The organism is Planctomyces sp. SH-PL14 (assembly GCF_001610835.1).
In the GTDB taxonomy this organism is placed as follows: domain Bacteria; phylum Planctomycetota; class Planctomycetia; order Planctomycetales; family Planctomycetaceae; genus Planctomyces_A.
In genome coordinates, this window is sequence record NZ_CP011270.1 from 3,089,640 (window position 1) to 3,320,325 (window position 230,686).

The following is a 230,686-nucleotide window of genomic DNA, read 5'->3' on the forward strand; positions in this document are numbered from 1 at the left end:
CTAGACGCCCCGGCGACGTTCGCTCGCCGCGGCTTCTCCGCACTTCCCGTCGCACCGGCCCCTCGACGCTCCGTTCGGGGTGCCCGGCTTTCCTTCAGGACCTTCCTCTGTTGTCGCTTCGCCTCGCCTCTTCGGCGCCATGGCTCATGGCTCTCGTCGCGCTCGGCGCAAGCTTTTCCCTCGTCGGCTGTACGGAATCAAAACCTTCGGATTTCATCCCGGTGACGGGTCGGGTCACGCTCGATGGGCGGCCGCTGACGTCCGGTTCCGTCTCACTGCGGGCCGATGCGGGTGAGACCTGGCACCAGCCGACAGGCGCCATCTCGGACAGCGACGGCGCGTTTGTCGTCTACACGAACGGCCGTCCCGGCGCGCCGCCGGGACCGTATCGCGTGGTCGTCTTCGCCAGCCAGCCGGCCGCGGACCGGAACGGGGCGGCCCATCCCGGCCTTCCCCGATCGCTGGTCCCCAAACGGTACAACGACCCCAGGTCGACACCACTGCGGCTGACCGTCGCGCCCCCTCCCGCCCCGACTCACCATGCCCTCGAGGTGCTGAGCCATGCCCAGTGATCCCATCGTTCCGGCCGGAGAGCTCGCACAGGTAAACCGTCCAGGACGAAGCCGGGGCTTCACGCTCATCGAGCTGCTCGTCGTGATCGCGATCATCGCCATCCTGATCGCTCTTCTGCTGCCGGCGGTCCAGCAGGCGCGGGAGGCAGCCCGCGCGTCGCAATGCCGCAATCACCTCAAACAGCTCGGGCTGGCGGTCCACAACTATCAGGAGACCTTCGGCTTCCTGCCGATCAACCGCTACGGCGACTATGCCTACTCGCACGTCTGGAACTACGCCTTCGAGGACTCCTACTCCTGGAGCTGGCTGGCCACGATCCTTCCGTACGTCGACCAGAAGGGGTTGTCGGAGCTGGCCAACATCCCGCTCGTCGCTTTGAAGGACAGTCCGGCCCTGTCGGTCTGCGTCCCCACCTTCACTTGTCCCTCGGACCGGCTGCACGGCGCGGGGCCGATCAACGAACGCTCGCACTACCTGCGGACGAACCCCCGCGTCGGCCCCACGAACTACAAGGGGGTCCAGGGGGCGGGGTTCTGCTGGGGCGACTGGGCAAACCCTGGCACCGGCGGCCACGGCTGCGAAGCCTGGGAGGACGGCGACGGGATCTTCTATCCGCTGAACTGGACGCGGGCGATGTCCTGGCGGCAGGTCACCGACGGCCTCAGCAATACGACGATGGTCGGCGAGTCGGCGTACGACCCGAACGGCGCGGGGGACATGCGGTACGGGATCGGCTGGGCCTGGGCGCACTCCGTCGAGGCGTGCGCCATCGCGGCCATGCCGATCAACGCCCGCTCCCCGAGCGGCGTCCCCTATGCATCCGGCGACTGGCAGCACAAGACGGGCTTCGGAAGCTGGCACCCCGGCGGGGCGAACTTTGCCATCGCGGACGGCAGCGCCCGATTCCTGTCCGACAACATGGCTCTGGGCCTCTACCGGGCCCTTGCAACCGTGGGGGGCAAAGAGGTCGTCCCCGAGTTCTGACGTCGAACGCCTCAGGGTATGGTGTGATGCGTTCCCCGGCCCCGCGGCGACGTCGGAGATGTCGAACCTGACCCCGGCGCCGCGTGTCCGCCGGGAGACACTCCGCATTGAGGACTCAGGACGATGCCGATTCGCTGCTGGCAGGTGGATGCGTTCACGAACCGCCCGTTCGGCGGGAACCCCGCGGCGGTCTGCTGGCTCGACCATCCCGCGGACGACCGGTGGATGCAGTCTGTCGCGGCGGAGATGAACCTCTCCGAGACCGCCTTCGTCCGTCCGCTCAAGCAGGACTACGAGCTCCGCTGGTTCACGCCGACCGTCGAGGTTGACCTCTGTGGACACGCGACGCTCGCCACCGCCCATGCGCTCTGGCACTCTCAGCTCGTCCCGTCCGATGAGCCGCTGCGCTTCCAGACCCGGAGCGGCCAGCTCACCTGCACGCGGGACGGCCGCTTCATCGAGCTCGACTTTCCGGCGAGCATTCCCGTCGAGGCCCCGCCCCCTCCGGGACTGCTCGAAGCAATGGGCGTGCGGCCGCTCTTTGCCGCCCGCACGCAGTTCGACTTCCTGATCGCGCTCGAATCGGAAGAGGCGGTCCGGAACGTCCGCCCCGACTACGTCCGGCTCGGGGAGATCCCCGTTCGAGGGGTGATCGTCACTGCCCCCTCGGCCGATCCACAATTCGACTTCGCTTCGCGGTTCTTCGCCCCCGCAGTCGGCGTCAATGAAGATCCGGTCTGCGGCTCGGCGCACTGCGCCCTCGCCCCCTACTGGGCCGGACGCCTCGGCCGCCGCGACCTCCTGGCGCATCAGGTCTCGGCCCGCGAGGGCGTCCTGCGGCTCAAGTGGCGGGACGACCGCGTCCTCCTCGGCGGCGAGGCGGTGACGGTCTGGCAGGGGGAGCTCCTCTGATATGCTGGGGCGCTCCGCGATCCCTTCGCGCCCCCGCGAGACCGCCGCCGATGACGTTCCCCGCCTGGTTCTCCGCCCTGGCCCTCGTGCTCGACTTCGCCGTCCGGCTGTGGCTGGCGTACCGGATCGTGATGCGCCGCCTGCCGGTCGGGGTCTCGCTGGCGTGGCTGCTCGTGATCCTCGTTTTTCCGTTCCTGGGGTCGATCGGCTATCTGCTCCTGGGGGAATACCACCTCGGCTGGCACCGGCTGCAGCGGATCCTCGACGTCGAAAAGGAGTGGCGCGTCGTCTCGCAGGGGATCGCCAGCCTGGGACCGATCCGGCAGCTCCTCGAACACCCCGAAGAGTCGCGCCTCGCCCGCCTCGCGGCCACGACATTCCTCGCCCCCCCGCTCCAGGGGAACGAGCTGCGGCTGCTCGACGGGGCCAACGAAATCTTTCCCTCGCTGCTGGACGACATCGATGCCGCCCAGGAGAGCTGCGACTTCCTGTTCTACATCTGGGCGAGCGGCGGCCGGGTCGATCAGGTCGAAGAGGCGCTCCGGAGGGCGGCGGCCCGGGGGGTCCGCTGCCGGATCCTGGTCGACGCGATGGGGAGTTCCGCCTTCCTCCGCGACGGCCGCGCCGAGGAACTCCGCCGGGCGGGGATCGCGGTCCAGCCTGCCCTTCCTTCGGGCCTTCTGAGCCTGCCGTTCGTCCGCCCCGACCTCCGCCTGCACCGGAAGATCGTCATCATCGACCACAAGGTCGGCTACACCGGCAGCCTCAACATGGCCGATCCGGTCTCCTTCAAGCAGGACGCCGGCGTCGGCCAGTGGGTGGACGCGATGGTCCGGACCCGCGGCCCGGTCGTGCTGGCCATGGCCGCTTCGTTCCTCTCGTTCTGGTCGGTCGAGACCGCCCAGGAGGCGGACCGGGCGGAGTGGATGGAGGACGCCCAGAAGGTCCAGCCGGTCGGGAGCGCCTGCGTGCAGGTCCTCTCCTCCGGTCCGGCGGTCCGCGTCGAGGCGATGGAGCAGGTCGTCCTGACCGCCCTCTACTCGGCCCGGCGGGAGGTGATCCTGACGACGCCGTACTTCGTCCCCAGCGAGTCGCTCCTGACGGCGCTCCTGTCCGTCGCGGGGAGCGGTGTGGCGGTGACCCTGATCCTCCCCGCTCAGGTCGACTCGGCTCTTGTGCGATTCGCCAGCCGCGCCTACCAGAAGGAACTCGTCGATGCCGGGATCCGGGTCGCCCTCTACGAAGGGGGACTCCTGCACACCAAGTCGATCACGATCGACGACAGCCTGACGCTCTTCGGGTCGCTGAACCTCGACCCCCGCAGCCTGCGGCTCAACTTCGAGATCACGCTGACGGTCTACGACGAGGAGTTCAACGGCCGCGTCAAAGCCCTGCAGACGACCTACCTGCAGCGATGCCGGATCGTGAACGAGGAGCTCCTGCGGCGGGAGACGCATGCGATGCAGTTCGTTCAGAATACGGCGCGGCTGCTTGGCCCGGTTCTTTAGGTTCTCCGTCGCGGTGAAGCCTTTGTGAAAGGCTTCGGGTCGAGAAATGGGGCCACAGATGAACACAGATCGACACAGATGAAGGCAGGAACGACGTTGAACGAGAGCCCGATTCTTTCGGCACAGCGGATCGTCGTGATTGGCACGAGCGGCGCGGGGAAAACGACGTTCGCCCGCCGGTTGAGCCAGGCCACGGGGCTGCCGCACATCGAGCTGGATGTTCTGCACTGGCTGCCGAACTGGACTCCCCGCCCGAAGGAGGAGTTCATCGCCCGTGTCCGGGAGGCAGCTTCGGAAGATCGATGGATCGTCGACGGCAACTATAGCGCGGTTCGCGATCTCCTGTGGTCGCGGGCCGAACTGCTCGTCTGGCTGAACTACGGCTTTCCGCGGGTCTTCTGGCAGGCGGTCTCCCGCTCCGTCCACCGCGTCGTGACCGGCGAAGAGTTGTTTGGCGGTAATCGTGAGACCTGGCGCGAATTCGTCAGCCGGGACGGCATCCCCCGCTGGGTGTTGCGGACCTTCTGGCGACGGCGCCGGGAAATGCCCCTCCTCCTCGGCGAGGAACGCTACCGCCATCTGCACTGCCGGGAGTTCCGGACACCGCGGCAGGCCGAGGCGTTCGTCGCCGAGCTGTCGCGGAATTGACGCCCCCTCCGCGGATGACGCGTGCGGGGTCTCTGTCGTTCCTGTTACGATCAAAATGGTTCCAGAGTGAGGTCACGCATGCCCACCGAGATTCTGCTGCAGGATCCCCCTGTCTCGCTCCCGTACCGGCCGGCGCGGCTCAGCGTTGACCGGTATCTCGAAATGATCGCCTCGGGGATCATCCAGGAGGACGACCGGATCGAACTGCTGGAAGGGGTGCTGGTCGAAAAGATGACGAAGAACCCTCCGCATACCGTTGTGACGCGACGTTGTGACCTTCTTCTGACCCAGGCCGTCCCAGCCGGGTGGCACGTCCGAAATCAGGAGCCGATTGTTCTGCCGGTGAGCGTTCCGGAACCGGATCTGGCTGTCGTTCGCGGTGAGGTGACGGATTTCGCGGAACGCCACCCTCGCGGGATCGAGATCGGTCTGATCGTAGAAGTGGCGGACTCCAGCGTGGCGACGGACCGATACAAGTCCAGGCTCTACGCCGCGGCGGGTATTCCGCACTATTGGCTTGTCGATCTTTCGGCCCGGTCGCTCGATCACTACTGGGATCCCGATACGAACTCGGAGCAGTATCGCCAGAAACGAACCTGTTCGATTCACGAGATGGTGCCGCTGACGCTGGACGGTCACGTCGTTCGCGACATTCCGCTCTCGGAAATTCTTCTCTAGGCGTCCCTGGATTGCCTGGCAGGCGGCGCGGCGGTCAAATCATGGCGATCGACATCGCCCGCGTGTCTGGTCGGACGTCTTACTCCGAATCTTGAGCTGACATGTTGCGCGTCTGCGAACGGCTTTCCCGTCTCGGGGCCTTGTTTCTCATCACGATCAGTTTGTGCTCCGTTCCCCTCTGGGCCGACGAGCCGGCCGCCGACTGGGTGAAGGTCACGGACCATGCCGAGTGGCGGCCGCGGGACTCCTGCGGAGAAGTCGTCCTGGGCGGCAAGATGTGGATCATGGGGGGCTGGTTCAATTCCAACTCCGAGCCGCCGAGCGATGTCTGGAACTCCGTCGACGGCAAGACCTGGACCCGCGTGGCGGAGAAGTCTCCTTGGAAGCACTCCGACTTTCCGATGACGCTCGCGTTCCGCGACCGGATGTGGGTCATGGGGGGGTGGCACAACGGCCGCCTGCCGGATGCCAGCGCGAGCTCCGCCGTCTGGTCCTCGAAGGACGGAGTCGAATGGACGCAGCACACGCCGGAGGCGGGCTGGTCTCCCCGGCTGGCCGCGGGAGCGGTGATCCACCGGGACCGGATGTGGATCGTCGGCGGGGTCGAGAAGTACTACTTCGGCGATGCCGCGAGCCTCAAGAACGACGTCTGGTCGTCGGCCGACGGCAAGACCTGGGAGCGGGTCGTGGAAAACGCCGGCTGGACCCCACGGGCTTACCATCAGGTCGTCTCGCTGAACGGGAAGCTGTACCTTCTCGGCGGCGGCAACTATCTGCCGGAGTACCAGGCGCGGAACGATGTCTGGTCGAGCGAGGACGGCGTCACCTGGACGCAGCTCACCGACAAGGCCCCCTGGTCGCCGCGGCTCTGGTTCTCGGCCGTGGCCTACCGCGATCGGCTGTGGGTCCTTGGCGGATGGTCCAACAACCCGTCGAAGAACTGGAGCGACGTCTGGCACTCGGCCGACGGGATCAAGTGGGAGAAGCTCGAGACCCCCACGATGTGGAAGGAGCGGCACGAGCACTCCGTTTACATCCACGACGACGCGATCTGGGTCGCCGGCGGGATGACGCCGCCACTGACCAACGACGTGTGGAAGCTCAAGCTGCCGAAGTAGCCTTCCGGTTCCGGCTGGCTCGCCCCTCGCGAACGACTACCGGGACGCCGACTGCTCCGGCCGGGCGGCACGCTTGCGGCCGGTCCCCTTCAAGCGGAAGGTCGGCACGCGGACCCGCAGCGTCGGTTCCTGGACCTCCTGCTGCTGGGCGCGGCGTTTGAAGACCGACAGGACGTCGCTGCGCGTGATCATCCCGATGACCCGCGGCGGCGTGGCCCGGGTCACGACCGGCAGCCGGCCGATCCCGTGGTTCACCATGTGGTCCGCCGCCTGCCGTACCGTGCAGTCGTCATAGACGTACTTCGGCATCATCCGGATCGTCTCCCAGATCGTCTGCTCTCCGGGGACCGCCGGATCGACGAGGTTCCTCCGCGTCAGCACGCCGACCAGCGTTCCGTGTTCGTCCAGCACAGGGAAGCCCTGGTGAGAGGTCCCGGCAACGCCACTGGCGAGCCAGTCCCGGACCGTCCGGACCGAGTCGGCCGCCTTCAGAGCGATCACGCCTGATGAACAGACATTGCGGACGAAGACCTGGTCGAGCGCGTCCGCCTCATACTCGGCGGGGGTCCGGATCCCGCGGCGGGCGATCTTCTCCGTCATGATCGAGTGGGTCATGAAGTAGCTCGACACGAGGTTCGCCGTGGCGCACGCGCCGAGGAGCGGCAGGAGCCCCGCCGGCTGCATCGTCGCTTCGAACATGAAGACTGCCGAGGCGAGCGTCGCGCGGGACGCCCCCGCGAACAGCGACGCCATCCCGACGAGGGCGGCGATCCGCGGATCGATCCCAAGTCCCGGCAGGGCGGAACTGAGGCCGATCCCGAGCGCCGTCCCCATCGCCCCGCCGATCGTGAGCAGCGGCGCGAGAGTCCCTCCCGACGTGCCGCTGCCGAGCGAGATCGACCACGACAGGAACTTCATGACGCACAGGAACAGCGCGGCCGACAGCGTGAGCCGCGCCGAGAGGAGATCCGAAATGTTCGAGTATCCGACGCCGAGCGTCTGCGGAGCGAAGTAGCCGACGGTTCCGACCGCCACCGCGCCGATCGCCGGCCACCACATCCAGTGAATCGGCAGCTTCTCGAAGGCGTCCTCGATCCCATAGGTGATCCGCGTCACCGCCACGGCGGCGAGCCCCATCAGGCCGCCGATCAGGATGTAGACCAGGAGGGCCGCGCCGGTCGGCTGCGCGAGTTCCGTCATCTGGAACGGCGGAACGGGTCCGACCAGGATCATCCGGACGCCAGCCGCGATCGAGGCGGCGAGGGCCACGGGGATCATCGAGCGGGCGCGGAACTCGAAGAGGAGCAGTTCGATCGCCAGCAGCACCGCCGAGACTGGCGTGCCGAAGATGGCCGACATGCCGGCCGCGGCTCCCGCGGCGAGAAGCGTCTTTCGTTCAGAGGCGGAGGTCGACCGCAGCTGGCCGACAAGCGACCCGAGCGCCCCACCCGTAGCGATGATCGGCCCTTCGGCGCCGAACGGTCCGCCGGTCCCGATCGAGATCGCGGCAGAGACCGGTTTCAGGAGCGTGATCCGCGCCGGGATGCGGCTCTCGTTCGTCAGGACCTGCTCCATCGCCTCGGGGATCCCGTGGCCGCGGATCGCCTTCGATCCGAAACGGGCCATCAGGCCGATGATGAGCGCACCCACGACCGGAATCGGGATGACCCACAGCCCCAGCCGCTCGACCGCAGGAGCGGGAGAGGACTCATGGAAGCTGAAGCGCCCGTAGAAAGCGAGGTTCGTGATCAGCCCGATCAGGTGGACCAGGACCTGAGCCACGAGCCCGGTCGCGGCCCCGAGGATCAGGGCGGTCAGGCAGAGCTGGAGCACCCGGCGGTCGACGGCGAGGACCGGTCGGGGGATCTGTTCAGCGGCCCCGATCTCGCTGAGCGAGGGGGCGATCGAGATCGGATCGGAAGGGGGGTGGGGGTGGCGCGGGGTGTCTGAGGAAGTCATCGATCCAGGGAGGAAACCGGGGGGCGAGCTGAGTCCGACTCTGACACATCCCGGACCCGTGCCGCAAGACCGAAGCGGTCCGCATTACAGAAAAGTTGCAGACCGCGTGAGGGCCCCGAGTTCCTCAGATCAACCGAAGGCCGTCTTCTGTGGCCGCAGGGGCGGCGGGCCCTTCCTCCGCGGGCAACAGGCGGGTTCTTGCTTCCGTGGGGGGGAGAATCGCCGTGCCGTCCGGCTCAGCCTTGGGGGCTGGCGGCTTGGGCGAACCGGAGGTGTCCGGTGTGTCCGCCGCTTCGAGCGCCTTCAAGAGGTCCGCGTCGATCTTCCGCCCGGTCTCGTCTTGTGTGCCCGGTTCGATCATCAGCAAGGTCACCGTCCCCTTGCGGCGGGCCAGCTGGACCGCCTCGACTTCGCTCCCGGCCCGGAGAAGCACGGTGACGTGATTCACGTCTTCGGAGCGGGCGAAGACTTCGACAGGACTGAGGAGGGTATCCTTCTTCTCCTGCCCGTCGGCCCGATACAGCACCTGGATCGAGACCCGATCGCCCCGCTCCAGTCCCTCCGTCGACGTGTCGATCGTGACGAGGCGCATGCCCGGCGGGATGGACGTCGTCGTCCCATAGGACGCGCTGTCTGGTGCCGGAGCGGTGACCGGCTTCGACGGGACCTGCTGGAGCAGGTTGATGACACTGTGGTCAATCCGGCCGTCGGGGATCGCACCGGGCTCCGCGGTTTCGACCAGGATCTCTCCCTTGGACTGAGCGATCTGGAACTGTTCCGCGACCGTCCGTTCGAGCACGATCGAAAGCACGTCTCCTCCCGGACGCCTCTGCACAAGCTCCAGTGGAGCCACGAAGAGTGTGGCCGTCCCGACCCCGGTCGATTCGGGAAAGGCGACCCGGACCCGGACCACGTCGCCCGCATGCAGCGCCGTATCGCGAGGTACGGGAATATGAACCGTCGTCGTCGAGAGGGGAGGCGGCACGGCCACATCGATGAACAACTCGGCGGTCGGCTTGGTTTCGTGTCCGGCGTCGAGCGAGACGTTGCGGAAGATGACCCAGGCATAGGGATGCCACGTCACCCGGACCGACTTGATCCGCGAAGGGGGGAGATGCGCGAAGACGATCGTCCACGAGTCCGGACGTGCGGGCACCACCCCCATCGCCCCCCCGCCTCCGAAGCCGACCATCATCGCGGATTGGTTCGGTTGCTGCTCGATCCGTCCCGGATGAATCTGGCCATCGACGTCCGTCGCCTGGGCCTGGAGGACAAACGGGAACTCCGCCGGATGGCCGTGCCGGAAGGGGATCCGGGTCGAGAGGTCCGAGCCGGCCCACCAGGTGCCCAGAAGGGCGAGGGTCTCCGGCTTGTCTTCGGATGACGTTCCAGGAACGATCGGGTCGGACTTCGGGGCGGGCGTAACGGAAAAACTCTCTCCCCGCGGATTGGACGAGACGATCTCGCGGGCGACGGACTGGCTGGCGAACCTCACGCCCACGCTCCCCACCATCTGTTCCTGTGGCCAGTAGCCCCAGTGCAGGATCCGGCGGACCTTCGGCTCGCTGAGCGAGTCCGACCGCGTCCCCCCGGTCTGGCCGTCGATGCTGCTGGAGAGCCCCTGTGGAGTCGGCCGCTGGACGTAGATCTCGACATCGCGGCGACGATGGTCTTCCGGCACTGAGGGGCCCGCGGGACCGGACATTCCGCCGTACATTCCCGGTCCTCCCATCGAGCCGGGCATCATCATCATGTCTCCCCCGTAGCCGCCGGCCGCCATTCCGCCGCCCATCATCACGGCCTGGGAGAGGGGAGCCCCGCCGTCCATTCCCCAGGAGGACATCGCCGTCGGATCGGAGAGAGAGACGACGCCGATCCTGACCCCTTGTTCCGGGCTCACGAAGCCCTTCTCAATGTCGAGTTTCCGGACGGAAGTCGGGACGGCCGCGACCCGGCGGACGTCGGATGGGGTCGTGGAAGAGGAGTCTCCGAATCCGGAGCCCGCCGGCGGACCTGCCGCCGTTCCTCCTGGTCCGACGCCCGGCTGTGCGAAATCGAAGCCAGGCACGGCTTGTCCCGGTCCTCCGGCCACCAGGATCGGCGCGACCGTTCCCGCGGGCGACACCATCATGGGGCTGCCGCCCATTCCGCCGAAGCCGGACATCCGCTCGTCGCCGGATCCCATTCCCGGTGCAGCGGCACCGGCTTGGCCCATGCCGCCGGATTCCCACCGTGGCGCGACGTAATCGACCGAAGCGGGAGGGGGATTGTGCGTGGCGGCACGGGCGGTCGCGACCAGCGGGGGATCAGAGATGACCTTGAGCGTCGTCAGGGTGACGAACAGTCCGAGTCCCCACATGATGCAGGCAACCTTCCACCATCGGGGAGGCCGCGGTTCGATGGCTCCTTCGCGATTGAGCAACATGGCGATTCTCCGATAGAGGTGTGATTTCCGTCCAAAGAGCCCCAGGCCAACCAGCGGGGATCGGCCGATCGGGCCGCAGGCCGAGGCCTTGAGAAACTCCGCGTAGTCGGTCGCCTGCCCCCACTCCCTGTCTCCGGCCTCTGCGATGGCGGCCGGCAAGCGGGATCGGGCGGCGGCACTGTCGGCGATGTAGTCCTGGGCTTGCCGGAGTTCGGTCCGCAGCCACCACGCCAGCGGGTGGAACCAGTAGCAGCACCGGGCCAGGTTGGCGATCTGCCAGTTCCAGTAGTCGCCCCGGCGGATGTGCTCCGCCTCATGGGCCAGGGCCCACTGCAGCCGGTCGGCCGGAACGTCGCTCCACGAGACCGGCAGCAGCACGCACGGACCGCGGGACCAGCAGGCGATCGGCTGGGGGACGCGAGGACTTATCCGCAGGGGAACGTCCTGGAGGTCGGCGCCGCGAACGGCTTTCCAGAGCGATTCAACGGAAGCCGACGGCGGTTGCGCGGCCCGGACCAGTCGACGGACTCCCAGGAGCCCCGCCGCGTACCAGAGAAGGAACAGGGCCGCTCCGCCGAAGTACGTCCCCAGCAGGATCGCCGGAAAGACGAGCGTCGTCGGGTTCTTGTCCGGAGGACTCGTCTCGGCGATTGCAGGTGGGACAACGGGGTTGCGGAACGCCGACCCCTCGGCCGGAGAAACGGGCGCCGAGGCCTCGACAGACACGGCCGGTTCTGACCGAAGGTCGCTGGGAACGCTGTCCGAGCCCGAGAATGCGGCCGACGACAGAGTCGCGACCGGGGCCGCCGGAACGACGGCGGAATCCAGAACAACCGGCACGGCGCGCGGGAGGTGAATCTCTTCGGCGGCGCCGGCGATCGCCGAAGGAGCGGCGACGTCAGCAACGACGGGAACCGGACTCCAGACGGCCCCCACGCCCCAGGTCCCTTCGCCGACAAGAAGGCAGACGACGGGAATCAGGAGGCTGCCGGTGAGCGTCAGTGAACAGAGCAGCGCTCGCCGCGCCGGTTCGCGGGTCAGCGCGAGCGCCAGCCCGCCGATCCCGAGCCAGACGGTCCCGACGAGCGTCGTCCGCATCAGCCACACGAGCGCGGTCGTGGCCAGAAGATCGTTGAGCATCGGATCACCTCAGAACGAGGCAGAGAGGAGAGGAGCGAGACGGGTGAACGACAGACAAGACCACGGACCGCTTCGCCGTGCAGCATCAACTCGGCGGCTTGCGGCGGCGGGCCTGGGCAATCAGGTCCTCGATCTCCTTGAGGTCCTTCTCCTTGGGCTTGCCGGTCCGAAGGAGCGTCAGGACGCAGTCCCGGATCGCCCCGTCGAAAACATCCGAGAGGAACCGCGTCGCCGCGCTGTCGCGGCTGTACTGCGCGGTGTAGACGAACGTCCGGCCCTCGGTCTTGTGCGAGACCAGCCCCTTCTCGTCCATAATCCGCAGCAGGGTCTGGACGGTGTTGAAGGCGAGTTCCCCGCCGGGGCAGAGCCGTTCGTGGACCTCCCGCACGCTGGCGGGGCCCAGTTCCCACAGGACCTTGAGGATGTCCAGCTCCCGCGGGCTGGGAGAGGTCGGCTGTCCCGCCGGATCCGTAGAGTTCTCCGCCATGAGTCCGCCCCCGTTGCAGGCCACGCGCAGACAACACCTAATTGCTTAGGTGATCTTCCCAGAGCGAAATCGGCCTGTCAACAGGAAACCTAAAAGTTTAGGTGAGCATCGTGAGGCGGGTCTGACGGCGCGAAGCTTCGCGCCGCCGAGCGTCGTCGAGGCGAGTGTGAAATTTACTTCAACGTGTGTTCGGCCCAGGCGGCGGCGCCGATCACTCCGGCCTCGTCCATCAATTTAGCGGGGACGACATTGAACGTCCGGCGGAAGGCGTTCATGACCCGCTTGCGGGCCACCTTGCGGATGTAGTCCACGAAGATCTCGGGCATCGCCTCGACGAGCCCGCCCCCCATGACGACGAGGTCGGGACCGAGCAGGTTGATGATCCCCGCCAGAGCCGTCCCGAGGTGTTCGGCCGCCTCGTAGGCGATCTGCTCGACGGCGTGGTCCCCCTCCTTGATCGCCTCGGCGATGGCGCCGCTGCGGATGCTGGCGAGGTCGACCCCGGCGTCCTTGAAGAGGTGCGGCGCGTCGCCGCGGGCCGCCGCGCGGGCGGATTCGGCGGCGATCGCCATACGGCTGCCGACCGACTCCAGGCACCCCCGCTGGCCGCAGCCGCACAGGGGGCCGTTCGGAACGACCTGGATGTGGCCGATCTCGAAGCAGGAGCTCGTTGCTCCGCGGAAGATTTCTCCGTTGTGAATGCAGGCTCCTCCGACGCCGGTGCCGGGGAAGAGGCCGATCACGCATTTGGCGTTCTGGGCCGCGCCGAAGCGGTACTCTCCATAGAGACCGGCGTCGACGTCGTTCATGACCGCGACGGGGCACTTGAAGTCCGCCTCGAGCCGTTTGCGGACGTTGACGTCTTCCCAGCCGAGGTTGGGGGGATTCAGCAGGATCCCCTTGTCCATGTCGACGACGCCGGGGCAGCCGATGCCGATGCCGGCGATCCGGTCGGGGGTCACCTTGGCGTCGGCGAGGGCGGCCTTGATGGCGTCGGAGATCCGATCGAGGCCTGAGCTGGTGTCGGCCGCCTTGGTCTTGCGGCGTTCCCGTCCCAGGACTTTGAAGCTGGAGTCGAAGACCTCCGTGAGCATCTTCGTCCCGCCCAGATCGAATCCTACCCAGCAGTCCGGCATGTCCCTTCCTTTCGTTGTCGATGGCGGGAGTATCGACCGTTGTTGGGGAAGTCGCAATTGATTGGGTGGTTGCGGTTCGGGGAACGGGTGGCCGGAGGGCTCGCGAACAGGTCTTCTCCGGAATGCTCGAACCGCGTCCTTGCCGGCACAACTCTGCTCCCTCAAACCCATCGTGCCACGGCAGCCTGGGGTCAAGGGGGCAACCCCTTGCCGCCGGAGGCGCTTCCATGAGGAACCGTGGTAAGCAACGGGCGTCCGTTTTGGGGTGCCGGCGTTGAGGACTCCCCTCAAGATACACCGCTCTCTTTGCGATCCCCGCGGATTGGTGAAGGGGGCATCCGACACGGTGTACGCGCTTGGACACTCGCTCCTTCAGGCATCTCTCGACGGCCAAGCCTCCGGCGGGCAAGGGGGAGTCTCCCCCTTGCATCCCCTGACCAGGGTGCCCCTGGACCCGATGAGGGCCAAATGATCCTGAGTCGCGCCGCTCTACCTTCCGCCTTCAGCCTGAACCCCTTCCGCCTCCCTCACAGGCCCCCTTGCATCCCCCACCAGGATGCCCCTGGACCCGGCGAATTTCCGTTGTCCTTACACTCTGCACCCGCATAAGCTGCCGCGCCGCCGTATCTACAGGGACACGCGAACGTTCCGGGCCACTCTGGAGCCATACGGACCATGTCGAGAGAGAGCACCCCGCTGGCTCCCCCACCCCCACCGCCCCCCATCGCGGCCGCCCCTCCCCCATCGGGACTGGGATGGCGACTTCCCACCGCCGTGCTGGCGATCGCGCTTCTGTCCGACCTGACCATCTACCGCGGCGAAGGCTTCGGCGGCCTGGCCGTCCTCTTCGCCCTCCTCCCATTCCTGATGGTGCTCGGCCGCTGCCGGCCCGCGGGCCTCCGAGACCTCCTCGTCGTCACTGCGCTCCTGCTCGCGACGGCCGCGCGGCTGGCCTGGAACGGATCGGTGCCTCTGGCAGGGATCGGGTTCATCCTGTCGCTGGCGGTAGCGATGACGCTCTCGGGCTTTCGCCCCTACATGCTCGACATGTTTGCGTTCGCCCTGCAGATCCCGATCGCCGGACTGCTGGAGCTCGCCCGGCCCCGCTCGCTGACACGGCCTCCTTCGCGGTCCGAGGGAGGGGAGGCCCCGACCGACCGCCCTCCCGGAACGATCCTCAGCCTCGTCCTGCCGGTGATCGTCGTCATTGCCTTCAGCGGCCTGTTCACCCTCGCGAACCCGAACCTGCGGGCCTTCGTCGCCGACCGCCTCTCCTGGGTCAGCGAATTCCTGGGAGACTGGTTCCGCAACATTCACGTCGCGGAGATCTGGTTCTGGGGCTTCGTGATCTGGATGACGACCGGAGCCCTCCGGCCGTGGTTCCGCGGAGGACTCCTCGAAGCGGCATTCGAGTTTGGCGCCACACCCGACACCCCGGCGACCGACAGGACGTCTCCGCTCTACGCCGCCTTCCGCAACACGCTCTTCGCGGTCATCGGCCTGTTCGCCGTCTACCTCGTATTCGAGTTCCAGACGCTTTGGCTCCGCGAGTTTCCGAAGGGGTTTCACTATTCGGGCTATGCGCACGAGGGAGCCTTCTGGCTGACCGTCGCCCTCGCGCTGGCGACCCTCGTGATCTCGCTCATCTTCCGGGGCGACATCCTCCAAGACGCGCGATTGCCGCGGCTCAAGCTCCTGTCGCACCTCTGGTCCGCCCAGAACTTTCTGCTCGCTGTGACGGTCTACCATCGGCTCCTGATTTATGTGGGATTCAACGGCATGACCTGGATGCGGTTCGTCGGGTTCTATGGAATCACCGCCGTCGTCCTGGGACTCGTGCTGGTCCTGATCAAGATCCACCGCGGCCGGAGCTTCGTCTGGCTGATCGAGCGACAGATGTGGACGCTGGCCCTCGTCATCTACGCCTTCGCGATGACACCGGCCGACGGGCTCGCGATGCGCTACAACGCCGGGCGAGTTCTTCAGAACGATCACGCGCCTGCGGTCCAGATCGGCTACCACGGGATCGATGCCGAAGGGCTCGCCGAGCTGATCCCCCTGCTCGACTCCTCTGACGAGACGATCCGGGAGGGGATCGCCGCCCTGCTGGCGCGGGAATGGGTACGGCTGGAAGCGCCTGGACGGGACGGCGCGCCGCCGGGATGGACGGCGTGGCAGGGGGCGGAGGAGCAGCTGTTGCGGAAGCTCGAGCCGGTTCGCCCGCAGCTCGTCCCGTTCCTCGATGCCGACAGACAGCAGGCGGCGTGGGATCGCTTCCGGACGTATGTCTACCATTGGTACTGAGGCCTGATCTGTCCTCAGTGCGGGATCAGGTGCGTTCGCTGGATAGTGGTGTGGCGTTGCGGCGGGCGGACAATCCCTTGCGAGAGCCAACCGGGTCCAGGGGCACCCTGGTGGGGAGTGCAGAGGGGCAACGCCCCTTTGCCCGCCGGAGGCTTGGCCGTCGAGAGATGTCTGAAGGAGTGGGTGTCCAAACGCGGACACCGTGTCGTATGCCCCCTCACCGACTCACGGGGATTCCAGGGCGAGCGGTGAGTCCTCGACGCCGGTTCCACAAAGCGGTCATCCGTTGCTTACCACGGTTTCGCAGGGAAGCGCCTCCGGCGGCAAGGGGGCCTGTGTTGTTTCTTGGCCCCCTTGACCCCAGGCTGCCGTGGCACGTTGGGTTTGAGGAAGCACAGTCGTACCGGCAAGGACGTCGTTCGAGACCGCGAGATCAGGGAAGCGCCGCGGCCGTGGCGGCAGGGTCCACCGCGCTCTTCGGCTTGCCGTCGGTGAAGAACTCGGCGATGACCTCTTCCAGCGGACGCTCCTGCACGCCGACGTCGTCGAGCTGATACCGCTGGAGGAGCGCCGACAGCGTCTCGGGAATCCGGTTGCGGTCGACGCGCAGCTTGGCGTTGGGAGGCGAAACGTCGAAGACTTGGCCATAAGTGGCGAGGTCCTCCGGGACACTCGTGCCGGCGAACTGGAGCTGGATCACCTTGTGCTGGCTGAACCGCTCGACGATCTCCTCCAGCGGACCGTCATGCTTGATCTCCCCTTCGTTGATGATGACCGCCCGCCGGCAGAGCGCCTCGACATCCTTCATGTAGTGGCTGGTCAGGATGACGGTGATCTGCTGCGACGCCTGGTAATACTTGAGGAACTCCTGCACCTTCCGCTGCGAGACGACGTCGAGCCCGATCGTCGGTTCGTCGAGGAGCAGGACCTCGGGGCTGTGGAGGAGGGCGGCGATGAGCTCCATCCGCATCCGCTCGCCCAGCGACAGCTCCCGCACCGCCTGGTTGACCAGCTTCCGGACATCAAGCAGGTCGACGAGCTCGTCGTACCGCCGCTGAAACTGCTGCGGATCGATCCGGTAGATCTCCTGATGGAGCCGGAACGACTCCTGGGCCGGCAGGTCCCACCACAACTGGTTCTTCTGTCCCATCACCAGCGAGAACCGCCGCCGGAAGGCGTTTTCCCGCTCCCAGGGGACGTAACCCAGGACGGTTGCCTCCCCAGATGTCGGGTAGATCAGCCCCGAGAGCAGCTTGAGCGTGGTCGTCTTTCCGGCACCGTTGGGGCCGAGGAACGCGACCATCTCCCCCTTGGCGATCTCGAAACTCACCCCCCGCACCGCCTCGACGGTCTTGTACTCGCGGCGGAACAGCCCCTTGACCGACGCCAGCAGCCCCTCCTGCTTGCGGTAGACGCGGTAGCTCTTGCTCAGATTGCGGACCTGGATGGCGCTCATGTGCGAATGGTAGGGGGGAGAGGGAGGTGGGAGGAGGGAGGAGGAATTAGGCTGAAGGCTTAAGGCGGAAGGTAGAAACGCGACAGGATGCACGTTCCGTGGTGGTCGCAGTTGCGTGCCACATCGTCGGCGCTCCCCGATCGTCCCATCAAAGCCGAACTCCCCTACCCTCTCCACCTTCCGCCTCTCCCCGCCTCTTTCTTCCCCCGCTTGATCCGGCACGGGCCCCGCGCGACAATCGCCCGTTACCCCTCGCGTGAGTCCCCTTTGACCAAGATCCCTGACCACTGGCAGACGTTCCTCGGACCGGCCAACTGGTTTCAGGTCTCTCATCCCCCCCATTGGACGGCCGGAGAACGCAAAGGGACCTACACGCTCACCCCGCCGGATTCCGACGCAATCCTGGCGATCAACTGCCTGTGGTTCGGCGGCACGCCGGCCGCCCCCGCGCCGAGCATCGAGCAGGTGACGCGGCAGTTCCCGCACTCCCGGAAGATCCACCGCTACCCGGCCCGCCCCGATTCCGACCTGATGGAGAGCTTCACGGGGGAAGCGGTCCTCGATCCGCCGCCGCCGTGGTATCGCCGGCTGTTCCACCGCAAGCAGTGGCGGCGATGGAAGCTGTGGTCGTTCCAGAAGGGACCGCTGCTCGTCATCGTCTCGCTGATTCATCCGACCGAGCGCGATCCAGACCTCGACGCCCTGGCCGAGATGATCGTCGGGACGCTCCTGCTGGCCGACGTCCCCGCTCCGCCGCCGGACGAGTTCGCGACCCGTGCCCTGGGACTCGCCCGCAAGAAGTTCCCGCTGCTGGAGTGCAAGCTCGGCGAAGACTTTCAGCTTCACGTCGGCGAGTCGACAATCAACCTGTTCAACTTCTACCGGACATTCGTGAAAACCCCGGACCGGTTCGAGGAGATCCTCCTGCCGGCGCTCACGACCGTTGTGCAGGTCCAGGAGTGGGGGAGCGAACAGACCGACCCCAGCTTCGACACGGTCCAGGAACGGATCATGCCGATGCTGTATCCGGAATCGGTCTGGCAGGAGAAGTTTCCGGACTTCGTCTGCCTGCCGTGGGTCGGGGGGCTCGTGATCCTGTACGTCGTCGACGAGGCGCAGGCGTACTGGTACATCCGCAAGGACCTCCTGGAGCGGTGGTCCATGGAGCCGGACGACCTCCATGATGTGGCGATCAAGAACCTCGAAAACTACTTCGAGAAGCAGCCGATGGAGCTGGCGGTCGCCGGGTCGGAGGAGTCCGGGCCGCGGATGCTGATGCCGAGCCGCGCCGATTCCTACAATTGCGTGCGGTTCCTGAGCGAGAGTTTCCTGACGAAGATCCGGCGGGTCATCGGCGGGAACCTGGCGGTCGGGCTGCCGGGGCGGGATTTCTTCGTCGCCCTGAGCCTCGACTCGCCGTCGATGATCGAACAGGTCCGCAAGAAGGTGCAGGAAGACTTCGAACAGATGGATCATCCGCTGACCAGCAAGATGCTGCTCGTGACGACCGACGGCGTAAGCGAACTCGTCCTGGAGGAGACGTGAGCGAGCCAGCGCCCCCGTTTCCGGCTGTGCAAGACGGAAGTCCTTCGGTCCCGACGCTGACCCTGCTGGGGACAGGCACCAGCATGGGGGTCCCGATGATCGGCTGCACGTGCGAGGTCTGCACGTCGACCGATCCGCGGAATCACCGGATGCGGACCGGCGTCTTCGTTGCGGCGCCGGAGGGGAATTTCCTGATCGACACGCCCCCGGAGCTGCGGCTGCAGCTGGTGCGGGAGCGGATCGACATGGTCGAGGCGGTGGTCTACACGCACGCGCACGCGGACCACATCCTGGGTCTCGATGACCTGCGGATCTTCGGCTACAAGCTCCAGCGGCCGATCCCGCTCTACTGCGAACCAGACGTCGAGCAGCATCTCCGGTCGACCTTTCCTTACGCGTTCCTGGCCCCGGAGCATCGCGTCGGCTATGCGTCGGCGCCGAACCTGCTTTTCCGGACGATCGGCGATGATCCGTTCGACCTGCTGGGGGTCCGGATCCAGCCGGTCCCGCTGATCCATGGCCATCTCCGGACGCTGGGGTTCCGGATTAACGATGTCGCCTTCTGCACCGACGTCAGCGAGATCCCGGAGGCGAGCTGGAAGCTCCTTGAAGGGCTCGACGTCCTGATTCTCGATGCGCTCCATTACGAGAAGCATCCGACGCACTTCAGCATCTTTGAGGCACTGCGGGCGATCGAGCGGCTCCGTCCGCGACGGGCGTACCTGACGCACCTGTCGCACCGGCTCGACTACACGGAGACGAACAAGAGGTTGCCGACGGGTGTGGAGCTGGCGTACGACGGCCTGCGGGTTCCGCTGACACGGTGTGTCGAATAGCTCGTTCTCCAGCTCCTATCTGTGTCCATCCGTGTTCATCCGTGGCTCAAGACTCTTCAGTCAGAAGAATTCAGCCACAGATAAACACGGATGAACACAGATAAGAGATGATCCCGGCCAGACGGTCGTTGAACAGCGAGTTCAGTCCACCTTCTGCTGGAACGAGACGAACTTCGGAGCCTGCGCCTTCACCGCCTCCGGGCTCCAGATCCGGATGCGGCTCACCTTCCCCGTGTCGTCGAACGAACCGAAGCCGACCCAGCCCTTTCCGAACGTCTTGTCGTTCGCCTCCATGATCGGCGTCGTCAGGTCGTCGAAGTAAACCTTTACGCTGCCGTCCGAGACCCGGCGGTCGATCCGGACCTTGTGCCAGACATTGAGGCCCCAGTTGTTGCCCGTGTTGGTCTTCGTCGAGATCTTGAGCCGCGGGGCCTTGTCGACGATGAAGATGTTGTTGGCGTGGTCGTCCCCCTTCGTCGCGATGTGCGTGTAGTAGTAGCGGTCAGGACCTTCGAAGCCGAAGACGAAGACCATGTCGCGATGGCCGTACTCCTTGCCGGTCTGGAGACAGTCCGCCTCGACGATACAGTCGCCGAACGTCTGCCCGCCGACGAGGGCGATGTTGAACGGCGAGCGGAACTGCGGCGTGTAGCGGCTCTGCTTCTGGAGCTCGAGCGCGCCGGGCGAGTCATCCTTAGCCTCGGCATGCCGCCACGCCGTGTCATCCGAGAAGACGAAGTCCTTCAGCGCCGCGGGCTCGGCGAAGTCCTGGGAATACTGCAGCTTGTAGCTCTCGGGGATGCCGGCCGGCTTGTCTTCGGCCCGGGCGGCGGCCGCGAGGAGAAGCAGGGAGAACGTCAGCAGGGAGCGCACCATCGAACGACCTCTCGGGAACAGTTGGCGATGGAGGAGAGCTTAGAGGGCCAGTCGCGCCACGTGAACGGAAAGGACTCGCCATAGACGCCTGGATACCGTTGCCCACAACACAGGCCCACCGGCCTCTTGACCGTGAGACACCGGACGTCCTCTTTGTGGTGCCGGCGTTGAGAACTCACCGCTCGCGTTGCAGTCTCCGCGGGTTGGTGAGGGGGCATCCGAAACGTTGTCCGCGCTTGGACACGGACTCCTTCAGATATCTCTCGACGGCCAGGCCTCCGGCGGGCAAGAGGGCGTTGCCCCCTTGCATCCCCCACCAAGGTGCCCCTGGACCCGACTCTTTCAGGAGGCGCGAGGTACCCGTCGCTGTGCTCTCTGTGGTTCAAAAACGGACCACGCAATGCTCGGTCGTGGGCTCAAGTCACCAGGGAACAGCGGCGCACCACCAGACTACGAATGCACCAGCGGGACGCCTTTATCTGTGTGCATCTGCGTTCATCTGTGGCTCCCCCTCCATCCCCTGTTCTCACCGCAACCGGCGGCGAAGCAGATCGAGCGCCGTCTTCACGACCCGCGCCTGCTGGATCTCCGGGTTGCCGCTGATCAGGACCCGCTCCGTCACGATCGTTCCGCCTCCGTCCAGGACCACGTAGGCGATTTCGGGGTCGGCCGACAGCGTCGGCGGGACCCGGTAGGGAGAAACCGCCAGAGCGAAGTCCGCCCCGGTCGTGGCGCGAATCCAGCGGGCCAGCTCTTCGGTCTTCGCCGGAGCGAGCGGAGTCCGGGTCGGTTCGTGAGCGATCCACTGCTGCTCGGGGAGCGTGATCCCCTGCCGGAAATGCGTCCCGTCGTCGAGATCGGCCAGCCGGGCGGCGAGCGCTCCCTTGGTACCGCTCTCGACGACCGCCAGCGTCTTCCGGCCGGCAGCGAGCAGCCGCAGGACTGCGTGCTCAAGCTCGTCGTCCTCGGTCCCGAAGATGTACTCGCCCAGACGCTCTTCGATGATGCGGCTGGTCTCCGCGATCTTCCGCTCGCACTCCTCGACGCTCTGCCCCGGCGCGTTGATCCGGAGCGTGATCGTCGCCTGGTGGGCGGTGATGCCGACCTCCGGATCCCGTCCGCGGGCGGTTACGTCCTTGAGGACCTCGTCCACCTGGGCCTCGCCGAGGCCGAAGCTGTGGATCCGCTTCCGACGGATGATCGTTCCGGTCTGCGGCAGCCGCGGCGCGACCTGGTCCCGGAACATCCGGTAGAGCTCCGACGGCACTCCCGGCAGTGCGGCAATCTGACAGGCTTCGCGCCCTGCGCGGGCGACGGTCATCCAGATCCCCGGTGCGGTCCCGACCGGGTTCGGCAGCGGAGCGGCGGTCTCGGGAAACATCGCCTGGACGCGGTTCCGCTCGGGCATCGGACGTCCGCGCTTCCGGAAGTACGACTCGATTGCCTCCAGGCTCTCCGGATGAAGGACCAGCGGCACCGCCTGCAGCTGCGCCAGGGCCTCCCGCGTCAGGTCGTCGAGCGTCGGCCCCAGGCCCCCCGAGACGATGACGACATCGGCCCGCTCGACGGCGAGCCGCAGGACGTCGACGTTGGTCTTGAGGTCGTCACCGATCGTCGTGTGGAAACGGACGGGGATCCCGAGATCGGCGAGCGCCAGGCTGAGCCACTGGCTGTTCGTGTCGAGCTTCTCGCCGGTCGTCAGCTCGGTTCCGATGGCGACGATCTCGGCAGAGAGCGGGAGAGCGGGGCTGGAGGAATTGGGTTCGGACAAGACGAGGCCGTCGCGGAGGAGGGGAGGGATATCAGCCGGAGGTCGACCGGCCATCTCACACGGCGAGTGTAGCCAATCCGCCCGGAGCGATCTCCGCTGTCTCGTTCCGCGTCGACCGGAGATGACGTGGAGCAACGCAGCCCCCAGCGGCAGTTTGGGCCGGACTTGGCCGGGGCCCGCGGACGTGCGTTGACGCTCAAAACGATCCGGTCCTACAAGCGGAACCGCGCCACTTGCCCGGTCATTCACGTTGTTGACGGTTCAGTTATGAAGCGGTTTCTCCTCCTTGGACTCACGGCGGCCGGGCTGGCGGGATGCACCTCCGCCAGCACCAGCAACACCGCCCGTTCCGCGACCGAACAGATCCTGATCTCCAACGCGGTCGACCAGTCGCTCGACAAAATGGACTTCCGCCCGTTTGCCGGGAAGACGGTCTACTTCGAGGAGAAGTACATCGACTGCGTCGACAAGAACTACGTGATCTCCTCGATCCGCCACCGGCTCCTCAAAGCGGGGGCGCAGCTCGCCGACAAGGCGGACGCGGCAGAGGTCGTCATTGAGGCCCGCAGCGGCGGAATCGGGACCTCTCACTCGGACTCGTTCGTCGGGGTCCCCGAGGTCGTGCTCCCCGGCATGATGACGATCCCGGAGCTTCGGCTGGCGACCCGGACCAAGCAGACCGGCGTGGCGAAGATCGGCATTGTGGCCTACGACGCCAAGACCCGGAGTCCGTTGGGGCCGGGGGGAATCGCACTCTCGAGCGCTCAGGACAACAACTGGTACGTCTTCGGCGTCGGCCCCTACCAGTCGGGGAACGTCCGCAACGAAGTCCAGCGGGCGACAACGGGGAACGCCGCGGTCTCGTACACGAACGTCCCGCCCGTGGTGGCGTTCGCCTCCCCGCGAAGCATGCCAAAGCCCCCGGACGCTCCGCCCGCCACGCAGTACGCCGACGCCCCGAGCGTCAACGACAAGGCAGCGGCTGTCAGCCTGCCGGACTGGATCGAGGGGAGTGACCGGAACTGAGCCGTCGCGAGGCTGTTGAGGCGCCCGCGACATCGCGGCGGGAGCGATCGGCTTCGGCAGCGACTGGTGCTGGAACCACGGGAACTCGCCTCGGCCCCTCGCCGGGCGCCCCAGATTGAGCTGCAAGTTCTTTCCTGAGTGCACTTTCCGAAACCCGCCCGCCTATTCGTCGCTTTCGAGAACGAATGGGGAATTCGACGGATTCCCACCCGCGGCCCCCGCTTGTGGACGGAAAAACCCGGCCGTATACTCTTGCCCCTTGCGGAACAGCAGGTGACATAGCGCCTTCGGGGCGCGGGTTGTCCGCAGACATCGACGTTGGAGTTCGCCCTTCGGGCGGATCGTCGGGACCGGATTGGTCCCCGACGGTGCGGACCACGACTCCAGCTCAGGTCCCAGAGGATCGGTTGCCGTGCGGTTTTCCCTGATCGATCGTATCACCGAGATTGAATCGGGAAAGGCGATCAAGGCGGTCAAAAACCTCTCGCTGGCCGAAGAGTACCTCCAGGATCACTTTCCCGGCTTTCCGATCATGCCGGGAGTGCTGATGGTCGAAGCCCTCGTCCAGACGGGGGCCTGGCTGATGCGGCACACGGAAAACTTTCAATACAGCACCGTCCTCCTGAAGGAAGCCAAGGCGACGAAGTTCAACAACTTCGTCACCCCCGGCAAGGCGCTCGTGATCGAGTGCGAGATCCACAAGAGGGACGGAAATCTCTATACATTCAAGGCTTCGGGCACAGTCGACGGAAACTCGGCGGTGAGCAGCCGCCTGACGCTCGAACAGTTCAACCTCGCGGACCGCAATCCGAACCTGAAGAAGTCTGACGAGGATCGAATCCAGAAGATGCGGGAACTGTTCGACGTCCTGTCGACACCGAGCCCCGCGATCCCGGCGAAGGGCTGACCTGTTATTCCCGCAGTCGGCGCGGAGTGCGGAGCATCCGCCTCTCGCCCCCCACCCTGCGGCCCGCCCTCTCCCATCCCCCATTCAAGAACGTCGCAAAGGAACAATGATGAAGCTGGCAGGCCGGATTGCACTCGTCACGGGGGGAAGCCGCGGAATCGGCAAGGCGGTCGTCGAAGCCCTCGCCAAGGAAGGGGCCAAGGTCGCATTCGTCTACAAGTCGAACACCCAGGCGGCCGAGCAGATCGTCAAGGACCAGGAGCTCAACCAGCGGGAAGTCCTCGCCATTCAGGGCGACGCATCCAAGAAGGCTGATGCCGAGGCAGCCGTCAAGCAGGTCGTCGATAAGTGGGGCCGGCTGGACATTCTGGTGAACAACGCCGGCATCATTAAGGACGGCCTGCTGGCGGTGATGGAGCCTGAGAACTGGCAGGCGGTGATCGATAACAACTTGACCAGCGTCTACAACTTCTGCCAGTCTGCCATGCGACAGATGATGTCCCAGCGGTATGGCCGGATCATCAACATGTCCAGCGTGGCGGCCGAGTACGGCAACCAGGGACAGGTGAACTACGCGGCCAGCAAGGGGGGCATCCAGGGGTTGACCCGCTGCCTCGCCACGGAAGTGGGCCGGCGGAACATCACCGTCAACGCGGTGGCCCCCGGGTTCATCGAAACCGACATGACGGAAGCCGTCCGAAACCTCGGCGGCGACAAGATCAAGGACATGGTCCCCCTCCGCCGCCTCGGCAAGCCGGATGACATCGCCAATGCGGTGACCTTCCTGGCGAGCGACGAGTCGGGGTACATCACCGGCCACGTGTTGACGGTGGACGGCGGGATGACCCTGGGAGGATTTTAAGGATTAGGTCGGGTGGGCCGTTCGGGTTGAGCGTCGGGCGTTGAGAGGCTCGAAGGACTTGGCCCGGAATGGTCGATACCCGATGCAGGTTGAGTGTGAGTTTGAGCCGCGGTGTTTCCGAGGCTCGGCTCGCAGCGATCAACCTTCAAGTGCAGACAGTTTCGACGGCAAGTCCTTCACTCACCAGGACCAGCCCGTCGCTGACGATGGGTCCGGTGAGAATAAGGAAAGTCGACAATCCCCTGGCGGGGCAGGCCGGATGCAAATCCGGCCGGATTGGGTTGGACGAGTCGTCCAGAGAACGCCGGGGTGATGGTCACGGGAGAAATGTCCGATGGCGACGAATGAAGAAGTGTTTGAGAAGGTCAAGGAAACCCTCGTCGACGCCCTGGGTGTGGACGATGACGAAGTTACGCCCCAGGCAACGCTGATCGGCGACCTGGGCGCCGAGTCGATCGACTTTCTCGACATCGTCTTCCGGCTCGAGAAGAACTTCGACATCAAGATTCCCCGCGGCGAGCTGTTCCCCGAGAACATCGCCGCTGCCGATTCGGGCTTCGTGGCCAACGGCGTCGTGACCGAGGCGGGGCTCGCCGAGCTCAAGGCCCGCATGCCGCACGCCGACCTGTCGCAGTTCTCCAAGGATCCCCGCGTGGAGAAGATCTCCGATCTCTTCACCGTGGAGATGATCTGCAAGTTCCTGGCTGCCAAGATCGCCGCCAAGTAGTCTGCCGTGAGCTTTCGAGAACCCGGCGTCCTGGGACGCCGGGTTTTTCGTAGCCATCCCGCTGCGTGGGATGAGCCGGCCTTTCGCGTTCCCAACTCCCTTCGGCGGCCTCGACCGCGTTCCACTGGGACGCCGGTTGGATCGGGTTGCCGACTGACAGCTCTTCTCGAAGTGAGAGGGCTACGGACACACCCATGCGCTGGTTCTGGATCGACCGCTTTATCGAGTTCAAGCACGGTGTCTCGGCGAAGGCGGTCAAGAACGTCAGCCTTTCCGAAGAGCATCTCCACGACCATTTCCCCGGCTTCCCGGTGATGCCGGGGTCGCTGATGATCGAGGGGATGGCTCAGACCGGCGGGATCCTGCTGGGTCAGACGCACGGCTTCAAGCACATGGTCATTCTGGCCAAGGTGCCGAAGATGACGTTCCACAGCTGGGCGATGCCCGGCGACCAGCTTGTCTACACGGCGGAGCTGGTGGAGGCCCGCGAAGAGGGCGGGATGGTGAACGTCAACGCCAAGTGTGGTGACCGGCTGGTGGCGGAGGGGGAGATCGTCTTTGCCCACGTCGATCCGGCTCAGGCGGGCTCGATGCCGAACCAGAAGAATGTGGTCGAGTTTGCTCTTCAGAGCATTATGGATGTGGGGATGGCGGGGGATGGCAGTGCGGCCCCGGCAGTGAAGTAGGAGAGCTCACTCCAGATAACGAAACCGGGACTAACATCCCGGTTTTTCTTTGCGCCGGCCAGAACCGAGTCTAGGGGGACCTTGGTGAGGGAGGCAGAAGGCGGAAGGTAGAGGGGCGCAACGCAGGATCATTTGTCCCTGATCGGGTCCAGGGGCACCCTGGTCAGGGAGTGCAGAGGGGAGAATCCCCTTTGCCCGCCGGAGGCTTGGCCTGTCTCGATCTCTCTGAAGGAGCGCGTGTCCAAACGCGGACACCGTGCCGGATGCCCCCTCACCAACCCGCGGGGATTGCAAAGCGAGTAGTGTCGTGTGAAGGAGTCCTCAACGCCGGTACCACAAAGGGGACATCCGTTGTATCCAACGGTTCCTCATGGAAGCGCCTCCGGCGGCAAGGGGTTGCCCCCTTGACCCCAGCTGCCGTCGCACGTTGGGTTTGAGCTATGGGAATCCGTCCGGCAAGGACGCGGTTCGAGCCCCGGTCAGGCAATCAGGCCGTCGACGACCTTCCCATGCACATCCGTCAGGCGGAAGTCCCGCCCGGCAAACCGGTACGTCAGCCGCTCATGATCGAAGCCCAGCAGCTTCAGAATCGTCGCCTGCATGTCGTGCACATGCACCGGATTCTCCACCGCCTTGAACCCGAACTCGTCCGTCGAACCGTAAACCTGCCCCCCCTTCACGCCGCCCCCCGCAAGGAACATCGTGAAGCCGTGGTGGTTGTGGTCCCGGCCATTGATCTTGCCCGCGTTCGAGCCCGGAGTCGGCAGCTCGACAACCGGAGTGCGGCCAAACTCGCCCCCCCAGACAACGAGCGTCTCATCGAGCATCCCCCGCTGCTTGAGGTCCTTGAGCAGGGCGCCCAGCGGCTTGTCGAGCTGGCCGGCCAGACGGCGGTGGTTCACCTCCAGATCGTCGTGGTTGTCCCACGGCTGCCCTTCGCCATGCCAGAGCTGCACGAACCGCACCCCCCGCTCGATGAGCCGGCGGGCCATCAGGAGCTGGCGGCCATGGACCTTGTCGCCGTAAGCCTCCTGGATGTGCTTGGGCTCCTTGGTCACGTCCAGCGCATCGGCCGCCTCGATCTGCATCCGGTACGCCAGCTCGAACGACTGGATCCGGGCATCAAGAGCGGCGTCGCCCGGCCGGGCTTCCAGGTGCTTCCGGTTCAGCGCCTGCAGGAGATCAAGCTGCCGCCGCTGCTGCTCGAGCGAGCGGGTCTTGTTCCGGATGTCCGGAACAAGCTTTTCGATCTCCTTGTGCTGGGTATCGATGTAGGTCCCCTGGAAAACGCCGGGGAGGAACGACGACCGCCAGTTCGCCGACTCCGTGATCGGCATCCCGCCAGGACACATGGCGATAAAGCCCGGCAGGTTCTGGTTCTCCGTCCCCAGGCCGTACGTCACCCAGCTCCCCATGCTGGGCCGCGAGAGACGCGCGTCGCCACAGTTCATGAGCATCAGCGACGGCTCGTGGTTCGGCACGTCGGCATGCATCGAGCGAACGACCGCAATGTCGTCGATCGACTGCGCCGTGTGGGCGAACAGCTCCGAGACCTCGATCCCGCTCTGGCCGTACTTCTGGAACTTGAACGGCGACGGGAGAGCGGCGCCGGTCTTCCGCTCCGTCTTGAGGTTCTCCACCGGGAGGGTCTTGCCGGCGTACTTGTCGAGCGCGGGCTTGGGGTCGAAGGTGTCGACGTGCGACGGGCCGCCGTTGCAGAAGATGTGGATGACATGCTTCGCCTTGGCGAAGAAATGCGGCTGCCGCGGACGCATCGGATTCGACGAGTCGAGCCCCATCGGAACGGGAGCAGCGGTGGCCGCGCCAGCCATGTCGGCCAGCAGAGTCGAGAGGCCGAGGGAGGCCATTCCCATGCCGGAGCGGCGGAGGAGTTCACGTCGGTTCATGGCAGGCAGCGTGTCGAAGGCGGGCGCGAGGACAAGGCGGGAGAGCGGTTTCCCGCGCCGGGGGAGCCAGTTCGATCGAACCGGTCCTCCTTCATCGGCACGAGGAAAACGCCTGCCTATAGGGTACGCCGCTGGGACGTGGGAAACCATCCTGAAAACCGCCCCGCCGCCGCCGATCCCGTCCGATCGTCCGGATCGTTCGGGGCGGCCAAAGCTCAATTCCGGGTGAACATGGCCGGGAATCGCCACACGGCGCGGAACTCTCTCCGTTTAGACTGGTTCCACGGACAGCGGGCCTTATCACCGTGTTCCCTTCGACCCTCCCGTCCTCCGCGAGCGCCGCCATGTCAGACCGCCTGTTCCTCCCCTCCCGCCGCCTCTTCCTCGGCGCGATGGGGGCCGCCTTCTTCACCACCCGCGGCCTGTTTGCGGAGGCGCTCCAGACAAGTCCCTGGCTGACCGAAGGGCCGTTCTATCCCGATCACCTGCCGCTCGACCGCGACAACGACCTCATCGTCCTGGGAGACAGCCTCACGCCCGCGATCGGCGAGATCACGCACCTGAGCGGGCGGGTCCTCAGCAAGGACGGGTCGCCGATCAAGGACGCGACGGTCGAGATCTGGCAGTGCGACGCCAACGCCGTCTACCTGCACTCCGCCGACAGCTCCAAGAAGAAGGACCAGCAGGACAAGAACTTCCAGGGGTTCGGAACGTTCACAACGGGTTCGAAAGGGGAGTACCGCTTCCGCACGATCAAGCCGGTCCCCTACCCCGGCCGCCCCTCGCCGCACATCCACGTCAAGGTGAAGCAAGGGGACAAGGAGGTCCTCGTCTCACAGATCTTCGTCCGGGGGCACGCCGGGAACGAGAAGGACGGCGTGTTTCGGGGCGTCCCGGAAGCGGACCGCAAGCTCGTCATGGCGGACTTCACGCCGATCCCGGAATCGAAGACGGGCGAAGTGGCCTGCACGTTCGACCTGGTCCTCGGCCGGACTCCCGATGAACGGGAAGGACGAGGCCGCCGTCCCGGTCCGCCGCCGGGACCTCCGCCGAGTGAGCGGGGTCCGGAAGGCGACAGGCCGCGCGGACCGCGTCCGCCTCGGCCGTGAGACCGCGGGGAGGTGAGCGACAGGCCCGTCAGCGCTGAAGCGACAGGTCAGCGATCGCGGCTCGATGGTCGGACGTGGAGCTCTTCCGGGCCCAGACGCGCCGGGCCTCGATGTGCGGACTGACCCACACCTGATCGATCCGGTGCACGGGAAAATCGTTCAGGATCGTGTTTCCCCAACCGACGCCGGCCTCTCGAAAGCTGTCGCGGGCGACCTTTCGCAGGGCGTCGAGCCCCCGGTCGCCCGCCGGCGCGTTGAAGTCGCCGCAGATCAGGAACCGCGCATCGGCGGGGGCGGCCTCGAGCGCCGTCAGGAGTTCGTCGATCTCCTGGCGATGAATCGCGCGAATCCGCGAGTGGCTCTCCCAGCAGTCGCCCGACCAGGGATCGAGGCGGACCGGGACGGGGTGCAGCCGAAGGCTGACGACTTCGATGTCCCCCGCGGCGGGGTGGTCCGCGGCACGATGCCAGGTGGCCCAGATCCAGACGCCGCGGGCTGACTGCTGCCGAACCGTGAGGCGGCCCCGCGCCAGGATCGCCGCATCCGGCCCCGCGGCGAGGGACCACTCTTCGGGCCGGCTCCGGACGAGAGTCTCCAGCTGCGGACGGCCGGGGCATTCCTGCAGGCAGAGCAGATCCGGCTGCCAGGCGAGCGCTTCGTCCACGGCCCGCTCGCTCCCGCTGCCGCAGTTGAGAGACACGACCCGCAGGTCTCCCGCGACCGCAGTCCGGACTCCGATTCCCTGAAGCCCGAGGCGAGTGAGCGACGCCCCCTCCTCGACGAACAGTCCCGCATACAGCCCCCACAGGAGCGCGGCGATCCCAAGCCACCGACGCGGGGCACTGCGTCCCAGGAGCAGCAGGACGCATCCGGGGCCGAGACACACCCACCGGGGAAACATCAGGAGCCAGGCGAGGCGATCGGGCTGTGTGAGCAGGAGGGCCGCCGCCAGAACCGCCAGGAGGGCCGAGAGCCCGACCATGAACGTCGATCGGAAACGAGATCGGCCGCCGGCGGTCCCTTCCGATCGGGGCTCCGGTCCAGCGGCGGCGATTGCGGTCGTCGTTGGGGAGTCAGAAGTCATCGCGAGTGCGGCCGCACGCCGCAGAATCCGGGTCAGCAAACCATCTGTCCAATCCGGAATTGGCGCGGTAACGAATTTGCAATCTTAAAGATTACCCCGCAACTCATCTGAGCAGATAAACTTCGGGCGTTGGCAGACGGATGGCCACGCTCCGCCTCCGTCCCCTCTCGCTTTCGCGGTCGGGACGGATCCGACCAGCCGACGTGACCGCCCTCCTCCCTGATCGGACTTTCGAATCCGTTGCGGCCCGTTCCGCTGAACCGGCGCATCCCGAAAGTTCCATCCCCTCCTCTCCTCCGTCTCCCGTTCCCGGGCTGATTCTCCGACCTGCAGGACCTCATGGCCACGAACGTTGTGACAACGAGTGCGGACGAGATTCCGCGCGGCGATCTGGCAGGCTTCAAGAAGTACCTCGGGAAGGATCTGCTGTCCGGGTTTCTGGTTTTCCTGATCGCCCTGCCGCTGTGCATCGGGATCTCGCTCGCCAGCGGCGCTCCGGCCCAGGCGGGGATCTTCACGGCGATCATCGGCTCGATCGTCACGTCGCTCATCAGCAATTCCGAGCTGACGATCAAGGGACCGGCGGCCGGTCTGATCGTGATCGTCTTCGGTGCGGTTTCGCAGCTTCAGCATGACTTCAACACCGACGCCTACGGGGCCTACCGCCTGATGCTGGCGGTGGGGGTCGCGGCGGGAGTCATCCAGATCGGCTTCGGCCTGCTGCGGTCGGGGATTCTGGGAGAGTTCTTCCCGACAACGGTCGTCCACGGGATGCTGGCCGCGATCGGCCTGATCATCATCTCGTCACGGTTCCACGTCATGCTGGGGCTCAAGGCCCCGAGTCCGAATCCGCTCCTCAACTTCGCCGCCTTTCCCAGCTCGATCCGGGACATGAACCCCGAGATCGCGCTGATCGGCCTCCTGAGCCTGGCGGTACTGATCTTCTTTGCGATGGCGAAGAACAAGACGCTGAAGCGGGTCCCGGCTCAGATGGTGGTGCTGATCCTGGCCATTCCGTTGGGGATGTATTTCTCGCTCGGCGAAGACCACACGTACACGCTGGCCGACCACCAGTACACGATTCTCAGCAAGGACTCGGTCGTCAACCTGCCCGACAGCATCTTCCGCTCGATGCTCTCGAAGGACGGCGGCCTGCTGCCGGACTTCCGCGCGCTCCAGACCTTCAACGGCTGGAAGTGGGTCCTGATGTTCTCGCTCATCGCCAGCCTGGAGTCGCTGCTGTCGGCGAAGGCGATCGACCTGCTCGACCCGTGGAAGCGGAAGTCGAACATGAACCGCGACCTGTTCGCGTGCGGGATCGCGAACACCGCGGCGGCCATGGTCGGGGGGCTGCCGATGATCTCCGAGATCGTCCGCAGCAAGGCGAACATCGACAACGGGGCCCGGACGCGGTTCGCCGACATGTGGCACGGCGTGTTCCTGCTGGCCTTCGTCGCTCTCTTTCCCGGCCTCATCCACCGGATCCCGAACGCGGCCCTCGCGGCCATGCTGGTCTTCACCGGCTACCGGCTGGCGTCGCCGAAGGAATTCATCCACCTGTGGAACATCGGCCGCGAGCAGCTGATCATCTTCGTGGCAACGATCATCGGCGTTCTGGCGACGGATCTCCTGATGGGGATCGGGATCGGGATCGCGACGAAGTTCGTGATCCACATGATGAACGGGGTCTCGCCGTGGGACCTGTTCAAGACGTATCTCGACGTTCAGGAGGAGCCGGACGGGACGTGCCTGGTGACCGCGCGGGAGTCGGCGGTGTTCAGCAACTGGATCCCGTTCAAGCGGCAGCTCGAGCAGATCGGCCTCGTGCAGCGGAACAACATCGTCCTCGATCTGTCGAACACGAAGCTGGTCGACACGACGTTTATCGAAAAGCTGCACGGGCTGCAGTCTGATTTCACTGCGGAGGGGCTGTCGCTGAAGATCACGGGTCTGGACAGCCACCGGACCAACACGGGGCATGCCTTCGCAACGCGGCGGCGGGGTCTCATTCCATTGCGGCGGATCACGGTGACGGCGGACACCGATCTGGAGGAGACGCTGGTGGAGCTGTTCGTCTCGCGGGGCGCGACCGGCTACACCGTGATCCCCTGTCATGGAGCGGGGAAGTCCGAACTCAACGTCGGGCTCCCGGCGGTGCCGCAGATCCGGTTCGAGGTCGTGGTGATGCCGGAGCTGGCGGAGCAGGTTGTGGAGGTGCTTCGGGAGCAGATCCTCCCCAAGGCGGGTGTCACCGTAGTGGTGGAAACGGTGGAGGTGATCCGGTTTGGGGCGTTCGTGAGCGAGCAGGGTGTGCCGTCGCAGCCGGCGCATCACTGACCGGTGCCCGGTGGGGGAGAGGCTGAAGACTTAAGGCGGAAGGTCGAGCGGGTGTTCGATCTCGTCCCTGATCCACCGGGTCCAGGACGGGGCCTTGCTGGGGGATGTGAGGGGGCCCAAGAAACGACCCTAAAGAACGACACAGTCCCCCTGCCCGCAGGAGGGCCGGCCGTCGAGAACCGTGGAACGCGGGGAGTGTCCGACCGCGGTTCCGCGTCGAATGCCCCCCCGTAACCTCGTTGCAGGTTGCGGGTGCAAGCGGCCGTCGGGTGAGCTTTTCTGCGGCCCCCCGTTGTCAGGGCACGCCTTCGCTGCACAGCGTCGAAGATGGCGGCCGCGAGAGCGACCGACGCGGCTCGGCCGGAGCCTTGCCCTCCCGACGGAAGACGGGTTTCGCCCGCACGCTCAAGCAGCGCGGACCGCACGGATCTCGCCCGGAGGAAGCGTGTAGCGGGAGGCCCGCGTCCGATTGACGGCGGTCTGGGCCTTGCCCGGCTTCCGCTCTTCCACCTCGCAGCGAACGAGGGTCACCTTCTCCGCCGTCACGCTCTCCACCTGCCCCGTCACCCACGTCTCCGTGGCGTCGACGTACTGCAGGATCGTGACATATTGCCCTGGCTGAACGTCTTTGATCGCCAGCGGCCGGCCCATGGGACGCGGCGGAAGCTTGTCGTTGGGAACGGCAACCATCGCGGACTGCGCCTGCTGGTGCAGGGGCGAGCCGGAGTTCGAGTTCACGGAAGAGCATCCCGCGACAACGAGCGCAACGAAGAGAGGCATCGAAACAGGACGCATCGGTTCACCTGCGGAAAGACCGGGTCCGCGGAGAATAACGCCGCTCCCCCGGCCACCAAGCGGAGTCGCCCGGCGCGACCTTCGGGACGGCAGGAATCGCCGTACTTCCACGCCGGCGCTCCGTGCATGGGCGCACCTCTTGCACTTGGGTTCCCATCGCTTTGCCACCCGTCCGCTCCAAACAGGGGACTCATTATGGATACCTCACCTGCCCAACCGACGCCGCAGAAGCCGGTTCCGGAGGAGGCTCAGAAGCCGTCCCACGGCTCGCGGCCGGCGGGAACGACCGCCCAGAAAACGGAGACCACGCCCGCCCAGGAGCGAGGCGAACGGATCGACACCGGAAAGACGATCGCCCGCGGCGGGAAGACGACCGGACATGTCCCGGGAGCCACCCCCTCCTCCTGAACGAACGCGGGTCCGGTCCGAGCTGGAGCCGTGCAGACGATCCGGCGGCGGAACCGCTTGCTTCACCGGAACACAGGATGCCGGACGAGGGGCCAGCGATCGTCAACAGCCTGACGGGCTGAAAGCCGTCCTCCGAATCCGGCAGAAACGATCGCCCGTCCTAACCCGTTTCGATCAAAGGGCTTTCTGAACATAACGCCGGGCAATCTTGCTGGAGCCCAGTCACGGCACACCCCTTGCTTCATAGTCTTGGCGAGAGCCGCCGCATTCAGGCGGAGTCTGAAAACACAGGCAGAGGAGAGATCCATGGTCACGCGGCAGCAGCTCGAAGGAAAGTGGAACGAAGTCTCGGGACGCATTAAGGAGAAGTGGGGCGTCATGACCGATGACGACCTCTCGCGTGCTGAGGGGAATGTCGAACGCCTCGTCGGCGTGATCCAGCAGAAGACCGGCCAAGCCCGGGAAGAGGTCGAGCGGTTCATCGACTCGATCGTGGCCGGTTCGCGGCCGGCGATGGAGCGGATCGCTTCGACCGCCCGCGACTATGCCGCCTCGGCCCGCGATTACGCCGCGGACGCGCAGGACACGATGCGCCGCCAGTATGACAACGTCGAGCAGTCGATCTCGGCGGGTTACCAGGAAGCGGAAGAGTGCGTCCGCCGCCGTCCGGTCGAGTCGGTCGCCATCGCCTTCGGGGCCGGACTCCTCTCCGGCGTGCTCGTCGCGGCTCTGCTCCGCGACCGCCGCTAAGCGTGTTCATTCCGCCGCGAGTCGCCACCCGAGTTCGAATCCCGGTGGCGACGGCCGGCGTGTTCACTCATACCGTCTGTCCTCGGGCGCCGCCGGGGACGCCACACCTCGTGAGAACCCCTCTAAGGAGTGAGATCATGATTCAGCGATCCGGGGCATTTGCAATGCCCGAGATGGACTTCAAAAGGATTCCGGAAGCGATGCAGGAAGGCCTGCAGTCGGCGAGGGAGACGATCGAGGAGTACCCGGCGAGCGCGGTCTTTGCCGCCTTTGGCTTGGGGCTCGGCGTCGGAGTCGGCCTGGCACTCCTGATGGGAGCCGGGTCCATGTTCACCCCCGCCGCACCTCAGCGTCGGTACTGGTAGCAGCCCCTCCCCGGCCGGTCGGCCAACGCGGCGGACACAGGCCGCAGAAACAGACATCGAGAGTCGGCAGCCATGACCTCCGATCCCGAAGAGCTTCGAAACCAGATGGCCCGCATCCGCGCGGGAGCGCGCTGGAAAGCGGTGCAGATCAAGCGGGAAACGAAGCAGCTCACCGACTGGAAGTACTACGTCAAGAGCTATCCCTGGGTCGTCGCCGGTGGGGCATTGCTGCTGGGTTACCTCCTGGTTCCGCAGCGTCAGGCCCCCCGGACCGTGGCCCTCCCTATGGGAAAACCGCCGCAGGGACCGAGCGAAGAGACGGTCGAAGTGGCGAAGAAGACGGGACTGCTGGCCGGGGCCGCCGCTCTGATCTGGAGCGTCGTCTATAAGGCGGGGACCACCTACGCGACCCGCCGTCTTGCGCAGTTGCTGACCGATAACACTGCCTATGCCGCCAAAGCGCAGGCCGAGGCCCGACGAGAACACGAGAATGTCTTTGACCGTTCCTCATACCGCTGATTTCGCCGGCCTTGCCCGCGATCCCCAGACCTCTGGAGTGGCGCCGGGTCCGTCGGGTGTCCCGACGGTTGTGGCCGCGACCGTTTCCCAATTCCCAGGCGTCGCCGTCGGCGCCGCCCTCGCTGCCGGAGTGATGCTGGGATGGTTCGTCAAACGCATGTAGACCCGCCGCGGTTCCAGACCGCGGCGCCCGAGCCGCCGTTCACGACGGTCGAGGAGGTCCGGCACCATTTCTCGGAGCTGGCCTACGACGTCATCACGCTCGGGGAACTGCAGGTCCGCCTGCTGGTCCACGACGTGAAGGAGACCGGTCGCCGCGCAACGGTCGGTATCGTGTTCCTGATGGCGATGACGGCGATCCTGCTGGGATCCGTTCCCGTCCTGCTCCTGGGTCTCGGCGAACTGCTGGTCCAGGCGGCTGGCTGGAATCGCGCCGGGTCCTATCTCCTGATCGCGTCGCTGGCCGCGGTCGGAGCGGTCGCGGCGGGGCTGTACACCGTCAAGAAGCTCAAGAAGGCCGGAGCCTCGCTCAGCCGCTCCAGTTCGGAGCTGCAGAGCAATCTCGCCTTCGTGAAGTCCCTTTTCCGAAAGCCCGACGCTCCGTCCAGCACCACTGTCGTCTCCTGACGGCGCAGCCAGATCCACCGAATCATGTCACACCGATCCACAAAGACAAAGAAGGAGAATTCCGTCATGGCCCGCATCGCCAACGAGCTGCCCGGTCAGCGAGAAGAACGGTCCGCCGCTGCGCTCCCCCCCATGGAGAGTCGCAAACAGCCGGGACAGGATCTGGCCACCTATCTGCGGGACTACGCCCGCGAGGAACCGGAGATGGCCGCGCTGTGGTGTCTGGGGATCGGATTCGTCCTCGGCTGGAAGCTCCGTCCCTGGTAAGTCCCGGGCAATCCCGCCGGCCGGCTCCTCCGGAGCCATCCGGGTTTCGACGACGCGCGACCGGGATCGAACGATCCCGGGACCGCGTCGTTTGTGTTTTGGTCCGTCCGGCCTTATTGAACCGGCATCACGGCGCGGGCGATCGTCATCGCCGCCGAGCCGGCTGATCGATCGTCCGAGGCAGGAGTAACCAGGTCGCACCATGCGTCGACTCGCTACTGGAGTGCGGTCCTACGTTCTCCGGCTGTACGCCGCGTACGAAGCCTTCAACCGGGACGGCGGCTACCACCTGGCGGCGGCGGCCGCGTACTTCTTCGGCCTGGCGCTCTTCCCGATGCTCTCCGTCGGGATCATGGCGCTCGGCTGGTTCCTCCGCTCTACGCATGCCGGCCAGGACGCCCGGATCCTGATCCTCGACCAGGTCGAGGATCACGCCTCGCCGGTCGTCGCGGAGCAGGTCCGGCAGCTCATGGAGCAGATCCAGTTCGGGTCGTCCCAGGGGGGGCTGATCGGGCTGGCAATGCTGTGCCTGACGGCCCTGGCCGGCTTCGCCCAGCTCCAGCAGGCGTTCGACCGGATCTGGAACGTCCCGGTCCCCGAGCGGCCGGGGATCTGGTCCTTTCTCAGGCAGGTCCTCTTGGAGCGGGCGGCCGCCTTCCTGATGCTGATGCTGACGGGGGCGCTCGTGCTGGCGGCGTTTTTCTTCTCGACGGTCATGACCACCGTGCAGGGGTGGGCCGAGCGGCTGCACGTCACGACGCCGGCCCTCTTCTGGACGACCTCGCAGGCCCTGATCTCGCCGACCGTGAACGTTCTGGCCTTTACGCTGGTTTACCGTTGGCTCCCCAAGGCCCGCGTTCCGTGGCGGGACGTCTTCCACGGCGCGGTGCTGGTGGCGGCCGCGTGGGAGCTGGGCCGGCATGCCCTGGCCGCCATCTTGATCGGTACCCATTATTCGACCGCGTACGGGATCGTGGGGGCGTTCATCAGTCTGCTGGCGTGGTGCTATTACGGCTGCCTGCTGCTGCTGCTGGGGGGCGAGTTCGTCGCTTCGCTTGGCCGGGAGCGCTGGACCGGCCGGCCTCCCGAAGAGATGCTCAAGAGCATTTTCCGCACGACGGACGAGGCGGTGGCCTAGGGGCGATCCATGAACAAGGCGTTCATCAAGGAGAATGACGGGGCGGACCAGGGGTTCTGTCCGCGGTGCGGGCAGGCGGGGATCGCCGTGGACGAGGCTCCGCTGGAGACGCATCTTCCGCCGGAGTTGCGGGCGACGCTGGGACGGTCGGTCTACTGGTGCGATCACCCGGACTGCCGTGTCGCGTACTTTGACAACTTCGATGCGGTCGTCGGTGTGGAGTCGTTGCGGGGGCCGGTCGCTCCGAAGGATCCGGCGGCTCCGCTGTGCAGTTGTTTTGGCGTCACGTATGACGACGTGCAGGAGGATGCGGAGGAGGGGAAGCCGACGCGTATCCGGGAGCTGTATCGTCGGTCGCAGTCGCCGGAGGCGGCGTGTGGCCGGTTGGCGCCGAGTGGGCGTTGCTGTCTGCCAAGTGTTCAGAAGCTCTACTTTCAGCTCCGCGGTGGTATCGATTGAGCCCCTGACGAGCCGGGTCCAGGGGCACCCTGGTGGGGGATGCAAGGGGGTCACACCCCCTTGCCCGCCGGAGGCTTGTCTCGTCGAGAGTTGTCTGAAGGAGCACGTGTCCAAGCGCGGACACCGTGCCGTATGCCCCCTCACCAAGCCACGGGGAGTTCAAAGCGAGCGGTCAGTCCGCAGCGCCGGCTTCACAAAGCGGACGTCCGTTAAATCCCACGGTTCCTCATGGAAGTGCCTCCGGCGGCAAGGGGGCGTGGCCCCCTTGACCCCAGCCTGCCGTGGCACGTTGGGTTTGAGGTGGCATAGCCGTGCCGGCCTGGACGGCGTCCTTCCTCGCAATCCCAGCAGCGTGGCCAGACGATGCCTCCTTCGATACGACTCCCACATGAGCACGAGGCGCGCGCCGTCCGCCCCTGAGCCAGAGACAACCGAAAGACCGGAGCATGCCCGACCAGGCGCCCCCGACACCCGCACCCGATCCACAGCACGAGCCGTCCCCCGGCGACGTGCGGATGCTCTTCGTCTACGGCACCCTCCGCCGCCAATCGGCTCACCGCATGGCCCGCTACCTGGCGGAGAACGCGCGATTCGTGGGCGAAGGAGTCGCCTGGGGAACGCTGGTCAACCTGGGGTCCTACCCCGGACTCGCCCTGCCCGGCCAGACGGCCGTCGTCGGAGACGTCTACGAGTTCCCCGAGGACTCCGCCCCCCGGCACATCGCCGCCCTCGACGCCTACGAGGGCTGCGGAACGAACGACCCGCGCCCCCACGAGTACCGGCGGGAGCTCATTGCTGTGCGAATCGCCGACGGATCGGAGACGACCGTCTGGGGCTACCTCATGAACGATCGGCCGGACCGGTTCGAGATCATTCCCGGCGGGGACTACCTGGCCTGGGTCCTCACCCGCGCGACGCGATAACCCACTGCGTCATCGGCCCGCTCATCGGCTCTCCGCAGCCCATACCGACCGGACCCGGGAGATATCGAGCGAGCGGATCCGCGTCGTTCCGCCAGTGCCGGAGAGCCGGACGGTCTTGCCTTCGGGCCGCGAAGCCCGCTCCCGGCTGATCGCCACTTCCCCGTCGTTGACGAAAACCTCGATCGACCGTCGGTCGAGAAGGATGTCGAGCGAGAACGTCGAGTCCCGGACCGGCAGATCGACCGTGACGTCGCGGACCGTGAGCTTCGCTGTTTTGCCGCTGCAGACGACCTTCTCGCCGCCGACCTCAATCACGAGTTCTCCCTGGGACGGGAGACCGACGACCGTGGTCCGGACCCGCATCTCCGTCCCGCCGACGTCGATCGTCTGCGGCGCGTCGGGTTCGATCCGCAGCTCGGCCCGCTGCTGCGGGGCCTCTTCCAGACTCTTGAGCTCCCGCACCGGAACGGCAAACAGCCGAATCCCCTCGCCGGTCTTCCGGAGCGACAGCTCGACCGGGATCGTCATCTGCTGGTTGAACGGCATCCCGGGCGAGACGATCCCGTTGGCCCAGCCGATCTGGATGCAGCGGCCGTCCGGAGTATTGCTGTAGGTCTGGGCCGCATAGAAGTTGCCGTGCCACACCCGCTGCTTCCGCGTGTCGTTCCCCTCGGGCGTGAAGACCTTCCCGTCGAACGCCCCCGCGAGATACTGCCCGTCCGCGCCGTAGAGCACCCACCGCGTCTCGCCGCTCCCGCCGGCGACCGGAAGTTCCACGAGGTCGGGGCACTCAAAGAAACCCTCGATCCGGCTGGCGAACGTCCAGCTCTTCAGATCGGGCGACGTGTGGAACGTGATCCACCGCTTGCCGTCCTGCTCGCTGTAGAGCGCCATGACCCACTGCTTCGACCCCTTGTGATACAGCAGCCGCGGGTCGCGGCCGACGTGCCGCACGACCGGGTTCCCCTCGTACTCCGTCCAGGTCCGGCCGTTGTCGTTGCTGTAGACGATGCACTCGCCGCGTCCCGTGCTGGTGTAGGCCCCGACGAGCGGCGGCTTGTCCTTCGTCCCGAACCCCGACTCGTTCCGCTCGTCGACGACGGCGCTCCCGGAAAAGGCCCAGTCGCCGAACTTCTGCGGATAGATCCCGATCGGGAGTTCCTTCCAGCGAAGGAGGTCCGGGCTGACCGCGTGCCCCCAGTGCATGTTCCCCCAGCCGTGCCCATACGGGTTGTGCTGGTAATAAAGGTGGTACTCGCCGTCCTTCCAGACCAGCCCGTTGGGATCGTTGAGCCAGCCCCGGCGGGAGGTGAAGTGGAACTGCGGGCGGAGCGTCTCCTGGTACAGCGCGTCCGCGGCCGGCAGCCCGTCGTGCTGTTCGATCGCCGGCAGCGGGCTGTCGCCGCGCCGCTGGCTCTCGATGACGAGGTTCTTCCCGCGGAACGCCGTGACATCGGCGAACGCGTGAAAGTCCGTCCGGTCCTGGGCCAGCTCGATCTCAAACTCCCGCACGACCGCGCCGTCGACGGAGAACCGCATCCGTTGCCGCGGCGCTCCGGTCTGGACCGGGAGCCACAGGTACGCCTTGTCGACAGCGATATCCCACCGCGCCGGCTCGGCCATCCGCTTCCGGTCGCTCTGGACGACCTGGTCGACACTGACGTGCCCCCAGCCGCCGCGATGCTCATCGACGATGCGAAGGACACCCTTCTGGCCGGACAGCGCGGCCACGTCCCACGTCCGCCACTCGAGCCGCTCGGACCCGCCTGGCCGGTCGTTCGGCCCGCTCGCCGACTGGACGACCTTACCGTCGACCAGAAGGTCGATCCGCGTGTCGTAGTGCGCTCCGCCGCCGATCAGGAAGTTGAGGTACTTTCGCTCGATGGTGAACGGCGGAGAGGTCAGCGTCCCGACCGTCCCGTCGCCGCCTGCGAACGAGTTGACGAGCCGCTTCCCTTCGAAGCCGTCGACCTGCATCTGCCCCGGCAGCGTTCCCGCCGCCGGTCCGGGGCCGAACGCCTCGCCGGTCGCCTTCCAGTCGCCGTAGGTCTCCTGCTCGAAGTCGGCGACGACGATGTCAGGCCGGTCTTCCGCGGGGAGACTTCGAGCGAACGCCGAGAGAAACAGGACCGACCAGAAGACCGAGCGCGTCATGGAAGCCCCTCAAGGTCGCCAGCGTCGTCACGAGCCGTCCGCCGCGCCCAATCAGCTTCCCAGGTCGACGATGAGGTCGTTCTTGGAGGCGTCGGCGTCGATCATCTGCGTGAGCCCGCTCGAGTCGGACTTTGAGAACTTCTCGGGGATCAACGACTTGGGAGCCTTGGGCGCCGGGGCCTGCGTCATCTTGAGGTATTCCGGACTTCCGATCTCCACCGGAGTGGTCGACGTCATCGGCGGCGTATCCATGGCGGCGACGGTCACGCGGTGCTCTCCGATCACGGCGCCGGCACGCCCCTTGGTCGCCAGAACGAACTCACCCTGGTCATTCGTCGTGCCGACAGCCATCGCCCCGTTCTTCGGAATGAAGGACACGTGCGCCCGGGGGACCGGTTTGCCCTGATACATCACCTTCCCCTTGGCGGCGGCGAGATCCGGATCTCCGGAGCCGCCAGAGCATCCGACGCAGAGAACCGACAGAACGAGCGCGATTTTCCAGTTGGCAATCATGGAGGATTCCCATCGAGGGGGCATCAAAGACGTCACGTCACGAGGCGGAGCCCACGGCTCCAAAGACTTCGCAGCTCCGGTCCGTTCTGATCACGGACCGGAGCTGCGGAACTAAGCGGCGGATCCCGCCGAGCGGCAGCCGGACCGACATGCGGCTCGCATGCCAGCCCGCCGGCTCTGCGCGATGCGGATAACAGCCTACTGGAAGCTGGCAGGGCGGCTGTCCGCCTTGCCGCCGAGATACTGGTACATCTGATGGTCGATGTTTTCGCTCAGGAAGTGGACAGCGCCGTCGCACGCAAGGAAGTGGCAGCCGCCGGTGTGGTGGGAGCGGAAACCCCAGCTGATGTTCCACTGGTTCTTGCCGGTGCAGGTCGGGTGAGTGATCTGCGCGGGGGTCGCATTGTTGCACGTATTCATGTTGTTGATCGGGACCAGCGTCGTCGCGTGGGCGTTGCCGCTGCCATTCTGATCCCACCAGCCGGCGTTGTGGTCGTGACACATGGCGAGCATCTCACCGACCATGATCGTGTTCGACATGCCGTCGGCAATGTCCTTGAACTTGGCCCCGTAGCCCTGTCGGGAGAATACCCCGGACACCTGCGCCCCGTTGCAGGTATTGCCGGTTCCGACCATGTTGGCCTGCGCGAAGGACTGGAACGGATTGCACATCGGATCCTGCGAGCCGTTCGGGCTCGCCCCGAGCGAGCCGGTGTAACTGGGGGTCGCCCAGTTCGTGTCCACGACACCCGACTGATCGGTCGGACAGACGGCGTAGGGGACCTGATGCTGCCGGGCTGGCTTGCCATCCGAAAGGACTTGATCTGGTACGACCGCCAGGTTCATGTCGAGCTGGTTGTAAAGCCCGGCTTGGTCCATGTAGGGGAGAATGCGGACCTGCCAGCCGATGCGGGGGCCGCTGCCGCAACAGTTGTTCGTCTCGCAACCGGATCCCCCGGGGGGGAACTGGCCAAAAACTTCGCTGTAGCTGTGCACCCCGATGCCGTACTGCTTGAGGTTGTTTCTGCACTGCGACGCCCGCGCCGCCTCCCGGGCTTGCTGCACCGCGGGCAACAGGATCGCGACGAGAACCGCGATAATGGCGATGACGACCAGCAACTCGATCAGCGTGAAGGCGCGACGAAGACGAGCTCTCATGAACCACCGCTCCCAGAATTGAACGTCGGTTTCCAAGCCTCGGTCAGATCGAACGGACTTGGAAGAAGATGTGAATTAAGACGAGATTCAGGATATCCCCCGACCGACCGCGTTGCAAATTCCGTGCGAGCTAATTAATCGCACGGCCGTCCTGCCGGTGTGGCCTCGCCTGCCCTGATCAGGGCGTCGAACAAGGCTGGTGCTGACGTGGCGGCATTCAGGCTGGCGGCGGGGCGGCCACCACCGGGCTGCGGTCGTGCGGCTCGGGCCGGTTGGTCGGGGATCGCCATTGTCTTCGATCCAGTCGACCGGCCGACTTTTGCCGATCTTGCTCCTCGGCCGCAAATCGAGTGGAGGCGCGGTGGGCCGCGGCGAAACACCACGGTCAGTCCGCCTTAGCGGCCCGCGCCGCCTGAGGTGTTTTGCGCCGCTCGTTCCCAGACTTCCGCCATTTCCGGACGTCCCAGCTGGCGGCAGAGCGCCGCGAGCTCCCGGCGAACGGCGGCGTTCTCCGGCTCCTGAATCGCCTGGGCATTGAGATCCGTGAGCGAGCGGTAGAGCTTCTGGGACTCCTCGTAGGCCAGGAGTTCCCGCTCCGCGTCCTTTTCACGGCCGAGCCGGCGATACGCCTGGGCCAGACGGTACCGGTCGCGAAACTCGTGCGGGCAGCGCGTCAGAAGGTCTTCCAGGAGAGGGATCGCCGCCTCCGTCTCTCCGCTCTCGAGAGCGCCGCGGGCCGCGAGCGACAGGACCGGGCAGGACGCGCCGTCGAGTCGCCGGGCCGCTTCGGCCGCCTGACGGCCTTCGGGGATCTTCCCCAGTTCGAGCGACGCCTCCGCCCGCCGCATCAGGACGGGGAGCGTCTCCGGAGACGACTCCAACAGAATCAGGGCCTCTTCCGAACGCCGTGTGGCGATGTAGCAGCCGGCGAGGCAGTCGCGGATCTCGGCCGCCGGTCCGGGAGGCGGGTTGCGGCGGAGCGCGTCTTCGCAGTTCGGGATCGCTTCGTCATACCGTTCGAAGTCGGCGTACATCCGACCGGCCAGGTGCCAGGGGCGGAAGTCGTCGGGAGCGAGCTGCTTGAGCGCTTCGAGTTCGACGAGCGCCAGGTCGTTCGCCCCCAGGTCGTAGTAGACCCCGGCGAGCGTCCGGCGTCCCGCGGCATTGGAGGGGTGTTCCCGCGTCAACGGCTCGAGGCACAGGCGAGCTTCGGCCAGACGTCCCAGGGCGGCGAGCGCCTCCCCCGTCACCTGCTGGAGCGGCTCGCGCAGGTCCGAGCGGGGATCGAGCCCGGAGAAGAGGTCCAGGGCCGCGGCCGGTTTCCCCTCGCGGAGGAGCAGGGTTCCCTCGAGCAATTGCCGTCGCGGATCCTCGGAACCGATCGGACGGGCCGATGCCATCTCGCGGCGGGCCTCGTCGAGGTTCCTTGCCTCCAGCGCGGCCCACGCGCGGTCGAACCGTCCCGCGTCGCCAGTCGGCCAGAGCCCAATGCCGATCACGGCCGCCAGCCCCAAGAGCAGGGCGACGACGACGATCGACCGGACGATCTGAACTCTTTTCATTGTGCGAACGGCTTCAATGTGGACGAGAGGGAAGAAGTGGGGGCTGGGGCGTGGTGTGGCTCAGGGAGACAGGTGGACTTGTACGGCTGTTTAAACCGCGTCCTTGCCGGCACGACGTTGATAGCTCAAACCCAATATGCCACGGCAGGCTGGGGTCAAGGGGGCCACGCCCCCTTGCCGCCGGAGGCACTTCCATGAGGAACCGTGGCACACAACGGACGTCCCCTTTGTGGTACCCGCGTTGAGGACTCCCTCAAAATACACCGCTCGCTTTACATTCCGCACGGGTTGGTGAGGGGGCATCCGGCACGTTGTCTGCGTTTGGACACGCTCTCCTTCAGACATCTCTCGACGGCCAGGCCTCCGGCGGGCAAAGGGGCGTTGCCCCTCTGCACTCCCCACCAGGGGTACCCCCTGGACCCCGGTTGTTGGGCCGGCAATGGCGGGGGACGCCGATCCATCTGTGGCTCAGTACTTCCCCATCCTGTCGATCAATCCCGCGGCCGGCGGTTCAGAGTGTAGGTCGCCGTCGCCGGGAAAAGCTTCTCACCCGCAGGACCGAGCGGCTCCAGGTTGAACTCGTAAACGAACTCCGTCTTGAGGTCCGCCACATCCAAACGGACAGAACGGCCATCCGCCGCGACCGTCGCCTTCTCCACCTTCGGCGAGAAACGGTCAGAATCAGGAGTGGCATAGTCCCCCTTCCACCGACGCGTGTACCCGGAGATCGCGTAGTTCCCCGGCGAAGCCGCCCCTTTCGGATCGACCGGAGCAGTAAAGGAGATCTCGAAACCAGAAGGGGTCGCCCGGATCTCGCGGATTCCAACCGGCAACGGATCCCCGTTCCGGCGGAGGCGGACGATCTCGCCCGTATTGAGCCCCCCGTGCCAGCCGCTGTCATGCATCCCGCCGACGTAGATGTCTCCCTTGTCACTGACGTTGATCGCGATCGGCCCCAGGAAGGTGTCGCTGTCGTTCTTCCAGGTCGTCGCGGAGAAAGGATACGTCGCCCCCTGCCGCTCCCCGTCGACCTCGTCGATCGAGAACCGCATGACGAAGCGGTTGTCGTACTCCGCCCCGAGACCGTGGCCGGCGAACGGATGATCCGCACCGACCTTCTCCGGATCGAGGAACACAATCCCGTTGATACTCCGCGACCACGGGTGGGGGACCTGGATGTTGGTCTTTGCCAGTTCGCCGCCGTGGTCGTGGTTCTGGGCCGGGACGCCGTACCGCTGGTTTCGCTCGATGCAGACGATCTCGTTGAACGTGTTCTGGACCCCCTGCTGGTCACTGACGAACAGCCGGTCCTTCGCATCGAGCGCCAGGCCGATCGGATACCGCAGTTCGTGGCCGATCGCCTCCACCGAATGGCTCGGCGAAATCCGCAGGATCGTGCCGCGGAGGTTCAGCTCATGCGGGTCGCGGTCCCGGTCCGCGTAGTCGCTGGAGATCCCGACATAGAGATTCCCCTGCCGGTCCCGGACGACGCCCGTCGTCCAGTCGTGGTAGTCGTCCGTGTAGCCCCAGCCGGTGGCAACGACTTCGCGGACATCGCAGCGACCGTCACCGTCAGTGTCCTTCAATCGCAGGACCTCGGGCTTGTGGGTGACGATCAGGTCTCCGTGGTCCTCGATGATTCCGAATGGCGCCGCCAGTCCTTCTTCGAAGAGCTGGAGCGTGTCCGCGAGGCCGTCGCCGTTCGTGTCGCGGGCGAGGTAGACGTGCCCCTTGAGCGACGTGAAGGCGAGCGTTCCATCCGGCAGCCACGTCATCGCCGTCGGCATGATCGAATCCGGAAGCGGGAGACGCGTGCCGTCATAGCCCGCCAGCGTCGTCACCGGCGGCGCGGGGGGCTTCGGTGGAGCAGGCGGTGCCGGAGGGAGGACGGTCGGGCTGCTGGGGGTGCGGAACGTGTAGCGGACGGTTGCCCGGTAGTCGCCGTTCTCCTGCTTCGTCAGCGGGTGAGCCGCGCGGCCTTCGAGGTCGATCGGCTCGCCATTCTCCAGGACATGGATCGTCACGCCCGGCTTGGCCGTCCACTTCGTCGGCAGGATGAAGTAGGGGACCGGTCCCTTCATGTCCGCCACGCCGCGGCCGGCGATCGTGATCGTCCGCTCAATCCCGATCTCCTGCTGTTCCTGAAACGGCTTCAGCGAGTGGACGACGTCGAGTTCGTGCTGGACTCCCGCGTGGTCGCTGACCCCGAAGGTGAAGGGAAGGACCATCTCGACGGCGACGCTCTGCGGCGTCCCGGAGGTCCGGTAGCCGACCAGCCGCGGCCGGTCTTCGGCGGCGGGGGTGACCCACTCCTTCTTCTCCGGGTCATGCAGGCGGATCTCCGCGTCCGGCAAAAACCCTTCGAGCGGACGGAGGCCCGCGAGGTCCCAGTACCAGCTCTTCCCTTCGGTCCGCTGCCGCGCGAAGTCTCCCACAGTCCAGTCCCGGACCGCGCCGTGGCCGAAGTCGAAGAGGAGCGAGTGTCCGTTGTCGAACCCGATCGCCAGACCCCGCTGGACCGTTCCTCCGCCGTTCCCCTGGGGGACGGTGAAGACGTCGCGGACGATCCGCGGCCGCTCGCCGGATTGGACGGTCAGGAACTGCTCGACGGCCGAGGGGTTGGTGGGGGCTTCAAACAGAGGATCATTGACGGCGTGCCAGACTGCCGAGAGCTGCTTGGTGACGTCGTCCCCCAGCACGCCCGGGACGGGACGCTGATACGAGGGCATCTCGAAGCCGGGGATGATTCGCAGCGGCGAGTTCACCCACCGCAGGAAGTATTCGGGCCGGAGCCGGTTCCCCAGCCCCATCAGATCCGAGCCTTTGGTGCCGAGCGCCGTGTTCTTGGGGACGTAGGTCCCGAACTGGTGGCAGGCGATGCAGCTGAAGCCCCCCGCGCCGACGAGCCGCCGTCCGACGACGAGCCGCTCCTCTTCGCTCACCTCGGCGAGGTGGTGCCGGGAGGCGGGATCGGCGCCGTCGGCAATCCGGTCGTGGTTGATGAGGTAGGAGAGGATCGCGTCCTTCTCGTCCTCATGATGGGTGAACCTCGGCATCCGGGCGCGGAGCCAGGTCATCCGCATCTCCGGCTGCATCCCGCTGATCGCCTTATCGAGGAAGTCGTCCCTTTGTTTGTCGCCGATCGCCGTGAGGTTGGGGGCGACGAGCGTGGGGGCGACGCCGGTCAGGGCCGGGTCCTTGGCGGCAGTGGTGCCGGCGTGCTCCGCCAGTCCGCGGTCGTTGCCGCGGGGATGGCAGGCGAGGCAGTTGCGGCGCTCGATCGTATGGCGGCCCAGGTCGAATTCGCTCACGGGCGAGATCGCTCCGAACCGGGACGAGACGTAGGCCTTAAGGGCTTCCCGGTCGGCCCGCGGATAGAACGGGCGGTTCCGCTCCTGGTCGGGAGCGTCGGAGAGGCAGGACTTTGACCAGTCCTTGACCTCTTCTTCGAGTGTCGGGAGTCCCCGCAGCTCGGGGTCGATGGCGGGCATCGTGTGGCAGTTCGCGCACTTGAAGCGGCGGACCAGCTCGCGGCCCGCTTCGACCTTGGCGCTGTCCGTATTCGGGTCGCGGTCGAACTTCGTCTCCTGTTTACGGCTGAGCTGCGAGAGAGTCTTGGCGATCGTGGCCCGTTCCGAAGGCGTCATCTTGAAGACCGGCATGCTCCCGACGGGGCTGAGCTTTTCCGGCTGTCCAAGCCAGGTGTAGATCCACTCTTCCGAACGCTTGTTCCCCACATGGTCGAGCGTGCCGCCGCCGAACGGGCCGCTCTCTCCCAGGTCGCCGAGCTGATGGCAGGCCAGGCAGCCGAGCGAGTGGATGAGGGTCCTGCCGCTCGGCAGCTCTTTGGATTTCTTGGCGTCGACAGACGGCGTCTTCGGAAGCTGGGCCGGTTGCGAGATCCGCCAGATCCACTCGGCGACCTGCTCCGCCTGCTCGCGAGTCATTCCGAAGGAGGGCATCCTGGCGTGCGGCGACTCGGGGTTCTGGTCCAGCAGCTTCTCGACGATCCAGTCCGGGTTGATGTCGGTCGTCACGCGGAGGAGGGCGGGGGCGAAGGGGCTTTCGGGCTCGCCGGGGCGATGGTGGCAGCGGTTGCAGCGGTGGGCGGTGTAGAGCTGCCGCCCTTTGTTCCACAGCTCGTCTTCCGGAAGGCGTCCTTCGTGAAACAGGAACTGCCAGGGGAGCGGTTCGATCGGGAATTTGTCGCCGGACCAGGCAAGGAAGACGTGTGAGGATCGGCCGAGCTTCTTGAACGTCACCTTAAGATCGCGAAAGCCGAGGGCGAGGGACTTCGGTTCGCCGGCGATCCAGCCCCGTTCGCGGTTCTCCCCTTTCAGGACAACTTCGTCGTCAACTTGAATCTCGATGGCCCCCTGGATGTCCGCGTGGAAGCGGATTGGTTCGTCGGTCTGGACGACGATCTGGCCGGTCCAGGTGACCTCGAACGGCGCGGCGGGGAGGCGGATATCGGGAGACGAGGGGCCCCAGTCGAAGGCGATGTCGTCATCGACGCGCGTGACGGTGCGGGTTCCGGCGCGGTAGACGCCGATGAGTCCTGGCCGCTGCTCGTCGTCCTCCTGGGCGGTGGCGAGGAGCGGGCAGAGAAGAAGGAGCAGCAGCGGACCGACGGCACGCAGAAGAAGGGGGAAGCGGAGGAACATTCGCGGCGGAACCGGGAGGGAGGTCGGGTGGGAGGAACGCGCGAGAGCGCTCTAGCGTATCCCGCCCCCGCTGCCGACAAAACCCTGCCACGCGTCCCTACCGAGACGACTATGCCACGTCAAACCCAACGTGCCACGGCAGCCTGGGGTCAAGGGGGCCACGCCCCCTTGCCGCCGGAGGCATTCCTGTGAGGAGCCGTGGTACGCAACGGACGTCCCCTTTGTGGTACCGGCGTTGAGGACCCACCCCCGCTCTGGAGTCCGCGCGGATTGATGTGGGCGCATACGGCATGTTGTCCGCGTTTGGACACTCACTCCTTCAGACATCTCCCGACGGCCAAGCCTCCGGCGGGCAAGAGGCATTCTGCCCCCTGCACCCCCTGACCAGGGTGCCCCTGGACCCGGTTCGGCTTAACTCTTGATCGGGATCTTATGAGCGACCGCCGCCATCGCCTTCGGGATCATGATTGTCAACACCCCGTCCCGACACGTCGCTTCAATCCTGTCCGCCTGCACCTCGCACGGCAGCGCCACGATCCGCTGAATCCGCCCACAACTCCGCTCAACCCGATGAAAAGTCTTCCCCTCCTCCTCCTTCGACTCCGTCCGCTCCCCTTTCACCACGAGCGAGTTCCTGTGCATCTCAATATTGAGCTCCTCCGGCTTCCACCCGGGAACATCCACCTTCACCTCAAACTGCTTGTCCGTCTCGGCCAGGTCCATCGACGGCATCCCCGCTCCGGCCATCGCACCCCGCTCCCCCTCCATCCCGAACCGGCTCAGCAGGTCATTCATCTCCTCCCGAAAACTCACAAACGGATCGCGGCGGAACAGATTCGAAAGCCCCGCGGAGACCCGCCCTGGAAGATCGTTCTTCATAACAGCGCTCCTGTGCGATAGCGGACCCGGCATGTGCCCCTGCACACACCTGCCTGTGACAAAGACTGCGGCTTCTGCCTTCCAGGCACGATCAGCGAATCACTCGCAGCAAATTATACGCCTAACAGGTCGCTTCGCGCTCACTCGGCGGCCGCCAGCACGATCGTGATGTTGTCGCGACCGCCCGCCTGCAGGGCTTTGTCCAGCAGGGTGTCGACGGCGGCCTGCGTGGTCGGCGACTGGGATAGCACCTTCGCGATGTCGGCGTCCGGGACCATGTCGTACAGGCCGTCCGAGCAGAGCAGGAGCTTGTCACCCGGACCGAAGTCGATCTGGTGCACCTGCGCCGTCACTTCGCCGCGATCGCCGCCAAGGCTATTGACCAGGATATGCCTGACGCGCCTCACCTTCTCCGGAGCAATACCGGCGTTGATCCACGCCTGAGCGACCGTCTCGTCGTGCGTGATCTGCAGCAGGTGGTCATGCCGAAAGAGATAGGCCCGCGAATCCCCAAGGTGCACGATCACGGCGTGCCCCGGAAAGACATGGGCGGAGGTCCATGTGGTCCCCATTCCACGGAACGCGGGATGGGAGCGGCTGACCTGAAGCAGCATCTGCTGTACGCGCTGCAGGTAGGCCTCGACCCGCTCGCGGATCTGCTGCGCTTCGAGGTCGGTGAACTTCATGATCCAGCTCGTCGCATGCCCGGAGAGCTCGAGCATGAACTGGATCGCCAGCCGGCTGGCGACCTCGCCCGACTGGGCTCCGCCGATGCCGTCAGCCACTGCCAGTCCATACGAGACATCGTCCGGAGCGTCGATCTCGTTTGCCGCGAGGCTCGACAGGATCACGTCGGTGGAACGGGTCCGCCGGACGATGGCGTACTGGTCTTCGTTCGTGGTCCGGACGCGTCCGGTGTGGGTCGTGGCGGCGAAATCGATGCGGACGGCGGCGCTCTGTGGAGCGAAGAACGTCTGGGCGAAGTTCTGCGGTTCAACATCGGTCACCGTGTCCTGATTCGGATCGATCATGTTGGCCTTCGAAGCTTCGAGCCCGTTTCACCCACTTTCGGATTCTGACAGGTTTGGCGAGGGAGCGACACAATGAACTCCAGCCGTCGAATAGAACCGCTGGCCCTACCGGGGCCCTCGTGGGGGTGGCAGCAGGGGGCCCAGAAAGCACAAACCCAGCCCCCTTGCTCGACAGAGGCGCGTCGAGGACACCCACCTCCGCCGGCACCCCGTCAGATCGACTTCAGATACTCCAGCAGCGCCCGCCGCTCGTCGCCGCTGAGGTCATCGCCGAACGTGTGCCCCGCCGACGACTTGCCGAACAGGCCCGTGTCGAAGTACCAGCGCCGCTCCTGCTCTCCCAGCTTCTCCGGAACCTTGTCCAGGGTCTCAACCGCGAGCCCGCCCCGGTCGTAGTCCACTGCGGTTCCCGTCTGTCGCCAGACCTTCGGGCGGGTGGAGGAGTTCAGGAGGTGCTCCAATGTCGGTACCGAGCCGTTGTGCAGGTACGGGGCGCTCGCCCAGATCCCGTCGAGCGGCGGCGCGAGGTATCCCGCCGGTTCGGTCTCGACAAGATCGAGGCCGAAGAAGCTCAGCCAGCCGACCTTCATCCACTCGCGGTGCTCCTTCGTCAGCGAGTCGAACCGCGCGCGGTCCGTCCCGACGACGTCGATCGACACCACCTTCTCGGGGTAGCGTCCCCCCTCGCCGTAGGTGCCGTGGCAGTCGGCGCACCGCTGCTCAAAGACCTGCCGGCCGCGGGCCGCGAGCGCCGCGTCGATCGGCTTCGGGTACCGCGGAGGAGTGACGGTCTCCATCCAGGCCAGGATGTGGCGGAAGTCGTCTTCCCAGCCGGTGAACACCTCCCGGTCATGCCGCGGGAGCATCATGAACTGCATGATCGTCCGGTGGTTCTTGGGAGCGAACCCATCAGCATAGAGGCGGGACTTCTTGGGGAGCCGCCACCAGGGCGGTGCGTCCATGTCGTGATGCATCAGGGAGGGAACGGGGCGGTTCTTGTCGACGGTCATGTCGGGATTCCGCAGAGCCCCGAGGACCACGCCAAAGATCACGGAGTTCGTCGTCCCGTTCGTGACGTTGAGCGGCAGCTTGAGGATCGCCAGGTCCATGTGGCCGAGCTTCTTCAGCCGCAGCAGCTTGATCTTCCGGACGTCCTCCGTGAGGGTCTGGAGCGCGATCCGGTTGTTCCCGAGCCCCGGCACCGGCGTCCCGTTCAGCACTCCGCCGTGGCAGGCGAGGCAGTTCATGGCCCAGCCCCCTTCGGTCTTCACGTACCCCAGCAGGCGGAACTCGTCCGCGGGCGTGTCCGGATCGAGGACCAGCCCATAGTGCTCGGCGATCGCCCTCCGCCGCTCGGCGAGGGAGAGCTTGGCAACGGGCTTCTGGTCGGCGGCGCTCCACATCCGCCACAGGTCGTCAAAGTCCTCCTGGTCGAAGTCCGGCGGCAGGTAGGCGCGGTTGCGGAGGAAGTCCCAGCCCTTCTCCGGCGATCCGGGAGATGCCGCGGCGATGTCCGTCGGCGCAGGCGCCGCAGCGTCGCCCGGGGCACGATCGGCCGCCGGGAGATCGAAAACGAACAGAAGAGCGAGAAGGAGCGGGACGGTCAGTCGCAAAGTCGGGAGTCCTGCAAGGCGGAATCGACGCGTTCCGTAGAACCGCAGCGCCGCGGCGGGATTCACATTGTAACCATCCCTTCCGGCAGAACAGTCGTTCATGGGGTCTTACCCCCTTACTGCCGGACGCGTTTCAATGAGAGGCCGTGTTCAGCAACGGACATCCCCTTTGTAGGCCCCGTGTTGAGGGCACCGCTATACCACACCGCTGGCTTTGAAATCGCCGTGGGTTGGTGAGGGAGGCATCCGGCACCTTGTCCGCGTTTGGACACGGGCTCCTTCAGACAACTCTCGACGGCCAGGCCTCCGGCGGGCAAGAGGGCGTTGCCCCCTTGCATCCCCCACCAGGGTGCCCCTGGACCCGGTGAGCCAGTATTGGGCGACTACCACTCCTCGCCCCGTTACGCAAACACACCGGGAATCACGTCCCCGTGCTCAAGCACCGAGTGCGGACGGTTCTGCATGTCCGGGACACGCGTGTCGAGCGGGATGCCGAGGGCGTGGTAGATCGTTGCCGAGATGTCGGCCGGCGAGAACGGCGTCGAGGTGGGGTAGGCTCCCTGCTTGTCCGAGCCGCCGATCACCTGGCCCGTCTTCACTCCGGCGCCGGCAAAGAACATCGAGCCGCACATCCCCCAATGGTCGCGCCCGCCCCCCTTGTTGATCTTGGGGGTCCGGCCGAACTCCGTGAGATAGACGACGAGGGTCTTCTCCAGCATCCCCCGCTCCTTCAGGTCGCCGATCAGCGCCGCAAAGGCCCGGTCCATACCGGCGAGGTTATAGCCCCGCTTCACCATCTCGGAGACGTGCGGGAACTTCTGCTCCGGGACGTTGTGGATGTCCCACAGGTTGCCGTAGACCGGGTCGTAGCCGTAGTCGACCATCACGAACCGGGCCCCCGCCTCGACCAGCCGCCGGGCCATCAGGCACCGCTTGCCGATCTTGGTCCGGCCGTAGCGCTCGCGGGTCGTCTCCGATTCCTGGGCGACGTCGAACGCCGAGCGAACCTCGGGGGCGGTCAGGAGGTGGACTGCGTTGTCGTACTGGTCGCTGAGGACGACTTCCCGCGTGGAGCGGTCGAGTTGCCGCAGCGTGGCGTCGATCTGCTCCTTGAGGGAGAGCCGCTGACCGAGGCGGCCGGCCGAGAGTCCCGGCGGGGGGAGGAGTTCCCGCGGCTGAAGGTCTTCTTCGCAGAAGGGGTCCGGGTTATGGGATTTCTCGCCGACGGTGAAGTCGGGTTGATCGGGGAGTCCGCCGACGCAGAAGGGGGCGTGGCCGTTCCCCAGCCAGCCGCCGACGAAGAGCATATAGGGGGGCGGGCCGGGGCGTGTGATGCCGGGGACCGCGATGTAGCCGGGGAGGCCGTTCCGCGGACCGTTGAGGTAGGAGACGATGGAGCCCATGTTGGGCTCGGAGAAGAGCTGGGCCATGGTGACCTTGCGCCCGGAGAGGGTGTAGGCCTGGCTCAGGAGGTGGTCATTGCTGTCGTGCGAGAAGCTGCGGACGACGCAGAGGTCGTCGGCTCGCCGCGCGAGTTCGGTCATGACTTCGCCGAACTCGATCCCCGGGACGTTGGTGGGGATGGCGCCGAGGGTTCCGCGGATTTCCTCGGGGGCTTCCGGCTTGGGGTCGAAGGATTCGAACTGGGTGACTCCGCCCCCCATCCAGAGGAAGATGACGGATTCGGCCTTCTGGGTTTCGCTGGGGAGGAAGGTCTTTGTGGAGCCGGCGTGTGATACGCCTGGGAGGAGGGAGGCACCGACGCCGACGGATCCCTTCCAGAGGAGATCGCGGCGCGAGAGGGGTCCCTGAAACAAGAATGGCAACGACATCGCCTAAGCTCCCGCTCCGGCCGGAGACGCATCAGCCGGAGCCGATGGATTCTGTCGCAAGGGCCCACATGATGCAACCCCGCCGTTTGGAGGGAGCTGCAACCGGGTCCAGGGGCACCCTGGTGGGGGATGCAAGGGGGCAACGCCCTCTTGCCCGCCGGAGGCCTGGCCGTCGAGAGATGTCTGAAGGAGGGCGTGTCCAAGCGCGGACAATGTGCCGTATGCCCCTTCACCAACCCATGGGGATTCCAAGGCGAACTGTGAGTCCTCAACGCCGCTCCCACAAAGGGAACGGCCGTTGTGTCCCACGGTTCCTCCTGGAAGTGCCTCCGGCGGCAAGGGGGCGAGGCCCCCTTGACCCCGGCTGCCGTCGCACGTTGGGTTTGAGCTATGGGAGCCGTGCCGGCAAGGACGAGACGCGCTTGCAGTCGACCGCTCGACCGAACAACATAAGAATCCCCTGATCTGTCGTTCCGGCCCGCACTCTCCGACCGCAAGGGGGAAAGTCTTCAATCCATGCGTCGCGAGCCGTTCCGTCCGCCGCTCTTCGCCCTCCTCCTGCTCCTCTCTCTGGTGCTGGACTGCCTGGCTCCCCACGCAGCCGCCGAGGCTCCGACGCCGACCTTCGAGGACCAGATCCGCCCCCTCCTCAAAGCCCGCTGCTTCAACTGCCACGGCGACTCGGACACCCCCGAAGGGAGCCTCGACGTCCGACTCGTCCGACTGATGACGGCCGGTGGCGACTCCGGCCCTGCCATCGTCCCGGGGAAACGTGAGGAAAGCCCCCTCTACGTCCGGATCCGCGATCACGAAATGCCTCCCGAAGGGGCCCCTGGCTTCACACCGGCCCAGGTCGAGCTGATCGGAAAGTGGATCGACGCCGGAGCCGGCACGCGGCGTCCCGAACCGGCCGAGGTCAGCGCGTCCCTCATCACCGAAGAGGACCGGGCTTTCTGGTCATTCCAGCCGCTCCGCAGGGTGACTCCTCCGGCGGTCCCCGGCGAGACGCGGATCGAAGGCCCGATCGACCGGTTCATCGTCGATTCGCTCCAGCGAGCAGGTCTCCCGCCCGCGCCGCAGGCCGACCCGCGGACACTCCTCCGCCGGCTTTCGTTCGTCTTGACCGGACTCCCTCCGTCGACGGAGGAGATCGACGCCTTCCGTGCCGATCCGAGCCGCGAAGCCTACGTCCGGCAGGTCGACCGCCTCCTCGCCTCGCCGCACTTTGGCGAGCGGTGGGCCCGGGTCTGGCTCGACCTCGTCCGCTATGTGGATCAGGTTCCGGCCTATGGAACGAGCGCTGTTCATGCGTGGCGGTACCGGGACTGGGTGATCCGCGCCTTCAACGAGGACCGCCCCTACGACGAGTTCGTCCGGCTTCAACTGGCGGCGGACCGGATCCCGGAGACCGATCCCCAGGACCTCGCGGCGCTCGGCCTCCTCGGACTGAGCCCCGCGTACTGGAAAGAGCTGAAGCTCGCCCCCGACGTCATCAAGGTGACGGTGGCGGACGAGTGGGACGAGCGGATCGACATGGTCTCGCGGACCTTCCTCGGCCTGTCGGTCGCCTGCGCCCGCTGCCACCACCACAAGTTCGATCCGATCACGATCGAGGACTACTACGCCTTCGCCGGGATCATGGCGAACACGCAGATCGTCGACCGCCCGCTCATGCCGCGAGAGCGGGCCGAGATAGTCCTGAAAGCAAAGGCAGAAGTCGCCGCGTTGGAGGCGAAGATTGCGGCCCTCAAAAAGGAGAGTCCGCCGGAAGAAGCGGCGGCCCTCCGCGACCAGATCGCCGCGCTGCGAACTGCCCGTCCCGATCTCGACGCCCCGATGGCCCACATGGTTGAGGACGCGAGCCTCGAAGTGGCGCCCGAAGGGGACGACGCGACGCAGCTCATCGTCCGCCGCGGCGAGATGCGGGACCTCCCCGTCTTCCGCCGCGGGAATCCTTCCGATCCCGGCTCGATCGTGTCGCGGCGGTTCCTGACGGTGCTCTGTGCCGACGGCGGCAAGCCGTTCGCGGACGGCAGTGGCCGACGCGATCTGGCGGACGCCCTCTTCCGCGACTCGCAGGCTCTCACGGCGCGGGTCCTCGTAAACCGGCTCTGGGCTCAGGTCTTCGGTCAGGGGCTCGTCCGGACGACGAGCGACTTCGGCCAGCAGGGGGAGCGGCCAACCCATCCGGAGCTCCTCGACTTCCTCGCCGCGCGGCTCATCGCTGAGAACTGGTCGGTGAAGCGGCTCCTCCGCGAGATGGTCCTCTCGGCGACGTTCCAGCAGGCGAGCCGCGGCTCGGCGGCGTCGCTCGAACGGGACCCCGCGGCGCAGCTCCTCAGCCGGATGCCCCGGCGGAAGCTCGATGTGGAACTCTGGCGGGACGGGCTGCTAGCCGCGACCGGCCGGCTGAGCGACCGCCTCTATGGGCCAGCGGATGATGTCGACACACCGGCCAACGTCCGCCGGACGCTCTACAGCAAAGTGGTCCGGGAAGACCTGCACGTCATGCTTCGGCTGTTCGACTTCCCGGAGGCCTCGGCTCACAACCCCTGCCGCGAACCGACGACAACTCCGCTCCAGCAGCTCTACGTCCTGAACGGACCGCTGCTGAAGCAGCTTTCGACTGCCTTCGGGACCGAGCTGGCTTCGCGCGACGGAGTGCCGACCAGGGAACGGATCGACGTCTGCTACAAGACGCTGCTGCAGCGCGCCCCCACGGACTCGGAAGTCGCGCGGGGGATCGCGTTCCTCGAAGCCTCGGCGGAACCGGCGGTCCGCCAGCGGGCGTGGCAGGACTACGTGCATGTCCTGTTGAGCCTCAATGAGTTCATGTTCCTCGACTGACCCGAAAGGCCGAGCGATGTCATTCGAGAATTCCCCGCCGCTCTCCCGCCGCCGGTTCGTCACCGGGCTCGGTGCAGGAATGGGTGGCATCGGGCTCGCGCAGGTCCTGGCGGCGAACTCGTCGCTGTCGCCGGCCGCGGTCACCGGCCTCCCGCGGGCCAAGCGGATCATTCAGCTGTTCATGAACGGCGGGCCGTTCGGGCCCGACTTCTTCGATCCCAAGCCGGCTCTCTTGAAGTACGAAGGTCAGCGTCCTGACGCCGCCAACCTGCGGACCGAGCGAAAGACCGGCGGACTGCTGCCGTCGCCATTCGCCTATCAGCCCGCCGGCGAGAGCGGAGTCCCGGTCAGCGAACTTCTGCCGCACTTCGCGCAGTGCATCGACGACGTGGCGGTCCTGCGGTCGGTCTACACCGACAACCCCAACCACGGGCCGGCGCTGCAGATGATGAACACGGGGTTCATCGTCCCCACGAAGCCGAGCGTCGGGGCCTGGATGCTGTACGGCCTCGGCGTCGAGAACCAGAACCTCCCCGGTTACATCGTCCTCTGCCCGGGGCGGCCGGTCCGGTTCTCGATCCTGTGGAGCAGCGGATTCCTCCCCGGCGAGTATCAGGGGACCTACGTCAACCACACCGACATGGCGGCGGACAAGCTGATCCCGTACCTGCGGTCGGACCGGCCACAGGCGGACCAGGAGCGGCAGCTCGACCTCTTCCGGGCTCTCAATGCGGAGCACCTGGCCGAGCGCGAGGCGGACGCCCAGCTCACCGCCCGGATCCAGTCGATGGAAACGGCCTTCCGGATGCAGACGTCCGCGTCCGAGGCATTCGATCTCTCGAAGGAGTCGGAGCAGACGCGGGCGGAGTACGGGACGGGGCATTTTGCCAACTCGTGCCTCCTGGCCCGCCGCCTCGCCGAGCGCGGGGTCCGGCTGACGCAGATCTATTACGGCAACGGCCAGCCGTGGGACACGCACTCGGGGCATGACAAGAGCGTCCGCGGCCTGGCGCAGGACATCGACCGGCCGATGGCGGCGCTCCTTCGCGATCTCAAACAGCGGGGACTCCTCGAAGAGACGCTCGTCGTCTGGGGAGGCGAGTTCGGCCGGACGCCGACGACCGAGAACGGCAACGGCCGCGACCACAACCACTACGGCTTCACGATGTGGATGGCGGGGGGGGGCGTCCGCGGCGGGATGACCTACGGCGAGACCGACGAGTTCGGCTTCAAGGCGGCGGTCAAACCGGTCCACGTCCACGACCTGCACGCGACGATCCTGCACCTGCTGGGGATCGACCACACCCGCCTGACGTACCGTTACGCGGGACGCGATTTCCGCCTGACCGACGTCCACGGCCGCGTGATCCGCGAAATCGTGTCGTGACCAACACTCCGTGTCCCTCTCCTTCTGTGTTTGAGTCTTCGTGTTCAACAACCGCCGCCGTCCTGCGCGCCGTCCTCCTCTCCTCGATCCGGCAAGGTCCTCCGCATTGGCCAGCTCCTCCCGTGCGTCGAGCCCCATTCAGGAGCACGCCTATGAGCGGGGGCCGCGGATCACCGCGATCGAGACCGTGATCCCGCATGACGTCATGGCGGGGCTGGTGCTGATCCGGCTTCACACCGACGCCGGGACCGTTGACGGCGAACCGGTGATTGGCCACGGCGAGTCCTACTATCTGCCGCATGCCGTGGCGGCGGTCCTGCATGACTGGATGGCCCGGCGGCTGCTCGGCGCGGACGCGATGGCGATCGAGAGCCACTGGCGGTTCCTCTACGAGCGGTGCGCGTCCTTCGGCGGCATGGGAGCCGAAATGCGGGCTCTCTCGGCGGTCGATCTCGCGCTGTGGGACATTGCGGGGCAGATGCTGGGGGAGCCGGTCTGGCGGCTTCTGGGAGGCCCGGTCAAGACCCGGATCCCCGTCTACAACAGTTGCGGCGGGCCCTTCTATGGCCGCCGCCGGCTCGACGCGCCCGACTCGCAGGGCTGGCCGGGACATGGCGACCCGGGGCGTTCGGGACCGCTGGAGGACAACTGGCGGAGCGTGAACGAGCCGGCGGAGCTGGCCGAGGAGCTGCTGGCCGAGGGGATCACGGCGATGAAGCTCTGGTCGCTCGACGGCATCTATCAGCGCTCGGGCGGGGCGATGATCCGCTGGCCCGATCTTGAAGAGGGGCTCGCGCCGCTCGTGGCGATCCGGGAGCGGGTCGGCAACCGGATGGAGCTGATGCTCGACGGGCACGGGTTCTTCTCTGTCCCGGCGGCGACGCGGATCTGCGAGGGGCTGCGGGAGATTGCGCCGCTGTGGGTCGAGGATCTGCTCCGGCCCGACTGTGTCGACTCGATGGCGGTGTTGCGGCAGCGGGGCGGGATTCCGCTGGCCGTGAGCGAGATGCTGATTACCCGCGATGCGTACCGACAAGTGCTGGAGCGGCAGGCGGCGGATTTCGTGATGGCGGACCCGACTTGGGTTGGGGGGATCAGCGAGACGCGGCGGATCGCGGAGCTGGCGCAAATCTATAACGTGCCGACGCTGATGCATGACTGCACGGGGCCGCTGACGCTCTTCGCTGGGCTGCATGTTGCGGCGGCGGTGCCGAATGTGATGTGGCAGGAGACGGTTCGGGCGCACATCCGGACGCTGTATCCGCTGCTGATCGATGAGAATGTCGAGATCACGAATGGCCACGCGGCCTTGCCCGAGCGGCCGGGGCTGGGGACGCGGCTCTTGCCGGAGCTGTTCAGTGAAGCGCACCCGGGCTATCGGTGCACGAAGCTGTGAAGGCGACGGGAAGGGCGGCTGGCCCTCGATGTCTCAAAGCCCGTCCTTGCCGGTACGACTCTCATAGCTCAATCCCAACGTGCCACGGCAGGCTGGGGTCAAGGGGGCCACGCCCCCTTGCCGCCGGAGGCACTTCCATGAGGAACCGTGGTAAACAACGGACGTCCCCTTTGTGGAACCGGTGTTGAGGACTCCCTCACATCACACCGCTCGCTCTGCAATCCCCGCGGGTTGGTGAGGGGGGCATACAACACGTTGTCCAAGTTTGGACACGTGCTCCTTCAGACAGTTCTCGACGGCCAGGCCTCCGGCGGGCAAAGGGGCGTTGCCCCTCTGCTCTCCCCACCAGGGGTGCCCCCCTGGACCCCGGTTGAGTTGCACGACAGAGGATCCGGCCGCCTTTACAACACTCGCAGGGCAAACAGCGTCTGATCGTCCGGAGGCGGCGCACTCCCCGTGAACGTCGTCAGTGCAGCACGAATCCTCTCCAGACAACCCTCGGCACCGCAGTCGCGACATTTGACCAAGACCGCATCAAGCCGCCCGACGCCAAACAGCTCCTCCGATGGACCGGGGGGCGAAGTCGCCTCAATAATCCCGTCGGTATAGAGCAGCACAAGATCACCCGGCTCAAGCAGCACTCGCGCCAGTTCATACGCCTGCCCGGGAACGAGCCCCAGCGGCAACCCTCCCACCTCGTCCAGCGACAGAACCCGGTCGCCGCGGACCAGCCTCGGTGGATTGTGTCCGGCGCGGGCGTAAGTCAGCGTCCGATCCTGTGCGTTCAGAACCGCGTAGAAGGCGGTCACGAACGTCCCGTCGCGGGTGTAGGCTTCCGCAAGCTGCGTGTTGAGGTACTCCAGCAGCGCTTCCGGCGGCGTGTGCGTTCCCGGTTGGGCATGCGCGACAGCGTGCGTGATCGCCATCAGAACCGCAGCCGGGGTTCCGTGACCCGAGACGTCGGCGATGAACAGGCCCCATTCGCCGTTGTCGAGCGGGAAGTAGTCGTAGTAATCCCCGCCGGCCCGCGAGCTCGTCTCGTAATCGGCCGCCATCTCGAAGCCGGGGATCTCGGGCATCCGGTCCGGCAGCAGAGACCGCTGGATGTTCCCGACCGCCTGCATCTCCCGATCGAGCGACAGGAGCGCCTCACCAAGCTGGTTCCGCAGCACGAGGTTCTGCGTCCCGCGACCGAAGAGTCCCCCCTGCCAGTGGATCATGGGGACGATCGCCGGATTGAACGTCCGGCCGGGCGGGTAGAGCATGACGGTGACGTTGAGCCCTTCCCCCGTGTCATACTGCGGCAAAGCCACGAGCGACTGAAACCCCTGCAGGTAGAACCAGGCCGGGTCGTCCTCTTTGAGCCGCGAAGAGAGATCCTCGATGAGGATCGGCCGGTTGGCGTACGCGATCTCGCCAAGCAGGCCGCCGGTCATCCGCGGGAGCTTTTCCCTCTCGGTCCAGGGGTTGTAGTGCTCCGTGAACCGGGACGAGCGGGTGATAAGATAGTAGGGTGGCTCGATATGCCGCCGTGAGACGGCGACGTAGTCTTCGATCCCGATCAGGTCGCCGATTCCGTTCCAGTAGATCTCGATCAACTCTTCAGGATCGGTCACGCCGGAGATGGCCTTCATCGTCCGGTCGATGATCTCCAGCTCTTCCTGCCACGTCCGATGCGTATTGAACATAAGGCCCCATCCGCTCCGGCGGTCGAGTCAACAGTCTGGTCGAAGGACCTTCATCCTATGTCTGGGCCCGGCGACTTGGGAGCGTTCCGGAGCGGCGGCTGAAGCGAGTCGCTGGCATTCTTAACGTGGCGGATACCGTCGCCGATTGTCGAACGGTTCGGCCATCAGAGGAACATCCCGCCGGAGGCCTCGACCCGCTGGGCGTTGAGCCAGCGGCCCTCTTCGGAACAGAGGAACGTCACGACGCCGCCGATGTCGTCCGGGACACCGACGCGGCCGAGCGCGGTCTGCGACTTGAGGAAGTCTTCGATACCGGGGTGCGCGAGGGCTTCCTTGGTGAAGTCGGTCTCGATCGCGCCGGGGGCGACAATGTTGGCGCGGATCTTTCGCGGCCCAAGCTCTTTGGCGAGGTACTTGACGAAGATCTCGAGGGCCCCCTTCATCGACGCATAAGCGGCGTAGCCCGGGATGGCGAACCGGGTCAGGCCGGTCGAGGTGCAGATGATCCGGCCCCCTTCGGCGACGAGCGGCGCGAGCGTCTGCGTCAGGAAGAAGGTCCCGCGGAAGTGGACGTTCATGAGTTGGTCGAAGGCCTCGGTCGTCACCTGACCGAACGGCTGGGCGATATCGATCCCCGCGTTGTTGACCAGGAAATCGAACGAGTCCCGCTGCCAGGTCTCCCGGAGTGCCTTCGTGAAGGACTCGCGAAAGGAGTCGAACGTCTCCACCTTGGAGACATCGAGCGGGAGCGCGACCGCCTTTCGGCCAAGCGCCTGGATTTCCCGGACGACCTCCTCCCCCTCGGCTTTGTTCGTCCGATAGGTCAGGACGACATCGGCCCCCGCGCGAGCCAGTTGCAGGGCGGTGTTCCGTCCCAGCCCGCGGCTTCCTCCTGTCACCAGAGCGATCTTGTTGTCGAGTCCGTGCATGATCTTCTCTCCCCGGAGTGACGTGACCGGACTGGCCGGCCACTGAATTTGAGTTACGATGCGTTCAATAATATCGGCCGCTGCCCGGCCGTCAATAACAGAACGTAACGTAAATTTATTTCTGGAGGACCGGCCATGACGGAAGGTCGCACCCGCGGTCGCCCCCGCAGTACGGCGGCCGCGTCGCACGAAGGGATCCTGAACGCCGTGTTCGAGATCCTGCAGGAGAAATCGGTCCGCGAGCTCACCATGGAGGAGGTCGCGCGGCGGGCGGGGGTCGGCAAGCCGACGCTCTACAAGTGGTGGCCCTCCAAAGCGGCGCTCGTCCTCGACATGTTCGAGGAGCGGATCGCCGTGAAGCTGGCGGTGCCGGATGCCAAAACCGCCGAGCAGGCGATCCGGGCCCAGGTGGCCGAAGTGATCCGGCTGGCGGGCGGGTTCTTCGGGAAGGTCGCGGCCGAGATCATCGCCGAGGGGCAGAGCGATCCGACGATTCTGGAAGAGTACCGCAACCGCTACATGAGCCGCCGGCGGGCCTTCACGACGGAGTGGATCGAGCGGGCCCAGGCGAGCGGGGAGTTCACGCGGGCCGTCACCCCCGCGGTGCTGATCGACCTGATCTATGGTCCGATCTACTACCGGCTCCTGATCCGGCACGAGAAGCTCGATCAGAAGTTCGGCAAGGAGGTTGTCGACCGGATTCTGTCGCTCGTCCGGCCGTAGCGTCGACGCGGCAAATCGTCGCACCGCGGAGGGACTCACGCCATCGCCCGGCGTGAGAATGGGCGAGCGTACCGCGTCCCGCTTTCTGGAAAGCCTCCGGCCGCCGAACTTCCGGACCAGTCGCCTCATCCAGGCCGGCGATGATTACGATGCGGCACCTGCTCGCGGCATCCGAGTGCGGACGTCTCCGAGCGGCAACAAGGAACCTGGAATGCTGGCGTTCTCGTACTACCCGGTGAACGACCTCGACCCGCTGATGAAGGGCCTGGTCATCGGCGGGCTGGGGATCTTTCACGTCTTTCTCGCGCAGCTCGCCATCGGCGGCGGGATCCTGATGAGCTACATCCAGTGGCTCTACCAGACCGGCCGCTGTCCCAACGGGCGGCGGTTTGTCGACGACTACTTCCGCGTTCTCGTGCTCGTCAGCTTTGTGATGGGGGCGGTGACTGGCGTGGCGATGTGGTTCACGACGATCCAGATCAGCGCCCGGACGATCGGCGTCATGGTCCGCGAGTTCCACTGGCTGTGGGCCATCGAGTGGACCTTCTTCAGCCTGGAGGTCGTCTCCGGCTACATGTTTTACCGCTACGGACAGAAACTCCCCGACGGGCTGCGGCTCAAGCTGCTCGTTCTCTATTCCCTGGCGGCGTGGTTCAGTCTGTTCTGGATCAACGGGATCCTCTCCTGGCAGCTCACGCCGGGACGGTGGCTCGAGACCCGCGGCGTGTGGGACGGGTTCTTCAATCCCAGCTTCTGGCCGTCGCTCGTGTTCCGCACGATTTCGGCCATGGCCGAGGCGTCGCTGGCCGCGTGCGTGCTGATCAACGCCGTTCCCGGCTTCTCGCGGGAGGAGCGGGCCTCGCTGATCTCGGTCTGTGCCCGCCCCTTGAGCCTGATGATCCTCATGCCGCTCCTGGGGCTGTGGTACATCGGCGTGATCCCCGAGGACAGCCGCGGCTGGGTCACCGGAGGGAGCATCGCGATGACAATGTTCCTGACGCTGGCAGTCGGCAGTTCGGCCCTGATCGGGGTCTACTCGCTGGTGGCGATCCTGCGGGAGAAGCTCTACGTCAACGTCGCGACCTCGGCCCTTCTGCTGTTCCTGGCGGGGCTGGCGACCGCCGGCGGAGAGTTCGTCCGGGAAGGGGTCCGCAAGCCGTTCACGATCCGCGAATACCTGTACTCCAACTCGCTGACGCCGGAGGACGTAGCGGAGCTCCGGCGGACCGGTTGTGTCAGCCGCGATCCGTATCCACTCCGCGACCGCGAGAACTACCCCACGCCTCAGGTCCGGCTGGGGGCTCAGGTGTTCCGTATCCAGTGCAGCATCTGTCATACGCTCGCGGGGGCGAACGCGCTCGTGGAGCTCACGGAGACCTGGTCGCTTGACCAGAAGCGGCTGAACTTCGCGCAGCTCCAGCGGACCAAGGCGTTCATGCCTCCGTTTGCGGGGACGGCGGACGAGGTGGAAGCCCTCGTGCAGTTCATCACCTGGCGGCATGAAGGACGACCGGCGGAGTGGGAGACCTCCGCGGACGAGACCGTGCAGGCGCAGATTCAGAAGTGGCTCGATGAAGCGGGGACCGGCCGAGGGGGCGATTCCGAGACCGTGGCTGCCCGTGCCGCTCAGGCCGCGAAGGAGGTGAAGTGATGGATGCGATATTTCCTCTGGGGTTTCCCCTGGCGACCGCTTTCTACCTCGCGCTCTACGTCGCGACGCTCGTGGTCCATGTCGTGTTCATGAACTATGTGCTGGCGGGGGCGAGCTATCTGCTGCTCGCGAGTTTCTGGGGCGGCGGTTGCCGGAAGGCGTGCTGCTGGCAGCGGCTGATCAAGGACTGGATTCCGTTCGCCACCGGCCTCGCGATCACGGCCGGTGTGGCGCCGCTGCTGTTCGTTCAGATCCTGTATCAGCGGGAGTTCTACACGGCGAATCAGCTGCTCTCGCACCGTTTCATGCTGATCCTTCCGATCCTGATCGTCTGCTTTTACATGCTGTATGTCCTCAAGAGCCATTGGATCCAGGCTCGCGGAGTCGCGGTGCAGATCGGGGCCCGGCTGGTCGTGTTTCTGGGCTTTGCGTTCATTGCCTGGTCGTGGACGGAGAACCACCTGCTGAGTCTCGACGAAGCGGTGTGGCGGGGCTTTTATGCTGAGGGGCGGAGTTTCTATGTGGCGACGGGGATGTTCGCGCGGCTGGCGATGTGGTTCCTGGGGGCGTTTTCGACGCTGGCAGTTTTGTTGATGTGGCAGGCGCGGCAGACGCCGGGGTTCGTGCTCGATCCGGATGAGCGGTCGGCGTGGCGGCGGCTGGCGGCGACCGGGGCGGGGGGGCTTGTGGCGGCCGGGATCGCGGGGGCCGTTTACTTCCTGCTGCTGCCGGCGGAACAGCGGGCTCCGGCTGTGAGCTGGCTTGGCGGGCCTTATCTGGCGACTGCGTCACTGGGCGCTGTGGCCCAGCTGGTGGGCTGGGTTCGGGTTGCCCGGAGCGGGGTGACGACGCTGGTCGATCGTCTGGCGATTACCGTTGGGTGTCTGGCGACGATTTCGGGGATGGCGGTGGTGCGGGAGTCGATTCGGTTGGGGTCGGTGACGCTGGCGGAGGTTCAGGCGATGCATGCGGATGCGATGCAGATTGGCGGGCTGGGTGCGTTTCTGGGGTTTCTTGTTCTCAATGGTGGGTTGATTGGCTGGACGATCGTCCGGACGCGTCGAGAGATCTTCACCAACGAAAGCCGTGTCTGAAGACCGGGGTCCAGGGGGTCACCCCTGGTGGGGGATGCAAGGGGGCCTGTGCGGGAGGCCAAAGGGGTTCAGGCGGAAGGTAGAGCGGCGCAAATCAGGATCATGGCCCAGATCGGGTCCAGGGGCACCCTGGTCAGGGAGTGCAGAGGGGAGAATCCCCTTTGCCCGCCGGAGGCTTGGCCTGTCTCGCTCTCTCTGAAGGAGCGCGTGTCCAAACGCGGACAGCGTGCCGTATGCCCCCTTACCAACCCGCCGGGATTGCAGGGCGAGCGGTGAGTTCTCAACGCCGCTCCCACAAAGCGGACGTCCGTTGCTCACCACGGTTCCTCATGGAAGCGCCTCCGGCGGCAAGGGGGCGAGGCCCCCTTGACTCCAGCGGCCATGGCACGTTGGGTTTGAGCTAACAACGCTGCGCCGGCAAGCACGTGCTTGAACGAACGTCGTATCGCTCGCCTGATCCCGCCCTATCTGTGTTTATCCGTGTTCATTTGTGGCTGAATTTCGAAATCTACTTAGCTGGCGCCGCGGCCGGCGCATCCTGCACCACAGGCGGAATCAACGAGTCCTGATACTGCCCAACATCCATGAGCGCCCCACCCAGAAACAGCCCCACAAACAGCAGCGAAAACACAAAGATCATCGCATTGAACGGATTGTCGTACCGCAAATGCATGAAGTACACCGCCACCAGCGTCGCCTTCGTAGTGGCAATCAGCATCGTGATCGGGACTTCCCACTTCCCCAGATGGAACTGGGCAATCGCCACCGTCATCGCCGTAAACACGATCAGCAGCGTGAAGATCGTAAACAGCACCGACAACGGCATCACGTGGACGTGCGCCCCATGCCCGTGATCGCCACCGGCAGGAGCCTGACCATGAGGAGCGTGATGTTCGTGCGACATGTTCGGGCCTGAATCAAAACGGCCGGCGGCCGGTAAGGAGAGAAGTGCGTCGAAACTCGGAAACGACCTATCCGACGAGATACAGCAGCGGGAACAGGTAGATCCAGATCAGGTCGACAAGGTGCCAGTACAGCCCGACATAGTCGACCGGGCCGAAGTAATCCGGACCGAAGTGCCCCAGCAGCGACCGCCACAGGAGCCACGTGATCGTCCCCATCCCGGCCAGGATGTGGATCGCATGCAGGCCGGTCATGACGTAATAGATGCTGAAGAAGATCCCCGTATAGGTCCGGTCGACCTTGGCCTGCTCAGCCGCCGTAGCGGCCGGCACCATTCCCCCCGGAGCGGCCGCGTGAGCGTGCTCGTCAGCGGCGTGTCCCGCCTCGGCGGCATGGCCCGCATCGGCCGCGTGTGACTCGCCGCCGTGGCTCTCAGCACCATGCGACTCTTCGCCGTGGGCCGGCTTCCCGAGGATGGCGGCCTGGATCGCCGGAACCCCCTTGCCGATCCCCACGCCGACGAAGTACGCCCCGCTCGTTACCAGGAGCGCCCCGCACAGGGAGGCCATGATGGCCGCCTTCTTCGAGCGGGCGACCGCGAAGCCGATGCCGGTCATGATCGTCGCCAGGATGGCGGGGATCGACAGGACGAGGAGCGCCGGACTGTGCGCCGCGTGCTCCTGCGGATTGAACTGCGAGACCCACAGGACGCCGGTGTCCCACTTGTGGCTGTACTCGACCGCCTTCACGCCGAGGAAGATGCTCGCACAGGCGAGCGTAATCGTCAGCAGGAGGACCAGGAGCTTCTGCTGCCCGAGCTGAGCGGCGCGGACCGCCCAGGCCATCGTGAGCGAGCTGAAGATCAGGACCGCGGTGTTCGTCGCGCCGAGTGTCGGATCGAGGTACTTGTCCGCGTGGGCGAACGCCTCGGCGTGCGTGCTGCGGTAGACGGCGTAGGCGCAGAACAGGCCGCTGAAGAACAGGACTTCCGTGACCAGGAACAGCCACATCCCGAACTTGCCGGCATCGAACTGCTGCTGCGCCGAACCGAAGTGATGGGCCAGGAACCGCGGATGTCCGTGGCCGCCATGGTGACCGTCTCCCCCCTGATGGCCATGGCCTCCGTGGGAGCCGTGGCCGCCATGGCCGTGCGAATGCGAATCCGCCGAACCGCCATGCGGAGGAGTCGGGACGGAGGCGGGATGGCTGCTGTGGGACATGAACGCGAAACCACCGGGCGGGGCGACGTGTGGGGAGTGTCGGGATCAGTCCGCCGCCAGAAACCTCTGGCGACCGGCCGATCTTCAATCGACTGACAACGGACGGCTGTCAGCGCAACGGGGACTCGTCATCGGACTCGTCATCGGACTCGTCTTCGGGGTCCGGCGAGACCTCTTCGACCTCGACGTAGCCCCCCTCCTTCGGGTCGTACAGGATGTGGTCGTACTCGTACGGGTCGGAGACGACCGGGGGCCAGTCGAAGTTGTGATGCGGCGGAGGCGAGCTGCACTTCCACTCGAGCGTCGAGCCACCCCACGGGTTGGCAGGAGCCCGGCGGCCGTTGCGGAGCGACTGGATCAGCACCCAGGCGCACAGCAGGAGTCCGCCACCCAGAATGAAAACCCCGGTCGTGCTGAACTGGTGGAAGACCTGGAACTCGGGATCGTAGTTCGCGTAGCGGCGGGGCATCCCGCGGCTGCCGAGGACGAACTGCGGGAAGAACGTGGCATTGAAGCCCACGAAGATGATCAGGCACGCGATGCGGGCCAGGTTCTCGTTGTACATCCGGCCGAACATCTTCGGCCACCAGTAGTGCAGCCCGCCGAGGAAGGCGATCAGCGTTCCCCCCATCATGACGTAGTGGAAGTGGGCCACGACGAAGTAGGTGTCGTGCAGGTGGACGTCGGTCGCCAGCGAGCCGAGGTGCAGGCCGGTCAGGCCGCCGATCCCGAACAGGAAGATGAAGGCCAGGGCGTAGCACATCGGGGTCTCGAGGCTGATCGAGCCCTTGTACATCGTCGAGAGCCAGTTGAAGACCTTGATCGCCGACGGGATCGAGACGCTGAAGGTCAGGGCGCTGAAGACCATCGCCGCCAGCGGAGACTGGCCGCTGACGAACATATGATGCCCCCAGACCAGGAAGCCCAGGAGCGCGATGGCGATCGAGCTGTAGGCAATGAAGCGGTAGCCGAAGATCGGCTTGCGGCTGAAGGTCGAGACGAGCTCGCTGATCACCCCCATCGCCGGGAGGATCATGATGTACACCGCGGGGTGCGAGTAGAACCAGAAGAAGTGCTGGAACAGCACCGGATCCCCGCCGCGGGCCGGATCGAAGACGCCGATCCCGAGGGTCCGCTCGGCAATCAGCAGGATCCCGGTGATGCCGATGACCGGCGTGGCCAGAATCTGAATGATCGACGTTGCGTAGAGGCTCCACAGGAAGAGCGGCATCCGGAACCAGGTCATCCCCGCCGGCCGCATCATGTTGATCGTCACCAGGAAGTTCAGGCCGGTGAAGATCGAGCTGAAGCCGAGGATGAAGACCCCCAGGCTCGCGGCGACGACGCTGGTATTGGTCGTCGTGCTGTACGGCGTGTAGAAGGTCCAGCCGGTGTCGAGGCCGCCGAAGACGATGGCGGACATGAAGAAGATCGCCCCGCCGACCCACAGGTAAAAGCTGGCGAGGTTCATCCGCGGGAAGGCGACGTCCTTCACCCCCAGCATGACCGGGAGCATGAAGTTGCCGAGGGCGGCCGGGATGCTGGGGATCAGGAACAGGAAGGTCATGATCGCGCCGTGCAGCGTGAACATGTGGTTGTACTGGTCCTCGCTGAGGAACAGCTTCCCGGGAACGAGCAGCTCCAGGCGGATCATCAGCGCCATCACCCCGCCGCCCAGGAAGGCGAGCAGGATGGCGACGAGGTACATGACCCCGATCCGCTTGTGGTCGAGCGTGAAGGCCCACGACTTCCAGCCGGAGGAGCAGGTCAGGTAGTCCGCTTCTCCGTGCCCATGAACGTGGGCAACGGCGGCGGCGGCACCGGCAGCGGTCGTGTGGTGAACGGCTTGGGACATGGGACGCTGTGGCTGCGGAGGAGGGGCGAGAGTCTGGGGGCGGAAGTCTAGGGACTAGGGACTAGGGACTAGGGTGGAAAGGGACTGGCGTTGTCTGGTCTTTGGCGGACAGGGACGTGAGGCTTGGGCTCTTTTCCCTAGTCTCTCGTCCCTAGTCCCTCATCCCCGGTCCTTCATTCCCCCGCCCCCTCCCTCACTGCGGATTCAAACTCTTGATGTACGCGATCAGGGCTTCGATCTCCCGATCCTTGAGCCGGCCCTGGTAGGTCGGCATCACAGGCTGGAAGCCGGCCCGGACCTGGGCCTGCGGCTCGAGGATCGAGCGGCGGATGTAGTTCTCGTCGGCGGCGACCGTTTCGCCCGAGGCGAGGGCCCGCTGTGTTCCGAACAGGCCGACGAACGACGGTCCCGCCTTGCCCGACGTGTTCGCGTCGACGGCGTGGCACTGGGCGCATCCCTGACGTTTGTAGAGGAGGGCCCCGAGTTCGACCGGCGGAAGATCGTTCAGCTTGTCCGCTTCGGCCCGGAGCCACTGATCGAACTCGGCGGGCGGGTGGACGATGACGTTGGCGACCATCATCGAGTGCTGCTGGCCGCAGTACTCGGCACAGTACAGGCGGTACGTTCCCGGCGTCGTCGCCCGGAACCACATGTCGGTGTAGCGGCCGGGGACGAGATCCTGCTTCACGCGGAAGGCGGGAATGAACAGGCTGTGGATCACGTCCTGCGAGCCCATCAGGAGCCGCACCGGGCGGTCGGCCGGCACGTGCAGGTTTTCGACCGCCAGTCCGCCCGGGTACTGGAAAGCCCAGCTCCACTTGCGGGCCGTCACGTTGATCTCGTAGGCCCCCGCGGGAACGCGGCGCATGTTCAGGAAGATCGAGAAGCCGGCGACGAAGATCCCGACCAGGATGAACCCCGGCAGGACCGACCAGATGATTTCGAGCGGCGTGTTGTGCGACGGGCTCGGCTGGACGGTATGCCCCGGCCGGCGGCGGAACCGCACGACGAAGTAGGCCATGACCGCCACGATCAGGACGAAGAACACCGCGGCGATGCCGGTGATGGTGTAGTACAGGGTGTCCACGTTCGACGCGAAGTCCGATCCCTGGGCGGGAAAGGAGAGCGTGCCGCCGGAGGACTGCGCGAGCAGGCCGGACATCAACCCGGACAGGTGGGAGAACGGCAGGGTGAGGACCTTCGTCATCGGAACCGGATTCACTTCGCGGAGGTTTTGATTTGCTGGTGGGCGGCGGCAGGAGCAGCGGAGAGGACCTGGGTCCCGCTCATGCGACCGCGGGCTTGGGGAGTCCCGGTCCTGTCGGCGGCGGAGACCCGGGCGGCGGGGAGGTCGCCACCGGACTCGGCCGGCGGCGGAGCCACCATGGGACCAGGAACGCCAGGAGCCCCAGGATCGTGACCGCTCCCCCGGCTTTCATGAGGGAGATCGCGGCGGGGGCATAGCTGCCGGCCAGCGCGTCGTAGTGGAAGCAGAAGAGCAGCACCTGATCGAGCGTCGTCCCGATCTTTCCGGCCGCCGCTTCGACGAGCGAGAGCCGGACCGTCTGCGGATCGAAGCGGACGCCGTACAGGTATCGCGACAGCCGCCCGTCCGGCGTGGCGATCGTGAACAGGGCGGCGTGAGCGTACTCGCGGCGCTCGGGGATGTAGCGGTATTCGAACCCGACCGCTTCGGCGAGCTGCCGGATCTCGTCCTCGCGGCCGGTCAAGAAGTGCCAGCCGTCGCCGTTTCCACGGCCGAAGGCCCGGAGGTAGTTCTGCTTCGCCAGCCGCGCCTGGACCGGGGTTTCGAGCGGGTCGATGCTGACCGAGACGATCTGGTAGTCGCGGCCCGGCTCCAGCGGGACGCGGGCCAGGGCGTCGACCATTCCGTTCAGCTGCAGCCCGCACAGCATGGGGCAGCTGGCGTAGTTCAGCGACAGGACGACCGGCCGCTGGCCGTCGAAGATCTGACTCAGGCGGACCGGTTTGCCCCGGTCGTCGCGGAAGTTCAGGTTCAGGGGGAGCGCCGTGTTGAGATGCTCCGTGACCTTCACGCCATCGAGCTGCTGTACGGGGCGCACGACCTGCCCCAGCGCCGGCGCCGCGGTCAGAGACCACAGCCCGGCGATCGCCAGCACGCTCGACAGGAGGAGGCCGGACCTCACTGGGCGGCGTTCCCTTCCGACTTGGACTGCTGTTCCGTCACGACGAGCTTCATCGCTTCCGTGACCGGGATGCTGACGACTCCCTTGGCGGAATCGACCCAGCCGTAGGCGGCGAGGCGGTTCTGCTGCTGGGTGAGAGCATCAGAGGTGAGGGTGTCGGCAATCGCGACTTCCTTCTTCTGGACCTCGGCCTTGTCGGCGGCAAAGAAGACCGCCTGGGCCGAGAGGATCGCGACGAAGGTCAGGATCGCGGCGACGAACCCGATCACGACGATCCGCGGCGTATCGATCGTGTCGTACCGCTCGAACTGATCGGCGGGAGACAGCGGAGCCTTGACCTGGGCGCCCGCGGTCTGCGGGGCGACGGTGGCGGTAACGGTTTTCGGTTCCAGCGTTGCAGCGGACATCGACTTACCTCACGCGTTGTGAAAGGCCAGGGATTCGGACAGCCGCGGGTCGCGCACGGCCACGAGCGCCTTGGACGAAGCCGTCCGGAAAAAGGCGGCCAGGAACAGGCTGGAGAGTCCCGCCAGGAGCAGGAGGTCCAGCACGCCCGGCCACGGACGGAGACTGAATTGGGGAAGGACGTTCCAGTACAGGTCGAGCCAGTGCATGGCGAGCAGCCAGCAGGCCCAGAAGACGAGTGACGGAATGCTCCGCCGCGAGCGGCGGGACATCAGGCCCAGGAACGGGATGAACAGGTGCCCGAACAGGAGCGTCAGGCTCAGCCACTGCCAGCCGTTCTGCTGCCGCAGGATGAGCCAGCCGGTCTCTTCCGGGATGTTCGCGTACCAGATCAGGACGTACTGCGAGAACGCGATGTAGCCCCAGAAGAAGTTGAAGCCGAACAGCAGCTTGCCGAGATCGTGGAAGTGATCGATCGTCATCTCGCTGCCGATGACGCCGCGGCGCTTCAGCCAGACGCAGAGCAGGATCATCGTCGCCAGCCCGCCGACGACCGAGGCGGCGAAGTAGTAGATGCCGTAGATCGCGCTGAACCAGTGCGGCGCGACGGACATCATGAAGTCGAAGGCGAAGAAGTTGACCGTTCCGGCGAAGAGCAGCGTGCCGATCGGCGCGACCGCCTGCATCCGGCTCGTCAGCGCGGGATCGCCCGACTCATCCTGCTCCCGCGAGCGGGCCAGGAAGAAGCGGCTGAAGAGCGCCCAGACGCCGAAGTAGAGCACCGCCCGGATCGTGAAGAAGGTCGGGTTGAGCCAGGCCCGCTTGTGGCGGATCAGGGCATCGGTCTCGACAAGGTGCGGGTCGTTCCACTCGTAGAGCGAGTGACTCCCGAAGAGGAGCGGCAGGACGATCGGCAGGGCCAGGATCGAGACGAGGCCGATCGAGGCGGCCATGATCTCGGCGATCCGGCCGAGGACGACGCTCCATCCCGCGCGGGCGAGGTGCTGGATCAGGATGAAGAACAGGCCGCCGACCGAGAGGCTGACGACGAACAGGAACGCGACGAGGTAGCTCGCCTGGAACCGCTGCCAGCCGCCGCCGGTCTTTTCCTGGAGGAACGTGTCCCAGTGCGGGGGGAGTTCCTTGCTGAACAGCTCGTGCGCCAGCTTGTTGATGTCGGCGATCGGCCGGCCGTCATAGGACTCCGGCGCGGTCCCTTCCTTGTCCGCCAGGAGCTGGACGACGCCGACGAGGGCCGGCGGCGCGTGCTGGAGGTCGAAGGTCTGGTCGATCCGGGCGGTGCCGCCCGTCAGGGCCGCGACGACGAGGGCCAGGCCCAGGCAGACGAGACCGACAACGGCGGCGGTGCGGGCGTAGGCCGTCCCCTGGCCGCGAAGCGTGCGGTCGCGGCTGAGGTCGAACGGCGGAGAGGAGTGATGACCGGCCATGAATTCCGAAGGGAAATGACGGTGAGTGACTTACTTGCGGTTGTTGAGGATCGTCGCCTCGTCCGCCGGAACATCCTTGAGCGTTGCCTTCTGGCTCCGCTGGAGGGCCCGGACGTAGAGGACGATGGACCACCGGTCGTCCGGCGTGATCTGGGCGGCGTATCCGGCCATCTTGCGGCGGCCGTTGGTGATCGTGTCGAACAGTTTTCCGACCGGCTGGGCGGCGACGACGTCGGTCGTGAGGTTCGTCGGCGGGAGCCAGGTCGGCTCCTGCAGTTCGCCGGCCCGCTGGGCAACGAGACCGTCCCCCTGGCCGACGAGACCGTGGCACGGAGCGCAGTAGATGTTGAACCGCGACTGGCCGCGGAGCATCCGGGCCTCGGTCACTTCGACCGGGAAGTCCGTGACGTAGTCCGGTTCCGGCGGCGGGGCGTTGGGATCCGCGGGAGCGGCCGGGGCCGCAGCAGCCGCCGCGTTTCCGCCGTCCTTCGGCAGGTAGCCGCGGTAGAGGGCGTCGTTGTCATGGAGATCGCCGACCGCGACGGTCCCGGCGACCTGCGGCCGCATCGCCCGGCCGTCCGCAAAGTACGGCGAGCGGTGCTGCGGACCGGGACGGTCGTTCTGGGAGTCCATGTCCGAGAAGAAGTCGATCCGCGGCGCCTCGGAGGTCGTGTTCCGAGCCCAGGCGATCAGGGCCGGCGGAATGAGAGCCAGGGCAAGCAGGATCGCGATCCCGCCGCGGACGACGCCCGGGAGGCGGTTCGAGGAGACCGACGGCGGGACCTCGTCGATCCGGACCGCGCCGGCCCGGCGGAAGAGCTCCACCACGTTCGTCCCGGCGAAGCGGGGATCGTCGGCCGCGATGTACAGGAAGAACCGGTCGTCGGTCGCCCGGCGGAACCGGTCGACTTCGAGGAGCGGGTTCGAATGCTTCGGGAGGCCATTGAGGCCGAGCATTCCCAGGAACGTCGCGAAGGCGCTCGTCAGGACAATGACTTCGAACGTGACCGGGATGTTGGCCGGGAGGCTGAAGATCGGCTTGCCGCTGATGAGGAACGGGTAGTCGACCGCGTTCATCCACCACTGCATCAGGAGTCCGCCGCAGCCGCCTAGGAGGCCGACGGTCAGGACGATCCAGGGGAGCCGCGTCGGGCGGATGCCGAGGGCGGCATCGATGCCGTGGATCGGGAACGGGCTGAAGGCGTCGATCCGCGTGAAGCCTTCCACGCGGATGATGTTCGCGGCGCGGACCAGTTCATGCGGCCCGGTGAACTCCGCGAGGACGCCGACGACCGGGCCCGAGCCATCTCCGGCTCCCCCCCGCTGATCGGCATTTCGTTCCAACGTTCCCGCAGCCACTCAATCACCTGCCACAAACAACCGTGGAATGTTTTCGCTCTGTCTCAAGTGCACTCGATCGCGATCAGTGAGCCGCAGCGGGAGAGCTCCCCGCTGTTCCCGCCGTCCCGTGGCCGTGATGGGCCCCGTGGTGGTGATCGTGGGTATCCGCCGGAGCCGGCATGACCCCCTTGACTTCGGAGATCGCGACGATCGGGAGGTACCGGCAGAACAGGAGGAACAGGGTGAAGAACAGCCCGAAGCTCCCGGCGAACATGCAGATGTCGACCCACGTCGGCGAGTAGTAACCCCAGCTCGACGGGAGGAAGTCGCGGCTGAGCGAAGTGACGATGATCACGAACCGCTCGAACCACATCCCGATGTTGACGAAGATGCAGATCAGGACCATCAGCCAGGGGCTGGTCCGGATCTTCTTGCTCCAGAAGAACTGCGGAGCGATGACGTTGCAGCTGACCATCGTCCAGTACGCCCAGGCGTAGGGACCGAAGGCCCGGTTCATGAACGTGAAGCCTTCGTACGGGTTGCCGCCGTACCAGGCGATGAAGAACTCGATCCCGTAGGCGAAGCCGACCATGCAGCCGGTCGCCAGGATCACCTTGCACATGTTCTCGAGGTGCCGCAGCGTCACGAAGTCCTTCAGGCCGAACCATTCGCGGGCCGGGACCATCAGCGTGATCACCATCGCGAAGCCGCTGAACACGGCCCCGGCGACGAAGTACGGCGGGAAGATCGTGGCGTGCCAGCCGGGGAGCTGGGCGGTCGCGAAGTCGAAACTCACGACCGTGTGGACCGAGAGCACCAGCGGCGTCGCGAGAGCCGCGAGGAGGACGTAGGCCTTCTCATAGCGGTGCCAGTGGCGGGCCGAGCCGGTCCAGCCAAGGGCCAGGAGGCCGTAGATGAACTGCTTGGTCTTGCTCTTGGTCTTGTCGCGGAAGGTCGCCAGGTCGGGAATCAGTCCCATGTACCAGAACAGGAGCGACACGGTGGCGTAGGTGCTGACCGCGAACACGTCCCACAGGAGCGGGCTGCGGAAATTGGGCCACATGTCGAGGCGGCTCGACGGCAGCGGGAAGAGCCAGTAGGCGAACCAGACGCGTCCGACGTGCACCGCCGGGAAGATCCCCGCACAGCAGACGGCGAAAATCGTCATCGCTTCGGCAAAGCGGTTGATGCTCGTCCGCCAGTTCTGGCGGAAGAGGAACAGGATCGCCGAGATCAGCGTTCCGGCGTGGCCGATGCCGACCCAGAACACGAAGTTCACGATGTCCCACGCCCAGAAGACCGGGCTGTTGTTCCCCCACACCCCGACCCCGCGATAGATCAGGTAGGCGATGCACGAGAACAGGAGCAGCGTGAACGAGCTCGAGATCGCGAACGCGATGTACCACGCCAGCGGAGTCTTGTGCTCGGCGATCCCCACGACCGTGTCGGTCACGGAGTGGTAGTCGTGATCCCCCGTCACCAGGGGAGCCCGGCGGGTCGGATCTTCAAACGTCGTATCGACGGGAGCTGTCAGCATCGATGCCATTAGACGTGAGCCTCCTGACCGCAGCGGTGGTCCTGGAGGACAGGGAGGGCGGCGGGGGCGGCGGCATGCGCGGGACCGGCGTGGCCGTGGTCATGGTCGTCATGACGGGCCGCGAGCCACGGATGCGGATTGCGGATGCGGGCGAGGTACTTCGTCCGCGGCTTGACGTTCAGCTCGGCGAGCATGGCGTAGGCCCGCGAGTCGGCGTGGGCCTTGGCGACGTTGCTCTCCGGGTTGTTCAGGTCGCCGAAGACGATCGCCTGGGCCGGGCAGACCTGCTGGCAGGCGGTCTGGATCTCGTTGGCCCCGATGGCGCGGCGTTCGTTCCGGGCGTCGATCTTGACGTTCTGAATCCGCTGCACGCAGTAGGTGCACTTCTCCATCACACCGCGGGTCCGGACGGTGACTTCCGGATTCAGGACGAGGTGCGTCAGCTCGTCGTTCGTCCCCGCCAGTTCGCCGCGGTAGTCCAGGAAGTTGAACCGGCGGACCTTGTAGGGGCAGTTGTTTCCGCAGTACCGCGTGCCGATGCAGCGGTTGTAGACCATGTCGTTCAGCCCCTCGTCGCTGTGGACAGTCGCCGCGACCGGGCAGACCTGTTCGCAGGGGGCGTTCTCGCAGTGGTGGCAGGTGACCGGCTGCGTCATGACGGTCGGCTGCTCGGTGTCGCCGGCGAAGTAGCGATCGACCCGCAGCCAGTGCATCTCGCGGTTCGTCCGGACCTGCTCGGCCCCGACGACCGGGACGTTGTTCTCGGCCTGGCAGGCGATGACGCAGGCGTTGCAGCCGGTACAGCGGTTCAGGTCGATCGCCATCCCCCACGCCTGCCCGTCGTAGGAGTGCTCGGTCCAGGGGCTTTCGAGCGGCGGATGGTGGACCTTGTGCTCGGCGAAGTCCGGATGGTGGATGAAGTCGTCGAGCGTCGCTTCGCGGATCAGGTCGCCGACGCGGCCGTGGATCCCTTCGAGGCCGATCTTGTCGATCGCGTAGTGGTCCTGCGTGGCGGCCAGCTTTTCCTGACGGCCCGTCGCCGTGACCTTGAGGCCGCCAGCGAAGTTCCGACCCGCGGCGGTCCGCAGCGGGCCGACATGGACACCGACCGTCGCGACGTCGTGATGAATGTCTCCACCGACCAGTCCGCAGTCGGTCCGGCCGTAGCCGAGAGCGACCGAGACCGAGCCGGTCGCCTGACCGGGGAGGATGTAGGCCGGGAGCTCGATGCTCTTGCCGCCGAGTTCCAGGCGGACGACATCGTGGTCTTTGACGCCGAGGGCCGAGGCGGTCTTGGGGCTCAGGACGGCGGCGTTCCCCCAGGTGAGCTTCGTCAGCGGATGGGGGAGTTCCTGGAGCCAGGCGTTGTTGGCGAACCGGCCGTCGTAGGCGCTCGACGACGAGGTGAAGACGAGCTCCAGTTCCCCGTTCTTGATCTCGGCCGGAGCCTTCCAGGCGTCAGTCGCCGCGGGGGCGTCGAAGCCCTTGAGCTCGGGGGTGACGCGGGAAGCTTCGCTCCCCTTCAGGAAGCCGTCGTGAACGACGCGGTTCCATTCCCGGTCCGCTTCGAGCCGCGGTTCAAGGGTATTGGCGGTCTGGCGGACGATCGCGAGCGAGTCGGCGGTCGAACCGAGCAGATTCGAGAGAAACTCACCGGCGCTGCGGGTTTCGAACAGCGGCGCGATGAGGGGCTGGCCGAGGCCATAGGTCCCGTCGACGAGCCGGCAGTCGCTCCACGCTTCGAGCGCGTGCGAGAGCGGGATCCCCCAGCCGCAGAGAGCGGTCGTCTCGTTCGGCCACGTCGTGGCGTGCACGAGAGTCGCGACCTTCTTGAGCGATTCGACGAAGGGGACGTCGGCCGGGGCGTCGTAGGCGGGGTTGCCGCCGAGAACGATCAGCGTCTGGCACTTGCCCGCGTTGGCCGCGGCCACGAAGTCCGCCAGCGTCCCGATACCGGCGTTGTCCGCCTCGCGAGTGAACCAGACGGTCTTGCCGATGTTCGCAAGCTGCGAGTTGATCCGGTGGGCCAGGGCGTGGACCGCGGCCGGCTGGTTCGGGCCGACGGCGACGAGCGAGTGCTCCGGATGCTTTCGGAGATCGTCGACGAGGGCCCCGAAGACCTGCTCGGCATACGGGGCGGTCTCGGGAGGAGCGGCGGTCGCTTCTCCCTTGAGGGCGGCCTCGACACTCGCCAGGAAGCCGGCAATGTCGCCGCTCCGGAGGGCCAGCCGATGGTCGGCCCCCATGCCGGTCTGGGTGAATTCACACTCGACGGCGTACAGCCGGCTCATCCGGCCCGCTTCCGGGGTCCGGCTCTGGGCAAACTGCCGGGCGAGACGGAGACCATCGGGATGGCCGCCGACCAAGTCGCAGTCGACCGTCAGGATGATCCGGGCGTCGCCGAGCTCATACTGCGGACGGAGGCGTTCGCCAAAGGCGAGTGCGGCCCCTTCGGTGACGCTCGCGGCGTCGACCGAGGCGTACTCGAACCACCGCAGCTCCGGGAAGCGGCTCTGGAGCTCGCTCCGCAGGCGGGCGATCGTCGGCGAGCTCGTCGGCTGGGCGAGGATACAGAGCCCTGCCCCCTTGGTCTCGCCCCAGGTCTTCGTCGCCTTCTCAAAGAAGGCGTCGGTCTCGGTCCAGGTGCGGGTGACGCTCTCGCGGCCGACCTGCTCCGTCGGGGTTCGCAGGCGGTCGGGATCGTAGAGTTCGAGGACGGTTCCCTGGGCGTAAGCCGTGCTGGCGCCGCCGGAGGAGACGTGTTCGGCGTTGCCGTCGAGCTTGATCGGACGGCCGTCGTAGCTCGTCGCCCGCAGGGCCTGCGGGACGCCGGCGATCTCGAACGTCGTGTTGAACCACTTCGGCTTGCCCGGAGTCCGGTTCGCCGGCCGGGTCGCGAAGGGAGCGAGGGTTTCCTCTTCGAAGCGGCAGCCCGTGGCACCGCTCAGGACGAGCGAGGCCCCCATGAGCTGCAGCCAGCGGCGCCGCGAGACCCCCTTCGGGAACTCGCTGGCGGCTCGGGGAAATTCGCGGTGCATCAGTTCGGTGAACTCCGGAGAGTTCTCGAGTTCCGAAAGGCTGCGATACCAGGTCTTGGAAGGCATTCGGTTGGGACGGCGAACGAGGCTGTGCGGGCGGGACTTGGGCGAATCGCGGGAGAGTCGATCGACCGGCGGGGCCGGGACCGGCTCAGCGATGGCAGGTCGAACAGTTGGTCTTGGGATGGACTCCCAGGGCCGCCTTGATCTCCTGGCCGACCTTGGTCGCGGAGGTCTCGGGAACCCAGGCAAGGTCCGTCACCTTGTCGAGCGGGCGAAGGTGGGGCTCGGGGTTGCGATGACAGTCGAGGCAGAAGGTCATCGAGAGAGTCTTGTCCTGCCGGACGATGTCCATCCGGTCGACCCGTCCGTGGCACGAGACGCAGCCGACGCCGCGGTTCACGTGGGCGCTGTGGTCGAAATACACGTAGTCCGGAAGGTCATGGACCTTCTTCCAGGGGATCGAATCCTGGGTGGCGATGCTCTGCCGCAGGACCGCCAGCAGCGGGCTTTCGCTCCGCACGGACGCGTACGGGACGTTCCCCTTGGCGTCGGCTCCCGAGTGGCAGTTGCCGCAGGTGGCCGAGGGGGGAATCGAAGCGAAGGCAGCCTTGTCGACCGTGTTGTGGCAATACCGGCAGTCGAGCTTCAGGCGTCCGGCGTGCAGCTTGTGGCTGAACGGGATCGGCTGTTTTGGCTCATGGCCGACGTACAGCGTCTCCGGCGCCGTGGCGGCGAAGACGATGGCGCCCAGGTAGGCTCCGCCCGCCAGCAGGCCAGGAATGGCCAGCATCACGAGACGGTTTGTCCAACGGGGAAAAGTAAAACGCATCAGCCAGACTCGGGTGACACCGCAAAATGCGACGCTCAAAGGGGAACGACACAACGCGGGTCATGGAGTGCGACATCCCCCGGTTCTTAGTCTTGTGAGCGTGCGAACGGTCGTTGTTTTCGGAGAAATCTAGTTAGGGCCTCCAGCCCAGTCGCTGCGTCAAAACGTCACAGCGGACCGCGGCTGATATCAGCCGATTCGGATATCGAGGGTCCGCCGAGCCGCTTACGGAGCCCGCTTCTTCAGCTTCCGCTGCAGCGTTCGCCGCGGAATATCCAGCAGTTTGGCGGCCTGGCTGATGTTGCCTCCGCACTCATCGAGGATCCGCTGAATGTGGTTCCACTCGGCCTCCGCGAGCGACGGAGCCTGCAGCTCATCTTCCTCAATAGTGAGATCGGACTCCGGCGATGCGTCGAAAGCCGCGAGGATTTCGGTCGCATCCGCCGGTTTCGTCACGTAGTTCACCGCCCCCGCACGGATGGCCGCGATCGCGTTGGCGATGCTGCCGAAGCCCGTCAGGACGACGACGCGGGTTGTTGCACACTGTTCGCGCAGGCGTGTCAACAATTCCAGCCCGTTCATGCCGGGCATCTTGAGGTCGATGATCGCCATATCGGGACAGGCGGAGGCGGCTATCGCCAGCGCGGCGTCCCCATCAGCGGCGGTCATCACCTGATAGCCACGAGCCTCGATGGCTCGTCCCAGTCGCGTCCGAAGCACCTCATCGTCATCCACGATGAGACACGACTTAGCCTCCACCGCCATCATCAACGTTGAACTTCCACGATTAAATAATTCAGTGCGGCGTCCGGGATGCGCTCCCGAAACCGGCTGAGACCGTCCTTCGGCTCAGCCGATCAGCAACTTGAGCGCCAGACAGTCGATTATGACGTCCTCAGAAGAGGCCGCCCCCTCTTCCCATTTCTGACTTCGGCGGATTCCCACTCGGGGGAAACTCGAACGGGAGCTGGATCGAAACGGTCGTCCCCTCTCCACGACGGGAGGAGAACGCGATCGTTCCCCCCAGCCGTTCGATGACGTTGCGAGCGAGGTAGACCCCCAGTCCCATCCCCTTCCCCGGCTCCTTGGTCGTGAAGAAGGGTTCTCCGATGCGTCGCAGTGTCTCAGGGTCGATCCCCTGTCCGGAGTCGTGGATCGTCATCGACATCTGTCCCCCGGAGGCCGTGACCTGACACGAGACGCCCTCCGGCCCGCCGCTGGCGTCGACCGCGTTCTTCACGATCCCGCGGATCGCCTGGGACAGCCCGTGCAGCGGGGCGCGGACGGGGATCGATTCGATCCTGGGGTCCATGGTAACGGTGACCGGGGCCCGGGGATCGACGCCGTCCACGCACTCCCGGACGAGATCGCCGACGGTGGTGGTCATCAGCGACTCGCCGATCACGAGGCCGGCGTCGCTCGACATGCGGTCGAGGATCTCGCGGCAGCGTTTCAGCTCGGAGCGGATCGTCGAGACATCCTGGACCGTCTGATCCGTCACCTTCCCCGAGACGACTTCCCGCTCGACTTCCTTGGTGATGATCGCGATCGTCGACAGCGGCGAGGAGAGCTCATGCGCCGCGCCGGCCGCCAGCGTTCCGAGCGATTCCAGCCGTTCGCTGCGGGCGCGGGCCTGGGCGAGTTCCCGGACGCGATCTTCGAGGTGGGCCACCTGTCCGCGGATCCGCGTAATGAAGAGGACGATCACGCTCCCGCAGGCGGCGTAGGCGACGAGCGATCCGAGCCGGACGAGGTCGACTCCCAGCCAGGTGATGTCCGATAGGGCCGAAGGGAAGTGGAGCCCCCGCAGCGGCCGGAACCAGACGTTGAGGAACGCCACGCAGCCGACGGCGAAGAGGGTGAGTCCCCACACCCAGCTCCGCGGGAGGAGGACCGCGGCGAGGACGATGTTGACGAAGTAGAAGAGGCTGAAGGGGTTGGCCATCCCTCCCGTGAGGTAGAGCAGCCCGGTCAGGGCCACGAGATCGCAGAGCATCGACAGACCGACGGCGTGCTGCCACGGGTGGAACACCGGGTCGCGCAGCCGCGGGGGCCACGAGCGGTAGGCAATCATCAGGAAGGCGTTGAGGGCCGCGGTGCCGCCGATCACCGCCAGGAGCGGTCCCAGGGGGAGCTCGACCCCCATTACGAAGTGGACCATCAGGATGGTGAGGAGCTGTCCGACAACCGCCACCCACCGCAGTGCGACGACGCCCCGCACATTGATTGCGATCCGTTCGTCAATATCATCATCGGTTGGCGCGCGAAGACCGCGGCCAGTGGACGGAAAGAGATGGGTGTCGTCCCAGTTCGGCATCGTCGATCGGTCTCCGTCGCGCCCGTCTTCCGAGTGAGGTCAGTTTTGTTCGAGGAACGTGCAGAACAAGGAGAGGGGTTTTCGCTGGTGCGAAAGCCCGGTCTACGGCTTGAACGGCGCGGTCTCACGCTGCTGCTGGGGGGCGTGCTGCTGCTCCCCATTCTGGCGGTTTCGATTATCTCGGCCACCCTGCCGACGGCGCATGATCATCCGCTGAATGTGGCGACGCGGCTGGTCAATCCGGGGGCGGCGGATGCGGCCGTGGTCGTTCACAACGGGGAGGCGGTGGAGCTAGCGAGTTTGCGGGTCGAGCTGAACGGCGCTTACTTCCACTTGCCGAAGGGGCGGCTGGCGCCGGGGACGGACCTGGAGTTGCCGCTCGACTGGTTTGCGAAGAAGACGGGGAACACGTTCGATCCGCGGGAGACGCCGGTGCGGGCGATTGATATTTCGGCGAGGCTGCCGGGGAATCGCCGTGCGGTTTACCGGGAGACGGTGGGACACGCAGTGAAGGAAGAGGCCCCAGCCGAGGGCGACAGATCATAGCCGGGTCCAGGGGCACCCTGGTGGGGAGTGCAGAGGGGCAAGGCCCCTTTGCCCGCCGGAGGCTGTCTCGCCGGAAGATGTCTGAAGGAGATCGTGTCCAAGCGCGGACACCGTGTCGGATGCCCCCCCACCAACCCGCGGGGATTCCAAGGCGAGCGGTGAGTCCTCAACGCCGGTGCCACAAAGGGGACATCCGTTGTGTCCCACGGTTCCTCATGGAAGTGCCTCCGGCGGCAAGGGGTTGCCCCCTTGACCCCGGCTGCCGTCGCACGATGGGTTTGAGCGAGCAACGTCGTGCCGGCAAGGACGGCGTCAGACCAGTTCGCTGATGACCTGCCCCTCTTGAAGAATCGGCATCGGCCGGCCACTGTAGTCGTTGAACGACCACTCCGGATTGATCCCCAAGTGCCGGTACACCGTCGCCCACAAATCATTCGGCGTCAGCGGACGATCCTTCGGGACTTCTCCCTTCGCCGTCGTCGAACCGATCACCTGACCCATCTTCATTCCCCCCCCCGAAACGATCAGCGACATCGAGTTCGGCCAGTGGTCCCGCCCGGGCTGTGACACACCGGTCTGGGTTCCAATGCTGTTCTCGATCCGCGGCGTCCGCCCGAACTCGCCCGTCACGACGAGCAGCACCTTCTTATCGAGACCGCGGGAGTAGATGTCCTCAATCAGCGCCGTCACGGCCTTGTCATACAGAGGGAAACGCACGAGAGCGTCATCCCAGATGTGGCAGTTCACCGCGTGCGAGTCCCAGTTGTACGTCCCCTGCTTGAGGAACTCGATCCCCGACTGGTAGGGGTTCTCAAAGACGATCGTGACGTAACTGCACCCCGCCTCAACAAGCCGCCGCGCGACGAGAGCCCGATGTCCCCAGGCGTGGCGTCCATATCGCTCGCGGAGCGAGTCGGGCTCCTTCGAAAGGTCGAAGGCATCCCGCATCCGGGAGGTCGTGATCATCTCGATCGCCCGGCGGTTGAAGTCGTCCATCGCCTCCATCATGCCGGAGGCGTCGACCGAGCGGCGGACCTTGTCGAAGCCCTTCTGGAGCAGGAGCCGGTCGTTCATCCGGTCCGCGACGGAGTTGTCGAGCGAAACGTTCGTCAGCTTGAAGTTCGCGCTTCCCGGATCGCCCGGAATGGCGTGGGGGACATAGGACGGTCCGAGGTAGGCGGATCCGAAGGCGAAGACGTCGACGCCGTCCCGTCCTCCGTCGGTCATCGAGACGTGGTTCGGGATTCCGTTCCGGCGTCCTTCACGGCACTTGGAGACGATGGAGGCGGCGGCGGGGTTGTCGTTGACGGTATCGACGGGCGACTTTGGGATGCGGCCGGTGAGAAACCGTTTGTGTCCGCCGCCGTGGTCGGCGAAGGTGTGGGCGATTGAGCGGATGACGGTGTACTTGTCCGCGCACTTGGCGTGCAGCGGCATGAGCTCGCAGACGTCGAGGCCGGGGACGTTGGTCGGGATGGGGGTGAAGGCGCCGCGGTATTCGGCCGGGGCGTTCGGCTTCATGTCGTACATGTCGAGGTGCGGGGGGCCGCCCGGCAGCCAGACGAAGATCACCGAGGTGTCGAGTCCCGCGTCGAGTCCGCCGCTGACGCCGGCCTCGGCCTTGAGGCGCATGACGTCGGCCATCGAGAGTCCGCCGACGCCGAGTGCGCCCATACGGAGGAAGGAGCGGCGGGAGAGAGGTCCGGGGCATCGGTGTTCCGCGCGGCGCGCAGCGGAACCGTGAGCATCTGACGAGCGGCGGGCCATAGCAGTTCATCCCGAGGCAGGATGTCGCGGTCGGCGACAGCGTGAAAGCAGGTGGGTCATCCTACCGGGAATATCATCGACAGATCAACCGACTCTTATCAATAGAATCCATGCCGGCATGTTCATTCGAACACCGCCATAGCGGGGGTCCAGGGGGTACCCCTGGTGGGGAGTGCAGAGGGGCAACGCCCCTTTGCCCGCCGGAGGCCTGGCCGTCGGGAGATGTCTGAAGGAGTGCGCGTCCAAGCGCGGCCAACGTGCCGTATGCCCCTCACAAACCCGCGGGGATCGCAAAGCGAGCGTCGAGTCCTCACCGCCGGTTACGGGAGACATTCCAGGAACCACTGCGGGTGTGAGAAGTCGGGAAACAACAGATCCGCGTAGCACTCCCGCAACTCCTTGCACGTATACATCCCTGTCCCCACCGCCACCGTCCGGGCCCCGATCGACTTGCCGCAACGGACATCGGACGGCGTATCGCCAATGACCCACACATCATGCGGCTCCACCTGCCGCCCCAGATGCCGGTGCGACGCCTCATACGCCATCCGCGCCACATCGTTCCGGTCGAAGTGATTGTCCCCGAACCCCCCGTACTGGAAATACCGGTCGATCTCGAAGTGCCGCAGCTTCAGCCAGGCCCCCTCTTCAAAGTTCCCAGTCAGCAGCCCCAGACTCACATCCGGCCGCGCCGCCAGCAGTTCCAGCAGTTCCCGGACCCCCGGCAACACCGCCCCGTCGAGCTCCGCCAGCGCCTGCGGCAGCCGCTGGAAGTAGCCGCTGACAAAGGCGTTCCACCGCGCCTCGTCCGCGTCGAGCCCCACGAACTGGAACAGGTCCGTCATGATCGCCCGGTCGGTCCGCCCCGCGGCCGGGATGTCGCACGGCTGATGCGCAAGACCAAACGTCTCGGCAATCGCCCGCTCCATCGCCACCTGCCCCGCCCCGCCCGACAACAGCAGCGTTCCATCGATATCGAACAGAATCACGTGTCTCATGGGGGGCAGGATAGCTGGGAGGACGTTGGAGAGGGATAGCTTGGGGGGAGGAGGGACTGGGGTCTAGAGTCTAGGGACCAACGACGAGCAGGGTGACTCTCCTTCCCTGGTCCCTAGACTCTCGACCCCAGACCCGCTTCCCCCCGTCTGGAGCCCGGCCACCCCACCGGCTATCTTGAAACCTCTTCCCGCCTCCGGAGATTTTCCATGCCTCGCTCCTCCCGCCGACGGTTCCTCCAGACTTCTTCCGCCCTCGTCGGAGCCGGCACGCTGCTCGGCCCGGTCTGGCCCGTCGGGGCCCAGGAGAAGGCGGCCGGTGAAAAATCGCCGAACGGCCGCTGGCGGATCGGCTGCATCGGAATGCGGTATCAGGGGAGCGTCATCACCCGCGAGGCGCTGCCGTTCGGCGATGTCGTGGCGATCGCCGACGTCGACCGCCACGTCCGCGAACAGGCCCGGGCCAGCTTCGGCAGCACGGCGGTGATCTACGAGAACTACGTCGACATGCTGGCCCGCAAGGACCTCGACGTCATCCTGATCGGCGCGCCGGACCACTGGCACGCCAAGATGGCGATCGACGCCTGCCGCTCCGGCCGGGATGTCTACGTCGAAAAGCCGGTGACGCTCACGATCGCCGAAGGCCAGACCCTCGGGAAGATCGTCCAGGAGACGAAGCGGGTCCTGCAGGTCGGCTCATGGCAGCGAAGCGATCAGCGGTTCCGCCTCGCCGCCGAGATGATCCGCGCCGGCCGGCTGGGCGACGTCAAGAAGGCGACGGTCAACCTCGGCAAGAACCGCAAGGGAGGCCCGTTCGAGAACATGCCCGCCCCGGGCAACCTCAACTGGAACCTGTGGCTCGGCCAGGCCCCGGAAGTCCCGTATTGCCCCGAGCGGTGCCACTACACGTTCCGCTTCTGGTACGAGTACGCCGGCGGTGAAATGACCGACACCGGCGCGCACCACTTTGACATCGCGCTGTGGGCCCTCGGTCTCGACCGCACCGGCCCCGTCGAGATCATCCCCACGGGCAAGCTCCCCAGCGTCCAGAACGGCTTCAACGTCGCCACGGACTTCGCGGTGAAGTTCAAGTTCGCCAACGGCGTCGAGATCGACGTCCTGGACGAAGGGCGGAACGGAATCCTCTTCGAAGGCTCCGCCGGCCGGATCTTCGTCAACCGCGGCCTCATCGAAGGGGTCCCCGTGCAGGAGCTGGCGACGAAACCCCTCCGCCGCGAGGACTATCAGGTGTACAAGCACGACAACCTCGACCGCCCGGAGCTGTCTGGCAAGATCGACGCCATCAAGAACCACATGGCCAGCTTCGCCGACGCGATCCGCGGCCGGCACGAAACGATCTCGGACATCACCAGCCAGCACCGCTCGGCGAGCGCCTGCCACCTCGGCAACATCGCCCTCCGCCTCGGCCGCCCGCTCCGCTGGAACCCGGAATCGGAACGCTTCGTCGGTGACGCCGAAGCGGACAGCTTCATTCAGCGCGAGCAGCGGAAGGGGTTCGAGGTCGCGTGAGACCGCGATTTCTTTCGACTTTCTGTTCGAGGGTTCGGGCCGCTCCGTCGTAGAGAGGTCGAGGCGGCCCTGCCGGGGCCGCGCGCTGTCCGACCGAGCCCGCCCATGCCCAGCCGGCCTCCAGACTGGTTCCCGCCGCAACCTCCGCGGCCGGTTGGTGGTCCTTGCTGCGCGGGGATCCGGACGGGTCTGGTACTCTTGTGCGTGGTGACGTTGGCCGCCAACTCCGCCTCTGCTGCCGAGCCGACGTTCGCTGGGAGGATCGGCCTCGAAGTCGGGCCCGACACAACGCTGTTCGAAGGCCCGCTCGACCGGGATGGAGTTCCGATCTACCTCGACGCGGTCAACGAAGAGCTCAGCCGCGGCGTGGGACGGGACGAGAATTTCTGGCCCCTCTGCTGGGAGGCGGCCGGAAACTGGAAACCCGTTCCGGAAACCGTTGCTGAGGAGGTCGCCCGTCGATTGGCGATCTCGATCGACCCGCGACCGCGGCTCCGAGGGATCGCCGATGTGAACGATCCGCAACGAGCTCAGGGGCAGAAGCTGCTCGACGTCGAATGGCTGGCCATGCGTGAGAACTGGTCACGGGAGGACCTCCCCGATGCCGCACGGTGGCTCGACGCGAACGCAACGGTCCTGGAGCAGATCGCGGTCGCGGCCCACCGCCCGAAGGCCTATTCCCCCTTCGTCGAAGACAAGACCGGGGAAGGCCTGGAGGGGGCCTGGCTTCCCCACGTGCAGGGAGTGCGAAAGCTGGTGCTCCCGTTCCTGGCCCGCGTCCGGCTCCGGCTGGGGGAGAACAGAGCGGACGACGCCTGGCAGGATCTCCTGACGAGCTACCGGATCGCCCGGCACATCGAGTCCGGTCGCACCTTCATCGAGAAGCTGATCGCCGCCTCCCTCCGCGTCGATATTCACAACGTCGCGACCGCATGGCTCTCGGACTCGGAAGCCAGCTCCGAAGAGCTGAAGGCGAGATGGGAGGAGTTGAGCCCGCTGCTCGGCGGACGCTCCGTTGCGCTGGCCATACCGATGGAGAAGGCTCGCTACGCGGCGCTTGTTCTCTCGCTGGCACGCGGCCAGACCACCCTGGACGTCGCCTCCGGCGCAAACCCCTTGCCGCCGATCTCCCCATCCAACTGGACCGATCTGCTCAGCGAACGACGAGTCGCAGGGGGACTGAGCGACGGCGTGCTTCGCCTGGCCCTGACCCGCGGAGACATCAATGCAACTCTTCGCCACGGCCACCACCTCTACGACGACTGTGAGAAGGCGATGCGCCTTTCCGATCGACGCGATCGGCTGGCTGCGATTCAAACAGTGCAACAGCAGCTCCAGGCGGGGAGCGAGGACGACCGCCTGCGGAAGCTTTTCGTCCGGTCTCTGACATCCTCCCCTGACGAAGTCGCTTCGCTGTCGGCCAGGATCCTGGTTTCCCTGCTGCTCCCTCTCGCCCAGTGCGAGGAGTCCCAGACTCGCGATGAGGCGCGGACCGCAACGTTGAAAGCGGCGTTCCAATGGAAGAGCGGCTGGCGGAAGACCGGCGCGCCGGCTCTGTCCTGGGAGGAACTGACCGGCGATGCGGCGCTCTTCGGCGATCCGTTCACGGGCGAGCCGCTTCAACTGGAGCGGAACGAACGGGGCATGGTCATCTGGAGCCTCGGCGCCAACGGCCGGGATGACGGTGGACTCACCTATGGCGAGGGGCCGGACACGGACGATCTGCGCGTGATTCTGGCGATGCCCTGACACGGCGACCGTCACGGCCTCCGCCCCCTCCGGATCGGTTCCAGCCGTGGTGGTTCTTGCGGGCCTCTTATCGCAACAACAGCAGTGATCCGACGACAATCAGCGTCGTTCCGGCGACGACCCGCGCGGTGAGAGGCTCCTTGAGGAACAGCGCCGCGAGAATCACCACCAGAGCCACGCTGAGCTTGTCGACCGGCGCCACGCGCGAGGCGGGGGCGAGCTGCAGGGCCCGGAAGTAGCAGAGCCACGAGAGCCCCGTGGCGAGTCCGGACAGGACGAGGAACAGGAGCGTCCGGGGCGAGAGGCCAGCGCTCGACCACTCCCCGCGGGCGGTCACGAGCCCGCCAGCGAAGGCGAGGATCACCGCGGTACGGATCAGCGTCGCGAGGTTGGAGCTGATCCCCGCGACGCCAACCTTGGCCAGGATCGCCGTCAGCGCGGCGAAGAAGGCGGAGCCGAGCGCGAACCAGGGCCAGGCGAGTGTCGGGAACATCAAAGCTCCGGTTGGACGGATCGGGGGAAAGTCGGCTTACTGAGGCGTCCATTGTCTCAGTCGCCAGACCGTTGCCGCCACCCGGCGGCGTCCTCGCCGTCGAGGCGCAGCGTGAGACACTTGGCACTCCCGCCTGCTTTCAGGAACTCGTCCAGCTCCGTCGCGACCGGCTCGAAGCCTTCCCGCTTCAGGGCCGCGTGCAGCATCGGACAGCCGGTGTTGGTCACGACCGTGGAGCCGATGACCACGGCGTTACAGGCGAAGCGGGCCGCTTCGGCGGCGTTGACCTCGATCAGGTTCGGGATCTGCGCCCGGAGCGCGCGGAGGGCGTAGTCGTCGAAGGCGGCCGGATAGTAGATCGCGCTTCCCGGCCGGAGGGGACAGAAGCAGGTATCGAGGTGATAGAACTGCGGGTTGACGAGTTCGACCGGCAGGACCGGAATCCCCAGGCGGCCGGCAATCCACTGGTGACCGCGGGCGTCGCTCCGGATCCGGTAGCCTGCCACGAGGGTCTCGCCGCAGAAGAGCGCGTCCCCGGCCCCTTCGAAGGCGAACTCCTCCGGGACTTCCTCGAGGTGGAATCCATGGGCCGTGAGCCAGCGGGCGACGTGCGGCGTCTCGCCCCGCCGCTGCTCCGGGCGGAACCGGGCGAGAATGGCCCGGTTTCGATAGATGAGGGCCGCATTCGCCGTGAAGACGAGGTCCGGGAGTCCTTCGACCGGCGGAAGGAGCTCGATCGTCGCTCCGGCCCCTTCCAGGGCTCCCCGCAGGTCCTCCCATTGCTGGACGGCGAGGGCCCGGTCGCTCTGGCGGGAGCGGCTCATCCAGGGATTGATTTCGTATTCAATCCCGTAGTAGTCCGGCGGACACATCAGGATGGTGGGCATGGGAACGTGGGGGGAGAAGTATCAGGTATCAGGTGCCAAGTATCAGGGTGCATTCGCTGGAATTGCGTTCTTGCCGGAACGACTCCCATAGCTCAAACCCAACGTGCGACGGCAGCCTGGGGTCAAGGGGGCCACGCCCCCTTGCCGCCGGAGGCACTTCGATGAGGAACCGTGGGACACAACGGGCGCCCCTTTTGTGGAACCGGCGTTGAGGACTCACCGCTCGCTTTGCAGTTCCCGCGGGTTGGTGAGGGGCATACGGTACGTGTCCGCGTTTGGACACGCTCTCCTTCAGCCATCTCTCGACGGCCAAGCCTCCGGCGGGCAAGGGGCATTCTGCCCCCTGCACCCCCTGACCAGGGTGCCCCTGGACCCGGTATCTGGCGACAGTCGTTGGACGGTTCGTTTCCTTTATCCACTCTCATGAGCGTAGTCCGCTTCCAGGGCATCCACTTCACTCACCAGGACGCGGAGGAAAGGCTCGACATCCGTCACCAGACCCACCGTCTGGAACGAGCCCCGGTCGTTGAGCTTGATCACCGTCGACGGATTGATGTCGACACAGACCACCTTGACCCACGCCGGCAACAGATTGCCGACCGCGATCGAATGGAGCGTCGTGGCAATCATCAGGCAGAAATCGACTCCGCCCTGCCCGTTCCGGCCGCCGCGGATTTCATCCCGCATACGCTCCTGGGACGCGAGAGCGTCCGTGACGACATCCGGAAGCGGGCCATCGTCCCGAATGCTCCCGCACAGCACGTAGCGGACGCCGTGCTGAACACACTCATACATGATCCCGGAGCGGATGATCCCCAGATCGACCGCGCGGGCGATGCTCCCGGCACGGCGGACCGTGTTGATCGCCCGCAGGTGATGCTCGTGCCCCGCCTCGACCGAAGTCCCCCGGCCGAGATGGACACCAAGGCTCGTCCCGTAGATCGACTGCTCGATGTCGTGCGTCGCAAGGGCATTCCCCGCGAACAGGACCTGGATGTAGCCGCGGCGGATCAGCTCGCACAGGTACGGACCGCTGCCGGTGTGGACGATCCCCGGTCCGCCGACGAGCAGGACCCGCCCCCCTTTGGCGCGGATCCGGTGCAGGTCGGCGGCGATCTGCCGGACCGTCACCCCCTTGGGCTTCTCGGTCGAGACCGCCGACGACATGAACCCGAACGATTCCCCTTCGCCCGGCCGGTCGATCGGAACGACTTTCACTCCGCGATGGCCGACGACGAACTTCTGTCCGATCCGGACGTCGGACATCGCCACACAGCGGGCGGTCCCCCGCTCGGAATCGACGCAGATCCCGCAATCCATCTCCTGGTCGGCGACGGTGATCCAGTGCCCGCCCAGCCGGACCTGCGTGTGCTGGTTCGTCGAGCTGTAGAAGTTCTCCGGGAACGCACCGGCGATGTCCGCTTCCGCCAGCTCGCAGTCGCGGGCGTGGACCGGCACCGCGCCGTGATCGGCAATCTGGGCCAGGATCTTCCCGAGCAGCTCCTCCGACGCCGCCTCGACGGCGATGACGACGGAACTGGGATCGCTCCGCGTCTGACCGACGTGAATCTTGTCGATCCGGTACGACCCGCCGAACTCCGTAATCAAGTCCAGCACCTTCGGCAGCAGCAGGCTGTCGATAATGTGTCCCTTGAGCTCGACCGGCTCGACGAACGGATGCGCCTGTTTTGACATGACACGGTCTCCGGCAAAAGACAACGCGTGACGCCCGAAGGAATTGTTCGCGGGAGACGGCGGCGAGGGAAGCCGGGGCGCGAGAGACGACCCGGGAGGGCGACGCTCCTGCGGAGCCGCGAACGTCAGACTGGCATTCCTGGGAAGGAGACAAACCGCCCACGGCTCAGTCGTCCTCCGGCCGATTTGAGAAAGGACCGCTCGGCAACGCGCATGGCTCAGCAGGAGCTTCGCCCTCCCGAGAGCCCGCCTCCTTCCACGACGGCCACCATTCCCGTTCCGCTCAGGCGCCCCGCGAGCGTCTCGGCTTCCTCACGACTTCCACAAACCGCAAAGCAACTGGTTCCACTGCCGGACATCAGCAGGCCCCCCGGGTGACAGGCGCGAAGTCGGTCGAGGGTCGCCTGGATCTCGGGGCTGAGTTGTCGGGCCGGGGCTTCGAGCGAGTTCCAGAGAACGCGCGGCAAGCCTGAGAAATCCGAGTCGTTGATGGCGTCGATCACCTGGTCGCAGTCCAGTGGACTCGTCGTCCCCGTGCGGGCCCACTCCTGGAAAACATCGCGGGTCGAAAGCCCCCCCGCCGGTTTGACGAGCACGAGCCACATCGGCTGAGTCAGCGGCCGGGGCTCGATCCGCTCGCCCCGTCCGCGGCAGATGGCGAGGTCCGGCGATTCGAGAAAGAAGTTGACGTCACTCCCGAGCCGCGCGGCGAGTTCGTGCAGCCGCTGCGTCGAAAGCCCGGCGTTCCACAACCGGTTCAGCGCGACGAGCGTAGCGGCAGCGTCGCTCGATCCTCCGCCGAGTCCCGCTTGCATCGGGATCCGCTTGAGGAGCCCGATCCTCGCCCCGGCTGACACGTTGGCTTCGGTCTGGATCAGCCGCGCCGCTTTCACGACGAGGTTGTCGTCGCCGCTCGACAGGACCGGCGCGTCCGTGGTCGGTGAGCCGCTGAGCGCCGACAGGTCGCAGCTGAGTTCAATGTCGCGCCGGTCGAGGATCTCGAAGGTGAGGGTGTCGAACAGACTGACCGCCAGCATCACGGTTTCGAGATCGTGATACCCATCCGGACGCTTTCTGAGGACGTTGAGGAACAGGTTGACCTTGGCCGGCGTGTGGACGGTCAGGCCCGTTGGTGAAGATTCGATCAACATCCGAGTCGGTCTCGCACATCCTGGAGGTGGTGCGCCGCGGGCAGGCGAGCTATCACTGCCCCCTGCTCCATCACCGACGCGCGCCAACGGTAGAGGATTTTCGACGATGTTTTCCACTTTCGGTCCCGGGGCCCGACCTCTTCTTCGGGCAACACTCCTCATCCTCGCGTTGACCTCGACCCTGCGTGGACAGGCGGCCGAGCCAGAGTCTCCTCCGCTCCCTCCCGCATCGATCCTCGAGCTGTCGATGCAGCCGCCAACGCTCATCACCGCGCCGGGGCTCGAATACTCCGACGAACAGCGAGACTATGGGATGACGATCGGGATCGACCGGACGCCGAAGGGGCGGCTCTGGGCGGCGTGGGTCGCCGGCGGGGACAGCGACAAGGGGTACTTCGTCCTCGCGACGAGCGATGACGACGGCCGAACGTGGTCGAAGCCGCGGCTCGTGATCGATCCCCCTGAGGCGCCGACGGGACTGCGGCGGCGGATTCTGGTGGGGAACCTCTGGTGCGATCCGCTGGGGCGGATGTGGCTCTTCTTCGATCAGTCGATGGGCTACTACGACGGCCGCGCGGGAGACTGGGCGATCGTCTGCGAGAACCCCGATGCCGACCAGCCGACCTGGTCCGCCCCCCGCCGCCTGTGGCATGGGGCGACGCTCAACAAGCCGACGGTCCTCAAGTCGGGCGAGTGGATGCTGCCGATTTCGCTCTGGCAGCGGAACAAGATCGGCCCGAAGGAACTCCGGTCCGCGAATCCGGAGCTCGATGAGCTGCGGATGGCGAACGTCTTCGTCTCGGCCGACCAGGGGGCGACCTGGGCGCGGCGGGGCGGAGCCGTCTTTCCCGATCACGACTTCGACGAGCACATGGTCGTCGAACGCCGCGACGGCAGCCTGTGGATGCTGGCCCGGACAACGAAGGGGATGGCCGAGAGCGTCTCGACCGATCAGGGGAAGACCTGGAGCGAGCCGCGGATGGCGTACCCGCACATCAACGCGCGGTTCTTCATTCGCCGTCTCGCCTCCGGCAAGCTGGTGATGGTCCGCCACGGCGCGATGGACGAGCGGACCAAGTCGCGGTCGCATCTCACCGCCTTCCTCTCCGATGATGACGGCAAGACGTGGCAGGGGGGCCTGGTTCTCGATGAGCGGAACGGCGTCTCGTATCCGGACGGCTTCCAGGCTCCGGATGGGCGGATCTACATCTCCTATGACCGTGAGCGGGCGAAAGAACGGGAGATCCTGCTGGCGGTCTTCACCGAGCAGGACATCCTGGAACGGAAGATTGTCGGGGCACAGTCGCGGCTGAAGGGACTCATCAGCAAGGCTCGCGGCAACCTGCCGGCTGCGGCCGCCACCGAACCTCCGGCGGCCCAGCCGATCCAGCTTCCGGCTCAGGCGGACACGACCGGGAGCAGCGACCAGTGGGCGGCCCGGGCCGCGGCGGATGCGAAGGAAGACCGCACGATATCGGCCTATGACGGGTTCACGCCCAACAAGCTCGTCTGCGACACCACGCTGCGGCAGATTCCGGATGGGTCGTTCGCCCTGTTCATGCTGGCGGGAGATGACATCGAGCCATCGCCGAAGAACTACACCGGCGTGACCCGCAGCACGGATGGCGGGCGGACGTGGTCGAAGCTGGAGCCGGTCGACATCGGCTTTCCGCGGGAGGGGAAGACAAGCGGCCAGGGACCGACCGAGCTGATGATCCGCGGACAGCGGGCAACGCTCTTCTTCTCGACGCACTCCGAGACGTGGGGCCGCGACTGGCGCTCCTGGTTCATCCACAGCGACGACAACGGCCGGACCTGGACCCGCCCCGAACCGGTCCCCGGGCGGCTCGCGAACTTCACGTTCATCCGCAACCACATCGTGACGCGCGACGGCCGGATTCTGATTCCGTTTCAGCACTACGTGGGGCCCGGACCCGATGTCCCCCCTCCGCCGGCGGAAGAGCGGCCGTGGCACGGGGCGCTCCGGCACTACGTCAGCAACCCGCGAAACGGTGTCCTCATCAGCAGCGATGGAGGCAAGACCTGGACGGAGCACGGCAACGTCCGCCTCACGACGGACGACCGCTATCACGGCTGGGCGGAGAACAACATCGCCGAGTTGGCGGACGGCCGGATCGCGATGATCATCCGCGGCGACCGGCTGGGGGGAGTGCTGTACTACGCGGAATCGAAGGACGGGGGACTGACCTGGCCGGAGTTCGCGGAGAAGACCGACATCCCGAACCCGGGCTCGAAGGCGACGCTGTATCCACTGGGGGGCGATACGGTGGCGATGCTTCACAACCCGAACCCGAAGCACCGCAGTCCGCTGGCGCTGTGGATCAGCTTCGATGGTCTCAAGACGTGGCCGTACCGGCGGGTCTTGGTTCCGGAGTCGAGCGATGGACCGAAGGGGCGGCTCAACTATCCGGATGGATTTGTCTCGGCGGACAAGCGGTGGCTGCACTTCGCGTATGACGACAACCGTCATCGGGCAGTGTACTACGGGGCGCGGTTGCCGGAGACGACCTCCAAAGACAAGTGAAGCCACAGCCTGGGTCAAGGGCGGAGTCCTTGCCGCCGGAGGCATTTTTGCCGCGGAACCGTGGGGCACAACGGACGTCCGCTTTGTAGAGTTGGCGTCGAGGCCCCCTTCAAAATACGCCGCTCGCTTTGCAATCCCCGCGGGTTGGTGAGGGGGCATCCGACACGGTGTCCGCACTTGGACACGGCGCGCTTCAGACATCTCTCGACGGCGAGGCCTCCGGCGGGCAAGGGGGCCAAGAATACACACAGGCCCCCTTGCATCCCCCACCAGGGTGCCCCTGGACCCCGTTGAATGGCGCAGTGGCTGCTCCAACATCCGGCGGACGCGCCCTTGTCTCATCGACCTCGGTCACCGAGTCGCCGGCTCGGCCTCCGATGGGTACAATCGCCCTCAGTGCATTCGCACAATCTTTGCCGTTCTGCTGTGAAATGGTCCTACCGATTCACATCGTCGCGACGAGTTCCGGGTCGACCTCGCGAGTCCAGGCCGATTCCGTCTCTCTTCCGCTGCCGGGAGCCACATCATGTTGAGGATGGGTCTGATCGCGGTCCTGTTGGGGGCCTTCTGGGGAAGCGGAGTCGCTTCCGTCCACGCACAGGCCGACGCGGCTGCAACCGCGGCCCAGGATGACGGCGTTTCCGCCGAGCTGCGTGCCGGAGCGGCCAAGCTCATCGAGGCGTTCAACGGCGGCAAGGCCAAGGAAACCTCCGCGTTCTTCCTCCCCAAAGGGGAGTGGATCGACGAGGAGGGGACCGTCTACCAGGGACAGGAACAGATCGAAGGGGTCCTGAAGGAATACTTCGAGAAGTTCCCGGAAGCCAAGATGGCCCTGGACGTCGAGTCGGTCCGGCTTGTCGGTCCGGTCGCCATCGAAGAAGGAACGCGGACGATGCATGGCGGCAAGACCGGCGGTGAGGCGGTGATCCGCTACATCGCGGTCTACGCAAAGACGGAGAACGGCTGGCGGATCGCCTCGGTCCGGGACTTTGCCGACGATCCAGCCCCGACGCCGCACGACTACCTTCAGCCGCTGAGCTGGCTGGTCGGCGACTGGGTCAACGAGGGCTCGGGCCTGGTGGTGAAGATCTCCTACAAGTGGTCCGAGGACACGAACTTCCTCCTCGGCGATTTCCACGTCACGTCCGGCGAGGAGGTGGTGATGAAGAGCACCCAGCGGATCGGCTGGGACCCGCTCGCCGGCAAGGTCAAGTCGTGGATGTTCGATGCCGACGGCGGATACGCGACGGCGGACTGGACGCAGCTGGACGAGGGGTGGGTCCTGAAGTCCTCGGCGGTGATACCGGACGGATCGACCGGCTCGGCCACGATCTCGATCACCGCGAGCGATCAGTCGCGGTTCACGATGAAGGGGACGGAGCGGATCGTCGGCAACGTCCGCGACGATGACTTCGAAGTCACTGTCGTCCGGAAAGCCCCGACCGCCGGAAAGTGATTCGACCGTCAGAGGTCGCGCCGTCCGTCCCTCCCACCGGCCTGACCGTAAGAGGGAAAAGCTCGAAGGCGCATTGCGAGAAGCCCGTTTCCGTCGTCCGCCCCTCGCCAGGAAATCACATCATGCGTTCACTTCTTTTCTATCGGCGCATCGCCTGGACGCTGACGGCGCTGGCCACGGCGGTCCTGACCTCTCCCGCGGCCTACGCCCGTCCCTCGCTCGGCCATGTCGGCGGCGGCGGTGGTGGGCGCCCTGCCGGAGGGGGGGCTCGGCCCGGCGGCGGAGGAGGCGGCGCACGGCCTTCATTCGGCGGCGGTGGCGGAGGAGGAGCGCGGCCCTCGTTTGGCGGTGGTGGCGGGGGACGACCTTCGTTTGGTGGGGGCGGAGGAGGAGGAGGACGACCTTCGTTCGGCGGAGGGGGCGGGGGACCTCGTCCCTCTCTGGGAGGCGGTGGGGCACGACCCTCATTGGGGGGAGGCGGTGCACGGCCCTCCATGCCCTCGCGACCGGGAGGCATCGGCGGCGGAGGAGGAGGAATGGGCCGGCCATCGCTCGGTGGAATCGGAGGGGCCGGTGGCGGAGGACGTCCCTCGCTCGGGGGGGGCGGCGCACGGCCGTCATTCCCCGGCGCGGGAGGAGGCGCTGGGAACCGTCCGGGGTTCCCCGGTGGAAACACGCGCCCCTCGCTCGGTGGCGGAGGATCGCGTCCGAGTGTGTCGGTGCCGAGCGTTCCGCGCCCCACGCGGCCATCGCTTCCGTCCGGAGGGGGAGGACTGCGGCCGGGAGGCGGCGGAAACTCGGGCATCGTTGGCCCGACTCCAGGAGGCGGATTGCGGCCGGGTGCCGGCGGTGGCCTGCGTCCGGGCGGGGGCGGGGGATTTCCGCCCACCCCGGGTGGCGGGATTGGCGGCGGAGGGAATCGGCCGACGATCGGCGGGATCACGCGGCCGGGAGCGGGTGGCGGCGGGCGGCCTTCGACGCTGCCGAGTCTTCCCGGACGTCCCGGACAGGGGGGCGGAGGGATTGGTCCCGACCGGCCCGGCGGGCTTCCCGGAATTGGCACGCGTCCCGGATCCGACCGGCCGAGCCAAGGACCGATCCGGCCCGGCTTTGGCCCGGACCGGCCCAATCGTCCCGGCTTCCCGGACAACCGGCCGGGCTTCCCGGACAATCGCCCGGGATGGGCGGGCGACAATCGGCCTGGCTGGCCTGGTAACCGGCCCGGTGGAAATTGGGGCCGGCCGGGAATCGGCAACGGCAACACGATCATCGGTGGCGGCAACACCAACATCGTCAACAACATCAACAACAACCGGAACAACTTCTGGAACGCGAACAACAACTATCGCTCCGGATGGAATCGGCCGGGTTGGGACCAGGGGGGCTGGAACAACCCCGGCTGGGGCTGGGGAGGCGGTGGGACATGGCACGACAACTGGCATAACCACTGCGTGAACAACCATTACGGCTGGTACAACGGCTGCTGGAGCGGGAACTACTGGGGAAGCAACTGGTATTCACCGCTCGCATGGGGCGCGGCGGGCTGGGGGCTCGGAGCCTGGACGACCGGGTGGGGCTACGGCACCGGGTACTACAACCCGTACTACGCCGGGGTCACGACGCCGGTCTACAACTACTCGCAGCCGGTCGTGGTCTACAACTACGGGGCGACCGATGGGGGCGCGACGACGGCGATCGCTGGCGAGCCCCAGACGGCGGCGCTGCCGGAAGCTCCCGCGGCGGACTCGCCGGGTGTGACGGCCTTCGACGCCGGGCTGGCCCAGTTCAAGGCGGGGGACTATCGCGGCGCGCTGGCGCAGTTCGACCTGGCGCTCAAGTCGCTCCCCGGCGACGCCGTGATCCATGAAGTCCGGGCTCTCGCGCTCTTTGCCCTGGGGGATTACAACCAGGCGGCCGCCGCGCTGAATTCGCTCCTGTCCGCCGCCCCGGGGATGGACTGGACGACGATGAGCGGGCTTTACGGCAATCCCGACGACTACACAGCGCAGCTTCGTCAGGCGGAGGCGTATGCCAAGGCGCATCCGACGGACGCGGCTCCGTTCTTTGTCCTGGCCTATCACTACCTCGTCATCGGTTCGAAGGATGCAGCGATCGCGGCGCTGGAGGTGGTGGTTCAGAACCAGCCGAAGGACGTGACCGCAAAGCGGATGCTCGATGCGCTGAAGCCGCCGGCGACGGCGGCGGCCACCCCGGCCGCGACCGCGACCTCACCCGCGGCGGCTCCTCCGGCGCCGGAGGTCCCGCCCTCTTCGGCCGACGCAGCGGACGCGAAGCCGGCGACCGATCTGGTCGGCTCGTGGACGGCGAAGGCCGGGACGACGACGATCACGCTGCTGATCACCGAGGACTCCAAGTTCACCTGGGCCGCCAGCCAGTCGGGGCAGAAGCCGATCGAGCTGAAGGGGGAGATCGGCGGCGTGGGTCAGGAGCTGATTTTGGAGAGTGCGGAGCAGGGGGCGATGTCGGGCGAAGTGAAGTCGGAGGGGCCCGACACCTGGAAGTTCACGCTGACGGGTGCCCCTGCGGGCGACCCGGGGCTGACGTTCCAGCGCACGAAGGGATAGGCGTTGGGAGGGCCAGCTGACTCGAACCGCGTCCTTGCCGGCGCGGCTCCGATAGCTCAAACCCAACGTGCCACGGCAGCCTGGGGTCAAGGGGGCCACGCCCCCTTGCCGCCGGAGGCATTTTCGTTGAGGAACCGTGGGACACAACGGACGTCCCCTTTGGGCAAACGGCGTTGAGGACTCCCTCACATCACACCACTCGCTTTGCAATCCCCGCGGGTTGGTAAGGGGGCATACGGCACGGTGTCCGCGTTTGGAGACACTCTCCTTCAGACATCTCTCGACGAGAGGGCCTCCGGCGGGCAAAGGGGCGTTGCCCCCTTGCATCCCCCACCAGGGGTTCCCCCTGGACCCCGGTTCTTCGGCCCGTGGCGTCAGGCCAGCAGCTCTGACCGGACGTGCCCTTCACCCGCGACGGGGAACGGACGGCCCTGGCGATCGTACATGAGCGTCTGCGGATCGATCCCCAACAGATGATACGTCGTGGCGTGAATGTCCTTCGGAGAGATCGGCGTATCCGCCACGCTCCCCCCGATCCGGTCACTGCGCCCAACAACAGCCCCGCGCTTCACACCACCGCCGGCCATCGTCATCGAATACACCTGCGACCAGTGATGCCGCGCCGCCCCCTGCGGCTTGGAGTCGATCTGCGGCGTGCGGCCATGCTCGCTGAGACACAGCACCAGCGTCTCGTCTAGGAGGCCGCGCTGTTCCAGGTCGAGAATCAGGCTCGCAAACGCGGCGTCGAAGCCCGGCAGGAGATACTCCTTGAGTCGCGGGTAATGGTTCTGGTGCGTGTCCCATCCGCCGCTGAAGTAGGTCCCGAACGAATCCCAGAAGACGGTGACGAAGCGGCTGCCCGCTTCCACCAGCCTCCGCGCCGCGAGGCACGACTGGCCGAAGAGCGTGTGTCCGTACCGCTCCCGCAGCGCGGCCGGTTCCCGCTCGACATCGAGGGCGTCCCGGACCTGCGGTGACGTCAGCAGCGACAGCGCGCGGGCCTGATGTCCGGTGTAGTTCCGCTCGGTCGCGGCGCGGTCGGCGGTCTGGCGGGCGGAGTCGATCTGTTCGAGGAGCTGTTGCCGGAGGTTGAAGCGGCTGAGGTTCACCTGTTCGGGGAGGCGGCTGGCGCCTTCGAGGACGAAGCGGCAGCGGGGGTCGATGGCGGCGTAGGGATCGGTGTATTCCTTGGCCTGTTCGTGGCGGGCCTTGGGGGCGATGCGCGTCGCCTGTCCTTCGAACTTGCCCCAGACGGGATCGTATTCCTGTCCCAGGAACGCGGCGTAGGGGCCGGCGAGGAGGCCGAGGTCGTCGACCTGGGAGTTGAAGACCCAGGGGAGGCCGATGTGGCGGGGGACGCCTTCGGGGCCGGCGGCGGCTGCCTGTCGTGACCAGCAGTAGTCGGCGACGGAGCCGACGTAGGGCCAGTGTTCCGGAGCGCGGGGTGCGGCCTCGAGGTTGGTGGTGTAGGCAGGCATCCCAGAGAGGGCGTAGGCGACGCAGTGGAGCGGGAAGGCGTGCGTCATGGAGCGGATCGTCGTGAGGCGGTCGGCGATCGCGGCGGTGCGGGGGAGGCCTTCTCCGAAGGCGATGCCGGGGATCGAGGTGGCGATCTCCCGCAGTTCTCCCTGAATTTCGAGGGGGGCTTCGGGTTTGGGGTCGAAGGTTTCGTGTTGGGGGGCGGCGCCGAAGAGGAAGAGGAGGATGCAGGACTTGGCTTTGCCGAAGCCGGGGAGTCCGGAGTCGGATGTGGCGGCTTGTGCGATCTGCTGGGCTTGGGCGAGTGTGACGCCGTAGAGCCCGAGTCCGCCGATGTGGAGGAGGTCGCGGCGGGAGAGGCCGTCGCAGAGTTGTCGTCGCGATCCGAGCAGTCGCAGCATTGGCAGTCGCTCAACGTCCCAAGGAACCCATCAACGGGCACCATTGTGTCAACGGCGACATCGCGAGACCAGTGTTCCTCCTCTAACCGGGTCCAGGGTCCCCCTGGTGGGGAGTGCAGAGGGGCAACGCCCCTTTGCCCGCCGGAGGCCCATCTCGACTCGATCTCACTGAAAGAGCGAGGGTCCAAGCGCGGACAACGTGCCGTATACCCCCTCACCAAACCGCAGAGATCCCAGGGCGAGCGGTGAGTCCTCAACGCCGCTTCCACCAAGCGGTCGTCCGTTGCCTACCACGGTTCCTCATGGAAGCGCCTCCGGCGGCAAGGGGGCGAGGCCCCCTTGACCCCAGTGGCCGTGGCACGTTGGGTTTGAGCTATGGGAGCCGCACCGGCGAGGACGGTGTTCGAGCTACTGACTGGCCGCGTTCAGCTGCGACACCGCGTCGCCATCCAACTTCAGCCGCGTCGAATCCAGGACTTCATCCAACTGCTTCAGACTCGTCGCACTGACAATCGGAGCCGTGATCGACGGACGCGCCAACAGCCACGCCAGAGCCACCTTCGCGGGAACCGTGTGATACCGCGCCGCAACCTCATCCAGCGCCGCCAGAATCCGCTCCCCCCGCTCATTGAGGTACTTCTCGACCGTCTTTCCTCGTGCCTTGTCGGTCAAGTCGTCCCCCGAACGGTACTTCCCCGTCAGGAACCCCGCCGCCAGCGAGTAGTAAGGAATGACCGCCAGCCCGTTCTTCTCACAGACCGGCTCCAGATCCAGCTCATACCCCGAACGGTCCGCCAGGTTGTACAGCGGCTGAAGCGACACATACCCCGGAAAGCCATGACGGCGGCTGACGTCGAGCGCCTCCTGCAGACGTCGCCCCGAGTAATTCGAAGCCCCGATCGCCCGGACCTTCCCCTGCTCGATCAACTTGCCGAACGCCTCCAGCGTCTCATCGAGCGGCGTCTGATCGTCATCCGTGTGCGCCTGATAGAGGTCGATCCGCTCCACCTGCAGCCGCTTCAGCGACCGCTCGGCCGCCTTCACGATGTACTGCCGCGACAGCCCCTTCTCACTCGGCCCCATCTCCAGCCCGCACTTCGTCGCAATCACCACCTGATCGCGGCGACCTCCCTGGCTGAGCCACTTGCCGAGGATCGTCTCCGACTCGCCCCCCTGGTTCCCCGGCACCCATCGCGAATAGACGTCGGCCGTATCGATGAAGTTGAACCCGCTCTCCGTGAACCGGTCGAGCAGCTTGAAGGAGGTCGCCTCGTCCGCCGTCCACCCGAAGACGTTCCCGCCGAAGCAGAGAGGACTGACTTCGATTCCCGAGGTGCCAAGCGAGCGTTTCTGCATGACTTCGATTCTCCGGCAGGCGTGTCGAATGTCGGGGGCCGGGAATCCTACGCGCGCTTACCGTCGCGGGCTACCCGTTGTTCGTTCCGGGTCGTGTTCCGGTGCCTTCGTTTTGTGCAACCGGCGTTGAGGACTCACCGCTGGCCCTGGGATCCCAGCGGGTTGGTGACGGGGCATACGACACGGTGTCCGCGCTTGGACACGCGCTCCTTCAGACATCTCTCGACGAGCCAAGCCTCCGGCGGGCAAAGGGGCGTTGCCCCTCTGCACTCCCCACCAGGGTGCCCCTGGACCCGGCTGGATGGTGCGACGCCGGACCATCATCCAGCGAGATCAGGCGGGTGACGGCGAAAGCGGATCACCACCGTCCGCATCCCGGTCCCCAGCCAGCATCTTCGGCGGACGCCCACCCAGGAAGTTCGTCAGCGGACCAAAAAACCCCTTGTAAAGAAGGATCAGATAGCTCGGCACGAGAACGGGCCGGATCATGAACGTGTCGAGCAACACCCCGACCGTCAGCGCAAAGCCCATCTGGATCATCCCCTCCAGACTGCCGGTCATGAGCGAGACGAACGTCCCCGCCATGATCACCCCGCAGCTGGAGATGATCCCGCCAGTCTTCTGCATGGCGATCAGCACCCCCTGGATCGGACCGTGCTTCTGCTGCTCCTCCACGACGCGGGCCATCAGGAGAATGTTGTAGTCCCCCCCCAGGGCCAGCAGCAGCGTGAAGAGGAAGATCGGGATCTTCCAGTCGATCCCCGGGAAGCCCTCCCCGTGGAGGACCGAGAACAGGATGTACGTCGCGCCGAGCGCAACCGCGTAGCTGAAGATGACGCTGATGATCAGGAACGCACAGATCGCCGGCTGCCGGAGCAGGATCACGATCAGGATGTAACAGACAAGCGTCACCAGCGTGTAGATGCGGATCTGGTCGCGGTCGGTCACAATCTTCACGTCCCGCATGCTCGATGTCGCGCCGAGCGTGTAGACCTCCGCCTTCGAGAGATCCCGCGGGGTCGGACCCTCCTCCTCTTCGCTCTCCGTCTCCACCTTGGGATAGTCCCGCAGCGCGGTGCGGATGGCGTCCTCCGTCCGGGTCAGCAGATCGAAGCTCTCCCGCGAGAACGGATCCTGCTCGTAGACAATGTCCATGCGGAGCACCTTCCCGGCCTCGGGGCCGTTCAGGCTCGCATAGTTGCGGTAGGACTGAAGCTGCGCGGTCCGGCCCGCTGGCCCCGGAGCCCGCAGGGTCTTCGAGTTCTCGACCCCCAGCGGGCTGAACTGCGACCGCACATCCGCGATCGACAGCGCCTCCTTGTGACTGATCAGGTAGTCCTCCAGATACCGGGAGATCTCCCGCCCGGCCCGCATCCCCGCCGCATCGAGTCCCGAGTCCTTGGTCTTGAGCCCCAGATTGTCGTCGCGGATCAGGACTGTGGTCGTCCCCGCCATCCCGGCGGGGAAGTGGAGCTGAATCGCCCGGGCTCCCTCGACGCTGGCATACGTCTGAGGCAGGTCGGTCAGCAGCCCGTAGCTGAGATGCCGCTGCTTGGCGATCCCGACGATCGCGAAGGGAAGCATCACCAGGATCGACCCCAGGAAGATCTTGCCGGGATGCCGGTCGAGCGAATCGGAAACGCGCCGCCACATCCGGTCGAGCCACTGCTTCTCCTGGACGAACCGGCCGACGGACGACTCCGCGACCCAGCTCCCCTCGGCGGTGATCCGCTCCTTGCGGACATCCGGCCAGAAGGTCCACCGGCCGAAGATCCGCAGCATGGCGGGCGAGAGCGTCAGACAGCTGCACAGGGCGATGAGGAGCCCGAACGAGATCGCGAAGCCCGCTTCCCGGAACTTGCCGAACTCCGCGAACATCATCATCCCGATGCCGAAGATGCTCGTCGCGGCGCTCGTGGCGAGCGCGGCGCCGACCTTCTCCACCGCAATCGAGATCGCCTCCGAGAAGGAATGCCCGTTGTCGAGCTCTTCCCGATAACGGGCGATCAGGAACAGGCAGTAGTCGATCCCCGCGCCGTACACGACCACGACGATGTAGGTCTCGAGCCCCGTGAACATCCCGGCGAGGTTGTACTTCGCCATGATGAGCAGCAGATGCACTGCCAGCGGGACCGTGATCCCGACGGTCAGCAGCGGGATGAAGGCCAGGATCGGAGCGCGGTAGATCACCAGCAGCAGGGCGATGCACAGGAACTTCGTGATGAAGTCCGTCTTCTTCGCGCTGTCCGCCTCCGCCATAATCATGTCGCGGCCGACCGAGGCCGAACCGCTCGTGGCGATTTCGAGCTGCAGCGGGACGACCTTGGACTCGTACAGCTTGTCGATCGCCTCCCGCACCCGATGGATCAGGAGGATGTTGGTCCGGTCGAGGAACTCCGTCTTGAGGTCGATCACGACCAGCGTCGACTTCTTGTCGGGGCTGTCGAGCAGCAGGCCGATCTTGGGATCGTCGAACGTCGTGATGCTGCGGACGATCTGTTCTTCGGGTGGCGTCTTCCGCAGCTTGGGGAGCGGCTGGCTCAGGCGGAAGATGATCGCCGGAGTGTTCTCCTTGACATCCTCCATCGCCGGGACGAGGTGCTTGCGGATGAACTCGCGGTCCGCTTCGGTGAGACCTTCTTTCTGCTCGCGGCGGAGGACCAGGACCACGCTGCTGCCGAGCGGGTTCTGCTGAACCGTCACTCCCTCTTCGCTCAGTTCCGCCTTCTCCGGCCCGCCGGGAAAGGCTTCACGGAACAGCCGTTCCGCGCGGGGGCTCTGTTCATTGGGAGGGAGGAACGCAAACTCGCCCGTCTTGGTGACGGCCTCGAACGGAGGTGCGATCCAGATCGCCAGGGCGAGAAAAGCGAACCAGGCGAGGGCCACGGGCCAGTACCATCGACTGACGAACTGGCCGAGGAGGCGGTACATCTCGGGGCGGGTCTCGTGAGGAATCTGGGTCGCGAGGGCTCTCGCGGGAAAAACCGAATCGAAAATCGTAGTTGGACAGCCTGAGGGCAGCAATCAACGCGCCAGCGTCCCGCTGGATCGGGAGCCCTTGGAACGATGGGATTGAGCGGATGGAAGCCGTGTCGGCGGGGACGTCGTTCGAACCCGAGCCTCCAGCAGATTGCCTGCCCTGATGACAGGCTGGAGTGGGGGAAGTACAGTGTCGCCGCCGTAAACTCCGGTTGTTTCAACCCTCGCGGCGAACAGCCTCTCCGCGTTTCGATGGACGTTTTCCGACCATGCTGGACCTGCAATTTCTGTGTGACAACCGGGCTCTCGTCGAGGAGAACTGCCGGAACCGCGGAGTGCCGATGGACTTGGGCCGGCTGGTCGACCTGGCGGGCGAGCGCCGCAAGTTGATTTCAAAGGGGGACGAGCTGCGGCGCGAGCAGAAAGAGGTCTCCGGACAGATCCCCAAGGCCCCCGCCGACCAGAAGGCCACGCTCGTCGCCCGCGGCAAAGAGCTGCGGGAGCTGGTGCAGCAGACCGAGAAGGAAGTCGCCGAGGTTGAAACGCAGCTCCGCGACGAGCAGATGCGCGTCCCGAACATGACGCATCCGGATGCGCCGATCGGGAAGGACGACACCGAGAGCAAGACGGTCTGCGAGTGGGGAGAGAAGCGAGCGTTTTCGTTCGCACCCAAGGACCATGTCGACCTGATGCAGGGGCTGGACCTCGTCGACCTGGAGGCGGGAGCCAAGGTCGCCGGGCACGGGTTCTACTTCCTGAAGAACGAAGGGGCCCTGCTGGAGCTGGCGCTGGTCAACTACGCGGTGCAGACCCTTCGGAAGGAAGGGTTTACGATCTTCAGCACGCCGGACCTCGCCCGCGACGAGGTGCTCATGGGGACCGGCTACATGCCCCGCGGTCCCGAGACCCAGATCTACTCGATCCACGGCACCGACCTGTCGCTCGTGGCGACGGCCGAGATCACGCTCGGCGGGATGCTGAAGGATCAGATCCTCGACTTCGAAAAGCTTCCGCTGAAGATGGCCGGGATCTCCCACTGCTTCCGAACGGAGGCGGGGGGACACGGCAAGCAGAGCCGGGGCATCTACCGCGTGCACCAGTTCACGAAGATCGAGATGTTCGGCTTCACGGCGCCGTCGCTCGACGCGTCGAACGCCTTCCACCAGATGGTGCTCGGGATCGAGGAGAAGCTGTTCCAGGGGCTGCAGGTTCCCTACCGGGTGATCGACACGTGCACCGGCGACCTCGGCGGACCGGCGTATCGCAAGTTCGACCTCGAGGCCTGGATGCCCGGGCGGAACGAGTACGGCGAGATCACCTCCGCCTCGAACTGCACAGATTTCCAGTCCCGCCGGCTGGGAATCCGCTGCCGCGTCCCGGAGAAGAAGGGGACGGAGTTCGTCCACACGCTCAACGGGACCGCCATTGCCTGCACGCGGGCGATGATCGCGATTCTGGAGAACAATCAGCAGGAGGACGGGAGCGTCGTCGTCCCGGAAGTCTTGCGGCCGTGGGTCGGAACAGATGTCATCCGTTCGCGCAAGTCCTAAGGCAGCCAGCAGTAAGAGGCGATCCCTCCCGAACGGCCGCGGGCTACCCAGGAGCCGGCGGCAATCCGGGGTGCGCGGCTTGGCGTTTCCGGTCCGTGCTGCTAGACTGCCGGGCTTCCCGAACGACCGAAGGCTTTGTCATGTCCGAACTGCAGAACAAGATCGACGTCAAGCTGTTCCTGGCCGAGAAGTATGCTCGCCTGGCCCGTGTTGCCGGCAGCGATCCGAAGCAGCGGCAGTACCACTACAAGTCGACCCGCTACCGCCGTCAGGCGGAGAGCATGCAGCACGCCCTCAAGGCTGGCGCCACGAAGTAACACTGCCCGCCGGGTGGTGACGAGACGGTTTTGCAAACGACGCCCCCTTTTCGATGGGCGTCGTTTCTGTTTTTGCGCTCTAGGAATCTTCCAGCAACCGGGCCAGGGCGAAGGCACACGCCGCCTGCGAGTGTTGGGGGCCAAGCATCTGGTTGAGCGACAGGATCGTCTTTCCTGTTTCCCCGATTTGCTCCACGAGCGGGGCGAGACTCGCTTCTCCTTCGCCGCTCGTGATGACGGTCTGCCACGGTGCAAACCGCGCGGCAACTATCCGCTCCGCCGCAAACCACGCTTCGAGCTGGCGGTCCCTCAGGAACCCTGCGATCTGCCGGGCCTCGTCGAGTGAGCACTCGTCGGTGTCGCAGCAGATTTGATGCGCGAGCCGGTTCCAGGCGGCTTCGACGGTCGCGGGACGTCCGTCGGCGGTGTTGAGGTCGTGCGGGTCGGGAGCGACGGAGCCGGTCAGCAGCGCCACGTCCAGGGCCGTGGCGAAGAGCTCGGCCGCCACCGGACAGAGGCGGCCTTGAAACGGGACCGCCGGGGCGAGGGCACAGACGGGGGTGCGTTTCAGTCCGGTGTAGACGAGTTCACCGTGTTGGAGGCGTTCGACGTCGGTCAGGCCGAGCGTGGACGGGAGGCCGTCCTGCAAGGGGATGAAGTCGGTTGTTGTCGAGCCGCAGTCGATGAGCAGGGCCGATCCTTCGGGGCAGGAGCGGCCGACCCACGTGGCGAGCGCGTGCCAGTTGGCCGCTGCGACGAGGCGCGGGAATTCGGTTGCCAGGTCGGCTGAGACGAACTCGCCGGCGGTCTGCCAGACGAGAACGACTCGCTCGCCCGCAACGGCGAGGACGGAGTCGAGGATTCTCCGGACCCCTTCGGCCTTGGTGGCGAAGCAGTCGGCGAGTTCCGCGGTCATCGTGACGGCGAGGTGATCGACTTCGGGGAAGTCGGCCAGGAGTGACGCCAGTTCTTCGGGGAGTCGCTCGGGGGCTTTCCAGATAGCGAAGGGGCGGGAGACGGAGCGGGACTGTCCGTCCGAGGCCTTGATGTTGGCGCCGCCGATGTCGAGTCCGAGGGTGGGCAAAAGGGGTTGCTCCGGGGAAACGTGGTCCTGGTGCCGGCACGCTATCAACGGGCATGGGCCGAGCCAACTCTGAGAGTTCTTGCCGGCACGACCATGCCACCTCAAACCCAACGTGCCACGGCAGCCGGGGTCAAGGGGGCAACCCCTTGCCGCCGGAGGCACTCCCGTGAGGAACCGTGGGACACAACGGATGCCCGCTTTGTGGAACCGGCGTTGAGGACTCCCTCACATCACACGCTGGCTTTGCAATCCCCGCGGGTTGGTGAGGGGGCATACGGCACGGTGTCCGCGATTGGGCACTCACCCCTTCAGACATCTCTCGACGAGAGGGCCTCCGGCGGGCAAAGGGGCGTTGCCCCTCTGCACTCCCCACCAGGGTGCCCCTGGACCCGGTGAAATGACACGCGGTTTTGCGCGATCTGGCCCGCTTTTCTTCTTGCACGATTTCCCGCTTCGGCTGTCGAGTCTCCGCCGACCAAGAGTTAGAATGCACTCATCGACCGTCGCCGGTCCCTGTCCGGTCAGCACCTCCCCCTGCCACCGCACGACGCCTGGATTCGCGGCGACACCGGAGGTCCCTATGTCGAGTCTCGAACGAACACTCCCCCTGCTCCGCTGCCCACAAACACACGCCCCCCTCGTCTTCGAAGGGGACGCCCTGGTCAGCACCGATCCGGCCACCCGCCTCAAGTACATGATCAAGGATGACATCCCGATCATGATCATCGACGAAGCCCTCACCCTCTCCGAAGAGGAGTGGCACACCGTGATGAAGAAGCACGGACAGACCACCGAAGGATCGGTCTGACGACTCGGGCCTCCGCCACGAGGCCCCGCGGCGCTCCTGATAGTGACTCCGGGCCCGGCGCCCTCTCTGCGAACCGACCGCTCCGACATCTCCCTCCGGATCATGGTTGCACCCCAATTGAGCGCCCTGACCCGTTCTCCCATCGTGCTCGGCTCCCGCTCACCGCGGCGGCGCGATCTGCTTGCACAGCTCGTCCCCCAGGAGCGGATCGTCGTTCGCCCCCCAAGCAGCTCGGACGAAGCGGGCTTCAACGGACTGGCGAGCTGGGCCGAGATCGAAACCCGCCTCTTCGAAATCGTGCGGGTCAAGAACGAGGACGTCCGGGCTCACTCCGACCCGGCAGCCGCCGTTCTGAGCGCCGACACCGTCATCGTGGGAGAAGCGGAAGGAGAGCTGGCAGTCCTGGGGCAGCCCCCCGAAGACGAGTCTTGGCGAGAGGTGGTCCGCGGCTGGTTTCACCGCTATCTGCTGGGGCGTCCACACTTCGCCGTGACCGGCGCCTGCCTGTCACTCGGGGAGCGGAACTGGGAGTGCGTCGTCCGCACGAAGGTCGTCTTCACGCTGGCCGAACCGGCGATGGTCGACTGGTACCTCGACACGGGGGAGCCGGTCGGTAAGGCGGGAGGCTACGGGCTGCAGGGGGCGGGCAGCGTGTTTGTCGAGATGATCGACGGTAGCCCTTCGAATGTGATCGGGCTTCCGTTGCGGGAGACGCGGAACATGCTGATCGATGCCGGTCTGCTGGACGGCCCGACGATGGCGTGAGGCCGCGCGGATGATTCATCGCGCGAGTAAACCGGGGTCCAGGGGGTACCCCTGGTGGGGAGTGCAGAGGGGCAACGCCCCTTTGCCCGCCGGAGGCCTGGCCGTCGAGAGATATCTGAAGGAGCACGTGTCCAAGCGCGGACACGGTGCCGTATGCCCCCTCACCAACCCGCGGGGATTCCAAAACGAGCAGTGAGTTCTCAACGCCGCTTCTACAAAGCGGTCGCCCGTTGCTTACCACCGTTCCTCATGGAAGCGCCTCCGGCGGCAAGGGGGCGAGGCCCCCTTGACCCCGGCTGCCGTGGCACGTTGGGTTTGACGTAGCAGCGCTGTACCGGCAAGGACGAGATTGAGACACCGGGATCGGACTCACTCGGCGAACGTACCCACCCCAGGGAAGGCACCGGTCAGTCCAACAGTGCCATCACAAGACCGCTGCGGATCTTCGGGTCGAACCAGGTCGACTTCGGCGGCATGAACTTGTTCTGCTCGCACACCGCGACGAACTGGTCCATCGTCACCGGCGCGACCGAGAGGGCAAACTTGTACTCGCCGGCATCGACCCGCTGCTTGAGGTAGACCGAGTCCTTGTTGCCGCCGACATAATTCAGCCGCTTGTCCCGGCCATCCTGGATCCCCAGGACGTCATCGATGATCAGCCGCTGGATCATGTCGGAGTCGATCGTCTGGACGGCGTCCTTCGGATCGAACACGCCCGCCTTCGGCTCCAGACGGTACCACTCGCCGTCGACATAGAGGCCGACAACGTTGACCTTGTCCGGCCGGTAGGACGGCAGCGGGCCGAGCTTGGCAACGGTGAAGCTCTTTTCCAGCTTCTTGAGGAGGTCTGCGGTCGAGAGCCCGCAACCCGGCAGGAGACGGTTGTACGGCTCGAGGCCGAGACGGCCCGTCGGGAAGAAGACGGTCAGGAAGTTTTCGTAGCCAAGCGAGGCGGCGGCGGCGCTGCGGTGGTTGCCGTCGGCGACGTAGGCCGCCGGCTCCTTCGCCAACAGGTCAGTGAAGGTCTGGATCTCGTCGCTCTTCGTGACGAGCCAGACACGATGGATGTTGCCCGCCTCGTCGGTCGCCTCGTAGTCGCACGGTCGGGCGGCGGCGTAGCCCTCGAGGGACTTCAGCAGGTCGCCCGACTTGTCCTGGACAGCCAGGTTGACGGTCCCGATGTAGCTCTTGATTGTCCGGATCAGCTTGGCCCGGCCTTCCGCCTTCTCCTGGCGGATCCCTTCGTTCCGGATCACGACGCCGTTGGGGGTCTTGTCGGTCCGGATCTCGGCCGTCTTGCCGTAGCCGCCAAGGCCCATCTGCGGGACGTGCGGGCGCTTGGGGGAGACGATCTGGTAAACCCAGAGGAGGTTCGGGATCTCCCGGACGAGTCCGCTCGCTTCGCGGAGCCACTTCCACTGTTCGGCGGCGTGCGGCATCGCGCGGGCGTCGTCTTCGGCGTAAATCTCTTCTGCCTTGGCGACATGGCAGTGCGGCATCTTGACCCGCAGGATGTTCTCCGGCCGCTGCTGGAGGAGGTCCCAGATCTCCTTGTCCGACTGGAACTCGTCGTAGTTGGGAGCGGAGACCCGCTGGGCGGCGTCGCTGCTGACGGGAACGAGAGCGCGGGTGACGGGGCGAATCGAGACCATGGCAGGGACCTGGGGTCGCGCCCGCGATCGCAGGGATCTCGGGCTATCTATGGAAACGCCGACGGAGAGCCGGAAACCGGCTCTCCGCTCTGGGCGATCGCTGCGTGACAAACACAAACCGAGAACGAACCGGGCCGGACTACGGCGCGGGAGCGTCCTTCAGCAGCGGGGTCAGGTAGGTGACCGTGCTGTCCATCGTGCCGAGCTGCGGGTAGTCCGCCTCGGGGATCTGGATGCGGTACATCTTCCGCAGCTCCATGACGATGTCGAGAAAGTCCATGCTGTCCAGTTCCATCTGCTCGCGGAACGGAACGTTGTCTTTCAGGCCGGACAGGTCTTCGTCCGGAGCGATCCGCTCCAGAATGCCGAGAATGACCCGACGAATGTCGGCGGGGGCCATGCGTTTCTCCGTAACAAAAACGACTGATTCGACTTACTGCACTGATTCGACTGACCGCAAAGGGCCCAGTCCCAAAACCGACTGCGGTCTTTCCCGGCAGAGCGTCGCAGTCTAACACCCCCCTCCGCTTCAACAAGGCAGGGGAACGGCGCGGCGGACCGATCCCGTCCCATGGAATCCGTTGGCGAGGATCCCCGCGAGAACGGGCTTTCCGTCGATCGGCCTCCATGCGGGACGGTCGGACGGCGATGTCAGTTTGAGGAAGCCGATTTGCGGCGGGCGGAACGGCCGGCAGTGACCGGACCGGGGCCGACGGCGGCCAGGAAGGCATCCGACAGGGCCGGATCGTCGACGGCCCGGGCGAGAACGACGGCGCCGACGAGTTCTGCCATGCGGGCGAGGGCCGCCCGACGGTCGGAGTCGGGGTGGCCGGTGTTCGCGTAGCGTTCCAGGATCGCCAGGAGCGGACGGAGCCCCTCCGTCAGGGCTTGTCGCGCTGCATCACCGTGCCGGGCCACATCCGACGCGAGCGCCGCCAGAAGACAGCCTTCGCCCGCCTGGTCCCGATGCGAGGGAGAAAGGTAGTGGGCCGCGATCGCCGCGGTCGGTTCGGCCGGGGCTTCGGCACACCGCTGTTCCCATCGCTCGGCGGAGCGGGCCAGCGAATGGGCACAGACGGCGGCCACGAGGGCGTCCTTCGATTCGAACTGGCCATAGAGGCAGCCGTGGGTCAGTCCGGCCTCCCTGGCCACCTCCGCGACACCCACGCCGTCGACTCCGCGCTCGCGAAACAGCTTCGAAGCGGTCTCGAGGATCGCCTCTCGATTCTTCGCTGCCTGCGCCTTCGTGACTCGCATTCCGCCCGCTCCCGTCTCCCCTTGTCAATTTTGGATTGCGATCACAATATATCTCTTTAATTGCGAACGCAATGAATCGGCGGCGGTCCTGGGAGACGGACGACATCAGCGTCCCTCGCCCGGTCCCTCCGCCCCGTTGAGATTGACCTCATGGAAGCCCCCCGACGGCTGCACTACGCCTGGATCGTGGCCGGTGTGACGTTCCTGATTCTCCTGGCGAGCGCCGGGGTCCGGGCGACTCCCGGAGTCCTGATCGTCCCACTCGAACGGGAGTTCGGCTGGAGTCGGGCAACGATCTCCGCGGCCGTCTCGCTGAACCTGTTTCTGTATGGCCTGATGGGCCCCTTCGCCGCCGCCCTGATGGGGCGGCTGGGCGTACGGCGGACGGTGCTCATCTCGTTCACGATCGTCGGAACCGGCGTCGCCCTGACAACGCTGATGTCGGCGCCGTGGCAGCTCATCGTCTTGTGGGGGGCGGTTGTCGGCGGTGGGACCGGGATGACCGCCCTCGTCCTGGCAGCGACCGTCGTCAACCGCTGGTTTTCGACGCAGCGCGGCCTCGTCCTCGGCGTCCTGACCGCCAGCACCGCAACCGGCCAGCTCGTGTTCCTCCCGGTCCTGGCCTGGGTTGTCCAGGAGCTTGGCTGGCGTCAGGCCGCGTTTGTCGTCGCCGGGGCCCTGGTGCTCGTCATGCCGCTCGTCGCCTTCCTCCTCCGGGATCGTCCCGCCGATCTCGGGCTTCGTCCATATGGCGCCCCCGAGGACGCAGTCGACTTTCCTCCGACTCTCACCGCCAATCCTCTGGCCGAAGCGCTGAACGCGCTCCGCGAGGGATTCCGCTCGCGCGACTTCTGGCTGCTGTCCGCCAGCTTCTATGTCTGCGGCGCGAGCACGAACGGCCTCGTCGGGACGCACCTGATTCCCGCCTGTGTCGATCAGGGAATTCCGGAAGTCCGCGCTGCCGCGCTCCTGGCCCTGATGGGACTGTTCGACCTGGCCGGCACGACGGCGTCGGGATGGCTGTCGGACCGTTATGACAACCGGGTGCTGCTGAGCTGGTACTACGGCATGCGGGGGGCGTCGCTCGTTTACCTGCCGTTCGGCCTGGCCGACACCTCGTGGGGACTGACGATCTTTGCGGTCTTCTACGGCCTCGACTGGATCGCAACCGTCCCGCCGACCGTGCGACTCACCGCCGACATTTTCGGCCGCAACCGCGCTCCGATCTTCTTCGGCTGGATCGTGGCGGCGCACCAGATCGGCGCGGCGACCGCTGCCTATGGGGCGGGCGCAATCCGGTCGTGGACGGGGGATTACCAGCGGGCGTTCCTCACCTCCGGGGCCCTCTGTCTGGCGACCGCCGCGATGGTGCTCCAGATCCGCGGCGCGGCGTCGCGTGATGCCGAAACGGACCGCGATGCGGATCCCGCTCCGGAGCCGCAACCCGCGCTGCAGGTCGAGGCATGAGGCGCCGCATCGTTCAAATCGCGTTGCTGATCGCCGCGACCGCCGCGGCGCTGGCGGCCGTATTCGTTCCTCCGCGCGTCGGGCATCCGGTGACGCAGTGGATGGCCGATGCCGCCGACGCGGCGGCGGGACGTTCGGTTCCTCCGCTGCCGGGGCCCGCGCTGCCGACCGTTGTGGTCTTCATCCTGCCGGGGTGTCCCTGCAGCGAGGAGTACGAGCCGCTGACGCAGAGGCTGGCGGCGTATCTCGGCTCGCGGGCGCAGGTCGTCGGGATCGTTCGCGGCAGCGCGGACGAGACGGCCGAGTGGGGACGCCGGTTCCGGACGCCGTTCCGGCTCGTCGCCGATCCCGACGGGGCGCTGGCCCGGCAGTACGGGGCGGAGCGGTCCGCCTACACGGCGCTCGTTCTGGAGGGGGGGACGATCCATCGGCTGTGGCCCGGCTTTTCCGCCGGGATGCTGCGGGAGATCACCGATCGGCTGGCCGGCGCAAACGTCGAGTCCGCGGGCGGTTTCGACGCCGCCGGGGCACCGGAGCGGCTGACGTCGGGCTGCCCGCTCGATCCGTGAGCCCCGGGCGTTTCGCGCCGGCCGCGAGAACTGCTCTAATTTCTCCCCGCGCATTGGAGCGCACACTCTCTCCCCTTGTGATCCCGGATCGCGTTCATGCCCAATGTGCCGCTGATTGAAGAGCTTCGCTGGAAGAAGTTCCCCGTCCTGGATGACGGGTTCGTCTGTCTCGTCGACTGCATGGGGGATGACTCGGCGATCGTGCAGGCGGCCCGCGTCAGCTACGGGGCGGGGACGAAGCAGGTTTCCGACGACCGGACGCTGATCCGGTATCTGATGCGGCACCGGCACTCGACTCCGTTCGAGATGGCGGAGATCAAGTTCCTGGTCCGGGTTCCGATGGACTGCTGGCGGCAGTGGATCCGGCACCGGACCGCGAACGTCAATGAGTACAGCACGCGGTACTCGGTGGCGATCGATTCGGCGCAGACGACCGATCCGGACGAGTGGCGGATGCAGTCCGAGGTGAACCGGCAGGGAAGCGGTGCGCATCTGCCGCACGAAACCGGCGTGCGGTTGACCGAGACGGAGAAGGAGTTCCAGCGGGCGGCGCAGCGGCTTTACAACGAGCGGCTGGAAGCGGGGGTGGCTCGCGAGCAGGCCCGGAAGGACCTGCCGCTGTGCACCTATACCGAGGCTTACTGGAAGGTGGACCTGCACAACCTGCTTCACTTCCTGGCGCTGCGGATGGACAGCCATGCCCAGTGGGAGATCCGGCAGTTTGCGACGACGATGGGGGAGAAGATTCTGGCGCCGCTGTTCCCCGTGGTGTGGGAGGCGTTTGTCGATTACCGGCGGGATGCGAGTCACCTGTCGCGGCTGGAGATGGGTGTGATTCAGCGGTTGACGGCGGATGCGGCGGGCAAGGGCGCGGCTCCGCCGTATAGCCAGGAGATGTTCCTGGCCGCGCAGGATGTGAGCTGGAAGGAGCTGACCCGGTCGCGGGAGCGGGATGAGTGTCGGTCGAAGCTGATCCGCATGGGCCTGGTCCAGGAGCCGTAAGCGACGGCGCAAATCGCGCTGGCCGGCACGACTCTGCTCGCTCAAACCCAACGTGCCATGGCAGCCTGGGGTCAAGGGGGCCACGCCCCCTTGCCGCCGGAGGCAGTTTCATGAGGAACCGTGGTAAGTAACGGACGTCCGCTTTGTGGTTCCAGCGTTGAGGACTTCACCACTCGCTCTGCAATCCCCGCGGGTTGGTGAGGGGGGACATACGGCACGTTGTCCGTGCTTGGACACTCACTCCTTCAGACATCTCTCGACGGCCAGGCCTCCGGCGGGCAAAGGGGCGTTGCCCCTCTGCACTCCCCACCAGGGTGCCCCTGGACCCGGTGAGTGGGCGGCGTTGGGTTCCGCTATGGACACCCATCGCGGAGGCGGGAACCGAGGCAACCGAGTACCATGGCAGCCTCCTGTTTCCTCGCCCCCAGCGAAACTTCTTCCCATGCGCATCGCCTGGATCGTCGCAGCCCTCCTGGGATGGAACACCATCTCCCTCATGGCCGATGAGCCCCAAGACCGCCAGAAGGGGGCCAAGCTCGACGTCCAGATCCGGGTCACGGCCGACTACCTCCTCTACCTGCCCAAAGACTACGACCAGCAGGAGAAGTGGCCCCTCGTCCTCTTCCTCCACGGCCGCGGCGAGAGCGGGAACGACCTCGATCTCGTCAAAACGCACGGCCTCCCCAAGCTGATCGCCGCCGGGAAAGACTTCCCCTTCATCGTCGTCTCCCCCCAGTGTCCGAAGGACTCCTGGTGGAACTCGGACGTCCTCCTGGCCCTGCTGGATGACGTCGAACGCCACTACAAGGTCGACAAGGAACGGGTCTACGTCACCGGCCTCAGCATGGGTGGCTTCGGAACCTGGAACCTCACCTTCCGCGCACCGCACCGCTTCGCCGCCATCGCGCCGGTCTGCGGCGGAGGGGAAGCCTACTGGGCCCAGAAGATCGCCCACGTTCCGGCGTGGGTCTTTCACGGAGCCAAGGACCCGGTCGTCCCCCTCTCCCGCTCGGAGATCATGGTCGAGAACATGAAGAAGAAGGGGGGCGATCCAAAGCTCACCGTCTACCCCGAAGCAGCCCACGACTCCTGGACCGAAACTTACGACAACCCCGAGCTCTACACTTGGCTTCTCAGCCACACCCTCCAGCCCCCCAAGCCGGAACCCGAGAAGCCCGCCGCCGCTCCCGAAAAGAAGCCGTAACCCGCGCGCTGCCGTCCTCCCTCCGGCCCCGGTCTCTTGTCCCAAGACCCTCGTCCTCCCTTCCCATGATTCAGGTCGAAAACCTCGTCAAGACGCACCACCGCGGGGACGTCGAGATCCCGGTTCTGCGGGGAGTGACCTGCTCCATTCCGCGGGGCAAGTTCACGTTCATCGTCGGTCCCTCGGGGAGCGGCAAGAGCACGCTCCTCTACCTGCTCGGCGCGCTCGACGAGCCGACCTCCGGGCGGATCGAAGTCGACGGACGGGACATCGCCGCGATGACGGACGGCGAGCGGGACCTGTTCCGCCGGCAGGAAGTCGGGTTCATCTTTCAGAGCTTCAACCTCATCTCGAACCTGGATGCCATCGACAACGTCCTGGTCCCCTACATCCCGCTCGGGACTTCAGGAGAGCGGCGCGAGTCAGCGGAGACGCTGCTCAGGCAGGTCGGCCTGGGCCACCGGCTCGACCATCGCCCGGCCCACCTCTCGGGAGGAGAGCAGCAGCGGGTGGCGATTGCCCGGGCACTCCTCAAACGGCCGTCGCTGATCCTGGCCGATGAGCCGACCGGGGAACTCGACAGCAAGACCGGCGCGGAGATCTTCGGATACCTCCGGCAGCTCCAGGCGGACAACGGCGCGACCGTGGTGACGGTCACCCACGACCATCGCTACATCCGACCGGACGATCACGTGCTGGAGATCGGCGACGGCGTCATCGTCCGCTCGTCCGTCCACGCCGCTTCGTGAGCAGCGGCCAATGGTCGACACGCGGAGACCACGCGGCGCCGACACCTGCCGTTGGTGCGGGTGCGTGGAGAGCCTGTCGAGCCTCGCGGCCGGATCGCGAGAATTGGGAGGGCGAAGCTCCTGCTGAGCCGCGAAGGTTCGCAACCGCGATCCCTCTACCGCCTCGACCTCCCAACGCCACCACCACTGCTTATTTCGGACTGGCGCCGAGGAGCGATTGGGAACGTTCTCCACCGCCGCGGCTCGGCTGGAGCCTCGCCCTCCCGATGATTGCGAGTCGAACGAGGCGGTCCCTCTAGATCCTCCGCGTCAGAGTTTTTCACCGACAAGCGAAACATGCACCTACTTCTGCTTGGCGGCCCAGGCGACATGCCGGGCGATCCCCTCGTGAGCGAGCAGGAGCTCGCGGGTGTTGTAGGACTCGGCCAGCGTCTTCTCATCCGGGATCAGATTGTGGATTCCGTTGTGGCAGAGTGAGCAGAGAAAGAGCCCTCGCGTCTGCATCTCCTGCTTGCCGTGCCGCCGAACGAACCGCGAACGACGATGGACGCGACAGGGGATCAGGTGATGGAAGGTCAGCTTCACCCGCCGCCCGCAGAGTTCGCAGGCCCCGGCCCGTCGCTCCCGCCGCGTCGACGAGGCCGAAGTCGGCTCAGTCGACGCGTCGTCGTCCGGGGTCGGGTGGTCCATGATGGCGGGGTGGGAATCGTCCTTCGGGAAGGTACGGGACAGCCGAGGCCGGGCGTGGTTCCGTCTCTACAAGGACCGTTCGCCCAGGTCATGATATCCGAACATCGTGACTTCGGTCGGGTGTTCCCGGTCGATCCGGCGGAGGTGTTCGAGGTTCGCCCGGCGGGCCGCGTCGTCGTCAGCCCGGATCGCGGCCAGTTGCGCGACCGGATGGTCGTCGGTCTCCAGCTCGACCCGGAGGTAGTAGGCATCGCCGACGTGCAGGAGCCAGCGGTCACCCTGACGGACCGCGACGCCGCAGTGTCCCAGGGTGTGGCCGTGAAGCTGGACGAGGAGCACCGGCGCGTCGAAGGCGAGCGGGAGCGGGGCGGCGGGAACTCCGTACCAGCGGTCCGGAAAAGACGTGACCACGTACCAGCGGGGGCCGTGCGCGAACTGGACCGGCAGGTAGCGCGGTCCCCTCTCCTCGATCGCCACACGCTCCCGGTCGCAGACGTGAACCCGCGCCGCGGGAAAGTCGGACAGTCCGCCGGCGTGGTCGGGATCGCCGTGGGTGAGGACGATGTCGGTGACCCGCGCCGGATCGAGCCCGAACGCCTCGATCTGCCGGACCGCCGTGTCTTCTTCGCGGAACTGGAAACCGGCGAGGTCGATCAGCGTCTGGCCGAACCGTTCGACGGGTGCGCGGACGTCGTCGAGCCCCATTCCGGTATCGATCAGGGCCAGGCGGTTCCCCTCTTGGAGAAGCAGGCAGTGACAGCCGACTTTCGGGTTCGGGGGAGCGTGGAGGTAGCCGCAGTTCAGGTGGTGGACCAGCATCGCGAGGCTTTACGTGGAACGCGGATGGGAGTCTTCGGTTTAGCTCCCGCGGCGCGATTGAACAACCCGCTGGTTTGAATCACGTCCTCGCCGGCGCAGCGATGCTACGTCAGACCCAATGTGCGACGGCAGCCGGGGTCAAGGGGGGCCCCCTTGACCCCGGAGGCATTTTCGTTGAGGAACCGTGGGACACAACGGACGTCCCCTTTGGGCAAACGGCGTTGAGGACTCATCGCTCGCTCCGCAGTCCCTGCGGGTTGGTGAGGGGGCATACGACACGGTGTCCGCGCTTGGACACGTGCTCCTTCAGACGTCTCTCGACGGTCAGGCCTCCGGCGGGCAAGGGGCATTCTGCCCCCTGCACCCCCTGACCAGGGTGCCCCTGGACCCGGTGGGATGTGGCATTCGTGAGCCCGGCGCGCCATGATCCATGCGTTCGTCTCGATCCTCCTGCGAGGTCCCGCATGCGTCGCACAGTCGTCTCTTCACTGGCCAGCCTGTTGACCGTCGCGGTGATCTCCGGCGCGGCCGGTCTGTCGTCCGCTCAGGAACCGGCGGCTCCCAAAACCCCGCCGAAGGAAGCCCCCAAACCGGCCGCCGCCCCCCGGAAGGCGCCCGCAACTGGTCCGGAAGCGACGGGCCCCGCACCGACGATGGCCGACGTCGCCTACGGAACACACCCCAAACAGGTGCTCCACTTCTGGAAGGCGGACACCAAAGAACCAGCGCCGCTCCTGTTCTACATCCACGGCGGCGGCTGGCAGGGGGGCGATCGGCTCCGCGGCTTCGGACCATCGGTCCCGAACTACCTGAAAGAGGGGATCTCGGTCGTCTCGGTCGAGTACCGGTTCATTCGCGAGGCGATGGCCGACAACGTCGTCCCGCCGGTCAAGGGGCCGCTGCACGACGCCGCCCGGGCCCTGCAGTTCGTCCGCAGCAAGGCGAAGGAATGGAACATTGACAAGACCCGCGTCGCCGCTTCGGGCGGAAGCGCCGGCGCCTGCACGAGCCTCTGGCTCGCCTTCCATGACGATCTGGCGGATCCGAAGAGCGACGACCCGATCGCCCGCGAGTCTACGCGGCTCCTGTGCGCCGCGGTCAACGGTGCCCAGACCACGCTCGACCCGCAGCAGATGAAGGAGTGGACCCCCAACAGCAAGTACGGCAGCCACGCCTTCGGGATCTTCAAAGAGGTCAACGGCAAGCCGGTGACGGACTTTGCGATGTTCCTCTCGGAGCGGGAACGGATTCTTCCGTGGATCCAGGAGTACTCCCCCTACGCCCTCGTCACTTCAGACGATCCCCCGATCTACATGTCCTACGGAGCTCCGCCGGCACTCGGCAAAGACGAAAAGGACCCGACCCACACCGCCAACTTCGGCGTGAAGCTCCAGGAGAAGCTGAAGGAGGCGGGAGTTCCCTGCGAACTCGTCTATCCCGGGGCGGCGGATGTGAAGCACAAGCGGACGGTGGATTACGTCATCGACAGTCTGACGGCGAAGCCCGCGAAGTAAGCCCGCCGCGTCACGCCGCAATCGACCGCGAGACGAAGCAGCAGCAAAAAAGCGGGCGCGGCGCGGAATTGGCGAATTGCCTTTCTGCGGGTAGAGGCTTACTCTGGTTGGTCCCTTCCCGTTTGAAGTTCGCGAACGTTCTGTTCGATCCCGTCGCCAGTGGAGTTCTCCATGTCCGCCCCCTTAAGCCGGCAGCGCGGCTTTACGCTGATTGAGCTGCTTGTCGTCATCGCCATCATCGCCGTTCTGGTGGCCATTCTGCTCCCCGCCATTCAACAGGCTCGGGAAGCCGCCCGCGCGTCGCAGTGCCGCAACAATCTCAAGCAGATTGGGATTGCGATGCACAGCTACCACGAAACACACGGGACGTTCCCGCCGGGGATTATCGATCCGACTGCGCCGACGACATCGCCGCCGAAGTGCGTGCCAGTCAACGCAACGCGTTTCTGGGGCGGCCACGTCTTCATCTTCCCCTACATGGACCAGGGGGCGATCTACAACAGGGTGACACCGGGAGACGGTCCCTGCGGCCTGCCGCTCGAGTCGTTCACGTGGGACGGCAAGGAACTGCTGAAGACTCCGTTTCCGTCCTACATGTGTCCGTCGGACACGGGACCGGATGTGAATCCGTTCTACCGCGGCTACTCGAAGAGCAACTACCCGGTCAGTGAGATCATCTCGAACGTCAACACACGGACCCGGATCCGCGACATTCTCGACGGAACGAGCAACGTCCTGATGCACGCCGAACGGTCGCTCAAGCAGAACCCGGCGGGGGCCCGACAGACCGCGGCGATCGTCTGGGGACGGAACGACATCAGCGACGCCGGCTGGAAGTTCCGGGTCAACTTCCCGATCAATACGCCGAATCCCACGACGTCGACTGCCAACGGCATCGGCGCAGACAACGGCTGCGTCCGGCACGGAATCGCGAGCAATCACGTGGGCGGGGCGAATGTGCTGCTCTGCGACGGAGCCGTGCGATTCGTCGGCGAAAACATTGCCATCAATCCGGCCACGGCCGACACGACGACTTGCATCGGCATGAATACCAACCAGGCGGGGCCGGGGTTCATCCTCAACAACCTGCTGTTCATGGACGACGGGCGAACTGTGGGCGACTTCTAAGGTCATCCATCTCTGCGGATCCGATCGACGGCCCGAAGAGTTCGGGCCGTCGTTTCTTGTAATGATTCACCTTTGAGCGTGTGAGGAGTGACGAGATCATGGGGACGTTCAGGCTGCCGGCCGTTTGCGTGATCGGGATGTCTTTGCTGGCCATCGGCTGCGGCGGCGGCGGCCCGGCGGATTCCGGACCGACGCGGTACGCCCTGACCGGCAAGGTCACGCTGGATGGAATGCCGCTCGATGGGGGGACGATCTCGTTCCTTCCTCCGGGCGAGACGGACGCTCTCCGCGTTTCCGGCGGTCCGATCACCAACGGCACCTTCTCGATTCCCAAGGAGAAGGGAGCCAACGAGGGGACGTACCGCGTGGAGATCCGGTCCAGGAAGCCGAGCGGAAAGAAGGTTCCGGATCCCGACATGGGAGGGATGATCGACGTCATGGTCGAGGCCGTTCCGCCGCGGTTCAACGACAAGTCGGAACTGAAGGAGCAGGTCGGGCCCGGCAAGACGGAGTTCGAGTTCACCCTGATTTCGAAGTGAGACTGTTCGACGCAACGCCGTCGCGGGGTGGCGAAGCGGGGGGCAGGGGACAGCTTTCAATGGTACAGCTTCCCGTCGGGCAGCGGCCGGTCAGCTTGAGGCGGTTGCGGGCGAACCGGCGGTAGCCCCAGTCGAGGGCGTGCGAGGCGACCGGAAGCCGCGTGAGCAGGACCAGCGGGCCCAGGCCGACGGCGGCGTAGAGTCGCCGGAAGACTTCGACTCCTTTGATCAACGTGCCGTCGGGCAGGCGGCCGTGGATCTCGGCCATCAGGGCTTCCTGGGTCTGGCCGAGCGGTGTCGGGTCGAAGTCGGGTGTGGCGATGTCGGTGAAGCGGATGACGCCGCGGCGGTCCCAGCGGCGGAGCATGGCGATTTCCCGGCGGCAGAGCGGGCAGGCGCCGTCGAAGAAGACTTCGACTTCCCAGGGACGGTAGGCCGGTGCGGGCATGGTGGCGGCGTTCTGACGGATTGTGGGCGTGGACGGGGCTCGTCCATGTTAGGCAGGGAACCGCGATCGGCCGGCCGGAATTAACCAGGAAGCCCAATTGGGGCGTTCGTCAAGCCGGGGTCCAGGGGCCCGGCCCCTGATGGGGGTTGCAAGGGGGCCTGTGTTGTTTTCTTGGCCCCTTTGCCCGCCGGAGGCCGTCTCGTCGGACACCGTCGGAAGGAGTGCGTGTCCAAGCGCGGACACGTTGTCGTATGCCCCCTCACCAACCCGCTTCGATTGCAAAGCCTGCGGTGTGATGTGAGGGAGTTCTCAACGCCGGCTCCACAAAACGGACATCCGTTGTGTCCCACGGTTCCTCACAGGAGTGCCTCCGGCGGCAAGGGGGCGTGGCCCCCTTGACCCCAGCGGCCGTCGCACATTGGGTTTGAGCGAACACAGCCGTGCCGGCAAGGACGGGGTTCGATGTCACGGCGGACGGGACGCCGTGCGCGGGATAGACTCTCAAGATCGTTCGCGGCAGCTCGGCCGCAGACCGGGAGATACCCCATGCGGCTTCGCGTTTCCCTCGGCGTGTTGATGCTTCTGTGGACGACTCGCGTCGCGCAAGCGGAGCCCGTCTCGCCCGGCGCCCGGTTCGAACGGGGAGTCGTCGCCGCGGACCATCCGGCGGCCAGCGAGGCCGGGGCCGAAATGCTCCGCCGCGGCGGAAACGTAGTCGATGCCGCAGTGGCGACTTCGTTCGCCCTCTCAGTCGTCCGGCCGGCGAGCTCCGGGATCGGCGGCGGCGGGTTCATGGTGATCTGGAACGCCCGCACCCAGAAGGCGGTTGCCCTCGACTACCGCGAACGGGCCCCCAAACAGGCGACGGCCGACATGTTCGTCGGCAAGCCGGGAGCGAGCGAGCACGGCGGGCTGGCGGTCGCCGTTCCCGGGACCGTCGCTGGACTGTGTCACGCCCTTCGGGAGTACGGCACCCTCGATCTGCCGACGGTCCTGGCCCCGGCGATCCGGCTCTCCCGCGAAGGAGTCCCGGTCGACGAGCACGACACCGATACGGCAAAGGAGATGGAGCGGCGATTCGCACAGCAGCCGGAATGGAAAGACCGGTTTGCGAACCTGTGGGCCGGCTACATCGAGCCGATCCGCAAACCAGGTGGGCGGTTTCATTCCCCGCAGCTGCGGACGCTCGAGCGGATCGCCGCCGAGGGGCGGGACGGGTTCTATCGAGGGGCCGTGGCCGAGGCGATCGTGGCCGAAGTCCGGCGGACGGGGGGGATCCTGTCACTCGACGACCTGGCGGCGATGCAGCCGGTGACCCGCGAACCGATCCGCGCCGCGTTCGGCCAGTGGAACATCCTGACCATGCCGCCGCCGTCGAGCGGGGGGATCGCGATTGCCGAGACCCTCGGAATCCTTTCCGCGTACGAGCGGCAGCATCCGGAGTGGTCGCTCGTCGGGGCGGGGCACAATTCCCCGGAGACGATCCACGTCGTGACCGAGGCCCTGAAGCACGCCTTCGCCGACCGGGCGGAGTTTCTGGGGGATGCCGACTTCGTGGAGGTGCCGGTGAACCGGCTGCTGGAGCCCGCCCGGCTCGAGCGGCTCGCCGGCCGCATCGATCCGGCCGGCACGAAGCCGCCGGGGACGTACGGACGGTTCGAGCCGCCGCGCGACGGGGGGACAAGCCACTTCTCGGTCATGGACCGGGAGGGAAACGCGGTGGCGTGCACGGAGACGATCAATCTGACTTACGGCAGCTTTGTCGTGGTTCCCGAGTACGGGGTGGTGCTCAACAACGAGATGGACGACTTCACGGCGGTCCCGGGGAAGCCGAACGCCTTCGGTTTGATCCAGTCGGCCGGGAATGCGGTGGCGCCGGGAAAGAAGCCTCTGTCGAGCATGTCCCCCACGCTCGTGTTCCGGAAGGAGGAGCCGAACCCGGTCGCGGCGCTGGGGGCGTCCGGGGGGCCGCGGATCATCACGACGACGCTTCAGGTCCTTCTCAACGTGACGGCGTTCGAGCTCTCGCCGACGGAAGCGGTCGTCGCGCCGCGGTTCCACCATCAATGGATGCCGGACGAGCTGCTGCTCGAGCCGGGGCTCTTTGAGGGTAGTGCGGGGGCGCTCGAAGGCCTCCGTCACAAGGCGATCCGCCGGGGACGTCTGGCGGTCGGGCAGCTGGTAGTGCGGGGAAAAGAGGGCCTATGGGGGGTGAGCGATCCGCGGAAACACGGCGCTCCGGCCGGGTGGTAAGCGGGTGGAGGCGGAAGGCACCGCGTCTGGCGGACGGGTGTCCTTAGCGCACCCGATGTTGTTTGCCCAACAGGTCCACTGCGGATGCCCTGGCGGGGGGCGGGGACCTCTCGTGTGATTGATGAGCCCCTTGCCCGCCGGACGCCTGGCCGTCGAGAGCCGTGGGAATCATCGGGTGTCCAAACGCGGCCCGGCGTCGGGTTTCTCCCCTCAGGCCTGCCCGCTTCCCGCCCCCGCAACGCCCTGGTGCAGAGCCTCCTCGGCCTCCCGGGGCCCTGCATCGCCGACGGCCCGGAACGGTGTACCAATAAAAAAAGCACGCTTCGAAACTTCGAAGCGTGCTCGGAAACCTTGCGATCGTCTTGCTTACGGGAGGGTCGACCAGCCGTAAGGCATGAAGTCGACTCCCAGCGGCCCGCCGCCACCGTTGAGGACACCGGCGGCGTCCGTGAACGGGTTGGTGTACGGGTCCGTGTCCAGGAAGAACGGGGTCGTGACAGTCCCGAAGGCGTTGCCGGCCGCACTGATCCGGAAGGTGCTTTCGCCCATGCCGGAGAAGAGGAACTGGCTCCCCGCGGCAATGGTCGGCGGCAACGGACCGCGGAACGCGAGACGCTGGGCGTTTCGCTGACGAGTTCCCGAACCGAACGGACCGTCGTCGTCCGGCGTACCGGGGAACGGACCGTTGGGATCGTTGCCGTCCTGGGCCCGGGTCCGCGATTTGAACACCGATTCGTCGTTGTTGTAGAACGCCCCGGGATTCGACGCGTCCAGTTCTTCGCCCACGTTGTTGTTGAACGTCAGGTCGAGCCGAGCGAGCGGATCCGACTGATACGTGTTCGTGATGGTGAACGTGTTGTTGCCGTCGTTCCGCGGGTTTTCGTTACCGTCGGTCCAGGTCCCCGCGGTCGTGGTCGGGTTGACCGTCGACGTGAACGACTCGAAGTAGACGTCCGAACCGGCGTTGCCGCCCAAGCTGTTACCAATGACGGAGGCGGTCACACCCCCGCGGGTGTTGGCGAATCCGCCCGGATCGGTGATGCTCTGGCTCGCATCGCTCGTGCCGACGCGGATGACGAGGCCGGTTCCCGTGAACCCGCTGAGGACGCCGTTGTCACGCACGTTGTTCCCGCTCATGTTGAAGATGAGGCGGGGATCCGCGAACACGCTGCCGGTGGCGTCCATGACGACCGTGCTGGCCGCGTCCGTGCTCTGGGTCGTGGAGGAGGTGTTGACCACGTACACCCCTTCCTCCTGGTTCCGCTGAATAGTGTTGTTGTTGAGGTTCACCGTCAGCCGCGTCGTGAAGTCTGCACCGTTGCCGCGGTTGAAGATCGCGACGCCGCGTCCGATGTTGTCCTGGATGATGTTGCCGGTATCGATCGTGACCGTATTGTTGGCCACGGTCTGTGAGACGATCTCGATACCGTCCTGGCCGTTGGCTTCAATGAGGTTTCCGGCGACCGCGACGTTCATCTGAGTGGTCAGAAGTCCGAGCGACGACAGCTCGATACCGTCCGCGGCGTTGGCTCGAATCACGTTGTTCGTGACGGTCAAGCTGTTCACGCCCGCATTCAGATCGATACCGGCTTCGCCACCGTTGCCCTCGATCAGGTTGTTCGCGATGACCGCGGTACCGGACTGGTTGATCTCGATCCCGTCACCCGAATTGCCGCGGATCGTGTTGTCCGGGAACGGATTGCCGACCGAACCGATCGTGACGCCGGTGAAGTGAGCCGCGGAGATCTCGATCCCCTGGCCGCGGTCCGCGACGCCGTTCTGGCCGTTCGACTCGATCAGGTTGTCGAAGACCTGAAGGCTCACGTTGAGCGAGTCGCCCGAACTGTTGCGGCGTTCGGTCGTCTGGATCCCTTCGTTGCCGTTGTTCGAGATCGTGTTGCCCTGGATCAGGGCGGTGATGTCCGCGTCGAACTCGGCCCGCAGGGCGATACCGCGGAAATCCTGATTGGTGATCGTGTTGTTCGTGATCGTGTATTCGTCGGTCAGGTCCCCGTTGCGGGCCGTCGCGAGGATACCGTTGGCATTCTGCGTGAAGCGGCTGTCCGTGATGACCACGTTGTTCACGATGCCGTTGCCCTGGCGGATCAGCCGGAAGCCGGCGTCCCCCTCGACCGGGATTCCGCCGTTGACGGCGTTCCCTTCCACCGTTCCGTTGTTCGTGAACGTCACGTTCTGAACGAGCGGGTTGTTGATGGCGGCATCGCCATCGGTGAACAGGGCGAGCCCCGAGCCGGCATTGTTCAGGAACAGCGTGTTCGCGGTCAGCGGGTCGCCGAACGTCGCGTTCGGGAGGGTCGCGGTGTCGACCAGGCGGACATGGAAGCCGTCGCCGTTGAATGTCGTGTCGGCCGCCGTGTTCCGCGTGTTGCTGAACGTGCTGTTCGTGACGTCGATGTTCGCCGTCGCGCTGTTGATCAGCGAAATTCCGACGCCGGCGTCCGCGTTGTTGTCGAACAGGTTCTGACCGTTCGTCGCGGCGGACGCTCCCATGGTCAGGTTGAACGTCGAGGTGCCGGATCCGTTGACCCGCATCCCGAAGGCGGTGTTGCCGCTGACCGTGGTGCCGGAAATGTCGGCGAAGGTGACCGTCGAGCCTCCCGAGAGATTGACGTCGATCCCGTCGTTGCCGTTGTTGGCGATCGTGGTGTTCGTCAGCGAGTCGATGTTCACCGTGCCGGTCAGCGTGCTGACCACGCTCATCCCGTCGCCGACGTTGCCGACGAAGTTGTTGTTGGCCGCCGCCGTCCCGTCGATGAAGGCATTGGTCGTCCCGCCCGACGAGGCCAGGCGGACGCCGGCCAGCCCGTTGGCGGTCGAGGTCACGTTCTGGATGGCGACGTTCATCGTGCCGCCCAGGGCGGACTCGAAGTTGACACCGTTCAGCGTGTTGCCGTTGATCAGGCTCGTGGTGCCGGCGAGGTTGCTTCCCACCTGCACGTTGACCGTGCCGTTGGTGGTGGCCAGGCCGTTGATCCCGTTCTCCGTGTTGCCGCTGATCGTGTTGCCGACGAACGGCCCCATCGTCACGGTGCCGGAGTTGGAAGCCTGGAGGTTGACGCCGTTTCCGCCGTTGTTCGTGAACGTGTTCCCGATGACCGTGCTGTTCATGAAGACGTTCGAGCCGGCACCGTCGGCGGAGAACAGGGCTCCGTCGTCCGCGTTGCCGGAGAACGTGTTCTGGAAGAACGCCGACTGTCCGGCGACGATCGGGCTGAACGTCATGATGCCGGCACTCTCGGCCACGAACGCCGCGCCGCGGCCTCCCGCTCCACCGGCGTTCGTCACGACGTTGTCGCTGACGACGTTGAAGTTCATCTGCGAGCCCGCCTGGGCCAGGAAGCCCATTCCGGCTCCGAGCTCCGGATTCAGCGGATCGACGATATTGGTGCTGTTGGTGATCTGGTTCCCCTGGACCGACAGGTTGAACACCGTGCCGATCCCGGTCGACGTCGCCAGGATTCCCTGGCCCGTCGAGTCGATGATGTTGCTCTGCAGGCCGAACGCCGGGTCGTTGCCGTCGAGCGTGCCGCCGAGGGCGCTGACGTTGATCCCGATGTTCGTGACGCCGTTGATCGTGTTCTGGCCGATCAGGAGGTTCAGGTCCTCCGCTCCGGTCCCGGCGATGTGGTCGATCACGATGCCGTTCGTCACCGGAAGTGCACCGGTGCCGTTGATCGTGTTGCTCGTCACGATGCCGAAGTTCTCGCCGCCGAACCGCGACGGCGGAAGGGTCGTATCGAAGCCCAGGACCGCACTGGTGTTGCTCGTGATGTCGACGGCGTCGATCGCGTTCTGGAACGTGTTGTTCGTGATGACGAAGCCGTCGACCGCCGTGGCAAACGGAGTCGAGATGCCGTCCGCGGTGCCGCTGGCGTCGATGGTGAAGCCGCTGACTTCCGTGATGTTGCCGTTGATCGAGACGACCGGCGTGCCGACCGGGGCGGCACTGTTCGTCAGGAACGGATTGGGACCGGTCGACTGGGCCGTGCCGTTGGCAAACCCGGGCAGGTCGAGCGTGGTCACGCCGTCGCCGCGGTCGATGAAGTGGAACTCATGCACCGAGCCGTCGGCCAGGGCTCCCGTGCCGAGCAGCCGTTGTCCGGTCAGCAGCTCGATGCCCGTGTTGAGGTCGGTGTCGTCCGTCGCCAGCGCGTTCCGTCCGACGAAGATGATGTCGAAGTCGGCGCGGTTCGGATCCGCCATGTAGTCGGCGACGCTGCCGAACGGATTCGTGACCGAGCCGGAGGCCGCACCGTTGGCGGCCGTCGGGTCGATGTGGGCCACGACGATCGGGTTGCCGTCCCGCTGATCGAGGAAGAACTGCGTTTCCTGCAGGCTGACCGTGTTGGTCGAGACGCGGTAGGGACGCTTGACCGAGGCCAGGAGCTTGTCCTGGACCTTCTTGGGCCGCAGCCAGCGGGTCTGGACGCCGCTGGGGATGGTGAGTTCGAAGTTGATGCTGGTGTTGGTGCCGAAGATCCGGTCGTGCGAGACGATCGTATTGATCCAGAAGTCTTCGGAGACCTGGAACTCGAACCGGCCGGCGATACCGAGCGCGTCCTTGGAGGCGTTGTCCCCGCCGACGAGGCCGTAGGCGCTCAGGGCCCATTCGCCGCCGTACCGGCCGAGGAACGGGATCGGGGCAGCCGCTTCCAGCTGGTACTGCTGGTAGGTGATTTCCCGCAGGAAGTTGAACAGGTAGGCAATGTTGTTCCCCTGGAAGAAGGGGGTGCCGAACGAGTTCGCGGTGGTGTACTGGTTCGAGTCCTCGAACGGGACGTTGGCGTTGAACCGCGTGCTGAAATAGCGGCCGATGTTTTCGAGGCTCAGGCCCGCCTGGCTGTATTCGCCGCGGTGGCCGGGGTCGTAGTCGTACCAGCCCGAGATCCCGAAGATCCGGTCCATCGAGGGGCTGTAGCGGCGGTAGCCGAGGCCGAGGCTGGCGGCCCCCTCGCCGAAGTCGGTGATGTTGAGCCGCGGGTCGAAGAACCACATGTTCATGCCATCGGTGGCGATCGGAATGAACGCGTTCAACGTGGTGTAGCCGCCCTGGAAGCCGTACTGGTCATTGTTGACCCGGCCGACGCGGTACTGGACGTCCGCGAAGCTGGTCGCCGAGGCGAAGCCGACGGAGTCATCCTGCGGCGGGGGAGCGCCCTGGTAGGCCCGGGGGGCTTCCTGCCAGATGGCGTCCGCGTCCACCGGCTGGTAGCCGGGATACTGGGCGGGAGTGGCCACCGCGCTTCCGCTTTCGGTCCCCATGCGGATGGAGCCTTCGCCGTCGAAGCCGAAGTCAGGTCCGGCGGCCGGATACTGCGGGGCCTGGGCCATGACCGAGCCGCCGAGCATCGCGGCTGCGACTGTTCCGAGCCAGCACTTCCAGTTCTTTTTCATCGATGGCTCCAGCGTCCCTGCTGAATTTCGCTGAGTGGGTCCGCGTCCGCGGAGTGACTTGTGCCGGTCCTGCAAGATGGGCGGGGTGCGCCGACCGTTCGCAGAATGGCGGTTATTTCGATTTTTCGGCCATCAGGGCCGGTGGAGTTCAGTCGAAACGTCAAAACAGGGGGACTTTGCGGATCGTTCCGGATGTTCCGCGTGTAGCGATTCTGCGGGCCTCGACCGTCCGGCCGTTGACCCGCAGGCGGCGGATGCCTTCGGCCCGGCAGAGATCGCCGATGTCCCTTCCCGTCGAGAGGACGGGGACGGGCCCTCATGCTCCTCGGAACTTCCCACGTCCATAAAGCTCGATTGGGGAATGTGTTACGGTTGTAGGATTTGGCCGAGCTGGTGGCGGACGGGCTGCGGTTCGCCGAAGCATTCAGCTAACGATTTCTTGAAATCCGTCGTCGGTTCGGGAATAAACGTGCACTTCTGTGTGTCAGTCAGACAGGTGCGCGGCGCGAGTCGGCCTGCGACGACAATCGATTTTCCTCTGAGGTGTTTGAGATGAAGCGAGTTCTGACGTTTGCCTTCGCCTGCGGCCTGATGGTTGGTTGCGAACCCGCCCCGGCTCCCGCTCCGCCGGCGACTCCCCCGGCCGCCACCGCTCCGGCCGCCAAGAACGACAGCACGCCCAGCGCGGAAGCTCCGAAGGTCGACACGCCTCCGGCTGCCCCGGCGACCCCGCCGGCCACCGACAAGCCTGCTGAACCGGCTGCCCCGGCCGCTGACAAGCCGGCCGAACCGGCCGCTCCGGCTGCCGAAAAGAAGGAATAGTCCTTCTGCCGCGCGATGTCGCGGTGGCCTCAAGCCAAGCAAAACGCCCCTCGGGTTCCGAGGGGCGTTTTCGTTGGAAGAACCGGGAACGACAGCGGCCGCTACGACGGCGAGTCGGGCGATAAGGTCATGCTCTGGAATCGTTTGCGGCTCGGCAGGAGCCTCGCCCTCCCGGGCTGGCTTCGCTCCTCCCTCGGCCCTCCACCCTACGCCTTGAGCCGTTCCAGGACGAGTTTTCCCATCTCCTTGGTCCCGATCGACTTTTCGCCGGCGGCGGCGATGTCCTTTGTCCGGTGGCCGGCCTTCAGGACCGCTTCGACGGCGTCTTCGATCGCCGCGGCGGGCTTCTCCAGGTTCAGCGAGTGCCGCAGCAGCATCGCGGCGGCCAGGATCGTCGCCAGCGGGTTGGCGACTCCCTTGCCGGCGATGTCAGGAGCGGAGCCGTGGATCGGCTCGTAGAGGCCGGGGCCCGGTTCGCCGAGCGACGCCGAGGGGAGGAGGCCGAGCGAGCCCGGCAGCATCGAGCCTTCGTCGGTGAGGATGTCGCCGAACATGTTTTCGGTGACGACGACGTCGAAGGCGGCGGGCTTGGAGATCAGGTGCATCGCCATCGCGTCGACGAGGACAACGTCGTACTGGATCTCGGGGAATTCCGTCTTCACGATCCGCTCCGCGACCCGCCGCCAGAGGCGGGAGGCTTCGAGGACGTTGGCCTTGTCGACGGAGGTGACTTTTTTCCGCCGCTTCATCGCGGCCTGGCACGCCATGCGGACGATCCGCTCGACCTCGTGCGTGCTGTAAATCATCGTGTTGAAAGCGGTTTCGCCGGTTTCGGTCTTCTCGAGGCCGGACTTGCCGAAGTAGAGGCCGCCGGTCAGCTCGCGGAAGAAGAGGATGTCGGTCCCCTCGATGATGTGCCGCTTGAGGGGGGAGGAGTCGATCAGCGACGGGGAGGGCTTGATCGGCCTGAGGTTGGCGTAGAGGCCGAGTTCCTTGCGGATCTTGAGGAGGCCGACTTCCGGGCGGGTTTTGGCGGTCGGGTCATCCCACTTGGGGCCGCCGACGGCTCCGAGGAGGATGGCGTCCGCTTTGCGGCAGACTTCGAGGGTTTCGGCGGGGAGGGGGTCGCCGTGGGCGTCGATGGCGCAGCCGCCGATGAGGTGGCTGGTGAATTCGAAGGTCTGGCCGAAGAGTTGTCCGACGGTTTCCAGTACGGCGCGGGCTTCGGCGACGACTTCGGGCCCGATTCCGTCTCCCGGCAACAATGCGATCTTGGCGCTCACGGCGAATCTCTCCTCGGTTTTTGGAAGGGAGGGATGATAGAGGCTGCGGGCGGTGGGGTCACTCGAATGCCGCCCTTGCCGGCACGGCTGTGTTCGATCAAACCCAATGTGCGACGGCCGCTGGGGTCAAGGGGGCCACGCCCCCTTGCCGCCGGAGGCACTCATGTGAGGAACCGTGGGACACAACGGACGTCCGTTTTGTGGTACCCGCGTTGAGAACTCCCTCACATCACACCGCAGGCTTTGCAATCGAAGCGGGTTGGTGAGGGGGCATACGACACCGTGTCCGCGCTTGGACACGCACTCCTTCCGACGGTGTCCGACGAGACGGCCTCCGGCGGGCAAAGGGGCCAAGAAAACAACACAGGCCCCCTTGCATCCCCCACCAGGGGTACCCCTTGACCCGGTTCTTTAGCCGCGTGACGTTTCCGTGACCCGCGAGAAGGTCGGGGTTCTCGCCCCCGAGCGGATTGACTAGCCTCTTTTTTTCCCGCCCCAGCCCACTTTCCCCAGCCGCCCGCCGTGTTCCCCGAACTCGTCTCCCTCTGTGAAGAATCCGCCCGGCTCGGCGGCCGCATCCTCCAACAGTGGCGGTCCCGCTTCACCGCCCGCGAAAAAAGCCCCGCCAACCTCGTCACCGAAGCCGACCTCGCCTCCCAGCAGGCCATCTTCGAACTGATCGAACGCCGTATCCCCGGCTGCCGCTTCCTCGGCGAAGAAGGGCTCTTCATCAACGACCGCCCCTCCTCCATCCGCTGGGTCATCGACCCCCTCGACGGCACCTCCAACTACGTCCACGGATTCCCCTACTACGCCGTCTCCATCGGCGTGGAAAAAGAGGGAAAGCTGGTCGCCGGGGCGATCTACGACCCGACCCGCGACGAGATGTTCACTGCCCACCGCGGCTCCGGCGCGCTGCTCAACGGCAAGCGGATCCGGGTCTCGCCGACGACCGAAGTCTCGCAGGCCATGTGCATGGCGAGCCTCCCCGTCAAAGCCGACCGGTACGACGAAGCGGTCGAACGTTTCCTCCGAGCCCTCGACGTCGCCCAATCCGTCCAGCGGACCGGCTCGGCCGCACTGAACCTCTGCTGCGTCGCCTCCGGCCGCGTCGAAGCCTTCTGGTCGACCAGCCTCAAGCCTTGGGACATGGCCGCCGGCGTCCTCCTCGTCGAAGAGGCGGGGGGAAAAGTGACCTGCGTCGACGACAGCCCGTTCGTGCTCGACGAGCCCGACATCCTGGCGACGAACGGCACCGCGCTGCACGCGCAAACGGTCGAGATGCTCAAAAGAAAAAGCTGAAGGAGTTTCCTCCTTCAGCTTTGAGTGGTTCGCTACCCGGCTCAGCCAGTCCCGAGCTTTCGGTCGTATGCGTCGAGGTCGCGCATGAAGAGCGACAGCGATGAGTGCAGCGTCTCCGGCTTGATCTTCCAGACCGGCTGGTCTTCCGTGTACTTGCCGCAGTGATCGACCAGCAGGCGGTACAGGAACTTGAACTGGTGCCGCGGGGCGCGGAGGCGTTCGAAGATTCCGATCAGCTCGCCATCGCTGATCGCCGGGTCGAACAGGTCGCGGATCCCCGCCTTGGTCCCCTGGCCGGTCTTGGAGCAGGCCTTGATCCGGTCGTTGGCGATGTCATAGAGCGCCTGGCCCGACCAGTTCAGCGAGGGGATGAGGTTCTGCTTGTCTAGCCGGGACCGCTCGTAAAACTCCCGCTCCTGGCGGTTGAGGAACGTGCTGACCGCTGCCGGCAGGAGGAGCTTGAAAGCGAAGCCGGGGTGTTTGAGGAACTTGTTGTCGAACAGCGGCCAGATGAGGTCCCGCATCCGCTCCGGAGCGCCGTTGATCAGGTGCGGTTCGTCAACCCGGTCGACGATGACGCTGATGCTGGAGAAGCCGAGCGACTGGAGGACATTCTGCAGCTTGAGGATCAGCTCGTAGCGGTCGTCGCTGCGGGCCTTGCTGGGCATCGGCTGGCCCAGGTACTCCGAGAGGTTGAACGTCGCCAGGAGCTTGCGGAGGGTTCCGACGGAGTGTTCGACGATCCGGACCTGGCGGCTGATCCGCCATGCCTGCCAGAAGAGCCGGAGCTGGTGCCAGACGAACGGGAACCACGCGGCGACGGCGATGAGCCACAGCCACTTGTAGGCCGACATCCCGGTCCAGCCCCCACCCATCTTGTAGGTCACGAAGAAGATGCCGGCGGTCACGGCGACTCCCATGAGCATGGAGAGGTAGCGGCCGTAGCTGGCGTAGCGGAGCTTGGAGCGGAGCTGGTCGAAGCGGACCTTGGCCGCCAGGTCGCGGTCGTTGTCGTAGACCGCGGCCAGGAGGAGGATGTCCCGCTTCTGCGTCCGGGAGAGACCCTGGAGCGCCTCCATCGAGATCGAGTGGGAGTCGTCCTTGAGGTCCTTGCCGTTGTTCCGGATGGCGGTCGAGAGCCGGGTCACGATCAGCGACAGGATGGCGTCCATGTGGTCCCACAGGCGCCAGTTCTGGAGGGCCTTCTCGGGCTTCTTCTGCCAGCTGCTGAGCTTCTCCCGGAACATGTCCAGGAACGGGTTGAAGTCGTCGTACTCGACGATGAAGACGCGGGACTTGGGGGTGGCCTTGTTGTGTTCGCGGATCTCGTTGACGAGCTGGATCCGCATGGCGGTCTTGCCGCTCCCCTGCTCACCGAAGACGACGGCGGTCGAGGGGGTGGCCGGGCTGCCGAGGACCTTGTCCCATGCGGCGTGGCGGGTGTTCTTGAGGAGGTATTCCTGGAAGATGCGGTCGGACTGGGCGTCTTCCTGGGAGAACGGGTTCTCGTTGATTCCGTAGTGGTCGAGAAACTGGTTGACCTTCATCGTGGTTCCTGGAGCGGAATGGAGCCGGCAGGGGCTCCGCCTCATGAGTCGTTCGCCGGCAGGCGACGGGCAGGGGTGGCGGGCGGGCGGCGGCCGCGTTCGCGGAATTCCTCAAGTTCCCCAGTTTATAGGGGCCGGCGGGTGGCTGCCGCCACTACGTCCCTGCGTTACACAATCTTTTCATCTTCGATCCGGTCAGGAAACGGCCCTGGAGAAGCGAGGTCGGAACGCAACTCCTGGTGGTGTAGCGAGCTGCATCGGCGGCCGGCGGCGGACGACGGGCCTCGACGGAAGTTGTCTCCTCGCTGGGAGGTGCGTTCGTCGGATGGTCGTCCGGCATGGTGCGTCCTTAGCCGGGTCCAGGGGCACCCTGGTGGGGGATGCAAGGGGGCCTGTGTTGTTTTCTTGGCCCCTTTGCCCGCCGGAGGCCGTCTCGTCGGACACCATCGGAAGGAGTATGCGTCCAAGCGCGGACAACGTGTCGTATGCCCCCTCACCTAAGACGCGGGGAGTGCAAAGCGAGCGGTGTGGTTTGAGGGAGTCCTCAACGCCGGTACCACAAAGGGGACATTCGTTGTGTCCCACGGTTCCTCATCGAAGCGCCTCCGGCGGCAAGGGGTTGCCCCCTTGACCCCGGCTGCCGTCGCACCTTGGGTTTGAGCTATGCGAGTCGTGCCGGCGAGGAAACGGTTCGAGCCAGCGGGCAAGACGCCCCGCATCCTTCAACGACCATCACTCGGCACATGCACCCCCGATCGGGCCGGGATCACGCACTTCACGCCGTCTGGACGAACTGCCGCCCCGCGATCAGCACTCCCTGCCCCGAAAGTCCGAGAGAACACTCCTGCCGCCCCGATTGCGCTCCGTCGAGTCGGAGAATGGCCGCCCCTTCGGATTCCACGATGTCCCAGCGGCCCGCTTCCCGATCGTCGCGGACGCTGCCGAGCGTGAGTCCCCCGCTGCTGATCGAAGTGTGGCCTGAAATCCGGCGCTGGAAGGTGCCGTCGGTCGCGAACGTCAGATCCTCCTGGATCGACGAGCCGTCGCCGGAGCCGAGTTGCCGGTGGTAGGTGTCTGCCGCGGTGAACCGCCGGCCCCGCAGGCGGGTCTCCCACTGGGTCATCGCCGGGCTGATGAACGCGATGCAGCAAACGAGCTTGCCGATCTCCTTCCGCAGCTCGGTCTCGGAGAGCTTGGCGTTGTTGAACGGCACCAGCAGGTAGAGCTTCTGCGTATGCGGGTTGCGGATCGCTCCCAGGAAGGGCATCGCCGGATCACGGCGGTTGAGGAACGTGGCCCCCTTGTCCCCGACCGGTCCGAACGCCGCCATAAGGGCGTACTGGTCCTCAAGGTCGCCGTTCGGGTCGTCCCCTTTCTGCGGCGGAGTGATCCCGACGCCGAATCGGCCGTGGAGCGGCCCGTAGAGCCGCAGGCCGGCGTGCGACGCGAGGCCGCAGTCGTCCGGGCAATCGATCAGCATCCCGAAGTCGCGTAGATACAGCACGGCGATCCTCCCGTTCGATCGCCAGCATACCGCCGGGAGCCGGTCCCGTCTTTCACAAACCGCCGGGAGCGGTTTGAGGTCAGCAAACGAAACCAGCCCGAGGCACAAGCGAGAGAGGAGTGACAGCATCTCTCGCCGGCGCGTCGGGCTGGTGTGGGACGTGCCCGGTGACGGGCACGCGGTTCGGATTCGCTCAGGCCGCGTTGCGGCGGACGGTCCGCAGGACGCGTTCAAAGTCGTCGTTCGATTCGAACGGAATGACGATCGTTCCCGACGTCGCCGACTTGAGCTTGATCTGGACCTTCACGCCGAGCATTTCGCATAGCTGCGTTTCGACGGAGTCGATGTGCGGCGTGCGGTGCGTTTCCTGGTGTTCCGCCATCGAGATCGTGGCGGGCTGGGCCGGCGCGGCGGCTTCTTCGTGCGTGTCGTGAACCTGCGGAGCAGCTTCCGGCGCGGCGGCGACCGGAGCCGGTGCAGAGTGCTCGGTGGCGGCAGCGGTCGGCTCGGAGGCCGGCTGCTCGGCAACGGGCGCGGCGGCGGCGGCGGCCACCGGGGCCGGCGCGGGTTGCTCGACCGGTTGCGGCTTGGTGATCGCCCGGGCGGCGGCTTCCGCGTTGCGGACGCTCATGCTCTCCGCCTGGATCCGGCCGCACAGGGCGAGCTGATCGGCAGTCTCGAGCGAGAGCAGGGCGCGGGCGTGGCCGGCGGTGATTTTGCCGGTCCGCAGGGCGAGCTTGCAGGGCTCTTCGAGGTCGAGGAGGCGGAGCATGTTGCTCACGGCCGAGCGGCTCATGCTGAGCTGCTTGGCGAGTTCCTCGACGGTGCATTCGAAGTGGGCGATGTACTGGCGGAAGGCTTCCGCCTTTTCGAGGTCGTGCAGGTCGCGGCGCTTGAGGTTTTCTTCGAGGGCGAACTCGAAGGCGGTCTTGTCGATGACGTCAACGACGCGGCACGGGATGTTGGTCAGGCCGGCCTTCTGGGCGGCGAGCCAGCGGCGTTCGCCGGCGATGAGTTGAAAGCCGCCGTCGACGGAGCGGACGAGGATCGGCTGCAGGATGCCGTGTTCCTTGACGCTCGCGGCGAGTTCCTGGAGGGCTTCGGCGTCGAAGTCCTTGCGAGGCTGAAATGGATTACGGCCGATGTGAGCGACCGGCACATTCCGCAGTTCGGAGTCGTCCTGGACGGTCGTCTCGGAATGAGCGGGGGCGCCTCCCCCCAGGAGAGCGGACAGACCGCGTCCCAGGCGCCGCCGTGGATTTTCAAGAGTCTCGTGATCTGCCATGTCCCATCCCCCTGCGTAGCCACTCGTGTGGCAGACTCTTCCGGACCGGTTGAACCGCGGGGCCCGTTTGGCGTCCTCCCGTGTGGTGCGGGGTGGGGACGGGGCGGCGGTTCCGGTTGTACCGAATTCTCTCCTCTTTTCTCGGCTAACGGGCGTAGGGACATGAGTGGAGATGCGGAAGGTTTTGGTGGTGCGGGTCGGGCGAGAGGGTGAAGTTGGGCGCCCCGCGCAAAGTTGACGGGCCCCAGAACCGGGGTCCAGGGGCCCGGCCCCTGGTGGGGAGTGCAGAGGGGCAACGCCCCTTTGCCCGCCGGAGGCCTGGCCGTCGAGAGACGTCTGAAGGAGGGCGTGTCCAGACGCAGACAACGTGCCGGATGCCCCTCACCTAAGCCCCGGGGAGTGCAAAGCGAGCGGTGTAGGTTGGGGGAGTCCTCAACGCTGGGACCACAAAACGGACGTCCGTTGTGTCCCACGGTTCCTCATAGAAGTGCCTCCGGCGGCAAGGGGGTGAGACCCCCTTGACCCCAGGCTGCCGTCGCACGTTGGGTTTGAGCGAGCAACGCTGTGCCGGCCAAGACCTCTACAGGCCGGCCGCCGTTGGGATCGACGACAGAATCCACCGCCCGATCTCCGCCGCCAGCTCCGCCTTCGACACCGGAGTCACATGCTGGACCGACATCCCCAGCCGCTCCAGATGAGCCAGCCACGCAGGGTCCTCAGACGAGATGCTCGCATGGAACGCCGGCTTCCCCGGCAAAGCCCGCCAGTCCGTCAACGACTGGTCCGCCCAGGGACCGGCCGGATCAATCGCCAGGATCCCCGCAAACTGATGCGGGTGAATACAGACCAGATCCGCCGCCATCGCCGCCCCGTCCTCCCGCCCCGCCAGGAAGATCCGCTCGGGATGAATCGAAAGGATGTCCTGGACCTCGGCGAGCGACTTCTCGACGTAGTCCATCGCCTCCCAGACATTGTCGGGACGCGTCCGCCAGGTCCCCAGCGGCTGGTCCTCCGACTCCCCTACCAGCGGAGGCTGCAGGGAAATCACGACGACATTGCGGTCGGAAACCCGCGGAAACCAGTCCCGAGCCTCCTGCCCGTCCCCGCTCGAACTCTCCAGCCACACGACGACCGGATAGGAATACGACGGCGTATAGCTCGACGGGACGAACACAGAGGTTCCGATCCCCTCGATCCAGGCGGCCGAACGGTCTTCCGGATTGGATTGGCGCATAGTGGGCATTGCCGATTCGCCTCACAGTTCAGGACTCTCCTGACCTGCCCGCGGACCATCTCAGACCGCGCTCCACAGCGCGTTGAGGCCCCTCCTGGAAGCGAATCGCGACAACCGGCATATTGTCGCCTAAACGCAAGCAAATTCGAGTCTTGCAAATGGATTCCGTTCAGTCGGCGTCAGATCGCATTGAATCCAAGCCATCTGCATCAGGTGCGCCGAACAGCTTAAATTCGCCGTCACTTCCGATTGTGACGATCCCACTGATTACGCGGCTCACCCAATCCTCAAAGTCGATTCATCCGGAATAATCGGCAACAAACCAATCGTTCTCCGGCCCCCACAATTTGACTTCCGATCAACCGCCCTGCCGGACGGCGGTCCGAGACGCGCGGCGGGTCGTCGCTCGACACTCTCCCGCCCCCGGATCAGAATGCCCGTTCTGACATTCGCCGGAGTCGGACCCGCGGCGCCCCGGTTTGTTCCAAGCCGCCCGCCCCGCCCCCCGCTCTCCCGGCGTCCCCAGCTCCCTACCTCCCGCCCAACGAGACCGACTTCCATGGCGAATGTGCGTTCACTCGCTTCGAATGCCCTGACCGACGGCGACGGCATCCTCCGTCTCTCCCCGACCTGGGTCCCCCGCTCGTTCCTCCAGCCCGGCCGCCGCCTCAAGCTCCATCCGAACGACTACTACGCTCTCGGAACCCACCGCGGCGGCATCGACGAGCGGTGGTTCGCCTCGACGACTGAAGCGGCCAACGACAACCGCAACCACGACGAAGGTCTCAGCTACGTCGTCGCCGGCGGCGAAAAGTTCCTCCTCCGCGACGCGGTCAGCGAGCTCGGCGCCGAACTCGTCGGCGACCATATCTGGAACACCTATAAGAAGTGGCCGGTCTACTCGAAGTTCTTCGACAACATGGGGCCGATCCCCCATCACATGCACCAGAACGAGGAGCAGGCCAAGCTCGTCGGGCAGGAAGGGAAGCCGGAGTCGTACTACTTCCCGCCGCAGCTCAACAACGTCGGCAACAATTTCCCCTACACGTTCATGGGCCTGGAACCCGGCACGACGAAGGAAGACGTCGTCCGCTGCCTCGACCGCTGGAACGAAGGGGACAACGGGATCCTCGACCTCTCGAAGGCGTACCGCCTGAAGGTCGGGACTGGCTGGCTCATCCCGCCGTGCGTGCTCCACGCCCCCGGCTCGCTCCTGACGTACGAGCCGCAGTGGGGCTCGGACGTGTTCGGGATGTACCAGAGCCTCGTCGAAGGCCGCGCGGTTCCGCGGGCCCTGCTGACGAAGGACTTCCCGACGGAGAAGCACAACGACAACCGCTACCTCGTCGACGCTCTCGACTGGGAGAAGAACGTCGATCCGAACTTCATGGAGAACAACTACCTGGAGCCGATCGTCTCCGAAGAGGGGGACGGCTGGGCCGACCGCTGGATCGTCTACGGCAAGGTGGACGGCAAGCAGCTCTTCACCTCCAAGGAGCTGACCCTCCAGCCCGGAGCGAAGTGCACGATCAAGGACGGCGGCGCTTACGGCTGGATCACGGTCCAGGGGAGCGGCAAGGTCGGGAAGCTGGTCCTCCAGACCCCGGCGATGATCCGCTTCGGCGAGATGACGATGGACGAAGTCTTCGTCACGGCCAAGGCGGCCGCGGCGGGTGTGACGTTCGAGAACACCGGGACCGAGCCGCTCGTCGGCCTGCGGTACTTCGGGCCGAATGCGCAGCCCAAGGCTCCGGAAGTCGGCGCTCACCGGAAGAAGTGAGCCCGGCGGCAATGTGATGAACCTCGACCGCTCGTCCGTGTCTACGGGCGAGCGGTTTTCTTTTTGATTCAGCACGGGTGAGAGGTAGAAGCTCCGGGTTTTGGAACACAGAGGGCACGGAGAAGAAAGAGTTGGAGGCCGATGTGACACAGCTCACTCCTCAGGAGAAGAAGCGGCTCAGCTACGCCCGGGAGCGACGGAATTCCTATGGTGAGAATTCCAAGTCGTCGCGGAAGGCGATCCCGCTGCGCAAGCGGATCGTCAATCGTCTGAACCGTCGCGCTGTGGCGATTCCGCTCCGTCAGCCCGCCGAAACCGTGGAGCAGCTTGAAGTGGTCGACAACGAGGCCAAGGCGAGGCGACGGCACCGCTGGCAGAAGTCGCCTGACATTCCGCTCAGCGAGCACCTGCGGCGTCAGGCCGCGCGGCAACAGATTCGCAGGCATCGAAAGGCTGGCCGTCGAGCCGTGGATTGAGTGGTCTGCTCTGCCTCAGACATTGAGCGGAAGATTGAGCCTTGAGCGATCGTCAGGGAGACCACCGGAGCGGTGACACTGCGCTCCCAGTATGCCTTGTCACCGGGTCCAGGGGTCACCCTGGTGGGGGATGCAAGGGGGCAACGCCCCTTTGCCCGCCGGAGGCCTGGCCGTCGAGAGATGTCTGAAGGAGCGCGTGTCCAAGCGCGGACGACGTGCCGTATGTCCCCTCACCATTCCCCGGGGATTGCAAAGCCAGCGGTGTGATGTGAGGGAGTTCTCAACGCTGGCACCACAAAGGGGATATCCGTCGCTTACCACGGTTCCTCACAGGAGTGCCTCCGGCGGCAAGGGGTGACCCCCTTGACCCCGGCTGCCGTCGCACGTTGGGTTTGAGCAATGGATGCCGTGCCGGCACGGGCGCGGTTCGAGCCAATCTGGCCCTACGCCCGCCCCTCGCGGATCTTCTGGGCCTCGGCCACCGCGAGCTCGTCGCAGCGCTCGTTCTCCGGATGCCCGGCGTGGCCACGGACGACCGTAAAGCTCACGTCATGTCGGGGGAGCAGTTCATCAAGCTTCTGCCAGAACTCGACGTTCTTCACCGGCTTCCAGCCCCCGCTCTCCTTGCGCCGCCAGCCGTTCTTCTTCCAGCCGGGGAGCCACTCCTGGCACCCCTTCGCCACATACTGGCTGTCGGTCACAACCTCGACCTTGGAGCGGGACTTGAGGGCCTGCAGCCCTTCAATCAGCGCCTGCAGCTCCATCTGGTTGTTCGTCGTGTCCGGCATCCCTCCGGCGACTTCCCGCTCGGTCCCGCTGGCCGGGTGCCGGAGGATGTAGGCCCAGCCTCCGGGGCCGGGATTGCCGCTGCAGGCTCCGTCCGTAAACAGCTGGACGAACGGCAGCGCCTTGCGGGGGGGCGGGGACGACGATTCAGACATTCCTGTCACCTGGCGGCTCTCCTGCGCTCACGCCGCATCGTAGACAGTCGCCAGCAACACGGCAGGGCGGTCGTCTCGCAGAGCGGCGGCTCCGGTCTGGCCCGACGGAGCGGAAAACCCGCCGGAGAACCGATTACCGTTCGCGGAAGATGATCCGGCCGCGGGTCAGATCGTACGGCGAGATCTCGACCTTCACGCGGTCGCCGGGAACGATGCGGATGAAATTCTTGCGCATCCGGCCCGACACGTGCGCGAGCACGATGTGTCCGTTCTCAAGCTTGACGCGGAACTGCGTGTTGGCGAGCGCCTCCACGACGTTCCCCTCCATCTCAATGCCGCCCTCTTTCTCTTTCGCCATGCAGTACTCCCACTCCCGGACCCACCGGGAGTCCTCCACGAAACCGACCCCGACCGACGAACCGCACCGTCGTTACCTCTTCCCAAGAGTGTCTGACCTGGGGAAATGACGGAACGACCCGAAATGCGGAACGCGAGACTATATCCACGATTCCGGCAAACGGCAAACGGCCGGAGAGAACCGCGTCCTCCAGCAACCGAAGGGCCGGGACTACCGGTTTGCTCCCCAGAACACAAAGGGCGGGGCCGGCTTCCGCGACGTCTTCCTGGGGAATTCACGATCACGTTGTCCCGGCCCGGCGCGGACAGTCGCGGATCCCGGGGGAAATCCGGTCGCCCTTCGGCAGCGAATCGCGGCCGGAGGGCCGAACCTGTGCCGGTTCTGCGGGTCAAGGGGGCGCCGGAGCGGCCGGCTCCCCGGACGAAGGCAATCCCGCGACGCCGTCCGGTTGTGATCGCTCTCCGGCACGGATAGACTCCCCGATTCTCCCCGCCGGACCCTTGACAGTGGGATCCGCGGGACTTTCCAGGACCGTTCGATGCGACATCTCCTTTCCGCGCTGGTCACCAACCAGCCGGGCGTGCTGGCCCATATCTCCGGCATGCTCGCCTCCCGCGCGTTCAACATTCACAGCCTCGCCGTCGGCGAGACCGAGAACAAAGAGTTCTCCCGGATGACCTTCGTGGTCAACGGGAACGACCGCGACGTCGACCAGGTGCGGAAGCAGCTCTCCAAGATCGTGACCGTCGTGAAGGTCATCGACTACTCCGACGAGGACTTCGTCGAGCGGGACCTGATGCTCATCAAGGTCAAGGCGGAGAAGGGGCACCGCAGCGAGGTCAAGGAGCTCGTCGACATCTTCCGGGCCAAGATCGTCGACGTCTCGGCCGAGCACGTCATGATCGAGATCGCCGGCCAGGAGAAGAAGATCGAGGCGTTCATCGACGCCGTTCGCCCCTTCGGCATCCTGGAGCTCGTCCGCAGTGGACGCATCGCTCTCCTCCGGGGCAAGACCGCCTCGGAAATCCCGAACGAAGACGCGGTTGAGCCGGACACGGTTCACGCGTAGGAAGTGGTCAGTCTCTAGTTTTCAGTTGTCAGTCGGAATGCGCGGCCCCGCGCACAGGTCTTGAACTCCTGCCGATGGGGACGTTGTTTCGATGAGTCGCCCCGGTTCGCCGGGTGATCCGCACCGTAAAAACGTCCTTCCTCCTCATCCTCGACCCCCAGCCCTCGACTCCGCTCATGGCCATCAAGGTTTACTACGACAACGACGCCGATCTCTCGCTCCTCAAGGGGAAGACGATCGCCATCCTCGGTTACGGCAGCCAGGGACACGCCCAGGCTCAGAACCTGCGGGACAGCGGTTGCAACGTAGTCATCGGCCAGCGGCCCGGCAGCCCGAACTACGACCTCGCCGTGGAACACGGCTTCAAGCCGGTCTCCGCTGAAGAAGCGACGAAGCAGGCCGACCTCGTCAACATGCTCCTGCCGGACGAAGTGCAGGGAGACGTCTACAAGAGCTCGGTGCTCCCGAACCTCAAGAAGGGAGCGCTCCTGATGTGCTCCCACGGCTTCAACATCCACTTCGGCCAGGTCGTTCCGCCGGCCGGCGTCGACACCGCCCTCGTGGCTCCCAAGGGCCCCGGCCACCTCGTCCGCAGCGAATACGTTGCCGGCGGCGGCGTGCCGACCCTGATCGCCATGGGCCCGGGCTCGTCGGACGCGTCCCGCGCTCTCGCCCTCGCCTATGCGAAGGGGATCGGCGGTACCCGCGGCGGCGTCATCGAGACGACCTTTGCCGAAGAGACCGAAACCGACCTCTTCGGTGAGCAGGTCGTCCTGTGCGGGGGCGTGAGCGCCCTCGTCAAGGCGGGCTTCGAGACCCTGGTCGAAGCCGGTTACCAGCCGGAGATGGCCTACTTCGAGTGTATGCACGAGCTGAAGCTGATCGTCGACCTGTTCTACCAGGGCGGCCTCAACTACATGCGGTACAGCGTCTCCAATACGGCTGAATACGGCGACTACACCCGCGGCCCGCGGATCGTCACCGAAGAGACCAAGAAGGAGATGAAGAAGATCCTCTCCGAAATCCAGTCGGGCCAGTTCGCCCGCGAGTGGATCCTCGAGAACAAGGCCAACCAGGCCGGGTTCAAGTCGACCCGCCGCCGCGAGCGGGAACACCTCATCGAGAAGGTGGGCCGCCAGCTCCGCAAGATGATGACCTGGATCAAGTCGAAGGAAGTCTGAACGACTCCCTTGCGATCCGTTGTGAGTCACGACGCCCTGCCGAGAGATCGGCGGGGCGTTTTGCTTTGATGGGCCAACGTCCCGGAGAGCTATGGTTCCGTCTGGGTGACGACGATGGTTCCGGACGCCCAGGCCTGCCACTCGGTCAGCCAGCAGGATTTGAAGCGGAAGCCGACGACCTCGGAGTCTTCGTAGAAGACTGTGTCGTTCGCGACCCGCAGGACGACGCGTCGATCGCCGTTCCTGTCGAGCACGTCGCCGGCGCTCGGGGAGACGCGAGGGTCGCGGGACGTCATGGCTACGCCTGTGCGCGGCGGGTCATCCATGTCGCGAGGGCGAGGCAGATCGCGCCGAAGGCGACTGTCACGACGATGCTGGTCCCCATGGACGGGAGGGCGGACCAGTCGGCGCCGGGCGAGAGGATCCGTCGGATCCCCGCAAGGCCGTAGGTCAGCGGGTTGGCGAGGATCAGGTATCGCAGCCAGCCGCCGCTGGGGGCGGGGAAGAAGGCGCCCGAGACGAGCCACATCGGCATGAGCAGGACGCTCATGATCGCGTGGAAGCCCTGGATCGAGTCGAGCTTCCAGGCGAAGAGGAAGCCGAAGCCGGTGAGGCCGAAGGCGGTCAGGGCCAGGAAGAGCGTGGTGCCGAGGATCTGGAAGGCGGAGAGCGACCAGTTCATTTGGGGCGCGAGGCCGATGAACTGGAGGAGGGGGGCGAGGAGCAGGAAGAGCATGGCCTGGAGGACGGCCAGGGCAGTTCCGCCGAGGAGCTTGCCGAGGACGAAGGAGGATCGCGGGATGGGGCTGACGAGGACTCCCTGGAGGAAGCCTTCGTTGCGGTCCTGAATGACGGTGATGGTGGAGAAGATGGAGGCGAAGAGGACGATCATCATGGCGGCCCCCGGGAGGAAGTATTCCTGGAAGCTCATGGCGGCGTCGCCGCTGCCGGACATGCGGAAGGAGCCTTGGAAGCCTGCGCCGAAGAGGAGCCAGAAGACGAGTGGTTGTCCGAGTGCGCCGATCAGTCGGGAGCGCTGGCGGAAGAAGCGTTGGAGCTCTCGCTGAGCGAGGGTGAGGACGGGGATGAAGGAGTATCCCGGTGTGGGGGTGGCGGGTGGGAGGGCGGTGGGGATCGCGGTCGTGGACATGTCTCAAGCGTATCCGCTGCAAGACAGCTCGAACACCATTCCCCCATACCACCGGGTCCAGGGGCACCCTGGTGGGGAGTGCAGAGGGGGGGAGGTGGAAGGGGTTCAGGCTGAAGGCGGAAGGGAGAGCGGCGCAACTCAGGATCATGTCGCCCTGATCGGGTCCAGGGGAACCCTGGTCAGGGGATGCAAGGGGGAGAATCCCCCTTGCCCGCCGGAGGCCTGTCTCGTCGGATATCGTCTGAAGGAGAGTGTATCCAAAAGCGGACAACGTGCCGTATGCACCCTCACCAACCCGCGGGGATTGCAAAGCGAGCGGTGAGCGCCAAACGCCGGTTCCACAAAGGGGATGTCCGTTGTATCCCACGGTTCCTCACGGAAGCGCCTCCGGCGGCAAGGGGGCGAGGCCCCCTTGACCCCAGGACCGTGGCACGTTGGGTTTGACGTAGCAACGTCGTGCCGGCCAGAACGCCGTTCGGCTACTTCTTCTTCGAGTTCAGCTTGAAGTCAATCTTGTTCTCGCCCGCCTGAACCGTCGCCGTCAGGTCCGACTTGTCATTCGCATGCGACGGCATCACCTCCGGCCCCGCATCCCCATCCCGCTTCGAAATCCGGACCGTATGCTCACCCACCGGTGCCCCGGAAATATCCGGGCGATACATCAGAGAATAGACACCCGCCGCGTCCGTTCCGCCGGACGAGAGCGCACCGCTCCCCTTCGGCTCGAACATCACGATCGCCCCCGCCACCGGCTTGCCATCCAGCTCGATGACACCGGTCACGTTCCCCAGTTCGGGAAGGTTCTTCGGCTTTCCCCCGCCGCAGCCGACAAGGCAGGCTGACATGGTGACCGAGACAAACATGGACCAGCGCAACATGAGGAGTCCGTTTAGCAAAAGCCCGAGCCATCGCCGGTGAAGATCCACAGGCCGGCGACGTATCGGGAAGTTCGAGCGGCTTTCAAAAACACGGACGCCTTCCAGGCGCCGCCATCGGCGGCAAGCCCACGCGCTGACGAGATCCCGCTCGCGCGCTCGGCCACCACCATTCAACATTTCCCTGCGGAGTTCAGAACTCCCCGACCCGCTCCTGTCCGGCCATCGTCGAGATCGCGGTCAAGGTCGCCTGGTTCATGTTCTCGTTCAGGAACCGGACCGAGCCGTCCGCCAGGACCGTCTGAGCTCCCCCCTCATGCGTGCTCCCCGCCCGCCAGGCATATACCCGCCGTTCGCCAACGGGGTTGTTGTACGGCTGGTTCAGGCCGAGGGCCGGGATGATCCAGAACGTGTGGGCGTACTGATTCCAGAACGGCCCGTAGCTGGGGGAGGTCTTCTCCATCGGCGACTCGAGGAGCAGGATCGTGTTCGACGAGCCGTCCTTGATGTGCTCCAGCTTCGCCGCTCCGTTGTAGCCCCACGGCGTGCGGCCGGTCGACTGGTCAGTCGAGTAGTTGAACGGCAGGCGGGTCGTCGCTTCACCGTATTCGTCGCGCCAGTGCGTGAGGCCGTAGCTCGTCCGGTGACCGTAGCTGTAGGCGTACGTCGCGTTCGTCGGCTGGTGCAGGTACTCGTTGAACCCGTCGGAAGGACAGAGGAAGACCGGGACCTTCTTGTCGATCGCCGTCTGGGCGGTGAAGCTCGTCGGCGCGGAGCAGCTGAAGTACGCCCCGCCGGAAGGGCGGTTGAAGTCGATCTGGTTGTAGAGCGCGCCCAGCTCGACATACGGAAGGATCAGCTCGTAGGCGGTGTGGTTGAGGATCTGGCCGGCGGGGAACAGGTCTCCGCAGCTCGACTTGCCGGGATTGATCGTGGCCGCGGGGAGCGTGCCGTGCGTCTCATGATAGCTGTGGATCGCGATCCCGATCTGCTTGAGGTTGTTGGCGCACTGCGACATCCGCGCCGCTTCCCGCGCCTGCTGGACTGCCGGAAGGAGGATCGCCACGAGAACCGCGATGATGGCAATGACAACGAGCAGTTCAATGAGCGTAAAGCCCCGGCGCACACGACTGGTCATCAGCAGCAACGACTTTCCGTGAAGTGGATGCGCGCGGTCGAGGAACCGGCGCGACGAGCCCGCACGAGAACCAGGCGAAGGCCGGTTCAGCCAACAGCGAGACGTGCTGAACGGTCAAGCAAACAACGCGCCTTGCCGATGCCCAAATGGACGAGTCGGCGCATGCCGTGACGGTACGAACGATTAGGACACGCACATTCCGACAGGATCGTCAGGAACGCGCGCGGCCTGCCCGCCCGCGCCACACGGCTGCAACCGAATGGGGCATCACGCCGGAACCCTGTCCCGCGCGTTTCCGCGGCACTTCACTCGCCGGTCTTGTCAGCCACCTGGATCTGGTTCTGGAGCAGCGCGTCGCCGATCCGGTCCGCGGCCGCTTCCATCAGCGAGTTGGAGAGCGTGATCTCCTCGGAGCTTCCGTTCTTCTTCTGGAAGACCATGTAGTAGTTCGTCCGTCGGCGACGTCCCGAGGTCCGCCGCTTCGTCAGGTCGACGCTCTTGATGTCGGCAAAAGCGATCTGGTGGACCGTCGGATAGGCCCAGAATCCCCATCGCGTTTCCAGCGTCTTGGCGTCGACCGTTACGTGATCGAACCAGCTGATCGGAGCGAAGCCGACCGTGAAGGCGGCGATGGCGACCGCTCCCAGCCAGCCGCGCCAGTCTTCCTTTCCGGCCAGGAGACAGACTCCGGTGCCGATCGTCCCTCCGACGAGGATCGCGATGGAGACCCACCACTCATACATATAAACGGCGCGGTCCCCTTCGACCGACTCCTTGGTGCATCCGCACAGAGTCAGGAGTCCACACAGCACGAGCGCGCGCATTGCCGTCATCATGAGCCCCTAGAAACGACCGGTTCGTAACAAGAAACCCCGCACGGCGAATGAGGGGTCACACCGGCACTGTACCGCGCGGCCGACCGTCTGCAATTCAGGTGGTCTTCAGGGACTGAATGCTAGGGGGGGCGAAGTGTCTTGGCCCGATGGCTCGGACGATGTCCTTGCCGGCACGACGATGATTGCTCAAACCCAACGTGCGACGGCCGCTGGGGTCAAGGGGCCAAAAAAACAAAGGCCCCCTTGCCGCCGGAGGCACTTCCATGAGGAACCGTGGTAAGCAACGGACGGCCGCTTTGTGGAACCGGCGTCGAGAACTCCCCGCTCGCTTTGCACACCCCGCGGGTTGGTGAAGGGGCATACGGCACGTCGTCCGCGTCTGGATACTCACTCCTTCAGACATCGTTCGACGGCCAGGCCTCCGGCGGGCAAGGGGGATTCTCCCCCTTGCATCCCCTGACCAGGGTGCCCCTGGACCCGGTTATTCGCCTCCTCGACTGGCGACGGCCTCCGATGGCTGAGTCGCGGCACTCGGATCATCCACAGGCTCGGCAGCCGACTTCCCGCGACTTTCGGACTCACACGATGGCAGATCAATAGTTTCCCCGTCGTTCCTCGCCACGAGCTTGATCAGCACGTCGCGCTGGATGTTGTGCGAGATAAAGCGGGCCGCCCCATCCCCAAAGACCGCGACGATCCCTCCCTCGTGAAAACCGAACAGCTCATCGTTCGGACCACAATCCGGCGTCGTCCACGGGCATTCCGCGGGCCCTCCGACCGGCTTGGCGTGGTTCTGAATCAACCGGACTCCTTCCACCGGCGACCCCGAAACGCCAAGCGCATTGTCCGGATCAGCCCAGCGGTTCGGACAGCGGAACCCGCTGGACTCCGATCCGACCGCCCCGCCGCACGTGTCCCGCGTCCCATCCGGCGCCCGCGCGACACTCCGAACCCCTCCCAGATTCCACAGCAACTGCCGTCCCGCGCATTCGGCAACAGCCATCGTGTTGCTCGTGCCGTCCGTGATCCACCCCATCGGAGTCGGCGGCAGCGACAGCATTCCGTCGAATCGCGCACCGCGGTCGGCCGGCGTGGCGGGGTCGCGCTTGCCAATCGGCACCCGGCGCAGCGGATTCTCCACGATGACGACATCGGTGAAGACGGTCGGGGCATAGTCGGTCTGCCCATACCCCGCCGGATCCTCGATCGAAACCGGATTGCCGGGACAAAGAAGGTCCGCCATCCGGGTCCGGGCGATCTCCCGGTTCATCCGACTGGCGGGAGAGTCATCGGCGGCGTTGTACTGCCGATCCAGCGCCACCGCCGAGTCGCGAGGAGCGTTCGCCAGGTGCGGCAGCAGCAGCGTAAACGTGCTCTGCGGGTGAAACACCGTTCCGTTCGGCTCGATCGATGGATTGACCGTGACATCGATCTCAAGAGGCGGAACATCGGGCGACCTGGGCTTCCAGGCGGTCCCCTTTCCGCCGGAGGGGAAGCGGCGATGAACCTGCTCATAGCCATGCAGGGCCAGGCCGATCGCCCTCAGGTTGTTGCGGCACGTCTCCCGCCGGGCGGCTTCTCTTACGGACTGGACCCACGGCAGCGCCACCGCGGTCCCGACCAACAGCACCGCCCCGGCGATCGCCACTTCGACCGCGGAAATCCCCGACCGCCGCGCGCAAGTTCCCCTGCTGTTCCTCATGATCGGCCTCGTCCAAGCTTCGGATCAGAACCGCCCTGATCTACGGCGGTCCCCGGCCGGAGCGACAACCGAATCCCGGGAATTCTTTCCCGGCGACCGGGGCCGACGCGGGGCGAGGAAAGCAGGGCGAAGCGATCCCGATCCCTTCGCATCGGCACTGGCCGCGATACGCGGCCGTGTTGTTGCGGGTGCGGTTCCGCCGTCTTATCCTGCTGCGTTCCTTGTGACGTGGATGATGGTTCGTGATCGCGGCCGGACGGTGTCCGCCGCCTCCCCTGAGACGGTCCTATGAAGCTGCAGTGCTCCCGTTCGCTCCTCGCCAACGCCATCGGCACGGTGGCGGTGGTCGTCCCCTCGCGGACCCCCAAGGAGATCCTGCGGAACATCAAGCTGATCGTCGCCGACGGGACCGCCACGCTCATCGGCACCGACCAGGAAGTCGGGATCCGCCACGTCATCCCCGAAATCTCGACCACGTCGACCGGCGAAGTTCTGCTCCCGACCGCCCGGATCAGCGCGATCCTGCGGGAAGTCCAGGACGACACCGTCTCGCTCGAAGTGACCGAAGACGCCCTGTGGGTCCGGACCGCGCACAGCGAATTCCGCCTCTCGATCGAGAATCCGGCGGAGTTCCCAGACGTCGCCGCGTTCAACGAAGAGAACTACCACGTCGTCCCCGGCAAGACCCTCAAGCAGGGGATCCAGCGGACGCTGTTCGCCGCCGACGTCGAGAGCACGCGGTACGCCCTCGGCGGCGTCCTGATGGAGCTCCGGCCGCAGCAGATGACCCTCGCCGCCACCGACAGCCGCCGCCTGGCGGTCTACCGCGCCCCGTGCTCCGCCCAGGGGAGCGTCTCCGAGGAAGTCGGGACGCCGGTCATTCCGTCGAAGGCGATGCAGCTCATCGAGAAGAGCATTCAGGACCTGGAGAAGGACGTCCACATCGCGATCCACCACAACGACGTCCTCGTCCGCTCCGGGAACTCGACGATTTACGCCCGGCTCGTGGAAGGCCGCTTCCCGCGGTACCAGGACGTCATCCCGCAGAGCTATGAAGTCGAGATCCCGCTCGTGACCGGTCCGATGCTCTCCGCCGTCCGGCAGGCCATGATCGTCCAGAGCGAAGAGAGCAAGGGTGTCGACTTCGTCTTCGACAACGGAACGCTGACGCTCAAGAGCTCGGCCAACGACATCGGGACCTCCCGCGTCGAGCTGCCGATCAGTTTCGACGGCAAGAAGATCGACATCACCTTCGACCCGAAGTTCGTCGCCGACTTCCTGAAGGTCCTCGACCCGACGAGCCAGATCTCGCTGAACCTGATCGACGAGAACAGCGCGGCGGTCTTCAAGTCGGACGACACCTACACCTACGTTGTGATGCCGCTCGCCAAGGACTGACTCCTGAGGCCGCCGATGAGCTGGAGCCGGAGGATTCGTGCGGGAGTCGTCGGCCTGCTGGCCGTCGCCAGTCTCGCTCCCGCGGAAGCGTGCTGCCCCGCACCGCCGGCCGGGCGGCCGGTGCTGAACTCCGACCAGACGGTCATCCTGATCTGGGACAAAGCCAGCCGCACGCAGCACTTCATCCGGAAAGCCTCCTTCCGCGGAGAGTCCCGGGACTTCGGCTTCCTCGTCCCCACACCCGCCGAGCCAGCGCTGGAAGAGGCGGGAAACGAGGCGTTCCCGCTCTTTGAAGGGCTGACCGCACCGGCGATCCAGGTTCGGGAGCGGATGCCAGGTATCGGATGCTCGGCGGAACCGTCCGTGCCAGCTCCCTCCGCGTCGGTCCGCGTGCTCCAGGAGAAGGTGGTGGCCGGGCTTCAGGCGGCGGTCCTGGCGGCGGACTCGTCGTCCGATCTCGTCGACTGGCTGCGCGACCACGGCTACGAGCATTCGCCGGCGATCGCGGAGTGGGTGCAGCCTTACGTGGAGCAGGGCTGGCTCCTGACCGCGCTGAAGGTCGCCGACCCGCAGGCGTCCAAGGGGAATCGGATCGAGGCGTCGGCCCTCCGGATCTCGTTCCAGACTGACGCGCCGCTCTTTCCCTACCGCGAACCGTATTCCGAGCAGGCGATCAGCGCGGTTCGGCCGCCGGAACGGCTGCTGCGGATCTACTTTGTCGGAGACGCTCGCTACGGCGGATCGCTTTCCGCCGGAGCGCCGTGGACGGGGCGCGTCGCGTGGTCGGGACCGCTGGATGCGTCGTCGCGACAGGAAGCGGTCCGTCTGCTGGGCCTCAGCGATGCCCCGACGCCGCCGGACTGGTGGCTGACGGAATTCGAAGATCCCTGGCCGTACGCGAAGGCGGCTTCGGACCTCGTGTTCCAAGTCGATGCCGACCAGTCGCAGGTCCGCCGGCCGCCGCTGATCCAGTTCGTCGACGCGCCGCTGCTCGTGCAGATCTTTCCGTGCTTCGCGGTGCTGCTGCTGGCCGCCTTCCCGCTGCTGTTCGTTGTTCGGCTGACCCGCCGCGCGAACCCTGCCGCCTGATCCGCCGACTCGGGTTCGGTTCAGGACTTACCGAGTTCCTGGGAACGCTGGGCGGCGGTGAGGACCGCGTTCATGAGGGCGGCGCGGACGCCTCCCCGTTCCATCTCGTGCAGGCCCGCGATCGTCGTTCCGCCGGGGCTGGTGACGGCGTCCTTGAGGGAACCGGGGTGCTCGCCGGTTTCCAGGACCATCTTGGCCGCACCGAGGAGCGTCTGGGCGGCGAGCTGCGTGGCGACGGTTCGCGGCAGGCCGGCGCGGACGCCGCCGTCGCTCAGGGCTTCGATGATCTGAAAGGCGTAGGCGGGGCCGCTTCCCGAGAGGCCGGTGACGGCGTCGAGAAGCGACTCAGACACTTCGACCGCGATGCCGACGGTGGAGAGGAGTTTCTGGACCGTCGCGGCGTCGTCGCGGTTGGCGGTTCCGCCGAGGGCGAAGGCGCTCGCTCCCGCTTTGACGAGGCACGGGGTGTTGGGCATGACGCGGACGATCCGCCGGTTGTCGCCGAGGGCCGCGGCCATGCGGGAGAGTGTGATGCCGGCTGCGATTGAGATCACGAGGTGCCGGTCGGTGAGCGAATGCGAGACGGTCGCCATGACCTCGGCCATCTGCTGCGGCTTGACCGCGAGGACGAGGATGTCGCTCGACTGGATGACGGAGTTGTTCTCAGCCGCGGTGCGGGCGCCGGTGGCGTCCCCGAAGTGTTTGCGGGCGGAGGGAATGACGTCGCTGGCGACGATGTTTTCGGAGGCCGTGAGGCCTCCCTTGATGAATCCGGAGGCGAGGGCGGTGGCCATTTTCCCCGCGCCGATGAAACCGATCTTCATGGTCTGTTCCGACTTTCCGTCTGTCTGAAAAACACGGGTGGCGGCATCGGCGGGGCGTTTGCACCGCTTCCCGTTTCTTCGCCGTCCCTGCCGAGATTCCCGCGCCCGCAGTCAACCCGCTTTGTTCGTGTGCCGCGTTCGCGTTACCAGCCGAGCGACATGTTGGTTTCGATGGCTCGCTGGGCGTCGTGGAGGTCGGTGCCGGTGGAGCTCATGTAGAGGCGGATGGCGTGGAGTTTGTCGCCGGAGGCCTGGGCGAGGCAGTCGCGGGCGACGTCGCACGGTTTGGAGGGGCCGGCGATGCCGAGCATGCCTTTCGAGATGACCCACAGGTCGCGGGGGCGTTTGGTGATCCGGACGACGTCTTCTTCGGGGTAGTGTTCCCCGGCGATGCGGCGGGCGGTGTCTACGGAATCGGCCCAGCTGATCATGATGTGGGCGTTGGTTTCGATCTCGAAGAGCGGCATGGACGGGGGTCTCCTGCGTTCGGCCACCGGTTGGTGCAATCGGTCGAGTATATGCACGGTGGAAAATCTGCGTCCACGTCGTTGTCAGGCCCCTTTTCGCCGGGTCCAGGGGGTCCCCCTGGTGGGGAGTGCAGAGGGGCAACGCCCCTTTGCCCGCCGGAGGCCCTCTCGTCGAGAGATGTCTGAAGGAGATCGTGTCCAACCGCGGACGACGTGCCGTATGCCCCCTCACCAACCGGCGGGGTGTGCGAAGCGAGCGGTGAGTCCTCGACGCGGGTACCACAAGGGGGACATCCGTTGCTTACCACGGTTCCCCATCGAAAATGCCTCCGGCGGCAAGGGGGCGTGTGCTGTTTTCTTGGCCCCTTGACCCCTGGCTGCCGTGGCACGTTGGGTTTGAGCTAAGGACGTCGTGCCGGCGAGGACGGTGATTGCCACCTCTCACAAACGGATCTGGTCCAGAATCGTCGGATCCTGAATCTCCCGGTCCCGCGCCAGCAGCAACACCTTCGAAATCACCTCCGCCGTCCGCGGATCATCATCCGCAAAAGGGAGGAACAGCCGCCCCCGGTGCTGGGCATGCACCGGAACAACGCACAGGGCACCCCCCGGCATCCTGTGAACCGTCCCGCTCCCCAGGTGCACGCTGTAGTCCGCCAGCTCCCCGCTGATCGCCACGTGCGATCCCTTGATCCGCACGTTCTTGAGCCCCAGGAGCTGGCACGTCTCGCGGACAAGAGCCGTCCGCATCTCCACCGTCGACGCACTCGCCTCCGGATCGACACCCCCCGCATGCGCGACGCTCACCACCAGATCGATGTCCCGCATCGTCTCACTGAAGAGCCGCGGCGGAACATCGGCCAGCTTGAGGTTTCGCGCCTGGTCCCGCTTCGAGTACGTGATCGTGTCCAGCGTCAGCCCCTCCACCTCCAGCGGCGTAAACGCCCCCCAGCGGAAGTTCACGCTGGCGACAATCTCCTCCTCATAAAAGACCTTGAAGACCCCGTCCTGCGTGTTCCAGCCCCGCGTCCCCCACAGGGCCATCCCCTGCGTCGGCTGCACCTGCTGCCCGGCGTATCGCTCGGACTTGTCGCCGGTCGCCTTCTCCTGCTTCGTGACAACGTACAGCTCGCGGAACACCTGCTTGAACGGCTGAACCCGCCCGGCCGTGAACGCCTCGTGCTGCCACTTCGCCCACTCGCCGCTCTGGAGCAGGTCGTGCGGATGGGCGATCCTCAGCCGCGTCCCCTTCTTGATTGCAACACTCCCGCCGGCGTGCGTCCGGAGCGCCTTGCCCCCCCGGTCGGGATACCCGAGCGCCCCGTCGCCGATGAGAACCAGCTTCTCGAGGAGCGGCGCGACGAGCGCATGCCGGCTCAGTTCGATGAGCTCCGTCGACGAGAACTCGTCGCCGCGGCACATCGCTGCTTCGAGCGCCTGCCGCTGCCGGGAGGTCTGCCGCTTCAGCTCCCGGCTCCGCTCGTAAAGCACGGCGATCGGTGGGTGCTTCTTGACCGCCGGCGGAACCGACTTCAGCTCCTTGCTCCCCTTGGTGACGACGATCCGCGGCTGAAGCGCGTCGTCGATCGAGAGTGACACATCGACGCCATCCTTCGACTCCGTCGCCGCGCCGTCCCGGAGGTCGCTCCATTCGCCGGCCCCCATCGCCCAGTCGAGCCGCAGGGCGTCGGCATAGCCGGCGGTGCTGGCGAGGTTCTTGAGACCGATGTCGAGCGACCGGAGAGCTTCGGGCTTCGTGAGGCCGCTCAGAGTGCGGGCATAGCGGGCGTACGCCTGGAGGATGTCGAACCGCCGCTTGAGCTCCGGCTCCCGCTTGGCCCCGCTCGGCAGCGGGTAGAGACCGAGCAGACGGACATGGTCCTTGAGGAAGCGTTTCTCGATCCCGGCGATCAGCTCGTTGAGACTCGCCTCGCCAAGCAAAACGTCGGCGATGAGCTGGGCCTTCTTGGCCTGGGCCGCATTGGAGGCGAAGCGGGCGGACCGGGCGAGGCGATCCCACCGCTTGGGGCCGAGTGCGGCAGAGACCTTCTGGAACCAGCCGACGTCGATCGCGCCGGCGACCCGGTCGGTGTCGCTCAGGGCGGTCCGCTCCAGGATCAGCCGCTCCCACGTGGAAAGCTTCCGCCGGGGAGGGCCCCCCTCGGCGGCGCCGTCCGTCGCCGCGTCTTCGTCGGCCTCGGTTTCGGCGGTCGGCTCGTCGGCGATCCCCGCGCTCTCGGCCGCCTGGGCTCCCATCTCCGAGCCCCACATGAACCGCATGTGAGCCAGGAACCAGTAGAGCCCTTCGGCCAGTCCGTCCCATCGGAAATAGTTCTCGACGAACTTCGTCCACTGCGGGGCCAGGAACGCCAGCTCGATCAGCCGGTCCTCAGGGAAGGCCCCCGCCTTGATCTCCTTCTTCATCCGCGCGGCGAAGCTCTCTTCCGTGTCTTCAGGCCCCGGGTAGGTGATGCTGGCGAGATGCGTCAGCGTCGGCAGGCGAAGCAGCTTCGAATCCTGCCGCCACCCGGTGTGGGGCTTGAAGCCGTTTTTCCCGAGCGCCGTCATGAGCCGTACGAGCGTGTCGAGCCCGGAGAGCGACTCGATCGCATGGGCCACCTCGGTCGCCGCGGTCGGGACGTCTCCCCGCTCCAGCTCCGACTCCAGCACCACCGCGCGGATCCGGTTCACGAGGTCCGCGACCTCGGGGCAATCCTTCAGGAGCTTCTGCTCGGTCGGTTCAGGGCGGCGACGGGTGAGACTCGACAACGTCGTGAAGCCCGTGTTCCGATAGAGGCCCCCCGGAGGACGGGGACCGACGAGCTCGTCGGCCACGTCGTGCAGGTTTGCGAGGCCCGCCCGGTAAGCGGCGAACAGCACGTCCGCACCGGGGCGGTCCCGCGTCGCCCCCGGGACCGGTTCGTCGAGCCAGTGCTGAAGCCGCCACAACCGCTCGACCCGCGACCGTTCCTTGTCGGTCTCCTTGCCGTCCAGCCCGATCATCCAGTCACGGACGATGCCGAGGTGACCGCGCCAGTCGCCGGAGGAGCCCAGCCCGTATCGACTGCCGAGCCCCTCGTCGGATTCGTCGTCGTCATCGTCTCCCTCCTCGTCCTCCTGATCGCCGGCCGTGGGACGGAGTGCCTCGAGTTCCTGGACCGGAACGACCGCGCACAGGTGCTCGGCGCAGTCCATGAGGAAATCGTCCTCCCCCTGCGGCGGATGCAGGACGCCCATCCAGCGGATGATCGCCGCCACGGTTCCCGGATACCGGAGCGTGACCGTCCTGTCCGCTTCAATCGGAGCGAGCATCGGAGCGCGATAGGGCTTGCGATGGACCCACGCCTGAAAATCCTTGAACGAATAGCCGGAGATGCACGGCCACCACGTCTCGGCCCGCACGAGCTCCAGACCGTCGGGATCGCGGCTCTTCTTCGGCCGCGACTGGAACCACTCTTCCCACACCTCCCGGAGCGGAAGCCGGTCCGGCTGCTGCGGCTTGCCATCGAACCGGGGGGACGGAAACCCATAGGTCACCGTTCCGAGGAGCTGCGTCTGATTGTTGTAGGTGTCGGTGACGATCGGCGTCTCGCGGTGCTTGTCGACCAGGTCGTCGAGGTCCTTGAGGCACGCGATGGCGGCGGGGGTGATGACCTTGACCTTGCGGGTCTTCGGCGGCGCGGGCCGGGTCCGCTTCTGCGGGTCCATCAGCCCCAGGCCGTTGTCGAGGGTCAGGACGTTGACCGCCGCCCTGGTCCGGACGATGACGTCGATCTGCTGCCGCTCTTCGGCCGTCGGCTTGGGACGCCGGACGAGGTACTCCTCGACCTGCGTCTGGCAGGCCGCGACCTCCCGCCCCTTCTCGACGAGCTGCCGCAGCGTCTCCAGGCCCGCGAGCCGCTGGTTGGCGTCCTTCGATGCCGCGAGCCGCCCGGCCGAGGCGAGGGCGTCGGCGTCGTTCCGTTTCAAGATGAGGCCGATGACGCCGCTGCGGAGGTCCCCTGCTTTGCGGGTCAGCATCCGCTCCAGCTGCTCGATCTCGGGATCGGTGAGTTCGATCTTCCGGAGCGCGGCGAGCGACGTGGCCCGGACATCGGCGGAGTTGTCTCCGCAAAGCTCGACGAGGGCCGCGCGGGTCGCGGCGTCCCAGCTCTTCTGACTGGTGAAGAGCTCGATCACGTGCCGCCGCCGCCACGAGTCGAGATCCGCGAGATACGGCAGGAGGCGGGTCGGGGGACGGTCCCCCAGGAGACCGAGCAGGCAGCCGGCAGCGGTCTCCCGCCCGACCTTGAGCTTGGTCCACGGCCACAGGATCTCGGGAAGCTCCGCCGCCTTGGCGGGGAGCCGCTCGTACAGCCGCTCGGCCCGTTCGAAGGCGTCGGGCGCCCCCGCGGGGCTCTGCGGTTGCCCCGTCGCGAAGTTCCACTCGTTGGCGCTGGTCAGAACCCGCGTCGCGATCCGCAGGTCCCCGTCATCGCTCGCCTGCCAGGCGGCCGCGTCCGCCTCCGGCAGCCCGAGGTTCTGAAGGTGCGCCAGGGCGGCGAACCGGATCTCCGGGGACTTGTGCTTGAGGAGTTTCTCCGCCGGCGCGATCGACGCGGGGGCGTCCTCAAACGCGATGCACCACAGGGCCAGATAGATCGACTCCGCGTCCGTGCCGGCGAGTGCCTTCTTGCGGGCGGTGGGATCGTCGAGGAGCGCGAGGAGCCGTTCGAGCGTGCGGTTGATCGCCGCCGGGGACTCCGTGTCCCAGCCGTAGCCGAGCCAGACGTCGACCGCGCGGATCACCGCGGCGAACCGCACGAGGTTCTGGTCGACGATGATTCTCAGGATCCGCCGGAATGCCTGCGGGTGAGCGAGGTCGACCGATTCGAGGATCGCCTGCCGCAATCCCTCCTGCCGCTGCGCGGCGAGGAGCATCTTCTCCATCAGCTCCCACCCCTCGAGGCGGGAAGACATCAGCAGCCCGCAGACGACGTGCGGCCCCATCCCGCTGATCTCGTTCTCGTTGCGGGCGCACTGTCCGAGGAGAGCGAACATCGCGTCCCCCGCGGGACCGCCGGCGTCGACGATCGCGGCCGCCAGGGCTCCGATTTGGGTCGCCGAATATCCGTACCCGAGATAAGGGGCCCAGGCGACGAGCCATTCCGGACGCAGCACGTCTTCCCGGTACTGCTCCGCCTGCCGGAGGAGGGCGTCCAACCAGATCCAGCGGACCTCGAGCGTCGCCTCCGGGCGGCCGGGAGCGCGAAACGCCTTCTTGGTGTGGCTGTGCTGGTAGGGTCCCGACTTGCGGCTGTGCCAGCCGGCCGCGATCTCGTCCGTCAGGTGTGGAAAGTAGACCTTCAGGACCTGGAGCCGCTCCTTCTCCGAGAGGGCGTCGAACTCTTCGAACGCCTCCTTCTGCCGTTCGCGGTTCGAGTTCGTCCGGCGGATGGCTTGTCCCTGCCCATCGAGGTCCCGCAGGCCGAACGCCGTCGCGGCGAGGCGCTTCGGCAGCCGGAGGATCTGGTCGGCGAACCGGGGCCTGTCGTCGTTCGAATCCGCGTCGGGAACCTCGAACTCCTTGAGCCGTTCGCGAGCAACTTCGGCCTTCAGCACGTCGGACTCCAATCACGAAAGGGGGAGAGGAGAAGAGGGAGCGGCCCCGGGCGGATGCCGCACTCTGACGGGAGACTGTGAAGAGACGTTGAACCGTAGCGACCGGGCGGCCGGTTCGCCCGGACCGATTATCCGCCGGCCAGGAGCGTGAGCCGGATGAACGTGATCCGGCTGTCGTCCTGGAGGGGAATCAGCTGGTCGAGCCCCGTGTAGTCGATGCCGTCGACCACCACGAGGAAGAGGCCGTCCTGGAAGGCCTGCAGGGCCGTGGCGACCGCGGCGTCGGGATCGACCGGCTGCTGAGGGACTTCGCTCCCACCCATCGCGATCCGGCCCCGCTCGGCCGCCTCGTCGATCTGCCGGGCCGTCAGGACGCGGACGAGCTGGTCCTGCTGCTGCCGCTGGCGGAAGGCTTCGACCTGATCCCGGACGACGCGGTCGAGGATGCTCCTCAGAGGAGTCCCTTCCGGACGCGAGACCTCCTCCGGCAATGGCCACGACCAGTCCGCAAAGAGGGGCCGCCTCTGCCCCAGCGACTTCCCCGACACGACCGGCATCGTCCGCCCTCCTGTGCCCTGGATTCTTGCTCAGCGAACTCAGTCTGTCGGGCCACCCTCCCGCCGAGCAAGCGAGGCGGGGCGTTCGCCGGATGTTGATCAGGCATGGCGCCACTTCACCGGGGTCCAGGGGTCACCCTGGTGGGGGATGCAAGGGGACCACGCCCCCTTGCCCGCCGGAGGCTTGTCTCGTCGGACACTGTCTGAATCGGACGTTGTCTGAAGGAGATCGTGTCCAAGCGCGGACAACGTGTCGGATGCCCCCTCGCCAACCCGCGGGGACTACGGAGCGAGCGTGGAGTCCTCGACGCCGGTCCCACAATGGGTACATCCGTTGCTTGCCCCGGTTCCTCATGGAAGCGCCTCCGGCGTCAAGGACGCAATTCGAGCCAGCCGGACAAGACATTTTCCATCCTTTCCCTTCACAGACCGTCATTCGAAGAAGGCACCCCATCAGGGAGCTGACGCTCCCCGCTCGCCGGGATCTTGGGCCTGTCCCGGTGCTGGTATCGGCGGACTTTGCCGCTCGGCGGAACTTGATTCCGATTCAATCCGGCGGGGCGGTTTTGCCGATATGGAGGTGTCTGCGCTGGAAAAGTCTCCTCAACCGTGCTGACCGGACTTCCGGAGGCACCTGTCTCCGAGCATTTGCTCGAGCCGGCGCAGAACTCATCGAGGCAGGACATCCTGCGGACACGGATGAACATGGCACGGTTGATGTGGTTGTGCGTCGCGGTCGGCTCGCTGAGCCTGCCTTGGACGTTGCTGGCTGGCGAAGAGATCCCCCCCGCACCGGCGGCGACGATCGAATTGCCGCCCGCTGCCGAGGCGGCATTCTCCGAGTCCGGCGGCGGGACCGCCGCGGTCCCGGAATTCTTTGCCGACTCCTCCGGCGAGATCGTCACCGTTCCGCAGGAGCCGGACTTCGATTCGCTGATGCGGCGGCTGGCCGAACTCGAGAAGTCGGAGCGGAAGCGGACCGACTCCGACAAGAAGCGGGCCGACGAGGACAAGAAGAAAAAGGAGGCCGACGCCAAGAAGCCGACCGTGAAGTGGTCGGGGCAGCTTCAGGCGGACTTCTACTTCTTCGATCAGGACGAGGTGAGCCAGGACACCTACGGCGACATCCAGAACGGCGAAGCATTCCGCCGGGCGCGACTCGCGATGCTGGGAGACTATGGCCCGGCGGAGTACCGGATCGAAATGGACTTCGCGCTCCCCGGCCGGCCGTCGTTCCTCGACGTCTATGCCGGCCTGCACGATGTTCCGCTGCTCCAGCGGGTCCGTGTCGGGCACTTCTTCGAGCCGTTCAGCCTGGAGCGGCTCACGCCGAACCGGTACGTCACGTTCATGGAGCGCGGGTTGCCGGACCAGCCGTTCGCTCCGGCCCGTAACACCGGCATCATGGCCAACGGGACATGCTTCGATGAGCGTTCCGCCTGGGGCGTCGGCTTCTTCCGCTCCGACAGCGATGTGTTCGGGGACGAGGTGGGGGACAATTTCGAGAGTGCGGTCACCGGCCGCATGACGTACCTCCCCTACTACGAGGAGGCGTGCGAGTCCGCCGAGTACGTTCACCTGGGAGCGGCTTACAGCATCCGCGGAGCGAATGCCGGTCAGGTGCGGTTTCGTTCTCAGCCTGAGGCCCGGATTGGTGCCGCGACGCCGAACGTGCCGTTCTTTGTCGACACGGGGAACATTGCGGCGGACTTCTTTCAGTTGATGGGGACGGAGTTTGCGTGGGTCAACGGTCCGTTCTCACTGCAGAGCGAGTTCATGCTGGTTCCGGTCGACGCGACGGCGCAGGGGGACCTGTTTTTCCATGCGTGGTATGTGACCGCCAGTTATTTTCTGACGGGGGAGTATCGGCCTTACAACAAGAAGTTCGGTGTGTTTGACCGGGTGACGCCGAGGCGGGATTTCATGCGGTATGTGGGGAAGCCGGAGGACAAGTGTACGGAGTTCGGTCCGGGGGCGTGGGAGCTGGCGATGCGGCTCTCGCACATTGACCTGAATGACAAGGGGGTCCGGGGTGGGGAGTTGACGGACCTGACCGTGGGTGCGAACTGGTATCTGAATCCGTATCTGCGGGTGACGTTCAATTACATTCATGCGTTTGCGAACAATCCGACGGACGGGCAGTCGGGGACGAATATTTTTGCAACGCGTGTCGGCTTCGAGTTTTAAGACGACGGACAACAAATGCCGCCCCAACCGGGTCCAGGAGCCCCCTGGTGGGGAGTGTAGAGGGGGCCTGTGGGGAGGCGGAAGGGGTTCAGGCTGAAGGCGGAAGGTAGAGCGGCGCAACTCAGAATCATTTGGCCCTGATCGGGTCCAGGGGCACCCTGGTCAGGGGATGCAAGGGGGAGAATCCCCTTTGCCCGCCGGAGGCCTGGCCTGTCTCGCTCTCTCTGAAAGAGCGAGGGTCCAAACGCGGACAACGTGCCGTATGCCCCCTCACCAACCCGCGGGGATTGCGAAGCGAGCGGTGAGTCCACAACGCCGGTACCACAAAACGGTCGCCCGTTGTGTACCGCGGTTCCTCATCGAAGCGCCTCCGGCGGCAAGGGGGCGAGGCCCCCTTGACCCCAGTGGCCGTCGCACAATGGGTTTGAGTTAGCAGCGTCGTGCCGGCAAGGACGATGTCTGAGAAAAGAAGACCTCACGTCTCCTCGCTTGACGGGCCGGTGCCAAACGCGGACCGTCATCGGACCCGTTCCTTAGCGCCCCATGAGCCTCCCATGACCAGCCGCATCGCGCTCGCCTGGTGCCTATCCCTCGTCCTCGGAACCGCCTCACCACTGCGCTCCGCGGAAACGAAAAAGCCGAACGTCCTCTTCATCGCCATCGACGACCAGAACGACTGGATCGGCACCCTCGGCGGACACCCGCTCGTCAAGACCCCCAACATCGACCGCCTCGCCGCCCGCGGAACGGTGTTCCTCAACGCCCACTGCCAGGCACCGCTGTGCAATCCCTCGCGGACCAGCCTGATGCTCAGCCTCCGCCCCACCACAACGGGGATCTACGGACTCGCCCCCTGGTTCCGCACCCTCGATGACTGGAAGGACCGCGTCGCCCTCCCGCAGCACTTCAAAGCCAACGGCTATCGCACCCTGACCGTCGGCAAGATCTACCACGGCGGCGTCGGCGGCCCGAAACTCCGCGAAAAGGAGTTCGACGTCTGGGGAGCCGCGGGAGGAGTCGGAGCGAAGCCCGAGAAGAAACTCATCCCGCCGACCCCAATGGGGGACCACCCCCTCATGGACTGGGGCGTCTTCCCGCACCGCGATGAAGACAAAGGGGACTATCAGGTTGCCACCTGGGCGGTCGAGCAGATCCGCTCCGCCCCGAAGGACGAGCCGTTCTTCCTGGCGGCGGGCTTCTTCCTCCCGCACGTCCCCTGCTACGTCACGCAGAAGTGGTTCGACCTCTATCCGGACGACGACGCCATCCTGCCGCCGGTCCAGGAGAACGACCGCGACGACACCCCCCGGTTCTCGTGGTACCTCCACTGGAGCCTCCCCGAACCGCGGCTGAAGTGGGTTCGGGAAAACGGCCAGTGGCGGAATCTCGTCCGGTCCTACCTCGCCAGCACGAGTTTCGTCGACGCGCAGGTCGGCCGGCTGATGGCCGCCCTCGACGAAGCGGGACTGGCCGAGAACACGGTCGTCGTCCTGTGGGGGGACCACGGCTGGCATCTCGGCGAGAAACAGATCACCGGCAAGAACACCCTGTGGGACCGGTCGACCCGCGTCCCGCTGATCTTCGCCGGCCCGGGAGTCACGCCGGGCGGACGCTGCTCGCGCCCCGCCGAGCTCCTCGACATCTATCCCACCCTGATCGACCTGTGCGGGCTTCCCAAGCGCGACGATCTCGAAGGGATCAGCCTGCTCCCGCAGCTCCGAGACCCCGCCGCCCCGCAGGAGCGGCCGGCCATCACGTCGCACAACCAGGGGAACCACGGAATCCGCAGCGAACGCTGGCGATACATTCGCTACGCCGACGGAAGCGAGGAGCTATACGACCTCCAGACCGATCCGCACGAATGGGAGAACATCGTTTCCAAACCCGCGGGGGCCGCGATTGCGGAGGAGCATCGCCGCTGGATCCCGGACGTCGACGTCCCGCCGGCCCCGCAGAGCGCCCAGCGGGTCTTGACTTTTGACCGGCAAAGGGACGAAGCGGTGTGGGAAGGAACCAAAGTGCATCGAAACGATGCGATTCCCGAGTGATTCCGCCGAAACTGGGATTCTAGAAAACCCGAGCTGATGCGATTTGACAAATAATTCATCAGTACGGTAGGCTAACTGTCCACGTCTTCAAAAATTCGTATAACTGCTGTTGAGTAGGTTGTGATGCGCTCCCATTGCTCCCTCCAGTTGTTGTTGCTTGCGCTGTGCATGAGCGCGGGGTGTTCTGAACCTCCGCCGCCGCCAGTGGTCCAGCCAGACGCTTCAGGGAAAATGCCGGCGTACTACGACCAGTACAGCAAGGGCGGATCCAACCGGTACGGCTACGGACAGGACAAAAAGCCCAAGCCGGGCGAAACACCGGACTCCAAGGCGCCGAACCCGTCCTCCGCGGCGCCGGCGTCGGGTAAATAGCTTCTCGTCTTTTCGTCATCCCCATCTGGTCCCTGCATCTCCTTCTTTGGAGCGTCCTCATGCGCGTCCCTGTCTTTCGCAAGATGAGGCGGGCGTTCACTCTGATTGAACTGCTCGTCGTCATCGCCATCATCGCCGTCCTGGTGGCGATCCTGCTGCCGGCGATCCAGCAGGCCCGGGAAGCGGCCCGCCGCAGCCAGTGCAGCAACAATCTCAAGCAGATTGGCGTGGCCTGCCACAACTACCACGAAGCCTTCGGGACGTTCCCCCATCAGTGGGACGGAACGCTCGACTACCGGAACGCCGCCAACAGCGGCACGGAGACCCGCCCGAACAGCTCCTCCGTCTCCTGGATTACGTCGTCACTCCCCTACCTGGATCAGGCGGGGCTGTACAACAAGTTCAATCAGGTCGGCCTGTTTGAAGCGTCCAAGGGCGCGATCGCGCCGGGCTCCAATGTCGGTTACGATCATCCCGTGGTCCGAGAGGGCGCCCAGACGGCGATCGCGACGCTGCTCTGCCCCAGCAATCCGCAGGCGAAGATTACTCGCGGCGGCTTGCTTTACAACGGCGGCACCGGATGGGCGGACGGCGGCGGCGGCGGCGGACAACAGTACGTCGGCGGCCGCACGGACTACGTCGGCAACATGGGCTTCATCTACTCCGGCTGGAAGGACTGCGGAGGAGCCCAGGGACGCTACGGGGCGCGCTGGACCAGCGAAGTGTGGGTCAACAGCTACGAAGACAATTGGGACGATCTCCCCCGTTATCGCGGTGCCTTCTACTACCGCGGCTCGGCCAAGATTTCGCAGATCTCGGACGGAACGTCCAACACGATCGCCGTGTTTGAGAACCACCACTGGGCGTGGACCTCCAACGCTCCCTCGGAAGCCGCGGCGGACGGACTGTGGATCTCCGCCATCGGTCCGATCATGAACCTGGGCAAGCGGATGAACTCCGGATCGGGAAGCACCCGCAGCGACGGCCCTGCCGGCGGCCCCTACGGCCGCGGCGACTGCCGCTGCACCGGCTGGCAGAGCACCCATGCCGGCGGCGCGCAGGCCCTGTTCTGCGACGGCAGCGTCAAGTTCATCAATGAGAACATTGAGGTGGGCGTGGGACCTGAGGCGACGGCCGAAGGTGGAACCGGCAACGGGAGCTACCAGCCCGGCGTGCAGTCCGCCATCGCGACCGGCTCCGGTGGCGACAAGGCTCCCGCCTTCGAATGATCCCGACCGTCGTTCATGTCTTCACGACCCGCAGCCAAGAAATTGTCTGCGGGTTCTTTCGTTCTCAGGCAGGATCGATCATGGCGCGGCGGCGTGCGATCGCGGCCAATGGCGTGCTGATGCTCCTCGCGTGCCTGTCGGCCTGCCAGCAGCAGCAGCCGTCGACCACTGCTCCTGCCACGCCGCCGGCCCCCCTCAATGCGTCGACCGAGCCAGCCAGCCCGCTCTCCGTTTCTCTCTCGGTCGACCGGTACGGCAAAGGGGACTCAACCACGACACGCAAGCGGGAGCGGGGCCAGGGAGCGGTCCGGTTCACGGATGTCGCCCGGGAGATGGGCGTGTCGTTCCGGTATGACACGGGTCGATCGAGCCGGCGGCTGATGGTCGAGGCGACCGGCGGCGGCGCGGGCTGGGTCGACTTCGATCGGGACGGATGGTGCGACCTGTTCTTCTGCCAGGGGGGAGACCCGGCGGCGGCGGATCTCTCGACGCAGCCGACGGACCGGCTGTTCCGCAGCCTGGGCGGAACGAGGTTCGTCGACGTCACGGTCCCGGCAACCCTGATCGAGCAGCAGTACGGACAGGGGGTGGCGGTGGCGGACTACGACGAAGACGGCTTCGACGACATCCTGGTCACGAACGTCGGCCCCGAATCCCTGTTCCGCAACCTGGGGGACGGCACGTTCGAGGAGCGGGCGGCCGCAGCCGGAGTCGGCAGCCGCCGCTGGTCGTCGAGCGCCGCCTGGGGAGACCTCGACGGCGACGGGGATCTCGATCTCTACCTGTGCAACTACCTCGACTACGACCCCCGCAACCCGCTCCTCTGCCTCAGCAGCACCGGCGAGCCGGGGACCTGCCATCCGGAGGAAGTCCCCCCCTCGCTCTCCGAGTGCTACTTCAACCAGGGGGACGGCCGCTTCACCGAAGAGGCTGGCGAGCGGGGGCTGACCGGCTCGGCGACGAAGGCCCTGGGAGTCATCATCACGGACTTTGACGGAGACGGCCGTCCCGACGTCTTCGTGGCCAACGACACGACGGCGAATCACTTCTTTGCGAACCGCGGCGAGGGACGCTTCGAGGAGGTCGCGGGGCAGGTCGGCTGCGCCACGAACGCGCTCGGACAATACCAGGCCAACATGGGGATGGCCTTCGGCGACTACGATCACAGCGGAACGCCGGACGTCTACATTACGCACTTCACGGACGACTCGGACACCCTGTTCCGCAATCTCGGCGCGGCCGGCTTCGAGGACGTTACCCGCCGCGAGGGGCTGCACGAGCCGACGCTTCCGTACCTCGGTTTCGGAGCGGTCATGGCGGACTACGACTGCAACGGCGAGCAGGACATCTTTGTGGCGAACGGCCACATCGACGACTGGCGGGAGGTCAACGGCGACCCGTGGCACATGCCGAGCCTGCTCTTCTCCTACGACGGCGTGGGCCGCTGGCACGACCGGACCGCCGACGCGGGCCCCTACCTGAAGCTCCCCCGCCTGGGGCGGGCGGTCGCCTCCGCGGACTTCGACGCCGATGGGGACCTCGACCTGGCGGTGGTGAACCAGGACGACGACGTGGCGATTCTGCGGAACGACTCGTCCCGGGGACACTGGCTCAAAGTCCGGTTGCTGGGCCGGCACTCGAACCGCTCCGCGATCGGAGCCAAGGTGACGGTGAAGGCGTCCGACCGGTCGTACGTGCAGCATCTGGCGGGGGGGACGAGCTACTGCTCCGCCCATCAGCCGTTGCTCGCGTTCGGTCTGGCGGAGCATTCCGGGCCGGTCGACCTGCGGATCGTCTGGCCTGACGGAGGTATCGAGGAGCGGAGCGGGGTTGCCGTGGATGGCGAGGTGGTGCTCGTCGAGTCCCGGGAGGGCTGAGGTCGCATGTCCCGTCCAGCGCTGATCGTCGGGATCGCTCTGCTGATGGGGATCGGCGCGGTTGCCGCGTGGACGCTGCGCGATGTCTGGAAGGCCCCGCCGGTCGAGCAGTTCCGGACCAAGCCCGCGGCGGAGACGGAGGGGCACCCGGCGACGGCGACAGAGGCCAGGTTCGTCTCCCCGCCGCGGGACTATGTCGGCAGCCAGACCTGCCGGTCGTGTCACGCCGATCACGCCGCTTCGTTCGCCGGCCATCCGATGTCCCGGTCCGCCTCGCGGGTCGACTTCTCCCGCGATCCGGAGTACCGGGGGGACCTGTCGTTCGAGCCTCCCGCGAGCTCCCGGTTCGTCACGCGTCTGCGGTACGAGGTCCGGCCGACCGAGACCGGTGTCGAGCACGTCGAAGAGTATCGCAATCCGGACGGCAAGAAGGTCGCCTCGCTGGCGGTTCCCGTCGAATTCGCCATCGGCTCCGGCGAAGGGGGGCGGTCCTATCTCACGCGCCGGGGCGAACTCCTCTTCATGTCGCCGATGACGTGGTACGCGCAGAAGAAGGAGTGGAACTTCTCGCCCGGCTACCTGATGGGGAACCTCCACTTCGAGCGGCGGATCGTCGACGGCTGCGTCGCCTGCCACGTCGGGCAGGTGGCCGAGGTGGCGGGAACGAACGATCGATTCACCGATCCCGTCTTCATCGAAGGGGGGATCGGCTGCGAGCGGTGCCACGGCCCCGGAGCGGCGCATGTCCGCTTCCAGGAGACGGGCGAATCGGCGGGCGGCAAGGGAACCGACCCGATGCTCGACCTCAAGACGCTCTCGACGGTGCAGAAGGACGCCCTCTGCATGCAGTGCCACCTGACCGGCGAGGAACGGGTTCTCCGCCCCGGCCGGACCGACTACGACTTCCGGCCGGGAGACCGGCTCGATGACATCTGGGGGATCTTCGTCAAAGGAGACGGGATCTCCGGCGGCCAGACGAGCGAGGTGACGAGTCAGCCCGAACAGATGGTCTCCAGCGCGTGTTACCGCCTCAGTGAAGGGCGGCTCTCATGTCTCTCCTGTCACGATCCGCACTCGGTCCCGACCGGGGAGGAGCGGGTCGCGTTTTACCGCGACAAGTGTGCCTCGTGCCACGGCGCGGGGGACGCCGAGTGCGCGGAACCGCTCGCGATGCGAGAGAAGGCGAGGAATTCCTGCATCGCCTGCCACATGCCGCGGCTGCCGGCCAGCGATGTCCCGCACACCAGCCAGACCGACCACCGGGTGCTGCGCCGTCCGTCCGTCGCGGCGGCCGAGCCGGTGGCGGACGCCGGCGGGGACTCGTCCGGCCCCCGTCTGCATCTCTACCCCGAGCCGGGGGGAACGATGACCGAGGAGGAGCGCCGGCGGCTCGTCGGGATCGCGACCAGCCGGGAGGCGGCCAAGTCGAACCTGCCGGACCTGGCCGCGCGGGCCGCCAAGCTGCTCCAGCCGTGGTGCGAACAGCATTCGCACGACCTGCCGGCGGCTGAAGCGCTCGGCACCGCCTACTGGGTGCGGCAGGACTACCGGAACGCCATCGACACCCTGAGCGCCGCCCTGCGGAAGGCTCCCCGCCGGGAAGGGCTGCTGCGGCCGCTGTTCCTGATCTATCATGAGGTGGAGAACTACTCGAGCGCCGAGAAGGTGGGACGGGAGCTGATCCAACTGAATCCCTACGATCACGAATTCCTGGGACGGATGGCCCACATCCTGGGACAGCAGGGGAAGCTCGACCAGGCGATCGAGATGGCCCGTCAGGCGGTGGCGATCCGACCGTCGCAGTTCCAGATCTGGGGCTGGCTGGCGGAGTCCTACGCCGCGCGAGGGGAGACCGCGGCGGCCGACGACGCCCGATCCCGGTTCCAGATGTTCTCGCCCCGCTCACCGGCGTCGGCCGCCCCCAAGGGCGCTTCGCCGGAGAAGAAGGGGCCGGGGACAGGCGCGAAAGCCGGCCCGCCCGGACCGGGAACGGGAGCCGGAGGGGCAGGGGGAGCGGGAGGGCGTGATCCATGACGGATTCGATGGGAACAAGCGTCTTCGAGCCCGCCCCGCCCCCCCCCGAAGCGGGGAAGCGGGACGGGCGGGTCCGGATGGGCCGCGCAATCGTGCTGATCGCGCTGGGCCTGGCCGGGGCCGCGGTGCTGATCGTCCAGGTCCACGCGACGCTCGCGGCGCGGCGTCTGGCGCAGTATCGCGTCATCTGCCGGCAGCTCGCGGACGACCAGGACTGGGGGGGGCTCGTCGCCGCCGCGGACGCCTGGCGGATCGCCGACCCGGCCGCTGATGATGCCTTGGTGTTCCGCGCCGACGGCCTGGTCCAGCAGGCCAACTATGAAGGGGCGGTCGCGTCGCTCCTGTCGATCCGGAACTCGTACCAGGGGGCGACGCAGGCCCTGGCCGCCTGCGCGGAGATCCAGTTCGCGGACCTCAACCGGGTGTACGACGCCGAGCAGACCTGGCTGCGGATGCTGGCGATCAATCCCCGGACCGACGTCGCCTACCAGCGGCTGATCTACTTCTACTCCATGACGCTCCAGCGGCGGAAACTCGTCGACACGATCCACCAGGCGATCGAGAGGGAATGCGAGCCTCCCGAGGCGTACGTCTACCTCATCCAGTCGAGCTCGCTGAACTTCACGGACGGGGCGTCGGTCCTGTGGCGATGGAAGCAGAACGCTCCTGACGACGAGACGCTCGCGGTGGCGCATGCCGTCTACGCGGCCCGCAACAACGAAGCGGGGTCGATCCGGACGTTCGGACCGGAGGAGTTCGCCGGGGGGGAATTGACGCCGTTCGAGGCGTGCGCCCGCCGTTTTCCGCGGAACCTGGAGATTGTCGCGTTCGCCATCGAGAAGGCGATCGCGGACGGGAACCTCGATGCGGTGGCGAAGGGGTTGGAGCAGGCGCCTCCCGAGGCGGCGACCGATTCGCGGTTCTGGCGTTACCGGGGGCATTTCCTGGCGGGCAAGCAGGACTACGCGGAGGCGCGGACGTCGCTCGGCAAGGCGATCGAGCTGAACGTCTTTGACTGGCGGAACCGGCTTGAGATTTCGACGGTTCAGCGCAATCTGGGAGAGACGGAACCGAGTCGGCGCGAGGGGCGGCTGGCGCTGGATGGCAAGCGGCTGGAGCGGGCCTTGCTGGAGTCGCCGAATGCCCGCGAGCTGTCGGCCGAGACCGTCATGATGATGCGAAACTATCTGACGGAGGTGGGAGACCAGACGGTTCTCGAGGGTTTCTTCCGGCGGAGTGGAAAGCAGCCATAGGCCGCGCACGGCGCAGCGCCGATGGCGAAAGAGCCGGGGTCCAGGGGGTACCCCTGGTGGGGGATGCAAGGGGTCACACCCCCTTGCCCGCCGGAGGCCGTCTCGTCGAGAGATATCTGAAGGAGTGAGTGTCCAGGCGCGGACACCGTGCCGGATGCCCCCTCACCAGCCCGTGGGGACTACAAGGCGAGCGGTGAGTCCTCAGCGCCGCTTCCACAAAACGTACGTCCGTTGTGTCCCACGGTTCCTCATGGAAGCGCCTCCGGCGGCAAGGGGTCGAAACCCCTTGACCCCAGCTGCCGTGGCACGTTGGGTTTGAGCAATGGCAGCCGCGCCGGCCGGGACGCGGCTTGTGTCCACGGAGCAGGACGAGCCGGTAGACTGTCTCGTCGTCTTTCTGTCGGCCCGGCCAGATCGGTCCGACACTCCTTCCTGTTCCCGGACCCGCCCGATGACATCGCGGCCTCTCGCGCTGATCGTCCTGCTGCTCGCGGCGAGTTCGGCCGCAGCCGCCGACAACGCGGCGGAAGTGGTGTTCGTCCGCCGCGTGCAGCCGCTGCTTCGGGAGAAGTGCCTCGCCTGCCATGGTGGGGACGCCGCACGGATCGAAGGGGGACTCGACCTTCGGACGTCGGCCGCTTTAACGACCGGCGGAGACAGCGGCGTTGCCGTGGTCGTGGCCGGTCGTCCGGATGAGAGTCCTCTCTATCTGGCGGCCCGGCGGGATCACGAGACTTGGTCCGCGATGCCGCCGAAGGAGGCTGAGCGACTGACGAAGGAGCAGCTCGGCTGGCTGCGGGACTGGATCGCCGGCGGGGCGCCGTGGCCGGACGACGGACGGATCGCCGCGCTCACGCGAGCCCATCGGGACGAGTGGTCCGCCGAAGACGGCGTGACGGTCGCGACCTCCGGCGGGCTGTCGGCGGACTGGACGAACCGGCGGTACAAGCCCGAGGGACTGTGGGCCTATCGACCTGTCCACAAACCCGCGATCGGTTCGGCGCTGGCCGCCAAGCACGGACATCCGATCGACGCCCTCCTGGCCCTGCGGAGGCAGGCCGGACTGGCGGTCGCCCCGGCAGCGGACCGCCGGACGCTGATCCGGCGGGTGACATTCGACCTCACGGGGCTTCCTCCCGCGCCGGAGGAAGTCGAGGCGTTCGTCGCAGACTCGCGACCGATTGAGGCGGCGTGGTCCGACGTCGTCGAGCGGCTCCTGGCCTCCCCGCACTACGGCGAGCGGATGGCCCAGCACTGGCTCGACGTCGTGCGGTATGCCGATTCCTCTGGTTTCGCGAACGACTTCGAACGCGGGAACGCGTGGCGGTACCGCGACTACGTCGTCCGCTCGTTCAGCGACGACAAGCCGTACGACCGGTTCGTCCGGGAGCAGATTGCCGGAGATGAGATCGATCCGGCCGATCCCGAGATGCTCGTCGCCACCGGGTTCCTGCGGATGGGGCCGTGGGAGCTGACCGGGATGGAGGTGGCCCGGGTCGCGCGGCAGCGGTTCCTCGACGACGTCACCAACAGCGTGGGAGAAACCTTCCTGGCCCAGGCGCTCCAGTGCGCCCGCTGCCACGACCACAAGTTCGACCCAATCCCGACGCGAGACTACTACGCGGTCCAGGCGGTCTTCGCCACGACGCAGCTCGCCGAGCGCGAGGCACCGTTCCTCGCAGCCGAGAACACGTCGGGGTTTGAGGAGCGGAAGTACCTGGAGCAGCGCCGCCGCGAGTATCAGGCGACGCTGAAACAGCTCGAAGAGAAGTCGCTGGCGGCGGCCGGATCTTGGCTGGCCGAGCGGGAGATTGATCCGCAGCCATGGCTCGACGCCGTGGCAGAGGTCCGCGACCGGCAGCGGGGGAACGCCTTCACGGCCGCCCGGAACCTGCTGCTCAAGCGGGGAGTGGCCGAGGACCGGTTCCCGCCGCGGATGCTGGGATGGACGCCCGAGGAGATCGGGCTGGAGCGGATCGCCCGCAAGGGACTGGAACGGCTGGGATGGGAGTTTGACCGCTATGAGCCAGTCGCGCTGTCGGTCTACTGCGGCCGGACGCCGCAGGTCACGAGCATCGTCGCCCCGTTCCGGGTACCGACCGGACGGATGACACAGGGGGAACTGGAGGCGACCTGCATCCTGACGGGGGGCGATCCGTTCGCCAGCGGCGAGCCGGTCCGGCCCGGTGTGTTGAGCGTTCTCATGGAGGGCCGCACGGTCGAGGTGACAGATCAGATCGGAGGCCGACGTCGGGCACTGGCAGACTGGATCGCCCGGGGGGACAACCCGTTGACGACGCGGGCGATCGTGAACCGGATCTGGCTGTGGCACTTCGGCCAGCCGCTCGCCGGGAATCCGAATAACTTCGGATCGACCGGCAAACGGCCGACGCATCCGGAGCTCCTCGACTGGCTGGCCGCCACGTTCGTCGAGAAAGGATGGTCGGTGAAGGAACTGCACCGGGCGATTCTTTCGTCCGCCGCGTACCGCTGCAGCGCGGAGCATCCCGATCGCCGGCAGCTCGCCGAACTCGATCCGCAGGGGACGAGCGACGCGGTCTTCCGGCCCCGGCGGCTCTCGGCCGAGGAGCTGCGGGACGCACAACTCGCGGCGACGGGGGAGCTCAACCGGACACTCGGAGGGATTCCAAACCGGCCGGAGATCAATCTCGAAGCCGCCCTCCAGCCGCGACAGGTGATGGGGACCTTCGCCGCCGCCTGGACGCCCAATCCGCTCCCCAGCCAGCGGCACCGGCGGTCCCTTTACGCTCTCAAACTCCGGGGACTCTCCGACCCGTTCCTGGAAGTCTTCAACAGTCCGGCGCCGGACTTCTCGTGCGAGCGCCGCGAAGCCTCAACCGTGACGCCGCAGGTCTTCAGCCTCTTCAACGGCCAGGCGAGCCACGCCCGGGCGCTGGCGCTCGCGGATCGGGCGGCGCGGGAGACATCGACCGACGAGGCCGCGCTCGATCGATGCTTCGAGCGGCTGTTGTCGCGACGCGCCACAGCCGAGGAACGCGAGGTTTGTCTGGCCCATTGGAAGGACGTCGAGGCGGGCCTCGATCCGACCGCCGCCCCGATGCCACGTCCCGCCCTCGAGGTCCGCCGCGATGCCGTCGAAGAGAACACCGGGGAGAAGTTTTCGTTCCGCGAATCGCTTCCGGCGAACGCGGATTTCGTCCCTGACCTCCAGGCGGCGGAGGTGTCGCGTCACGTCCGGGCGCTGGCTGACGTCTGCCTCGTGCTGATGAATACCAACGAGTTCGCCTATGTGTACTGAAGGCGAGCGGGGGGCGTGAGCCCCCTGATGGTGTCGAACTCTGAGGACAGTCCCCAGACTCGAACGGAGTGAATCGTGGCGGAAGTCGATCGTTGGACGATCCGGAGGAACTGGGCGCCGTGGATCAGGGGGCTGACGCCCCCCGCTCGCCTGTGGGAAGAGGGACCGGTATGACTACGCCGTCGCGTCGCGAACTCCTGTATGGCCTCGGGCTGGGACTCGGCAGCATCGCGCTGTCGTCGCTTCTTGCTGATGAGCAAGGCCCTTCCACGGGAGGGGGACCGCTGGCGCCGCGGGCGGGGCATGTCGCGTCGAAGGCGAAGAACTGCATCTTCCTCATGATGGAAGGGGGGCCATCGCACCTCGACACCTTCGACCCCAAGCCCAAGCTCGATGAGCTGCACCTGCAGGCGTTCGTCCGGGAAGGGAAGGAGAAGTCGGCGATGGAGAGCGGGCGGCGGTACTACGTCCGCAGCCCGTTCCGGTTCCGCAAGACCGGCGAGTGCGGGGCCGACATGGCGGAGAACTGGAGTCATCTGGCCGGTGTGGCCGACGAGCTCTGCTTCTACCGCGGCTGTCAGGTCGACAGCGTGAACCACCCGACCGCGATGTACCAGATGAACTGCGGCAACCGGTTCGGTGGCGATCCGGGGCTGGGGGCGTGGGTGACATACGGGCTCGGCTCGCTGAACCGCGACCTGCCGGGGTTCGTCGTCCTTCCCGAGGTGAGTTATCCGCAGGGGGGCGCGGCAAACTGGAGCAACGGGTACCTGCCGGCGCACTTTCAGGGAACGCCGCTGCGGCCCAAGGGGTCGCCGATCCTCGACCTGCAGCCTCCGGCGGATGTGACGTCGTCGCGGCAGCGGAAGAACCTCGATCTGCTGGCAACACTCAACGCCGCTCATGCGGAGCGGCATCCCGGTCACGACGAACTGGCGGCGCGGGCGGAGAACTATGAGCTGGCGTTCCGGATGCAGACGCAGGTCCCGGAGACGCTCGATCTCTCGGGGGAGCCGGAGCATGTCCACCGGATGTACGGCCTCGGCCAGGAGGCGACCGACGCCTTCGGTCGCAAGTGCCTCCTGGCGCGGAAGCTGATCGAGAAAGGGGTCCGGTTCGTCCAGCTCTACAATGGGACGTGGGACAGCCATGACTTCATCGAGCGGGCCCACGGCAACCTCGTCCGCGGGGTCGACCAGCCGATCGCGGCCCTGATCGCCGACCTCCGCCAGCGGGGACTCCTGGAGAGCACGCTGGTCGTGTGGTGCGGGGAGTTCGGGCGGACCCCGGACAACGGCGTGCGGCAGGGGACCGCGTACGGCCGCGACCACAACCCGCGGGCGATGACGATCTGGCTTGCCGGCGGCGGATGCCGGGCGGGGCACACGATCGGGGCGACGGACGAACTGGGGATGACGGCGGTCGAGGAGGTCCGGCACGTCCGCGATTTCCATGTCACGCTGCTGCGGCTGCTGGGGCTCGACGACAACAGGCTCACCTACTATCACGCGGGGCGGTTCAAGCAGCTGAGCCAGTTCGGCGGCAAAGTGATCGAGCCGCTGATCGCGTGACCGGTCGGTGAGTCGGTTCGCAGCCTCCTCTGCCTTCCGTGGGAGAAGTCCGTGATGACGAGAGTTTTTCGCTTCCGAGTGCTCGTCGCGGTCTGTGTCCTCCTCTTCGCGACGGGGCGGACCCGGGCTGACGAGAAGCCGGTTCGTCCGAATGTCCTTGTCTTTCTGATCGACGACCTCGGAGGCCGGGACATCGCGGTCGACGGATCGACCTTTCATGAGACGCCGCACATCGACGCGCTGGCCCGGTCGGGTGTCCGGTTCACCGACTTCTACTCAGCCCATCCGGTCTGTTCGCCGACGCGGGCCGCGCTGATGACCGGCAAGGTCCCGCAGCGGCTGGGGATCACGGACTGGATCCATGCCGGGACTACGGTCGCGCTTCCCGCGGCCGAAGAGACGCTGGGGGAAGCGTTCCAGTCGCACGGTTATCAGACCGCCTACTTCGGCAAATGGCACCTTGGGGAGTCGGACGCCGATTTCCCGAAGCATCACGGCTTCGAATGGACGCGGTGCGTGAATCGGGGAGGCCAGCCGGCGTCGTATTACGCCCCCTTTCGTCGGCCGAGAAAGGGAGACGAACCGAACGGCCTGGATGTCCCGGACCTCGCGGACGCTCCACAGGACGCCTACCTGACCGACGTCCTGACCGGCCGGGCGATCGAGTTCCTTCGCCAGCGGGATGCGGCGCGGCCGTTTCTCCTCTGCTTCGGACACTACGCCGTCCACACGCCGATCCAGCCTCCTAAGGGACTGCCGGCGAAGTATCAGGAGAAGCGGGCAAAGACCTTTCGTGCGGGCGAAACACCGACCGTCCCGGCACCGTTCGATGCGGTCTCGCGCGGCCGGCAGGACAATCCGGACTACGCCGCGATGGTGGAGAACCTCGACACGAACATCGGCCGGATGATCGCCGCTCTCGGCGAGCTGAAGCTGCGGGAGAACACGATCGTGGTCTTCACCTCCGACAACGGCGGTCTCTGCACGCTCGCCCGCGGGAAACCGGGGCCGACCTGCAACCTGCCGCTCCGGAGCGGGAAGGGGTGGACCTACGAAGGGGGGATCCGGATCGCGACCTCGATCTCCTGGCCGGCAGGGCTCAAGCCCGCCGTTGCGAACGTTCAGGGTTATACGGCCGACCTCTATCCGACGCTCCTCGAACTGTGCGGCCTGCCGCTCCGTCCGGGGCAGCACCGGGACGGGGTGTCGCTGGCGGACGTTCTCCGCGGGGGCGAGCCCGGTCCGCTTCGCGAGCGGGACTTGGCCTGGTACTACCCGCATGAGCACGGTTCGGGGCACAAGCCGTCGGCGGCGATCCGCAGCGGCCGGTGGAAACTCGTTCACTTTCTGGGGAGCGGGCGGTCGGAACTGTTCGATCTGGAGAACGATCCCGGCGAGACGACCGACCTGAGCGCCATCGATCCCAACGGTGCCGCGCGGCTTGAGGAGCGGCTCAAGAGCTGGATCGCCGAGACGACCCGCTGAGGCGGCCGGGCTCGCGATCCGTTGGACTTCGGCGGCCATGCGAAATCCCCGTGAACACTCTCGAAGTTGTCATACGGAGGCGGTTTGCGCGGCGAACCGGTCGGTTGTTCGGGGGTATTGAACTCGCTACAAACGCGCGTTCCGCAGACGTTCTCGGTTTCCCGGCCTGGCGGGGTGTCCAGGAAGCATCTGTCCCGACCTGTTGGTGTCGCCGCCCGGAGGCGTGCTCAGCGCACTCCCCTGCCGAGCCGGCGGCCATCGTCCAACTGTCCCGGACAGCCACGAAGTTCTGGAGCGAGTTTTCATGGCCAAGTCCCCCATTCATGTCGCCATCACCGGCGCCGCCGGAAACATCGGATACGCCCTGACGTTCCGCATCGCCAGCGGGGAAGTCTTCGGTGCGGATCAGCCGGTCGTCATGCACCTCGTCGAAGTCCCGCCGGTCCTGAAGGCCCTCGACGGGGTCGAGATGGAACTGGAAGACTGCGCGTTCCCGACGCTGGCAGGCGTCAAGAAGGCTTCGAGCGACAACCTCCACGACGCTTTCGCGGACTGCAACTGGGTCCTGTGCGTCGGCAGCATCCCCCGCAAGGACGGGATGGAGCGGGCCGACCTGATCCGCATCAACGGGCCGATCTTCACGAACACCGGCAAGGCGATCGAAGCGACCGCCGCGAAGGACGTGCGGGTGCTGGTGGTCGGCAACCCGTGCAACACGAACTGCCTGATCGCCATGCACAACGCCCCCAAGGTCCCCCGCGACCGGTGGTTTGCGATGACGATGCTGGACCAGAACCGCGCCGTGAGCCAGCTCGCCAAGAAGGCGGGCCGTCCGGTGGCCAGCGTGAAGCATGTCGGGATCTGGGGGAACCACTCCGCCACGCAGTATCCGGACTTCTACCACGCGACGATCGACGGCCAGAAGGCGACGGACGTCATCAAGGACGAAGCCTGGCTGCAGACGACGTTCATCGACACCGTGCAGAAGCGCGGGGCGGCGGTGATCAAGGCCCGCGGCGCATCGAGCGCCGCCTCGGCGGCCAACGCAGTCCTCGACTCGGTGAAGGCGGCGGTCCGTCCGACCGGAGCGGGCGACTGTGCCAGCCTCGCGGTGTGCAGCGACGGGAGCTACGGCGTTGACGAAGGGCTGATCTTCGGCTTCCCGGTGACGAGCGACGGGCAGAACTGGAAGATCGTCAAGGGGATCGAGCACAACGAGTTCGCCCAGGCGAAGATCAAGATCACGCTCGACGAGCTCCGGACCGAGCGGGACACGGTCAAGGACCTGCTCCCCGGTTGAGCTTCGTAGGCCCGGAGGTGACTCCGCCTCTTCGAACGATGCCGGTCTGTCCGGGCATTTCACGTGCTGAGAGAATCCAGCCGGCGGTCTTGCGACCGCCGGCTGGTTGCATTTTCGGCGGTGCCTTTCGTCATGTCTGTGCCGGTGGAGTTTCGTCGGTCGCTGGAGGAGCGGGGGATTCGCGATCCCCGTGTTCTGGAGGCGATGGCCCGGGTTCCGCGGGAGGAGTTCGTTCCGACGGCGCTTTGGGCTCGCGCTTATGAGGACCGGGCGTTACCGATCGAGGCGGAGCAGACGATCAGCCAGCCGTATGTCGTGGCGTGGATGACGGAGCAGTTGCGCTTAAGCGGGACGGAGACTGTCCTCGAAGTCGGGACGGGGAGCGGCTATCAGACCGCGATCCTGGCGGAGCTGGTGGGGAGAGTGGTGACGATCGAGCGGGTCACTGAGCTGGCGCGGACCGCTCGCGAGCGACTGGAGGGGATGGGGTATTCGAACATTGAGTTCCATGTCGGTGATGGAACGCGGGGGTGGGGGGAGAGTGGGCCGTACGACGGGATTCTGGTGGCGGCGGGGACGGCGGAGGTGCCGCGGGAGCTGGTGGAGCAGTTGCGGGTGGGTGGGCGGCTTGTGATTCCGGTGGGTGTGCCGACGCGTCAGGTGATGAAGCTGGTGCAGAGGGTGGGTGAGGGTTTGACGGTGCGTGATCTGGGTGGTTGTGTGTTTGTGCCGCTGATCCGCGATCCGGAGTAACGCCCCCCCAATCACCGGGTCCAGGGGCACCCTGGTGGGGGATGCAAGGCGGAGAATCCCCTTTGCCCGCCGGAGGCTTTGGCCGTCGAGAGATGTCTGAAGGAGAGCGTGTCCAGACGCGGACAAGGTGCCGGATGCCCCTTCACCAACCCGCGGGGATTGCAAAGCGAGCGGTGAGTCCTCAACGCTGGTCCCACAAAGCGGGCGCCCGTTGCTTACCACGGTTCCTCATGGAAGCGCCTCCGGCGGCAAGGGGTGACCCCCTTGACCCCAACTGCCGTGGCACGTTGGGGCTGAGCAAGCACAGCCGCGCCGGCAAGAACGACGTTTCGAGGAGGCCAGAGCTACTTGTAGAACGCCTTACTGATCCTGTTCAGCACCGGCTGCGTCTGCCGTACCACCACCAGCGGGCCAAACACCGTGGCACCCCCACCACCATCCCCCCACAACCCGAACTCCTCCGACTCCTGAAGCTTCCGGACAATCTCGTCCGGCGTTCCCTTCATCTTCACCCCGCCCTTGGCCCGCGTGTTGAACACCCGGACATGGTCCGGATAGTTCGCCTTGGCCTTCGACGTAATGAGCAGCGTCTCATGCGTGATCACCGCCCCCAGGTCGTGCGGCGCAAGCAGGCTCTCCAGAACTTCACCCGCCGTCTTCCCCTCGGGCTGTGGCTTCACGTTCTGCGTGTAGCCAACCCCCACATCACTCAATCCCTCGCCATCAACCCACACGAACACCGAGTAGGCGTTCGCAAACTCCGTCATCAGATCCTTGAAGGGAAGCTCGTCCGCCACCTTGAGCTTCTTCGCACCCGGCTTCGCCAGATTGTCGGCGATCAGCTTCTCATTCTTCTCCGTCAGCGTCAGGGCCGGCTTCTTCCCCGTCCCCAGCTCCTGGTAGAGCTGACTGAAGAGCTGATCCAGCTTCGCATGCACCCGCGGAATCTGGCGGACCTTCAACTTCCCGTCCGCGACCTCAATCTCGCCGCCGTACTGGTCCGTATCCTTCCAGTGAGCCTCGACACACCCCCGCGCCAGATCGATGACCGCCTGATCGCTCTTCACGTGCGCGCCGAGCGGCTTGAGGTCGTACTCCTTGAGCATGAAGGCGTCTTCCGCAACGGGACGGGAGGTGATCTGCGGCCCGTCCTCCTTCTCAAGAAGCTCCAGGTGGTAGCCGTCGAGCGCGAGCCACAGGATGTTCCGGAGCGACATCCCCCGCAGTTCGAGGTTGAACTTGATGTTCGTCGTCACCAGTCCTTCGTTCTCGATCGACGTCCGGTCGACGGAGACGTCGAGCTTGTGCTTATCGCGGAGGTCGGTGACGGCGTCTTCGAGGGTCTTGTCGCGCCACTGGATCGAGGCCGCGGAATCGAGGACCGAGAGGGCGGGGGGATCGGCGGCCCGCAGGGCCGCGAGGCTGCCGAGGGTTGCGGTCACGAATGCCGCCATCAGAAGAACAGACCGAAACCGCACCATCGGATCAGCTCCACCGCAGTCGTATCGGGATGAGAGCTGCAGGATATCACACTGCACGGCCCGGCCGAATGCTCAATCCGCGTCCATGCCGGCGCGGCTCGATAGCTCAAACCCAACGTGCCACGGCAGCCTGTGTTGTTTCTTTGGCCCCCTTGCCGCCGGAGGCGTTTCCATGAGGAACCGTGAAAAACAACGATCGCCCGCTTTGTGGGACCGGCGTTGCGGACTCACTGCCCGCCCTGGAATCGGAGCGGGTTGGTGAGGGGGCATACGGCACGGTGTCCTCGCTTGGATACTCACTCCTTCAGACGTCTCTCGACGGCCAGGCCTCCGGCGGGCAAAGGGGGCCAGAAAAACAACACAGGCCCCCTTGCATCCCCCACCAGGGTGCCCCTGGACCCGGTCATAGGCTGCACTGGGTTGCCCCGACCTTCTGAATCACGGAGAGTAGCTTCGATCGGCCTTCCGCCCTGTCACCCGCGGAAACGCCCCCAAAACCCGAGCACGCTCCTTCGCGGTCCATCTCCCCATGTCCTCTCTCTCCGCCTCCATCCCCGCCTCCCTCCGCCCACCCCGCCGCATCCTCATGGGACCGGGACCAAGCGACACACCCGCCTCCGTCCTCGCCGCCCTCGGCGCTCCCACCGTCGGACACCTTGACCCCTACTTCCTCAAGGTCATGGACGAAACCCAGTCCATGCTCCGACAGGTCTTCCGCACCAGGAACGAACTGACGATGTCCGTCAGCGGCACCGGCAGCGCCGGCATGGAAGCGTGCGTCGTTAACCTCATCGAGCCCGGCGACCGCATGCTCGTCGGAGTCAACGGCGTCTTCGGCGGACGGATGGCGGACGTCGCCGGCCGCTGCGGCGCGGAAGTGACCAAGATCGAACGCCCCTTCGGCGAAGTCTTCGACCCGCAACAGATCGCCGACGCCGTCAAAGCGTCGAACCCCAAAGTCGTCGGCCTCATCCACGCCGAGACCTCGACCGGCGCCCGGCAACCCCTCGAAGAGATCACGAAGATCGTCCACGACGCCGGAGCCCTCCTCCTCATCGACTGCGTCACCTCGCTCGGCGGTCTCCCGGTCGAGATCGATGGCTGGGACGTCGACGCTGCCTATAGCGGCACGCAGAAGTGCCTGAGCTGCCCCCCCGGACTCGCTCCGGTCACCTTCAGCGCCCGGGCCCTCGACGTCATCAGCCGCCGCAAGACCAAGATCGCAAGCTGGTACCTCGACACCACGATGGTCCGCAACTACTGGAGCAGCCAGTCGCGGGCCTACCACCACACCGCCCCGATCAACATGAACTTCGCCTTCCACGAGGCGCTGCGGCTCGTGCTGGAGGAAGGACTCGAACAGCGGTGGGAACGACACCGGCGGAACCACGGGATGCTGCGGGCAGGACTCGAGGCGATGGGGCTGCAGTACGTCGTTGCCGAAGCCCATCGGCTCCCGATGCTGAACTCCGTCCGGATCCCCGAAGGAGTCGATGACAAGACCGCCCGCGGCTTCCTGCTCAGCGAGTACGGAATCGAGATCGGCGGCGGACTGGGACCGATGGCCGGCAAGGTGTGGCGGATCGGCCTGATGGGAGAGACGTGCCAGAAGCGGAACGTGCTGCTGGTCCTAGGCGGGATCGAAGGCGCCCTGCGAGCCCAGGGGGTTTCCGTCTCCGCCGGCGCCGGCGTCGCGGCCGCCCTGGCGGCGGAAGCCTGAGGAAGCGGCCGGGCTCCCCGGTCCCCTCGTCCCCCGTGCCCCTTCTGGTCATTCCATCCTTCCGACGAGCCGTTCGTGTTCGAGATCCTTCCCGTCCTGGCTCAGATCGACGCGGCGGTCGAGCCCGTTCAGCCGGGAGGCTTCATCGCCGGGACCATGATCCTCTCCGCACTCGCGGGCAGCTTCCTGTTCTGGTTGATGCTGTGGACGGGGGGCGAGCGGGTGTGGCAGGAGACCGTCCTGCGGGACCTACTGTCCCCCCCGCCCGAAGCAGACCGCTTCGTCGTTCCCCGGACCGCTTATGCCCTCGGGATCGGCATCGTCGGGATGATGATCGCGCTCAAGATCGTGAGCAGCTTCGCGCCGGCTTCGAACGTCGAGCTGACCGAAGGACGGATTCTCTCGGGCCTCGGGCTCGATCTGGCTCTCCAGCTCGTGACCTACGCGATCCTGGGCCTCGCGGTGCTGGCCGGTCCGCGGCCGCCACTGTGGCGGGCCATCCGCCCCGGACGTGAGGTCCTGCTAGGGCTCGCCGGATTCACGGCCGCGGTCGGACCGGTGCTCCTCCTGATGATCGCGTCCCAGCCACTGCGGACGGAGAGCTCCGAGCACCAGTTCCTCCAGATCCTCCGCGACTCCCAGTCTCCGCTGGTGATGGGGCTGATCTGTGTTTCGGCTGCGGTGGTGGCGCCACTCTCAGAAGAGCTGACCTACCGCGTGATTCTCATGGGAGGGAGCGAGGCGAAGCTGGGCCCCGGGGTGGCCCTGATCGGATCATCGCTGCTGTTTGCAGTGATCCACGGGTTCCCCGACATGATCGCTCTCGTTCCGCTGGCCCTGATCCTGGGATGGATCTATCAGCGGACGCAGTCCTACATCGCGATCGTCACCACGCATGCCGCCTTCAACACGTTCAATCTGACGATGGTCCTCGTGCAGACGTGGCTTTGAAGGAGACGGGCCACCGGAAAGAGCACATCCGGCGCGTCAGGGCGGTCAGAGAGTGACCAGGCAGCACAATCAGGCGGCGACGTGCAGAGCGGAGCCGATGAGCATCATCAGCCCCATCATCCACACCGTCACCGTAAAAAGCCCGCCAAGAACAAATGCGATTGCTTTCATGATGGATTCCTTTCCTGCGATAGTCAGTCCCTTGGTAGCAACACAACTTCTCCAGCAAAGACGCTCTGCCTGATTTGAACAGGCCAGCCCCTGACGGTTCACGGGGAACCGCGTCGGCGAGCGTACCAGTACGGGCGGCTGCCGGACCGCCCGACTTCCCTCCAAGCTCCGTGTGGCTTACTCGGCACAGCACTCGTCGCGGAGCATTTTCACCCGATCATGCGACGCCTTGACCTGGGCATACTGCCGGGTCAGGACATCGTTCACGGCGCTCCCCGCGGTGTTACGCAGGACAGTCTCGTAGGCACCCTTGATATGGTCCTCACCCCGCTCCGCTTCGGAGAGGATGGCGTTCGCATCGTTGGACGTCAGGAGCTCGCGGACGTTGATCCACGTTCGATGGACGGCCGCGGCGTAAGACCCTTCGCGTCGGGCCTCCTCTCCGTTGCATTCCACGAACGCGGACAGTTCGTCCGCCTGCTCCTGCCGCTGATTCGCAAAGTGCTCGAAGGCGGCCGAGATGGCGGCGTTCTCAATTTCGTTCGCGGCAAACCGGAATCCGTCACGAGCATCGATATTGGCTTGGATCAAATCCTGAAGCGCATCAATGGTTGCCGGTTCCAGATCGCACTTGGTTTCTAAGGCCATGATTCGATCTCCTTGAACTCGTTCCCATGAAGTTGGTTGTGAAGTGGAAAAGCCGTTATGCAACGGTCGTGCCAGAGCCCTCAAGGCTTTGTTTGACGAGCGCAACCTCGTGTTTCCCAATGGGTTCTTGGCATTCCCGGGAGGCGGAACGGCAGGTTACGGCGAAACCCGTCGTGGCCTGGGACCGGCCGTTTTGAAGCGGCATCATTCATTGCGTCTAAAGGGCGAGGGTTCGCCGGATGATGGTCCGACAATGGCGCGACCAGCCGGGTCCAGGGGCACCCTGGTGGGGAGTGCAGGGGGGCGAAGCCCTCTTGCCCGCCGGAGGCCTGGCCGTCGGGAGATGTCTGAAGGAGTGAGTGTCCAAGCGCGGACAACGTACCGTATGCCCCCTCACCTAACCGGCGGGGATTGCGAAGCCTGCGGTCTGGTTTGAGGGAGTCCTCAACGCCGGTACCACAAAGGGGACATCCGTTGCGTACCACGGTTCCTCATGGAAGCGCCTCCGGCGGCAAGGGGTGACCCCCTTGACCCCGGCTGCCGTCGGACGTTGGGTTTGAGCGAGCACAGTCGTGCCGGCCAGGACATCATCCGAGCTGGCGGGACAACCTCTTGAGGTAACATGGAGCCCTTCAGTCCACCTCGGAGGAACAAAGCCATGATGAGAGTTCCCGTCGGCCGCTCCGTGCTCGAACTGGTCGTGGGAGACATCACCGAGCAAGAGGTCGATGCCATCGTCAACGCCGCGAATTCCGCGCTCGCGGGCGGCGGCGGAGTCGACGGCGCGATCCACCGCGCGGCCGGGCCGGGGATCCTCCAGGAGACGCGGGCCCGCTACCCGCAAGGATGCCCCACCGGCAGCGCGGTCGTGACCTCCGCCGGAAGCCTCAAGGCCCGTTACCTGTTCCACGCCGTCGGCCCGATTTGGCGCGGGGGAACCAAAGGGGAACCCGACCAGCTCCGGTCCGCGTATCAGCGGTGCCTCGATCTGGCGGCCGAACACGAGTGCCGCTCGCTCGCCTTCCCCGCCATCAGCGCCGGGATCTATGGCTATCCCCGCGACCTCGCGGCGGAGCACTCCCTCACGACGGTCTGGAACCACCTGACGCAGCGGGCCCATCCGGAGGTCGTCCGCTTCGTCCTGTTTGACGAAGGGATGTACGGGGCGTTCGCGCGGGTCCTCGAAGACAAGTCCTGAGACACAGTGCAGCAGTCCCAACGCCCAATAACGGGCAACCCGGCTCCCTCGAAAGCTCGAACACCGCGCCCGCCCGAACGGACCGTGCCCGCTCAAACCCAACGTGCGACGGCCCCCCGGTCCAGCGGGACGCTGGTCACTCCTTGGTGACGGTCTCGTCGAGGTTCAGGAGGATGTTGGCCACCATCGTGTAGGCGGCGTGCTCCACCGGGGCGAGGGCCTCGTTCCGCGGGCTGGCGCCAACCGTCAGGAGCTTGAGGGCGGCGGGCTGGTCCTGCTGGAACTTCTCGAGATGCAGCTGGAGCTGCTTCGTCAGGACTTCCAGCTCCTTGGGAGTCGGCTGACGGCAGGTGGCGAGGCGGAAGCCGTAGGTGAGCCGGTCGACCGTCTGCGAGCCCCCTTCAAGGAGCATCCGCGCGGCGAGCCGGCGGGCCGCTTCGACGTACTGCTCATCGTTCATGAGGACGAGGGCCTGGAGCGGCGTGTTGGTCCGGGCGCGGCGGGCGGTGCAGGTCTCGCGCGACGGGGCGTCGAAGGCCATCATGCTCGGCGGAGGCGACGTCCGCTTCCAGAAGGTGTACATGCTGCGGCGATAGAGCGCCTCGCCGTTGTCGCGGACGTACTTGTTGGTGTCGCTGCTGGCGAAGGCGATCGCCTCCCAGATCCCTTCGGGCTGATAGGGATTGACGCTCCGTCCGCCGAGCTTCTCCACCAGGAGGCCGCTGGTGAACAGGGCGCTGTCCCGGACGACTTCCGCTTCCATCCGGAACCGCGGGCCGCGGGCCAGAAGGGTGTTCTCCGGGTCGCGCTGGACGAGTTCCGGCGAGACCCGGGACGACTGCCGGTAGGTGTTCGACGTGACGATCATCCGGACGAGCCGCTTGACGTCCCAGCCGGTCTCCATGAACTCGGCCGCGAGCCAGTCGAGCAGCTCCGGATGCGTGGGCCATTCCCCCTGCACGCCGAAGTCCTCCGACGTCTTGACGAGCCCCCGGCCGAAGAACTGCTGCCAGAGGCGGTTCACCGAGACCCGCGATGTGAGCGGATGGCTGCGGTGGACGAGCCACTGCGCCAGCCCGAGGCGGTTCTTGGGAGCACCCTCGGGCATCGGCGGGAGGACCGCCGGGGTTCCCCGCTGGACTTTGTCGCCCGGCTTGTCGTACTCGCCCCGGTTGAGAATGAAGGTCTCGCGTTCCTGCGCGTCGTCCCCCATGACGAGCGAGACGGGGATCGCCTCGTCGGTCGCCTTGCGGTCTGCCTCGAGCTGGCTCAGCTGTTTATCGAGGGGCTCGAACGTGGGGCGGGTCGCCGGGTAGACCTTCTGGACGAAGTAGTCGCGGATCTGCTTCTTCTGGTCGTCGTTCCGCTTGTCCGCCTCGACCTTGATGGCGTCGACGACCGGCTGCGGGATCTCGGGCTTGGCCTGGGCTTTGACGTAGGCCTCCCAGGCGACGAGCGATTCGAACGACTTCCCGTCCTGCGGCGTGCGGGTCACGATCCCCGCCTTGTCCCAGTAGCAGAGGCCGTCGAACTGCGTGAAGGCCCAGCCGTTGAGCATCTTGCCCGTAGGGAGTCCGACGCGGGCGGCGTCGACTTCCAGCCGGACCCACTCGCCCGGCTTGGGGAGGTCGCCGAGGCGGCGGTGGCCGTCGGTGTCGCCCGAGCCAAAGCTGATCGCGTCCTCGCCCCAGAACGCGCGGTGCTCCCACGAGCCGTCATTGAACTGGAGCATGACGGTCTTGGGAGGATTCTGCGGATCGAGGTAGACGTAGGCGAAGAACTTGTCGCCGTCGCCCACCTTCAGCGGCGCGGTGGCCCCGGTAAAGAAGTGTTGCGTGATCCCCTTCCCTTCGCGGCGGGTCGCCTTGTCGCCGCTGTGGACGGGATGGTCCGGCTTGCCGACGAACTCCCAGGAGGTGTTCCCCTGGAGCTGCGCGCCCATCGGAGCGGTGTCTTCGATCCAGACGAACTCCTGCGGCGTGTCGGCCGCGGGGGCTCCTTCCGTCATCGGTGGCTCGGTGTATTCGACCTTGGCCAGGGCGTCCGTGATCGACTGCTTTGTGGCGGCGATCTTCTGGTCGAGGTCCGCGATCCTGGCCGTTTCCTCAGGCGAGGGGAGCTTCACCGTGGGGGGCGTGTCGTGGCGGTTGCCGTCCATCGCCGGGTCGGAGGCGGAGTTGAAGAACGAGTAGAGCTGATAGAACTCCTTCTGGGTCACCGGGTCGAACTTGTGGTCGTGGCAGACGGCGCAGCCGAGCGTGAGGCCAAGGAACACCGTCGAGAGCGTTTCGGTGCGGTCGACGACGTACCGGACGCGGACCTCTTCGGCGATCGAGCCCCCTTCGCTGGTCGAGACGTTGGCCCGGACGAAGCCGGTCGCCACCTTCTGGTCGAGCGTGGCATTGGGGAGGAGGTCGCCGCCGAGCTGTTCGACGACGAACTCATCGAACCGCTTGTTCGTGTTGAAGGCGTTGATGACCCACTCGCGGTACTTGTAGAGGGACCGCTTGTTGTCGAGGTGCAGGCCGTGCGTGTCTCCGTACCGGGCGAGGTCGAGCCAGTACCGCGCCATGTGCTCGCCGTAGCGAGGGGACTTCAGAAGGCGATCGACGACCGCTTCGTAGGCGCCGGGCGAGGTGTCCGCCAGGAAAGCGTCGACTTCCGCGGGGGTCGGGGGGAGGCCGGTGAGGTCGAGTGTCAGACGGCGGAGGAGGGTGATCTTGTCCGCTTCGGGGCTGGGGCGGAGGCCTTCGGCTTCCAGCCGGGCGAGGGCGAAGCGGTCGATCGGGTTCGTTTCCCAGGCGGTGTTCTGGACGGCCGGGAGGGTGGGGCGTTCGACGGTGTTGAAGGACCAGTGCTTTTTGAATTCGGCCCCTTCGCGGATCCAGCGTTTGAGGATCTCGATCTGTTCCGGCGTGACATTTTTGCCGCTGGCCGGCGGGGGCATGACTTCGTCGGGATTGGTCGAAGTGAGGCGGGCGATGAGGCCGCTGGCGTCGGGGTCGCCGGGGACGATGGCCTGGGCGCCGGACTCGAGTTTGAGGGTAGCGCCTTCGGTGGTGTCGAGTCGGAGGCCAGCCTGGCGGGACTTGTCGTCAAAGCCGTGGCACTTGAAGCAGTTGTCCGAGAGGATCGTTCGGACGTCGCGGTTGAAGTCGAGTTTCTGGCCGGGGTCGGCGGCGGAGGCGGTGGTGGTCAGGAGGCAGGCGACGACGAGGAGAGACGATCTGATCATGGCGGGCCGGAGGGAAGCGGGAGGAGGGCGCGAGGCAGGATCAGCGGCGAACGCATCAATGTTGTCGAATCTGAATTCTACTGACGAACTTTCACGAAACGGAAGCGAAGACTTCATTGGTTGAAAGGGGTGCCATCTCACCGGGTCCAGGGGCACCCTGGTCAGGGGGTGCGGGGGGCAGAATGCCTCTTGCCCGCCGGAGGCCGTCTCGCCGGAAACCGTCGGAGAGAGATCGTGTCCAAGCGCGGACACGGTGCCGTATGCCCCCTCACCAACCCGCAGGGATTGCACAGCGAGCGGTGTGTTGTGAGGGAGTCCTCATAGCTAGTACCACAAGACGGACGCCCGTTGCATACCACGGTTCCTCACAGGAGTGCCTCCGGCGGCAAGGGGGCGAGGCCCCCTTGACCCCAGGCTGCCGTGGCACGTTGGGTTTGAGCTACGGGAGCTGCGCCGGCAAGAACGCGGTTTGAGTCGATGACGCATCCGGTGGATCAATCACGCACGCGGACATAAGCTGACCACCCTGGCCACATCCGTCCGGCAGAAGGGAATCGACATCATGAGAAGGACTCTTGCACTCACGCTTCTTCTCTGGGCCCTCGCCTCGACGGCAACCGCCGGAGACTGGCCACAAATCCTCGGCCCCAACCGCACCGGCATCGCCGCCGGCGACGAAAAACTCCTCCCCGAATGGCGCCGCGATCCCGCCATCGTCTGGAAACGCCCCGTCGGCACCGGATACGCCGGCCCCGTCGTCGCCGGAGAACGCCTCATCCTCTTTCACCGCATCAACACCGACGAGGTCGTCGAATGCCTCAACGCCCGGACCGGACAACCCCTCTGGAAACAGTCCTACGGCACCACCTTCCGCCCCCAGGTCGGCGGCGGTGACGGGCCCCTCTGCACACCCACCATCGTCGGCGATAAGGTCGTCACCTTCGGAGCCCAGGGAGTCCTCTCCTGCTATGACCTCGCCCGCGGCACCCCGCTCTGGCAACGCGAGACCCACCGCGAGTTCGCCGCCCAGGAAGGCTACTTCGGAGCCGGCAGCACCCCGATCGTCGTCGAAGAGATGGTCGTGGTGAACGTCGGCGGAACGCGGAAGAACTCCGGACTCGTCGGCTTCTCGCTTGCCACCGGGGAAACGAAGTGGCAGCAGACCACCGAACAGGGGAGCTACTCTGCCCCGACCGTCGTTTCGCTCGAAGGATCGCCGCGGGTCATCGCCGTCACGCGGCTCAAATGCGTCGGCCTCGACCCCGCAACAGGCGCCCAGTGGTTCGACTTCCGCTTCGGCGCCCGCGGCCCAACCGTCAACGGGGCGTCCCCGATCCTGCTGCCCAGCGGCGAGCTGTTCGTCACCTCGAGCTACGGCGTCGGCTCTACGCTGGGCCACCTCAGCCCGCTCGGGTGCGAGCCGGTCTACTCCGGGGACGAGATCCTGGCGACCCAGTACGCCACGCCCATCGCCTGGCAGAAAGTCCTGTTCGCCATCGACGGCCGGGACGACATCCCCCCCTCCGACCTCAAGTGCGTCGACCCGATCAAACGGAAGACGCTCTGGAGCACGCAAGGCTTCGGCTACGGCACGCTCCTCCTCGCAGACAACAAGCTCCTGGCCCTCAAGACCGATGGCGAGCTCGTGATGGTTGAGGCCAACGCGGAACGGTACCTGGAACTGGGCCGGACCCGGCTCTTCGATACCACCACCCGGGCCCTCCCGGCCCTCTCGCGGGGACTGCTGTTTGCCCGGGATGAACAGACCCTCAAGTGTGTGAACCTGAAGTAGGGCCCGGAACAGGGCAGGGACAGGTCCGATGAAGTTCCGGTTCCGGACGACTCAGCTCACGCTCTTCCTGGCGGTCCTGCTGCCGGTCGTGGCGGCGCTTGGACTGGCGGGCTACTGGGCGGTCCGGTTCACTGGCGAAGACCTCGGCCATCAGCTCCTCCTACAGACCTCGTTCCGGGTCGACGAAGAAATCGAGCGGGTCCTCAACGAAGCGGTCGAAGAGGTCCGCCTGACGCGGGCGCTCATCGAGTCCGGCACGCACGCCGGCGGCAACGCGGCGGCGCTCGTTCCGTTCTGGTCCCAGGTGCTGGGCGTCCGCGACGAGCTGACCGGACTGTTCCTCGCCCGGGAGGCGGACGGGTCGTGCGTCGGAGTCTCGCGGCTCAACAACTCGCTCGGCGTCTGGCAGCTCGACGTCGAGGAAGGTCGCCAGCGGCTGCGGGAATTCGAGATCAAGGACTTTCCGCAGACCCCCTATCAGGTCCAGGAGAACGCCTCCTATGACATCCGCCGCCGCCCCTGGTACGCGCTGACGAAGAGCCTGGATGGTCCCGCCTGGGCCGACTGCTACCTCTTCCTCGGGCTCAAGGGGAACGAAAGCGAGATGGGGGTCACCTACGCGGAGCCGATCCGCGATGCCGAAGGGCAGCTCACCGGCGTCGTCTCGGCCGACTTCTCGGTCCGGCAGCTCAGCGGATTTCTCAAGACGCTGCGGGTGGGGCAGTCCGGGTATGCCTTTGTCGTCGAGCTGCGGGACGACGGATCGCGGGCCGTCATCGCCCACCCGGACCACGCCAAGCTGACACGCCTGACTCCCGACGGCGTCCCGTCGCTGATTCCCGTCGAAGAGTCCCCCGATCAGCTGGTCGTCCATGCCATCCGGGAGGCCGGTCCAGGGGTCGGGTCGCCGGGCCTCGGGACCTCGCTGCGGTTCGAGGAGAACGGAGTCCGGCACGTCGGCCTGGCGCGGCGGATCAAGGGGGCCGGCTTTCCCCCGTGGCAGATCGTGATCGTCCTGCCGGAGAAAGATGTCTTTGCCCACGTCGACGAGATCACGGCCATCAGCGCGATCCTGGCGGTCGGGAGCGTGGCGATCGTGGTCCTGTTCGGAATCTATCTTTCGACGCAGATCGCCCGTCCGCTGGAACAGCTCGCCGCCGAGACCGAGGCGGTCGGTCGGTTCGACCTGGCGGAACGACCGCTCCCGCAATCCGTGGTGCTGGAGGTCGACCGGCTGTCGAACGCGACCGGCGACATGAAGACGAGCCTCCGGTCCTTCCGGAAGTTCGTTCCGGCCGATGTCGTGCGGAGCCTTGTCGCCTCGCGGCAGGAGGCGGCCTTCGGCGGTGAGAAGCGGTGCGTTACCACTCTCTTCAGCGACATCGTCAGCTTCACGAGCGTCGCCGAGGGGATGTCGCCCGAGGAACTCGTCGGCCACCTGCGGGAGTACCTGTCGGTCGTCAGCGACGGCGTCGCGCTGGAGGAGGGGACGGTCGACAAGTTCATCGGCGATGCCGTGATGGCGATCTGGGGCGCGCCGGTCGCGATGGAAAACCACGCCCTGGCCGCCTGCCGGGCGGCGCTTGTGGTCGAAGCGGCGCTTGCGGAGCATCGGCCCGAGTGGCAGCGCCGCGGTCTGCCGGAGTTCCGGGCCCGCTACGGGATCAACACCGGCGATGTCGTCGTCGGGAACATCGGCAGCGACACGAGGCTGAGTTACACGGCGATCGGCGACGCGGTGAACCTGGCGAGCCGACTCGAAGGCCTCAACAAGGAGTACGGGACGACGATCCTTCTCTCGGAGTCGACGCGGACGATGGCGGGGAACCACATCATCGCCCGGCCGCTCGACTGGGTCTCGGTAAAGGGGAAGAGCGTCGCGACGCCGATCTATGAGCTGCTCGGCCTGTCGAATGCGCCGCCTCACAATGCGATCGAGCTGGCTGGAGAGTTTGAGAGCGTTCTCGACCTGTACCGCGCCCGAAAGTTCGCGGAGGCGATTCAGCGCGGGGTGGAACTGCTGAAGCGTCATCCCGGCGACCCTCCAACGCTTCGGTTGCAAAGTCGATGTGAAGAATTGCTGAAGCATCCCCCCGCGGCGGACTGGGATGGGACGTTTCATGCCCTCACGAAGTGATCGCGTGTGCCCCCAAATCGGCGATCGGGAGGGCGAGGCTCCAGCCGAGCCGCGGCGGTGGCGGATGCGGTCGATTGGAGGCGGTGAGGAGCCTGTGCGGCTCAGCAGGAGCTTCGTCCTCCCAGTCCCGGCGAATGCGCCACCGACAATTCAGACGCGAAGACTTAACGCGAGTCTTCACATCGCGGCGTTGACGGAGCGGGACGGGGCGGGGACAGTGGAAGAGGACGACGGGCCGAAAGACGCGTCCGGAGAGTTTCGCTGATGGAGAGGGCTGAGGAATGAGCGTCTTGTGCACGTCGCTGCGGGCAATCGGAGTGGGGCTCGCGGTGTTGCTGGCCGTCGCCGGTGTGGGGTCGTGGGGAACGGTGGCGGTCGGGCAGGAGGCTGCGTCGCCGTCGAAGGTCACGGCCAATGACGTCCTGAAGGCGCTCGATCCGCAGGGGACCGCCGCGCCGTTCGTGATCGTGGACCGGGAGTCGGTGACCGGCGCCACGATTCCGGCGAACGCCATTCTGGTCCGCGGCCACTTCTCGATCACCGGGGATGCGCCGTACCAGAATCACTTCGTGATCAAGACGATTGGAAAGACTCCGGCGAAGGGGGATGCGGTGGCCGAGTGGCTGGAGAAAGCCGAGATCGGTCAGATGGAGCTGTTCGGCGTTCAGAAGTTCAAGAAGGTGCGGGAGAACAAGTACAGCCTTGTCTCCGAGCGGGCGACGGTGACGGTGCAGTCCAATGCGGAGGCGGCCCGGTCCCGCGTGCGGACTGGGCAGGACCGGGTGTCGGAGAACAAGATCACCGAGGCCCGTGACAAGGTCGATGCGCTCTCGCTGCGGATCCTGACGGATGGCAACGGGACGTCGCTGCTGCTGCTGAGTGCCCGGAAGCGCGGGGTGGCGGGACGCATTGTGCGGATCGAGACGATCGAGGTGGCGATCGATGGGGAGACGGTTGCGGTTCCGGTGCGGGAGGATGACATGCTGCCGACGCTGTCGGACGATCCGTGGGACTCGGCGCTGGTGGATGTGTCGGAGAACCTCGCGCTGCATGGTCTCCTGGCGAAGATCGACGACAGCCGGGAGGTGACGGTGCGTTTCCGTGGCGACAAGGAGTGGAAGGATGACACGCTTTCGCCTGATGAGACGCCGGGGCTGAAGGCGGTGCTGACGACGTTCTATGTCAAACGCATGGACAAGTGATTTCCGGCCCGGTGTTCAAAACCGGCGCTGAACCCAACGTCGCCGTCTTACCGGGTCCAGGGGCACCCTGGTGGGGGATGCAAGGGGGCAACGCCCTCTTGCCCGCCGGAGGCCTGGCCGTCGAGAGATGTCTGAAGGAGAGAGTGTCCAAACGCGGACGACGTGCCGTATGCCCCCACCTCAACCCGCGGGGAGTACGAAGCGAGCGAGGAGTCCTCAACGCGGATCCCACAAAGGGGACGTCCGTTGCTCACCACGGTTCCTCATCGAAGTGCCTCCGGCGGCAATGGGGCCTGTGTTGTTTCTTGGCCCCTTAACCCCAGCCTGCCGTGGCACATTGGGGGTGCGCTATGGGCCTCGCGCCGGCGAGGACGTAGTTCGAGCCAGAGAGATTCGGACAGTTGACAGCTCGACCATCGAAGCCGGGACGGTGTAGCGCCAGCGTAGCGCGATGGCACTTTCGCAGTCGTGTCGGCTAGGTAATTTCCAGCGTGGAAAAAGAAAAACCCGGAAACAGCGAATCCCAGGGGGGCAGAGGACTCAAGCTATTTCCGGGGGCGATGAGAAACCTACTCCGCACTCACGCTCAACGGGGGGGGAGAGTCGAGCGATCCGTGCAGTGAAGGAGTCAGCCGTTGGGCTTTCTCGTCTGGCTGAGGCGTTTGCCTCAACCGTGCGGCGGGAACTTATGCTCCCCTGCCGATGGGGGTCAATACGGCTTGTCGCGGTTTGTTCGGGGGATACGAGCGACCGGCAAAAATTGCAGAGGGAGGGATTCAGGCTGAAGGCTTGAGGCGGAAGGTCGAGAGAAACCGAGGCATCGTCCTCCTCGCATTTCTCTACCTTCCGCCTTCCGTCTGAACCCCTTCCGCCTCTCCTCACGCCGCCCGGGCGTGGCTCGCCGCAGGACGGATCGGCATCCGGATGTGGAACGTGCTTCCCTTGCCCAGTCCCTCGCTCGTCGCGTCGAGCGTCCCGCCATGCGACTGGAGGAGCTTGCGGCTGATCGAAAGCCCCATCCCGGTCCCCTTGCCGACGTCCTTCGTCGTGAAGAAGGGGTCAAAAATGTGCTGAATGATCTCCGGCGTCATCCCGCAGCCGTCGTCGACGACGTCGATCTCGATCTGCTCGGGATGTTCGTGGATCTGGATCTGGACCGTCCCCTTCGCGCCGGTCGCCTGGAGGGCGTTCGCCACGAGGTTCAGGATCACCTGCTTGATCTCCTGGCCGTTGATCCAGGCTTCACAGGGGGTCGTGCGGTTGATCGTGATCTTGCGGTCGTGGAACTCGCCCAGATGCTTCACCATGCTGACGACGTCCTGCACGATGGCGGTGACATCGTAGAGGTTCCGCTCATCGTTGCTGCCGTGGGCGAAGTCGAGCATCTTCCGCGTGATCGCCTGGCACCGCTGCGACTCCTGGTGGATCAGCTCCAGGTACTCCTTGCACTCGGCGATGTCGGTCGCGGACCACTCCGCCGGAGGACTCTGGAAGCGGTCGTGGATGATCCCCGTGCAGGCCGTAATGGCGCTCAGCGGGTTGTTGATTTCATGGGCGACGCCAGAGGCCAGGAAGCCGACGCCCGCCAGCCGCTCCGACTGGAGGAGCTGCTGCGTCTGTTCGCGGACGAGCTTGTCGCGGTTGGCGACTTCCGCCTGGAAGCGGGCGGTCATGGTGTTGAAGGTGTCGGCCAGTTCGGCGAGTTCGTCCCCCGTGCGCAGGCAGAGGCGGTACTGGTAGTCGCCGCGGGCGACGATCTGGGCCCCGTTTTTGAGCTGGCGGATCGGCTGCATGATCCAACGCCGCATGGCGTAGAACATCCAGGCGGTGACGCCGGCGCCGACGACGGCCGTGCCGATCACGACCCAGATCTGGAACTGGTAGTCTTCCTTGGCCTCTTCGAGCTTGGGAATGAGCTTGGCGGAAGGGTCGTCCGCCTTGCTCACCAGTTCCGTGAGCTTGGACGTGAGCTGGAACAGCCAGCGGAGCTGTTCTCTCTGCTTGCCCGCCTCGCTGAGATAGGGAATCGCTTCGCCGATGTAACGGACCTTCTTTTCGATCTCCTGGAGATATCCGGCGAGCGCGGCCTCTTCGACGCTGGAGAGGTTCTGGCGGACGACGGTTTCCTTGACGCGGGAGCGGAAGCGGTCGGACTCCAGTCGCAGCTCGTCGACGCGGCGGTTGAGTTCCGCGGCGTGCACGTTGGCCCACTCGGTGAGTCGCTCGTCGCCTCCTTCTTCGGGGAAGCTGACGAGCAGGCTGGTGAAGGAGCCGATCGACGCGAGGAGGGTCTCGCGGTGGGGTGCGGAGCGGATGCTGGCGTCGAGTTCGGCGACGAGTCGCCGCATGCATCGGACGCTGAGGGTCCCCGTGACGCTGAAGACAGCGAGCATCACGATCGTCAGCCCCAGCAAAACGCCGAGCCGCTTGCGAATCGAAACCTGCACGAGAACCTCCGTGTTCGTGAAGTGGAAGTGTGGCAGAAACTGCCGGAGCTGTCACGGTGAAAACGGGGAGGTGGCAGATTGTGGGGAAAAGGCAGCGATTGGGGGAATGGCCGCTCAAGCCGCGTCCTTGCCGGTGCAGTTCACATAGCTCAAACCCAACGTGCCACGGCAGTTGGGGTCAAGGGGCCAAAAAACAACACAGGCCCCCTTGCCGCCGGAGGCACTCCTGTGAGGAACCGTGGTAAACAACGGGCGACCGCTTTGGGGGAGCCGGCGTTGAGGACTCCCGGCTCGCTTCGCAATCCCCGCGGGTTGATGTGGGGGCATCCGGTACGGTGTCCGCGTTTGGACACGCTCTCCTTCAGACATCTCTCGACGGCCAGGCCTCCGGCGGGCAAAGGGCCAAGAAAACAACACGGGCCCCTCTGCATCCCCCACCAGGGTGCCCCTGGACCCGGTGGATTTGCGGCGCCATGGCGCGACCCAGCAACAGTCCGACCTAATTTTTTCCCTGATCCAATGGCACAATTTCTCCGTTGCGCTTGGCCGTGATCCCCCTTTCTGTAACCGCTTTTGAGGTGGGCTGATGAACTTGTCGACTGAACACTGGGAACAGGAAGACGTCTTCGCCGCCGACGCCGCCCTGTCGGAACGCGTCTCCTTCATCCAGAAAACCTACCTTCACGTCTTCGGCGCCACCGCCCTCTTCGCCGGAATGCTGTGGGTCTTCGTCTCCACGCCTGAGATCAGCACGCCGATCGCCCGGCTCTTCTTCGGCGGCGGCTGGTGGGCCATCCTCATCGGCTTCATGGCCATCAGCTGGGTCGCCCAGTCCATGGCCCGCCGCCAGACGAACGTCGGCCTCCAGTACTGCGGACTCGGCCTCTACGCCATCGCCGAAGCGGTCTTCTTCACCCCGCTCATGATGTACATCACCATGATGCGCAACGGCGGCGAAGTCCTCACCCAGGCGGTCGCCCTCACGATCACGATCTTCGGCGGCCTGACAATCGTCGTCTTCCTGACGAAGACAGACTTCTCGTTCCTCCGCGGAATCCTGACGGTCGCCATGTGGGCCGCCATCGGCGTGATGGTCCTCTCGATCTTCACCCCCATCACCCTCGGAACCTGGTTCGTCGTGGCGATGATCGTCCTCATGAGCGGCTTCATCCTCTACGAAACCTCCGACGTGATGCGGACCTTCCCGACGAACATGCACGTCGCCGCCGCCCTGATGCTCTTCAGCTCGCTGACGACCCTCTTCTGGTACGTCCTCCGCCTGACGGCCATCATGAACTCGGACGACTGAAACCGTCCGCCGATCTCCGACTCTCCCTCCGAACGCGACCCTCCGGGCCGCGTTCTTTTTTTTCCGCATCAGGCACCGCTTCGGATGGGCCGACGCCGGCACGGGCTCCCGCCCCGCGGGCCCCCTCCGGGAAGTCCCGGAAGCGCGAAGGTCGCCGTTCGCCGTCACAACCGCTACGGCCGGCACGTTGCGAAACGTCATCTCGCCGGATGTCCGGCGTTGTCGTTTTGCATCATTTCGCTCCGGCACATTTGTGCGCGCGTCGTAGGGTCACAGTGTCCAACCTCTCGCGGTGGCGCTTGGCCGCGAGCACACGATCCGGCGGTCCGACGACGGCCGGTTCCTTTGTGGTGGGCCGCCGTCGCCTCCGGCAGCTCACACTACGAGCGGTGATCCCCATGACCTTCAACGTCACGTCGATCGACTGGTGGTCCGTCCTGATCTGTGCCGCCTTCGTGGCGGTCCTGCAGCCGCTCCTCCAATCCGCCGCGCGGCAGGTCCGCCGGCTCTTCGGCCATGTCGACGCCCTCCTCGAGCGGCAGTCGCCGGCCCCCGCCTCCGCGGCCCCGCCGCAGTGGACCTCCATCGCCGCACAGAAGAACCCGTCCGAACCGACGGGCGACTACAGCCACATCCTGCAGATCATCGACGCCGAGATCGCCGCCCGCGAAGCCGCCTCGTCCGCCCTCCGCGAAGCGGAAGCCCGCTACCGCAGCATCTTCGAGAACAGCGTCGAGGGAATCTTCCAGACCACCCCCGACGGCCGCTACCTCTCCGCCAATCCCGCCCTGGCCCGCATCTACGGCTACAACTCTCCGTCCGAGCTGATCGGCAGCATCGGGAACATCGAACGGCAGCTCTACGTCGATCCCGATCGGCGGCATGAGTTCGCCCGCCGCCTGACCCAGTCCGACGTCGTGACCGGCTTCGAGTCCGAGGTCTATCGCCGCGACGGCTCCGTCATCTGGATCTCCGAGAACGCCCGCGCCATCCGCGACGCCGGAGATCAGATCGTCCGCTACGAGGGGACCGTCGTCGACATCACCGAGCGGAAGCAGCTCGACGACTTCCGCCGCCAGAAGGAGACGGCTGACGCCGCCAACCAGGCCAAGTCGACCTTCCTGGCCCGCATGAGCCACGAGATCCGGACGCCGCTCAACGGTGTGATCGGGATGCTCGAGCTCCTCCGCTCCTCGCCGCTTGACGGGCGGCAGCAGCACCACGTCCAGATCGCCCGCACCTCGGCGGACGTCCTCCTCGGCCTCATCAACCAGCTCCTCGACTTCTCCAAGATCGAGGCGGGGAAGCTGGAGCTGGAGTCGGTCGAGTTCGACGTCCAGACCCTCGTGGACGACGTCATCGAGATGTTCGGCCACAAGGCCCAGGACAAGGGGATCGAGCTGACCGCCCACGTCCTCCCGGAAGTCCCCCGGCTCGCCCAGGGAGACCCGGAGCGGATCCGGCAGATGCTCATCAACCTCGTCAACAACGCCCTCAAGTTCACCGAGCGGGGCGAAGTCAGCATTCAGGTCTCCCGCGAAGAGAGCGGCGAGATCCGCTTCTCGGTCCGGGACACCGGCATCGGCCTGACTCCCCCCCAGAAGGAGCGGCTCTTCTCCCCCTTCATGCAGGCGGACGCCTCGACGACCCGCAAGTACGGCGGGACGGGGCTGGGGCTCGCCATCTGCCGGCAGCTCGCGGAACTGATGGGGGGCTGCATCGAAGTCGACAGCGAGCCGGGAAGCGGTTCGACCTTCTGGTTCCGGATCCCGCTGCGGGCGGCCGCCGACTCTGAGCGGCCGCGGCTGACCGTCCCGGCCAACCTGGCGCGGCTCCGCGTCCTGGCGGTCGACGACAACGTCACGAACCTGACGATCCTGCACGACCAGCTCACGCAGTGGACGTTCCGTCCCACGCTGCTCAGCGATCCCACGAAAGTCCTGGCTGAGCTCCGGCAGGGACAGGTCGAAGGGGACCCGTACCGCCTCGTGATCCTCGACCACCAGATGCCGGGGATGGACGGCGAGAAGGTGGCCCGCGCCATCCGCCGCGAGGCGGGGCTCGGCCGCGTCCCGCTCCTGATGCTCACCTCCGCCGACAATCCCCTCTCGCGGGAGATCCGCGAGCAGGCCGGTCTGGCCGCCTGCATCAGCAAGCCGGTCCGCGAATCGCGGCTGTTCGACACGATCATCTCGACGCTCAATCCGGAGTCGCGCCGCCAGGACCGCCCCGGCGCCTCCCCCCGCCACGACCTGACCCCTTCCCCCGTCCACCGCGGGAAGCTGCTCCTGGCGGAAGACAACGACATCAACCAGCTCGTCGCCGTCCAGATCCTGCAGAACGCCGGATGGGACGTCGACGTGGCGGATGACGGCCAGGCGGCGGTCGACGCCGTCCTCCGCACGCGGTACGACGCCGTCCTGATGGACTGCCAGATGCCGATCCTCGACGGCCTCGAAGCGACGCGGGAGATCCGCCGGCTCGAGCAGGACGGAAGCCTGTCGGTCCAGGCCTGCCGCCCGCTGCCGATCATCGCCCTCACAGCCAACGCCAGTACCGGCGACCGCGACCGCTGCCTCGCGGCCGGCATGGGGGCGTTCGTCTCGAAGCCGATCGTGGTCGACCAGCTCCTCGGCGTCCTGAACGACCTGACGGCCGTCAGCGCGGCGGCCCGCATCGAACAGCCGGCCGCGGCCGTGCTCAGCACGCTCCCGACGCTCTCCGCCGCCGATGAGTCGGTCCTGCAGGAGACCTTCGAGGGCATCCCGGAGCCGGTCGCCCCGGCGATCCTGCTCGACGACCTGCTGCAGCGGTGCTCCGGCAACGAAACCTTCGCCCGCAAGATCCTCGAAAAGTTCCGGCAGCGGATGCCGACATCGATCGACGCGATCTGCGAGGCGGCCATGAATTGCCACCACGCCACCTGCGGTCCGCTGGCTCACGCCCTCAAGGGGGCCTCCGCCAGCGTCGGAGCGGCCCGGATCAGCGCCGCCGCCGCGGAGCTGGAACAGTGGTCCAAGCGGCACGACGCCGGCAACCCGGCCTGGTACGTCGCCCAGCTCCGCGAGGAGCAGCGGATCTGCGAGGAGTGGTTCGCCGCGACGACTTCCGAGCCGAACTGGCTGACGGCCCGTTCCGCAGGCGAGACGTCCCTCGCCGCCACCCGGTCCTTCGCCGCATCGAGCCTGACCTGACGCCCCGCGGGATCGTCCCGCAGGCTCGCCCCTGAAACACCTCGACGAACTGCCACAGAGTTGAAGGACTGCCAGCGCCTCGGCCGTCTTCCCCAACCCGAAACGCTCATCCCCTCAACGCTCAACTCTCGACCATGAATGTCCTGATTGCCGACGACGATGAAATTTCCCGCGACCTCCTGGAGCACCTGCTCCGCCGGGCGGGATACGAAGTCCACGCCGTGGACAATGGCGTGGATGCCCTCGACGCGATCCGGGAGCAGAACTTCCGGCTCGTCATCACCGACTGGGACATGCCGCGGCTCAACGGCATCGACCTGTGCCGCCAGATCCGGTCCACCGACGTGAACGGGTACGTCTACGTCATCGTCCTGACGAGCCACCGCGGCGCGTCGGCGATCGTCGAAGGGATGTCAGCGGGCGCGGATGACTTCGTCTCGAAGCCCTTCCATCCGCAGGAGCTCCTCGTGCGGCTGCGGGCCGGCGAGCGGGTCCTGGCCCTCGAAACCCGCGAGATGCTGATCTTCTCGCTCGCCCGGCTGGCGGAGTCCCGCGATCCCGAGACCGGACAACACCTGGAGCGGGTCCAGCGGTACTCCCGCGTCCTGTCGCAGCGGATGTCGCGGAACTCCAAGTTCCAGGGGCAGATCGACGCGGAGTTCATTCGGCTCGTGTATCAGACGAGTCCGCTGCACGACATCGGCAAGGTCGGCATTCCGGACTCGGTGCTGCTGAAGCCGGGGAAGCTGACGCGGGCCGAGTTCGAGGTCATGAAGAAGCACACGCTCTTCGGAGCGCAGACGCTCGATGCCGCGCTGGACCGGTTTCCGGAGGCCCGTTTCCTGCGGATGGCCCGGAACATCGCCGCGCACCATCACGAGCGGTGGGACGGCACGGGCTATCCTGAAGGACTCTCGGGGGAAGACATCCCGCTCTGCGCCCGGATCGTCGCTCTGGCGGACGTCTACGATGCGCTGACGAGCAAGCGGGTCTACAAGGATGCCTTTGGCCATGACAAGGCGAAGGCCCTGATCGAGAAGGATTGCGGAAGCCACTTCGACCCGGACGTCGTTCACGCCTTCCTGGAGTCCGAAGACGAGTTCATCCGCATCCAGCGGGAGTTTTCGAACATCGTCGATGAGAACGTCTACTACGGGGAGTACACGGCGACGGGACCGCTGGTGAGCGTTTGACGGTTGGCTGAGATCTGTTTCGGTACGTCCCAGTCGATGGCCGTCAAACATCGGGACGTCGCTGAAGCACCTCTACCGAACGGTGACATTTCCCGGCTTGACGTCGTTCAGATAGACCTTGATCCGGCGAAAGGACGCCATTACCAGCTTGACCTGATCCCAGTCGTCGCCGAAGAGCTCGATCCTCTCCGTCTCCCATTCCTGCCAGTCCTCGTCGGAGAATGGCGGAGGATGGTCCAGATAGGCTCCGGCGAAGTCGACGACAAAGGGGGGCCGAACGATCTCCATTTCGACAACCCACAATTCGTCGTCGTAGTCGATCAGTCGGGGAACGTTGAAGCCGGCGGCGGCGTGGAACCCACGGTCACGGAAGCGAAAGTAAACGTCGCGTTCGCGGAGATAGTGCTCAATCCGATCAAACGCCTTCACGGCGGATTGACGGTTGGTGGATTGCACTTCTCCCTGAGCCCCGAAACCAAGACGCTTCTCCATCATCAAACCGCGGTCGGTGCAGTACCGCTTGGCACGTTCGACGGTTTGTGATCGAATGACAGACATGAACGGCACGGCCTCCAGCAACTATTCTTCGCGGGTCAGTCTATCGTTGCACGCGCTGGGGCAGACATTTCCGCTCTCGAAGATCGGTCCTGGCTATGTTGTCCCGACGACCCCGCTGGATCTTCCCCCCTGCCCGGCCCAGGTCGTGATGACCGTCGACGAACAGCCTCGCTGCTGGGACGTCCGACTGGTCGACGGGGCGGTTCCTTATGACGAGCAAGTCCGCTTTCTTGAGCTCCCCCGCGTACCGTCCTGAGCCGTCGTACGCCAGCCCGGGCTCGGCTTCGACTGTGTCCCACGGTCCGGAGTGAAGAGTGCCTCCGGCGAGCGGGGGTAGCCCCCCTGGCCCCCCGCCGTGTGGCGCAATGGGTTTGAGCGGGCCACGTCGTGGTGGCAAGGACACACCACTTGAGCAGAGGGTGAAGCGGCACGTCGCCCCGCTCCCTCTTCGCTCTCCGCTAAAACTCACTACCATTCCGCCGGAATCCGCCCACCGTCCAACTTTTCCGGTCCGCCCCATGTCCGCCGCGATTCGCCGATCCGTCCTCGACGCCGCCCGGACCGTCGTCATCAAGATCGGCACCAACGCCCTCTCCAAGGCCGACGACACCCTCGACACCGACCGCATCGCCGGGATCGCCGAACAGGTCGTCCGCTGGCGGAAGACCGGCCGCCGCGTCGTCGTCGTCTCCAGCGGAGCGATCGGCGCCGGGATCGGCCTCCTGGGCCTCGAAGAACGCCCCAAAGACCTTCCGCATCTTCAGGCTGCCGCTTCAGTCGGACAGGCGCATCTTATCGGAGCCTACGACGAGGCGCTCCAGAAGCACGGCCTGCACGCCTCGCAGATCCTGCTGACGGCGAACGATTTCCGCCGCCGGACGCGGTATCTCAATATGAAGAACACGCTCAACGCGCTGTTCGAGTACGACGTCATCCCGATCATCAACGAGAACGACACCGTCAGCATCGACGAGATCAAGTTCGGCGACAACGACCGCCTCGCCGCCATGGTCACCAACCTCGTCGAGCGCCCGCTGCTCATCATCCTCTCCGTCATCAACGGCCTGTACGACGGCCCCCCGGACGAACCGGGCTCCCAGGTCATCCCGCTCGTCGAACGCTGGGACGAGGCGCTGCGGCGGCTGGCTGCCTCGACCAAGAGCTCGCGCGGGACCGGCGGCATGGCGACCAAACTCGAATCGATGCGGATGGCGACCACCGCCGGCGAGAACGCCATCATCGCCAACGGGACCGACCCCCGGATCCTCGACAAGATCCTCGACGGCCAGGAAGTCGGAACCCTGTTCCTCGCCTCCCGCGCGCCGCTCCCCGCCTGGAAGCGGTGGATCGGCTACACGGTGAATCCGTCGGGCCAGCTCCATCTGGACGAAGGGGCCACCAAGGCGGTCCAGCAGAACGGCAAGTCGCTCCTGGCGATCGGGATCCGGAGCGTCGCCGGCAATTTCTCGAAGGGGGACCGCGTCTCGCTCCTCAATCCCGAGGGACAGGAAGTCGCCCGCGGCCTGACGCATTACGACTCTCCGACGTTGCAGCAGATCGCGGGGAAGAAGATCGCCGAGGTCCAGGCGCTGCTCGGCGAATCGGTCGAGCCGGAAGTCATCCATCGCGACAACCTGGTCGTCATGTAAGGCCGTCTCCTTCCGCTCACTCAGGACCACACCCGCGTGTGTGTCTGGACAGTCGCTTGTCTCTCTCGGCTGGGGAAAGCGGATCATCGGGATCCGGGAGGGCGAAGCTCCTGCTGAGCCGCGCAGGTTCACAGACGCGTTCTCATTGTCGCCTCGACCTTCAGTCCCCTTCCCTGGAGGAACGGTCCCGGCGACGACGGCTCACCCTCAGGCTGGGGTGCAAAAGCGATCGAGGCGGTTTCCCACCGCTGCGGCTCGGCGGGAGCCTCGCCCTCCCTAAGGCTCCACCTCCCTCGGAGCCCTCCACAGGCCCCCGCGTCACCGGCGAATGCTGCCGTTCCCCGCTTTCCGCTGGAGTCCTACAACCGGCACGTTCGATCTTCTCCATACGGTCGACCGCGCCACCGGTCGTCGTTCCATGGAGGGATCGCAGTGTACGAGGCTTTCTACGGAATGCGGCACCGGCCCTTCTCGCCGGTCCCCCAGCCGGAGTGCTTCGTGCCGGTTCCGCACATGGCCCAGGTCCTGCACGACCTGGAAGCCTGCGTCCGCCGCCAGCAGGGGATCGCGGTCCTGACCGCTCCCGCCGGCGCGGGCAAGACCGTCCTCTGCCAGCAGCTCAGCCGCAAACTCGCCGGCGACTTCCGCATCGCTCACCTTCGCAACGCCCGCTTTCCGTCGCGCCGGGCCCTGCTCCAGGCGATCCTGTTCGAGATCGGCCAGTCGTACATCGGGCTCTCCGAACAGGAGGCCCGCCTGCGGATCTTTGAATCGATCCGCCCCGGTGCCGACTCCACGGATGCCCGGCCGCTCGTCGTCCTGCTCGACGAGGCCCATCTGCTTGCCGCCCGGTTCCTCGAAGAACTGCGGACCCTGGCCGACTACGAGGTCGACGGGGAGGCGCTGATCCGCATCGTCGTGAGCGGACAGATCCCCCTCGAGGAAACCCTCTCCGAGCCACCGCTCAGCGCGTTCAACCAGCGGGTCGGCTGTCACGCCACGCTCGAACCGCTGCGTGCGGACGAATCGGCGGAGTACCTGCGTTACCGGCTGGCCTGGGCCGGCGCGGAGATCGAGGGGCTCTTTACGCCCGGGGCCCTGTCGCTCGTGGTCCATGCCGCGGACGGCAATCCGCGGCGGATCAGCCAGCTCGCCGACCACGCCCTCCTGATCGGATATGCGGAAGAACAGCTCCCCGTGTCGCAGGGGACCGTTCAGAACGCCCTGATCGACCTGCGGGAACTTCCGCTCCACTGGAACGAACCGCTCTCCCTTTCGGAATCTGTCGACATGATCGATCTCCCCTTCGCCGACTCCGAGCTCCCGTTCCTGCCGGAGAGCGATGCGACGCTGCCGGTCGAACCGGTGGCCGACGCATCTTCGGACGAGGGGAGCGGCGAGGCCGCGGTCTTCGAGTGGGGCGGAGAGCCCTCATCCGCGGGCGACGCCGCCTGGAGAGGCGAGACCGCCAGCGCCCAGCCGACCTCAGCCGAGCCGGAAGCCGTCTACGAGCCCGCGCCGCGGTTCGAATGGCCGTTGTCGGAAGAGACCACGGAGCCGGGCGCCGCCGGCGTATACGAGACCGAACCTTCCCCGTCGACCCAGGCCGCGGATGAGACCGCCATGTACCAGATCCCGTACGAAGAAGTCCTGGTCGAGGACCGCTACGCCCTGCTGGACCGCAACGCCGAAGTCGGCCGCGCGGCCTACGTGGAGGTCCCTCCGCCGGCCGCGGCGGAGGTTCTCTCCTATGACGGGAGCGGCGAAGTGACGCTGCCGCACGGCGAGCTCTCGATCGAAGAGAACCTGCACGCCCTGCTTCAGTCGATGCGGGCCGAGGTCCTGGAGGCGATCAGCATTTCGGAGCCGCCGGCCTACGACGTCGTGGAGCCGGACGACGAGCCCGAGGCGGAGCCGGAGCTGATGCCGGTCCACGCCTTCCTGGAGGAGGCGGTCGTCGACACCGTCCCGGCCGCCGATCCGGTCGACCGCGTGACGCTGCCGATGCCCTCCGCGTGGATGGCGACGCAGACAGCGCCGGTCGAGCAGGTCGAGGCGGAGGTCGAAGCCGCGGCGGTCGCCGACGAGGCCCCGCGACGCTACGCACACCTCTTCAGCCGTCTCCAGCGGCAGCGGAGCAAGATGGAAGCGTTCTTCCGCCGCAAGGGCCGGTAATCCCGCGCGGGTCGCCGTCTGCGGAGCGATCGAAGCGGATCACCCGTTGCGGGTGCGCACCGGACGGCCGACGGGCTTGCCGTCCTTCCTGAGCGTTTCCGACGGCAGCTCGCCGAAGACCTGCCGGTACTCCTTGGCGAACCGCCCGAAGTCCCAGAAGCCGAAGCGGGCGGCGATCTCGGTCACCGAGCCCCCTTCCGGGCCGAGCTGCCTCAGGATCTTCCGCGTCTCGTGCAATCGCCTGAGGCGGATGTAGCGGGCCGGGGGGACGCCGTAGACTTCGCCGAAGACCGTCCGCAAGGTCCGCTCCGAGACGTCCGCCGCCTGGGCAAGCCGGTCCACCGAAGGGGCGACGTCGGAGGTCGGATCCAGGACGCTGAGCGCGGAGCGGATGATTGTGTCCCGCTCGACGGCGGGACGTCCGGCCGTGACGGTTATGGTCGGAGGAGGGCAGCCGAGGATCTCGCGGATCGCGGCGACGAACTGGTCGCGGAGGTCGACCCGGGAGGCGACGTGGTCCATGACCTGCGCGTCCTGCTCGCTCGATCGATTGAGGCCCTTGGCAAGGTCGCGGAGCTTGTCGACGAGCGGCTCGCCGGCATGCAGCATCGTCGCGGAGGCGTTCTTCGGCAGGCCGGGAAGGCTCTGGTCCGATTCATCGGAGAGGAACTCGCTCGGAACGAAGAGGGAGAACCACTCGTGGGCCTCTTCGCAGGAGAGCCGGAAGTCGGATCTCGGCGCTCCGATGAAGATGTCTCCCCGGTTCATCACGCCGCCGTTGGCCCGCACCTCGATCCGGGAGAGCGGGACAAAGACGAGGCAGCCGCTCGGATCGACTCCCCCTTCCGCGATGTTCCCGCCACCCTCATAGGCATACTGAAGGTGCAGTCCGTCGAGGAAGGTGTGCCGGATCTGCCAGATCGGCTTTTCCAGTTTGGGGATGGTAAACCGAACCTCAGCGTCCCGGACCGATGCGATATACGCTTCGAACTCCTTGAACTCCCGGTATTCCTGAAACTCGCTCATGGACATGAGCTACCCCTTCCCGCCTGAGCACGGCCCCCGCAGACCGTCACGCACCCGCATCGATTCCCGCTTATCCACTATATTGTACTCGGCGGACAATTTTGCCGGAAGTACGTATTCGGTTCCGGCTGAGACGTCATGATGTGTGCATGCCCGACGTCGGTCGAGCGGACGCGAGTGCTGGCCCGCCTCTCCTCCTGTTCCCGACGGCGGGCTTTTTCCTGCGCGGTGTTCGAAATCGGCTCCGAAGAATCGGGCGATCCGGATCGAAGGCATTCCGAATCGGGACGAACGGGCATTTCGCGGACGGGATTCTGTCCGGCGGCATGGAGATTTCGTCAGGTTCGACGATCCGGCTGTCTGTGCGAACTTTTCGCATTCGCGATCAAACGGCGCAGGTCCTGGTGAAACTTCTGTTGGACAGTCGGTGTTCCGCTTTCTCGAACGCGAAACCCAGGCCGCTTCACGAAGACTCCGTCGACTCGACAGGGGGATGATCGCGGAGGCTCAGGCGAGGATTTCGTGGATCGGCTTGCCGTGGTCGATATCGAGCCGCTTCCGGCCCGGGATCTCGAGCCTTCGGGAGTCGAGGCCGAGCTGTTTGAGAATCGTGGCGTGGATGTCGGTCACGTAGTGACGGTTCTCGACGGCGTGGAAGCCGATCTCGTCCGTCACGCCGTGGACCGTTCCTCCCTTGATCCCGCCGCCGGCCATCCAGACCGAGAAGCCGAAGATGTGATGGTCGCGGCCATCGGAGCCCTGCGTCCCCGGCGTGCGTCCGAACTCGCTCGCGAAGAGGACCAGAGTCGAGTCGAGGAGGCCGCGCTGCTTGAGGTCCTTGAGGAGTCCGGCGATCGGCTTGTCGACGGCGCGAAAATTCTTCTCGTGGTTCGCCTTGAGTCCGCCGTGCGCGTCCCACACCCCGGCGCCGCCGGCGCCGTGCTGGACCTGGATGAACCGCACGCCGCGCTCGATGAAACGGCGGGTCGCGAGCATCTGCATCCCGAAGTCCTTCGTCGCGGGATCGTCGAGGCCGTAGAGGGCCTGGGTCTCCTGCGTCTCCTGTTCGAAGCCGAGGGCATCCGGAACCGAGGTCTGCATCCGGAAGGCGAGTTCGTACGCCTTGATCCGCGCGGCGAGGGCGGGGTCGTCCGGGTACTCGACTCCCTTGAGGCGGTTGAGGTTGCCGACGAGATCGAAGCCGATCCGCTGTTCTTCTGAGCTGAGGCCGCGGGCGGACTTTCCGTAGTCGAGCGGGTTCTTCGGATCGACGCGGATCGGGACGGCGTCGTGGGCGGGGCCGAGGTAGTGGCCGTCTTTGGCGTTCCAGTATTCGCGGCTCCCCATGGAGAGGAATTGCGGGAGGTTGTCGTTGAGGGAGCCGAGGCCGTAGTGGACCCACGCGCCGAGGGTGGGGAACTCGCCGTCGAGCATGTGGCGGCCGGAGTGGAACTGGGTCTGGGCGCCGTGGTTGTCGTCGGTGGTCCACATGGAGCGGACGATGGCGAGGTCGTCGACGCAGCTCCCCATGTGGGGGACCCAGTCGCTCAGTTCGATGCCGGCTTCGCCGTATTTGCGGTAGCCGACCTGGAGGGGGTAGAGCTTGTTGCGTTGCTGGCCGTTGGCGTCGTTGATGACCGTGACGCGGGCGAGCTTGAGCTTCTCGGGGTTCTGGGCGTCGGCGTAGGGGGTTTCGCTGATGGACTTGCCGGCGTACTTGGTGAGTTCCGGCTTGGGGTCGAACGACTCCATGTGGGAGACGCCGCCGTTCATGAAGAGCCAGACGACGCTTTTGGCGCGGGGGGCGAAGTGGGGGAAGCCGTCGGGGGGCTGCCAGGGGGCGATTTCGTTGGCGCGGGTGATGCCGTCCTGGGCGAGAAGTGCGCCGAGGGCGAGGCCGGTGAATCCCATGCCAGCGTCGGCGAGGAAGTTGCGGCGGTGGATGCTGCCGGAGGCGGGGCGGGGGTGGGGCATGCGGGGCTCGGTGGTGAGGACGAGGGTCCGAGGCGCTGGCACGAGTTTAACCGGAAGCGAGAGGAGATGCTTCCTCCGATCGCTCGAACCTTGCCCTGGCCGGCACGACTCTGTTCGCTCGAACCCAACGTGCGACGGCCGCCTGGGGTCAAGGGGTTTCGACCCCTTGCCGCCGGAGGCACTTCCATGAGGAACCGTGGGACACAATGGACGTCCGCTTGGGGAAACCAGCGACGCAAAGCGAGAGATTGATCCGTGCCACTTCCCCCGACACAATGTTGCCGTTGATGTCGGCCAATCGATTCACGGGCCTCATCTCTCGTTCTTCGCGGCCGGGACGAGTCCGCTTCTCTCTTCTTCAGGGCAATACCAATGTCGAAGCCTTCCTCGGACGACGAGCGCGCCACAGCGACAGTGAAGATCTTCAAGGGGTCGACGACTCCCGCCTGCTGCGTCCTCTGTGGTGGTGACTCCAACAAGTCCTTTACGTTCGAGTTCCACAAGAAGACGTTCGGTTCTTACTTCGGGATGTTCGTCGTCGTTCTATCTCCGCTCTACGGCTACGCCATGACCAAGGAGGCAACCGTCTCCTGGTCGAAGCTGTTGCCTCTGTGTGCGGCACATTGGGAGCAAGCGGACCGGATGCGGCGCTTCTCCAAGTCCCTTGGAATCGTTGCGGCTGGAGCGGTGATCGCGGCAGTCTTCGTCATCGGGATCAATCCCTACCTGGCACTCGCCATTGTGCTGATGACGCTGATTCCGGCCGTCATCTTCCAGGCAAAGCGGCCTTCGCTGAACGTCGCGGAGGTGCAGAGGGAATACGTCGTTCTTCGTTCCGTTCCTCAACGCTTTGCGCTCGATTTTGAGAAGGCCAACGACGGTACTGAGTGGGCCGCCAGCTTCACCAGGCCGGCCGTTGCGAATGAGAGTCGTCAGGACAATCCGTTTGGGATCGAGGATGGCTGACGGACGCGGAGGGACGACGGGCCTCCGGCGGGCAAGGGGCCAAAGAAAACAACACAGGCCCCCTCTGCACTCCCCACCAGGGGTGGCCCCCTGGACCCCGGTGGGCTGGCGCATGCCGTGACACCCGACCGCTACAATCCCACCATGACCGACCCCGCCTCCTCCCGCCGCGAATTCCTCACCGGACGCTCCGCACTCCGACAAGTCGAACACGCCGGAAACCAACTCGCCGACCACCTCACCCACCGCTCCCCACCCGAGGCCGGCGCCACCATCCGCCTCGAAACCCGCGCCATGGCCTGCCCCTGGTGCGTCGTCCTCAACCCGGTCCTCCCCCAAACGGTCATGGCGGCCTCCCACGCCCTCGACCTCGTCCACATCCTCGAACAACAACTCACCGTCTACCGCGACGACAGCGAAGTCTCCCTCCTCAACCAGCAAGCCGCCTCCGCCCCCCAAGCCGTCGAAGAACGCCTCTTCCACCTCTTCGAACGCGCACTCGCCTTCCACCGCGAAACCGCCGGCGCCTTCGACCCCACCTCCGGCGAACTGATCCTCCTCTGGCGCCGCTGTCGAAACGAAGGCCGCATCCCCACCCAGGCCGAAATCGACGGCGCCCTCACCCGCACCGGCATGGACCGGCTCGTCACCTTCGACACCGAAACGCGGACCCTCGCCTTCCAGCAACCAGGAGTCCGCTTCGACCTCGGAGCGATCGGCAAGGGCTACGCCATCGACCGCATCACCGAAGAACTCCGGGACGCGGGCCTCGACGACTTCCTCGTCCACGGCGGCTTCAGCAGCCTCTACGCCCGGGGAGACCACAACGGCCAGGGAGGCTGGCCCGTCGGCATCCGGAACCCCCTCTTCACCGACCAGCGGTACGCCACCGTCCTGCTCCGGAACCAGGGAATGGCGACCAGCGGCTCGAACATCCAGTACTTCCGGCACGACGGGAAGCGGTACGGCCACATCCTCGACCCCCGCACCGGCTGGCCCGCCGACAAACTCCTCTCCGTGACCGTCCTAGCTCCCACCGCCGAAGAGGCGGACGCCGTCTCCACCGCCTTCTACGCCTTGGGACTCGAAAAGGCCCGGGAGTATTGCGATACTCACAGGTCCCTCGGCGCGCTGCTCATTCCGCCGCCCGCCCAGGGACGCACCCTCGAACCGGTCGTCTGCAATATCCCGGACGATGCCCTGTTCTTCGGAGCGGGCGAGATCGACGAAAGCGCCTGGTAAACCGCGTCATCGATCCCGCCGACATTGGACCAACCGCTGAACGCTGACGGCTGACCGCTGACAGCACCTCGTCCGAAAGATCGTGTTGTGAACGACCTGAAGCGTGTTTCCATCCTGGGCGTCCTGTTCCTCGTGATCCTCCGGATCTCGATCGGATGGCAGTTCCTGTACGAAGGACTCTGGAAGTACAACACGCTCCGCTCCAACACCCCCTGGACCGCAGACGGCTACCTCAAGACCGCCCAGGGCCCCTTCCGCGACACGTTCCGCGCCATGACCGGCGATCCGGATGACCTCGGCTGGCTCAACTACCAGGCGATGAGCGACAAGTGGGACCGCTGGGCCGGACGGTTCACGCAGCACTACGGACTCAACGAACAACAGCAGGGCCGTCTCCGGGCCCTCCTCGATCCTCCGGCGCAGTTCGAACGGGCGATCGGCGCGCTCCCCGCCGGCTTCGATCCCAAGGCTCTCCCCCCGGTCGCCAAGATCGAGGGCAGCAAGATCATCGTCACCGGACCGATCACGCCGCTGGAGATGGTCCAGCTCGAGAAGTCTCTCGGCGTTCAGGACCAGGGGGGCAAGTCCTACGCCATCGTGAACGAGTGGGGCGAAGTCCAGCGCGACACGGACAAGAACCCGATCCCCGTTCCGAAGGAGATCACCGACTTCCTGGCCAACATGGAGGCGGTCCGCAAGCAGGCCAACACGCTCACCTTCCGGCAGAAGCTGAAGGGCTCGCTGGCGGTCGACCCGGACCGGGTCGGCGTCGTGTGGGACCCCAAGACCCGCGACCTCCAGTACGGCCCGCCGCAGGGGGATGAGGGACGGAACGACATCGTCCGCTACGGCGAGATTCAGGAGTACAAGGACACGCTCGCCCAGTACGACAAGGCGCTCAAGCAGGCGAAGATCGACTTCCAGCTCGATCACGCCGAGCGGCTTGGCAAGCTCGTGGCGGAGAAGCGGGCCAAGCTCGTCGGCCCGATCCGGGCGATGGAGACGGAACTGAAGCTCGAGGCGACGAAGCTCCTCAGCGGCAACCAGATTGCTCGCGGCGCCGTTCCGCCGGAGAACACCCCCGGCTATCGGGCCAGTATGCAGGCGATGTGGGGGCTTCTGATTCTCGGGCCGCTGCTGATCCTCGGGCTGGGAACGCGTCTGGCGGCCCTCGCCGGGGCGGTGATGGTTCTTTCGTTCTACCTCGTGATGCCGCCGTGGCCCGGTGTTCCGCAGGCTCCTGGACCGGAGCATAGTTTTGTCGTCAACAAGAACCTGATTGAGGTTCTGGCGCTGCTGGCGATCGCGGCTTTCCCGACGGGAACGTGGTTCGGGATCGACGGCATTTTCTATCGGCTCTTTCGCCGGCCGACGGTCGAGACGATGAAGCGGTAAGCGGCTTTGCGGAGAGCCAACCGATTGGCCGCGTCCCTACACCGGGTCCAGGGGCACCCTGGTGGGGAGTGCAGAGGGGCAACGCCCCTTTGCCCGCCGGAGGCCTGGCCGTCGAGAGATGTCTGAAGGAGATCGTGTCCAAGCGCGGACACCGTGCCGTATGCCCCCCCACCAACACGCTGGGATTCCAGGGCGAGCGGTCGAGTCCTCTACGCCGGTACTACAAAGGGGACGTCCGTTGCTCACCACGGTTCCTCAACGAAAATGCCTCCGGCGGCAAGGGGGTGAGACCCCCTTGACCCCGGCTGCCGTCGCACGTTGGGTTTGAGCTACGGGCGTCGTGCCGGCAACGACATTGTGAATTCCCGACATGATTTCAAAGCCGCTCTGCACACCGGTTTGACACCGGCAAGCCCCCCGGTCAGCATGGCCGAAACCACGACTCTCTTGTGCCGCAGGCCCGCATCATGCCGGACGTGGAAGCCGAAGAAGACGACGGGCTGGGAAGTCTCGCCCAGTCCGGCCGCAAACAACATCTCCGCACCGCCCGGACGACGATGTTCGTCATCGGGGGGATCACCTTCGTCGCCAACCTGGCCATGGCCCTGGGGACTCAGGACGCTGCGCTCAAGATGACGGGCTTCGGGTTCGCAGGGGTCGGCTTCACCTACTTCATCCTCGGGGCCTTCATCTACGCGGCGCCGGTCGCCTGCACCATCCTGGCTCTCATCCTGTACGTCGCCGGCTGGGCCATCTCGGCCGCGATGAACCCCGTGATGCTCGCCAACAACATCGTCATCAAGATCATCATCGTGATGGCTCTCGTGCGGGCGGTTCAGGCCGCCATCGCCTACCAGCGCGAGGCGGTCGTCCTATGACGGATCGGGCCACCGGTGAGATGCCGTGGGACGGGAACGGACACGCCTTCAGCGGCGCGGCGCCGCTCCCCTCGCTCCTCGACCCCGCCCTGCCGCCGGCGGAAACGACGACCCGCGAATGCGGCCGCTGCCGCAAGCCCCACGATTCGGCCGCCCCCCGCTGCCCCACCTGCGGCGCCCGTAATCCCGACGCCACGGCGACTTCGCAATCCCATCCGCGCCCCGGGGGCACGGCGTCCGCCGCGCCCGACGCCCGGCCGAGCGATCTCCGCCCCTTCGCCGTCGTGATGTGGACGTTTGCCGCCCTCCTGCTGCAGTCGGTCCTGTTCGCCGTGATCGCGGCCGCCGGCGGACACGGAGACTTCGGCGTCGCGAGCCAGCTCACGTGGATCTCGATCCTCGAAGCGGTCGACACCGTCCTCGTCTTCCTCGCCGCCATGATGCTGTGGAACATCGCGTCGCCGCGCGATTCCCGGCGGCCGCTGCTCGCGTGGGTCGGCGCCTGGCCCGCACTCGCCGCGGCGCTCGCCATCAACCTGGGCTACCACCGCTGGTTCGAGGGGTTCGGCATCGCCACCCAGGACCTGCCGATCGACCAGCAGGATCCCCGCATGATCGCCTGGGCCTTCGCGACGGTCTGTATCCAGCCGGCCCTCATCGAAGAATGGTTCTTCCGCGGCCTCGCTTGGAAGACGTTCCGCGATCACATGGGGCCGCATGGAACGGTGTGGGTGATCGCCGTCATGTTCGGGCTCGCCCACGTCGGCGCGTTCCTGAGCGTTCCCGTTCTGATCCTGGTCGGCGCGCTCCTGGGATACGCCCGGCTGTACAGCGGCGGGATCGCACTCCCGATCCTGCTGCACTTCGTTCACAATCTTGTCGTCAGTCTGTGGGACGCGTGGAAATGATCGGTCGCATCTATCGGGTCGGGAGGCAATCGCCGCTCGTTCCGGCCTTCTGGGGGCTGCTGACGCTGGTCCTCGTCGCTCCCGCGGTCCTCGAACGCAATCCACACTGGGGACTGGCCGCGGTCCTGCCGGGCCTCTTCTTCCTCCGCTCCCTCCGACCCCTCGGGCGGCGCATGACGATCGAAGTTCAGGAGGACGGCCTCTACGAGACGGCCGAGGAGCGGCTGATTCCGTACGCCGACATCCAGTCGATCAAGATCGGCTACGTGACCCCTTCCTCGGCGGGCCGGATCCCGAACCGCAGGATCGACATCTCGACCGCGACGGAGCACCTCGTCGTCCCCGCCGGCCGCGACGCGGGCGAACTGTACCGGTTCCTGATCGACCGGATCCCGGTCGCCGGCCTCTACGAAGTCCCGGACAAGCTCCAGAAACACTGGAACAACGCCGTCACCCTGTTCGGGGAGGAGATGGTCTGGGGCTACGCCGGACGATCGTACTTCCCGCCGCTCAGCCGGGCTCGCGGGATCGCGGCGATCCTGGGGCTCACGTTCGTCACCTGGATCATCGGCGGCACGATGATCGGCCGTGACGGCGCCCCCTGGATGGCGATGGGGATCCTCGGCTTCGCCGTCAGCAGCATCGTGGTCCTGGCGACCTTTGCCTCGACGCCGGAGAAGCGGCTGCAGAAGCTCGCTCCCCTCTCCGGCCTCATCATCACCCCCCGCGGCCTTGCGATGGTCCACGGCGAGATCTCCGGAAAGCTCCGCTGGGATGAAGTCCGCAAGATCGAGATGCTCAGCGTCCGCCCGTTCGCGCTGGCCCGCACCCCGCACGGACTGGCAGTGACGGTCGACGGCGCGACGATCCTGGTCCCGGACGTTTTCGAGAAGCCGCTCGCCAAGATCCACCAGCAGCTTCTCTACTACTGGCAGAAGGGATAGCGTCCACGCGGAGGCGCTGTTGCGCCTCCCGTCTCCGACTCCCCAGGACTCGTCGCTCATGTCGCGTCTGTCGCACCCGCTTCGTCTCGCGTTGGCCCTCCTCCTGGGACTCTTCTGCAGCCGCCCGGCGCTCGCCGAGCTCAAGACCTGGGACGGCAAGCACTCGATCGACAAGATCGACGTCACGATCGTGTACTTCCTCCCCCGCGACCGCGCGCCGCTGGCGGACTGGAAGGATCGGGTCTCCTACTTCGCCAGGCGGATCGAGCAGTTCCACGCCCGCGAATACAACGGCCAGTCGACGCTCCGGACGATCGTTCATCCCGAGCCGCTCCGCTCCGCCCGCACGACAGAGCAGCTCCGCTCCGGCGACGGCGACTTCATCTTCTTCCAGACGCTCCGCGAGACCGACGAAGCCCTCCGCTTTGGCCAGGACAAGACGGAGGGCGCCTTCCCGATCCTGCTCGTCCTGAGCGAGATCAACTGGCGGCCGCTCGACGACTTCTACCGGCTCCGTCAAGAGGAGGGGAAACTCGTCTTCGAGGGGAACCTGAGCGGCGACCGGCACTTTCCTGGCTCCGGCCTCGGCGGGGCGCGGGCCACGTATCTCTCCCGCGAAGGGAAGGGATGGGGGCTCGTCAGTGCCGACGGCTGGCGGGTGCCGTACTGCGGCTCGGACTGCGTCGTCTACCACGAAGGGGTCGGCCACACGGTCGGCCTGCCGCACCCCGAGCCCGGCAACGGTTCCGTCATGAGCCTGGCGCAGTACCGGGGCTGGATCAGCGAGTCGTGGCTCGACGATGATCAGAAGCAGCGGCTGGGCTGGACGAAGCCGGAGACGCCGCTCGACCGCGAACGGGATCTCTACTCCGCGTTCCGGGCCCTCCCCGAGCCCAACGCTCCGGCGCCGGACGAGCCGGTCCGGCTGCGGCTCGACTGGCCGAAGGACGCCCAGGTCGCCTCCCTTCGCGTCCGCATCCAGACCGACGTTCTCGGTCCCTGGGTCGATGCCCCGACCGATCCGGCCGCGCCACAGTCGGTGTCGCTGGGGCGTTTCGATCGGCCCACACCCGTCAGCTACCGGGTCGATGCCGCGCTCCAGGGGGGCGAGCGAGTCGAGCTGTGGGGTTACTTCCAGGTCCGCGCGGAGCGGGGACAAACGCCGCTCCCTCCCGTGTCCCGTCCGTTGCCGGAGTTTGCCCGCAACACGGGAGCGTCTTCGACCGCCGCGACCGGCTCCAGCCCCGCGACCGGAGAGCCGGTCGACCTCCTGAGCCGCATCGACGTCGCGCGGGATACCGTCCAGGGGCAGTGGACGCTGGAAGAGGGCGTTCTCGAAAGCCCGAGCGCCTTCGGGGCGCGGATCGAGATTCCCTACGAGCCGCCGGCCGAGTACCGGATGATCGCCGTGGTCGAGCCGCTCGATGAGCCGAACGCCCTGATCCTCGGCCAGCGTTCCGGCGAGAACCGCTTCCTGACCCTCCTGAACTTCGGCGAGAAGGAGAAGGCCCTCTCGGCGCTCGAGAACGTGGACGGGAAGAATGTCGGAGCGAACCTCACCACGGTCGCGGGGCCGCTCTTGCACAAGGGGGAGCCGTCCCAGGTGATCGTGACGGTCCGCAAGACGGGGGTGGAGGTGAGTGTCGACGGCCGGCGGATCATTGATTGGGAGGGGAGTCCGGAGTCGCTGAGTCTGTCGGACTACTGGTCGACGCCGAATGCGAAGCATCTTTTTGTGGGGGCGTATGCGTGCCGGTACCGCATCTCGCGGCTGACGCTGGTGCCACTGAACGACTGATGTGGGAGGCGTGCACAGTCGCCGGACTCATCTCGCCGGAACGGCTATGCCACCTCAAACCCAACGTGCTACGGCAGCCTGGGGTCAAGGGGGCCACGCCCCCTTGCCGCCGGAGGCACTTCCTATGAGGAACCGTGGGGCACAACGGACGTCCCCTTTTTGGCACCACCGTTGAGGACTCCCTCACATCACACCGCTGGCCTTGCAATCCCTGTGGGTTGGTAAGAGGGGGCATACGGTACGTTGTCCAAGCTTGGACACGTACTCCTTCAAACAGTTCTCGACGGCCAAAGCCTCCGGCGGGCAGGGGGTGGCCCCTGCACGCCACCAGGGCATCCGCCCTGGACCCGGTCGAATTCTCTTCTCAGCCCATCAGTTCCGCGATCGGACGGCCGTGATCCACAATCGGCGTCGGACGACCATTGAAGTCCTTGATGAACGTCTTCGTCGAGTCGATCCCCAGGTGGTGGTAAATCGTCGCCAGGAAATCGCCTGGACCACAGATCCGCTCGATCGAATCCTCGCCCCGCTTGTCGGTCGCCCCGACAAACCGGCCCGTCTGGATTCCCCCTCCCGCCCAGATGTTCGAGAACGCCCGCGGCCAGTGGTCCCGGCCTGGCTGAATCGTCCCCGCCGCGGCGCTCGCATTCCCGGCGCCGGTGCTGGGGGAGTACTCGATCTTCGGCGTCCGGCCGAACTCTCCCGTCACGCAGACGAGAACCCGCTTGTCGAGACCCCGCTCGTAGATGTCCTCGATCAGGGCGGAAACCGCCCGGTCGTAGACTTCCGCCCGGAACCGCATCGCGTCGAAGACGTGATGGTTCACGGCGTGGTCGTCCCAGTTCTGCACCCGGCCGCAAAGCGGACCGCTCAGGCTCGTCGTCAGGATGTCGACCCCGGCCTCGACCAGCCGGCGGGCCAGCAGCAGCTGCTGCCCCCAGGCGTTCCGGCCGTACCGGTCGCGAACCTTGTCGTCCTCGCGCGACAGATCGAACGCCTCTTTCGTCTTGGGGTTCGTGAGCAGCGTCATCGCCTGGACCTCGAACTCGTCGAGGGCCGCCAGCTCCCGCTGCTGATCGAACGTCCGCTCGAGCGTGTCGAGGTTCCGCCTCAGCTGCGAACGGCGATCCAGGTGCTGAACTTCGCCGGCGTCAGTCAGGCCGATGTTCGGCACCGAGAAGGTCGGCGCGCTCGGGTCGCCTGTCACGACGAACGGCGAACAGGCGTCGCCAAGATAGGCGGGCCCGTTGTACTCGAGCGGCGGATTGACTCCGACGTATCGCGGAAGCGGGTTCGTCCGCGGACCGTCCTTCGCCCGCATGTAGTTGGCGACCGTCATCCAGTCCGGGTACTTCGGTTTCGGCTTGTCGCGAGTGTCGGGATCGCCGGAGAGGAGCTGCATCGACCCCGCCGGGTGTCCGCCCGCGGTCTGCCGCATCGAGCGGAGGACCGTGAACTTATCCGCGATCGCGGCATGCCGGGGGAGAAGCTCTGTGAACTGGAGCCCCGGGACCTTCGTGTCGATCACGTCGAACGGTCCGCGGTACTCAGACCCGGCGAAGGGCTTGGGATCGTATGAGTCGATGTGCGACAGCCCGCCGGGCTGCCACACCATGATCACGGCGTTCTTCTGCCGCGCGGGGGCCGTTCCGGTTTCGGCGGCCTGCAGGCTGTTGTGCGCCTGGAGGCGAAGCACCCCCGGCAGGCTCATCGTGGCAAAGCCCGCGAGCCCGGTCTGGAGGAAAGCGCGGCGGCGCGTTGCCAGCCCCCGCGGACCGGCGCAGTGAACAGGAGGGGAAGGTTGAGCGTGACTCATTTGGTCTCCGCGGGAAGGACTCGGATCGCGATCGGTTCCGAGACAACAATGTCCACGATATCCGTCGGCTGCGCTTTCGTGGTGGCGTTCTTGAGCGTCTGATCGGCGGCAGCCAGCGTGGCGGCAGCCGCTTTCTGCTTCGCCTGGAGGTCGACGACCGCGGCATCCGCCGCCATCTTGGCCTCGGCCGTCTTGGCCGCCTCGGCGGCTTCGACTTTGGTCGCTTCCGCGGCGGCGGCCTTCGCCGCTTCGGTCGCCTTGAGGAGATCGGCGTCGACCGCCTTGAGGTCCGCCTCCGCCTTGCTCTTCACCAGCTCCGCGGCGGTGACCGCCTCCGGATGGTGGCGGTACTTGGCGACGGCGCTGCCGTAGAAGGCGATCTGGTAGTCGCCGGGAGGCGTCTTGAGCTTGGCGAGGTCGATCACCGCTTCAGAGGCGTCGGCCGTCAGCGGGACCGTGAACGGGGCGTTCGCCTCGAAGCCGCTGCCGAAGGTCTTGAGCGACATCGTCGCCCCCGAGAACTCGCTGCGACGGGTCTGGACGAGCGGAATCTTGAGCGTCGTCCCCGCCTTGGCTTCGATCGGATCGCGGGTCGTCGGAGCGATCGTCAGGGGGGCGAAGTCGTGTCCGCTGACCGAAACCGGAATGTCGACCGAGAGCCGCGGATAGGGGATCTCACCCCAAGAGTCGGGAATCGGCCACGCGTAGGTCGCCAGTCGGCAGGGATGAGTCACGGCCGCGCCGTCGATCGTCGCCCGGCCGGTGAAGGTGGCGCTCGCCAGGGCCCGGGGGGCGGTCTGCTCGGCGCTCACCACGAGGATCCCGCGGTTCTGGCCGGCGGGAATCTTGAGTCCCTGCGCCCGGACCCCCGCGGGAAGGTTCTCCATCACCAGGTCGATCTCTCCGCTGAACCCGTCCCGACGGATCGCGACGACTTCCAGGGCCATCGCGCCCCCGTTGCGGAGAGCGAGTGGTTTCGTCAGGGCGTTCCGGTCGCCGTTGCGGAGCTCCATGTGGAGCGGCCACGCCACGACGGCAAAGTCCGGCGCGGCTTTCCGGATCACCATCCGGTAGACGTTCCGCGGATCGTTCCGGGTCCCGCCGAACAGGTCGGTGATCTGCAGCCGGTGAAGGCCGTCCTGCTGGATTGTCAGCTTGCCGAGGATGTCGGCCGAGCCGGCATTGAAGGGAGGCCCGTCATAGGCGTAGCCGTTGCTCGAGACCTTGACGGGGCTCGGGATGTCGGTGAACTCGGCGACGTCGGTCAGCGTCTCCTTGCCGTCCGCAACCGCGACATGCTGGACCAGGACATTCGGATCGGTCTGGAGGCCGAACCGCTCCGATGCGACTTCGACCCACCACTCTTCGCCCTTCTTGGCTTCGAACTCGAACATGTCGACGTCCGCCGCCAGGGCGAAGCTGCCGGAGACATCGCACGGGAGCGTGATCTTCTGGACGTGGGCGGGATCGTTGTTCGGCTCCGCTTCGGCGAGCGGCGCCTGTTCGGGGAGGCCGGTCGGGGGCCACGAGAAGGCGTTGACCGGCTGGGTCGAGGGATGCCGGGCGATCGCCGCTCCGGCGGGGACGTCCTGGACGATGAGCCGGTAGAAGCAGTCGCGGCCCCCCTTGAAGGTCAGCTCGTGGACCTTGACGACATACTTGCCGTCTTCGGGGACGCTGAAGTCGAGGAGGCCGCCGCGGCGTTCCACCAGCAGGTCGTGGCCGGCGGAGTCGCCGATGATCACGACCGCGTCGAGCTTCGAGTCGATCCCGCGGGTCGCGCACTCGACGCCGATCCGCTGGCCCTTCTTCGCTTCGAACTGGTAGTGGTCGATCGCCCGGGCCGTCATGGCGGCGTTGCAGACGGAGTTGACCTGGATCTCCTTCGCGGTCGCGAGGGTCGTGTTCGGCGTCGTGACCGCCGCTTCCGGGAGCGTCCCGACCGCGAAGACGCGGGACGAGGACATCCCGAGCCGGGTCATGACGCGGGCCTCGTAGAGTCCCGGCGGACAGTCAGCGGCGATCGAAACGACGTACTTGTTCGGCTCGATCTTTCCGGCGGCATCCACCTTCATCGCGGCGGTGAGCCGCGGGTCGGAGAACGTCAGCGTGTCGGCATCATCAAGATGTTCCCCGGCGATGACGATCTCGACCGTCGTGCCGACCTGTCCCCCCATCGGGACCGTGGTCAGGAGCCGCGGAGCGGGCAGGCAGACGGACTGCGCGGAGGCCAGCGAAGGAGCGAACAGCGTCGCAACCGCGAGGAGGAGAGTCGGTCGCAGGAAAGAAGCACTCTTCACGTTGCCGGCCTGTTCACTTGGTTTCGTCATCACACTCTCCCGCGACCGCTTCCTGCTACCCACGACCAGCTGCCCACAACTCACTAATGATTGAACAGAAACTCTTTGGTGTTGATCAGCGCCCAGACGAGGTCCTGGAAATTCTCGTTGGCTGCCTTGGCCGGATCGACCGGTTTCCCGTCCTTGTCGACGCGGGGCTCTGCCAGGTAGTCGAGCGCGGTCTTGAGTTCGTCGGACCGGGGAGCGCGGGAGAAGGCGGCCAGGTACAGCTCCTGGACCTTCTCTTCATTCGGCCGCATCTCCTTGGCGAGCTTCTGCGCGCGGCCGGTCGGGCTGGCCAGCTTGCCCTTGATGTCGGCCGCGTTGAGGAGGTGCAGGCTCTGAGCGAGGCTCGAGGACTGGACCCGTTCGCACTCGCAGACGCTCTCCCCTTCCGGCCGGCCGAAGACCCGCAGGAACGGTGAGGACCGGTTGTAGCTGTTGTCCGGCAGGGCAACCGCGCGCGTTCCGGCAGGGAGGTTCGCGAAGTCAGTCTGCGTTCCGGCAACCCGGTCGATCGCGTCGAGGAGGACTTCGGCCTGGAGCCGCTTCGGGTAGTGCCGCGAGTAGTTCTGACGGTCGGCCAGATTGTGGTCGTTCGGGATCGCACTGAGCTGGTAGGCGCTCGACTGCGTGATGACCTTGACCAGGGCCTTGAGGTCGAAGCCGCTGGCGACGAAGTGCTTTTCGAGGGCAGCGAGGAGCTCCGGATTCGTCGGCGGGTTCGTGTCCCGGATGTCGTCTTCGGGCTCGATCAGGCCGCGGGTGAAGAAGTGCTTCCAGTAGCGGTTGACGAGCGCCTTGGCGAAGAACGGGTTCTCCGGCCGGCTCATCCAGTCGGCCAGCTTCAGCCGCGGGTCCTGGTCGGGCAGAATGTCCGGAATCGCGTCGCCGAGCGCGGCGGGTTTGACCGCCTTTCCGGTCTTCATGTTCGTCGCGGCCGCCACTCCCCGCTTGTGGAAGATCAGGTCCTGCTCGCGGACGCCGGAGGGCTTGCGACCGACCTGGCTGAAGAACGCGGCGAGCGCGTAGTAGTCGTCCTGGCTCCAGCGCTCAAAGGGATGATGGTGGCACTGGGCACACTGCATCCGGACGCCGAGGAACAGCTGGGCGACGTCCTCGATCTGCTGCTTCGGTTCCTTGACCCGCTTGTACCAGGCGACCGGCGGGTTGGCGATGATCGTTCCGGTCGCCGCCAGAAGTTCGCGGACGAACTGGTCGTAGGGCTTGTTCGCCAGCAGGCTGTCGCGGACCCAGGCGTGGAAGGCGAAGTTGCTCGTGATGTCGCTGGCGTCGTCGCGGCGGTTCTTGAGGAGGGCGGTCCACTTGGTGGCGAAGAAGTCGGCGTAGTCGGGGGTCTTGAGCAGCTCGTCGATGACGCGGTCGCGTTTCGCCGGATCGGAGCTTTCGAGGAACAGCTTCGCTTCTTCGTCAGTCGGGAGGCGGCCGGCGATGTCGAGAGTCACGCGGCGGAGGAACGTCGCGTCGTCGCAGAGGGCCGAGGGGGGAACGCCGATCCCTTTGAGGTTGGCGAAGACGAGTTCGTCGATGAAGTTTTTCGATGGCGGGAGCGAGTCGACCGGGGCTCCCAGCGGGATCGAGCCGCGGAAGACGGCGACGTTCCCCTGATAGCGGACCATGACCGCCACGTTGCCGGAGATGTCGTGCGTTTTGACGAGACCGTTGCCGGAGACTTCGGCGAGGGCTTCGTCGTTCGGCTCGAAGAGGGCCTGACCGGTCACGTCACGAGTCGTGCCGTCCGCGTAGCGGGCCACCGCCTTCAGGCTCTGCTCGCTCCGGCGGGGGATCGTGCCGCTGGGGGGCTGGACTTCGATAGAGACGAGCTTGGTGGCGGTCTCGCGGTCGTCCTTAGCTCCCTGGGAGATCCAGTCGTGGAGGATGCGGTAGCCTTCCGAGTCGCGGGGGAGCCGGACGCCACCGCCGTGGGGGACGCGTCCGGAGGCTTTCTGGAGGATCAGGCTTTCGTCGGGGGAGGGGGCGGCGATGCGGCGGCCGCGGCTCTCTTTGACGAGGTGCTCGTAGTCTTCGGCCGGTTCGAAGCCGAGGAGGGAGAGTTGGAAGCCGCGTTGGCCGCCCCCCGCCTTGGCGTGGCAGAAGCCGATGCTGCAGCCGGCTTTGGTCAGGACGGGCATGACGTCGTTGACGAAGCTGACCGGGGGTTCATCCGCCTGGAGCGGGCTGGCGAAGCCGAGGCAGAGCAGGGCGAGAGTGAGCGTCACTGTTCGCGGAGCGCGAACCCGGACGTGGCGCAGCAGAGGAAGATCGCGCTGGGGCATGGCGACTCAGCAGGCAAACAGCCCGGGCGGGCCGGAGTGGCGGGGCAGGGGCGGTGGGCGGAAATCAGGCAGGTCGGCGAGGGGGAGGGAGCGCTCAAGAACCTCCTCGGCCGGAATATCAAGAAACTTTAATGCGATGGGGTGACGATCGTCAATCAATTCGGGACGCGGGTGTTTGTGAGGGTGGTTGTCCTGGTCGGGTCCAGGGGGACCGTGGTGGGGGATGCAGGGGGGCCTGTGTTGTTTTCTTGGCCTCTTGCCCGCCGGAGGCTTGTCTCGTCGGACAACGTCGGAAGGAGTGCGTATCCAAGCGCGGACACGGTGTCGTATGCCCCCTCACCAACCCGCGGGGACTCCAAGGCGAGCGGGGACCGCGAAACGCCGGCTCCATAAAGCGGACGTCCGTTACTTACCACGGTTCCTCAAAGAAGCGCCTCCGGCGGCAAGGGGTTGCCCCCTTGACCCCGGCTGCCGTGGCACATTGGGTCTGAGCAATGGAAGCCGCGCCGGCCGGAACGACTCCCTTCAGCTCAGGAGGCCTGCAGTTGACGGCCCCCGAACGCCGATGGCACACTATGACCCATTAATGCAGCCCGATGCGTCCCGTCGGAAGCGGCCATGCTCTCCCTCTTCAATCCCAACGCCCCGGTCGGCCGTCGGGCTATGCTCCGCGCCGGGACGCTGGGGCTCGGAGGGTTTTCGCTCTCGCACCTCCTGGGCCTGAAGTCCCAAGCCGCCACCGCTGACCTCGTCCGCAACAAAACGGTCGTCTTCCTCTTTATGCAGGGAGGACCGAGCCAGATCGAAACTTTCGATCCCAAGATGTCCGCTCCCGCGGGGATCCAGAGCGCGACCGGCGAAATCCAGACAACCGTTCCGGGAATGACCTTCGGCGGGACCTTCCCGCTCCTGGCCAAACAGGCCCACCGCCTCTCCATCGTCCGCTCGTTCGTCACCGGCGACGGCAACCATGACATCAAGCCCGTCCTGACGAACGGCCTGTATAAAGCGTCGCTCGGCTCGATTTACTCCCGCGTCGCCGGGCCCATGCACCCCGTCAACGGGATCCCGCGGAGCGCGATGCTCTACCCGGCCGCGGTCGACACCTCCGCCAAGAAGGAGACGACGAGCTTCGGCAACCACGCCGACCCCGGCGTCCTGGGGAGCGCCTTCACGCCGTTCCTCCCCGGCACCGGGCCGCTGAACGACAACATGCGGCTCAACCTCCCGGAAGACCGCTTCACCGACCGCCAGTGGCTCCTGCGGCAGCTCGACCGGATCAACCGGGAAGTCGACAGCGGCGCCCTCCTGACCGGGATGGACAAGTTCCAGGTCCAGGCCGCCTCGACGATCCTCAGCAACGTGGCGGACGCCTTCAACCTCTCGAAGGAAGACCCCCGTCAGATCGCCCGCTACGACACCGCCCCGCTCATGACGCCGGACCAGATCAGCCGGCAGTGGAACAACCACCCGCACTACGTCTCGCACGTCAAGACCCTCGGAAAGCTGATGCTCCTGGCGCGGCGGCTGTGCGAGTCCGGAGTCGGGTTCATCACCGTCACGACCGACTTCGTATGGGACAACCACGCCGACTCGAACAACGCCGGTGTCGAAGAGGGGATGCGGTACTGCGGCCACCCGTTCGACCACGCGGTCAGCACGTTTATTGAAGACCTCCACCAGCGCGGCCTCAGCGACAAAGTCCTCCTCGTCTGCTGCGGCGAGATGGGACGGTCGCCGCGACTCAACAAGCGCGGCGGCCGCGACCATTGGGGGAACCTCGCCCCGCTCCTCGTCAGCGGCGGCGGGCTGGCGATGGGAAAAGTCATCGGCCAGTCGACCCGCGACGCCGCTGAGCCGCTGTCCGAGAAAGTCACGATCTCCAACCTCCTCGCGACGCTCGGCGAGGTGATGTTCGAGGTCCCGCAGATGCGGCTCCGCCCCGATCTGCCGGCCGACCTGGTGAAGCTGTTTGCCGAGAGCCGTCCGATTCCCGGACTGACCTGAGACCGATCCAAGGGCCCGCTCCGCCTCCCGCGCGGCCTGCTCCTGAAATAGAAACTTTCGAACCATGAACGGTGCCGATCGCCACGCGGCCCTCGCAACGAGCCGCCGCGGATTTCTCGTCGCTTCGACGGCCGGGATCGCCGGGATGACGTTCGGTCGTCCGACGCTCGCGTCCCCCGCGGCGCCGGTCGCCGCCACGGCCAGCGGCAAGCCGGCCAAGTCGACGATCCTGTTCTTCCTGTGCGGCGGGGCCTCCCACCTCGATATGTGGGACATGAAGCCCGACGCTCCGCTGGAGTACCGGGGTCCGTTCGACCCGATCCCGACATCGGCGCCGGGGATGTACCTCAGCGAGCACCTGCCGCTCCTGGCGAAGCAGGCCCATCACCTGGCGCTCCTGAACTCGGTCGGAGCGACCGTCAACACGAACGACCACCACGCCGGGTACTACCACAACCTGACGGGCCACGTCCCCGATCCGACGTTCATCTCGCTCGGCAACAACCGGACGCCGATGCCGGACGACTGGCCGTTCATGGGCTCGGTCGTCGCGTCGCGCCGCCCGGCGCACGCCCAGCTTCCGAACCTGATCACGCTGCCGCACAAGCCGAGCAAGGCTCCCTATACCCGTCCGGGGCAGTTCGCCGCGCGGCTGGGGATCGAGCACGATCCGCTGTACCTCGAAGGGAGCCTCAAGGAGCCGCTCAAGTTCCAGTCACCGGCGCTGATGCTCGACGGCAACACCTCGGCGGCGCGGCTGACCGATCGACGGGCTCTTCTGCGGAACGTCGACGAGGCCCGTCGTGACGGCGAGCGGTATGCGACCGCCGGCATCTGGAACCGTCAGCAGGAGCGGGCGTTCACGCTCCTCATGTCCTCCAGCACGGCGGATGCCTTTGACGTTTCCCGCGAGACGCCGAAGCTCCGCGCGCGGTACGGCGAGACGGTCAACGGGATGAGCCTGCTTCTGGCCCGGCGGCTGGTGGAGGCGGAGGTGCCGTTCATCACCGTCTTCTGGAAGGAGAACGAAGAGAAGCTGGCCAAGAAGTGTGCCAGTGCCGGCGGGTGGGACACGCACGGCAACAACTTCAACTGCCTCAAGGAGGATCTGCTGCCGGAGTTCGACCGCGCCTTCTCCGCGCTGATCGAGGATCTGGCCGACCGGAGGCTTCTCGACTCGACGCTCGTGATGGTGACGAGCGAGATGGGCCGGACGCCCAAGATTGGGGACCGCCGCTCGGGCGGCGTGAACGGCGCGGGGCGGGACCACTGGACGCATTGCCTGACCGATGTCATGGCGGGTGGGGGAGTCCGGGGCGGGCAGGTTTATGGTTCGAGCGACCGCTTTGGCGAGTATCCGGCGAGCAAGCCGATCACGCCGGCGGATGTGACAAAGACGGTTTATCACGCGATGGGTGTTCACGATCTGGAGGCGGTTGATCCGCAGGGTCGTCCGTACAGCCTCCTCGCCGAAGGGTCTCCGGTGACGGAGCTCTTCGGATAAGGGTCGAGTCGGTGCGCGGGGGCTTGCTTCCGCGCACCGGCTCGGTCTCTTCTTGTTCAAACCGCGTCCTTGCCGACGCAGTTCCCATTGCTCAAACCCAACGTGCGACGGCAGCTGGGGTCAAGGGGGTCTCACCCCCTTGCCGCCGGAGGCACTTCCATGAGGAACCGTGGTAAGGAACGGACGTCCGCTTTGTGGGACCGGCGTCGAGGACTCAACGCTCGCTTTGAAATCCTCGTGGGTTGGTGAGGGGGCATACGACACGGTGTCCGCGCTTGGACATCGACAGCTTTCGATGGTTCTCGACGAGACGGCCTCCGGCGGGCAAGGGGCGTTGCCCCCTTGCATCCCCCACCAGGGGTACCCCCTGGACCCCGGTCGGCTGTCCTCTCGGCTGAATCCCGCGTGAAGCCACGGGGGCCAGTCCCCTTTTTCGCTACTTT

Annotated in this window: 170 protein-coding genes; 91 read left to right on the forward strand and 79 right to left on the reverse strand. The window is 66.1% G+C overall.

Features of this window, described 5'->3' with window-relative positions; all coding sequences use genetic code 11:
- Positions 1 to 221: 221 nt before the first annotated feature.
- The 7 genes from VT03_RS12015 to VT03_RS12045 all read left to right on the forward strand — a co-directional run bounded on the left by VT03_RS12015 (position 222) and on the right by VT03_RS12045 (position 6,421).
- Positions 222 to 572: a carboxypeptidase-like regulatory domain-containing protein gene (locus VT03_RS12015; RefSeq protein ID WP_156514441.1), complete on the forward strand. Its 351-nt coding sequence runs from the start codon at positions 222 to 224 to the stop codon at positions 570 to 572.
- Positions 562 to 1,557, forward strand: a complete 996-nt coding sequence (locus tag VT03_RS12020; protein WP_075093203.1) for a DUF1559 domain-containing protein — start codon at positions 562 to 564, stop codon at positions 1,555 to 1,557. The genes VT03_RS12015 and VT03_RS12020 overlap by 11 nt, the downstream gene beginning before the upstream one ends.
- A 123-nt stretch (positions 1,558 to 1,680) precedes the next feature.
- Entirely contained in the window at positions 1,681 to 2,469 is a 789-nt protein-coding gene (locus tag VT03_RS12025; protein ID WP_075093204.1) for a PhzF family phenazine biosynthesis protein, read from the forward strand.
- Positions 2,470 to 2,519: 50 nt separating this feature from the next.
- On the forward strand, positions 2,520 to 3,977 hold the full coding sequence (gene cls, locus VT03_RS12030) for a cardiolipin synthase (protein WP_075093205.1): 1,458 nt from the start codon (positions 2,520 to 2,522) through the stop codon (positions 3,975 to 3,977).
- A gap of 78 nt (positions 3,978 to 4,055) precedes the next feature.
- A complete protein-coding gene (locus VT03_RS12035; RefSeq protein ID WP_075093206.1) occupies positions 4,056 to 4,625 on the forward strand; it encodes a hypothetical protein in 570 nt (189 codons plus the stop codon).
- A gap of 78 nt (positions 4,626 to 4,703) precedes the next feature.
- Complete coding sequence (locus VT03_RS12040) at positions 4,704 to 5,303, forward strand: Uma2 family endonuclease (protein WP_075093207.1); 600 nt, start codon at positions 4,704 to 4,706, stop codon at positions 5,301 to 5,303.
- Between the two features lie 101 nt (positions 5,304 to 5,404).
- Positions 5,405 to 6,421, forward strand: a complete 1,017-nt coding sequence (locus VT03_RS12045; RefSeq protein ID WP_156514442.1) for a galactose oxidase — start codon at positions 5,405 to 5,407, stop codon at positions 6,419 to 6,421.
- A gap of 36 nt (positions 6,422 to 6,457) precedes the next feature.
- Here the strand turns inward: VT03_RS12045 and VT03_RS12050 are convergent, their stop codons facing one another.
- From VT03_RS12050 to VT03_RS12065, 4 genes are all read right to left on the reverse strand, one after another.
- Positions 6,458 to 8,380: a chloride channel protein gene (locus tag VT03_RS12050; protein WP_075093208.1), complete on the reverse strand. Its 1,923-nt coding sequence runs from the start codon at positions 8,378 to 8,380 to the stop codon at positions 6,458 to 6,460.
- 124 nt (positions 8,381 to 8,504) lie between these two features.
- Complete coding sequence (locus VT03_RS12055) at positions 8,505 to 11,945, reverse strand: M56 family metallopeptidase (protein ID WP_075093209.1); 3,441 nt, start codon at positions 11,943 to 11,945, stop codon at positions 8,505 to 8,507.
- Between the two features lie 85 nt (positions 11,946 to 12,030).
- The gene (locus VT03_RS12060) at positions 12,031 to 12,432 is read right to left on the reverse strand and encodes a BlaI/MecI/CopY family transcriptional regulator (RefSeq protein ID WP_075097077.1); all 402 of its coding nucleotides are present in this window, start codon (positions 12,430 to 12,432) and stop codon (positions 12,031 to 12,033) included.
- 173 nt (positions 12,433 to 12,605) lie between these two features.
- Entirely contained in the window at positions 12,606 to 13,568 is a 963-nt protein-coding gene (locus VT03_RS12065) for an ROK family protein (RefSeq protein WP_075093210.1), read from the reverse strand.
- Between the two features lie 675 nt (positions 13,569 to 14,243).
- Here VT03_RS12065 and VT03_RS12070 point away from each other — a divergent pair.
- Positions 14,244 to 15,872 (forward strand): DUF4153 domain-containing protein, encoded by a 1,629-nt coding sequence (locus VT03_RS12070; RefSeq protein ID WP_082846148.1) that lies wholly within the window; start codon positions 14,244 to 14,246, stop codon positions 15,870 to 15,872.
- Between the two features lie 433 nt (positions 15,873 to 16,305).
- On the opposite strand, the gene VT03_RS12075 is transcribed toward VT03_RS12070, so the two are convergent.
- Positions 16,306 to 17,328 (reverse strand): ATP-binding cassette domain-containing protein, encoded by a 1,023-nt coding sequence (locus VT03_RS12075; protein WP_075093212.1) that lies wholly within the window; start codon positions 17,326 to 17,328, stop codon positions 16,306 to 16,308.
- A gap of 267 nt (positions 17,329 to 17,595) precedes the next feature.
- On the opposite strand from VT03_RS12075, the gene VT03_RS12080 reads away from it, so the two are divergent.
- Complete coding sequence (locus tag VT03_RS12080; RefSeq protein ID WP_075093213.1) at positions 17,596 to 18,873, forward strand: DUF1444 family protein; 1,278 nt, start codon at positions 17,596 to 17,598, stop codon at positions 18,871 to 18,873.
- Positions 18,870 to 19,709, forward strand: a complete 840-nt coding sequence (locus VT03_RS12085; protein ID WP_075093214.1) for an MBL fold metallo-hydrolase — start codon at positions 18,870 to 18,872, stop codon at positions 19,707 to 19,709. Before VT03_RS12080 ends, VT03_RS12085 begins: the two co-directional genes overlap by 4 nt.
- A gap of 141 nt (positions 19,710 to 19,850) precedes the next feature.
- Here VT03_RS12085 and VT03_RS12090 read toward each other — a convergent pair whose 3' ends face one another.
- The gene (locus VT03_RS12090; protein WP_075093215.1) at positions 19,851 to 20,585 is read right to left on the reverse strand and encodes a hypothetical protein; all 735 of its coding nucleotides are present in this window, start codon (positions 20,583 to 20,585) and stop codon (positions 19,851 to 19,853) included.
- Between the two features lie 526 nt (positions 20,586 to 21,111).
- Positions 21,112 to 22,356 (reverse strand): CinA family nicotinamide mononucleotide deamidase-related protein, encoded by a 1,245-nt coding sequence (locus VT03_RS12095; protein WP_075097078.1) that lies wholly within the window; start codon positions 22,354 to 22,356, stop codon positions 21,112 to 21,114.
- 267 nt (positions 22,357 to 22,623) lie between these two features.
- Here VT03_RS12095 and VT03_RS12100 point away from each other — a divergent pair, with 267 nt between their 5' ends.
- From VT03_RS12100 to VT03_RS12120, 5 genes are all read left to right on the forward strand, one after another.
- Complete coding sequence (locus VT03_RS12100; RefSeq protein ID WP_075093216.1) at positions 22,624 to 23,382, forward strand: DUF6655 family protein; 759 nt, start codon at positions 22,624 to 22,626, stop codon at positions 23,380 to 23,382.
- 412 nt (positions 23,383 to 23,794) lie between these two features.
- Positions 23,795 to 24,289: a 3-hydroxyacyl-ACP dehydratase FabZ family protein gene (locus VT03_RS12105; RefSeq protein ID WP_075093217.1), complete on the forward strand. Its 495-nt coding sequence runs from the start codon at positions 23,795 to 23,797 to the stop codon at positions 24,287 to 24,289.
- Positions 24,290 to 24,398: 109 nt separating this feature from the next.
- A complete protein-coding gene (fabG, locus tag VT03_RS12110; protein ID WP_075093218.1) occupies positions 24,399 to 25,151 on the forward strand; it encodes a 3-oxoacyl-[acyl-carrier-protein] reductase in 753 nt (250 codons plus the stop codon).
- A 334-nt stretch (positions 25,152 to 25,485) separates the two neighbouring features.
- On the forward strand, positions 25,486 to 25,878 hold the full coding sequence (locus VT03_RS12115; protein ID WP_075093219.1) for an acyl carrier protein: 393 nt from the start codon (positions 25,486 to 25,488) through the stop codon (positions 25,876 to 25,878).
- 194 nt (positions 25,879 to 26,072) lie between these two features.
- Entirely contained in the window at positions 26,073 to 26,564 is a 492-nt protein-coding gene (locus tag VT03_RS12120; protein ID WP_075093220.1) for a 3-hydroxyacyl-ACP dehydratase FabZ family protein, read from the forward strand.
- A gap of 479 nt (positions 26,565 to 27,043) precedes the next feature.
- On the opposite strand, the gene VT03_RS12125 is transcribed toward VT03_RS12120, so the two are convergent.
- Complete coding sequence (locus VT03_RS12125; RefSeq protein WP_075093221.1) at positions 27,044 to 28,471, reverse strand: DUF1501 domain-containing protein; 1,428 nt, start codon at positions 28,469 to 28,471, stop codon at positions 27,044 to 27,046.
- A gap of 344 nt (positions 28,472 to 28,815) precedes the next feature.
- Between VT03_RS12125 and VT03_RS12130 the strand changes: the two genes are divergently transcribed.
- Positions 28,816 to 29,580, forward strand: coding sequence for a protocatechuate 3,4-dioxygenase (locus tag VT03_RS12130; RefSeq protein WP_075093222.1), 765 nt, complete (start codon positions 28,816 to 28,818; stop codon positions 29,578 to 29,580).
- Positions 29,581 to 29,608: 28 nt separating this feature from the next.
- On the opposite strand, the gene VT03_RS12135 is transcribed toward VT03_RS12130, so the two are convergent.
- Positions 29,609 to 30,562 (reverse strand): endonuclease/exonuclease/phosphatase family protein, encoded by a 954-nt coding sequence (locus VT03_RS12135; RefSeq protein WP_075093223.1) that lies wholly within the window; start codon positions 30,560 to 30,562, stop codon positions 29,609 to 29,611.
- A gap of 441 nt (positions 30,563 to 31,003) precedes the next feature.
- On the opposite strand from VT03_RS12135, the gene VT03_RS12140 reads away from it, so the two are divergent.
- Positions 31,004 to 33,001 (forward strand): SulP family inorganic anion transporter, encoded by a 1,998-nt coding sequence (locus VT03_RS12140; RefSeq protein ID WP_075093224.1) that lies wholly within the window; start codon positions 31,004 to 31,006, stop codon positions 32,999 to 33,001.
- Positions 33,002 to 33,406: 405 nt separating this feature from the next.
- On the opposite strand, the gene VT03_RS12145 is transcribed toward VT03_RS12140, so the two are convergent.
- Positions 33,407 to 33,739 (reverse strand): hypothetical protein, encoded by a 333-nt coding sequence (locus VT03_RS12145; RefSeq protein WP_156514444.1) that lies wholly within the window; start codon positions 33,737 to 33,739, stop codon positions 33,407 to 33,409.
- A gap of 252 nt (positions 33,740 to 33,991) precedes the next feature.
- On the opposite strand from VT03_RS12145, the gene VT03_RS12150 reads away from it, so the two are divergent.
- The 9 genes from VT03_RS12150 (at position 33,992) to VT03_RS12190 (ending at position 39,252) form a co-directional block, all read left to right on the forward strand.
- Positions 33,992 to 34,204: a hypothetical protein gene (locus VT03_RS12150; RefSeq protein WP_075093226.1), complete on the forward strand. Its 213-nt coding sequence runs from the start codon at positions 33,992 to 33,994 to the stop codon at positions 34,202 to 34,204.
- 306 nt (positions 34,205 to 34,510) lie between these two features.
- Positions 34,511 to 34,954, forward strand: a complete 444-nt coding sequence (locus VT03_RS12155; RefSeq protein ID WP_075093227.1) for a CsbD family protein — start codon at positions 34,511 to 34,513, stop codon at positions 34,952 to 34,954.
- Positions 34,955 to 35,091: 137 nt separating this feature from the next.
- Positions 35,092 to 35,319: a hypothetical protein gene (locus VT03_RS12160; RefSeq protein ID WP_156514445.1), complete on the forward strand. Its 228-nt coding sequence runs from the start codon at positions 35,092 to 35,094 to the stop codon at positions 35,317 to 35,319.
- Between the two features lie 72 nt (positions 35,320 to 35,391).
- On the forward strand, positions 35,392 to 35,838 hold the full coding sequence (locus tag VT03_RS12165) for a hypothetical protein (protein WP_075093229.1): 447 nt from the start codon (positions 35,392 to 35,394) through the stop codon (positions 35,836 to 35,838).
- 141 nt (positions 35,839 to 35,979) lie between these two features.
- Positions 35,980 to 36,465 (forward strand): phage holin family protein, encoded by a 486-nt coding sequence (locus VT03_RS12170; RefSeq protein WP_075093230.1) that lies wholly within the window; start codon positions 35,980 to 35,982, stop codon positions 36,463 to 36,465.
- A gap of 66 nt (positions 36,466 to 36,531) precedes the next feature.
- Positions 36,532 to 36,732 carry a hypothetical protein gene (locus tag VT03_RS12175; protein WP_075093231.1) on the forward strand — a complete coding sequence of 67 codons (201 nt, stop codon included), beginning with the start codon at positions 36,532 to 36,534 and terminating at the stop codon, positions 36,730 to 36,732.
- A 202-nt stretch (positions 36,733 to 36,934) separates the two neighbouring features.
- Complete coding sequence (locus tag VT03_RS12180) at positions 36,935 to 37,870, forward strand: YihY/virulence factor BrkB family protein (protein ID WP_082846152.1); 936 nt, start codon at positions 36,935 to 36,937, stop codon at positions 37,868 to 37,870.
- Between the two features lie 9 nt (positions 37,871 to 37,879).
- On the forward strand, positions 37,880 to 38,329 hold the full coding sequence (locus tag VT03_RS12185; protein WP_075093233.1) for a hypothetical protein: 450 nt from the start codon (positions 37,880 to 37,882) through the stop codon (positions 38,327 to 38,329).
- 446 nt (positions 38,330 to 38,775) lie between these two features.
- The gene (locus tag VT03_RS12190; RefSeq protein ID WP_082846153.1) at positions 38,776 to 39,252 is read left to right on the forward strand and encodes a gamma-glutamylcyclotransferase; all 477 of its coding nucleotides are present in this window, start codon (positions 38,776 to 38,778) and stop codon (positions 39,250 to 39,252) included.
- Between the two features lie 21 nt (positions 39,253 to 39,273).
- Here the strand turns inward: VT03_RS12190 and VT03_RS12195 are convergent, their stop codons facing one another.
- The 9 genes from VT03_RS12195 to VT03_RS12235 form a co-directional block, all read right to left on the reverse strand.
- The gene (locus VT03_RS12195; protein ID WP_075093235.1) at positions 39,274 to 41,406 is read right to left on the reverse strand and encodes a glycoside hydrolase family 32 protein; all 2,133 of its coding nucleotides are present in this window, start codon (positions 41,404 to 41,406) and stop codon (positions 39,274 to 39,276) included.
- 51 nt (positions 41,407 to 41,457) lie between these two features.
- Positions 41,458 to 41,919 (reverse strand): hypothetical protein, encoded by a 462-nt coding sequence (locus VT03_RS12200; RefSeq protein ID WP_075093236.1) that lies wholly within the window; start codon positions 41,917 to 41,919, stop codon positions 41,458 to 41,460.
- A 198-nt stretch (positions 41,920 to 42,117) separates the two neighbouring features.
- Complete coding sequence (locus tag VT03_RS12205) at positions 42,118 to 43,077, reverse strand: DUF1559 domain-containing protein (RefSeq protein WP_075093237.1); 960 nt, start codon at positions 43,075 to 43,077, stop codon at positions 42,118 to 42,120.
- A 395-nt stretch (positions 43,078 to 43,472) separates the two neighbouring features.
- Positions 43,473 to 44,639, reverse strand: coding sequence for a tetratricopeptide repeat protein (locus VT03_RS12210; protein WP_075093238.1), 1,167 nt, complete (start codon positions 44,637 to 44,639; stop codon positions 43,473 to 43,475).
- A gap of 491 nt (positions 44,640 to 45,130) precedes the next feature.
- Positions 45,131 to 49,303 carry a c-type cytochrome gene (locus VT03_RS12215; RefSeq protein ID WP_075093239.1) on the reverse strand — a complete coding sequence of 1,391 codons (4,173 nt, stop codon included), beginning with the start codon at positions 49,301 to 49,303 and terminating at the stop codon, positions 45,131 to 45,133.
- 411 nt (positions 49,304 to 49,714) lie between these two features.
- Positions 49,715 to 50,182 carry an Hsp20/alpha crystallin family protein gene (locus VT03_RS12220; RefSeq protein ID WP_197489312.1) on the reverse strand — a complete coding sequence of 156 codons (468 nt, stop codon included), beginning with the start codon at positions 50,180 to 50,182 and terminating at the stop codon, positions 49,715 to 49,717.
- 140 nt (positions 50,183 to 50,322) lie between these two features.
- Entirely contained in the window at positions 50,323 to 51,213 is an 891-nt protein-coding gene (locus VT03_RS12225; RefSeq protein WP_075093240.1) for a PP2C family protein-serine/threonine phosphatase, read from the reverse strand.
- A gap of 212 nt (positions 51,214 to 51,425) precedes the next feature.
- The gene (locus tag VT03_RS12230) at positions 51,426 to 52,928 is read right to left on the reverse strand and encodes a c-type cytochrome (RefSeq protein WP_082846155.1); all 1,503 of its coding nucleotides are present in this window, start codon (positions 52,926 to 52,928) and stop codon (positions 51,426 to 51,428) included.
- A 299-nt stretch (positions 52,929 to 53,227) separates the two neighbouring features.
- Entirely contained in the window at positions 53,228 to 54,658 is a 1,431-nt protein-coding gene (locus tag VT03_RS12235) for a DUF1501 domain-containing protein (RefSeq protein WP_075093241.1), read from the reverse strand.
- Between the two features lie 516 nt (positions 54,659 to 55,174).
- On the opposite strand from VT03_RS12235, the gene VT03_RS12240 reads away from it, so the two are divergent.
- The 3 genes from VT03_RS12240 to VT03_RS12250 all read left to right on the forward strand — a co-directional run bounded on the left by VT03_RS12240 (position 55,175) and on the right by VT03_RS12250 (position 60,288).
- Positions 55,175 to 57,505 (forward strand): PSD1 and planctomycete cytochrome C domain-containing protein, encoded by a 2,331-nt coding sequence (locus VT03_RS12240; RefSeq protein ID WP_075093242.1) that lies wholly within the window; start codon positions 55,175 to 55,177, stop codon positions 57,503 to 57,505.
- A gap of 16 nt (positions 57,506 to 57,521) precedes the next feature.
- Positions 57,522 to 58,892 (forward strand): DUF1501 domain-containing protein, encoded by a 1,371-nt coding sequence (locus tag VT03_RS12245; RefSeq protein WP_075093243.1) that lies wholly within the window; start codon positions 57,522 to 57,524, stop codon positions 58,890 to 58,892.
- A gap of 106 nt (positions 58,893 to 58,998) precedes the next feature.
- Positions 58,999 to 60,288 carry a mandelate racemase/muconate lactonizing enzyme family protein gene (locus tag VT03_RS12250; RefSeq protein WP_075093244.1) on the forward strand — a complete coding sequence of 430 codons (1,290 nt, stop codon included), beginning with the start codon at positions 58,999 to 59,001 and terminating at the stop codon, positions 60,286 to 60,288.
- A 401-nt stretch (positions 60,289 to 60,689) separates the two neighbouring features.
- On the opposite strand, the gene VT03_RS12255 is transcribed toward VT03_RS12250, so the two are convergent.
- Positions 60,690 to 61,976 (reverse strand): PP2C family protein-serine/threonine phosphatase, encoded by a 1,287-nt coding sequence (locus VT03_RS12255; protein ID WP_075093245.1) that lies wholly within the window; start codon positions 61,974 to 61,976, stop codon positions 60,690 to 60,692.
- A gap of 164 nt (positions 61,977 to 62,140) precedes the next feature.
- Positions 62,141 to 62,905 (reverse strand): SDR family NAD(P)-dependent oxidoreductase, encoded by a 765-nt coding sequence (locus VT03_RS12260; RefSeq protein ID WP_075093246.1) that lies wholly within the window; start codon positions 62,903 to 62,905, stop codon positions 62,141 to 62,143.
- Positions 62,906 to 63,040: 135 nt separating this feature from the next.
- Between VT03_RS12260 and VT03_RS12265 the strand changes: the two genes are divergently transcribed.
- The 3 genes from VT03_RS12265 to VT03_RS12275 all read left to right on the forward strand — a co-directional run bounded on the left by VT03_RS12265 (position 63,041) and on the right by VT03_RS12275 (position 66,373).
- Positions 63,041 to 63,628, forward strand: coding sequence for a TetR/AcrR family transcriptional regulator (locus tag VT03_RS12265; protein ID WP_075093247.1), 588 nt, complete (start codon positions 63,041 to 63,043; stop codon positions 63,626 to 63,628).
- Between the two features lie 211 nt (positions 63,629 to 63,839).
- On the forward strand, positions 63,840 to 65,279 hold the full coding sequence (locus tag VT03_RS12270; RefSeq protein ID WP_075097081.1) for a c-type cytochrome: 1,440 nt from the start codon (positions 63,840 to 63,842) through the stop codon (positions 65,277 to 65,279).
- Positions 65,279 to 66,373, forward strand: coding sequence for a hypothetical protein (locus VT03_RS12275; RefSeq protein ID WP_075093248.1), 1,095 nt, complete (start codon positions 65,279 to 65,281; stop codon positions 66,371 to 66,373). Before VT03_RS12270 ends, VT03_RS12275 begins: the two co-directional genes overlap by 1 nt.
- A 508-nt stretch (positions 66,374 to 66,881) precedes the next feature.
- Here the strand turns inward: VT03_RS12275 and VT03_RS12280 are convergent.
- The 13 genes from VT03_RS12280 to VT03_RS12340 all read right to left on the reverse strand — a co-directional run bounded on the left by VT03_RS12280 (position 66,882) and on the right by VT03_RS12340 (position 83,437).
- Positions 66,882 to 67,277, reverse strand: coding sequence for a cytochrome C oxidase subunit IV family protein (locus tag VT03_RS12280; protein WP_075093249.1), 396 nt, complete (start codon positions 67,275 to 67,277; stop codon positions 66,882 to 66,884).
- 67 nt (positions 67,278 to 67,344) lie between these two features.
- Positions 67,345 to 68,496, reverse strand: a complete 1,152-nt coding sequence (locus tag VT03_RS34635) for a cytochrome c oxidase subunit 3 (protein WP_082846156.1) — start codon at positions 68,494 to 68,496, stop codon at positions 67,345 to 67,347.
- 109 nt (positions 68,497 to 68,605) lie between these two features.
- Positions 68,606 to 70,351: a cytochrome c oxidase subunit I gene (gene ctaD, locus VT03_RS12290; RefSeq protein ID WP_082846157.1), complete on the reverse strand. Its 1,746-nt coding sequence runs from the start codon at positions 70,349 to 70,351 to the stop codon at positions 68,606 to 68,608.
- A gap of 193 nt (positions 70,352 to 70,544) precedes the next feature.
- Positions 70,545 to 71,558 (reverse strand): cytochrome c oxidase subunit II, encoded by a 1,014-nt coding sequence (gene coxB / locus VT03_RS12295; RefSeq protein ID WP_231870647.1) that lies wholly within the window; start codon positions 71,556 to 71,558, stop codon positions 70,545 to 70,547.
- Between the two features lie 79 nt (positions 71,559 to 71,637).
- The gene (locus tag VT03_RS12300; RefSeq protein ID WP_075093250.1) at positions 71,638 to 72,519 is read right to left on the reverse strand and encodes an SCO family protein; all 882 of its coding nucleotides are present in this window, start codon (positions 72,517 to 72,519) and stop codon (positions 71,638 to 71,640) included.
- Positions 72,516 to 72,926 carry a hypothetical protein gene (locus tag VT03_RS12305; RefSeq protein WP_075093251.1) on the reverse strand — a complete coding sequence of 137 codons (411 nt, stop codon included), beginning with the start codon at positions 72,924 to 72,926 and terminating at the stop codon, positions 72,516 to 72,518. The genes VT03_RS12300 and VT03_RS12305 overlap by 4 nt, the downstream gene beginning before the upstream one ends.
- Positions 72,927 to 72,935: 9 nt before the next feature.
- Entirely contained in the window at positions 72,936 to 74,372 is a 1,437-nt protein-coding gene (locus VT03_RS12310; RefSeq protein WP_075093252.1) for a hypothetical protein, read from the reverse strand.
- A 30-nt stretch (positions 74,373 to 74,402) separates the two neighbouring features.
- Positions 74,403 to 75,716, reverse strand: a complete 1,314-nt coding sequence (locus VT03_RS12315) for a quinol:electron acceptor oxidoreductase subunit ActD (RefSeq protein WP_075093253.1) — start codon at positions 75,714 to 75,716, stop codon at positions 74,403 to 74,405.
- A 79-nt stretch (positions 75,717 to 75,795) separates the two neighbouring features.
- A complete protein-coding gene (gene nrfD, locus VT03_RS12320) occupies positions 75,796 to 77,259 on the reverse strand; it encodes an NrfD/PsrC family molybdoenzyme membrane anchor subunit (protein WP_082846158.1) in 1,464 nt (487 codons plus the stop codon).
- Positions 77,259 to 80,354: a TAT-variant-translocated molybdopterin oxidoreductase gene (locus VT03_RS12325; protein WP_075093254.1), complete on the reverse strand. Its 3,096-nt coding sequence runs from the start codon at positions 80,352 to 80,354 to the stop codon at positions 77,259 to 77,261. The genes nrfD and VT03_RS12325 overlap by 1 nt, the downstream gene beginning before the upstream one ends.
- An 85-nt stretch (positions 80,355 to 80,439) precedes the next feature.
- Entirely contained in the window at positions 80,440 to 81,081 is a 642-nt protein-coding gene (locus tag VT03_RS12330; RefSeq protein WP_156514447.1) for a cytochrome c3 family protein, read from the reverse strand.
- 264 nt (positions 81,082 to 81,345) lie between these two features.
- The gene (locus VT03_RS12335; protein WP_156514448.1) at positions 81,346 to 81,888 is read right to left on the reverse strand and encodes a response regulator transcription factor; all 543 of its coding nucleotides are present in this window, start codon (positions 81,886 to 81,888) and stop codon (positions 81,346 to 81,348) included.
- 127 nt (positions 81,889 to 82,015) lie between these two features.
- Positions 82,016 to 83,437 (reverse strand): ATP-binding protein, encoded by a 1,422-nt coding sequence (locus tag VT03_RS12340; protein ID WP_082846159.1) that lies wholly within the window; start codon positions 83,435 to 83,437, stop codon positions 82,016 to 82,018.
- Positions 83,438 to 83,524: 87 nt separating this feature from the next.
- Here VT03_RS12340 and VT03_RS12345 point away from each other — a divergent pair, with 87 nt between their 5' ends.
- Positions 83,525 to 83,983 carry a hypothetical protein gene (locus VT03_RS12345; protein WP_156514449.1) on the forward strand — a complete coding sequence of 153 codons (459 nt, stop codon included), beginning with the start codon at positions 83,525 to 83,527 and terminating at the stop codon, positions 83,981 to 83,983.
- Between the two features lie 312 nt (positions 83,984 to 84,295).
- On the opposite strand, the gene VT03_RS12350 is transcribed toward VT03_RS12345, so the two are convergent.
- Together VT03_RS12350 and VT03_RS12355 are read right to left on the reverse strand one after the other, a co-directional pair.
- Positions 84,296 to 85,627 carry a DUF1501 domain-containing protein gene (locus VT03_RS12350; RefSeq protein ID WP_231870649.1) on the reverse strand — a complete coding sequence of 444 codons (1,332 nt, stop codon included), beginning with the start codon at positions 85,625 to 85,627 and terminating at the stop codon, positions 84,296 to 84,298.
- A 443-nt stretch (positions 85,628 to 86,070) separates the two neighbouring features.
- Positions 86,071 to 86,739 carry an HAD family hydrolase gene (locus tag VT03_RS12355; protein ID WP_197489313.1) on the reverse strand — a complete coding sequence of 223 codons (669 nt, stop codon included), beginning with the start codon at positions 86,737 to 86,739 and terminating at the stop codon, positions 86,071 to 86,073.
- A gap of 216 nt (positions 86,740 to 86,955) precedes the next feature.
- Between VT03_RS12355 and VT03_RS12360 the strand changes: the two genes are divergently transcribed.
- The gene (locus VT03_RS12360; protein WP_075093258.1) at positions 86,956 to 88,275 is read left to right on the forward strand and encodes a Gfo/Idh/MocA family protein; all 1,320 of its coding nucleotides are present in this window, start codon (positions 86,956 to 86,958) and stop codon (positions 88,273 to 88,275) included.
- Between the two features lie 213 nt (positions 88,276 to 88,488).
- Positions 88,489 to 90,024 (forward strand): hypothetical protein, encoded by a 1,536-nt coding sequence (locus VT03_RS12365; RefSeq protein WP_156514450.1) that lies wholly within the window; start codon positions 88,489 to 88,491, stop codon positions 90,022 to 90,024.
- A gap of 67 nt (positions 90,025 to 90,091) precedes the next feature.
- Here the strand turns inward: VT03_RS12365 and VT03_RS12370 are convergent, their stop codons facing one another.
- The 4 genes from VT03_RS12370 to ispE form a co-directional block, all read right to left on the reverse strand.
- Positions 90,092 to 90,517 (reverse strand): EamA family transporter, encoded by a 426-nt coding sequence (locus VT03_RS12370; protein WP_075093260.1) that lies wholly within the window; start codon positions 90,515 to 90,517, stop codon positions 90,092 to 90,094.
- Positions 90,518 to 90,573: 56 nt separating this feature from the next.
- Complete coding sequence (locus VT03_RS12375) at positions 90,574 to 91,404, reverse strand: dimethylarginine dimethylaminohydrolase family protein (RefSeq protein WP_075093261.1); 831 nt, start codon at positions 91,402 to 91,404, stop codon at positions 90,574 to 90,576.
- Between the two features lie 411 nt (positions 91,405 to 91,815).
- Entirely contained in the window at positions 91,816 to 93,099 is a 1,284-nt protein-coding gene (locus tag VT03_RS12380; protein WP_075093262.1) for a TIGR00300 family protein, read from the reverse strand.
- Positions 93,100 to 93,317: 218 nt separating this feature from the next.
- Entirely contained in the window at positions 93,318 to 94,250 is a 933-nt protein-coding gene (ispE, locus tag VT03_RS12385) for a 4-(cytidine 5'-diphospho)-2-C-methyl-D-erythritol kinase (protein WP_075093263.1), read from the reverse strand.
- 247 nt (positions 94,251 to 94,497) lie between these two features.
- On the opposite strand from ispE, the gene VT03_RS12390 reads away from it, so the two are divergent.
- The 3 genes from VT03_RS12390 (at position 94,498) to VT03_RS32685 (ending at position 100,836) form a co-directional block, all read left to right on the forward strand.
- Positions 94,498 to 96,795, forward strand: coding sequence for a sialidase family protein (locus VT03_RS12390; RefSeq protein WP_231870650.1), 2,298 nt, complete (start codon positions 94,498 to 94,500; stop codon positions 96,793 to 96,795).
- A gap of 526 nt (positions 96,796 to 97,321) precedes the next feature.
- Positions 97,322 to 98,251, forward strand: a complete 930-nt coding sequence (locus VT03_RS12395; RefSeq protein ID WP_082846161.1) for an SgcJ/EcaC family oxidoreductase — start codon at positions 97,322 to 97,324, stop codon at positions 98,249 to 98,251.
- A gap of 830 nt (positions 98,252 to 99,081) precedes the next feature.
- A complete protein-coding gene (locus VT03_RS32685) occupies positions 99,082 to 100,836 on the forward strand; it encodes a tetratricopeptide repeat protein (protein WP_082846162.1) in 1,755 nt (584 codons plus the stop codon).
- Positions 100,837 to 101,210: 374 nt separating this feature from the next.
- Here VT03_RS32685 and VT03_RS12405 read toward each other — a convergent pair whose 3' ends face one another.
- The 3 genes from VT03_RS12405 to VT03_RS12415 form a co-directional block, all read right to left on the reverse strand.
- Positions 101,211 to 102,716, reverse strand: coding sequence for a DUF1501 domain-containing protein (locus VT03_RS12405; protein WP_075093265.1), 1,506 nt, complete (start codon positions 102,714 to 102,716; stop codon positions 101,211 to 101,213).
- A 408-nt stretch (positions 102,717 to 103,124) separates the two neighbouring features.
- Positions 103,125 to 104,072 carry an aldo/keto reductase gene (locus VT03_RS12410; protein WP_075093266.1) on the reverse strand — a complete coding sequence of 316 codons (948 nt, stop codon included), beginning with the start codon at positions 104,070 to 104,072 and terminating at the stop codon, positions 103,125 to 103,127.
- A gap of 333 nt (positions 104,073 to 104,405) precedes the next feature.
- Entirely contained in the window at positions 104,406 to 107,003 is a 2,598-nt protein-coding gene (locus VT03_RS12415; protein WP_075093267.1) for an MMPL family transporter, read from the reverse strand.
- 317 nt (positions 107,004 to 107,320) lie between these two features.
- Between VT03_RS12415 and serS the strand changes: the two genes are divergently transcribed.
- Together serS and VT03_RS34195 are read left to right on the forward strand one after the other, a co-directional pair.
- A complete protein-coding gene (gene serS / locus VT03_RS12420) occupies positions 107,321 to 108,601 on the forward strand; it encodes a serine--tRNA ligase (RefSeq protein ID WP_075093268.1) in 1,281 nt (426 codons plus the stop codon).
- 140 nt (positions 108,602 to 108,741) lie between these two features.
- Positions 108,742 to 108,918, forward strand: coding sequence for a hypothetical protein (locus tag VT03_RS34195; protein WP_197489314.1), 177 nt, complete (start codon positions 108,742 to 108,744; stop codon positions 108,916 to 108,918).
- 79 nt (positions 108,919 to 108,997) lie between these two features.
- Here the strand turns inward: VT03_RS34195 and VT03_RS12425 are convergent, their stop codons facing one another.
- Entirely contained in the window at positions 108,998 to 110,002 is a 1,005-nt protein-coding gene (locus VT03_RS12425; RefSeq protein WP_075093269.1) for a hydantoinase/oxoprolinase family protein, read from the reverse strand.
- A gap of 580 nt (positions 110,003 to 110,582) precedes the next feature.
- Between VT03_RS12425 and VT03_RS12430 the strand changes: the two genes are divergently transcribed.
- Together VT03_RS12430 and VT03_RS12435 are read left to right on the forward strand one after the other, a co-directional pair.
- A complete protein-coding gene (locus VT03_RS12430; RefSeq protein ID WP_075093270.1) occupies positions 110,583 to 110,810 on the forward strand; it encodes a Trm112 family protein in 228 nt (75 codons plus the stop codon).
- A gap of 102 nt (positions 110,811 to 110,912) precedes the next feature.
- On the forward strand, positions 110,913 to 111,575 hold the full coding sequence (locus VT03_RS12435; protein WP_075097088.1) for a Maf family protein: 663 nt from the start codon (positions 110,913 to 110,915) through the stop codon (positions 111,573 to 111,575).
- A gap of 407 nt (positions 111,576 to 111,982) precedes the next feature.
- Here VT03_RS12435 and VT03_RS12440 read toward each other — a convergent pair whose 3' ends face one another.
- The 3 genes from VT03_RS12440 to VT03_RS12450 form a co-directional block, all read right to left on the reverse strand.
- The gene (locus VT03_RS12440) at positions 111,983 to 113,227 is read right to left on the reverse strand and encodes a DUF1015 domain-containing protein (RefSeq protein ID WP_075093271.1); all 1,245 of its coding nucleotides are present in this window, start codon (positions 113,225 to 113,227) and stop codon (positions 111,983 to 111,985) included.
- A 139-nt stretch (positions 113,228 to 113,366) separates the two neighbouring features.
- The gene (locus VT03_RS12445) at positions 113,367 to 113,627 is read right to left on the reverse strand and encodes an acyl carrier protein (protein ID WP_075093272.1); all 261 of its coding nucleotides are present in this window, start codon (positions 113,625 to 113,627) and stop codon (positions 113,367 to 113,369) included.
- A gap of 251 nt (positions 113,628 to 113,878) precedes the next feature.
- On the reverse strand, positions 113,879 to 114,484 hold the full coding sequence (locus VT03_RS12450) for a TetR/AcrR family transcriptional regulator (protein ID WP_075093273.1): 606 nt from the start codon (positions 114,482 to 114,484) through the stop codon (positions 113,879 to 113,881).
- Positions 114,485 to 114,634: 150 nt separating this feature from the next.
- Here VT03_RS12450 and VT03_RS12455 point away from each other — a divergent pair, with 150 nt between their 5' ends.
- From VT03_RS12455 to VT03_RS12475, 5 genes are all read left to right on the forward strand, one after another.
- Positions 114,635 to 115,951: an MFS transporter gene (locus VT03_RS12455; RefSeq protein WP_075093274.1), complete on the forward strand. Its 1,317-nt coding sequence runs from the start codon at positions 114,635 to 114,637 to the stop codon at positions 115,949 to 115,951.
- On the forward strand, positions 115,948 to 116,520 hold the full coding sequence (locus VT03_RS12460) for a peroxiredoxin family protein (RefSeq protein ID WP_075093275.1): 573 nt from the start codon (positions 115,948 to 115,950) through the stop codon (positions 116,518 to 116,520). Before VT03_RS12455 ends, VT03_RS12460 begins: the two co-directional genes overlap by 4 nt.
- A 96-nt stretch (positions 116,521 to 116,616) precedes the next feature.
- Positions 116,617 to 117,522 (forward strand): FAD-dependent thymidylate synthase, encoded by a 906-nt coding sequence (gene thyX, locus VT03_RS12465; protein WP_075093276.1) that lies wholly within the window; start codon positions 116,617 to 116,619, stop codon positions 117,520 to 117,522.
- 442 nt (positions 117,523 to 117,964) lie between these two features.
- Positions 117,965 to 118,726 carry an alpha/beta hydrolase-fold protein gene (locus VT03_RS12470; protein ID WP_082846165.1) on the forward strand — a complete coding sequence of 254 codons (762 nt, stop codon included), beginning with the start codon at positions 117,965 to 117,967 and terminating at the stop codon, positions 118,724 to 118,726.
- Between the two features lie 65 nt (positions 118,727 to 118,791).
- A complete protein-coding gene (locus VT03_RS12475) occupies positions 118,792 to 119,475 on the forward strand; it encodes an ABC transporter ATP-binding protein (RefSeq protein ID WP_075093277.1) in 684 nt (227 codons plus the stop codon).
- A 342-nt stretch (positions 119,476 to 119,817) separates the two neighbouring features.
- Here VT03_RS12475 and VT03_RS12480 read toward each other — a convergent pair whose 3' ends face one another.
- Both VT03_RS12480 and VT03_RS12485 read right to left on the reverse strand, forming a co-directional pair.
- Positions 119,818 to 120,165: a hypothetical protein gene (locus VT03_RS12480; protein WP_197489315.1), complete on the reverse strand. Its 348-nt coding sequence runs from the start codon at positions 120,163 to 120,165 to the stop codon at positions 119,818 to 119,820.
- 66 nt (positions 120,166 to 120,231) lie between these two features.
- Positions 120,232 to 120,984, reverse strand: coding sequence for an MBL fold metallo-hydrolase (locus VT03_RS12485; protein ID WP_075093278.1), 753 nt, complete (start codon positions 120,982 to 120,984; stop codon positions 120,232 to 120,234).
- A gap of 464 nt (positions 120,985 to 121,448) precedes the next feature.
- Here VT03_RS12485 and VT03_RS12490 point away from each other — a divergent pair, with 464 nt between their 5' ends.
- The 3 genes from VT03_RS12490 (at position 121,449) to VT03_RS12500 (ending at position 124,165) form a co-directional block, all read left to right on the forward strand.
- Complete coding sequence (locus VT03_RS12490; RefSeq protein WP_156514451.1) at positions 121,449 to 122,498, forward strand: alpha/beta hydrolase; 1,050 nt, start codon at positions 121,449 to 121,451, stop codon at positions 122,496 to 122,498.
- Between the two features lie 171 nt (positions 122,499 to 122,669).
- On the forward strand, positions 122,670 to 123,626 hold the full coding sequence (locus tag VT03_RS12495) for a DUF1559 domain-containing protein (protein WP_075093279.1): 957 nt from the start codon (positions 122,670 to 122,672) through the stop codon (positions 123,624 to 123,626).
- A 98-nt stretch (positions 123,627 to 123,724) separates the two neighbouring features.
- A complete protein-coding gene (locus VT03_RS12500) occupies positions 123,725 to 124,165 on the forward strand; it encodes a hypothetical protein (protein WP_075093280.1) in 441 nt (146 codons plus the stop codon).
- On the opposite strand, the gene VT03_RS12505 is transcribed toward VT03_RS12500, so the two are convergent.
- Positions 124,146 to 124,613, reverse strand: coding sequence for a thiol-disulfide oxidoreductase DCC family protein (locus VT03_RS12505; RefSeq protein ID WP_075093281.1), 468 nt, complete (start codon positions 124,611 to 124,613; stop codon positions 124,146 to 124,148). The two genes, VT03_RS12500 and VT03_RS12505, sit on opposite strands and share 20 nt — an antisense overlap.
- A 546-nt stretch (positions 124,614 to 125,159) precedes the next feature.
- On the opposite strand from VT03_RS12505, the gene ggt reads away from it, so the two are divergent.
- The gene (gene ggt, locus VT03_RS12510; protein WP_075093282.1) at positions 125,160 to 126,866 is read left to right on the forward strand and encodes a gamma-glutamyltransferase; all 1,707 of its coding nucleotides are present in this window, start codon (positions 125,160 to 125,162) and stop codon (positions 126,864 to 126,866) included.
- 366 nt (positions 126,867 to 127,232) lie between these two features.
- Here ggt and VT03_RS12515 read toward each other — a convergent pair whose 3' ends face one another.
- Positions 127,233 to 132,281, reverse strand: a complete 5,049-nt coding sequence (locus VT03_RS12515; RefSeq protein WP_075093283.1) for a beta strand repeat-containing protein — start codon at positions 132,279 to 132,281, stop codon at positions 127,233 to 127,235.
- Between the two features lie 552 nt (positions 132,282 to 132,833).
- Here VT03_RS12515 and VT03_RS12520 point away from each other — a divergent pair.
- Entirely contained in the window at positions 132,834 to 133,103 is a 270-nt protein-coding gene (locus tag VT03_RS12520) for a hypothetical protein (protein WP_075093284.1), read from the forward strand.
- 206 nt (positions 133,104 to 133,309) lie between these two features.
- Here the strand turns inward: VT03_RS12520 and leuB are convergent, their stop codons facing one another.
- On the reverse strand, positions 133,310 to 134,386 hold the full coding sequence (gene leuB, locus VT03_RS12525) for a 3-isopropylmalate dehydrogenase (RefSeq protein WP_075093285.1): 1,077 nt from the start codon (positions 134,384 to 134,386) through the stop codon (positions 133,310 to 133,312).
- Between the two features lie 522 nt (positions 134,387 to 134,908).
- Between leuB and VT03_RS12530 the strand changes: the two genes are divergently transcribed.
- On the forward strand, positions 134,909 to 135,688 hold the full coding sequence (locus VT03_RS12530; RefSeq protein WP_075093286.1) for an inositol monophosphatase family protein: 780 nt from the start codon (positions 134,909 to 134,911) through the stop codon (positions 135,686 to 135,688).
- A gap of 41 nt (positions 135,689 to 135,729) precedes the next feature.
- Here VT03_RS12530 and VT03_RS12535 read toward each other — a convergent pair whose 3' ends face one another.
- The 4 genes from VT03_RS12535 to VT03_RS33430 all read right to left on the reverse strand — a co-directional run bounded on the left by VT03_RS12535 (position 135,730) and on the right by VT03_RS33430 (position 141,258).
- On the reverse strand, positions 135,730 to 137,235 hold the full coding sequence (locus VT03_RS12535) for a hypothetical protein (protein ID WP_075093287.1): 1,506 nt from the start codon (positions 137,233 to 137,235) through the stop codon (positions 135,730 to 135,732).
- Positions 137,236 to 138,010: 775 nt separating this feature from the next.
- Positions 138,011 to 138,739: a hypothetical protein gene (locus tag VT03_RS12540; protein ID WP_156514453.1), complete on the reverse strand. Its 729-nt coding sequence runs from the start codon at positions 138,737 to 138,739 to the stop codon at positions 138,011 to 138,013.
- 193 nt (positions 138,740 to 138,932) lie between these two features.
- On the reverse strand, positions 138,933 to 140,024 hold the full coding sequence (locus VT03_RS12545) for a ParB/RepB/Spo0J family partition protein (protein ID WP_075093289.1): 1,092 nt from the start codon (positions 140,022 to 140,024) through the stop codon (positions 138,933 to 138,935).
- A 580-nt stretch (positions 140,025 to 140,604) separates the two neighbouring features.
- Entirely contained in the window at positions 140,605 to 141,258 is a 654-nt protein-coding gene (locus VT03_RS33430) for an alpha/beta hydrolase (protein ID WP_075093290.1), read from the reverse strand.
- A gap of 559 nt (positions 141,259 to 141,817) precedes the next feature.
- Here VT03_RS33430 and VT03_RS12555 point away from each other — a divergent pair.
- Entirely contained in the window at positions 141,818 to 143,038 is a 1,221-nt protein-coding gene (locus tag VT03_RS12555; protein WP_075093291.1) for a class I mannose-6-phosphate isomerase, read from the forward strand.
- A 143-nt stretch (positions 143,039 to 143,181) separates the two neighbouring features.
- Positions 143,182 to 143,514, forward strand: coding sequence for a hypothetical protein (locus VT03_RS12560; RefSeq protein ID WP_156514454.1), 333 nt, complete (start codon positions 143,182 to 143,184; stop codon positions 143,512 to 143,514).
- A gap of 443 nt (positions 143,515 to 143,957) precedes the next feature.
- On the opposite strand, the gene rnhA is transcribed toward VT03_RS12560, so the two are convergent.
- A complete protein-coding gene (rnhA, locus tag VT03_RS12565; protein WP_075093293.1) occupies positions 143,958 to 144,455 on the reverse strand; it encodes a ribonuclease HI in 498 nt (165 codons plus the stop codon).
- Positions 144,456 to 144,588: 133 nt separating this feature from the next.
- Positions 144,589 to 144,813 (reverse strand): translation initiation factor IF-1, encoded by a 225-nt coding sequence (gene infA / locus VT03_RS12570; RefSeq protein WP_075093294.1) that lies wholly within the window; start codon positions 144,811 to 144,813, stop codon positions 144,589 to 144,591.
- A gap of 538 nt (positions 144,814 to 145,351) precedes the next feature.
- On the opposite strand from infA, the gene ilvN reads away from it, so the two are divergent.
- Both ilvN and ilvC read left to right on the forward strand, forming a co-directional pair.
- Positions 145,352 to 145,882 carry an acetolactate synthase small subunit gene (ilvN, locus tag VT03_RS12575; RefSeq protein ID WP_075093295.1) on the forward strand — a complete coding sequence of 177 codons (531 nt, stop codon included), beginning with the start codon at positions 145,352 to 145,354 and terminating at the stop codon, positions 145,880 to 145,882.
- A 176-nt stretch (positions 145,883 to 146,058) separates the two neighbouring features.
- A complete protein-coding gene (gene ilvC, locus VT03_RS12580; protein WP_075097092.1) occupies positions 146,059 to 147,063 on the forward strand; it encodes a ketol-acid reductoisomerase in 1,005 nt (334 codons plus the stop codon).
- An 89-nt stretch (positions 147,064 to 147,152) separates the two neighbouring features.
- Here ilvC and VT03_RS12585 read toward each other — a convergent pair whose 3' ends face one another.
- The 7 genes from VT03_RS12585 to VT03_RS12610 form a co-directional block, all read right to left on the reverse strand.
- Positions 147,153 to 147,359 carry a hypothetical protein gene (locus tag VT03_RS12585; protein ID WP_075093296.1) on the reverse strand — a complete coding sequence of 69 codons (207 nt, stop codon included), beginning with the start codon at positions 147,357 to 147,359 and terminating at the stop codon, positions 147,153 to 147,155.
- 2 nt (positions 147,360 to 147,361) lie between these two features.
- Positions 147,362 to 148,213, reverse strand: coding sequence for an ABC transporter permease (locus tag VT03_RS12590; RefSeq protein ID WP_075093297.1), 852 nt, complete (start codon positions 148,211 to 148,213; stop codon positions 147,362 to 147,364).
- A 479-nt stretch (positions 148,214 to 148,692) separates the two neighbouring features.
- Positions 148,693 to 149,091: a carboxypeptidase-like regulatory domain-containing protein gene (locus VT03_RS12595; RefSeq protein WP_156514455.1), complete on the reverse strand. Its 399-nt coding sequence runs from the start codon at positions 149,089 to 149,091 to the stop codon at positions 148,693 to 148,695.
- A gap of 11 nt (positions 149,092 to 149,102) precedes the next feature.
- A complete protein-coding gene (locus VT03_RS33435) occupies positions 149,103 to 149,261 on the reverse strand; it encodes a hypothetical protein (RefSeq protein WP_156514456.1) in 159 nt (52 codons plus the stop codon).
- 20 nt (positions 149,262 to 149,281) lie between these two features.
- A complete protein-coding gene (locus VT03_RS12600) occupies positions 149,282 to 150,226 on the reverse strand; it encodes a DUF1559 domain-containing protein (RefSeq protein WP_075097093.1) in 945 nt (314 codons plus the stop codon).
- Positions 150,227 to 150,531: 305 nt separating this feature from the next.
- Positions 150,532 to 151,050 carry a hypothetical protein gene (locus VT03_RS12605; RefSeq protein ID WP_156514457.1) on the reverse strand — a complete coding sequence of 173 codons (519 nt, stop codon included), beginning with the start codon at positions 151,048 to 151,050 and terminating at the stop codon, positions 150,532 to 150,534.
- A 493-nt stretch (positions 151,051 to 151,543) separates the two neighbouring features.
- Positions 151,544 to 152,764: a DUF1559 domain-containing protein gene (locus VT03_RS12610; RefSeq protein WP_082846167.1), complete on the reverse strand. Its 1,221-nt coding sequence runs from the start codon at positions 152,762 to 152,764 to the stop codon at positions 151,544 to 151,546.
- 288 nt (positions 152,765 to 153,052) lie between these two features.
- Between VT03_RS12610 and dnaN the strand changes: the two genes are divergently transcribed.
- Positions 153,053 to 154,162, forward strand: coding sequence for a DNA polymerase III subunit beta (gene dnaN / locus VT03_RS12615; protein ID WP_075093301.1), 1,110 nt, complete (start codon positions 153,053 to 153,055; stop codon positions 154,160 to 154,162).
- 15 nt (positions 154,163 to 154,177) lie between these two features.
- Positions 154,178 to 155,251: a DUF2330 domain-containing protein gene (locus tag VT03_RS12620; protein WP_075093302.1), complete on the forward strand. Its 1,074-nt coding sequence runs from the start codon at positions 154,178 to 154,180 to the stop codon at positions 155,249 to 155,251.
- Positions 155,252 to 155,271: 20 nt separating this feature from the next.
- Here the strand turns inward: VT03_RS12620 and proC are convergent, their stop codons facing one another.
- The 4 genes from proC to VT03_RS12640 all read right to left on the reverse strand — a co-directional run bounded on the left by proC (position 155,272) and on the right by VT03_RS12640 (position 162,700).
- Positions 155,272 to 156,075: a pyrroline-5-carboxylate reductase gene (gene proC, locus VT03_RS12625; protein WP_075093303.1), complete on the reverse strand. Its 804-nt coding sequence runs from the start codon at positions 156,073 to 156,075 to the stop codon at positions 155,272 to 155,274.
- A 143-nt stretch (positions 156,076 to 156,218) separates the two neighbouring features.
- Positions 156,219 to 156,542 carry a DUF6793 family protein gene (locus tag VT03_RS12630; RefSeq protein WP_075093304.1) on the reverse strand — a complete coding sequence of 108 codons (324 nt, stop codon included), beginning with the start codon at positions 156,540 to 156,542 and terminating at the stop codon, positions 156,219 to 156,221.
- 441 nt (positions 156,543 to 156,983) lie between these two features.
- Positions 156,984 to 162,143, reverse strand: a complete 5,160-nt coding sequence (locus VT03_RS12635; protein ID WP_075093305.1) for a DUF4132 domain-containing protein — start codon at positions 162,141 to 162,143, stop codon at positions 156,984 to 156,986.
- 128 nt (positions 162,144 to 162,271) lie between these two features.
- Positions 162,272 to 162,700: a hypothetical protein gene (locus VT03_RS12640; protein WP_075093306.1), complete on the reverse strand. Its 429-nt coding sequence runs from the start codon at positions 162,698 to 162,700 to the stop codon at positions 162,272 to 162,274.
- Positions 162,701 to 163,405: 705 nt separating this feature from the next.
- Here VT03_RS12640 and VT03_RS12645 point away from each other — a divergent pair.
- From VT03_RS12645 to VT03_RS12695, 11 genes are all read left to right on the forward strand, one after another.
- Positions 163,406 to 164,887 carry an OprO/OprP family phosphate-selective porin gene (locus tag VT03_RS12645; RefSeq protein WP_197489316.1) on the forward strand — a complete coding sequence of 494 codons (1,482 nt, stop codon included), beginning with the start codon at positions 163,406 to 163,408 and terminating at the stop codon, positions 164,885 to 164,887.
- A gap of 554 nt (positions 164,888 to 165,441) precedes the next feature.
- The gene (locus VT03_RS12650) at positions 165,442 to 166,935 is read left to right on the forward strand and encodes a sulfatase (RefSeq protein ID WP_075093308.1); all 1,494 of its coding nucleotides are present in this window, start codon (positions 165,442 to 165,444) and stop codon (positions 166,933 to 166,935) included.
- A gap of 431 nt (positions 166,936 to 167,366) precedes the next feature.
- On the forward strand, positions 167,367 to 168,536 hold the full coding sequence (locus VT03_RS12655; protein WP_075093309.1) for a DUF1559 domain-containing protein: 1,170 nt from the start codon (positions 167,367 to 167,369) through the stop codon (positions 168,534 to 168,536).
- An 80-nt stretch (positions 168,537 to 168,616) separates the two neighbouring features.
- The gene (locus VT03_RS12660) at positions 168,617 to 170,413 is read left to right on the forward strand and encodes a CRTAC1 family protein (RefSeq protein WP_197489317.1); all 1,797 of its coding nucleotides are present in this window, start codon (positions 168,617 to 168,619) and stop codon (positions 170,411 to 170,413) included.
- Positions 170,414 to 170,419: 6 nt separating this feature from the next.
- Entirely contained in the window at positions 170,420 to 172,447 is a 2,028-nt protein-coding gene (locus tag VT03_RS12665) for a cytochrome c3 family protein (protein ID WP_075093311.1), read from the forward strand.
- Entirely contained in the window at positions 172,444 to 173,700 is a 1,257-nt protein-coding gene (locus tag VT03_RS12670) for a tetratricopeptide repeat protein (protein WP_075093312.1), read from the forward strand. The genes VT03_RS12665 and VT03_RS12670 overlap by 4 nt, the downstream gene beginning before the upstream one ends.
- A gap of 451 nt (positions 173,701 to 174,151) precedes the next feature.
- Entirely contained in the window at positions 174,152 to 176,980 is a 2,829-nt protein-coding gene (locus VT03_RS12675) for a PSD1 and planctomycete cytochrome C domain-containing protein (protein ID WP_075097094.1), read from the forward strand.
- Between the two features lie 170 nt (positions 176,981 to 177,150).
- Positions 177,151 to 178,551, forward strand: coding sequence for a DUF1501 domain-containing protein (locus tag VT03_RS12680; RefSeq protein ID WP_075093313.1), 1,401 nt, complete (start codon positions 177,151 to 177,153; stop codon positions 178,549 to 178,551).
- Between the two features lie 54 nt (positions 178,552 to 178,605).
- On the forward strand, positions 178,606 to 180,036 hold the full coding sequence (locus VT03_RS12685) for a sulfatase (protein WP_082846168.1): 1,431 nt from the start codon (positions 178,606 to 178,608) through the stop codon (positions 180,034 to 180,036).
- A 304-nt stretch (positions 180,037 to 180,340) separates the two neighbouring features.
- The gene (locus VT03_RS12690) at positions 180,341 to 181,336 is read left to right on the forward strand and encodes a malate dehydrogenase (protein WP_075093315.1); all 996 of its coding nucleotides are present in this window, start codon (positions 180,341 to 180,343) and stop codon (positions 181,334 to 181,336) included.
- A gap of 132 nt (positions 181,337 to 181,468) precedes the next feature.
- Positions 181,469 to 182,089 carry a protein-L-isoaspartate(D-aspartate) O-methyltransferase gene (locus tag VT03_RS12695; RefSeq protein ID WP_075093316.1) on the forward strand — a complete coding sequence of 207 codons (621 nt, stop codon included), beginning with the start codon at positions 181,469 to 181,471 and terminating at the stop codon, positions 182,087 to 182,089.
- Between the two features lie 344 nt (positions 182,090 to 182,433).
- Here VT03_RS12695 and VT03_RS12700 read toward each other — a convergent pair whose 3' ends face one another.
- Entirely contained in the window at positions 182,434 to 183,570 is a 1,137-nt protein-coding gene (locus tag VT03_RS12700; RefSeq protein ID WP_075093317.1) for a hypothetical protein, read from the reverse strand.
- A 529-nt stretch (positions 183,571 to 184,099) separates the two neighbouring features.
- On the opposite strand from VT03_RS12700, the gene VT03_RS12705 reads away from it, so the two are divergent.
- Both VT03_RS12705 and VT03_RS12710 read left to right on the forward strand, forming a co-directional pair.
- The gene (locus VT03_RS12705; protein WP_075093318.1) at positions 184,100 to 185,290 is read left to right on the forward strand and encodes a pyridoxal-phosphate-dependent aminotransferase family protein; all 1,191 of its coding nucleotides are present in this window, start codon (positions 184,100 to 184,102) and stop codon (positions 185,288 to 185,290) included.
- 75 nt (positions 185,291 to 185,365) lie between these two features.
- The gene (locus tag VT03_RS12710; protein ID WP_075093319.1) at positions 185,366 to 186,241 is read left to right on the forward strand and encodes a CPBP family intramembrane glutamic endopeptidase; all 876 of its coding nucleotides are present in this window, start codon (positions 185,366 to 185,368) and stop codon (positions 186,239 to 186,241) included.
- Between the two features lie 348 nt (positions 186,242 to 186,589).
- On the opposite strand, the gene VT03_RS12715 is transcribed toward VT03_RS12710, so the two are convergent.
- On the reverse strand, positions 186,590 to 187,060 hold the full coding sequence (locus VT03_RS12715) for a PA2169 family four-helix-bundle protein (protein WP_075093320.1): 471 nt from the start codon (positions 187,058 to 187,060) through the stop codon (positions 186,590 to 186,592).
- Between the two features lie 658 nt (positions 187,061 to 187,718).
- Here VT03_RS12715 and VT03_RS12720 point away from each other — a divergent pair.
- Positions 187,719 to 188,258, forward strand: coding sequence for an O-acetyl-ADP-ribose deacetylase (locus VT03_RS12720; RefSeq protein WP_231870651.1), 540 nt, complete (start codon positions 187,719 to 187,721; stop codon positions 188,256 to 188,258).
- 136 nt (positions 188,259 to 188,394) lie between these two features.
- On the opposite strand, the gene VT03_RS12725 is transcribed toward VT03_RS12720, so the two are convergent.
- Positions 188,395 to 191,493: a PSD1 and planctomycete cytochrome C domain-containing protein gene (locus VT03_RS12725; protein ID WP_075097096.1), complete on the reverse strand. Its 3,099-nt coding sequence runs from the start codon at positions 191,491 to 191,493 to the stop codon at positions 188,395 to 188,397.
- A gap of 562 nt (positions 191,494 to 192,055) precedes the next feature.
- Here VT03_RS12725 and VT03_RS12730 point away from each other — a divergent pair.
- From VT03_RS12730 to VT03_RS12740, 3 genes are all read left to right on the forward strand, one after another.
- On the forward strand, positions 192,056 to 193,285 hold the full coding sequence (locus tag VT03_RS12730; RefSeq protein ID WP_075093321.1) for a PQQ-binding-like beta-propeller repeat protein: 1,230 nt from the start codon (positions 192,056 to 192,058) through the stop codon (positions 193,283 to 193,285).
- A 28-nt stretch (positions 193,286 to 193,313) separates the two neighbouring features.
- The gene (locus VT03_RS12735; RefSeq protein ID WP_075093322.1) at positions 193,314 to 195,422 is read left to right on the forward strand and encodes an adenylate/guanylate cyclase domain-containing protein; all 2,109 of its coding nucleotides are present in this window, start codon (positions 193,314 to 193,316) and stop codon (positions 195,420 to 195,422) included.
- Positions 195,423 to 195,703: 281 nt separating this feature from the next.
- Positions 195,704 to 196,624: a hypothetical protein gene (locus VT03_RS12740; RefSeq protein ID WP_075093323.1), complete on the forward strand. Its 921-nt coding sequence runs from the start codon at positions 195,704 to 195,706 to the stop codon at positions 196,622 to 196,624.
- 878 nt (positions 196,625 to 197,502) lie between these two features.
- Here VT03_RS12740 and VT03_RS12745 read toward each other — a convergent pair.
- Positions 197,503 to 199,071: an ATP-binding protein gene (locus VT03_RS12745; protein ID WP_075093324.1), complete on the reverse strand. Its 1,569-nt coding sequence runs from the start codon at positions 199,069 to 199,071 to the stop codon at positions 197,503 to 197,505.
- 586 nt (positions 199,072 to 199,657) lie between these two features.
- Between VT03_RS12745 and VT03_RS12750 the strand changes: the two genes are divergently transcribed.
- The 3 genes from VT03_RS12750 to VT03_RS12760 all read left to right on the forward strand — a co-directional run bounded on the left by VT03_RS12750 (position 199,658) and on the right by VT03_RS12760 (position 204,767).
- On the forward strand, positions 199,658 to 200,380 hold the full coding sequence (locus VT03_RS12750; protein ID WP_075093325.1) for a Bax inhibitor-1 family protein: 723 nt from the start codon (positions 199,658 to 199,660) through the stop codon (positions 200,378 to 200,380).
- A 398-nt stretch (positions 200,381 to 200,778) separates the two neighbouring features.
- Complete coding sequence (locus VT03_RS12755) at positions 200,779 to 203,574, forward strand: PAS domain-containing hybrid sensor histidine kinase/response regulator (protein WP_075093326.1); 2,796 nt, start codon at positions 200,779 to 200,781, stop codon at positions 203,572 to 203,574.
- 134 nt (positions 203,575 to 203,708) lie between these two features.
- On the forward strand, positions 203,709 to 204,767 hold the full coding sequence (locus VT03_RS12760) for an HD-GYP domain-containing protein (protein ID WP_075093327.1): 1,059 nt from the start codon (positions 203,709 to 203,711) through the stop codon (positions 204,765 to 204,767).
- 72 nt (positions 204,768 to 204,839) lie between these two features.
- On the opposite strand, the gene VT03_RS12765 is transcribed toward VT03_RS12760, so the two are convergent.
- Entirely contained in the window at positions 204,840 to 205,325 is a 486-nt protein-coding gene (locus VT03_RS12765) for a hypothetical protein (RefSeq protein ID WP_156514459.1), read from the reverse strand.
- On the opposite strand from VT03_RS12765, the gene VT03_RS12770 reads away from it, so the two are divergent.
- The 3 genes from VT03_RS12770 to VT03_RS12780 all read left to right on the forward strand — a co-directional run bounded on the left by VT03_RS12770 (position 205,324) and on the right by VT03_RS12780 (position 209,149).
- Positions 205,324 to 205,581: a hypothetical protein gene (locus tag VT03_RS12770; protein ID WP_075093329.1), complete on the forward strand. Its 258-nt coding sequence runs from the start codon at positions 205,324 to 205,326 to the stop codon at positions 205,579 to 205,581. The two genes, VT03_RS12765 and VT03_RS12770, sit on opposite strands and share 2 nt — an antisense overlap.
- Before the next feature lie 262 nt (positions 205,582 to 205,843).
- Complete coding sequence (proB, locus tag VT03_RS12775; protein ID WP_075093330.1) at positions 205,844 to 206,974, forward strand: glutamate 5-kinase; 1,131 nt, start codon at positions 205,844 to 205,846, stop codon at positions 206,972 to 206,974.
- 432 nt (positions 206,975 to 207,406) lie between these two features.
- Positions 207,407 to 209,149, forward strand: a complete 1,743-nt coding sequence (locus VT03_RS12780) for an ExeA family protein (RefSeq protein WP_075093331.1) — start codon at positions 207,407 to 207,409, stop codon at positions 209,147 to 209,149.
- A 39-nt stretch (positions 209,150 to 209,188) separates the two neighbouring features.
- Here the strand turns inward: VT03_RS12780 and VT03_RS12785 are convergent, their stop codons facing one another.
- Positions 209,189 to 210,175, reverse strand: a complete 987-nt coding sequence (locus VT03_RS12785) for a helix-turn-helix domain-containing protein (protein ID WP_197489318.1) — start codon at positions 210,173 to 210,175, stop codon at positions 209,189 to 209,191.
- 507 nt (positions 210,176 to 210,682) lie between these two features.
- A complete protein-coding gene (locus tag VT03_RS12790; RefSeq protein ID WP_075093333.1) occupies positions 210,683 to 212,149 on the reverse strand; it encodes a DUF1501 domain-containing protein in 1,467 nt (488 codons plus the stop codon).
- Between the two features lie 372 nt (positions 212,150 to 212,521).
- Between VT03_RS12790 and VT03_RS12795 the strand changes: the two genes are divergently transcribed.
- The 7 genes from VT03_RS12795 to VT03_RS12825 all read left to right on the forward strand — a co-directional run bounded on the left by VT03_RS12795 (position 212,522) and on the right by VT03_RS12825 (position 220,280).
- Positions 212,522 to 213,115, forward strand: coding sequence for a hypothetical protein (locus tag VT03_RS12795; RefSeq protein WP_075093334.1), 594 nt, complete (start codon positions 212,522 to 212,524; stop codon positions 213,113 to 213,115).
- A gap of 144 nt (positions 213,116 to 213,259) precedes the next feature.
- Entirely contained in the window at positions 213,260 to 214,357 is a 1,098-nt protein-coding gene (locus VT03_RS12800; RefSeq protein ID WP_075093335.1) for an FAD:protein FMN transferase, read from the forward strand.
- An 87-nt stretch (positions 214,358 to 214,444) separates the two neighbouring features.
- A complete protein-coding gene (locus VT03_RS12805; protein WP_082846170.1) occupies positions 214,445 to 215,752 on the forward strand; it encodes a DoxX family membrane protein in 1,308 nt (435 codons plus the stop codon).
- A 467-nt stretch (positions 215,753 to 216,219) separates the two neighbouring features.
- A complete protein-coding gene (locus VT03_RS12810; protein ID WP_156514460.1) occupies positions 216,220 to 216,630 on the forward strand; it encodes a hypothetical protein in 411 nt (136 codons plus the stop codon).
- Positions 216,627 to 217,538 (forward strand): CPBP family intramembrane glutamic endopeptidase, encoded by a 912-nt coding sequence (locus tag VT03_RS12815; RefSeq protein ID WP_075093338.1) that lies wholly within the window; start codon positions 216,627 to 216,629, stop codon positions 217,536 to 217,538. Before VT03_RS12810 ends, VT03_RS12815 begins: the two co-directional genes overlap by 4 nt.
- Positions 217,535 to 218,482, forward strand: coding sequence for a hypothetical protein (locus tag VT03_RS12820; RefSeq protein ID WP_075093339.1), 948 nt, complete (start codon positions 217,535 to 217,537; stop codon positions 218,480 to 218,482). The genes VT03_RS12815 and VT03_RS12820 overlap by 4 nt, the downstream gene beginning before the upstream one ends.
- 58 nt (positions 218,483 to 218,540) lie before the next feature.
- Positions 218,541 to 220,280: a hypothetical protein gene (locus VT03_RS12825; RefSeq protein ID WP_075093340.1), complete on the forward strand. Its 1,740-nt coding sequence runs from the start codon at positions 218,541 to 218,543 to the stop codon at positions 220,278 to 220,280.
- A gap of 364 nt (positions 220,281 to 220,644) precedes the next feature.
- Here VT03_RS12825 and VT03_RS12830 read toward each other — a convergent pair whose 3' ends face one another.
- The 3 genes from VT03_RS12830 to VT03_RS12840 are packed head-to-tail and all read right to left on the reverse strand — an operon-like array spanning position 220,645 to position 226,732.
- Positions 220,645 to 222,096, reverse strand: coding sequence for a DUF1501 domain-containing protein (locus VT03_RS12830; protein WP_082846171.1), 1,452 nt, complete (start codon positions 222,094 to 222,096; stop codon positions 220,645 to 220,647).
- Positions 222,093 to 224,426 (reverse strand): serine protease, encoded by a 2,334-nt coding sequence (locus VT03_RS12835; RefSeq protein ID WP_075093342.1) that lies wholly within the window; start codon positions 224,424 to 224,426, stop codon positions 222,093 to 222,095. The genes VT03_RS12830 and VT03_RS12835 overlap by 4 nt, the downstream gene beginning before the upstream one ends.
- Before the next feature lie 53 nt (positions 224,427 to 224,479).
- Positions 224,480 to 226,732: a DUF1549 and DUF1553 domain-containing protein gene (locus VT03_RS12840; RefSeq protein ID WP_075093343.1), complete on the reverse strand. Its 2,253-nt coding sequence runs from the start codon at positions 226,730 to 226,732 to the stop codon at positions 224,480 to 224,482.
- Positions 226,733 to 227,350: 618 nt separating this feature from the next.
- Here VT03_RS12840 and VT03_RS12845 point away from each other — a divergent pair.
- Together VT03_RS12845 and VT03_RS12850 are read left to right on the forward strand one after the other, a co-directional pair.
- A complete protein-coding gene (locus VT03_RS12845) occupies positions 227,351 to 228,739 on the forward strand; it encodes a DUF1501 domain-containing protein (RefSeq protein WP_075093344.1) in 1,389 nt (462 codons plus the stop codon).
- A 64-nt stretch (positions 228,740 to 228,803) separates the two neighbouring features.
- Positions 228,804 to 230,243 carry a DUF1501 domain-containing protein gene (locus VT03_RS12850; protein WP_075093345.1) on the forward strand — a complete coding sequence of 480 codons (1,440 nt, stop codon included), beginning with the start codon at positions 228,804 to 228,806 and terminating at the stop codon, positions 230,241 to 230,243.
- Positions 230,244 to 230,686: the final 443 nt, after the last annotated feature.

Excerpts from the sequence above, each read along its gene's own strand:
- VT03_RS12020 (WP_075093203.1), top strand. The coding sequence starts at position 562 with ATGCCCAGTGATCCCATCGTTCCGGCCGGAGAGCTCGCACAGGTAAAC.
- VT03_RS12025 (WP_075093204.1), top strand. The coding sequence starts at position 1,681 with ATGCCGATTCGCTGCTGGCAGGTGGATGCGTTCACGAACCGCCCGTTC.
- cls (WP_075093205.1), top strand. The coding sequence starts at position 2,520 with ATGACGTTCCCCGCCTGGTTCTCCGCCCTGGCCCTCGTGCTCGACTTC.
- VT03_RS12035 (WP_075093206.1), top strand. The coding sequence starts at position 4,056 with ATGAAGGCAGGAACGACGTTGAACGAGAGCCCGATTCTTTCGGCACAG.
- VT03_RS12040 (WP_075093207.1), top strand. The coding sequence starts at position 4,704 with ATGCCCACCGAGATTCTGCTGCAGGATCCCCCTGTCTCGCTCCCGTAC.
- VT03_RS12045 (WP_156514442.1), top strand. The coding sequence starts at position 5,405 with ATGTTGCGCGTCTGCGAACGGCTTTCCCGTCTCGGGGCCTTGTTTCTC.
- VT03_RS12050 (WP_075093208.1), bottom strand. The coding sequence starts at position 8,380 with ATGACTTCCTCAGACACCCCGCGCCACCCCCACCCCCCTTCCGATCCG.
- VT03_RS12055 (WP_075093209.1), bottom strand. The coding sequence starts at position 11,945 with ATGCTCAACGATCTTCTGGCCACGACCGCGCTCGTGTGGCTGATGCGG.
- VT03_RS12060 (WP_075097077.1), bottom strand. The coding sequence starts at position 12,432 with ATGGCGGAGAACTCTACGGATCCGGCGGGACAGCCGACCTCTCCCAGC.
- VT03_RS12065 (WP_075093210.1), bottom strand. The coding sequence starts at position 13,568 with ATGCCGGACTGCTGGGTAGGATTCGATCTGGGCGGGACGAAGATGCTC.
- VT03_RS12070 (WP_082846148.1), top strand. The coding sequence starts at position 14,244 with ATGTCGAGAGAGAGCACCCCGCTGGCTCCCCCACCCCCACCGCCCCCC.
- VT03_RS12075 (WP_075093212.1), bottom strand. The coding sequence starts at position 17,328 with ATGAGCGCCATCCAGGTCCGCAATCTGAGCAAGAGCTACCGCGTCTAC.
- VT03_RS12090 (WP_075093215.1), bottom strand. The coding sequence starts at position 20,585 with ATGGTGCGCTCCCTGCTGACGTTCTCCCTGCTTCTCCTCGCGGCCGCC.
- VT03_RS12100 (WP_075093216.1), top strand. The coding sequence starts at position 22,624 with ATGAAGCGGTTTCTCCTCCTTGGACTCACGGCGGCCGGGCTGGCGGGA.
- fabG (WP_075093218.1), top strand. The coding sequence starts at position 24,399 with ATGAAGCTGGCAGGCCGGATTGCACTCGTCACGGGGGGAAGCCGCGGA.
- VT03_RS12115 (WP_075093219.1), top strand. The coding sequence starts at position 25,486 with ATGGCGACGAATGAAGAAGTGTTTGAGAAGGTCAAGGAAACCCTCGTC.
- VT03_RS12120 (WP_075093220.1), top strand. The coding sequence starts at position 26,073 with ATGCGCTGGTTCTGGATCGACCGCTTTATCGAGTTCAAGCACGGTGTC.
- VT03_RS12125 (WP_075093221.1), bottom strand. The coding sequence starts at position 28,471 with ATGAACCGACGTGAACTCCTCCGCCGCTCCGGCATGGGAATGGCCTCC.
- VT03_RS12130 (WP_075093222.1), top strand. The coding sequence starts at position 28,816 with ATGTCAGACCGCCTGTTCCTCCCCTCCCGCCGCCTCTTCCTCGGCGCG.
- VT03_RS12135 (WP_075093223.1), bottom strand. The coding sequence starts at position 30,562 with ATGGTCGGGCTCTCGGCCCTCCTGGCGGTTCTGGCGGCGGCCCTCCTG.
- VT03_RS12140 (WP_075093224.1), top strand. The coding sequence starts at position 31,004 with ATGGCCACGAACGTTGTGACAACGAGTGCGGACGAGATTCCGCGCGGC.
- VT03_RS12150 (WP_075093226.1), top strand. The coding sequence starts at position 33,992 with ATGGATACCTCACCTGCCCAACCGACGCCGCAGAAGCCGGTTCCGGAG.
- VT03_RS12155 (WP_075093227.1), top strand. The coding sequence starts at position 34,511 with ATGGTCACGCGGCAGCAGCTCGAAGGAAAGTGGAACGAAGTCTCGGGA.
- VT03_RS12160 (WP_156514445.1), top strand. The coding sequence starts at position 35,092 with ATGATTCAGCGATCCGGGGCATTTGCAATGCCCGAGATGGACTTCAAA.
- VT03_RS12165 (WP_075093229.1), top strand. The coding sequence starts at position 35,392 with ATGACCTCCGATCCCGAAGAGCTTCGAAACCAGATGGCCCGCATCCGC.
- VT03_RS12170 (WP_075093230.1), top strand. The coding sequence starts at position 35,980 with ATGGTTCGTCAAACGCATGTAGACCCGCCGCGGTTCCAGACCGCGGCG.
- VT03_RS12175 (WP_075093231.1), top strand. The coding sequence starts at position 36,532 with ATGGCCCGCATCGCCAACGAGCTGCCCGGTCAGCGAGAAGAACGGTCC.
- VT03_RS12180 (WP_082846152.1), top strand. The coding sequence starts at position 36,935 with ATGCGTCGACTCGCTACTGGAGTGCGGTCCTACGTTCTCCGGCTGTAC.
- VT03_RS12185 (WP_075093233.1), top strand. The coding sequence starts at position 37,880 with ATGAACAAGGCGTTCATCAAGGAGAATGACGGGGCGGACCAGGGGTTC.
- VT03_RS12190 (WP_082846153.1), top strand. The coding sequence starts at position 38,776 with ATGCCCGACCAGGCGCCCCCGACACCCGCACCCGATCCACAGCACGAG.
- VT03_RS12195 (WP_075093235.1), bottom strand. The coding sequence starts at position 41,406 with ATGACGCGCTCGGTCTTCTGGTCGGTCCTGTTTCTCTCGGCGTTCGCT.
- VT03_RS12200 (WP_075093236.1), bottom strand. The coding sequence starts at position 41,919 with ATGATTGCCAACTGGAAAATCGCGCTCGTTCTGTCGGTTCTCTGCGTC.
- VT03_RS12205 (WP_075093237.1), bottom strand. The coding sequence starts at position 43,077 with ATGAGAGCTCGTCTTCGTCGCGCCTTCACGCTGATCGAGTTGCTGGTC.
- VT03_RS12210 (WP_075093238.1), bottom strand. The coding sequence starts at position 44,639 with ATGAAAAGAGTTCAGATCGTCCGGTCGATCGTCGTCGTCGCCCTGCTC.
- VT03_RS12215 (WP_075093239.1), bottom strand. The coding sequence starts at position 49,303 with ATGTTCCTCCGCTTCCCCCTTCTTCTGCGTGCCGTCGGTCCGCTGCTG.
- VT03_RS12220 (WP_197489312.1), bottom strand. The coding sequence starts at position 50,182 with ATGAAGAACGATCTTCCAGGGCGGGTCTCCGCGGGGCTTTCGAATCTG.
- VT03_RS12225 (WP_075093240.1), bottom strand. The coding sequence starts at position 51,213 with ATGATCGATCCGAATCAGGACACGGTGACCGATGTTGAACCGCAGAAC.
- VT03_RS12230 (WP_082846155.1), bottom strand. The coding sequence starts at position 52,928 with ATGAACGACTGTTCTGCCGGAAGGGATGGTTACAATGTGAATCCCGCC.
- VT03_RS12235 (WP_075093241.1), bottom strand. The coding sequence starts at position 54,658 with ATGTCGTTGCCATTCTTGTTTCAGGGACCCCTCTCGCGCCGCGATCTC.
- VT03_RS12240 (WP_075093242.1), top strand. The coding sequence starts at position 55,175 with ATGCGTCGCGAGCCGTTCCGTCCGCCGCTCTTCGCCCTCCTCCTGCTC.
- VT03_RS12245 (WP_075093243.1), top strand. The coding sequence starts at position 57,522 with ATGTCATTCGAGAATTCCCCGCCGCTCTCCCGCCGCCGGTTCGTCACC.
- VT03_RS12255 (WP_075093245.1), bottom strand. The coding sequence starts at position 61,976 with ATGTTCAATACGCATCGGACGTGGCAGGAAGAGCTGGAGATCATCGAC.
- VT03_RS12260 (WP_075093246.1), bottom strand. The coding sequence starts at position 62,905 with ATGCACGGACTCGACAACAAGATCGCTCTGGTGACAGGAGGAAGCCGC.
- VT03_RS12265 (WP_075093247.1), top strand. The coding sequence starts at position 63,041 with ATGACGGAAGGTCGCACCCGCGGTCGCCCCCGCAGTACGGCGGCCGCG.
- VT03_RS12270 (WP_075097081.1), top strand. The coding sequence starts at position 63,840 with ATGCTGGCGTTCTCGTACTACCCGGTGAACGACCTCGACCCGCTGATG.
- VT03_RS12275 (WP_075093248.1), top strand. The coding sequence starts at position 65,279 with ATGGATGCGATATTTCCTCTGGGGTTTCCCCTGGCGACCGCTTTCTAC.
- VT03_RS12280 (WP_075093249.1), bottom strand. The coding sequence starts at position 67,277 with ATGTCGCACGAACATCACGCTCCTCATGGTCAGGCTCCTGCCGGTGGC.
- VT03_RS34635 (WP_082846156.1), bottom strand. The coding sequence starts at position 68,496 with ATGTCCCACAGCAGCCATCCCGCCTCCGTCCCGACTCCTCCGCATGGC.
- ctaD (WP_082846157.1), bottom strand. The coding sequence starts at position 70,351 with ATGTCCCAAGCCGTTCACCACACGACCGCTGCCGGTGCCGCCGCCGCC.
- coxB (WP_231870647.1), bottom strand. The coding sequence starts at position 71,558 with ATGACGAAGGTCCTCACCCTGCCGTTCTCCCACCTGTCCGGGTTGATG.
- VT03_RS12305 (WP_075093251.1), bottom strand. The coding sequence starts at position 72,926 with ATGTCCGCTGCAACGCTGGAACCGAAAACCGTTACCGCCACCGTCGCC.
- VT03_RS12310 (WP_075093252.1), bottom strand. The coding sequence starts at position 74,372 with ATGGCCGGTCATCACTCCTCTCCGCCGTTCGACCTCAGCCGCGACCGC.
- nrfD (WP_082846158.1), bottom strand. The coding sequence starts at position 77,259 with ATGGCATCGATGCTGACAGCTCCCGTCGATACGACGTTTGAAGATCCG.
- VT03_RS12325 (WP_075093254.1), bottom strand. The coding sequence starts at position 80,354 with ATGCCTTCCAAGACCTGGTATCGCAGCCTTTCGGAACTCGAGAACTCT.
- VT03_RS12330 (WP_156514447.1), bottom strand. The coding sequence starts at position 81,081 with ATGCTGGCCATTCCTGGCCTGCTGGCGGGCGGAGCCTACCTGGGCGCC.
- VT03_RS12335 (WP_156514448.1), bottom strand. The coding sequence starts at position 81,888 with ATGATGGCGGTGGAGGCTAAGTCGTGTCTCATCGTGGATGACGATGAG.
- VT03_RS12340 (WP_082846159.1), bottom strand. The coding sequence starts at position 83,437 with ATGCCGAACTGGGACGACACCCATCTCTTTCCGTCCACTGGCCGCGGT.
- VT03_RS12350 (WP_231870649.1), bottom strand. The coding sequence starts at position 85,627 with ATGGCCGACGTCATGCGCCTCAAGGCCGAGGCCGGCGTCAGCGGCGGA.
- VT03_RS12360 (WP_075093258.1), top strand. The coding sequence starts at position 86,956 with ATGCCTCGCTCCTCCCGCCGACGGTTCCTCCAGACTTCTTCCGCCCTC.
- VT03_RS12370 (WP_075093260.1), bottom strand. The coding sequence starts at position 90,517 with ATGTTCCCGACACTCGCCTGGCCCTGGTTCGCGCTCGGCTCCGCCTTC.
- VT03_RS12375 (WP_075093261.1), bottom strand. The coding sequence starts at position 91,404 with ATGCCCACCATCCTGATGTGTCCGCCGGACTACTACGGGATTGAATAC.
- VT03_RS12380 (WP_075093262.1), bottom strand. The coding sequence starts at position 93,099 with ATGTCAAAACAGGCGCATCCGTTCGTCGAGCCGGTCGAGCTCAAGGGA.
- ispE (WP_075093263.1), bottom strand. The coding sequence starts at position 94,250 with ATGTTGATCGAATCTTCACCAACGGGCCTGACCGTCCACACGCCGGCC.
- VT03_RS12390 (WP_231870650.1), top strand. The coding sequence starts at position 94,498 with ATGCAGCCGCCAACGCTCATCACCGCGCCGGGGCTCGAATACTCCGAC.
- VT03_RS12395 (WP_082846161.1), top strand. The coding sequence starts at position 97,322 with ATGTTGAGGATGGGTCTGATCGCGGTCCTGTTGGGGGCCTTCTGGGGA.
- VT03_RS12405 (WP_075093265.1), bottom strand. The coding sequence starts at position 102,716 with ATGCTGCGACTGCTCGGATCGCGACGACAACTCTGCGACGGCCTCTCC.
- VT03_RS12410 (WP_075093266.1), bottom strand. The coding sequence starts at position 104,072 with ATGCAGAAACGCTCGCTTGGCACCTCGGGAATCGAAGTCAGTCCTCTC.
- VT03_RS12415 (WP_075093267.1), bottom strand. The coding sequence starts at position 107,003 with ATGTACCGCCTCCTCGGCCAGTTCGTCAGTCGATGGTACTGGCCCGTG.
- serS (WP_075093268.1), top strand. The coding sequence starts at position 107,321 with ATGCTGGACCTGCAATTTCTGTGTGACAACCGGGCTCTCGTCGAGGAG.
- VT03_RS34195 (WP_197489314.1), top strand. The coding sequence starts at position 108,742 with ATGTCCGAACTGCAGAACAAGATCGACGTCAAGCTGTTCCTGGCCGAG.
- VT03_RS12430 (WP_075093270.1), top strand. The coding sequence starts at position 110,583 with ATGTCGAGTCTCGAACGAACACTCCCCCTGCTCCGCTGCCCACAAACA.
- VT03_RS12435 (WP_075097088.1), top strand. The coding sequence starts at position 110,913 with ATGGTTGCACCCCAATTGAGCGCCCTGACCCGTTCTCCCATCGTGCTC.
- VT03_RS12440 (WP_075093271.1), bottom strand. The coding sequence starts at position 113,227 with ATGGTCTCGATTCGCCCCGTCACCCGCGCTCTCGTTCCCGTCAGCAGC.
- VT03_RS12445 (WP_075093272.1), bottom strand. The coding sequence starts at position 113,627 with ATGGCCCCCGCCGACATTCGTCGGGTCATTCTCGGCATTCTGGAGCGG.
- VT03_RS12450 (WP_075093273.1), bottom strand. The coding sequence starts at position 114,484 with ATGCGAGTCACGAAGGCGCAGGCAGCGAAGAATCGAGAGGCGATCCTC.
- VT03_RS12455 (WP_075093274.1), top strand. The coding sequence starts at position 114,635 with ATGGAAGCCCCCCGACGGCTGCACTACGCCTGGATCGTGGCCGGTGTG.
- VT03_RS12460 (WP_075093275.1), top strand. The coding sequence starts at position 115,948 with ATGAGGCGCCGCATCGTTCAAATCGCGTTGCTGATCGCCGCGACCGCC.
- thyX (WP_075093276.1), top strand. The coding sequence starts at position 116,617 with ATGCCCAATGTGCCGCTGATTGAAGAGCTTCGCTGGAAGAAGTTCCCC.
- VT03_RS12470 (WP_082846165.1), top strand. The coding sequence starts at position 117,965 with ATGCGCATCGCCTGGATCGTCGCAGCCCTCCTGGGATGGAACACCATC.
- VT03_RS12475 (WP_075093277.1), top strand. The coding sequence starts at position 118,792 with ATGATTCAGGTCGAAAACCTCGTCAAGACGCACCACCGCGGGGACGTC.
- VT03_RS12480 (WP_197489315.1), bottom strand. The coding sequence starts at position 120,165 with ATGGACCACCCGACCCCGGACGACGACGCGTCGACTGAGCCGACTTCG.
- VT03_RS12485 (WP_075093278.1), bottom strand. The coding sequence starts at position 120,984 with ATGCTGGTCCACCACCTGAACTGCGGCTACCTCCACGCTCCCCCGAAC.
- VT03_RS12490 (WP_156514451.1), top strand. The coding sequence starts at position 121,449 with ATGCGTCGCACAGTCGTCTCTTCACTGGCCAGCCTGTTGACCGTCGCG.
- VT03_RS12495 (WP_075093279.1), top strand. The coding sequence starts at position 122,670 with ATGTCCGCCCCCTTAAGCCGGCAGCGCGGCTTTACGCTGATTGAGCTG.
- VT03_RS12500 (WP_075093280.1), top strand. The coding sequence starts at position 123,725 with ATGGGGACGTTCAGGCTGCCGGCCGTTTGCGTGATCGGGATGTCTTTG.
- VT03_RS12505 (WP_075093281.1), bottom strand. The coding sequence starts at position 124,613 with ATGCCCGCACCGGCCTACCGTCCCTGGGAAGTCGAAGTCTTCTTCGAC.
- ggt (WP_075093282.1), top strand. The coding sequence starts at position 125,160 with ATGCGGCTTCGCGTTTCCCTCGGCGTGTTGATGCTTCTGTGGACGACT.
- VT03_RS12515 (WP_075093283.1), bottom strand. The coding sequence starts at position 132,281 with ATGAAAAAGAACTGGAAGTGCTGGCTCGGAACAGTCGCAGCCGCGATG.
- VT03_RS12520 (WP_075093284.1), top strand. The coding sequence starts at position 132,834 with ATGAAGCGAGTTCTGACGTTTGCCTTCGCCTGCGGCCTGATGGTTGGT.
- VT03_RS12535 (WP_075093287.1), bottom strand. The coding sequence starts at position 137,235 with ATGAAGGTCAACCAGTTTCTCGACCACTACGGAATCAACGAGAACCCG.
- VT03_RS12545 (WP_075093289.1), bottom strand. The coding sequence starts at position 140,024 with ATGGCAGATCACGAGACTCTTGAAAATCCACGGCGGCGCCTGGGACGC.
- VT03_RS33430 (WP_075093290.1), bottom strand. The coding sequence starts at position 141,258 with ATGCGCCAATCCAATCCGGAAGACCGTTCGGCCGCCTGGATCGAGGGG.
- VT03_RS12555 (WP_075093291.1), top strand. The coding sequence starts at position 141,818 with ATGGCGAATGTGCGTTCACTCGCTTCGAATGCCCTGACCGACGGCGAC.
- rnhA (WP_075093293.1), bottom strand. The coding sequence starts at position 144,455 with ATGTCTGAATCGTCGTCCCCGCCCCCCCGCAAGGCGCTGCCGTTCGTC.
- infA (WP_075093294.1), bottom strand. The coding sequence starts at position 144,813 with ATGGCGAAAGAGAAAGAGGGCGGCATTGAGATGGAGGGGAACGTCGTG.
- ilvN (WP_075093295.1), top strand. The coding sequence starts at position 145,352 with ATGCGACATCTCCTTTCCGCGCTGGTCACCAACCAGCCGGGCGTGCTG.
- ilvC (WP_075097092.1), top strand. The coding sequence starts at position 146,059 with ATGGCCATCAAGGTTTACTACGACAACGACGCCGATCTCTCGCTCCTC.
- VT03_RS12585 (WP_075093296.1), bottom strand. The coding sequence starts at position 147,359 with ATGACGTCCCGCGACCCTCGCGTCTCCCCGAGCGCCGGCGACGTGCTC.
- VT03_RS12590 (WP_075093297.1), bottom strand. The coding sequence starts at position 148,213 with ATGTCCACGACCGCGATCCCCACCGCCCTCCCACCCGCCACCCCCACA.
- VT03_RS12595 (WP_156514455.1), bottom strand. The coding sequence starts at position 149,091 with ATGTTGCGCTGGTCCATGTTTGTCTCGGTCACCATGTCAGCCTGCCTT.
- VT03_RS33435 (WP_156514456.1), bottom strand. The coding sequence starts at position 149,261 with ATGGTGGTGGCCGAGCGCGCGAGCGGGATCTCGTCAGCGCGTGGGCTT.
- VT03_RS12600 (WP_075097093.1), bottom strand. The coding sequence starts at position 150,226 with ATGACCAGTCGTGTGCGCCGGGGCTTTACGCTCATTGAACTGCTCGTT.
- VT03_RS12605 (WP_156514457.1), bottom strand. The coding sequence starts at position 151,050 with ATGCGCGCGCTCGTGCTGTGTGGACTCCTGACTCTGTGCGGATGCACC.
- VT03_RS12610 (WP_082846167.1), bottom strand. The coding sequence starts at position 152,764 with ATGAGGAACAGCAGGGGAACTTGCGCGCGGCGGTCGGGGATTTCCGCG.
- dnaN (WP_075093301.1), top strand. The coding sequence starts at position 153,053 with ATGAAGCTGCAGTGCTCCCGTTCGCTCCTCGCCAACGCCATCGGCACG.
- VT03_RS12620 (WP_075093302.1), top strand. The coding sequence starts at position 154,178 with ATGAGCTGGAGCCGGAGGATTCGTGCGGGAGTCGTCGGCCTGCTGGCC.
- proC (WP_075093303.1), bottom strand. The coding sequence starts at position 156,075 with ATGAAGATCGGTTTCATCGGCGCGGGGAAAATGGCCACCGCCCTCGCC.
- VT03_RS12630 (WP_075093304.1), bottom strand. The coding sequence starts at position 156,542 with ATGCCGCTCTTCGAGATCGAAACCAACGCCCACATCATGATCAGCTGG.
- VT03_RS12640 (WP_075093306.1), bottom strand. The coding sequence starts at position 162,700 with ATGCCGGTCGTGTCGGGGAAGTCGCTGGGGCAGAGGCGGCCCCTCTTT.
- VT03_RS12645 (WP_197489316.1), top strand. The coding sequence starts at position 163,406 with ATGGCACGGTTGATGTGGTTGTGCGTCGCGGTCGGCTCGCTGAGCCTG.
- VT03_RS12650 (WP_075093308.1), top strand. The coding sequence starts at position 165,442 with ATGACCAGCCGCATCGCGCTCGCCTGGTGCCTATCCCTCGTCCTCGGA.
- VT03_RS12655 (WP_075093309.1), top strand. The coding sequence starts at position 167,367 with ATGCGCGTCCCTGTCTTTCGCAAGATGAGGCGGGCGTTCACTCTGATT.
- VT03_RS12660 (WP_197489317.1), top strand. The coding sequence starts at position 168,617 with ATGGCGCGGCGGCGTGCGATCGCGGCCAATGGCGTGCTGATGCTCCTC.
- VT03_RS12665 (WP_075093311.1), top strand. The coding sequence starts at position 170,420 with ATGTCCCGTCCAGCGCTGATCGTCGGGATCGCTCTGCTGATGGGGATC.
- VT03_RS12670 (WP_075093312.1), top strand. The coding sequence starts at position 172,444 with ATGACGGATTCGATGGGAACAAGCGTCTTCGAGCCCGCCCCGCCCCCC.
- VT03_RS12675 (WP_075097094.1), top strand. The coding sequence starts at position 174,152 with ATGACATCGCGGCCTCTCGCGCTGATCGTCCTGCTGCTCGCGGCGAGT.
- VT03_RS12680 (WP_075093313.1), top strand. The coding sequence starts at position 177,151 with ATGACTACGCCGTCGCGTCGCGAACTCCTGTATGGCCTCGGGCTGGGA.
- VT03_RS12685 (WP_082846168.1), top strand. The coding sequence starts at position 178,606 with ATGACGAGAGTTTTTCGCTTCCGAGTGCTCGTCGCGGTCTGTGTCCTC.
- VT03_RS12690 (WP_075093315.1), top strand. The coding sequence starts at position 180,341 with ATGGCCAAGTCCCCCATTCATGTCGCCATCACCGGCGCCGCCGGAAAC.
- VT03_RS12695 (WP_075093316.1), top strand. The coding sequence starts at position 181,469 with ATGTCTGTGCCGGTGGAGTTTCGTCGGTCGCTGGAGGAGCGGGGGATT.
- VT03_RS12700 (WP_075093317.1), bottom strand. The coding sequence starts at position 183,570 with ATGGTGCGGTTTCGGTCTGTTCTTCTGATGGCGGCATTCGTGACCGCA.
- VT03_RS12705 (WP_075093318.1), top strand. The coding sequence starts at position 184,100 with ATGTCCTCTCTCTCCGCCTCCATCCCCGCCTCCCTCCGCCCACCCCGC.
- VT03_RS12715 (WP_075093320.1), bottom strand. The coding sequence starts at position 187,060 with ATGGCCTTAGAAACCAAGTGCGATCTGGAACCGGCAACCATTGATGCG.
- VT03_RS12720 (WP_231870651.1), top strand. The coding sequence starts at position 187,719 with ATGATGAGAGTTCCCGTCGGCCGCTCCGTGCTCGAACTGGTCGTGGGA.
- VT03_RS12725 (WP_075097096.1), bottom strand. The coding sequence starts at position 191,493 with ATGATCAGATCGTCTCTCCTCGTCGTCGCCTGCCTCCTGACCACCACC.
- VT03_RS12730 (WP_075093321.1), top strand. The coding sequence starts at position 192,056 with ATGAGAAGGACTCTTGCACTCACGCTTCTTCTCTGGGCCCTCGCCTCG.
- VT03_RS12735 (WP_075093322.1), top strand. The coding sequence starts at position 193,314 with ATGAAGTTCCGGTTCCGGACGACTCAGCTCACGCTCTTCCTGGCGGTC.
- VT03_RS12740 (WP_075093323.1), top strand. The coding sequence starts at position 195,704 with ATGAGCGTCTTGTGCACGTCGCTGCGGGCAATCGGAGTGGGGCTCGCG.
- VT03_RS12750 (WP_075093325.1), top strand. The coding sequence starts at position 199,658 with ATGAACTTGTCGACTGAACACTGGGAACAGGAAGACGTCTTCGCCGCC.
- VT03_RS12755 (WP_075093326.1), top strand. The coding sequence starts at position 200,779 with ATGACCTTCAACGTCACGTCGATCGACTGGTGGTCCGTCCTGATCTGT.
- VT03_RS12760 (WP_075093327.1), top strand. The coding sequence starts at position 203,709 with ATGAATGTCCTGATTGCCGACGACGATGAAATTTCCCGCGACCTCCTG.
- VT03_RS12770 (WP_075093329.1), top strand. The coding sequence starts at position 205,324 with ATGAACGGCACGGCCTCCAGCAACTATTCTTCGCGGGTCAGTCTATCG.
- VT03_RS12765 (WP_156514459.1), bottom strand. The coding sequence starts at position 205,325 with ATGTCTGTCATTCGATCACAAACCGTCGAACGTGCCAAGCGGTACTGC.
- proB (WP_075093330.1), top strand. The coding sequence starts at position 205,844 with ATGTCCGCCGCGATTCGCCGATCCGTCCTCGACGCCGCCCGGACCGTC.
- VT03_RS12785 (WP_197489318.1), bottom strand. The coding sequence starts at position 210,175 with ATGAGCGAGTTTCAGGAATACCGGGAGTTCAAGGAGTTCGAAGCGTAT.
- VT03_RS12790 (WP_075093333.1), bottom strand. The coding sequence starts at position 212,149 with ATGCCCCACCCCCGCCCCGCCTCCGGCAGCATCCACCGCCGCAACTTC.
- VT03_RS12795 (WP_075093334.1), top strand. The coding sequence starts at position 212,522 with ATGTCGAAGCCTTCCTCGGACGACGAGCGCGCCACAGCGACAGTGAAG.
- VT03_RS12800 (WP_075093335.1), top strand. The coding sequence starts at position 213,260 with ATGACCGACCCCGCCTCCTCCCGCCGCGAATTCCTCACCGGACGCTCC.
- VT03_RS12810 (WP_156514460.1), top strand. The coding sequence starts at position 216,220 with ATGCCGGACGTGGAAGCCGAAGAAGACGACGGGCTGGGAAGTCTCGCC.
- VT03_RS12815 (WP_075093338.1), top strand. The coding sequence starts at position 216,627 with ATGACGGATCGGGCCACCGGTGAGATGCCGTGGGACGGGAACGGACAC.
- VT03_RS12820 (WP_075093339.1), top strand. The coding sequence starts at position 217,535 with ATGATCGGTCGCATCTATCGGGTCGGGAGGCAATCGCCGCTCGTTCCG.
- VT03_RS12825 (WP_075093340.1), top strand. The coding sequence starts at position 218,541 with ATGTCGCGTCTGTCGCACCCGCTTCGTCTCGCGTTGGCCCTCCTCCTG.
- VT03_RS12830 (WP_082846171.1), bottom strand. The coding sequence starts at position 222,096 with ATGAGTCACGCTCAACCTTCCCCTCCTGTTCACTGCGCCGGTCCGCGG.
- VT03_RS12835 (WP_075093342.1), bottom strand. The coding sequence starts at position 224,426 with ATGACGAAACCAAGTGAACAGGCCGGCAACGTGAAGAGTGCTTCTTTC.
- VT03_RS12840 (WP_075093343.1), bottom strand. The coding sequence starts at position 226,732 with ATGCCCCAGCGCGATCTTCCTCTGCTGCGCCACGTCCGGGTTCGCGCT.
- VT03_RS12845 (WP_075093344.1), top strand. The coding sequence starts at position 227,351 with ATGCTCTCCCTCTTCAATCCCAACGCCCCGGTCGGCCGTCGGGCTATG.
- VT03_RS12850 (WP_075093345.1), top strand. The coding sequence starts at position 228,804 with ATGAACGGTGCCGATCGCCACGCGGCCCTCGCAACGAGCCGCCGCGGA.